The sequence below is a fragment of the Klebsiella africana genome, from assembly GCF_020526085.1.
In the GTDB taxonomy this organism is placed as follows: domain Bacteria; phylum Pseudomonadota; class Gammaproteobacteria; order Enterobacterales; family Enterobacteriaceae; genus Klebsiella; species Klebsiella africana.
In genome coordinates, this window is the sequence record NZ_CP084875.1 from 1 (window position 1) to 199821 (window position 199821).

Below are 199821 nucleotides of genomic sequence, written 5' to 3' on the forward strand. Positions count from 1 at the left end.
ATGACTGTGAACAAGAAAACGGAAAAAATTAACAATGAAATCAAAGAACAAGCCGCATTCTCATTCAATGTCGTAGGGGGTACGGGTAAAGTTACTAACTTTACCCCTGGTAACAATGGTACCGTTCAACCTGTTGCTTTGTTGAGGCTTGGGGTATTTGTCCCGGCCCCTCCGGGCGTAGCAAAGAAAAACCTCCCAGAGGGTTTGGTTACGATGGATGTGTCACGCGATTTACAGCATATGCAGATCGCATCCAGTGAAGGCTACAAAGAAATATCGCTATCCAGCCCTCGTCTTGATATGGGGACAGATTTCCGTGTATGGCTTGGTATAGTCCGTTCTTTACATGACCATGGCCATTACTCAGGAAGGATTAAGCTTCCTTTTAGCACCTTCCTTAAAAATTGTGGGTTTGACCCCTCGAGGTCGAATAAGCCCATGAAACAACGTATCGATGCTTCGATGATTAAACTGAAAATGGTCACTTTTCAGTTCCGCAATGAAGATTCAACCCTCACGACCGGCCTCATTAACTGGGCACGGTACAACATAAAAACCAATGAGATTGAGATAGAGGGAGATCCCCGGATTCAGGAGCTCTATCAGATTGACTATAAGGTTTATCTTCGCCTTAAGGCTCTTGATAACCTGCAAAGGAAAGAGTCCGCCCAGGCCTTGTATACCTACCTCGCCAGCCTACCTAAAGACCCCGCACCAATCTCAATGAAACGCTTTCGCGACCGTTTACGGCTAACGTCCCCAGTAGCCTCTCAGAACATGATCATTCGCCGTTCGTTGAAGGAACTTGAGCAAATCGGTTACTTGCAATACAGAGAAGAGAAGATTGGTCGGTCAATAAAGTTCCACATACTTAAACGAAGTCCCTCGCTGGATGCCAAAAAGACCATCCTGGTCCCGGCTGCACATAACCCAGCTGATGACGATGCACTGATACATAAACTTAAAATGCTGAAGGCTGCAGGTTACTCAGAAACTGAGATTGCTGGCGTTCTGGATGCCCTCGATAAGTTGCAGAGGGAAGGAAAACCGGAATCCGAAGTCGAAGATGCCGATTTTGAGGAGCTTTAAGGTAGCAGCATTCAGGAAATCAGGCGTACAAAAGAGGGGGATGACTCTCTGGAAGAATAGTCCCCTTATCGAAAAGTAACTTTTATCGCTGTTGCTGCACTTTTAACTACACGTCCATTGTTGCCTCTCTACACGAAAACACAGTAACTATCTGATACTACAGCAAATAAACTTCATTCAAGACAAGTTCAATCAGAAACATTAACGGTCGTATGTTGTCATTCGTATCCGACCTCTCAAGCTCAAAACATTAACCGTCGTACGTTCCTATGGACGTGCAAAGCCCGCAGATTGTCACTTTAATCTGAAAGAATTAACGGTTGTACGTTCACAGTATCAGGGTAACCCCAGAAAGATAGTGGCGTTTTACACTATAAAACAATTACTTAAGAGCTATTCAAGTAGGTTGGCATGGTTAGATAGCTGTTGTGCTCATCCTTTGAAAAGTGAAAAGATTAACCGTCGTACGTATCACCATGCATTTTTACAGGGATGCGAACTTACCGTTAGTTGCGATGTTTGTTACCTCGTAAGCCATCGAGTGAGCCCAGTTCAACGGGGCCTTATGTTGCATGCTAAGTGTCGATTATCGTAAAGCTACTCTCCGGTTTTACTTTCTGGTCACAACGCAACTTTGAGAAAGTTACTTTTATGCCGGAAGTGTTCTATGCGTTGTGCGGTTCTGGTTCCAGGACAACGCTTGTATGCTCGTTCGTTCTAAGAGATCGCTTTGCCCAGGTAAATAACCAGGACGGAAAGTTACTTTTGTCGATAAACCCTGTTCGGAATTGGTTTCGCCAGGTGTAAGCAAGAGCCTATAGATGAAGAGAGGGACAGAGTGGAACGAAGGCAATTTTCTTTGTGCATCCGTTCGTACATCTGGCCTACTCTGACCTCCAGCACTGACGCAAGGTTTATCGCAATCAAAAGTAACTTTGTTAAACAACCTCACCAGATTTGCTCCGGTAATCCGTTGCTAATCACAGGCAGGACAATTTTACAGAGTCAGCGAATCATTTTTCGTAACTAAGGAACGTTTTTTGGGGATGTAAACAAAAAAATGTCATTACATATCAATGCTGTATAAATAAACAGTGTGACAACATAACTGCGGCTGTTTTTTGACCGATGGGAGGGGTGGGGGGGACGAGGAAAAGAGGGCAGCGTCTAAGGCATAGTTATGGTTTTGACCGTATGTCTCTAATGAGTCGCATAAAGTTTAAAAAGAGATGAGAAGACTACATCATAAATATGAAGCATATTCCTCTTAGAGATATCTGTGTTGTGGGGGGATGAGCTGTTGTTTATGACCATGCTGTACTCCCGTAAAAGTCACTTTTCCGCTTTTCTCACTGTTGTCGGTACACTAGTCATTTTTATACTTGCACCGGCACCCTACACATTTGTGCTGGTGGGCCATATCGAGACCAGAACAACATGATCAATCACTCACGCCTCAGTCACCCTCTGTAGCTCTTTCCGTAATTATTGGATGTTTATGATATATATAATGTTTTTTGGACGGAATTCTTAAATAGGGGCTTTACACAACGTTTCAATCTGTATAATTGTTCCTGCCAGACACGAATACATTAGGGGTTTTAACTGCATATGGGTGAACGTGGAAGTTGCCGAAGAAATCGAAGCCTACGCTGCTTGCCCTGCTATGAAAAAAACTGGCACCGTTTAAGGGCGGGTCTGGATCATAACGGATGGGGAGATGTATCAGTACTCGCAACTAAAGGTACAGGTTATATGTGTAAATGCAGGCAGTGCGGGCACGAATACATATCCTATTCCCTGGCTGCACGCCGCCAGTTTCAGTACCAGATAAACAGAAAATTCGCCGTATCCAGCATGCAGGAAAATAAATTTTATTCAAAAGACAATTTATCGTCTTAAGCCAGAATCTCCACTGCATATCAGGATACACTTCAAGTATATGGTGGTTATGTATGGAAGAGTGAATTATGTTTCGGACAAGCAGAAGATATCTGGTTAGAAAGATAATCAAAAATTAAGGCAGGTCAGAGTAATGAAATCCTCTATTCCACCGATTCTGTATGGAAGAAATATATCCGATATTTCGGAGAAGCATTTTGCCCCCTGGTTCTGTCATGACGATCAATACCCTGCTTTGGTGCTGGCTTCAACGAAGATAGTTCCGGAGTCACCTTCCCAGGACTGGTTCCTTGGCGAAGAACAATGCGGAGGCCACAGTTGTAACCAGTTCCCGGCAGCGGTTTTACCATTGCAGATCATGCCTCAAAAACATGGGGTGCTGGAGAGCATTGCAGATGAGGCATTTGAGCCACGCTCGCTCGATTATTTTAACTGCGCGGGCGACGAGGAACAGAAGCGGGTACGGCTGAATTATCAGTCATACGTTATTTCTCTCGGGTTAACCTGCTCGGATGAAAATGCTCTCCTGTTGACACAGGCGCTATACCCCCTGGATGCGACTGACGCCAATCTCAGGGCCTTAACCACAGAACAGACCGATCTCAGAAGCCTTAATGTCACCACTGGGCTGGTCCTTTTTGTAGTGGGGGTGAACTGCGACTAGGAGAGAGAAGTAAAGGATAGTGTCATTACTATGCCACAGGCACAAATTAACCAATAAAAGTCACTTTTGAGGTAGAAATGAAAAACATTAAACGGGAAGCATTACTGGTACCCATCATCGGGCTGTTGATCCTCTCCTACCACATGGGCTATTTCCTTTCGGACTGGCCTTTCTGGCAGGTATACGCCATCCTGGCGCTGGCCTACTTTGCTGGTCGTTTTGGACTGAAAAAAAGGGCGTCTTCTAAAGACGAACCTCAGGAAGGCAAGACTACCGGTCAGTAAAGCATTACGTGTACTGGCCTGTTCCACTCTCTACATACAGGCCACTCAGTCAATTTACGGAAAACCATAAAAGGAAAACACCATGAGTAACATGACCGTGTCGTTTTACAGCAAAAAGCATCATGACACCGTAGCAAGCGCTATTAAGGCCCGTGCAACATCATCAATTGAGCTGCTCTGTTCTCCTACGCTGAATCAGCTTCTGGATCTGACAAATTCAATCTGCCAGTGCGCAGGTATTGAAAATCAGGTTGGCATTTTTGTTGCCGACTCAGACACTGACGAATCCGCTCCCGGTGAACAGGTATCTAATAACCATGCTGTCTGGCTATATAACCAGAAACGGCATAATGCTGCCCGTGATGCGATAGTGAAGAAAGACATTACGGAAGTGAAGATTGATGAGCCGCTGACGCTTAATGAGCTTATGGCGATCATCGATGTGGTCAGCCGTTGTGCAGGTATTGATGATGACGTAGTCGGTATTGCCGAGCCGATGATGACGGTTATTGATACTGGACATTCCGGGCAATCTACAGCTCAGGAATTGATGCTGCATTAATAAAACTCACTCGCAAAAGTAACTTTTGCAAGGAGGTGTTTATGCTGTTTCGGAAACTGGTGTTGTTGGGAGGGGCCTGTACCTTACTTTTGGCCTATCACGGTGGTTATTGGCTTAGCGACTGGCCGTGGTTGTTTTATTATGCGTTGATCTCATGGTGGTTTGCATTTAGCTGGTATATTTTCATTACCCCTAAAGCAGCTTCTGTTCCGGGAAAGAATAAGAAAAAGGAAAAATCATTGCCTATCGTTAGTCAATCTCCGACTCACCGGTATAAACAGACTGATAGTGATGATTCTTCACTGATTTTACACAGCATTTATTACTCATCAATAAGCAACGTTCAGTCGGATAGTATCGTTAATAATGGAGCAGATTGTAGTTATTCGGACTCGACAGATTCAGGTTGCAGTGGGGGTGATTAAAAGTCATGGATAAATAATTACTATTTTTACAAAAAAGTTGATGAGGAGGAGATATGGTACACACAGGAATAACCGATCACGCCAGACTCAGACTTATGCAGCGATCTAGACTTCCTCTGCATGTGCTCACTGATATGATCGACAAAAGGGAATATGTTGATTTGGGTTCGAAACCCGGGATATTAAAAGAACACATTCTGATTTACAGTCGACTGGATGAGAGGTGGTACGTTCTAATCAGGGACATAATATCAGGATGTATCGTTACGGTGTTACCAGAAAACTTCCATGATTCTTCATTTATAAAAATTAAAGAATCAGATAAGAAATCTGCTTATGATTTAGCAAATAAAGTCAGTGCTCCTGGTTCTGAATTTATTAGTATAAATCTATGTTATAATGATTTCGATGGTTATCGACATTCAAAGAAGATTTATTCGATACCACTTTCACAAATTGATGTATCGCAAGATACTTTTTTAAAGTCCAAATTTATCAAATTGCTTAAAAGACAGATTAGGGAAAACATTGCACGAGGGCTTTCATTTGATGAACAGATGATTGAACCTGGTTATACACCGCTCTTCCTGAACGTAAAGTTCAGCCCGGATACGTACAAAATACTCTATTTTTGAATGCAGGAGCATCTGAATGTCTGACAGAACGGTTTTTTTGAATTTCCTATCGCAAGATACGACCCCCTTTATTACTGAGGTTGAAATGCTTATTGGTGGAGTTCCACGAATCATGTATCCAGATGGCACGGAACAGTTTGCGGATGATGAAACCGATACACTCCTGATTTACTCCCCTCGACTGACCGAAATTGAACTTGAAGCTTTTTGCGAATTGAATATTGAGCATTACCGGACTTTTCACGATGCCAATGTAAAGCAACTGATCAGGGGAGACCGCGTACCATTAACACCATTCTGGGCAGAATAAACTTAGCTGCTGGGACTACAGCTTTTTTGGGGGGATCATGTATCTGCATCTTGTTCCAACGCTATACCACACCATTTCAAATAAATGCCGACTTGAATCAGTGACGATCCCGGAACTGGAGTTTGAGATTAAAGGTGATGCCCTTTCATGCGGAAGACCGTTTCCTAATAAACGGCTTACTGTGGGTATGCAAAAAAATCGTAAAGCCATGGTTGGCTTACTTCTTGAGTATGAAAAGAAAGTAAGTCATTTTACAACGCAATATAAATGGTACATAGGAGACATTGGTTTTGTTCAGCACAATATTAAAACTATAGTGATGGATTCTGAATTTGACCTTATTTCACAATATATAGGCTTGAATATTGGTCTTGATGAATTTAAACCAAGGCTCCATCCTTCTTATCACAAAGTCGCTCCGGTTAAAATACAACCGATGATGGAATCATATCGAACCGGCGAAGCGGTTAATACTTTGCAGCATGATGTATGGGAGAATAATGTTTTATTGTCCAGAACGGAAACATTGCTCTTGAATACTTTGGAGTCTGACAGGCTTTCCAGATACAGTATTTTAACCGACAGGCTTCCCCAGCCAGACTCTGCAATTTGCATTTGAAAATTCTAAATGCAGCTCCGGTTTAGTTCCGGGGCTTTTTTTCAACAAGACATTCTTAACTATTCTTGCAAGTTCTGTTATAGGAATCCTGAAATACAATCAGAAAATGTATGGTGCATGTAATTTACGTTTTTACGGTTTGTTTCAGTCTAATATCCTTCATAATTACTAAATGATTTTGGCTTAAGTTTCAGTCTTTTTTAATACCCTTTGTAAACACTGGAGCATTATGAATTATAGTCTTTCGATCCAGAATGTCAGGCCCTGAGAAAGTTACTTTTTTTGGGGGAATTTAAAAGATGGGGGTTGATGAAGAGGTAAAAAAAGGTATCCTGGTTTCAACGAAGAAAGATTTTTCGTCCTAACCTTTTCTTTCAGGGAGTTTCTATGTCCATCGAAAATACATTGATTGATGAATTAAACACATCAGAGAACACAGGAGATATTATTCCTTCTGTACCTATTGATTTAATCATTGCTCAACGTACTGCTGGCATTGCGGCGTTTATGGAAGGTTTAGAGAAACTCAGAGAAGCAGAATTGTTGTTCGCAGCTGCTGCTGAAAAGGATTGGTTCTCAGGGCTGGATGAGATTGTGGCGTCAGGTAGGCGTTGCCGCAAAGAAAATGAAATAGAGGCTTTACGCCGCAGGGTGGCTCGTTGTGTTGATAGCAGTATCTGGACGCGCCTGATGACCCAGACAGGGATGTTTACGTTTATGAGTAGTGAGCAACATGATAAATGGACTGACCAGGTATACAGTGAAGAATGCCCTGAAGTTACTCTGGACAATGTCATCAGTACGTTTCAGCATCTTCATGCCTCAAAGAACGAAACATTTGTAACTGGTATTATTGACGTTTTCCGTAAGCTGTCCTGGGACTACAAAACAAATAATCCTTGCCGTCTGGGCAAGAAAATTATACTCGAAGGTGTTTTATCCATAAATGTCTCGCGAAATCGATACGCTTCGGTCAGGACTAATGCGCAGAACTGGATTAATGATCTCGCCCGTGCTTTCTGCCTTATCGACAAGAAAAACGTTCCAGATTCACGGATAGCGGAAGGGAGCCAGTACAGGGATTTTATCAACTTAAACAGTTATACGTTAAACGGTGTGTTTACCTGTGAGTGGTTCACTATTAAATCTTTCTGGAAAGGGTCCGCTCATGTGACGTTCACACGTCCAGACCTCGTTGACAAAATTAATGAGATTGTGGCCAGTAGATACCCTGATGCTTTACCATCCAGAGTATGACAATTAATTCTAACTTTATACCCGTGCACTACTATTTATAGAGGTAACATGACATGGCTATTGAAATTAAAGAACGCTATACCACTGCTGTTATCAGCACAGCTCACATTTCTAAAGATGATGCAGTGTTATTAACTGAAGCCAGCTATAATCCTCGTTCTGAAAGTGGTCGTAACTGGATTCATGCAAATGAATATGGTTACATTATTCGGATAACTTGTGATAATCAGGAATGGAAACAACATTTACGTGATGATGGTATCTCCTGGCCTACAATCGAAAATATCGAAAAAGTACTTAACGCAGGGTTCGAATGTGTTCACTTTGATCGTGACGCGGATATTGTGGATGAACTTATTGCGTGGGACTGGTAACAATTCTTTACCAGGACCTAACAACCTGTCGTGGCGGGGCCTATATATAAGACGTAAAGCAGAAAATCAAGGAGTCGCAAATGGGCATAGAAAACGGAAATAGTTCGGTACAGCAAGATGTTCCTGCAACCGACAATGACGTTCGACATGAAGTGATTGTCACCGGCTGTGTGACAAAATATGGCAGAGGGATTCATTTCTGTAATGATGAGCTCCTAAGTGGTGCTAATCATAATCTCTGGTTCCCGTTGAGCTCTGAGGAAGACTGGTTTTCTGGCATTGAGCGCGTGCTGATGATGAATGGACTGGCGGAGAATGTCGTCAAACTTAGCCCTCTTAATGACGGGAAAGATTATCACGACTGGAAAGTGACGTATAACCGCCGGAACGTCTGACTACCTGGAAAGTAACTTTTTACCTTTTTATAACTGTGTGCGGGTTCAATAGCGCTATTAAGCTGGACGCATTTTTTTTGAAATAACATTGTTAATATCATGAATGCCGAGGGAGTTTTAATGTTTAACCAAACTGAAAAGTCTATTGCCCAGATTGCGGAATATATTCCCCGTGCCTGTCGTGATATGAAGTTAAAAGAAGCCAAGGCACGGCTTGCAACAAAAATCGCACTTTATATTACTGATGGCAGTGATGCCGAGGTGCTTAATGCAACCTTCGCTCGTGCACTTAACAGCCACACCCGGGAGGCGTTCTTTTCTAACGTATCTGCATCTATTTATTATAAGGATCCATCATTACAATCAAAGTAAACATAATCACATAATTAATGTCATGCTTTATTACATTGCTGCTAAGTGCTCCAGTGATTATGAATTAATGATAAATAGGGTGTTTAGAGGGGTTGACTGGAAGTTCTAAGTTGCTATCCTGGTGATTAATGAGAATAAAATTTACTGGTAACGGAGGCTAATAAATGGCCACTCACATTCGTAATTTTGGCTGGAACCGGGTAAAGCTTTCGACGCTCACATACGACCAGTTAGAACAACTAAAAAAGAAAGTTGAAGAAGAACACGCCTGTAATAATGGGATCTTCCTTTATGACAAGGCTGGGTTGAAAAAACTGGATGCTTTGAGCTGGGCTGTATATCACAAAATGAAAGCAGACAAAAAGTCCGGCCAGGTAAGTTAATTTGTCTGTCATAAAACTACATCCACTTCTTGCCGGACATAGCCTGAAAATTTCTGCAAATCTAGTGTGAAGTTCTTTTTGAGGAAGCGTTGTATGAAATTTTCCAGATTCTTTGAGCTGATAACTGCCATCTGGGCAAACAAAATCAACCAGCGCCGCGATCCTGAAGTCACGATCATCATCCACTCTCCGGGAAGTGTCGGAGTTACTCCATCAGTAGAAGTCGAGTCCATCGAGGCCGGGTTCGACTGGAGTGCCGGTCAGGTGTTGATTTACCCGGCACAGCCATTGACCACGCTTACGCCAGACCAGGTAGCAGACATAACCACCAGCGTGCGCAAAGGCCAGTCCTGGCATGCCTATGAGGCTTACAAGAAGCATAAAGCCGAAATAGCTACCGCCGCGACTGAGTATTCGAAAGTAGCAGGACAACGTGATGAATTATTGATAGCCCTTGAAGCCCTTTCTGCTGCTTGCGACACCGGCGAACGTGACCGGGATGGAAAGCAAAGCGGAGTAGTTATTCCTGACAAACATGCTGTATGGGCTGCGCGTGAAGCCATCGCCCGCGTCAAAGGTGGTATAGTATGAAAACTGATATCACCGCACTGCCACCCAAAATCAACAATGGCGTACTCCGGCGATTAAATGCTCAGCGCGGGCAAAGAAATGGCAGAGGCGGAAGATATAAGCGTTTCCCATCAGTTCAAAATATAAACGATTGGGTCGTGGAACGTTTGATTTCAGAAATTATCGCAGAGAGCAGAGATGACTGATTTCACCGAACTGACACAGTCAGAAATAAACGGTGCTTTGTCTCAGCTAAAGCAACTCAGCGAGTACCCCATACCCGTCACTCAATTCGCACGGATTTTTCCCAATATATTTTAAATATGGTGGGGGCAAAGAAGAAGGCTAATTCAGTAATGAGTGCGGTCGTAACCGCAACTCGCTTCCGGAGAGTCAGACCCTTCGATGGAGATGAGTAATGGCTAAGCGCGATTTTTACCCAACTGGTGCGACATGCTGGCAGGGCGGGAGTTGCACACGCAGGGGGATCACACGTCGTCATCGTTATGTCACTGGTGGGGATGGACGAAAATTCGAATCGTGCCCCTACACTGACGACTGGTACGCACTCGGCGACACGATTGACACCTTTGGAAATCCATACCGGTATAGAATTACTGGTGAGAAGGCCAGAGTTCTTACTCAGTTCTGCATAGACAATTTAAAACATGAGAAATCTGACAATGACAAAATATAACGAGCTTGACTCAAAAATACTGACTAAAATTAGCGGGCATCCAACGCCATTTTCCAGTCTGTACGTCAAAGATGTTGCAGAAGAATGTATCCGACTTGCAACGGAGGAGAATAAACCTGAACCCTTTCGCATTCTCGATCGCCGACTCCAGGCGCTACGTAAAGCTGGTGTAATCCGCAGCACAACTAAGGGATGGGTGAGGGCTAAATCATGACAACAGAAACCTTAAGCAGAGAGTGGTTACAGCATCAAATTTCAGCAATTGAAGGCGCTGGCATCACTGACAGCAACACATTGGCTGCTTTCAAGCTGGCGCTGGCCGCGATGAGTAGCAAGCCGGTAGTGGCGGATGAGGTCGAGCATGTTGCCGCTGTATTAGAGCTTATCGGTAGCTTTGAGGCTACTGATATTGATAGCGACACAGTAGATTTACGTTTTGAGATCGCTGATGTCGACACTGGCTCTGACGTATCCATTACTGAATATGCCGCACGCGGTTCCGCTATTATCCGCATGCTGACTGGCATCTCATCGGAATTACCAGATGGTTACGTTCTGGAGGCGCTGAAGAACACGCAAACCGAGAATGAACTGGCACGAGGCCAGTTAGTCATTCTCCAGCGAACGCTATTAAATCAGCAGAGAAAGATTGCAGAGCTGGAGTCCCGCACCGTGCAGCTGCCGAAACCTAAAGATTCTGACCCGGGTTGGAAAATTGATCCGGAATTTATCAGCAAAGTTCAGAACGCAATAGGGTACGACGACCTATGCGAATGCTGGGAGGGCACTCCTTCAATGGAGCAAGTAGAGGCCGTTCTGCTGGCCGCCGCTGGCATCAAGGATGAATGATGTCACAGACAATCAGATAGAAAGATAGAAAGATAGAAAGTTACTTTCCTTGCTCTCTGTTAGAGATAACCCCGCATAAGCGGGGAGATAGCTCTTTGATAAAGCCAAGCTTCATACTCAACTTTCTTCAGTCATCAGGCTGGTCGCGATAATATATTGTTCTTCGCTCATTATTTACCGTTGTTTATGAACGCTCCATTTTTGCTTTTACTGATGAGTAATTGTGAAACGTCATCAGTAAAAGTAACTTTTACGTGGAACCAGCAATTAGGGGCTTGCACCTGAGTTTCAAAATAGTATCCTGGATTGAAAGAAAAAGGATATTAACCGAGATTATCACTCATGAATGATCCCACAGTAGTCAAAGAATATCGAAAAGCAAAGTTACGTGCTGCTACTAGTGCAATCGAGATAGCCATCATTGCCATGGAAGATTTGATTAACGACTACGATCGCGAAAATACCCATTTTAGCGGGGGGCATCCCAGACAGGGCCATGCAAGTACGTTGCGGCAGATGCAGCAAATTAACAAGGCATTGAAGCGGGGGCGAGTATGACGGATATCACCGAACTTGCACACTCACCGTTTATCAGAGGTCAAAAATGAAAGACCACGAAATTCGAACACTGGTGAACAAACTGCATGAGATAGCTATCCAGTTTCACGGCTCCCAGCAGTTAAGAGAGCAGATAGCTCATACAGTTAGCTCCGCAATTTCCAGACAGGAGAACGATATAGGGACTAACGAACCAATGTTCTACGTAAAAGGTGATGCAGCAATCCGCTTGCTAAAAGGTGAAAGTCGCTATGCGACAATCACTACAGAACCAAAGCCAGGAGACGTATTACCCCTATATATCAGACAGCAATCAGCGCAGACCGCAAGAGCGCCAAAAGGCAAAAGACTTCGTATCGCTGAAGACCGGTACGCTGCATATTTCCCGCAGGAAAGACCGCTTGACGGGGCGCAGCTCATTGCCTGGGATGAAAACGGGAACCTGTTAGGAATCGGTTTCGGCCGCTATACGCGAGAATCTGGGATAGTGATAGTCGTAGGTGGCCAAAAATACGATTCGAATCACGTCATACACTGGGCTTGCCAGTAGACAGCCGTAAAAAGGAAGAAAAAAATGGCGATAAAAAACAGAATACGTGACGCTGAAATATTCCGTGCCCGTACGGGTGAATACCCAATCGATATGTACATTCAGTGGATTAAAAGCGGAGCGCTGAATTTTGGTGCTGAATATCAGCGAGACTATGTCTGGGGCCATCAAGAACAACAAAATTTTTTGCGGGTATTCATTTCAGGGTTTCCAGTTGGTAGTGTAGCGCTGGCAAAAGCGCCAGACTGGGGTGTTAGCGAGAGCCCTTACATAGAGGTGGTCGACGGAAAACAGCGGCTCACAACGTTAAAAATGTTCATAAAGAACGAAATCCCCATCATTATTGATGGAAAAGAAATATTCTGGTTTGAGTTGAGCAGGAGTGAGCAACTGTCTTTTGGTCGACCAACACTAAGCGCTGTAATTCTTGACGACGCGACTGAAAAAGACCGGCTTGCGTATTTCGTTGCGGTCAACTTTACCGGTGTACCTCAAAGCGAAGAACACCGCCAAAAAGTCCTGAAATTGCAGGAGCGTGCAGCATGACTGATATCACCGAACTGGCGAGAGAGCGCCTGAAAGAGAAATTTGATGCGTGGTGGGAGCGCGAGTATAAACATCTCGAATCCTCGAAATATACCGATGCAGTGCCGCATATCAAATACGGTTTCTGGATGGCATATCAGGCCGGTGGCGCTGAGCTGGTAGAGGCGCTGGAGAAGGCGAAGGGGATGGAAGCCTACTGGAAAGTTCAATGCCGTGGGATAACGGACCATTGCGAGGTGTTGCAGGCGCGTATCGCCGAGCTGGAGCCCCGCACCGTGAAGCTGCCAGCTGAAAGATTTTGCCCTGCGGAGTACGCGGGTAGTCAATTATGGTCAGAAACTGAAGTTTGGAATAAGGCGATCACTGCATGTGCTGACGCACTTCGCGCCGATGGCATCAAGGTGGAGGTTGAGTGATGGCTATCACTGAAGGATTCTGCGCGGACCTCTACTGCGACTGTGATGGTTGTCTGTCAGGGAAAATCTATCCGCAGGGGCAGGCTGATTTCATCGGCCGGAATATGACCGACATTTCTCAACAGGCGCGCAAAGCTGGCTGGCGCATAAGCAAAGACCGCCAGCGCTGCTATGCGCCGGGCCACAAAATTTCACGGGGAGCCAACCAATGACCAGCAAATTAACCAGAGATCGCCTGTAGGAAATCGCTGAAGACGGTTTCCTGAAGCATGGCGAAAGCAAAGAGCTGGCCCGCATGGCGCTGGCCGCAATGGAAAATTCGTTGCGGTCAACTTTACTGGTGTACCTCAAAGCGAAGAACATAAACTGCGGGTTACTGCCCTCAGCAAAGGGATGTTATGATTTTGCAGGGCGGCAAGTATGCATACAATCAAGAAAAGTAACTTTTTGCTTATCACTCTACCCCCAAACAACGGGTGTATATTCCACGGAGGGGAATATTCATACACAGCATGTTTACAGACCCTCCTTATATATGACTGTTTAAGGCTTATTATCATTCAGTGTTTTTGGCCTTAATGAGTGTTTTGTTTGTGCTGTTATTATAATAACCGCCATATGTAAAAGAAAATTTCGATTTAAATGAAATTAGGTACTTGCGAAAACGTTTTTAAATAGTATCCTGGCATTATGTTCGTTGTTTTTTTAAGCGGGAAGTATAATTTCGGAGATATGATCATGAGTAATGTATCTGTACCAAAAATTCCTCTATCAAATTTTGAGTGCGTTCATTGCGGTCGCATTTATCATGACGCTGACGTTTGTTCTTCAGACGATTGCCCAGGTAATGACATAGCTATGCCAGAACTTCTGAACCACTGGACAGTGGATGAAGTAGCTGAATGTCTCGATGGGGTGGGGCAAGAACTTTACAGAAAATTATGGTCATATATTGAAGCAACTACTGATGGCGAAGTGCCACTGGCTAAAGTTGCATGGGGTGATTTAACTCGTGAGCAAAAGGTTGAACTGGTCCATGCCATCCAGCAAGAGTTTCCTGACGACGATATTTAATTTTCCCACCAGCGATAATGAAGCTTTCATTTTATCTCATTCCGAAAAAGCAGGTCGAAGGCCTGCTTAATAAAAAATGCTTTTATCATCCGAGGTTTTTTTCGAGTGTTTGCCTTGATTTTTAAAATCATCCACTTAAGTTAATACTTCCACCACACTAGAAAACTTCGCATTTAGTCAACCAACTTTACAGAAGGTTGCCACCTTATAAATCCAGAAAGTTACTTTATAGATGATAAGATAATAGGGGTTGCAGGAACGTTTTAATATGATAACCTGGTTTACAGTGACATGTTTCTACTTTTCTAGAGCGCACGTTCTCATACGGAATATAACCATGAACAATTCATTTGAGTGCAGCAAGAGAACCGATATCACCGAACAACCGCAGAGCCATGATCTACTCATCGCAAACGGAAATGAAACGGCCAATTTGCTACGCCACCTGGCAAATAACGAGATCGACTCCGACTATTTTGCCGTTGTCTCGGAATGCGAAAGCTACGGGCAAGAAACTGACGCAGAGCTTTCAATCACGGAGTTTGCCCTTCGTGCCGCTGGTTACGTTGATGCGCTGGTAGAGTCACTGGAGAAGGCCCTGCAGCGTATTGTTGAGCTGGATAAAGACTGCAGAGTATACGAAAATAACGTAAAAAATCTTCTTGAACGTGCCGGTTCAGCAGAGTCCTCGTGCGCAGAGGCTGCTCGGATTCTTCAAAGTGGTGAGCGCATGGCATTAACTCGCGCCATCACCATTCTGCAGGGCCCTGGCATCTCACATTGTGACGGCGGCATTAAACCAGATGAAGTTAACCTATGACCAAATCAACCATAACCAGAGAGCTCGTCCACTGGCTTCACGATGCTGCAACCGAGTTCGCTTCCACCAAACTGAAAATGACTATGAAGCCTGATGAGGTACTGGCGCTGACTGGCGCTCTATTGGCCTCAATGGATACCGAGCCGGTGGGGTGGACTGACGAGGCCGAGCTGCGTGACGTTGAAAAAGATGGTTGTGGCTATCTGTTCAAGGCCAACCCTATCTCTCCGCACGCTGATCCTCGCCGCGTAATTAAGCTATATCGACACGCGCAGCCAGCGCCGGTAGGCCCGGATGATGTGTCGATATTCGAAGCGGCAATTGAAGAATGTAAAACGTGCGACTCAATTGATGAGCATGCCTGGAATCACGGTGTTTTGGCTGTGATAGCAAAATATGAATCCTGCCGCGCCGCCATGCTCGCAGCTGCCCCGCAGTCACCCGGCAGTGAACCGGCCACCGTGCCGGGTAAATGGATTCCGGTAAGCGAGCGGATGCCGCCAAGTCGTCATGAGGTTTTGGTCGGGCGTTGGTGGGGAGAGAAGCCGCGGTGGTGTTGCAAATGGGCTACGTATATCCCTGGCCACCCTGATTCGCAGAGTAGCGGCTGGTTGATCCCCGGCGCGTCATGGACGCCAACTCACTGGATGCCGCTGCCGGTTGCCCCGCAGGAGGTGTAGTGATGCGCACCATCGAAGAACTTGGCAAACGTGCAGCACTGTTAAAATGGAAGCGTCAGTTTGGCCCTTTCGAAAAATGTCCTGTATGTTACGGTATTCTGACTGGTTGTAAGTTATGTGGTGGTAACGGCAGGGTGATTCAGGAAGATATTGATGCCTGGAAGAACAACATTAAGAATAAATTTTGAGGGTATATAAATTGAGCAATTTACTTGAAAAAGCATTAATGGAACTTTCTGACGGTTCGCGAGAGGAAATGACAGATTTAGCAAGAATAACCCAGCACATGTCTCCTTGCCCCAACTGCCGTGTCTTACTTCCTCCTGATTCTACACAGCATGTTTGTGTTATGGAGGTTATTGCTTTTGAGTAGAGTCGGAAATATATAATTATTGAGAATAATAATTCTGGCTTCCTTTTTTGGTTCTAAAGAGGATCAGTATCTAAAGGATTTTAGATGAAGCTTACTAACGCACAGATCTACACACTACGGCGATTATCCGGCGGGAGTAAATATCAGCTCCGTGGTGACGGAAAAAAGGCACGGGAATGCAGGCCAGGATCTGGGATTTTCACAGATGATTTTTCTGCGCCTTCTATTCCTGTCCTGTTTCGTCTCGGGCTGGTGGACTATGTACATAAGGGGGTGAGAGAACACACCTTGTTTTATGCGGTCACGCTTACCGACACGGGGAAACTAGCCGCTGCCACCATGAATACCAAGGATTGATATTCCACAATAATTTGGTAAGCGGTAAGGAAAAACAGAAAGTCTTGAATGTTTAGGTGGAAGATGAAATTCTCTGTAAAATCAATGAAAACACTACTTGCCAGCCACGGAAAAAAAATGAAATTAACGGGTAGTTTTAAAAACGGCGACCGCTTCTATGCTGTGACAGGGTGGAGTGGCGAATACACCATTAAGGGCATTGCCTGGCAACTGGGATTAGTGTGATTGCTTCATTGACATCATGAATAAGCCCCAAACGGTAGAGTTGAAATGGAACATGATGACTTTTTTTATAAATGTCCAGTGAAAATGCGACGTTTCATGCACCGTTAAGCGAAGCTGTTAACCACCCTGCCAGTAAAATTTGGGCCAATTAACGGCTAACATCTCAATCAAAAGAAAACTATTTTCAGGATGGATTTATCTGGCCGGTCTACATAATGCTTCAGTAATTATGAATTATACCGGCCGCTCCTCAGCGTGATAAATGTTGATTAATTAATTTTGGCGCTTGTGCTATCTGTTTTATTTAATATAATCAACGCAACGCGAATATTTAAAAAGAGGGAAGTGTATGAAACCTTATGGCTTGTCTTATTCTGTAACTGGTTGCACCTGTGCATTATGTCGTTCCCGGGGATACCGTAAAAGTAATGCCTACAGTAGTGTACTACGTGCCGATAAGCATCGCGCACGCCAGGCAGCGAAACGTGACATTAAAAACCTTATTCTTGACTCTTCAAAATCATTCATGAATTAAGGTTAAGTCATGGTAACGGAAAAGGAGTTGATTGAATTTGACCTTCTCAGAAAGGTCGGCAGTCGCTGGAAATACCGTTATTCCATCGGCGCAAAATATCTCTTTGCCAGCAGTAAAGAAAGTGCTGTCGAACAAGCAACACAAGCATTCAGGAAAGCTCGGCCAAGTGAGCTTTTAACCCGTGACGAACGGTATGAGAAAGCAAATCAGGAGGAAATCAGGTTGTCAGACGTTCGCTGGAAACACCTCAGCCTCGACGATTTGTACGCGCTCCTGAACCGGATGAATGGCGATAAGACAACGCTACAGGACGCATCCTCCCGAGAGTTCACAGGAAATGGTGGACGGCGTACGTCAGCTGCCGTGGCTGCTCAGGGAGCCCGTGATACGGCCATCATGTGCGGCTGTCTTGAACGTTACATTGTGTGGCGGCGGCAAAAGACACATTTCAGCGACTGATATTCCTGCAAAAGTAGCCGGTTTGTGGTAATTTCCGATCAGTAACGCTCCGACACTACAGGACTGAAAATGGGAACTCTTTTTTACGATCTCCCTGTTACGGACGGTAAATCCGGATCGTGGACATTGGATACATTCACCATCTCACAGGAGAAAGCGCATGTGCTCTCTCTCAGGGCCGACGTAACAGGCAATCAGAATGAATACATTCCACCTGGTAAGTATCGTCGTCTCTCAAATAATGGCGAAGTCGTCATGTCCAATACACCGATGGAAGTTAACACGTGCATGGAATTTATTGAGCGGGCAACGGGGCGTGTGCTTATCAACGGGCTTGGCCTGGGGATGGTTCTCCATGTCATTTTGCAAAAAAAGGAAGTGACCCACGTAACCGTTATTGAAAAAGAGCAAGACGTTATCAACCTTGTCGCTCCGGCCTTTATAGATGATAAGCGTGTGGACATTATCTGTGCAGATGCCATGACGTACCAACCACCCGCAGGGGTTACTTATGATGTATGCTGGCATGATATATGGACGTATTTTTCAGCGGAAAATCTTCAAGCGATGGAGAACCTTGAGAGAAAGTACCTTTTTCTTTGCAAGTGGCAGGCATCCTGGGGAATGCAGGAATGCTTGAATGCATTTATTAATTCCAGGCATCAATCTGACGCCTGAATGTATAAATGTATATTATGAGTGCCGCATAAACAGTGGCTTAAAATGTAATGGCAAGCATGAGAGTTATTTTCCTGAAAAATAACCGGCTTGCTTTTCTTCCCAGTAACACTAAACCATTATTTATTTAAGTGGTGAGTTTTCAGGTTGAAATAAAATTAATTCCTTTCTGATTGCTTAGGGGTTGCTTTTTTGAGTGGGAAATGTATCCTGGTCCTGCCGTATTTATTATTCATGATGTAGGGTATCTACCTTTTTTCACTGCTATTAATATTTTTTGGCCGGAGCTAAATATGAACATTCAGGATTCTTTAGAAATTCTTCTTCGCTGGCTCGAAGATAATGTTGAAATGGAAAGCGATATTTTATTTTGCGATAACGTAGACTCCGCTGCCATGATACCCGCCGTTCAGGAAGCTATCGCGTTAGCGGAAAATGCAAAACACGGCACCGCTAATGCTGATGGGCCAGTATCTGCCCTCGATAACGACAGTCAGACAACCAGTGGGATAGACGACCAGGGCAACAGCATTGATGGAGGCAAAGCATTACAGATAGCCGATCACGAGCGCAAGTTAGTGGCGGTTACCCATGGTCAGGTCATTAAAGAAGCTCTGAACGCCGCCTCTGACTTTCTGGATACGGATTGCGTCATGGACCGCCTCGGGATATCGTACGAGGACGCTGAGCTTCGTTCTTCCGGCGCGATGGAGCTGCATAATGCGCTTATCGAGTGGTCGAAAGATTGAGTTTGCACTCAGCAAAAGTAACTTTTTAAAGATAGTAAAAAGGTTGAAATAGGCGGTCTAATGAAAATTAATGAACAATTACTAAGCGCACTGCTTGCGGCTCTTGAGTGGATTGATGCCGTTCCTTCCGATACGGTTTTGCCCGCAATGCCAGGATTTGACCGCGATGAAGTGAACGAGTTGATCGCAAACGCTCGCAAAGAGCTGCAAACAGAGACGAACTAAACAGAGGCGCTGGTCTTCTCATAGCAAGACAGGATACCTGTACCTGCTATGTATCCGGCAGCGTGAAACAGCACAGCACCTGTAAAGTAACTTTTTAAACCCCGAACATTTGTCTATCTGCGTACGGGGATCAACATGACGGGCTGAGCGTCTATGATTTGCACAATCAGATAAAAATAAATAGTTTCTTCCTTCCCCCCGCAAGCTTTGCCTCCTTCCCCGAACGCAGGTTTTATCAAAAAGTAACTTTTGAAAGAGTGGGCTCAGCACTGAAAAAAGTTACTTTTCTGTCCTGAGAAGCGTGTTCAAGTGTCGTTATCACCCTCAAAAAAGTAACTTTTGACGATTTATGTCCTAAAAATCAATGAGACATGCATCGTCTGTAATCACCTTCACTGTTCGTATCTCCTTCAAAATTATCCAAAAATTATGATCCCCGGCATACCACTGAAAAAATTTTCTTCACATAAACACCGAAATCCGGCTCCTGGAGCCCTTGTCACAGAAGAATCATGTGTAAAATTTTTGCCGTGAACAAAAAAAAGTAACTTTTTTCACGCCAAAGTGAAAATAGGGGCTTGATGGAGCGTTTTGAGAATGTATCCTGGGTCTAACAACGGCAATGACCGTTAAACCACATACAACAGGAAGAGGAAAATTCAATGACTACTGCAACTATGGCAACTCCAGCTAAAACCAAAAACGAAAATGTTTCTCTGCGTACCTTCTTAGAAAAAAATGGTATCGGTGGTCGTCTGGGCAATGGTCTTGTTATGGACCCGACGCATCTGAACATCATCCCTGGCTTTAACACACGTACCGCTGGCCTGGGTGAGGCTTACTGGGAACTCCCGGAAGTTAAGGACCACCTGGCGCGTCTGGCTCAGCAATATGCAGATAGCCCTCTGGAAATGGCTCCTATGGTTGTCCAGGTTCGTGATGGTCAGGTTGTCATTCGTCAGGGACACTGCCGTCACCGTGCAATCCCACTGGCTAATAAAATTCGCGCAGAGCGGGGTGAGGGCCCGGTTGATAAAATTCGTGTTGACGAATTCCGTGGCTCTGACAGTAAAGCAGAACTTTTTAATCTTAAAGGAAACGATCAACTTCCGGTCTCGATCGTTGCTCAAGCTGAGTCCATGTATCGCATGCACAACAGCGCTGAAGAGCCTATGAGCATCGAAGAGCTGGCCGCAGACCGTAAAGTCTCCGTAACCCATGTCCGTAAATTGCTCAAAGTTCACACCGCCCCGGAGGCGTTAAAAGGTCTGATCGTTAAAGGTGTTGTAGCATACTACGCAGCACTCGACGTGATGGAGAAATACCCGGATAACTGTGTCGCTATCATTCAGGAAGCGTTTGATAAGTTTGGCAAAGCTACCGACAAAACCATTGGTCAGGTCCTTCTTGCTAAGCGTACAGGTGAAAACGACACTAATGGTGAATCTGATGGCAATGTGACAACCATTACAACGACTGATGCAGGTAACGGATCTAATAGTACCTCTGACGCGGCTGCTGGTGTCATTGATAGCTCTGCAGGCAATGATGCAGGCGTTGCGGGTGGCGGTTCAGAAGAAGGGGAAGGCGGTGAAAAATCCGAACCGAAACGGACCCCTGCGGCGAAACGCGAACCTAAACAAAATATCAAATCTCAGCCGTCGGTGTTCGACGTGCTGCCGAAAAAAATCTCCAAAGAGATTGTAGATAACTCTCTTGATGTTATTAACCGTATCGTTACCGAAGCGAAAGAAATTCCCTTTATGGAAGACGGTGCAGAGGTTCTCGCTAAAGCCCAGTATCAACTGACGTTAACCTATGAAGAGTTTTTGCAGCTGACTGCAGCCAAAGACAGCTACGATAAGCATCTGGAAAAAATCCAGAAAAAAAACTCAGAACAGTAAATATATAAAGGCGTAACCGGGGATTCATCCCCGGCGTGCCTAAAAAGTAGATAACTTTCGGGTTCTCTTCATTTATCATTGTTTTAACCATCACAAATTCACAAAAGGTGAAAATTATGCAAGCAATGAAATTCTCTCTATTTTATCTTGTTATGGGTCTACTGGTCGCTGGTGTTTATTCTTCGGCCACGCATAACAGGGAAAGCGTTGATGTGCTTTCTACTGAGAATTTAAAAGATAAAATGTCAGGATTGCGTAATAAAGCATTAACAACCAGTGACGCCGAAGATATGAGAAAGTATTTTTCTGCCTTGAATGAATTAAATGGGCGAGCCAAGTAGTTAAGTATAGAGACACCGTGAGGGAGTATTCCCCGAACTGCAAACAGAGTAACAGATTAATCCAGTGAAACAGACAAAGCAGTCAGGTAGTAAGGCTTAGCCTTGGGGTATTCCCGGTTAGTACTCTGTTTTGTTTATTTTTATTTTTTGATGATATCTCTTGCTACAAAAAGTATGAATAAATTTAATGTGGAGGTTATTATGGCAATCCCGAGGCTCTGTCTTTTTTTCATTATTATTGTACTGTTGGCTTGGGGAGCTACGGGATTGAACGCCAAAGAGTCGATCGCGTTTACTATTTTTGGCTTAGAGGTTCCAGTCATAGTATGTTCATCCATAGGTATCGTGGTTGTTAGGGCAGTTTGTTGTTTTGTATTCGAAGAGCCAAGGGCTTTTTTTACAAAAATGCCAGGGGCTTATCGTAAGATTGCTGCCGGGTTAATTTCGGTTACTTTGTGGAACCTTATATTTACCGTAATGTTGCAGTATGGTAAACCACTCACCATACTCGGCTTTCAATTTTACTATTTTCCGGCGATTTGTATTTACATTCTCACATTAGTTTTGGGTTTAAGTGCGGTGGGGTGGATATTTTTCGCCGTGAGCAAAAAATCGTATAATTGAACAGAACGATATAATAATTAATAGAGTATTAGCAACTCAATGTTTCTTTATGGCATGGCCATCCACAGAACGCCTTATATAGCTGAAAAATGTCAGTGTATTGAAAGGCAACTGCATGTACTTAAAGAATAGTCTGATAATATTTTTGCTACAAAAAGCATGGATTCATTTAATGTGGGGGTTATTATGGCAATGCTAAAGTTCTTTCTTCTATTCATTATTGCTGTGCTGTTGGTCTACGGAGCCACGGGATTAACCGCCAAAGAATCAATTGTGTTTACTGCATTTGGCTTTGGGATTTCAGCGATATTATGTTCATTCGTAGGCATTATGGTTGTGTTGGTTGTGACTATGTGTTTGTTTGCATTCGAAGAACTTGGCGCTTTGCCTAGATTATTTGGTGCCCAGATAATTTTAATTGCTTTGTGGAACCTTATTTTTACCGTGGTTTTGCCGGATGAAAAAGCACGCACCATACTCGGTTTTGATCTTTACTATATTTCATCGTATTTGCTTTACGGTATGACCGTCCTTTTAGGTATAAGCTCGGTGGTAATGCTTTTTAACAAAAATAAATCCTGAGGCTAATTAATGAAAGGTATCAATCAATCAAATGGTAACCATTTAAAGTTTCTGTATGGAGTGACCTCTACAGATCGTCTTATTCAGCACGAGCATGCCGATGACTTCATTGATAGCTGCATTTCAAATATTGGCAGCATTCATAAAATGTCCCTGACTTGTTATCGGGCTGGTGGACCATTAACTGAGCTGGTGCTTTTTTACGGTTCGGAAAAGACATTCTCAATCACCATTGGCGTTGGCGATGTAGATGTTTCCATGGTTAATGAAGACGATATCCGAATTTCTCACAAACAAATAACTTTGCCTGATACGACCGATACATTAATACTCGTTACTCGCATTGCAAGACGTAGTGGGCTGAAGCCGATGTTACCTGAAGCAGAACAATACAGCACAGTTTTAGACTTTGTTTGAAGATTTCCATTAAACTGAAGGTGAGAAGTATGACGCAGAGTGAAATTACTGTTAATTCCTTTTGGGATTGGGGAACGTCATTATTAACAAGTAACGGAGCAGTAATTTTTTATGCCTTGCTTGTGGTATTGGTTCTTGGCGCTGTTTTGTTTAAGAACTTTTCTTTACTGACAACATTTGCTTCCGGACTGGCTGGCATTGCACTCCTGTGTGGAGTTATGTCCGTGCTGGTGGTTTTGGTGTTGGCAAGCGACCAGAAGGAAGAGGACTGGCGAGACTTTGCAGCTGAGCATTGCAAAGTTATAGAAAAAAGAGAAGGTGCTACCACGACGGGAGTGGGTGTTTCACTAAAAGGTCAGGCTGGTGTTTTTATTGGAGGTGAACCTGACCAGACAGGGTATCTCTGTGACGATGGTGTAACGTACTGGAAGAATGAATAATATATGGCATTGTGGCGATGTATTCAAACAATCAGAGAAGGACTTTTTGTTTGAATACCTTCGCTGTAGCGATCTGTTTGCAGCGATGCTTAACAGTTGAATATTGCTTGATTTTCACCAGAGACTCAAATGGAGTGGGTATGGTTCAGTTTACAAATTTTATTTATTCTATTGTTAATACTGTCGCACCTTTTATGACAAGTACTGTTTTAATATATATATTTGTGTTTGCTATGGTGATTTTAATATGCGACATGTTATTTGGGGGTGGTTCTTTTTTTGAATGGTTTTGCTACATTATGATAGGTCTGGCACTGGCAGGAGTATTTGTCTATATTCTGGCATTGTTTTTATCACCAATTTACGAAAAGGAACAGGACTGGCGAAACTGGGCTAAAGAACACTGTAAAGTTATCGAAAAAAGAGAAGGTGCTACCACGACGGGAGTGGGTGTTTCATTAAAAGGTCAGGCGGGTGTATTTCTTGGAGGGGAACCTGATCAGACAGGGTATCTCTGTGACGATGGTGTAACGTACTGGAAGAATGAATAAATACCATGTTGTCAATTTTTCTATAACAGTAAATTTAATAAGAGGTTTAACATGAATCTTGATAAAAACTTACCTGCTTTAGTAATGAAAAATCTTGAGGATAACATGGGGGTCATTACTAAATATTTCAAGCAAACAGAAGATAACGCTCTTGTATTTATTATTGGAGAAACAGGTTCTGGTAAATCCTGTTTGGCTGAACTTGAGGTTCCCGATGCTCTATACCCTACCGCTCAGCAATTTGAAGAATGTGATCACATTTCGGAGATGTTCACAGGTTTTGATGTAGTGATTGATGACATTTTCCGTTTTGATGCAGACAAAGTCCTGGAGTGTATTCTGGCTGTGCATGCTTCTGGCCATAAGGTTCTGGTCATCGGACAACCGTCAGACCATGAATTGTGCATTGATTTACTTTCACGCTTGCCAGTGGGTTACCGTGCTATGTTCGTGAATCTGATGGGCCATCAAGACCTGCAAGAGATGTCTGGTGATGGCAACGACAAGGGTAATTCGGAAACAAAAACCGTCCTGCATTAGGACATGGTTAACTGGTACACTTCATCCCTTGAATTAACGGAATAACCACAGGTGAGGGCATCTTCTTGGAAAGGAGTCATGATTTGAAATTCAATAACAATCAAAATGAAAAATGTCTCAATAAGGTGTTGAGTTTCTTTTCAGAAAAAGATACTAACCTTATTGTCTTTATAATAGGGCCTTCCGGGTCAGGAAAAACCCTTCTGGCGAAGCGTGCATTAATTGATGGTTTATTTATTTCACCAGATGAGTCGATTGCAAACGAGGAATTTATTCAGAGTTTATCAAATAGAGACATCATCATTGATGATGTTGTTCTTTTTGATGTGCGAAATGTGTTGAAATACGTTCTTCATTCACTTGTCTCGGGAAGGAAAGTGATTTTGACCGGGCGTCCGGAAGATGAGTCTTTGTATCAGAAGCTTCTGTTAAATTTGCCTAAGGAAATTTCACCATTATTTATTAAGCTGGCGGGTGAAAATTCCTTGTATCTGTGAGCAGGGACACTTAACTAATTTTCCATCAAAATGGCATAGCTTATTTTAGGGGAGGGGAAGCTTTGAATCATCCTGTAGAGTCAGTATATAGCGCTCTGACGAGTATTTTATTGCCCTATATGAGTGAGCCTGTGCCTGTGCAACGAAATTGCTCATGCTGCGGCAGAGCGCCCTCAGAGTTCGACGGGGTAGGCTTCGAGCTGGTCAACGCCTACAGGGAACGTGTTGTGCATTGCCGTCCTTGCCAGACATTTTTTGTTTCTGCTCCAGAACTGATGGGCGTGGAGAACCCCAAAAAACCAACAACCGGCCAGAAATTTGGCATGTGGTCTGGTGTTGGGGCTGTTATTAACGTTGAAGACAATTCTTCTGTTCTTTTAGCCCCTCAGGGAGTGGTCAATAAACTACCTGAGCATTTTTTCGATCACGTAGAAGTCATCACGGCCACCAGCGGTCAGCACCTGGAATACCTGTTTAACACCGAACTGAAATTCCCGCTGATTTATATTCAAAACTTCGGCGTGAAAACCTACGAGCTTGTTCGCTCACTGCGGGTCAGTCTGAGTGCCGACGCAATTTATACCTGTGCCGATCAACTACTGACCCGGCAGAACGAAGTCCTTTACATGCTGGATTTAAAAAAGGCTAAAGAACTCCATCAGGAAATAAAAAACTACTCCAAGAAAGAGATAGACATCTTTATCAGAACAGTAACCCTGCTGGCCTATTCGCGGATAACTCCTGAAGCTGCCTCGCATGAGTTTAAGAAAAACAACCTCATTCCGTTACTGCTGCTTCTGCCGACTGATCCCCATCAACGCCTGAGCATTTTGCACCTCTTGAAAAAGGTATAACCATGATTTACTACGATAATGCGTTTCGGTTGCGTATCCGTCACACAAGTGTTTACCAGATCCACCAGCACCTGGATTTTTTCATGCAGGAACGCAAGGGAGAGAAGCTGCCGTACTCTTTTAAAATTTTTCCCGGTACCGGGGATGATTCGTTACTCCTGGTCCGCACAGCCACAGCTCTGGAGTTGCCAGGGGAGAAAAAAAGAGAGCTTATTCTCTCTGAGGGCCATGAAATCAAGTTCATTACGTCAATGGCCATCTTTCATAAAGGAACAAAGTCAGAAGGCCGTGGCCGACGCCAGTTTGCTCCATCTGAAGAGGCTAGTTATCAGTTGGCCCTCACCAAATTAGCTAAGGCTGGTTTTAAACCCGGTCAAATCGACGTCAGTGGCCCGAAATTCGTCCATATCGACAAAGGAAATGCTGGACGCGGTTTTACGCTTCCCGTATTCACGGTACAGGGTACCGCCATAATCAGCAATCAACAGGAAGCTGAAGTGGGAATCGTTTATGGCGTAGGCCCTAAACGCGTATTTGGTTGCGGTTTCATGCATCTGGCGGGGCAGTAGTCATGAATACATCAGCGGTATTTGAGTCTGCCGGATTGTCGTTACGTAAGGTCCAACAGGATTATATCGAGGCTGCAGCTGGTGCACTGACTCAGGATCATAAAGTTGCACTGATTAGTGCTGAAACAGGTGTAGGAAAAACGCTGGGCTATCTGGTACCGGCGCTTCTGATTCTGCTGAAAAACCCTGAGGCAAAATTTGTGATAGCCACGAATTCTCATGCCCTGATGCACCAGATATTCAGAAGCGATCGTCCTCTCCTTGAACAGATAGCTGAACAATGCGGCATAAAAGTTACTTTTTCCCGGCTTATGGGGAAAGCAAATTACGTATCCCTGGAGAAAGTACGTGGACTGTTACTCATGGACGAATTTACCGATCTGGATACGGTTAAGGTCCTTGAAAAACTCGCTAACTGGTCAAAACCTCTGGTTGAGTTTGAAGAAGAGTATGGTGAACTGCCAGCGCAGATCACGCCAGAGATGGTCACCTACTCCATCTGGGATGATATACAGGATATTGATGATATTCGCCTGAATGCTCTCAGTGCTAACTTTATTGTTACGACCCATGCGATGGTAATGGTCGACTGTATGTGTAATCACCGCATCCTCGGTGACAAAGAAAATATGTACCTCATTATTGATGAGGCAGACATTTTTGTAGATATGCTTGAGGTCTGGAAACAGCGGCGCTTCAACCTCAGAGAGTTGACCAGTGCGTTCAATGAACATATTCCACGTAATGGCGTGCATGTCATCGACCAGTTAATGAACGACGTGACTTCGATAGCGGGCGATCTGCATTTTTGTAGTACGCCTGCAGCGGTTGCCTTGTTTGACAATAGCTTTAACGCCTTATCAAAGGTAGGGCGGAAAATAAAAAATGAAGCGGCCCGGAAAGCTTTCTTTGACTGTATCTACAGCTGGGAGATGCTCGGATTGTCCGGGGGGCAAAAGGGTGTAGGCGTTTCCAATAAACGTCGTGAACCAGCCCTGATCGCTGTAAACCCGTTTATCGGGATGAATGTGGGCAGATACTGCACTCAGTGGCGTAGTGCGTTACTGACGTCGGCTACCCTCTCTATTACCAGTACCCCAGAGACCGGAATGGAGTGGTTATGTAAAGCTCTGGGGTTAACCAGCGATACGATTTCAATCAGGAAAATATTCTCCCCAGACGTCTATGGCTCAATGAAGCTGACCATCGCCGGTGCTGATTTTCCAAAGGTGTTCGATGACCCGAAAGAACAGATATTTTCAGATCAATGGTTAAAGGCAGTAGTTGAACAATTGTCCTGTATTCACGGGCCAGCTCTGGTATTAACTGCCAGCCATTATGAAACCCGGATGATTGCCAATCAGCTGGGTGAGGTCTCGCAACCAGTTTATATTCAGAAAGCAGGTCAGGCCCTGTCCGAAATTATTAAACAATATCAGGAGAAACCAGGGATTCTTATTTCTGCCGGTGCTTCTGTTGGTGTGAGCCCACGAGGCGAGAATGGGGAACAGATTTTCCAGGATTTAATCATCACCCGGATACCTTTCTTACCTCCGGACAGAATGAAGGCTGAAAGCCTTTATGGGTATCTGAAGGAGCGAGGCTATAGTCGTACCTTTGAGGCAGTTAACCGTAACATCTACCTGGAAAATTTGCGGAAAGTTATTCGCAAAGCAAAGCAGTCTGTTGGGCGGGGGATTCGTAGTGAAAATGATACTGTCAGGATAATTATCCTCGATCCGCGTTTCCCGGAACCGACTGACCTTTCGTCTAAACATCGGTCGCTTGAACACATTATTCCCGTTCGATTTCGTCGTGAATATCGTTCGTGTGAAATTTTATCTCCGGCGTATTGTGAAGAGGATATCCAGTGTTAAATTTTAAACCGTATCGGGTCATCATGTCTTCTCTGACACCGGTGGTCATCAGTGGGATAGCCCCATCGCTGGACGGCATTCTGTATGAAGCACTGTCTCAGGCGATACCCAGTAACGAGCCAGGAGTCGTATTGGCTCGTCTTAAGCAAATACTTCTATTCAACGATGAACTGGGTGTTTTCCATGCTTCATCTCTACGTTTTGGCATCACGCCCGAACAGGGGATTGGGGCGACAACAAGCGTGCGTTGCGATTATCTCAGCCCCAAAAAACTGAGCACTGCAATGTTCTCTCCTCGTATCCACAGGGGGCTGTTTACGCGTGTCCTCCTGACCGGGGGCCCCACGAAGAGAAGGATGACAACCCGTCCAGCTTATTCTGCACCCTATTTAACGTTTGATTTTGTCGGCTCTTCTGAGGCTGTAGAAATACTGCTTAACCATGCTCATGTTGGCGTTGGTTATGACTATTTCTCTGCAGCTAATGGAGAGTTTAACAATGTGACAATTCTTCCTCTCGATATCGACACAAGTATATCCAACGAGGGTATGGCATTGCGTCCGGTACCTGTTAATTCGGGTCTGAAAGGTATCAAAGGAGTATCACCACTTATTCCTCCCTATTTCGTTGGTGAAAAGCTAAACATTGTCCACCCAGCACCAGTTCGTACTCAATTGATTTCTTCTTTATTGCGAGGCTAATTTCATGAGAACTTTAAACTTCAACGGTAAAATTTCGACTCTGGAACCACTGACTGTAACAGTAAAAAATGCGGTCTCAACTTCCGGCCATCGCTTGCCTCGTAACGGCGGATTCAATGCAGCCCCGTACTTTCCAGGCACCAGCATTCGGGGAACTCTTCGTCATGCTGCGCATAAGGTCATTGTAGATCGTGTGGGTCTAAAGGCAGATGGAAAATCACCTTTCGACCTGGCAGAACATTTCATGCTGGCCCAGGGGGTGGATATCAATGGTGAAGCTGAAACCTTCGCACCAGGTGAAATCAATGCTGGAACTGAGCTACGTAGCAAAAACCCGTTAATCAGCTTGTTTGGTCGTTGGGGATTAAGCGGCAAAGTTGGTATAGGGAATGCTATCCCGGATGGTGATAACCAGTGGGGAATGTTTGGTGGTGGTGCCCGCTCAATTATGTTTCAGCGTGACGAAAGCCTGATGGAGTTTCTTGAGACAGACCAGGTTGATCGTCTTGAACGCCTGCTCGAAGAACAGGCTGAGGCAAGTGTGGATATCTCTCAGATCAAAACAGAGCAGGATGCACTCAAAAAGGCGATGAAGTCGGCTGATAAAGACACCAAAGCTGAGCTTCAAATCAAAGTACGGGAGCTCGATGAAAAAATTCAGGCCCGCAAGGATCAGAAGCAGGAATCTCGCGAGTCAATTCGCCGCCCGATTGACCCGTATGAAGCGTTTATCACTGGCGCAGAACTCCGCCATCGCATGAGTATTAAAAATGCGACTGATGAAGAAGCAGGGCTTTTCATTTCTGCATTAATCCGCTTTGCAGCCGAACCACGTTTTGGGGGGCATGCGAATCATAACTGCGGTCTGGTTGAGGCTCACTGGACAGTAACGACCTGGAAGCCGGGTGAACTGGTACCAGTTACACTTGGAGAAATCGTCATCACACCGAATGGTGTTGAGATTACCGGGGACGAGTTGTTTGCTATGGTAAAGGCATTCAATGAAAATCAATCTTTTGATTTCACTGCTCGCTAACTCCAAAAGCTGGTGGATTTTAGTGGCGCTATTTAATATTTTATTATCAACCGGTTATTTTTAGAGTATTCCCCCCGTGTGCGGGGGTTATCGGTTCCTGTTCGGCTTCGCGATTATTTCCACCTTGTATTCCCCCCGTGTGCGGGGGTTATCGGAGACCGGTATGGAAGCGAAAACGGCAACCTTCGTATTCCCCCCGTGTGCGGGGGTTATCGGAATTGGGCTACCGCATTATTCCACCCTCTGATGTATTCCCCCCGCATGCGGGGGTTATCGGCTAATCAGCGGTATATTTTTTCTAATCTGAAAGTATTCCCCCCGCTTTCGGGGGTTATCGGGACAGTCACTATGTTCGGTATGTTTAAAAGAGTATTTCCCCCGCTTGCGGGGGTTATCAGGCTCTGAGGATGATATGCACCGGCACAGGTGCTTATTCCCCCCGTATGTGGGGTTATCGGTGACTTTTAGTAGTGCTTTTTTTGTTTTTTGTCTTCCCCCCGCCTGCGGGGGTTATCGGGCCATGCAACGTCTGAACGTCCGAAACATCCCGTATTCCCCCCGCATGCGGGGGTTATCGGCAGGTTATACTGGCAAAACGTCGATGGCTCTCGTATTCCCCCGCTTGCGGGGGTTATCGGTCGATGGCAACCACCAGGAACAATAAAACCCTGAATTCCCTCCGTTTGCGGGGGTTATCGGAGCAGTTCGAGGAATAGTGACAGGCAGTGCAGGTATTCCCCCCGCGTACGGGGGTTATCGGTTCCCTGCACTAAGACGCTGGTGGTCGACACGTATTCCCCCCGCATGCGGGGGTTATTGGCCGGTTCGGATTTTGCGAAACAGGTGCAGGGCGTATTCCCCCCGTCTGCGGGGGTTATCGGGCTGGATTTCCGTCAGTTGGTCAGCTGCTGCTGTATTCCCCCCGTGTGCGGGGGTTATCGGTGACTTTTGCGCAGCCTCAGGGCTCCGGTTTGGTATTCCCCCGCATGCGGGGGTTATCGGAACAATTTGAAGTTTCTGCGCCAGGTCGTTTCGTATTCCCCCCGCATGCGGGGGTTATCGGCACTACCAGATCCGAATGGACACCCGTAATGAGTATTCCCCCCGCACGCGGGGGTATCGACATAAAAACCGCAATGGTGGGGCTTTTGTTATGTGCCCCTACAAGCAGATGGGACTTTTTACAATCAAGGAAAGTTACTTTCTTCAGGATAACCCACATTCTGTCATATCTTGCAGGTTGCAATCAGAAAAGGCCTTACGTCGATAAATTCATGCCTTGAGCTGGTAAGGAAGTATGACGTTATAACTCTGCATTTCTGGTTGATTAAGGTAGGGCGGCATTCCTGCTTTAAAAACAATCACTAATTTTGAACGGTAGTCGTCTTGATCCCAACTGCTACCTGATGGACTAGGCACCTGCAAAGAACCAATTTATACTGTTTATATATACAGTATTTTTAGGTGGTCGGAGGTTGTGCCTATGTTCTTAATTCCAATGGAAAATCCTGAGAAAATCGCCATCCCTTTATTTCTCGAGCGGTGTGCAGCTGGCTTCCCCAGCCCTGCCCAGGATTATACTTCCAGTGAGCTAGACCTGAACGATTATTGCATCAGGCATCCATCCGCAACATATTTCGTGCGGGCTCAGGGAAACAGCATGCAGGATGTCGGTATGCGTGATGGAGATTTGCTGGTGGTGGACCGTTCTCTTCGTCCTCAACATCGCGATATCGTGATCGCCGAAGTGGACGGCGGCTTCACTGTTAAACAGCTCCAGACCACTCCCAGACTGGCCCTGTTGCCTATGAACAATGCTTATTCCCCAATTTACCCAGACCCCGATGAACTGACAATTTTTGGCGTGGTGACTCATTGGGTTCATCGTGCCCGGGGGAATCTGTAATGTATGCTCTGGCGGATGTGAACAGTTTCTATTGCAGTGTTGAGAAATGCTTCAGACCCGATTTACGCGATAAACCAGTGGTCGTCCTGTCTAACAACGACGGCTGCGTTATAGCTCGTTGTAAACTTGCCAAAAAATTCGGCATTCCAATGGGTTTACCCTGGTTTAAGTTGCGTGAGCAGCGTTTCCCGGAGCCCGTGATTGCCTTCTCCAGTAACTACGAGCTGTATGCCAGCATGAGCGCCAGAGTACATTTCTGCCTGGAGGAATTATCATCCCGTGTCGAAGAGTATTCCATCGATGAGTCGTTTATTTGGGCTGGTGGGATTGATAACTGCATGACGTTTGAGGAATACGGACATCAGCTAAGGGATCATGTTTTCCGCTGCACTGGACTGACGATAGGGGTAGGCCTGGCCCCTACAAAAACCCTTGCTAAAGCCTGCCAGTATTCCAGTAAGACCTGGCCCCAGTTCGGAGGGGTACTCGCACTGACTGCAGGCCAGCGTAATCGGATAGATAAGATGCTTTCTCTGATGCCGGTAGAGGAGGTGTGGGGGGTTGGTGGACGAACCACAAGTAAGCTTCATGCAATGGGCATAACCACTGCGCTGGAGCTGGCTCGTACTAACCCTGCATTCATAAGACGAAACTTCACCGTAGTTCTTGAACGAACAGTGAGGGAACTACGGGGGGAAAGTTGTATCGACCTGGAGGATGCCCCGCCACCAAAACAACAGATCATATGCAGCAGGAGCTTTGGGCAGCGTATAACAACGTATGAATCCATGCGGCAGGCAATTTGCCAGTATGCTGAACGTGCTGCGGAAAAATTGCGCCAGGAACGTCAATACTGCGGTCAGGTATCAGTTTTCATAAAAACCTCGCCTTTTTCAAAACATGAACCCTATTACAGCAAAGTCTCCAGCGAACAGCTCTGCATTCCATCACGTGATACGCGGGACATTATCGCGGCGGCTGGCCGGGCTCTGGATAAAATCTGGAAAGAAGGACATAACTATGCAAAGGCGGGAGTCATGCTCAACGATTTCCGTCCCTGCGGAGTTACCCAGCTATCGTTATTTGATGAAGGGAGGTCGTATGCAAACAGTGACGCGCTCATGAACGTACTGGATACGATAAACAACTCAGGCAAAGGCAAAGTATGGTTTGCCGGTCGTGGCATCGCACCGGCGTGGTCAATGAAGAGAGATATGCTCTCTCCAGCCTACACAACGAGGTGGGACTCGATACCGATCGCTACACTCTGAGGTATCGCAATCAGGAAAAATGCCTTCCGTCTGCTGGTGGTTGATATTTGCACTGGTGTTACCATTTGGGTATAATGTAATGACCAAATGGAGGTTTGCTATGAAAACTTTTAGTTTGTCCTCAACTCCAGCCAGACCACAGCGCCTCTGGCAGGTTGCCGGGTTAAATAATGCTGATGGTGTAGCGCTCCTGGGCCAAATCAATGAAGGCCTGGACGGGAAGGTGGCGAACCGGATCACTGACTGGGCCAGAATAACCCAGAATGACCTGAGAAAAATGTCCGGTATCCCGTCGACCACTTTTAGCCGCAGTGTGAAGGCACGTTTTAACCCGGAACAAAGTGAACGTCTGGTACGGATTATCCGCGTCATTGATCGGGCGGTAGATTTGTTTGAAGGCGACAAGGAAGCCGCACAGAAGTGGTTGAACGAACCTAACCGGGCATTGAGCTGGAAAGTGCCAGCAGACCTGATGGCATCCGAGACGGGAGCGTATGAGGTCATTAAGCTGATTACGCGTCTGGAGCATGGGGTGTACTCGTGATCCTCTACAGGCTGACGAAAACAAAGTATCTTTCTACGGCCTGGACCGGATATGGTGCGAAAGAGGCTGGTGGGCGCTGGAATAGCGTGGGGGTGTCAATGGTATATGTCTCCGAAACGGCATCACTAACGATGCTGGAGACGCTGGTACACCTGCATGCGGCACAGATAATGGACTCTTTCACTCTACTGAGTATCGATGTGCCTGATGAACTGATCCAAAGCGCAAACATGGATGAATTACCGGGCAACTGGGCTGATGAGGATGCGCCTCAGGAACTGGCTGATTACGGAGATGCCTGGTCATTTACCAGGAGCTCGGTTGCACTGCGTGTTCCCTCAGCCTTATCGCCGGTAGAGTTCAATTATCTGTTAAATCCTGAGCACCCTGAGTTTTACGGGATTGTGCAGAAGGCTCAACAGATACCGTTCCGGTTTGATAGTCGTCTTAAACCTGACAGGAAGTGAAGCAAAGGAGGAGAGGGCGCTGTCATGATGCCTGGCGCTCCTGTCCGGTGTCACATAAAAAAGCCCGCCAGCGGCGGGCAAAGACTACACACAGCTATTACAGGATGATTCAGGCAGTTTCTTCGTAAACGTTGTAATCCAGCTTTGCTCCACTGTAATTCTGCAGACTACGGGCTTTATTCATCGCGCAGCTGAACGCATTCGAACGATCGCCTGCACTCCCGTTATGCCCATAGCGGGCAATTTCATACGGTTTCTCATAACTGCATTCTTCCAGCACAATAAAGGCTCCCGGTTCACTGGTCAGCAATTCGAAACCAAGACCTGCGGACTTTGTATTCCTTAGCTGGTAATATGCAGTGAGTGTCATAATTTATTCCTTAAAATAATACCGATACAAAAATATTTCTACAGGCATTGTTGAGTCTGTGAAATTGATGATAGTTCAGAGTGCCTGTAAGTAATAATAACTTATTCAAGTGACGCGTCAATTGGCTAAATAACCTTACCTTCATTAAATTTTAAAGAAATACAATCAGGAAAAGTGGCTTTAAAAATCTCTTTCGAACATGACGCTACTGATATCTGATATTGCCTGGAGAATTTTGTCATAGGCGTAGACCTCTATTTGGGCGTAAATCTTCAAACTGGTAGCTGAGTCGTTTGGTTAACATCAGACATGGGCGCAGCTGGCGAACAAGGGGGTGTCCTGGCGCTGCATTGCGTCTGCACAGAACCGTTACACTGGACGGCGCAGAAGTGGTAACCGGAGTACACCGACAGAGGTGAAAATTCATGACTGAACTCCAGCAGATGCCGGGGTGCATGGCAGAAACACGGCGGAAACCATCTTAGAAATTACTGGCTTACCAGCTTATTAGCCCTGGGAGGATGGGAGTAAACAAGGTATAATGGTATCGGCGCTTGAGGCTTTTTGCCTCATGATGTTTGAGTGGTTTGGATGTTGTGCGGCAGAAAGCAGAAAGCCCCGTAGGTAATTTTCATTAACCCACGAGGCCCACTGAATGTCTAGTCAACACCAGTATGGCCTCTTACCGTGCAATTTGCAAGGAGAAGAAAGCCATGAAGCTACCGCGAAACGCCCTGGTCTGGTGCGTATTAATCGTGTGTTTAACGCTCTTGATATTCACATGCCTGACCCGGAACCGCTTATGCGAAGTCCGGCTAAAGGACGGGAACAGGGAGGTCGCGGCAAGCCTGGCTTACGAATCCAACGGTAAGTAGCAACCTGGAGGCGGGGGAGACCCCGCCTTTTCAGGGCTGTGTTGGTCCGACATGCCTGAAGCGCCTTTATGAAGGGGTTGCCGTTCGCCGGTAGCCCCTTTTTCCTGACTACATGAAATAAAAAAAGCCCGCACGACGACGGGCAAAAAAACACATTCATCTTTCTACACATGGATTCAATGAATCGCAAATCAATCTAGCACACTTCACTCCATGTGACACCCTGTCATCAGTCTGAAAAACAGGACGGAGACACAGCCTTTATCCTGACGTCTGCTCAACGGATGAGGGGGGCATCAATATATTAAATTACTGGCTAATTAAATCCATGAAACACAATCAGGAAAATCATTAATCCTTATTTTCCTGTCGGATTTTATACGCCGGTATGCTGCATGTTAACTCATAAAAACTCTGGATGATTCTGAATGCTATAAATGATTAAGGCGTTTATAACCGGTTTGGTATGCATTTTCCGTGAGCTGGAAATAGCTTCCGGTGATAATAAGGGGTTGATGGTCGTTATTTTATTGGTATCCTGGTGTGCATGGATGAAATATTCGCTTATACCTTGCCAATATTTTTTAAACAGGGGTTCACGAATGAAAACTCAAAACACACCAGCCACTCACAGCGACATTCTTTTTACCCATATAGTGAATACGCTGGTGGACCTTGCTAAACATGAAGGCACTCTAATGACGTTTGAAGGCCTTCTGCGGAACGGTATCGGGGTAGATGAAGAGATGATGGATAGCATGCTGGGGGTGAGTCAGGACTCAGCTGCTCAGTGCGTGGTTCAGCTAAGGGATTGTGGTGCCATAACGAGCCCTGCGGTATATGAAATGGTTAAACACGTTGAGCAACTGGCCATGCGTTTAGCCCCAGACTGGTGGAAGCAAATCGTGCCATGGTCGGTTCAGCCACTGCGGTACTACCAGGAAGAGGCTATGGCAAAACGCGAACGATTTATTGTCCGTCACAGGGAACGGCAGTACCCCTTCCTCGTATACGTAACTGGTCAGGTAGAGTATCCGGAAGATGACCCGCTGTATGGCACGTACGTTACAGAAGGTACGTTCCTGGTAGGTAAAGCGAAAACCATACATGATGCCCTTGAGTGCGCAAAAGAAGCTTTTACGCGGGGTGAATGGATTGTCCAGGATGAAGAATGGCGGGATGAGTTCATTGACCACCTGACAGGACGTGACCAGGGGCCGGTGAGTTTTTCCGAAAGGACTATAGAGATCCGCGATAGGGGGGACAGGCTGGTGTTAACAGGCAATGCCCGCACACTGGAGTGGCACCGCCATGTAACCAGCCCTGATGAGATCGAAAAGATAAAAGCACAGCAAAAAGACCTCTATCAGAAAGCAAGCTATGAGAGTGGCTGGGACAACTACGAGACTGCACGACAGCTGCGGCGGCAAGCTGAACAGTTATCTCTCGGTTTTGTTGAAGAATGCTGGCGTAACCATCCGGAAGTAATTCAGGCGGTAGAGAAGTTCGAGTATCCGGTGTTTATAGATGAGGAGATGTCTCTTTTTAATGCAGATCAGGATGCTGGTATTGACTGATGGCCAGCTGGTGGGGCAAGCACGTACAAACCAACCCGCTAAAGTACCAGATGGGCCAGCTGGCACATGCCGATCACCCCAGAACCCCAGAACCCCAGAACCCCAGAACCTTTCTTCTGCTTGCGATTTTTTCAGGCGACCAAAAGTGCTCGGGGGCACAGAGGTGGCCGCTTATCCCGGCTTTATTTGCAGTCATCAAACCGTAACGAAATCGTTTGTGTTAATGTTCAATTATGGTATTTATTGTTACCCATTACATTTGCTGATGGAAGACGGCGACATGCAGTTCATCCAATATGGAGTCGTAATTCTGGGCCTGGGCGTGGTAGCCGCCGTATTGTTCGCCTTTGAAAGGCAGATCTCAGGTAAGCACCGGCGGAGATTAAGAAATATTTCACGCGAGAAAAGTCAACGTTAAACAACGTATCAGGGTGGAGTGACAGACTGGACTTATCCGATCCTCTCCCTTCAACTGATGCAGGTTGCATAACCGTCATGTACTGCTTTCTGAAAGAGGTCATGAAGGCAATCAGAGGAAAAATTATTTCCTTCACACTGGCAGGCACTCTACATCACCTGACGCAATAGACAATCTGATCATGTACAATTTAAACATATCCCCAAAGTAGTCTCGTTAGACTGGCCGTAACAAAATACCCCTTAAACAAAAGGTATCTGCATGGACATCAAAATACATGTCAAATCGTCAAGGTCTCAAGCCATTGTCAGTAATTTGACGTGCGGCCTCCGTGGACTTAAGGCAATGACACTCTTCTTCTTCGCGACATTACCATTATCCTTTTTATTCACGTTGTGCGCATTTCCTCAGGCGATAGATGAGGGTAAGTATATTCATCTAGTATTATGGGCAATAGGATTGAACGTGATCTGGTTGCTGGTGCAAATGTTGAAGAACGAGGACGAATTTTTCACACCATTCAAGCAGCCTATAAGCTTTCCATTTCATCAGGAAAAAGTAACTCGTCAGGAAAAAGTAACTTTCGCCAATATATCGTTGACTTTTATCTTTCTGGATGACGGTTATAAAAATGGGAGGGGCAAGGACTATTAGCATCATAGATTCCGGGGTTCGCTCGCACTTACCCCGGTCAGGCAATCTAATGCATCAACGCTCAATAGCAGGTTATCCGCGCCCCGTGGGCCAGATGGTGGATAGTTAACTGCACTGTCTGTAAGCCTTGTTCAGGCCAGCCCGGTAAGCATCCGACCCCAGATAGGATGGATCAGCAGCATTCCAGGTATTTCGGATTCATGCGCTGATGGCGAAATCCCTGCAGAAGAGATTGAGGTAAGGGATGCGGTAAAACAATTCAAAGTCACAGGAGATCAGGCGTTGTCCATGAACCCGAGCCCTGCGGTATATGAAAAGGGAAAACACGTTGAGCAACTGGTTTGGTTGAAGAATGCTGGCGCAACCAACCGGTGACAGCGGTTGAGCCAAACGAAACGGGCAATCAGGAAAAATATGCTGCTCGTTACTTGTGCCCGATCAAGCTACTGCTGGGTCAAAAACTCTGTGGCATATTCAACGGAGTCGAGAGAAGCACATCCCGACATGCCAAAAAAACGGCGATCGCTGACACCGGTGATCCTGAAAGGGACAAGGGTTCCTGTATAGCCTATCTGGACGTTCCTTTCTTCTATCACTATGTCCCGACGCTCCAGCTGCGGCTTAGAGAAAACGCGCTCTCTGTTCACGAGTATGTCCTGAATGACGGCATCGGTTGCCTGACCAGCTGTAACCGTGGGACAGGCCTTGATATCAGCTCTGAGCGCTGCTTTCGACTCAAAATAATACAGCGCGATAAGTCCGCACAGCAGCAACACAATGCCCGCCATACCCAAACCAACACCCTTCAGGAACCTGGACATACTACATCACCAATAGCATATGGATGAGAACAAGAAAGAAGCCAGAAATTTGCCATAAACATTCTGTGTAATCCAGTCCAGAAAATGACAATAAACAGCAGCCGGTTCCCGGCAGGCTTCTGTCTTATCAGCAACCAGGAACGATGGGTTTATCATTTTGCCGCTATCTGTCGCGCTGAATTCAAAATGCCTGGAGAAGGTTGAATGGTGAATTAGAGTAAAGGAAAAAAATATCCCGGAATGGCAAAATCCAACAGTTAAGGGGATAGGGCACTACATGGCTACTGTAAAATGTTGTCTTAAACCCAAAAATAAGAGATTCGAGCATGAAGGTAAATATAAAGGATGCCCCACCCAGGTCAGAAACCATAATCCGCAACATTATTTACGCTGTAAGAGCAACGGCGATAATGACGGAATATTATCTGCGCTCATTCCCGGTCGTGTTTTTTTATGTGCTGGTGGGATTTGCATTAGCATTTGATTCCACGGGTGTCCCTTTGGCTACCCTGCTGCAACAAGGAATGTTAACTAACATTCTGACCTGTTCGGTTATGGGTAACCTCCTCTGGCTGGGTGTTAACCTGGCATTAAGAGGGGACTCCGTTTTCAAAAACCTGTGAGCGGCTGATCAAAGCTCTCTGTGCCAAAAGTTACTTTCAGAATGACTCGTCAAAAAAGGAATAAATTATGCGCAGCAAAATTAGCAAAACCTCGATCTCACTTATTTGTCTGATGCTGGTGGCCACCTCTGCGGAAGCAGGGTATAAATCCAATCGGTCTTCCTACAAATCATCCTTCCGCCCATCGACCATTACCAAGTCGTACAACTCTTCAACCAGAAGCCAGGCAAGCCGCACGGTTAACGATACGCCAGCACCAGCTGGCACCAAACCACTGACCACCAGCCAGAAAGCGATGATTGCAGGTTCTGGGGCCGCATTAACGGTCGGGGCAGTTTCCGCGTCCTCAGGGAATAAACCGTCAGAGAGCACCTCCGGGAAGGTGGAGAACCAGGCTGGAGGGTATGATGTTGTCAGTAGTCGATCTCAGGCCAAGGGAGATAACGAAGGCGCTGCTGCAGGCACTACGCCAAAGAAATCAGTGAGCGGGTCGGAGCTGGTGGCTAAGAAAGGGACTATACCTGCATCAAGTCCAACATCCGAAAAATCGTCGTCTCTCCCGTCGTCTCAGAGCATTCCAGGAAGTTCTGAGCGGGGCTCTTCATCTGTAAAATTCACCCCTCCTTCACAGAACCTTGTAAGTAACATCATAGAGAAAGATAAAAGTAATCATTTCGGTTTCTCGCATCTTGCGATGCTGTACTGGATAACGAGCAGCAACAACAGCCATGCATCCTCGCTTACATCCAGCGACAAAGAGTGGATTCAGCAACAGATAGAAGAGCAGGAAAGTAGCGGTGCAAGCCGCGAGGCAGCTATCAATGAGCTCAAAGCTGCCGGGGTAGATACCTCATCGATGACGGTTGCGGATAACAGCCAACACGCGTCGACTGTCTCCTTCTCCTACGATATGCCGACAGAATTAAAGGCGGGTAAGGTCTGGACGTTCGTTGTAAATGCCACATGGAATGATAAAAAACAGGCTCCGTCATGCGAGTTGCAAGGCGCAAAATTTATGGCAGACAAAGACAAGTTATACGGCATGTGGAAAGCACCTGAAACTGTCGGGCAGAAAACGCAAATGAAGTGCAAAGCGTTTGGTGTGGAAGAAATTAAAACGCTGGTGTCTGTCTGACTGGACAAACATTGCCAGCTGCTGATGGGGGAGCCATGCGGTTCCCTTTATCGCTCATCGTAAAGTAAGAAATTTAGTACCAACAAATTTCGCAACTAACTTTTGGAAGATTAGCTTAGCCTCAACCATTTTTTTAAGAAATTTGGTATTATAAGACCTGGTCTTCTCTTATTCAGGAATGCATTATCCCATTGCTGCAAATAGTCATCTCTGAAGACTACGCCCCAATGCTGTTTACCATCTAATTCGCGAGTTCTTAAAGCATAATCATAAATGTCTATTAGAATATCGATTGATGAGTCCCATATTTCATTAGTTAATTCAATCCCTTCTCGCGCTGCGAGTTGAGGGTAAAAGTGTTGAAGGCCGATGGCATACTCGGGCTTACAGTATTCAACAAGAAAACCGTTAAAGATGCCAGGTGAGTAATCTCTGTCGTATCCACCATGCCATAATGTTAAAGAATTCAACCAATTGATTGCTTCCAGGTCTTCCATGTCCTCTAGCAAGACACCAGATTGTATGCCCTGTTCTCGGCAATCTAACACTGAAGCTACGTTCTCCATAAGCATTGTATATGCTTCTGTTGGTTTCATTATTTTTAAATCCATCAATTAGACCATCCTTTAAAAATCTAACAGTGCCTTTAATGTAGACATCGTCTGTAATAATCCCAAAAGACAACGAGGCTCATAATCTGTTATAAGATAACGTAGGTCAAGGACCGGTAAGAGAAAGTAGTCAATACTCCACTGACCGGCTTAAACCTGTTCACCAGTGGGTAAACCAGTAAGCACGACATTCAACGGGAAAAGTAACTTTTGGGATGCCCCGGTAAGACGATTTCCTTAAACAGGAGCCGAAAATGTATAGCCGTTTCATGAACGATCCACTTGATGAGGAATACCTGCTTTCCCCTGGTATTGTGGGTTCCTATGCTGATGGTGAAATCCCGGCAGAAGAGATTGAGGTAAGGGATGCGGTAATACGATTCAAAGTCACAGGCGATCAGGTGTTGTCCATGAATCTGTTCCACAGGCTGTTTCATTACCAGCGTTACAGGGAGGTTAGGGCATCATTCAACAAAAGCAGGTTAGCGCTGGTGGACATGGTTAATCGTTCCCCATTCCACAAAGCAGCAATGCGGCGTATCTACAGTGATTTGCCAGAGCAAAGCATTGCCCGTAGGGTTCTGGTTGATTTCATTGGATAGCGTACGCTGACCGGGAGGAAGTCGTTGCACAATAACGATATGTTTATATGACAGGCATTCAGATATAACGATTACTTTAATTGTCACCCTGTATGGCTCATTCTCGCCGTAGTGATGCTGTTATGCAGGCTAAGAGGTAAAAAAAAACTGCAGCTGGTGGGCGAAGGTATCCACATCAGTAAATTGTGGTCGTAATGGACCGGGCTCGATCGTAAACGCGTTAATGTATATGACAGGACGTCGCCGTTCATATCGGCCCCTGCCCGGAGACGGCGACTCCCCCTGATATCCCGGTCGGCATTCACCACAAAAGGCACTTTTCATCAACGGACCTCACCGAGGTAATTCATCAATGCGCCACATAATTTCTGGTTGTTTATGAATGCCCGATCATCTGAATCCTGTTGCTAAATACTCACCAAAAGCACTGGTAACAAAAACTCGCACTAAACATAGTTTCAGACCCGGATACAATTCCGATATAAGTCACTTTTTTTGGGGCGCGGGAAAGTCGCTTTGTTGAATGTTTGAAAAGGGGGCTTTGAGGAGGCTTTCGAATATTTATAATGGGAGCACGTTCGAACTGCTGGTGGATATGACATGACATTTCTCAAATCTCTGGACTCGCCGCCGTTCATCGCAACATATCGTTGGGCTGGGTCATTCGATGGACGGTATATGCCACAGGCATATTCTCTTTTGCTGGAACTGAATCAACACACTTATCTGCCGGTGGTTAATGCCGAGTTTGATATCTGTGTCATCAGCTGCGGCAAAGAGTGGTGGCGCTTCAGGCTGGTGGATGTGAAATCTGATGAACGTCAGGAAGGAATGGTAGCCCGGACGGCATACCGGTTAAACCAGTCAATGGGGATCGCTGAGCAGATGGTTAACATGATCCGCGCCTGGCAGTCCGTTCCGTACCTTAATCCTCCTGCATCTGACTACTTTAGCTAAACAGGGCCAGCTGGTGGCCCTGTGCATATAGAACGGTGGAAAATGGATGTGAGCTATTCACGGTACTGCTTGTGGATGACCTCTGAGCGCTTACGCGAAAATAACTTTTTCAGCGCACGGAAGAACAGGGTGGTTGTCAGTAGCGTAAAATAGGTCACCCTGTGCGGTACAGATATTGGTTGTCGATGTTTCAGTTTCAGTGAATACACGTGTCCCAGGTCGGTCAGCAGCGTCTGCGGCAGCATTGCTTTACGCAGGTCATTTTCGATCCAGCCAGTCTCCTCAACACTAAACACGGGCTCAGCATCGTACGCAGTGAACTTGTTCCCGAGGTCATCACAATTACGGCACAACCACTCCGGTGCTGGATCTGCCATAAACTTACTGGAGCCCGTCAGTAACACAACATTAACAATACCCTCATCACCCCGCTTTATGGCCCGACACACTCCGGATATGTGGGTTTTGTTCTGAACAAACGGGTTTAACATCTTATGTTTCGCTTTACCGAAACCGTATACAACCGTCCACGTTTTATCATCGAGAGCACCATAAATGTCACCGGTATAGTTTTTCTCTTCGATAATGAAAATACCCTTCGTGCTGATAAAGATATGGTCTATCTGCGTTGTCTGGGAGGAGTTGAGCGGTAGGGTAATGTCAGATATAAGCGTCCCTTCAAGGTCTGCTAAAACCCCCTTTAATGCATTTCGTGTGCGCTGCTCGCTGAACATGTTACTGATAAGCGGCCAGATGCACAGGATGATGCATGACAGGATCAGCATGACGAACACAAGAAAAATGGTCGACAACATGGTCAGGTCCATCGCTACCTCACTGTGCTGGTGGTGTGAAGCGCACTGGATAAAGCCTCTTTAAGGTTCACGTCCAGTGACAATCCTAACATGCTGCTTAACGATGCTTTTGGCGCGTTGTAGTCGCGAAAACGCGTGGTGCCGTAGACAATACTCAGGCGTTCACGCACCTCTGTGCTGGTGGCTGTATCATCGATAAGGCCAAACTGCTTCGCACGGTCCCCCAGCCAGAAACGCCCCGTGTAGAGCTGTTCTTTGTCCGCCTGTTCACGCGAAAGTAACTTTCCTTTACGACCGGCTTCGACATCATTGATAAACTGGTCATGCATTTTGTTGAGTAACTCACTATGCAGAAAGGCCTTGGTTTCGTCATCAATCGGACGCCAGGGGTCAAGTGAGGCCTTCCAGGCTCCGGCCGTCAACGGTTCGTTAGCCACACCAAGACGGTCCATGATCCTGGACACATCCCAGTGGTCCATACGTACGCCAATACTGCCAATGATGGCGTTGGGATCCGCATAGATCGCATCAGCCGGTGAGGCTGCGTAATAACAGGCGGAGGCGCACATATTTTTAATACTGACGATGATGGGGCGGACGTCCCGGGCGGCGGCTGGCAGTTTGCCATGCCCAGTACCCACGGCTTTCAGCAACGCCTGTTTAACCGCTTCAGAGGGCGCTGGTGGCATGTCCTTTTTATTCGGGGATGTTGTGGGGTCGGAGTTTTCAATTGTGAGCCCCGGTACTCCATGGAGGGAGTCGCGAAGCTCGTTTATCTCACGATAAATATTAATAGCGTCAGACGGACCACCGCCGCCAGATTCGGCCTCAATCAGGATCGCTTTTGCGTGCGGGTTATCCCATGCTTCACGTAAAGCGCGGGCAATAATGACACCGTCGCCTGTAGGCGAGCCAGTACCCATTTCACCATGGATACGGATAACCGCGATATGGTCTGCCCCTTTACCGTTTTTCTGTTTATCCTGATACATGGACCAGCCGCTAAAACCTGCAAACCCAATACCAATAATCGTCAGGGTTATTTTTGATAACACATGCGATTTATACAAACGGTAAAACTTCTTACTTTCACGCGATACCACGTCCTGAACCGAGCCTGTTTCAGGTTGCGATGGTCTTTTTTTAAACATATTCTTCCTCACATGAGTTTTTGGTAGTGCGCGAGAAGCCGGTTAATGGCAATAGCGAGCAACGCCAGGGCAAGTGGCGGAAAATACTGTGTCAGTCCATAAAATAAATTCAGGTTAGGGATGACCAGATAAGCAATTATCAAAACACCGATTATCGACAGCGAACGGAACCAGAGGCGATAAAGCTGAATTGTAACATCGCCAAAAACAAATCTCTTCATTTTCCACTGGTAATAACCATCCAGTGCCAGAGCTATCATCAGGGGGAGGAATGTAAAAAACCAGCCAGCCAGCAAATACCAGCGGTAAATCGCCTGATACACCATTAACGGGATGTTTCGGGCAGCGGTATAGCTCGGGCTCATGAATTTGTTTGCCGCGAGATTCATTCCGCGTGCCGGTTTGGTTTTATCATCCTCAGGCAAAAGAGTCTTATTCAGGTAAGCCGTAATGTTTAGTTCGACAAAAAGGTAATTAAACGTCTTTTCCGTATTACGCGTTACCTCCTGCCATCTCTCCACATCCATAAGCAACTTACTGGCGTTCACCTCAGCGGTGATATCCTTATAAAGTTTGTTAGTGTCTTCCAGGTAAACGTTAAACAGAAAATAAATCAGCAGACCCAACCCTAATCCAAACCGGATCATCGTCATTCTCTGCGCCGACATATCCTTTCCAGCCATTTTACACCTCTGTCAGTCAGTTTTATTAGTGAACAGCTCTGCCCAAAGGGCTGCCAGGCGAATGTTGCTTTCTCTGTTGAGGTAATGATTTTTCCAGCCGTGAAGAATTCCCGAACACGCCAGGTCATCCGACGCGATTAACCGGGAGATGAGAGAAAAAGTTACTTTTCTGCGAACATCTTCATTTTTCCAGCGCACCTGTCCCGGGGTTGGCGTGTATACCATATCTTCTTCAACCGGCCGCAAGCGCGAGAACTGACTAAAGGGTTCTGCCCATGGCGTCCAGAGTGCGATAAGGGTACCGTTGTTAAAGCGAACGGGAAGAGTGAGCACCGAGCCGGAAAATTCATCAAGGAACGACTGAATAATGCTGCTTTTACGGTACATCGCGGGCTGGTGGCGGTTACCCAGAATGGAAAGATCTATAACACGGTTGAAAAGAGACGTGTATTCATCCTGTGGATCGCTCAGGTTGCCACTCCAGAAAAGTAACTTTTCTTTCAAACCGGATATCAAAGCATCCTCTTCGAAAATCCCCAGATCGTGCTGGTGGATGTCTGGTACCTTACCGTGTCGCTTGCGCCGCATTACCTGGTATTCAACCTGTTCAGGCATCTCAAGGAAAACGGGGAGGAAGCCAGCAATATCAATAAACTCAGGCAGCAGATACCAGCCAAGCCGCTCGGCATTGAGCTGGATGAAAGCCATGCGTTCCTGATTTTTATCAATCTGCACTTCAACCGTGTGGCTCTTCGCCATGCAGTTACTTAGCTGCTCCTTGAGCCACTCGGTAAAAGGGCCCTGGGATACAGACCAGTTGCAGGTGACCTCTGTATCATCGTGCGTAACGATAGTCACCGCATAACGGATAATAAAAAACTCCGCCAGCGTGCGGGCCAGCACGTCGAGACTATCAACCGTGTATTGGGCGTAGACCTTACAAATGTCACCAGTAAGCTTCTTCGCATAACGTGACAGTAGTTCCGGCAGGCCTTCGTCATCAACATCTATGCCATACAGTTTCAGTGTCTTGGTTGCACGTGAAATGTATTTGGGCTGGGAGGAATTCATACCGAATAACGATTCCCTTGATACCTGTTTGCATTCCATAGTTAGCCCACCTTCTGTGATTTGCTAAGTATTTCTTCTACATTGAGATTACGTCTCATTTTTAGTTTGTAGGGCGAAGTCGTTACCATATCAAAGACGGTTGTTGACCTACGCATTGATTTGCCCGGCACGGTTATAGGCATCTGGCCCACAATTTTACGCCCGTCCTGTAAGCAGGCGATGAAGTGAAGGGTTGGGATCATCGAAAGTAATTCCTGTGGTATAGCATTTACCATCGTTGTCGACTTTCGCTCGGAAATGGAACCATTGAAATCTGTATGTGACTGTTTTGTACCAGCACTGGTGGTGTAAGTGACCTGGTTCATTGAGACATTAGTCTGGCCGACTTTGGTCAGAACAAGCTCCTGAGTCTTCGCGTCAGTAACACGTGTGGAAATGTAGTTGTTGCAAAGGCCCGTTAAACGGTCAGCAGTATCGGCGCTGGTGGCCGATACAAAATCAGAAATGGTCTGCGTAGAGATGAACAATGCGATCTTGGCCGCGCGTCCCTGGGCAAGAAGGTTAATCAGTTGCATATTAACTGCCTGATGAGCCTCATCAATGAATATGGAAACCCTGGGCACAGTGGACAAATCAGATGCTGTGTTATAGCGACTACCCGCCTCAGCGGCAATATCCGAAGTAATCAGCTGGGAGAGGTCCCGTGCTGTTGCCGGATCAGACAGGCCGTCCAGCGAAATGTAAAGCACGCCACCGCTGTTAAAGAGTCCATGGCTGTTAACGATGTTACGGTCAGGGTTCTCGACATCGTTCGCAGAAAGCAATATATCCATAGGGGTCTGGGACAATCGCTTGAGCATAGGCATCAGGCTGGCAGTGATTTTGTAATAGTGCGACTCATCGCCGGAGATGTATTTAAAACATTCCAGAACCGTATCCATGCCATGCATGTTTTTGGGAGAATTGTCTTCAAAGTAGTTGCAGTGGAAATATTCTTTCAGCTTTTCGATTTCGTCTGCAAGAGTAAGATTTGGAGATACCTGAACAGTTAAATGCCAGTCAGCCCCGAGATGGTAAGTATAAAAACCCCGGAGAGCGTTACGAGTGGTAACAATGAGATCCTGTTTAGAGCGTATGGCGTAGTAAATATTCTGGATAGTCGGTTTTGTACCACCCAGTTTCAGGGCACCTATCGCCGTTGTGACAAGCCCCTCTGCAATACGCACGAACGGATCTTCACCTCCTTCAGTACCTGAAATAATGCTCATAATACGGGCGGAAAGGTCTGTATCCTTAACATAGTTAGCGCTGACATCATAAGATACAGACGTTGAAGGATTGCCTGCGTGAAAATGCATAAAAGGCTTACCAAGACTTTCACATTCTTCCTTTAACCCTTCCTGCCACTGATAGTCGTTTTTAGGGTCAACAACGAGAACGATGTGTCCAAGGTGTAGCATTGAACTGGAAAGAAGGCGCTGGAGAACCGTTTTCCCGGTACCTACGTTTCCTGTAATAAGAGTATGGCCAAAGAAATTTTCTTCATTGACGAATATCGGGATTTTTTTATCAACGCCGAAAATCGCATAATTCCCGCCCAGGTCGAAGGCAAGTTTTCGATAGTGACGGGTAATGGGATTCAATATAAACGGTAACTGCACCTCATGCATATCACTGGAAAGGTTGTGCACCTGGTAGGTACGTTCAGAGTGCTCCGGTCCCCATTTGAAACCATTGCACAGAAACGTTGTACGCTGGGGGATCACAATCTTTTCTTTCTTACGAAGGAGCTTGTAAACATTTTTCTTCGATGGTGCTCCACCAGACTCCTGCAAACTGACCAGTTTCTGATATTTACGGTCATCAGCAAAAAAATGTGCATTATTAATCATTCGAAAATCTTCGAGTGATAAAAAATCCATCGTGCGATGAAATAATCGCCAGTGAGCTATGAAGACCGGTACCCCGTGCCATACCCTCCATCCTGCCATCGCTATTAACCCCAGAGAGCAATAGAAGGGTATTTCACTGATACCGTACTTACTGGTCCATGAGTCTATAAGCACGTAAGCAGAAAAAAGTATGAGTATTAGCGCTGAACGAAATTCAAGGGCAGGGCGGTAGAGCATTTCCTGCGTATGGAGATTGTTACGGCTTCTACGTTTCATGGCTTACTTCCTGATGGTTAAAAAACGAAATAAATTCTTCGTAGAAAATGTTATTGCGCAGAGCACCTTGTTGAAGGTCACTAAGGCGGATCATGTAGTGTCGAATTGGTTGGCCTATCGTGACCTTTAACGAGGCTACAGGGAAATGAGAAAGTGATAGTTTGAGTTGACGGATTTCTTCCTGATTAAAACCCCAGGAGCCGACATCATCTAAAATGCGAAGACGGATGCAAAGATTTATATCAGTTACCAAAACCACCCGTAGCAATACTCTTACGTGAGCAGAATTGTTATTGTTCCTGACACGATTTAAGAGAGTAATAATCGTGTCGATATCGGATGAAAGCGTATCGCTATTACTGTTTTCAACTTGCTGCTGATCTGGTGGAGTACTGGATTTTAACTGCTCAAGGCTGTGTGCAATGACGACAGCCGGATCAGTGATAATTTGACTCTGACGAGCAAACAGCGCTTCAAAATCGCTGTTAATGTCAACGACCCCCTCAACAGAATCTTCCTCTTGCGCTTCCTCTTCCGTTAGCTCGGAATCATCCTCCACCTCTGCCGGGGGTTTTCCGTGAACAGAGGTACTATTATCCGGTGTACGCTCTGAAAGTGACTTTTTTTCCTGTGCTACATCAACATCAACATCAACATCAGCGTTCTCACAGGTTTGACTTATCGGGCCTGTTTCACTGTTAATACAGTCATCACCGTATGAATATGAAGCGTAATCCGCCCAGAATTGTTCAACATCATCTTCCTGCGCATCGGTATAGTCCGCTGATGGTATGTCAGTCGGATCATGTTCAGTTCGATTCAGTTCAGGCGTTTGCTCTTCATAACGTTCCGGAGGGAGTGGCTCAGGGTTCACCTTAGTCAGTGGCGGCGGAAAAGTGAAAGACACCCCTTCATCATCAGTCTTAACCCCACCAAATAAATCTGGAGAAAGCAATGGCAGCATCTCAACCTCTCTAATATCAGGTTGATGACGTAACTGGACAAGAGATACTTCGTCAGTTAACTGAACATACCGTTTCCCGTCATTGCACGGAATGCTGAATTCTTCATCGAGGCTTCCAGACCGTAAAGAAAGAACAAAAAGACCGGTCTCCATTAAGCGCGGCTCTTCAAGCGGTGCTATGGAGCGAATATGTGTTTCTGATACATACAGGACCCCATCGATTAAAGCCAGTTCATGAGCATTAATGGCATTATTTTTGAACTGATGCTGGAGTCTGGAAATGTACTCATCAGGACTCACTTCACCTTTTTTACGGCGGGTTTTAACAGGTTTTTTAGAATCAGGTTCTTGTGTCTCAGGTTCAGATGCATCTGTTCTAAGAGATGTTTTATTTGTGTTTTCCTGAACCTGCTGATTCTCACCGGAAGTCGCCTCATCATTTTCAGAATCAGCAGTATTATCAGTATCTGAAACTGTACTGTTACTTTCCGCTGCACGTTGTGTGTCAGCCGTTGAGACTGAAGCGTTATCACTGGTTTGAGTTATTCCAAGACGGATTGATTTTGTACCATGCGAAAGAGGGCGTACATAGAGCGTGTCATTCCCCTTGCGGTCGACAAAAACATAGTCATTAGTCTCATTAATACTGAAAATACCCGGCGTACTTTCGGGCAGAATATCGTATTTAAACAGAAAACCAACCCATTTTATTTTTAAGAGAGAGAACCAGCTTAGGCCTTTGATACCCTCATCAAACATTCGTTGTATGTCATTTTCCGTAAAGTCACCGCGATGGAAAAAGTGAGCAACCCGTTGTTCACCGTATGGCTCTATATAGCCCCCACTTAAAAGAAGGTCGGTTAATGCTTTGCGGCCAAGATCGCCATCCGGGAAGTTAATCCCAAGATGTTTAAACTGATTCAGGATGAAATCAAGGGCCGCATGTTCGTTGATGTAAACAGAGCCACCGATAATCATAATATGTACCGGAGGCGGTGAGTTTCTGTCATGTCTTACTGACGATGAGTCGAAACCATTGATATTAAGAGTACTGATGTTGTCTTTCAGAATCGCGATGGCACGTGCAGCAGTATCAGAGGCCCGAATACCGGATTGTTTATCATACCGGTAGCTGGTATCGGTGCCGGTGGAATGCCAGTCGGCCGTTCTCATGCAACGAGAAATAAAATCATCACTGGTTGTATAATTACCCAATGCCGACAGCATTTTATCGTACAACCGTTCTTTTACTACGTCGCTCAAATAATTAAGGCACGTATCGTTTAAGCAGCGTTCCAGGAATACAGGTGCCCGCACGGAATGCTCGTTAGCCTGCCTTTTGCGCCAGATAACTTCATAGGAAAAAATACGGTTGGACTTTGCCCAGTCCATCAGGCTGGACGAGAGCGGACGCCATGTGCTTTTAACACCAGGGGTGGACGAAATAACGTCGACATCAAATATCTTCCCTGCGTCATGTAAAAGCCCACAAATAAAGGCTGCATAAAGATAACGACGTTTTCGGATCTGTTCTTCATCCTGCAGACCAATAGGGAGTAATTCAGTGCTGTACGCAAATTTTAAAGCGAGGAAAGCAGTTTCTAAACTGTGCGTTAACAGGCCCCCTGTACCGGCATGGTGATGGTTTTCAGACGCAGGTAAAAGATGTATCCAGCGTGTATATTCCATCAATGGCTTAATGACCAGATTAGTGAAGGTATAGGCCTCCTCACTCAGGTCTGAATTTGGCAAACCGATATACATATTAATTTCCTGTAACCGGTTAGCATGTACAGATAGAATCTCACGCTCTGAAAAGAGTGTTATACCCGCAGGCTTGCTTGGATAATCAAGATAGCTTTGCACATCCTTGTTAGGCGTGTGCGGGATATCGTACTCATCATCTGTATCAAAAATAATATCGTGGTCAGGCCCTCCGAAGAGGGCGACCCTAATTTTTAAAAAAAGCCTGGATATAATACTCATATCAACCTGTGAGTTATTGTACCGAAACAGGAGTGGCAGAAGGCTGTGTTTTGTCAGATGGTTTACCGGAGCCAGCTGCTTCTTCTGATTTTAATGTCGGCTCACTGCCAGCATCAGCAGAACTGTCACTGTGACCGGACTGAACAGGGGCTTTAGTTTCGAGACTGGCAATATAAAGTTCCACCGATTTAAACCGCTTTATGCTCTGGATGAATGGCAATGCGTCGTATTTTCCATTCACGCGGTTTTCAGCGTTCAGTATTTTAGTGATGTTGTCCATCGCAACCCGCAGTGAGCTCAGGAGTTGCAGGATAATTCGGTCATGAACCTGTTGTGATATCTGACCGTATAACCACAACTGATGTGCCTGACGAGTCAGGACGTTGATGGTCTGGATAATATCCAGTAATTTATAGGTCATTGGGTGGTTCCAGCGAATTTCAAATTCACCATAGTCAAACCCTTCGAATGATGAATCATCCAGAGGCAGTCTGGCGACATTTTTGTCAATCTGCTCCTTGAAGGTATTTACATTACCCGACAGTTCATCGTAAACACCGGAGAGCCATTTCTGAACTTTAGTGCTTGTCGCCTGGTCACCTTCTACCAACCGGAAAATATTATAAATTGCATTGGAAATGGCGTTAAACTGGCGCAGGCAGGCTCGGTTTTTTTCATGAAAGTGCGTATAGAACTCACTTGAAAGTGGCTTTAATTTTGAAATGACCATCCCTAACGGGCGGTTATTGCCAGCGTTACGTTGATTGCGCGGTTCAGTTTTTGGGGATGCGTTGTCAGCCATTATATTAACCTCTTCAGTTTTTCCAGTCTTTTGATGTCGGCCAGTTTTCGTTGATGGTATTCCGCGAGTAGTTCACGGATCGGTTTAATTTTGTTTTCTGTTTCCAGGATCATCTCCAGTTCCCAGTCCAGGGCATTTTTAAAACAACTAACGCTGTATCCTCCGAGTTTAGGTTTAACAACCACGCCATGATGTTCAATTTTGTTTTTGAACCTGGGCGAAAAATCTTTCCATACAATTGTCAACTTTTGCGATGAGCCGACCTTTTTAAACACCGGTGCGAATCGACCGGGCATGAATTTCCCCCCGTTTGCATACGTGGTCTGGGATATCAGTTGGTTTCGTGCCTTCCAGGTCTCCCAGTATTCATCCAGAATTTTTGTCGCTTCTGATTTCAGTAACTCGATATAGCGAACCGAGTTTTCGATAACGATTTCCTGATGTGCCGTAATTATCGGGTTCATATCAACTCCTCCATTCTCACAGACTACAGGAATCCCAAAAGATTTTTCTGAACTAACAAGGGTGTTTGCATTTTTTTTTTAAATTTTTTTTGTGCACATGTCGTCGGCAAAAAAGTAACTTTCTTGTGAGCATGACCAGCAACCTCTGCCTGAGGCCCAACAAAGTGTGCGTTCCACCTCCCGTAAAACCACTCCTTGCAACCGTGGAGATGGAAAAGTAACTTTTTTGCGAACCAGTAATAGTTACCCTTATACATAAGTAACTTTTTGCGTAATAGTTACAAATGATGGAGCATGAAAATCTGTTGTCCATTGGTCACTATTCCGGGAAAAGTTACAAATGAAGATTTTTCCCCATTGGTACTTTTTTTCAAAAAAGATACTAATGAAAGATGTCGCTTATCGACGGTTTTTTCAAAAAAGTGCCTAATGATATTGGTGAAAATTCGGATGTTCTTGCACAAGGAACTAAAACGAAGAAAGTGCCTTATACTATTTGTGATTAACCCTTTTCTACACTCCCTCGGATTGCTATGATATAATAAAACCTCTTTCAGTAACCTAAGTAGCGCGATTTAAAAGTATCCTGGAGAGCGTATGGACGTACAACCCAACGTACAGACTGACACGGTCATTAAGGCGTTTCTCCGCTCGGAGTTGCAGTTGATACGTAGTCAGAAAAAACTACTCAGTGTGTTGCCTCGTGATCTCGCGTCGGACTACCGCTATATACCGGACAACCTGCTGGAGCGTTTTTTCCATCCCGCCACGGATGCGCGTCTAAATAGAATTGCCCTGTCAGAAGCCAGGCCAGGTAGCCTGCTAGTTCCCCGTGTCAACGGGAAGCCTGTTTTATGGGGTGAGTTAATAAAATTAATTCTGGATGACTCTCAGTTACTGAAGTTTGAAACGTACGGCAGACCTTTTGACAGTACCGAGATGAAACCAAATGAGCCATGCGAATTATTGAGCGGGAAACAGTATGTTTATAAACCCGTCGACCTTGAGTTATTCAGGAAAAACATCGTCTCTATACAGATGAATTTCCTTGTCAATCTATGGAATCTGGCCAGATTTAAACCGGCTTATGTCAGGGCTTATTTGGCCCTGTCTAATGACGCTTTTCAGATGCTCCTTGATACAGAGATGTCCGCCTTTGTGGAGGTGACAAATGTGGTTCTTTTCCCCCGGTTTATAACCTATGATACCGGACGACGTGATCACAAAGTATATGCATGGGGTTACGAGATTATGGCTGATGTTCTGGAAGGTTTCATTCCAAGGGAAAATATGGAAAACTTACGGGTCGAATTTGCTCTTAAAGATTCATATGAGAAGCTAAAGTTATTTTAGCGATGTCTGGATGCTATATGAGTTAGCTGGCTTCACTCATTGATATGGTAACCTGATTACGGTTCATTCATGTTAGTGAATAACAGTATCCGAGCGTGCTTCGCTGAAAAGTAACTTTTCTGAAAACATGAAGTGGTTTTTCCTGCCGGTCGACAGAACCGGACCAGGTACACGTTAAGGAGAATGCAGATAATGGGCTTTAAAAAGAGCGAGGTAAGCCAGCTAAATAGTCTGGCAAGTGCCATAAAGTTAATAGAATTTGATGCCAATAAATATACCATAACACATTTGTATGGTCGTAAAGTTGCCGACAGCCTGGAGTACCCCAAAGGGATAAATACAAGAAAAGGGGTAGGTAAATGGCTCGGTGAAAAATCCGCCATGTTGCTGTCAAATGTCGTTGTAAACAATGCTATTCATATTTTTGGATATGACCCTCAAAATCCTACAGAATCAACCAGAGAAATGGATTTTAATGCACTTGTTGATTTGTTAATTAACACGGGCTATACGCCGGAATACTACCCGCTCAAGGTCAACAGGATTGTCGAAGTTCTCAACGGGATGTCGGAAGCTGACTATAAAGACTATTGCCTGGTATGTAAAAAGCCCTTCATACATGCGCCGGACAGGTATGATTCCTGCCCGACATGTAGCGCAAAAAAATGCAAAGTTGCTATTATGCGTTATTCTCAGTCCGTAATTCCCTTTGAATAAAAGTAATTAAGATTACATGGAAAATCAGCTTTTACACACGGCAAGCACCATCTGCCATATCGCGTTTGCATCGACGGGAATAACGACACCGTCAGATGAGCAGGGTTTTTTTCATCTTTCCGACAGCATCCATAATCGCCTGCGTGCGATTTCTCCTGACCTTCATGTCCGTTGTGCCTCTTATTTATTCCTGCCTGTCATTCATACAGAGTTAAAAACTGGCGACCTTAAAAACCATTTTCCTGCTTATATCCTGCAACTTGTTCAGGAACTTGCACCGTTAAAAAGGACTACCTGTCCATCCGGAAAAATCAGGTTTGATAAAGAGCTGGACGCCATGTTTTCAGCCAGTCCAGATGCTGTCAGCATTCGTCTGGCCGAATATCTTTCGGGCCCATCCCGTTTTCTCCGGATGATAAAAAACCCTGACCGTAAGGCGAGAGTTGAGAAAATACTCACTGCCAGAAAATGTAATCTTTCGCATCAGCTGGCACTCCTGATGCAGGCAGAAGAAACCGTGTCCAGATTTAAATCGCCGGGTAATACCTGGCGTCCCTGAACGGGGTCATGTTATATCTTCCTCATTATCTTTTACTTTCTGGTGTTGACCTTTTTAACCAACTGAAGGTCAACGTGTTCGTGTGTCAGGAATCTATCCTCCCGTTTATTGTTTAACATTCCGTAAATTCACAGGCTTAATCATTCAGCGTATAACCGTGGTGGTTTTACTGAATAGTCATGTTACAGGTAAACCCGTTACCTGGAGTTACTCTTTTCTGGCTTTCCCGATGATTCATGATCCGGCGACATTGAATCCCAACCCCCCTCAAGAAAAAATCCAGATTTCGTACAGAACATCTTCCTTATAGAAGAAAACGGATTTTTTTTTATGGGATGATAATGCTAACCATCGAGGGGTAGCATATGCAGAACACCAAAACTTTTATCCTGAAAGCCGCCATTAGTTCGTTGCTGGTGCTTTCCACTATGAGCCTGGCGGATACGCAGAAAGTTGAGAACACACCTTTTGTTTCGGGACAATCCCTGAAAAAAGGTTTCTTCTGGTATAACGATAAAGAACCGGTAAAAGATGAAGAAGAACAACCACAACAGCCATTAACGGGGTCGCCGTCTCAGGACAAAAAAGAAGAGCTTAAGCTCGATTCACGCTGGCTAAAAGAAAATCTGCTGAATCTTCGTTATGCGGCAATGGATAACCCGACCAACGAAAACCTGTCCCGCTATTATACTGCGCAACGTTTAATGCTGGATATTGCCACCCGTTTCTCTGACCGGACCCGCGACTATTTCCTTAATAACCCGATGATGTCAGAAAAACGACGACAGCCAACCGAAACTGTCGCGTTAAATGCACACCGTGCAGGACTTGAGGAAAATCAGCAAAAAGCACTTACCTCCATCTTTCAGAAAGGTGGATTGTTTTTCTTTTTCCAGAGTACCTGTGCGTACTGTCACGAGCAAAGCCAGATACTGAATTTCATGCAGAACTATTATCACATTGACATTATGCCGGTGAGTATAGACGGGCGACCTCTTCACAATGGTTTATTTCCCCGTTATGGACGGGCAACGATGGAGATGATCAAGCAATACGCCATCACAGAAGTTCCCACTATTTATCTCATGTCCAATGATGGTTCTCAGGCTACAAGAGTCAGTACCGGTCTGGTGTCCGCTGACGAACTGAAAAATACGATTATTCTTGCGGCCAGAGGTATGAACCTTCTCGACGAAGCGACATTCCAGAACACGCTCGATATTAAGAAACAATATGCCATTGGCGACAGAGATGTTCTGACCGTGAACAAAGAGCGCTATGAACAGGATCCTTATCTGCTTCAGCACATAATGGATGAAAAACTTAGCGGGTACGACATGCCAACAACCGATCGGGTTAATACCGGTATTTCAGAAAATGAAGGGGGCTTAAGTGGCTACTGATTTTCCAAAAGTAACTTTCATGAAAAAGTTACTTTTATCGGCCATGTTCTTTGGTGTGTTCTCCATGCAGCAGGTCCATGCTGCCAACGTCATGGAGGGCATATTTAAAGGTATGGTGGCTTCAACAGATCCCGCTTCCGTAAGAACGGCATCACGTGTCGGAGCTGTTGGGGGGAGTTTCTCATACCGCCAGCCTCAGGTGAATACCAACCTCGTCAATGTCAGTTTCCCGAAAGCCAGCGTCGGGTGTAACGGCATCGATATTTTCCTCGGCAGTTTCAGCATGATCAATGGTGATCAGCTTGTGCAGATTGGACGCGGTATTGCGCAGGGGTCAGCGGTATATGCTTTTAACACGGCAGTATCGGCAATCTGTGCCGATTGCGCAGCGATCATTGCCAACATTCAGGACAAGCTCGCAGCACTGAACAAATTTGCCAAAGACAGCTGTAACGCAACCTATGAGTTTTTGCAAAACGGGCTGGGTACACCTCAGGAGTTTACTGAGAAAATAGGGCTCGGCGGCGGCGCTGTTGACTCCATGGTATCAGGTATATTCCCGGATTTTGGTAGCACCATGAGTCAGCCTGCCAGTGAAGTCAACAAAAAGAACTACGCAAAAGATCCTGATGCCTTTAAAGAGAAATATGCAGGGAATATTGTTTACCAAGGATTCATGAGCATTGATAACGGCAATATGAATGTGGGGGGCGTGACTGAATTAACAGGTTACAAACTGGCCGAACAAATTATGTCGCTTACAGGAACACTTATCGTCAGCTGGGATAGTAATGGAGAAAATTCAGCGATAACACCGATCCCACCTACGATGAAAGCCGCTGATTTCATAAAGGGGACAGGGTCCGGCAACGTTAAATTAAATGTTTGTAACCCAACACCTGATTTACGCAGTAACAGGAAAGCACAGTGTCTTGAAATGCGTCAGGACTCTATACAATTTAAAGGTCTTTCTGAAACCATTATTGAAACATTACTCGAAATTCAGCGGGCTGTCAGGAATGACACTGAGTTGACGCAAGACCAACGTAAACTTATCAGTATGTTAGGTGTTAATAACATCATTCCGACTCTTCAGACCTTGTCAGCTGCTGAGGGGGTTCAATACATCAATGATATCAGTACGATCGCGGCCAAAAACTTCACAATAGAGTTGCTGAGTAGTGTGCAGAATAAAATGACGAATATGACTTTGCCTTCAGAGGCAATGGCATCGTTTAAGGACCAACTAGAAAAAATAAACCAAACCTTCAGAAACCAGATCCGCAGCGCTTCAGAGGTTCAGTCCATACAGAACACTGAGGAAAAAACGGTCCTGGCTTACTGGGATATGGCATACGTTAAAAAACGGACCTATGGCGATAGCGGGAATGGTGGCTGATATGAGTAATTACACTATTTATACCATTGGTGATATTGATTTTGTTTATACGGCTTTTAACGGGATCGCGCTGATTTTTTCCACTCACGGATCCAATGAATGGCTCAGATTTGCTGCATATGCAGCAGCAATTGGACTTTTTTATAAATCCCTGCGGTGGGTTCTTGCCCCCACAAAAAACGATGTCCCGATCTTCTCCTGGATAATGGGGTTGCTGTTCTATTCCATTGCCGTAATTAAAGCCGATGTAACACTGGAATCGGTTAAAACGGGGGAAGTCAGGAACATAGACGATGTTCCGTTATTTATCGCGTCAACCGGTGAACTGACAACCGGATTACTGCACGGGCTCATTACGGACTGGCGAGCAGCGTTTGACCCGCTTACGCCGGTGGGCCAGGTCACTGACACGCTCGATGACAGCCTGACGCTGGGTCCAATGACCAAAATGGTCAAATATATGGAGTGGGGTGGGGAATCCAGTGGATTCTGTCAGGCTTTCCCGAATACGATGAGCGGGAGCGAAAAACCTGTCACCTTTGATGTATGCAGAATCATCCAGTCTATTGCACGCGATTGTATTAAAACGACCCAAGACTCAGAGGTCAATACACCACTCAGAGGGGTGGCGTTGAATGAAATCTATGCCACAGATCTTGCGTCAGTAATGAACGTGATGGATTCAATGACGGCCAACAGCCTGAAGACAGCCAGCGTTCCAATGGTGACATCGACAGGTTTGCAGTATGCGTCGTGTACAGATGCCTGGGCGGCGGTTAAAGCCGCATTCGACTCGCCTCAGGGCGCGTCAATTATGCGTAATTTGGGTCAGATGAATCAGTTTGTAGCACCGCAGCAGGAGGATAGCGGCCAACAAACCGATTTTATCGGAGGTGCAGCCACCACGCTTTTTGGAAGTGCCGGTCAGGCTCACAATATCACGACTGCTGCATTTGTCCTCAACCAAATAGATAAAGGTGTGTTGCAGTATCGCAAGTCGTTGGGTATAGCGGCTGACTACCAGCTTTTCGAAGCGAGCATGAAACGTACCAACGCCATGGTCAGTCAGGGGCAACTCTGGCTGAACATCTCAGGCGCTGCAATATCGTTTCTGGAAATGTTCAGCTACATGGTTGCCCCCTTTGCCCTGATTGCGATCCTCTTCCTGGGAGGTGAAGGCATAACTTCAGCTGCAAAATACCTTCAACTGATAGTCTTCGTTAACATGTGGCCGATAACGGCGGTCATGGTCAATGCATACGTAAAAATGGTGTTAAATCAGCAGTTTGACACATGGTCATCACTGGGTGTACAGACCACTATGAACTGGGCGAATATGGGGAGTATTCAGGAGACGTACGGCAGTTACCTGTCAGTAGCTTCAGCGCTGTATTGCATGGTACCGATGCTGACGCTGTTCCTGTTGACCACCAGCATCCACCCGATGATGGGGGCGTTGAAAAATGTGACGCCGGATGCTCCTGCCAATACTGGTCATGTCACACCAGAAGTGTGGTCGGCGGGTAATGCGGGTAAACAGTCCTTTGGTGACCAGACACACACAGCAGCCACTGCAACCGGTGGAGGTATGTCATCTGGCGGGCTTCTGGATTCTCCGACCAGGATGATGCCAACGCTTGGGTTGGGGTCATCGTTAAGTGATACCGTTAACGCAGCAGGGCAGCACTCGATAGGGACCGACCGATTATCGACACTCAGCTCCAGTGAGGCATTTAATGAAACCTGGACCAGAGGAATGCAAGGCAGTCGGACACAAACTGCGGGTACGACAAACCAGGGAAGTATGAGGGCTATGGAAGATTTCGTGACCGGGCTTACCGGTAACATTTCTAAAGATGTAGGAATATCAGCAGATGCTCTTAAATCAAACGTTTTCTCTGCTGTACTCGGTGCGAATGGTGATCTTGGAATGAAATTTGGTGGAGGTAAAGGTGGGGGCAAGCCTGCGCTTGGGGACGTTATGGGGGCGTTTGTTGCAAATTTAAGCGCTCGTTTACAGAACAACTCTCAACTTTCGGACGGGGCAAAAAAAGGTCTCCTGGATAGCCTCTCTAATATGTCCAAAACCGGAAGCGGTTTTTCAAAGGACATATCAAAGATAGCGTCAAATGGCATAGAGAATAACTTCTCCGATTCTGACAGCTACCAGAAAATGGCCCAGAGGATGCAGCAACATGCCCAGGCTGTCACTAATAAAGAGAGTAATGCATTCAGTAAGACAGGTGGGCAGGCTTCCCAGCTTTCAATGAGTAGCAACCTCAACATCGACGGGGCTAAACTATCAGACACCCTGAGTAAACCAGCAACCGCACAATCTGTAGGTGACTGGGCACAGGCCTCGGGATTATCCCGTGAAGCTACAGTTGGCAAATGGGAGGCGATGAAAGCGACATTAAACAGCAGTAATACGCTGGGAGACCAGAGAAACGGTAATGATGCCTTTGTTAAAATGATGTTTAACGAAGCAGAGAAACTGACTCATATGGATGCAGGGGAGACGGTTGCACATAATCTGGGCGATATCCAGAAAACATCCCAGATGCTCAAAAATGCAGTCAGTATCATGGGGGCCAATGCCGGTATGATTGCGCCCGCGACGGAAAAACTGGATCAGTTTGTCGCACTGGGCTCCGGTGGAAACTATGCCAGCGGACATGAACAGCAGCAAATCGCACCTGACACGTCCGCAGTGCCTACTGCCGGGCAGGTTTCTGGTAATGTTGCGAATCAGCAAGGGACGGTAACTGGTGGACTCGCTCAGCGGGAGCAGGCTTCGCAAGTACAACCAACAACACAAGTTGGCGGCATGACAGCTAACAAACTTAATGAAGAAGAAGCCAGAGGAAATGTAGCTAATACCTACGGGGCTAATATCAGAAATGTCCATACAGACAATGATACTAAAAACCTTAAAGCCGTCGATGATTCGCTGCCAATGGGAAATACAGCAGAGACCATTAACAAGGCGAAACAAACGGCAGATACAGATGCAGCTATTCCCAAGGCAGTTTCAAAAATTCAAAGCATAGCTCTTGGCGATCCTGAAACCAGCGATATCAATGCCCCGACTCAGCAAGCAATGAGGGACATGCAATCGCATGATATGCCGAGAAGTGCTGAGAGTTTCCGCCCGTCCGGGAATAAAGAAAAAGATGCGAAAGACGCCTTAAGCCAGTCGGCGTTACACGCGGAAGTTGCCCGCAATCAGACCGGAGAGGCCAGAGAAAACAGTCTTAAAGAAGCTGATGCATGGCGTTCTGCATTCAACCAGATTTCAGGTAATAATTATTCACCATCCGATGTAGACCGTGTTGCTCGGTTAGCCGTGGATGGTAAAAATAATGGTTATGAAAACGGACTTTCGGACGTCGTTAAAAACGCGGTCAGCAAGACGGGCACTACGGCCAGCAGAGTACCGACTGGCTCTGCTGATTATGAGCTGGGTGGAGGTATGCGCGACAGCAACAGCAGAAGTCCGAATCTGTTAGATAAAGGGCAGGCAGCCAGAGAACAGGTGTTTGATGGTAACCGTACAGTAGCAAAAACGTTAACCGGAGCCGGTTCAGACCGTTATGTCGGTGATTCTATGAAGTTAGAAAACGGTTCATCCGGTCAAACGCTCATCGGCAACATGAGCAATAATATGCAGTTACGACAGGCGCTCAATTTAGCTGACAACAACCCGGGTATGACGGACGATAAATTAACCCGTCTTCAGGACGCGCAGGACACCGCAATGAGGACTGTCCAGAATAAACTGGCTGACGACCCACGATATGGGCCGGAAGCGGCCGCCGCTTACCCTGCGTTTATCGCCAGCCTTCCGGAAAGGCTCGGAACCACAGAAGGCAAGGATTATGCGAAAGCCTTCCTGGACAAGCACCGAAAACACTAATAAAAAAGCCCGCTATAAAGCGGGCTTTTTAGTGGTGATGTCTTTCATTAATTTCTTGTTCAAAAAAATAATATTCAGTTGAACGGGGGTCATTGATATCTGATTGTCTGTAGCCAGGAAACTCATTATCATAATCCGTTTCACGGGATTCCCCGGTTTCAACCCTTTCAGCCGTATCAGGCTCTTTCTTACGGCAACTGAAAAGCGGGTATTTGTGCCCGACAGTGCAGTAGCGGTAGACAAGCACGCCCAGGCAAAAGACATAGAAGAGCTCTCTAAAGTCGGCAAGTTCAAAACCAAACAGTTCGTACATCATTGTGTAACCCTCTGCTCCCTCTCATTTGATTACATTATAAACTATTTAACCCAGCCTCCAACCCCCTGTTTTCATCACCCCCGGATGCAGCCTCAACTCTAAAAGGGGGCTTTACAGGCCATAGTCCATGGTGTATCCGTTGATACAAAGTTGTTATCGCTGACCGGCTATGAAAAACAGTCATTGTTTATGCGCTGCACAGGTCGGGAAAGTTACTTTTTTCTCAGCCATCAACACAGCACCCCGGCAGTTCTACCCGGTAAATTAAGGGGAATGACGCCTTCTTTTCCCGGCCGGGTAAGCAGACCGTCTTCGTAGTGTGTCAACGGGAGTCACGACGTCAGGAACAGACAGACCAGTGAGGTTTACGTGAATGAATCATCAATAAAAACCGAAAATGTGTTCCTCTTCTGGAGAGCCATTGAAGCCTTAACCCCTCAGGATATTGATAAGGAAAATGCCCGCGACAAACTCAACCCGGTTTACAAAGTAGGCGCAGGATCCATGCTTCCCTGGGATGATCCGGAACATACCCGTAAGGATATTGCGCCTGGCAAAGTGTGGCGCTACTCCGCTCAGGCGGGGGTTTATCATCTGAGTGTGATTACCAAAATGCTGGAGGATAAAATCGGTGCCCATGAAGCGGTACCTGAAGAACGTAAATCAGGGAAATGCAGGCTTTTTGATATTGGTTTCAGTGAAGAAGGCATCCCCCAGCCAGCCACGTTCATGTTATCCCTGTCAGCATGGTCGGCGGCTCAGATACTCAGGCATGATCGCGGCGTTTATGCTCTTCATGCTCCCCTTTGCTCCGATGTGTCCGACCTGCCCGCACCAAACGACAGCCTCCCGCTGGTGGATAGCGGTTTTTACGATTTTGATAATCTGACCCTTCATCTCATGCAGTGGGTGGACAATGAGGCTTATCGATTACAGGAGGAGGGACAGAAGGCCGATACAGGATGGTTGAAGACGCTTGAGAAACTGGTCATCGCAAAACTGTATTTCCCGGAAGAAGCCATGGATACGACGATCGTCAGTGTGGTCAAGTGTTCCCTGACCAGGAAGGCGAAAGTCATCCAGGAAGACAGTGCAAAGAAAGACAATAAAAAGAAAGAAGCGGTGCCCGATGACCTCATTAACAGTTTTTTCATTCAGGAACTGCGAAAGCTCGACGCGGAGTGGAGGCAAGGAGGGGGTGGGGCCGGTTTTAAAGACTTTATCATGGCGATAACCCGGGATAACCAACAGCGCCTCAATATACGCACTGAAGAAGGCCTGGATTTTGCTTTTGAGAAACTGTTGCCCACACAGCCACCAGCTGGCTCCTGGCCTTCAAAGTACCCGCTGGCATTCAGCCAGCAGCTGGCCGTCAATGAAATCTGGACCAGAAATCACACTGAACCGGGTATTTTTGCTGTAAATGGTCCTCCGGGAACGGGGAAGACAACACTCCTGCGTGATGTGGTGGCCGCAGTCGTCACCGATCGGGCGAGTAAACTGGTTAAACTCGGAGACTCTGCATTTAAAGCCAAAGACAGCCTCAAATACAATGACAGGCTGATACCCTATTATTCGCTTCACCCGTCCCTGGCGGGGAGTGCCATCGTGATTGCATCGTCCAATAACGGAGCCGTGGAGAATATCTCACTTGAGCTCCCCGGGATGGAAGCGGTACCGGAGGATGTGTCAGATCGCAGCGATTACTTTGGCGGGCTGGCTACCGTAATACTTAACAGGCCTGCCTGGGGACTTCTGGCGGCAAGACTGGGCAATAAAAGTAACAGAGAGCAGTTCGTTAACACACTGTGGTGGGGAAATCTGCAGAAAAGTGAAAAAGGCGATGAAGCACCTCCGGAGAAGTTTTCACCCGAACGTGGGGAGGGGCTGAAATACCATCTGAATTTACTGCGACCGCCCCGGAAAGTCAGAGAGCCTGCACTGACCTGGACTGAGGCTGTCACACGTTTTGAACAGGCACAGGCGGTGGAGGAAGCCGAGCGTCAGCAACTGGTCACCAGTTCAGGGCTAACGCATAAAATTGAGTGGCTCGAAGAACAACGAAGAGTGTGGGAAGAAAGGAAGCAAACCGCAACGCTTCAGATTGAGGAATGCCGGAACGCGCTACAGGCGCTCTCTGACAGACTCGCCGCTATGGAAATGACCCTGACCCTGTCCAGTGGAGATCGGGACGAACTCGATCAGCGCATCCACCAGCATGAAAAAAATAAACCCGGCCTTCTGGCTAATCTCTTTTCGCTGGGGAGGATATCGAAGGCATGGTGGGATCGTTATCAACGGCTGACAGACGAATCAGATTCTTTGCGGGCGACGTTGACTCAGCAACGGCAGGAACTGCAGCTGGCGCAATCAGAAAAACATAATGCAGACAATGAACTCAGGAGCCTTGAGCGTGAGCTCACTCAGGTGATCAGCAACGGTCAGGCGGTCTGTAAAGAGCAGGAACAGAATAATACCTTGCTGAAGCAGGCTATATCCGATCTGGGAGCCTCCTGGCCGGAGCGGACTGCAACAGATGAACGAAGGGAGTTGTCAGCACCATGGCTTCATGAGCGCTGGAGAAAGGCGAGGGAAGATGTGTTTATCGCAGCATTAGACGTTCACCGGGCGTTTATTGAAAATAATCCTGTAAAAATGGCCGCTAATATAGGGCTTGCAATGGACTGGTTAAAAGGGCGAAAAATGACCGAAAAACAGGCGGGTCTGGCTCTCGACTCCTTATCTCTGGTCGTCCCGGTTATATCAAGCACCTTTGCGTCCATGCCCCGGATGTTCAGGGATACAGGTCAGGAAGCGATAGGCTGGTTGCTGATTGATGAAGCCGGACAGGCACAACCTCAGCATGCGATTGGGGCTATCTGGAGAGCAAAACGCACGGTTCTGGTAGGTGACCCAAAACAACTGGAGCCGGTCAGCGGTATTCCGTCCACTGTAGAGGGGGCGCTGGGAAAACATTATAAGATCCCGTCCTGCTGGTGGCCCGGAAAAGTCTCAGCACAGATACTGGCAGACCAGACGATGAACGTTGGCACCTATCTGCCCGACCCGGAGTCAGAACAGATTTGGGTGGGCTGTCCGTTACGGGTTCACCGGCGCTGTGATGACCCAATGTTCAGTATCAGTAACCATATTGCCTATGACGGGCTCATGGTCCACGGGAAAAAGCCGGGCCTGGTGGATTTCCCTGAAAGCGGATGGCTGGATGTGAAAGGGAGGACATGCGAGGGAAACTGGGTAGTGGAGGAAGGGGCGGCAGTGGAAAAGTTACTTTTGGCGTTGCGTCACCAGTATTCACTCACACCTGACGACGTGTTTCTGATCTCGCCATTCAAGGACTGCGCTAAGCAGCTTAACCGGATCGCAAAGAGGCTGGGATTCAGGATGGACAGAACGGGGACCGTACATAAAACACAGGGCAAGGAAGCTACTGTGGTTATCCTCGTGCTGGGAGGCAACATAAAAAGTCAGGGGGCGAAAGCCTGGGCGGCGGAAAAACCCAATCTTCTGAACGTCGCGGTAAGCAGGGCGAAACAACGCATTTATGTCATCGGCGAGCGTGCATTATGGGAGAAGCAACCTTACTTTTCCACGCTGTCCCGGGCACTGGGAAGGCTGGATGTGCCGGTGAGCAACAGCAACCCGCGTGCGATGTCATATATGGAAGAGTACTTAACCACTGAATGGCGCTGATAAGCGCCAGGTCTGCCAGCTGTCTAATGCGGTATCGACCGCAATACCGGGTGACTATGACATGCCTGAGGGATGATAATCAGTCGGATATCTGCCTCTAATCTTTTCCTGATATTCCCTGCCGGACCATCAGCGTATGCAGGTGAGGCAGGGAGGTCTTCCCTCTGGTTTAGCAAGTTACTCATAAACGCTCGCCGACTTGTGAACTGGACACCAAAAGTTGGACCCTCACCAGGGCAACCAGCGAAGGTGCAGTAAAAGTTACTTTTATCTATAGGATTGCCAGGATTGCTGATGAGAGTTGTTAGCGAGCTTACCTGTTACCTCGGGAGGATTCTGCTTTACACGATCAAGACCGGTCCATGCATTGAGCTGCATCATTTTGCCGTTACGCTGCAGACGCCGGTTATAACGTTCCATAAATTTGAAAATATAGTTGGCTCTTACGCGAGGCGTTTTACTGTTGTAGTCAGCAATACCTTCAAACACGTTCCCTTTACGGTCAATAATTTTCCGGTGCAGCCACCATGTCCCAACCCAAAAAGAAGCACAGGCGTCATAAGCGAGCTCACGCCAGGTAATTGCGGGGAAGTGGGATTTCACCTCAGCCAGATTTGATGAGTTAATCTGCATTGGGCCAATATCCCATGTGCCATTGGTGTTAAGGACGAAAGAGCCAATCTTTCCACCTTCGTTATCAAAAAGAGTAAAGACAAGGTCACGGTCAATCCCGAAGAAACGCGCGGCGTCAGTTAAACATTCGTTTTTAACCGTTTCGGGTACATTTTGGGGCTTCGGTCGATCCGGTGGGGGATTGAATGCTGCATTTGCATTGACGGTTAAAGTGGCGAACAGCACCGCTCCAAAAAATAATCTAGTCATTAACCAGCTCCTCAAAAGTAACTTTTACAGGTTACACGACAACAAAAAATTTTTTTTCCTATACCGGGGGGAAATGCCTCCTGGTCGGAAAAATATTTTTTTTTGTTTGATACAGTATTTAAGGAGGTAGGACATGATTAAACCCATTGCAGTTGCTCTGATATTGTTAACTCCATCGGCCTATGCTGATGTTGATTTACCTGCAGAATTAAAGGACAAAATTGAAGCCGTTGGTATCAACCCCGTCTCTGCAGAGAAATCTCCGGTAAGTGGTATTTACTCAGTCTTTTCAAAAGAAGGGACGAGTTACGTCACGTCTGACGGTGAATACATCTTCACCGGAAATTTATTCAAAGTGAAAGGGACAGAAGTGGAAAACACCACGGACGAGTTTATCAGTAAAGGGATGCGATCCTATATTGAGAAGCTCGATACTATCACCTACAAAGCACCAGATGAGAAATATGTCATCGGTGTTTTTACTGATATCACCTGTGGCTTTTGCCAGAAACTACATAGCGACCTGCAATCCTATCTGGATAAAGGCATCACTATTAAATTCATCGCATACCCACGTGCCGGGATGAACTCCATGATAGCCCGAAACATGGCATCTGTCTGGTGTGCAGATGACAAACCTGCAGCTTTAACCAGAGCAATGAAAGGGGATGGTTTGCCTGAAAAGCAACCGACAAAGGCCTGCATGGACTCCATTCAGAGCCAATTTAATGCAGGGAACATGTTCAAACTCTCAGGCACGCCTAGCGGTTTAAGCCTGAAAGGTGAGCCGATGGTATTTGCGGGGTTACGTGACCCAGAACAGATGCTGAACAGCCTGAAAACGGCCAATCAGAAAAAATAACTCTCCGGGAGCAACAATGAAGAAATTAATAGCAGTGGCAGCGGTAGTGGTTGTTTCATTTGCCGCCCAATCCAGCGTTTGCGGGCCAGTTGCGTGCAAAGTTACTTTCGTCGATGTCGACGGCTCGCAAAAGCCGATCATGCTTCTCGATGACAAAGTTTCAACGCGGAAGAGCTCAATGAACCGTGTATTTGATGATGTGTACTCGCACGGCCGTAAGGTCCAGACTGACCTGAAATCAACCACTCCAGCTGCCGGGCATCCTGATAAATCATCACCCGTGCAAATGAGCAGGGAATTAAGTCCTGTGGTCATCTACAGCGCATAAAACGGAGTCTCTCATGGGATTAATCAGAACAGTGGTATACGTGGGTATCATTGGAGGCATCTTTGCCTATACACAAACAAAAGATAGCCTTGAAAATATTTCGGTTCCGGATGCGGAGTTTCCATCGTCAATCTCCAGGAATAACTTTATACAATCGACATGGGTGAACGAGCATTACACTTCACTGAAGAATGGCCCGATTGCTGACGGTATATCCAGTATTCTGGATGATGCTCAGGATATCAGGGGGTCTGTCAATAATGTTGTCATGACGGCCGGTAATGTCGATATCCAGAAGGCTATTCAGGATGCAGTGGATGAACTAGACAGCAATAGCCGTAAATCCAGTAAGTAAAATGGCTCTCAGAACCATCAGATACGCCTGTTTAAAATAAAATAACTCAGAGATAAATCATGGAAAATAAACAAAGCACTAAAAAACAAACTCTGATTCACATCGCCTTGGTACTGGGTGGCTTTGTAGCTGGCTCGGTAATTTGGGGGGCTGGTAGTAATAAAATGAATTCAAATGACGCCTCTAATGAGACTGCCAATAAACAGCATATCGAACGGGCAAATAGTATCAATGCATTAGCTCAAACAGCGAACCAGGTAAATAAGCCAGCCGGTCTAGTACTGTCTGAGCAGGACAAGGAACTTATTGGCAAAACTGCGGCACAATATTTGATCGATCATCCGGAGAACCTGGTGGAAGCTGGTAAGCGTCTTGAAGCCAACCGAGATGGAGAAAAAACCTCAGACGTTGTGAATACAAAAGACGTATTGCTTGAAACAAAATTCACGCCAAACTACGGCCCAGATAACGCAGATGTAGCTGTTATTGAATTTTTCGATTACATGTGTCATTTCTGTCAGCAGTCCAGTCCCGTGCTTGAAAAGGCGATTGCAGAAAATAAAAATGTTCGGACTTTCTTTAAAGACTTCACCATTTTTGCTGACCGCACACCTATCTCCGGGATGGGGGCAAAAATTGGTCTCTACATCTTTAATAAGTACGGGCAGGAAAAATACTACGAGTTCCATAATAAGCTCATGAGTGAAGCGGGTAGGGCAATGAAGGACAGGAAGGACTATACACCTTCTAATCTGGCAGCCCTGGTCAATGGTTTGGGATATAAAGAAATACTGGATCAGCAAGGTAACTTCTTGCTTACTGTCGAAATGCGCGATCAGCTTCAGAATGTTCTTGATGCAAATATGATGCTGGCGGATAAACTCAATTATAGCGGCACGCCAGTATTTATTGTTATGAACATGAAGAACCCGCAAAACAAAACCACAACCATTATGCCCGGTGCGCCTGATTTTTATCGCTTGCAACAGGCAATTAATAAAGCAAAAGGAAACTAAACAGATTCTTCCCTTACCAAAACAAGGGTTAATAGCAAATGCCTCGTAAAACGTGACCCAACGGGCATGGAGATTATGAGGTTAATATTAAATGATTGTACATTTGAACGGTGAAGATGAAAACTTGTATTCCATATATTATCAAATCATGCAAAGAGAAAAAGAAAGAAGGGGGGAATATGATAAATAAATTACACAATCTAGAAAACGTCATGGATAGTACCTTTGCAACTGGCCATTCGACCTGGTTAAGATATGTGTTAAGAAATAGTGTATCTACGCTGGGTGATTTAAAGATCGCGGCTAAGCAAGTATGTTCAAGCAATGCAGCGAAAGACGAAAGTACAGAATTGCAATGTAGCATTGCAGTCTCATATTGTAGTAATTTACAATCTATCTCAATTATTTTGCAGGTTGCCGTGGAACTTGAGACGTTACACCAGAACGATGCTTTTCTAAGGTCAACGTATGAATATCTTAAACGCAATGGGATTTATGATCACGATATAATTTTTGACATGCTTAAGAAAGTATCTCTAACTGATTGCGAAAAAATTCACGAGTCTATTGTTAAAGCGCAGTTTGGGGTGGAGTTATTGGAAGCACGTATTAGTTTCGGCTCGAGACATTTTACTCTTCGTAATGATATCAAACGATTTTATCCATATTTACTACGAAAAGAAGTTTTTTAAGGTTCAACGATATTGATTTCATTTAAATTCGGTGTGACCTCAGCTGGGTTAATTAAATGAAATTGGGTGTCCATATCAATAAATTTCTAATATTTAAGGGTGTTTCTATGTTAGAACATAACATTGTTTTCAACAGCATGATGATTATGATTGTTATCTTATCTTATATGCTATTTAAAATTCTTAAGTCAAAGAAAAGGCTTCAGCATAAGTATGATGAGGTATTTAAGGCTTTTCATATTGCGGATTCAGAGTACACCGGCGGCCTAAAAGATGTTTACAAAAACTTATCTTTAAGCAATGCTCAGTTGCAGTTCCTTGCTGTTTACTTCAATCAAGACACTGTCCAGTTTGATGGCAGAAATATTGTGTGCGAAAAAGAGGATGATGTTCAGTATATTCTTTCACTTATATCAGACAGCCATTTTTGGTTGGACAAATCCATGAAAGGAATAAATGAAGTGGTAAATAATACGGACGTAATAAAAGATATTAAATTATCTCTATCACCGTTCGCTTCGTTGGGTGAGCTGAAGGTTATAGATGATGAATTTAAACTGAAAAATAAAGAGTTTGATGGGTTTGCTAAACTTAAAGTTAAGTATGATGTAAAAAGGGGGTGAAAATGGCAGGGGCATTGTTTTCACTTTCTGCTGGTGGGGTGATGTTTGCAACAGCTGTTGTTATTATCATCTTTAGTGCTATGCTATATGACAGTATAGTTAAAAGACGTTCTAAAAATATTAACTCACCAGAGTTTACAGGATCACCTCAACTAGCATCTTGCAATTGTTCAGGAGGTACTGTCCTGCTTTATCTTGATTTTGATGGAGTCCTCCATCGAAGGATGAATGAGACATTTGAAAGAATGCCTCTACTGGAAAAAATTTTAAAACAATGTCCAGAATTACATATAGTCGTGTCCAGCAGTTGGAGGGAAACAATGACTTTAGAAGGGCTTAAATACCTTTTTCCGGTAGCATTCAGACACAGAATAATAGGTGTTACACCTTCACTTCAGGAAGTAAAGGATACCGAATATGTTCGGTACAGAGAGTGCCTTATACATGCCAGACATATGGGGATCAACAAGTTTATTATCATTGATGATGAATCACACCGTTTTCCACCTGGGTGCGAAAATCTGGTGTCAACGAATTACAGTGAGGGGATGACTGACCAAACAGTAGAATCTGTCATTATGAAATATTGTCAGTACTTAACATGAAGGAATGAATTACAATATTAAATATAAGTTTTTTTTGTGGGCGATGAACAGAGAATTAAAGCCGGTTATTCAGGCAGGGCAGGAACAACTACCCATGGATAATCGGCTCCCGGACATGTCCGGGCAAAGAAATCGTAGAACTAGCGCATGACAGTAAGACGGGGTAATCGAGGCAATGTCTCAACTGTACAAATGAAAGAATGCGTTGCTGGGTGGGCACCGGCAGTCAGAGCCAGCGTTCTGCAACTGCATCAAAGGCTAAGTGTACCTGCCATTACCTCAGCTCATGAATCAGCATGCCAGCATGTTTAATGTTTAGAGTCGTCATGTTTGCATTAAGGTCTTTCATCATTCTGGTTCCGCCGCATCGCACATATTCTCTTAATCTTCCATTGTAGGCAGCGCTGGAAGCGATTTTAAGCTGCTTTATCGGACAGGGAAGATAACCCACTCCTTTAACGAGATCGTCCTCAACAGCGTTCAGGTAAACGGGAGAGGCAGCAATGATAAAGTTATCATGCCGGTACATACTAAACAGTTCCGCAAGGGAAGGGACTTTTCCAGGTAGTATGGGGTCAGAAGTCAGCATACCCCATATGCTGGCGCTCTTTCTTCCTATCTTTGTAAACGTAGCATCATAAGGGATCGCGGGGTCAGAACTGTGTCGTAGGCCCAGACCTGCAGAAATAACCCATAAACAGATATGAGAATTAGAGTTTGCAATAGACTTAGCTGTACTCCAGTGAGCACTACAGTATATGTTTTCCGTTTCCTTAATATCATCATTACATGTAGTGAATCGGGACTGCACAAGACTTTTCCATTGCTGATAGGCAATCTCAGTATCTGTCGTATGGTAGGGAAACACAGTGTCATGTACAGGTCCTGCTTTCCTTTTCGCGCATGTTGTAATGAGATGAATTGTCGACATTATTCAGAGCCTATAAAGAGTATTTATTATCAATAAGGTAGTGTATTTAAAGATGGGTATACTGGATCATCTTCAGGCACCCAATAGCCAGACCCGCACTCCCATTCTTCTCCAATGAATACGAACATTTGCCTGACAAGATATCTCCTGAGTTCCTGAGAGATTACGCTCTCAATTTTTAACAGGTAACTCTTGTTCTTACAATGGGCTTTTAAGTGAGAAAGAAGTGTACTGAAGCAGCCTTGATTGGTGATAAATACAGAAACTGATGAAACAACCAGAACAGGTTTACCCAGCAAAGATGCATGTTTGCTACGTGCACGTATATACATGTTTTCGAACAAGGACAAGCCATCAACATGTCTGGATTTTACTGGTATAATACTTCTATTACTTTCATCCATTAGCCTTTCAAATGCATTGATAATATTTGTAATGTCAGTTTCTAAAATTTTTTGATTAATTATCATTGTACTTAGGCTATCCCGGCGATAGTAATGTTCTTAAAATCACTGATTAAACTGATATCCACAGAATGCGCCAGTGTTGTTAGCTCGGAAAAGTTTATTTTTTCGTAATAACCATCACTGATTAAGTTTAATAAATTAAAATCCAGGGCAGGTGGTGGGCAAATGCTTCCAGAGGTGTAAATATATTCAAGCCCACGTGCAACAAATATTCCGTGAGGTGCACTCTCTGCTAAGTTTTCCCCTGAATATAACTCAACCCACATCCTGAGTCGGTAATCCAGAGTGAATTCACCTATCTGAATCCAAAAATGTGGATATAACTCAAAGTCTGTTTTGTGGTTTTTAACTACCCCGCACATTCGTTGATGAGAAATGCCAGCATGATTTAGAGCACTGCTTATCATTAAGGTATGGCCATCGCACTCAACGGGTGCATTCTCAATAACCTGTAAGAGATTATTTAACATTACAAGGCATTCGGGCATAAGGAGATTGGCCATATAAAAACCTATTCCGTAATTTCTGAAAGGAAGTCACTAAAGGGCTTGTCGTTGTACTGGGGGTATAATCGTTTCATCATTCCAAAAGCGGACTTCACAGCACTGCGGAAGTCAGGATAAAAAGAAGGCTTAGTATGAAGATCGCTATCATTCTTCAACACACCTTCGAAGCAGCCATACTCTTCTCCAAACTCCTGAACTATCATCCACCGGCCATCCTTGCATTCAACTACCATCAGAGCCGAATTTGGGTAATCGCCAGCAGGGGTCAACCAATCTAAATGGTAGTGGTTGATAGTATCATATACCTTATGTACATTCACAGAATGGTCTCCTGAGCGTATTTAACATAACGTACATTATGCGTACTAAGTTATTGATTTTACACGTTTTGTGGTTTGGTGTGACTATGGCCATATATACTAAATGCCAATATGAACACAACAAACTCAGGCTGACACATACATCATTACAGTGAAAAATGTAATCAATACTAATGTAATGACGTTTATCCACAGAGAAACCATACTCTTACTTATGAGAAGGTTAGCTAAATCCGAGTCCTCATCTTCATACTTAACAGCCTTGGATGATGTCTGTCTACGCTTCATTACCGCATAAATCTCATAATGACTGACTATACGGCATATCAACACCAGATAAATTAGAACAATACCAGCAATGATTAGATGTCTGGATCCGTTAAACAAATCCATAACTGTCTCAATATGATCGTTTAACATAGTAATCTCTCTGCGGCCGGACCAACCACGATAATGCATGACGATGATAAAAAAAACCACCTTGGTAAGGTGGTTAATAAAATAAAGAAATTTTGTATTAGATGAGGAAATCTTCGAGAGTTTTTCCTGCATCCAGCTGAGCTTTAATTGGTGCCGGAGTACGTCCCTGACCTGTCCAGGTTTTTTGCTCACCGGCATCGTCTATGTAAGCATATTTCGCAGGACGAGGTTCACGTTTTTTGCGTACTTTAATGTTGACGGCCGCGTCCATCAGTTCGCTCGGATTTATACCATCAGCGATCATCATTTCCCGGTAATGAGAGAGTTTTTCTAAACGCTCACGGTTAGCCGCTTCGGCCGCCTTTTCTTCTTCACTGCGTTCAGCGACGACAATAGTGAACTTTTCTAATACTTCTTCAAGCACTTCTAATGGTAGCTCTCGTGCCTGAGCGCGAAGCGTACGGATGTTATTGAGAACCTGTAATGTCTCGCTCATAGTTACCTCTTTATGCACATTGTTATGCAGTTACATAACAACATTAAATTAATTAAAAAAATTCAGCAAGTGGTTTAGGAAGTTTAATTATTTCAATCGAAAAATGTCTTAAAATGAGTCTATCTCATGCTGAATGTATGTCCCTAGTCTGGAAACTGCACTGTTGGTAATTTCACCATCCGAAAAAAAATCATCTCGGGATATTTTATCCGGTTATGATTTTATCGTTGTGTGAAGTGAACAAGATGTTGTGATTGTAAAGGGCATTAAGCAAACAATCAATGCAATTTGAATACATTTTTTGACTGCAAAAGAATCCTGCTTAAAACATTTCTAGCTGCAAAAATGTTAAGGGGGTGATTAACAAACCACCCTGAATTTTAAAAGTTTACCCTCTTAGAGAGAAGTATCAGAAGGCCATAAAAAATAAAACTCACCTTTTTTATAACGATTGGGTTTACTCTAACCACCGATGGAAATACCAGTAGAATGCCGATATTGATAAAGTGGAAGTGTGATTCCTTATTTAATTATTCGCTTTTCGCCATTGACGTGGTTCAATAGAGTGCGGATCAGACCACAGACCTTTCCCTTCATTTCGAGCGTTTTGTTCAAGAGGTCCATATTCAGGAACAATCAACCTCCCCTGATAGCGATATGCCCAGGCCATACCGTTTGCGACCATGATGGCGTTAACATCGTTGTTGTTAAGATAGATTGTGCCAAGCATACGGCCATAGACGTCCTGCCCATGGTCCTGAATATTAACAACCTGATTTGCTACTAACTGAATCATTGTTTGCTTTGCCTTCTGCCCGAAGGCTTGCTTGCTTTCAGGGGCATCAATCCCATAGAGCCGTATTCTTGTATTTGTTGTACCGTCATAAGCCTGGACTGTATCACCATCAATAACACGCACCACTTTCGCCGAGAAAGTTTTGGCAATTGAAGTTAGTGGGGAATATAAAAGGATAACAGCCAGTGGAAAAATGGCTAATCTAGTTGTCCGGATGTTTATCATTGGTTGTCTCTGGATGATAATCATTAAATGTGATTTGAGGGGGAAATCACAACGATTTTGAAAAGTTACTTTCAAAGTATAGGTTACTTTATTAACAACATGCTATTGTGTCAATGTATATGAAAATTATTACCTGAGGTGAATGAAAACGCATCTCGGCTCAGATCAATTAAGGGGGGCTTATGTCTACTGTTAATGATGTGATTGTATCTTATGGAGGTGACAGTAAAAGGTATTCAAGAGACTTCCAGACAAAAGAAGAATTTAAAAAGAGCTGGTACGCCGTTTTGTCACGGGCGCATGCTTCGGTAGAAGCGAAGGTAAGCTGTGCCTGTAAAGGAAAAGGACAAAAATCACTTGCCGTAAAATATCACTCAGGCGGTGATACTTATTTCCTGGCACGGTACCCGAACACAGGTAGTCAACATTCACCTGACTGTATTTTCTTTACGCTTGATAAAGACAATTCAGGTCTAAAATGCTATACACAAGGTGTCGTCAAAGACCTTAAAGATGGAGGCTACGGAATTAGGTTAGACGTGGCATTAGCCTCATCTGACTCGGAGTCTACCTCGATCGTACCGGTTGATAACAGGAATAAATCAGGTGGTGTTTCTCAGAATAGCATGTCATTGCTGGGTCTTCTCCAGTTCCTGTGGGATGACAGCGGTCTGAATCGTTGGTATCCGAAAATGGCCGGGAAACGTAATCCTGGCAAGGTGTTCAACCTTATAACCCACTCTGCGGAAAAAATTAAAGTCGCATCACATCCACTGTCCATGCATTTACTTGCAGGTGCATATCCTTCGACACCACAGGAGACAAAAAACATAAAAATGACATCAGAGGCGCTGATGAATAAAGAGCGTCTGATTTGCCTCAATGTACTTTCTAAATATAACCCTGAAAGACACTCGAATGCATCAAAACGACTTCCGATAAAGTTTTTTTCAGGTGTTCCAGTTGTGCTGATGAATACTGATAATTGGGCATCACTGGAGAAGAGATTCAGCTCTGAAATAGCAAACTGGCGTTCTGGAGGTAACGTAATCTGTATGGCTATAGGGGATTTGGGTAAATTTAAGGGGAAAGATACATACTATCTTAAACCACTTCAGATAGCATTGATGAATGTTGATGAAAACTGGATCCCGGCAGACTCGAGTTATGAGCTGACTATGCTAAATTATCTTCATAAGCATGAGCGGTCATTTATCAAACCCCTGAGATATGATGCGTCTAATAATGATGTTTTCCCAGATTTTTGTCTGACGGATATTGGGGGGCATGAACTGTTTCCTATTGAGGTATTTGGTATGGATACAGCTTCATATTTGGCGCGTAAGGCGATCAAAGAAAGTTACTACAATGAACGATATGGAAAGGATGGTTGGGCATCATGGGTTGCCCCGGCTGGCCCCCTACCCCATTTGCCCGATAAGGGCTGCAGTTAACGCCAAAATGCTTCAGAAAGGGCTTCGGCCCTATTATAACTATCATCACTTTTCATCACATAGTAAGAGAATTTGATCAAAATTGTCTCTAACATGCGCATAGAAAGTAACTTTTTTAAGATAATCTTTGTTTTCGTGATTTCAGGCTATAACTTTTAAGTGTATATGCGTTTTCACCCGATTTTTCAGATACATAAAGCTTCATTTATTAATTCCCTATTTCGTATCTTTAGAAATAAAACATGTTATTCTAATCAAAGCGATTGTTATCTATCCATATCAAGGAGTGCTTCATGTTAAGCGTAAAAGTATTCGCACCTAAATTTTTCTACTTTTGTGTCTGGTCCGGCATCTTGATGTACATCTTTTTTTTATCATTAACAAATATTATGTTGAGAAGTATAGATCATGAAGTGGCTACGACTTTCAAGGATAGTGAAGGATTTGTTTCAAGTGAACCAATAGCGGTAAAGAAAATTGATTTTTCTGATACTAGGCAAACAATGACTCTTGATAGACTAACTGGCGTCAAGTGGAATTATTATAATATCGGTGAAAACGAAACGATCGGGATTTTTAGTTACAATCAAATTAAAGAAGGTGACATTTTAACGATAACCTTACCCACTGAAAAGGTACAAGAAGAATTAAGAAGCGGGCGTTTTAAAAAGTTCCAGGACTTTTCTTTTTTCAAAGGCTTAGTTAAGGATAGTAAAAATGTGCATTTTGCTAAAGTGTGCATTACCAATGGGAATTGTTTTTCAGCAATACGGCTATAGTAAAAAGGGCCTATTGGCCCTTTTTGTTTATTAAAAAACTCACGTTCTTATATATTTTCTTTAAAAGACGAAAGAAGTCATGTTGTATAGTCACCGCCCCCCAGAAAATAAACCAGGTCGCAAGAAAATGTAGGAATAACCCATATTTAATCTCAATCCCTACAGATAATAGAGAATTTATCGTGGCTTCAGCCAGGTACGGAGAAAAGTAATAGAGAGCAATAACAGGAATGATTGAGTAAATCACAAATAACAGGGTTCTCCTTAGTGTAAGATCTTCACTTATTTTAGAGTCAGAATTAAATCCCCTGTCATGAGTTATGGATAATTCTTTTATGCTCATTATCGTTCCTTAATTAATGTGGAAAGTTACTTTTCTAAAGCTTAACCTGCCTACTATCATAAAGCTTTTAAAGCGAATTAGTTGAATATCTTTGGCTACTGACTAAGTTCAAATAGCGTCAGTGTCTTCGTGTGGATCTCCTCGTTATGTCCTGGTATATTTTAAAGTGAATCTTACATCGGGGGCTGAGCCTTCTGTTGAATCCACTATTTTTCAAAGATTGATGCACTTTTATGATTATATATCATATTAAAAACAACATGGCCTAGTTTCAATGTGTTTGTTTGGAAAATAATTTTTAATACCACATCATTGTTGTTTAAAGTGTGGATGTTTTTATTTTACACATGTCTACTTTATCCCTGTATGTACAGGCCTGCATATATTGACCGCAAGACTATTCAATAAAAAGGTCATGATGCGCATTATGGTTCACAGTACCGATATCATGGTAGACATTGATCCCCTCGATCGTCTCGCCCAAAGATAAAAGTAACTTTCTGGCATAAAAGGCTTCAGCCCTGTTGTCCTTCATCCTGTGATTTCAATTTTGATCAATTAACCGGCCAGAAATCATACGAAATTTTATTTTCTCTCCGTGCGCTACGTGAAATCTGACGTACTCACCCCTCCGTTTTTCTTCAGATTTCGCGTAGCGCAACCTGAACAAAAGCCACTAGAAAAGTAACTTTTGGACTGATTTAGAAGCTGGTTACCCCCACTTCGGATGATAACGTTATATTAACACATGGAATAACAGTTATTATTCTAACTGTTAATGGAATGTTGCACACCTCTTGGCGCGATCGAAAAATGAGCACACTTCAGGTTATTCCTGAATTTATGCTTTTTGTTGGTTTTTATATCGACATATTGAAACCTTGTTTTATTTAAAAGGCATCAATTTTATAATCAATTTCTGTTATTTTAACGCTATTGACATTTACCATCGTGACTATATCCAATGATATTAAATCACTTGCATCTAAAAGTGACACCGTCACGTATTGTGCACCCAGAGAGACCCTTTTGTGAAAAAAGTAGTTCACTCCCATAACGAAATGTGGGCTTCTTTTTTGCAGATCGTATGTGGATGTCTTCAGGTAGCAGGAAGGAAAGTGATGCAGGCATGAAAGGATGAGAAACCGGCAAAGGGGCTGCTACTGCTCCATATTCAACAAACCACCCCTGGTTAGTTGAAACCTTTGCCGGTTTTCCTGACAATACCAGACAGGTAAACTTTTTCCATCAGATTTTCTCGTCAACATGTTGCATTCATAATTTTTTCATAATTGGATGCTTTTGCAGGACAACTACGGTTTTTATCCATTCGTGCCCGGTAAAAAAAATAGTTAAATAGCGATTTCACCCTTTTAAAGGGAAAATTGTCCTCAGGCTCACAGTACTATAAAAGTATCAATAATCAGGAGCCTTACTATGACTATCATGAAAGTTCATTATTCTTCAACTGACGGGATCCCTTTGAACTCCCTTTATCTGAAGGAAACTTCAACCACTGAACGATCAGGTTCAGTACTGGGGGGTGGCATTTCGGGAGACTCTGTTATTCTGGGAGGCGGAGGTTATGCCGGTTCGGAAATGCAGAAGACGACTCGTTCTTCTGTCTTTGCACCACCTGATGAAGTTACTGCTGAGCCTGACAACACAAAAATGGTCCTCCGGATTTCCTGTGTTATCGGTGTAATGTTTTTACTTATAATTATTACCTTATTCAGTAATGCTGCTGTTGATATTTTTGATGTAAACGTATCTAAAACAATGTCTTCTTTCCTGGAACATGCTCCCTTCTTTATCATTGGACTATCTGTCATTTGTGCTTTCTTTGTTATAGCAATGACCGATCATGATTACACCCCGGTACTTGAAGAGCATAAAAGGAATGAAGCGCGTTTGTCTGTATACCACAGGCTACGCTATGTCGAAGCTGATAATATTGTTTTTGACCCGCAATCAATGAAAGGATGTTATGCAGAAAGAAAATTCATTGCTTCACTAGTTGAAAGCTGTATCACTAAGTAATATCCCTGATTTCCTTTACTAAGCCTTTCATGTAAGGCTTAGTAACTGCTTTAACCCTCCCTTTGCTCACTGTTTTTATAAGCTTCCGGTTTATGGGTGTGCTAAAAGTTGCTTTCTTATGTTTGAAGTTGACTCCGAAAAATATTAAATGTTTTTGAATGTTATTCAGAAGCACTTTTATATAAATAGGTACTGGCAAGTGAAATAATTACTGATAATATGTCTTTATGTGCTTCCTATTCTCTAAGGATAGTAATTAATGATATCCACCACGCTTGTCCCGATTAACCCTTTCCAGCGATGTGCAATGGCTTCTATTGCTTCTGTGGAGAATCGCAGAGCTTTGGGACGGAAAACAGGAGAGCTGGCCTACGTCAAAGCCTTTTTTAAAGAGCTTACAGGTAAATCTCAAATTACCGCGAATGACTTGAGAAAAGTCGATGCGAGTTACGATCCATTTGTTCGTGGAGAAGCAACAAAATTTGAGTACCTTCGTGCTATCGATATTCTGATTGAATCCCGTGGAGAGCGTTTTATTCTCCCTCTTTCCTGGTCTCTGGCAGTTTCCATGTTTCCAGTGTTACAGAACCGGGATTTACAGCGCCGCGAACACCGTGACCGGATTCATGATCAAAGGGTGGAACGCCTGACAAAGAAAGAATCTAACCTATTGAATTATCAACTTGAAATCAACGTTGCAAAATCCAGACTTTACCTGTCTTTCTGTGTTCCAGGTCAACATAAACGCTGGTTAGAGGAGTGGCGAAACGATATCCATGGACAAGGACTTACAACGAATGATATTTACCTGCTGATTAACGACTGGTGGTCATCATTCTGGATCACTTCATACAGAAAGGACTATATCTGGTGTTACACACTGGCTGATTTGCTGGACGAGATTGATTATGTTCTTAGCACTATTACAATTATGGAGTTTAACGTCTGTTTTTCGGCACTACCATTATCCCTTATATATAAAGCTAGATAGAATACAAAGCTTCAATCAGAAAAGATTTAACCTTGTAAGCCCATTATTTCTTGCTTATTTTCATAGCCTTTTTTGTGCCACAATGGTGGGGGTATTGTCATCCAGAATTTATGAACCTGACTTTGATTATTATTGCTTACGGTGAAAATACCCCCTTGATGGGCTGACGTTGTTTAGTATGATGGTCTTACTCCCAATCGACCGTACTCATCAATAACAGATATGAGGTTTATCATGGCTGACTATTATTCAGAATGCGCTTGTCTTATTGAAGCAAATCATACTCAAACTGCTATATTACTTGAAGCAATGAATGAATTGTTTGAACCTGATGATAGTTTTATTCAAAAACTCATTTCATGTGATAACACAAACGACCTTTCAGAAATGGAGATTATTGTACGTCACTGTGTGCTAAACCACCCAGACAGAACTGTTGCTAATATTCCTGAAGACCTGGACTGGCATTTTGACGGGGATAAATGCCCTGAAGGTTTTCTTATTAACAGTGATCTCGGAGATTTCAATTCTGAACATGCTGCGCTGTTTGCTCAGGCGGAACTTATTGCATTTGACAGAAATGAATTGATAGAGTTCAAAATTGCTTTTACATGCAGTAGCTCAAAAAGACCTGACGGGTTTGGAGGCGCTGCCTGTGTCGTGAGCAAGGATTTTATCCGGTGGACAGGTCTACACAATTTTCTGGAGGCTGAACGAACCGCTTTCGCCGAGAAGATGAAATACTTCTTTTGTGAATTTACAGAGGTCGTCGGTGAATTTGAATATCCAGTATCGTTTATATTGCGTTGCCCGGACAGCGTTAATGCAGCCCATAGGTATGATGAAATTCAGCTTAACTATCGCGATGGTGGAGAAAAAGATGCCGAAGGAGGGATACAATTTAGTTCTGGCTCTGCCATTAAAAAATCCAGTATGAAACCAATCACTCCGGATGAGTTCCGGGTGATGAAATCGTACCTGAACGTCATGTGATTTTCCTTTGGCCAGGGCATGATCCCGCAGCTCTCCTGCCCTGATACTTCTATTTTTGTGAGGCATTATGACAAAGCAAATATTACCCAATGAACTGGCTGAAATCGTCACTGGTCTTCTTATTAAACCTGAACTGCTGGGTGAGCTTGACTCTCGTGAGGCGCACCAGGCCTTCATGCTGGATATAGGGCGGGTAATTGCTGATCACTGTGGTGGACGGGTCAATGGTATTACGGATGGCGATGTCGCAAAGCCCTATCTTTCAGACATAGAGTGTACCCCCACACTCCACATTGAACCCGATGACCGTCTGCCTTCGACTGAACGTAACGTATGGTCAAATTATCATGTTGAAGCCTGGGCAGACGAGGGACAGGAAACTATCCTCGACAGGGCGATCCGAAACTCTGACAGAGCTGCCCTGCAAACTCTGCTTATTGTGACCGCACAAAAATAATCTGTCGGTGCTCCTGTTATTAAACGAATGACGGACTGGCGTATCCCTGAAGGTGAACCGGTTTGCCATGAAGTGGATAGCAGAATCTATACGGCCACCTACCATCTGGATATCCAGACCTCAATCGAGGTGGCGGACGATACAGGTCAGCTTTGCTTAGGTGTATTACTGGAAATCAATCATGGCGTGCCTGCACTACATCTGAATGTGTCTGGTGGGGATACGCTTCTCCACGTACATGCTGCACAAGGTGGACTTGTCCTGACACCAGACAGTTCCGGGGTACGGTTTCAGCGTGCTGAATGTGACAGGTATGCTTACAGAGATCAGAACTCATTACTTGTGAAGGAACAGTAATATACTGCCCTCCGCCGTTCCAGAGTATGGGGTTACCGCATCAGATTTTACTGAGCACACAATCACGAAAAAGTTACTTTTTTCGCAGGAGGTGCCTGGACCCCTGCCCTTCATTTTGACGCGGGCAGGATGTCAGCACCTCACGTGCGGTTACTGTTATTCGCGTCCTGGTGGTATAGTGCAGCGGCTGGCAGAAGTAACCTACTATCCAACGGAATAAGATCACGATGAACGTCAATCAGCCCCGCATGCTCTCTGTATTTGATTTTGACGGTACGTTAACGCGGCATGATAGCTTTATCCCTTTTCTGCGGTTTGCCTTTGGCAATCGGGCGTTTTCGCGACGTATCGTCAGCATGGCTCTGCCCACGTTACGCTGTATGCGTAAGCAGATGACGCGTGATGAGCTTAAAGAAACGCTCATTACAACTTTTCTTACTGGTGTTGAGGAAAAGTGGGTGTCTTCTAAAGCAGAGGAATTCTGTCAGCTCTACTGGCATCGCCTCATGCGCCCGGCAGGTTTGATTGCTGTGGCGAATGAAGTCACTTCCGGCGCGATCGTCACCTTATGTTCTGCCTCGCCGGAAATTGTACTCAGACCCTTTGCCGAAAAACTTAGGATCAAACTGATTGGTACACAATTAGAGACAAAAGACGGCATTCTGACCGGCAGAATCAGTGGTCATAATTGCAGGTGCTCACAGAAAATTATCCGGCTTGAAAAAGAATATGGACCTCTGACTGACTATCATCTTCGGGCATGGGGTGATACGCGGGGTGATTATGAACTCCTTTCCGCAGCGACTGAGCCTCACTGGCGTCACTTCCATCAAGGTTTCCGTCGTAAGCTTCCGTCGAAGCTAATCATCAGATAAAAATTGCCCTTTATCGTTCTGCAATCTCTTCTTTACATAAAGGCAACATATATTCTACATTTAACCACTGTAACTGGCCAAAAAAAGAGTGCATCCTGGTAAATCGGTAGCTCGGACTATTAGGTATGCTTCAACCTGTTACCATTGGAATACCTACTTTCAGCCCGCTTTTCCGAGCGGGTTTTTTTCATCCCTGCCGATGTGTTCCTGGGTCTAAATTACTGGGTGAAGTTGGGTTTCAGCGATCACCTCTGCGTATAGCCCTGTTTAGCTCTGCGTACTTTAAAAGGTGTCGTCATGGCAGCAGGCCTATCGCCCCTTACCGGGGCGATGAGTCAGATAATGCCTTCCTTTTTTGCCAGTCCAAGCCAGTCTTTGAACTCTTCGAGAAGTTTTTCATACAACTCTTCGTCCTTTATGTGGGCAAAATTATCGATCGCAAAAAAGTTGCTGTTGTCTACGCGGCGGTCGCTAAAGGTGTCCAGCCTCTCCAGAATCCCATAATTTGATCCGCCCAGTCCCACGAACTTCCAGAAGACAGGATAGTTGGCTGAGCGGCGGATGGCCTCTTTAATTTCTCGTGTTTTGCTGATCCCGCCATCTGTAATGCACACGACAAAAACGGGTAAGGTGCTGTCCTTGAAATAATCGATAACCTCATTCATGACTGGCGGCTCATTGTTCGTCCCGCCAAGGCCGGGAAGGATTTCCCAGGCCGATCGTTTACCCGTGTTCTGAATGGCAGCAATGTATCCGTCAAGATTGTCCAGTGTGACGTCAGGATATTTCTTGTGACGCTCAGCAAAGCCCCATACATCCATTGTGCCGTCATCGTCGAACTGGACAGACAGGACAGCTATACGGTCAAGAACGGCCTGTACATGTCCTTTTTTAAACTGGCCGGTCATAGAGCCTGAGGCATCGAGAACAAAAGCGACTCGTGCTTCAACGGTATCCAGTTTGTGTTTTGCCAGTGAAATACTGGCTTTCTTAGCCAGGCTGATAAGCGCAGGCGCTTTACCTTCGAGTTTCTTTTCAAGGCTGATCCGGGCTGGTTGCGGTACAACTTCTGCTGCAGGTTCCACGTCCACACCATAGCTGACTGCCAGTGGCTCAAGCCCGCCATTAAATCCCTGCCCAAGCGCCCTGAGCTTCCAGTTGCCCTGGTATCGGTAAACTTCCCCCATAATTACAGCCTTTTCTGTGCGGCCATTGAGATCGACAAAAAAGGTGGCCTGACTTTCAGCAGAAAGTTTCAGTTGCGCGAGGCCGCTTATCGTATCACTGCCATCTATCACCATAGTGATTGCAATCTTCTGAATCGTATCCGGGATCTGGTCAAGCGCAAAATGAACGACTGCGTGCTGGTGACCGGGGTTGAGTTTCACACTGCCACCGGCAGCACTGAGATTGTTGTAAAAGATAAAATCGGCATCGCCTGTCACTTTTCCCTCAGCATTCAGCATAAACAGGCAAGTCTCAGGGGTACTGTGAAATCCAGGACTGGGGGGATAATCAAGCCGGAGAGTCAGTGTATCTGTGTGAAGCGGAATGTTCTGTCCTGATTGTAATTGCATTTAGGCTCCTTGTTGCCGGGTAAAGGGATCACTCAGCGGGTAGAAAAAACCCCGGACAGGCCGGGGTTTGGTTTTACTGGTTTATCAGATGTTGATGCCGTGCTGGGTTGCCAGCGCAGCCAGGCCACCAGCAAAGCCCTGTCCTACAGCCTTAAACTTCCATTCCGCGCCATGGCGATACAGTTCACCGAAAATCATTGCGGTTTCAGTTGAGGCATCTTCTGACAGGTCAAAGCGTGCAATCTCGGAGCCATTATCGTTGTTCACCACACGCATAAAGCTGTTACTGACCATGCCGAAATTTTGCTTACGGCTGTCTGCTTCATGAATGGTGACTGCGAATACGAGTTTCTTAACGTCAGCGGCCACTTTTGTCAGATCAATTTTGACCTGCTCATCGTCACCGTCGCCTTCACCGGTACGGTTATCACCCTGATGCTGTACTGCGCCATCCGGGCTGGTGGTGTTGTTATAAAATACGAAATGCGAATCGGACAGCACTTTGCCGTTTTCGCCAACAAGGAATACTGATGCATCCAGATCAAATGCCTGACCATCAGTAACGCGTGCATCCCAGCCCAGGCCAACCAGAGCAACATTCATGCTCGGGGCTTCTTTAGTCAGAGAAACATTACCGCCTTTAACGAGAGAAACAGCCATTTTTTGCTCCTGCTAATCGTAGATATCGGGTCGTAGATATCGGGGGCATCACCCCCGAATGATTTGGGTAAGAAAGTTACTTTTTATCAGGACGCGTTGATGCCGTACTGAGCGCACACGGAAGCCAGTCCACCAGCATAACCCTGGCCAACCGCACGGAATTTCCATTCTCCGTTGTGACGATACAGCTCCCCAAACAGCATGGCAGTTTCAGTAGAAGCGTCTTCTGTCAGATCGTAGCGAGCAACTTCAGTCTGATTGTCATCATTCACCAGACGGATAAATGCGCCGGAAACCTGACCGAAGCTCTGGCGACGAGCCTGAGCATCATGGATAGTGACAACGAAAATAATTTTGTCGACATCCCCAGGTACCGCGTCCAGTTTGATTTTGAGGGATTCATCGTCGCCATCACCTTCACCGGTACGGTTATCACCGGTATGAGTAACGGAACCATCAGGAGATTTCAGGTTGTTATAGAAAATGAAATCTGCATCGCCACGAACCTTGCCATTGGCTGCCAGCAGAAATGCGGAAGCATCGAGGTCAAAGTCCTGACCGTCCGTAGAGCGTGCATCCCAGCCAAGGCCAACCAGGACATTTTTCATGCTTGGCGCGGTTTTGCTCAGGGAAACGTTGCCGCCTTTAGATAGTGAAACGCTCATCTATTTATCCTCTTTCGTTAATCATTAATCAGCTGAGATCAGCTTTCTTTATTTTCAGCTTCCGGCTTTTCCGGAAAGATGACACTGGCCAGAATACCAAGTGCCAGTACACCCAGTACGACATACAGGCTGGTGGTCGCAGACAGGCTGTAACCATGGTGCCAGATGTGATCGGTAGCGTTCAGACCCAGCTTAAACGCAATGAAGAACAGCAGGACGATAACAGCTTTCTCCAGCTGGGACAGATACTGTTTCAGGGCTTCCAGTACAAAATACAGAGTACGCAGGCCCAGTATTGCGAACATCATTGCGCTATAGACAATCAGAGGTTCACGACTGACTGCAATAATTGCCGGGACAGAGTCGAAGGCAAACATTACGTCAGAGAGTTCCACTACAGCCACACATAACATCAATGGGGTGGCGTAAAGCGCTGCCTTTTTCAGTCGCCCTACAGATACGTCTTTGTTTTCTGGCTTAGCCAGTTCGGCGTCCACTTCTTTTTGTGTCAGCAGGAATGCATGTCCGGACAGTTTCGGCCAAATCGGGAAGAAGCGTTTAACCAGGCGATAAGCAAGGTGCTGAGAATAATCCTCAATTTCGTCATCATCCCCACCGCCTTTGAGCATCATGACCGCAGTCCAGGCAACAACAACGGCAAAGATCAGCTCGACATAAGGGCCAAGGCTAAGCAGACCGGTACCGATCGCAACGAAAATCCCCCGGAAGACGATAGCGCCAATGATCCCCCAGTACAGAACCCGGTGACGGTAACGGTCCGGAACTGAGAACCATGAGAAAATCGCCATCATGACAAACAGGTTATCAACTGACAGCACCTTCTCAAGGGCATAACCCGTGACAAACAGGCTGGCAACCTCGGCTCCGTGATGCACAAAAAGGAAACCGGCAAATGCCATCGCGACAACAACCCAGAAAACGGACCATAAGGCTGCGCTTTTGAGGGAAATTGGCTTGTCATGTCGGTGCATGAACAGGTCAATAAAGATGGCGCCGACCGACAGAGCAACAAAGACCGTCACTGTCTCAGCCGGAAAACCGATGTGAGTGGAAACCATATCGTACCTTTATCCGTTGTTTATCAGAGGCCAAATTCTGCCGGGTCGAAACCCAGCGAACGGGCAATTTCACGGACAGCACTCTTCTCATCATCATCGAAGTTGCCATCACTTTTAGCGACAGCAATACCGACACGAAGAGCCAGTTGAGCTGCCTCTGGCTGGTCTTTCAGGGCGAGGATATATTTCATCGTTTCGCCTTTTCCGATTTCCAGATCAAAGTCGAAACTGGTCACCAGCTTGTTAAAAAACTCGATAACTTCTGCTGTATCGAAGACTTTCAGCTCTTCTGAGGATCGCAGAAATCCAATCATCTTCTGTTTTTCTTCGGAGCTGACACCGTCACTGGCAACAGCGATACGGGCGCATACCGCGACGGTACCCTGCATAAATTTCTTGTTTTTGTAACGGCCTACCTGGCGGGTCAATTCCTCACGACCTGAGGTCAAAGCCCCTTTTACTTTGTCGAAAAAACTCATTCTCATACCCTCATCATTGCGTTTATTTGGAACCTCTGGACCAGCGAAACCCCCAGCCAAAAGCGCGGTCCATTTCCTCCTGGCCTCTGAAGTACTGGTTAATACGTTCCACACGAATGGAACCGTTCTCGTTGACCAGACGGGCAATCGCACACAGCGTGCGTTTGTTATCACCTTCAGTCAGACGCGATTCAATCGGTGGTTGCTCCGGAACATGTAATGTCACCACGCCATCGGTTTTGTCCCAGCTGGGCACGCCCTGATAGATAAAGGCATATATCAGTACCTGGCGAATTTCTTTCCATTCGCGGCCATTGATGTGTAGCCATTCCCCATCCAGAGCCTCGCCGGTACGATCATCACCCTGCAGTTGAACATATGGCTCAGAGTGATAGTTACCAAAAGCATTACCGAGTGCCTGAACAACTGACTTATAGCCATCTGCGAGCTCAACGAATGCACCGAGATCCAGGTCTATCGCTTTGTTCGAACCAAACATACCGCCCAGTAAGCCGCCTGAACCTGAGCCACGATGCCAGTTCAGATTGATGCGGATTTCACCAAAATTGTCTTTTTTGGCAAGGCTGATGGCAGGCTTCTCTTTGGTCAGAGAAACTTTACTCAGGCTAACTTTAGGCGGAGCCGGAGGCGCTGGTGGCGGAGTGACTTGAGCTGGCTCATCCGCGACGTTGACGCCATAGTACTCAGCGAGAGGTTTCAGGCCGCCATTGAAGCCCTGGGCGATAAAACGAAATTTCCAGTCACCATTCCTGCGATAGACTTCACCGAGGATCAGAGCGGCTTCCTGACGACCGCTCAGTTCTACCTGACCACTGATCAGCGAGGTATTGCCACTTTCAATTTGTATGGACAGATGATTCAGGGAGGAAACTGTATGGCTGCCGTCACAGGTAACGGTGAACGCGACTTTCTGCACGTCGGGCTTGAGGCGGGACAGATCAACGGTGAAAACGCTATTGGTCCCTTCAGTACTGAAGCTAATGGAACCATCTTCATTACGGGGTTGCCCGTAAAAGACCATATCGCTGTCACCCCGAACTTTCCCGTCAGCGAATAATCGAAACGCCGAAGCGTCAACAGGACCACCAGAAATGATCCTCACGCGGAGATCCTGAGCAATTAAAGGGGCATTGCCCCCCGGTGTCAGATTCATGCTTTTACCACCGTACTGATGATATCGCGCTGCATATCGTCGATTGTGCGGCCACCGCTTGCTTTACCGTGGGCGGTAAAATCCCAGTTTCCGTTGTTGCGGCGCAGGGAAGCGATGATGATACCCGTATGAGCACCTTGTTCCGTCAGCTGATAGCGGGCCAGTTCTTTATTGGTCTGATCCACGACGCGACAGAAGGCGTTATCGACATCGTTGAAGGACTGCCCACGAAAGCTGTTCACGGTAAAGGCGAGGTATTCAACATTTGCCGGCAATTTTGTGAGATCGACGCGAATGATTTCATCATCTCCATCCCCTTCACCCGTCAGGTTATCGCCGGAGTGGACGACAGACCCACAGCTGGATTTCAGTTTACGAAACCAGATGGTGTCAATTTTATTACCTGCGGCATCCAGAAGAACGCAACCTGCATCCAGGTCTATGGAATCATTGCCACCAAAAATGCTGCCAAATAATCCCTTTTTCTTAACAGGATCCCAACCCAGTCCGAACTGAAGCTGGCTGAGAGCAGTGGATTGTTTGCTGAGTGATACTGTCTGGTTTTTACTTAAAGAAACCATATTCATTCCTTAAAAGGTATTGACCGGGTTTTTATAAAATTCATTTTCAAACAGAATGCATCTAAATCATATCATGACAAAGTTCACCCGCAAGGTAAAAACTGGTGGGTTTCTGGAATTTACATTTAATTACGTTGGGCGGGTAGGTGGTGGTTTGATATATGTTATTGTTATTAAGTGGTTTTTGTGGTCTAAACGGAAAGTCAAAAACAGCAAGTGATTATCATATTATGATTGACATGGCGCAGGTCAGTTCTTAGACTCATGTATTACAAAAATCTCATCCCCTTTTCAGGCGACAATTATAAAAAATGAAAAAGAAAATTTGGTTTATGGAAGGGCTATCTTCCCAGCGAGACATTATCCTTGGAGTGAAATCATTTGCGGAAAAGGAAAATCAGGATATTGAAATCTTTTCTTCTCATCGCAACGAGAGGAAAGAGATCTTGTCTGTTTCCGATTTTTCAATGATCGAACCTAACAACGAAGAAGAACGTCTTTCTTTTATTCATTCCATTACTGACGCTCATGGTATTAATGCGATACATACTGGTCGCAACTGTAAATGGTTTGAAAGCCACCGGGAAAACATTCAACGTTCTGGTGTCCACCTGACTACCGGGTCAACGGGGACTCACTGGTTTGAATTAGCCGATGAAAAAGTTACTTTTTCCGAGTTTATGGAAAAAAATGGACTTCCGGTTGTCCCGTCGGTTCGGGTAAAAAATGTAGACGAGCTTCGTACTCTGCTGAGTCATCCCCCTTTCCCTTCTGATTGCCTCTGCATTAAACCTGTTACAGGCATTTATGGCATGGGATTCTGGCGTTTTGATGACAATGTTTCCCCGGTAGCTTTTCTCAACAATCCTGATAGCCGTGTTATCCACCCATCACAGTATCTGGCTGCTCATGCCCGGATGGACTGCTTTACTCCACAAGTACTGATGCCCTATTTACCCGGACCAGAATACTCTGTGGATATGGTGGTAAGTCAAGGCACGGTCCTGGCCGCTATCGGGCGGCGTAAAGAAGGTGTGCTTCAGTATCTGGAAAATGAAGGGGAAGCGATTGAACTTGCCATCAACTGCGCCCGCCTAATGAACGCAGACGGCATGGTCAATGTACAGACTCGCCATAATGCCGAAGGCAAACCACTATTGCTGGAAATTAACATGCGGCCATCAGGTGGTATCGGTTATACGCAGCACAGTGGCGTGAATCTGCCGGGTCTGTATGCCTTCCATACACTTGGGCTGATGGATGATGATCAGGTCAGGCAGTCAGCGAAAACTGATTTTTCACCTGCAGTCGTCCGCTCTGTTACCGATGTCATTCTCTATCCGGCATCATTGACCAACAGGATTGATTAATGGAGACAGATATGTCAGCAATTGATGGTAATTTCGTTTATCAAAAGACATTATCCTGTGGGCGAATTGAGGTAAGCAGCGAGGAAACCGATTATCCTCTTACTGATCTCTTTGATATCGCCGAACGGCGGAATCCAAAACGCGCATTTCTGTTTGTCAGTAAAGTGCTGGGTCGACATATTCCTGTCTCTCCTCTGGTCATGCGCAATGTTTATACACAGCTGGCGGAGAAGTTTCCCGGGACTCTGGACGGGCCGGTGGTATTTATCGGGATGGCTGAGACGGCTGTCGGCCTCGGGGCGGGAGTGTTTGATGAGGTGCGCAAGCATCACCCTGACTGTGTTTATCTGACATCAACCCGCCATCCGGTCGATGCCGAACTGTTGTGCGAGTTTAAAGAAGAGCACAGCCATGCAACAGACCACCTGATCTACTATCCAGTTTCTGCTGCCATGCGGCAAACCGTAGCGGAGGCACAAACATTAGTGCTCGTGGATGATGAAGCCACGACAGGGAAAACGTTCCTCAATCTTCTCGCCTCATTACGTGCATCGGGTGCACTCCGGAAGGTTCGACGGGTTATTGCTGTCACGCTGACTGACTGGAGCGGAGAAGCACTCAGTCAGAACAGCCCCCTGCCCCTACATACAGTATCGCTCATCTCCGGCAACTGGCGCTGGACACCCGAACCGGATGCCACGCTGCCTGTCATGCCCCAGGTAAATGTGACCTCCAGAGGGAACATCCCGATCACCGGCAAACAATCCTGGGGGCGACTCGGGATGCAGATACCGGCGAGTGACCTGGGTCTCCAGGTTCAGGTTTCGCACGGTGAAAACATTCTGGTACTGGGCACCGGTGAATTTGTCTGGGAGCCGTTCCTGCTGGCTGAGCGACTTGAAGCGGCAGGTGCTCAGGTCGTGTTCAGTTCGACGACCCGCTCACCGATTTCCACTGGTTATGCTATCCAGTCCGCCATTGCTTTCAGCGATAACTACGGACTGGGTATTCCAAATTATGTCTATAACGTTGCTCATCAGCAGTTTGACCGGATCCTGATTTGTTGCGAAACGCCAGCTTCCAGCGTGGACCCCCGGCTGCTTGAGGCGCTTTCCGCTGTTGCTCCCACCGTAGAGGTGATTACCTATGAATAAGCCCGTCGTCTTCAGCGACCTCGATGACACCCTGTTCCAGACCCGCCGAAAAATGGTTGATGAACTTGCCCTTGAACCGTTCCGGACCGGCGCACTGGATCGCAGCCTCACGCCTCGCAGTTTTATGACCGAAGAGCAGGCCATGCTGGTGGACTGGTTGCTGGAACATGCGGACCTCATTCCGGTGACGGCCAGAGGTACGGAAGAAATCAGTCGGGTACAGATCCCCTTCCGTTCCTGGGCCGTGACCACTCATGGCGCGGTGATCCTTCGTCCAGATGGTACGCCAGACAGCGACTGGAAAGCCCATATGCTGGAGTGCCTGTCCTCCTACGCCGACCGCTTAACATCAATGCAACATATCATCACCGAGCTCATGGATGCGCGAGGCATTAATGCCTGGGCACGCCTCAACTACGAATATGAGGGTACTCCGGTGTATCTGGTCATGAAGCACCGCGACAGCACGAAGCTTGATGAACTGAACGCTGTCGGGGATGAGATTGAGCGCGTTTTTTCGACAGAAGGGTTTTACATCCACCGTAACAGCAACAACATTGCCTGGTTACCCTGCCCGGTAGAAAAAGGGATGGCCGTTTCATGGTTGCTGGAGAAACTGCGTCAGGAGCGCGGGGTTTTCCCGGTGATGGGGCTGGGTGACAGCCTGAGCGACCATCGGTTCATGAAACTCTGCAGCTGGTTTGGTCTTCCACGCCAGAGTCAGTTTGCCGAGGCCATATCACAGCGTATTTTTGGAGAGCAATAAGATGTCGCATTTTGCCCCGTTTTCTGGTTCCTATAAACCTGACGATGTTCACTTTTTGCTGAAACCCATTGTCATGGAGATGACACCGGTTGACCTGAAGGAAGAACTGATTCAGTCAGGAAAAATGCATTATTCCGACATGTTAAGCCAGGAACCAGAGCCTACCCGCTGGCACCTGGATCTTTTCACCCGTGCGCTTGATTCGGGAGCTGCACGTCTGGCACGGGAGGTATCTTATCTTGCTCGTGAACTGGCCCGTCGTGCTGGCGATGAACCCATTGTCCTGGTCAGCCTGGTCAGAGCTGGTGTTCCACTGGGGGTAATGCTGCACCAGGCTCTGCGTGCGATGGGTAAACAGTCTTTCCACTACGGGATCAGCATTATCCGCGACAGGGGTATTGATGCTGCGGCGCTTGATTTTATCGAATCACGCCATGGTACTGGTGGCATAGTGTTTGTCGACGGCTGGACGGGAAAAGGAGCTATTACCGGCGAATTATCCCGCACACTGAAGGACCGTCTCGGTTATCCGGAGCAGCCTCGACTGGTTGTGCTGGCTGACCCCTGCGGATGTGCCTGGCTTGCTGCCAGTGACGATGACTGGCTTATCCCGTTCGGTATCATGGGCGCGCCTGTCTCGGGTCTGATTTCGCGCTCTGTCTGGGCCGAAGAAGGCCTGCATGGCTGTGTGGTTTGCGATCACCTTCAGTCTTTTGAATGCAGCCAGATGCTGGTGGATACGGTAGCACATTTCCGTGAACAGCTTGACGGTAAACCCCTTCCCGCTTCTGGCTGGGACGCAGGGAAAAATGCCGCACGCTGGCAGCTGAGCAGAAAAGTTATCCAGAGCCTTGCTGAGCGTTATGAGGTGGACAGCATTAACCGCATTAAGCCGGGTATCGCTGAAGCGACGCGGGCGGTTCTGCGTCGTGTACCTGATCATGTTTTTGTTCGCCAGATGGATGACCCGGATGTTTCTCTTCTGGTTGGGCTGGCAAAAGAGAAAGGTATCCATGTGACGGAAGCCGGGGATACGCTCGGTCAGTATCGTGCGGTTACCATTATCAAAAAGGTACGCTGATGAAAAAACAACCCACCCCATGGGAACTCGGTGCCACGCTGTATATGCCTGCCACACGCAAGGATATCGCTGAGGTCGTTCTGGAAGGGAAAATACCGGGGCTACGCTCTCTGGTTGTCTGCCTGGAAGATGCGGTCAGCGAGCATGACATCCCTCTTGCGATTCAGAATCTTTCACTGTTTTTGAAGCAATTGAGACACGCAAGAGCCGTCAACGATGATGAGAAGTACCCACTGGTATTTATCCGCCCACGTCACCCTGATATGGGGAGATGGTTAACGACTAATTTGGACCTGAGTGCAATTGATGGGTTTGTACTGCCCAAATTCACCCTTTCCACGCTCCCGGTTTGGTGGGACATCATGGCAGGAACATCATTGATGATGATGCCAACGCTTGAAACCGAAGAAGTCTATGATGTTATTAAAATGCAGGCGCTGGCAAATGAACTTTCGAGTCATGACTGCCGTGACCGCATAATCGCTTTGCGGATCGGCGGAAACGATCTCATGAATGTCGTGTCTCTGCGACGGCCACGGGATCTGACCCTTTATGACACTCCTATGGGTTATGTCATAAAAATGCTTGTGTCAGTATTCGCTCCTCGTGATTTTGCGCTTACCGCACCAGTATGCGAACACATCGACGATCACGGCGTTCTGGGACGAGAACTCTCTATGGATATCGCCCATGGGCTGGTGGGTAAAACGGCCATTCATCCTGATCAGATTAGTGTGATAGAGGAGGCGCTTAAAGTGTCTCCTGGTGAGCATTCAGATGCGTTACGAATTCTGAATTCCACCCAGGCAGTCTTCAAATCTCAGGGAGCGATGTGTGAACCGGCCACCCATCGCCGGTGGGCTCAGGGGATCCTGGGACGGGGACAGGTATACGGTCTGACTACGGGGCAAAATCCGGAAGGAATCAGGCTTATTCCAGTTTCTAAGCAGCACTAAGGAAGCATATATGGGATTCAGATTTCGTAAATCGATCAGCATTATCCCGGGGGTCAGGGTTAACCTGAGTAACGGGACCCCCAGTCTGAGTATTGGCCCCCGTGGAGCTTCGCTGTCAGTGGGAAAGAATGGTACGTTTGCCAACCTGGGCCTTCCCGGAACGGGACTGAGTTACCGCACCCGGATTGACAGAACAGCACGGGAAAGAGTGAATACCAGGCATCAGGCAGATCCCGGTCTGAGGTCTGAACTGGAGCTGGTGGTGGAAAAACTGATGTCCACCGTAACAGCGATAACCAATATCCATGAACTCTCCCCTTCCCCAAAGGGAGGGAATACCTGGGCCACGCTCGAGACACAGTACCTGGCGCTCCGTCAGGGCAGTTTCACTCTTCCTGCGCCGGTACGACCAAACAAACCTGAATATATACCACTTCCACCAGAACCTGATGAGCATGCCGGTCGCGGTTTCCTTGGGGGATGGTTTGAATCTGATGCAGCCCGACAGGAGCGACAGAACGAAAATCTTCGGCGGTGGCAGGCGTCCGTCGCTGATATTGAACGTGAAAATGCGTTGCTGAAACAGCGTTATGAGAAACAGCGTATAGCCTGGGCTGAGCAGTACGCAGAATGGCAGCATCAGTACCAGGAGCATGAAAAAAATTACACGCAGTCTGCAGCCTTAGCGAAAGAGCAATTCCGCTCTGACGCCCGCTTCTTTGAACATTGTCTTGAGGACGTTTTCTCGCAAACAGAATGGCCGCGAGAAACGCTGGTGACGTTTGAGGTACGGCCTGAAGAATCAACAGTCTGGCTTGATGTTGATTTACCTGAGATTGAGGATATGCCTGATAAAGTGTATAGCGTGAATGCCCGGGGAACTGATATCAATGAAAAAGCCATGACACAGAAAGCGGTCCGGGAAAGTTACGCTAAACACGTTCACGGATGCCTGCTGAGATTAGCAGCAATCGTTTTTCAGACGCTTCCGTTTGAACAGGCCGTCATTTCAGGCTTCACTCAGCGGGTGAGTAAACGCACTGGATATCTTGAAGATGAGTACATTATTTCCTGGCGGGTACGCCGCTCTGAAATCGAGCTAATCAACTTCGGGAATCTGCGTGGCGTTGACCCTATTGAAGCATTGGGTGATCGAGGTCTGATCAGGAAAATGAGTTCAACTTACATTTTTCAGCCTATAGAACCACTGACCCAGATGGCAGGTACCGACTGAATATGCAATTAAACACCAGACAGGAAAGAGTTTACACCCTGGCTAACATACTTGGCTCAGGGAAGCCTGTATCGGCGCAATCCATCACCGCGACGCTGGCCTGTTCTGAGCCGACACTAAGCCGGGCGCTCAAAGAGTTGAGGGAAACTTACGCTGCTGAAATTAAATACAGTAAGGCTGGCCACTCCTATCAGATGGTAAACTCCGGATTACTGGATAAGAAAACACTAAAGAGAATGAGTGAGGCGCTGGACCTTAATTCTGATTTAAAAACACATGACCAGGGGGCACGGGTAGTACTGGATAAGGATATAAAAACTTCCGTTTCCCTGTCGATAAGACGCCGTGTTCTTCGCAAAATTGACAAACTGGCTGCGCTAAGCGGTACATCAAGAAGCGAGGCAGTAGAAAAATTAGTAGAGTTAAAAATTGATGAAATTATCAATGAAATGAAGAAATAGCAGACTATTAGTGGGGTGGTTGTTCTCACTCCACTAATCGGCAATCCTTACCATTTTCCCAACAGGTGTTTATTGTATAACTACAGATAAAAAGCAAATTAATAAAATAAAGATTCTTAATTCATAAATAATCCCTGTGTCTTATTTTATTAGTTTTCTTTTAACTGACCATCGTCGCCGTATTATTAAATGCAAAAACGTTAAACCATATTTTATATAGATTATGACCTGTCCAGTTTCCCGGCGACGGGTTATCAATATGGCGAATGCCTACTAATAATGGCGGGGATCGTATTGTTGAAATATAGCAAATTTGTATTGTTGCTCAACCAACTCGTGCGTTTGAAACGTGAAAATCTCACTTTGTGATTGCTGAACTAACTATATGCCTTTGTTTTTAGTAATATGATATGAAGTGTTTATAAAACCATGTTCAGGAAATGAGCTCCCCCATCAACCATTAAGGAAAGTTTAAGATGAGAAGACTTCCCGTCTATCTGCTTCTCGATACATCAGGTTCAATGCACGGAGAGCCTATAGAGGCAGTTAAAAATGGTGTCCAGACACTACTGACCACCCTGAAGCAGGATCCTTATGCACTGGAAACTGCATATGTCTCTGTCATTACTTTCGACTCTACTGCTCGTCAGGCCGTACCTCTTACAGATCTCCTCAGTTTCAATCTCCCCTCTTTTTCGGCAAGCGGAACTACCGCTCTGGGCGAAGCCTTATCCCTGACTGCAAACCGAATTGATGCAGAAGTTCAGAAAACGACAGCGGAGACAAAAGGCGACTGGCGTCCACTCGTTTTCCTGATGACGGATGGTGGCCCTACTGATGACTGGCGTAAAGGACTTAATGAATTCAAAGCAGCCAAAAAAGGGGTAGTTGTCGCATGTGCTGCCGGGCATGATGCCGATACGGATGTGCTTAAGGAGATCACCGAAATTGTTCTCCAGCTGGACACTGCCGACAGCTCTTCCATCAAAGCTTTTTTCAAATGGGTGTCTGCCAGTGTTTCCGTAGGTAGCCAGAAAGTCGATGCCGGTAAAAAAGAAGTTATCGGTCTTGATGATTTGCCTCCACCGCCGCCAGAAGTAAACGTGGTTTTATAAGCAATCAACTTAAGAGAGGATCCTATGACTGTCAGCTTACGGAAAGGGCAAGGCGTCAGCCTGCGTAAAAATGAGTTCGATCTTTCCTCAGTCACGATAGGTCTTGGCTGGGACATCAATGAAGAGAAAAAAGGGTTCCTGGGCGGAATTTTTGGCAAAAAAGAGGAAGAGTATGACCTCGATGTTATTGCCTTTCTCTGCAACGCAGCCGGTAAAGTGACTGACCTTGGCAATGTTGAAAATGGTAAGCCGACACTGGTTAACGGCGATATCGTCTTCTTCAACAGTCTTCGCCATAAATCAGGGCAGATCTGGTTGACCGGCGATAACCGGACAGGTGCCGGTGACGGAGACGATGAGCAAATTATCGTAAAACTAAACAGCATCGATCCGAAGTACGAAAAAATTGTCTTTATTGTTCAGATCTACAACGGCGAAAAATTACAGCAGCACTTTGGAAAAGTGCAAAATGCATTTATCCGGGCGGTAGACGGAAAAAATGTGGAAATGGCACGCTTTGACCTCTCCGGCGGTGTAGCCTTTAATGGTCAGCGATCGATGGTCTTTGCTGAGCTTGTCCGGGAATCCAGTGGCTGGAAACTGAATGCGATAGGCGAGCCTTCCACCTCCGATTCGTTCGTAAGCCATCTGAGGAACTATATCTAAATGCGAAGACTACCCGTATATCTGCTCATCGATACTTCCGGCTCAATGAGAGGAGAATCGATACATTCAGTGAATGTGGGTGTGCAGGCTATGCTGAGTGCCCTGAGACAGGACCCTTATGCGCTTGAAAGCGTCCATATCTCAATAATTACATACGATAATGAAGCCCGGGAGTATGTTCCCCTCACTGCCCTGGCTGACTTTCAGTTTTCTGATATAGAAGTACCAAGTGCGGGCGGCACCTTTACCGGCGCGGCGCTTGAATGTCTGATCCAGTGTGTCGACCGGGATATTCGCCGCTCTGATGGTGAACAGAAAGGCGACTGGAGACCGCTGGTGTTTCTGATGACAGATGGTACTCCGTCAGATGCCTGGGCTTATGGGGAAGCTGTTAAAGAGGTTCAGCGGCGTTCGTTTGGCTCCATTATAGCCTGTGCTGTTGGCCCTAAAGCGGGACACGAACATCTGAAACTACTGACTGACAAAGTTGTGGCTCTTGAAACACTGGATTCGACCGCATTTTCAGGCTTTTTCAAATGGGTCAGTGCCAGCGTGGCTTCAGGAAGCTCCAGTGCCGGAGTCACTACTGATTCGGACACACTTCCACCACCACCACCCGAAATCCAGCTTGTTCTGTAACTTACGCCGGTATGGCAGGGATTAACCCTGCCGTATACCGATAAAGTCCATCTCTGCTATGGACGTCACATTTTGCTATGAGGGAGTTTCCTGTGAGACGACTTCCCGTTTTTTTTGTTCTGGACTGTTCTGAGTCCATGATTGGTGAAAACCTGAAAAGGATGAATGATGGCTTGCAGAAGATTGTGAGCGATCTGCGTAAGGACCCTCATGCTCTGGAGACTGTCTGGGTGTCAGTAATTGCCTTTGCCGGTATTGCCAGAACGATTGTCCCGTTACATGACATTGTGTCTTTTTATCCCCCTCGCCTTCCTGTTGGTGGAGGAACTAACCTCGCGACTGCCTTACGGGAACTGACAACACAAATAGATTCTCAGGTCCGAAAAACGACGCTGGAAGAAAAAGGTGACTGGAAGCCAGTTGTCTACTTACTTACTGACGGCCGACCGACAGATGACATTTCAGCTGAGGTTAAGCGCTGGAACGAATTTTACGCAAAAAAAGTGAATATGATTGCTGTGGGGATCGGACCATCAGTTGATCTCAGTGTACTCAGGCAACTGACTGAAAACGTCTTATCGTTTACCGAAAATCAGGAAGGCGATTTTTCGCGGTTTATCCAGTGGATCACAGCTTCAGTCACAGCTCACAGTCGTAGTGTTGGCGAGGATTCTCAGCCGCCCCTGAAACAAACTGACTATATCGTCAAGCTTGCCAAAGATGACACAGCCCGTGCATACGATGAAAACTGTGTGGTATTAACCGGGCGTTGCAGTAAAACCCGTCGACCCTATCTGATTAAGTATGAGCGTCCGCCAGCCAGGGTATCGGGCCTCGCTTTCGATCTAAACCTTAACAGCTTCAACATTGCTGGTTGTTATCCTGTGGATGAAGATTACTTCTCATGGACGGATATGTCCGTAGCCGGGGCGCAGATAAACACCAGTGAACTCCATGGCGTACCAGGGTGCCCACACTGCGGAAACAGTAGTGCTTTTGCGATGTGTACCTGCGGAAAACTTCTCTGTATTGATGGGCCTGATGATGTGAACTGCCCATGGTGTGGGAAAGGTTTGTCCTTTCAGAGCGAGGGTGGAAATTCAGATTTTAACGTTAGCAGAGGACGCGGCTAATGAGCGAGTTCATTACACCTGAACATAAAATTATTGCTCTCATTCTGGAGGCATCAGGGGAACCGACTGATGCTGATAAAGTATACTGTCTTGGTAACATACCTGATGTTGCCCTTGCTGTGCGGCAGCTGAGAGAAACGGTCATTCAACACTGTGCAAGCGAAGCCATACCGGCGGAGAACACTCAAACAGTTTCAGAACGTCTAACCCAGCCCTTTTCTGACAATATCCTCCCACCTCAAAACTCTGGTGAAAGCGAAGCTGATCGACCTGAGATTGAACCCGTCCATGCCGCTACTGCACTTCAGGGAAATGATAAGCAGGAAGCGCATAGTGAAATGGTGGATGATACAGTGTCAGAAGGCGTTCAGGGACACACTGAAGAAGTTCCTGATGCAACCGGTGTCTTACAGACTGAGGCTTCCGTCACGGCGCAACCAGAAGACGTGAATAAAACCAGCCCGGTTGTTTCTGACAACCTTTCAGCTGACACCGCAGTCAGTGCTTTACGGCCCGGGGAAGTACCTCAGAGAGTGGAGAATAAAACATCCCCTGCCCCCGGAAAAGTGCCGGAGGTGTTTATCATGCTGCCAAATGCACGGGCAGGTGAACCCTACGATGTTCGACTGGAAATAGCGACCGATACAGGTGTTGAGGCAGAGATCACGGAGGTTAACTTCTCTCAGGACATAGGGCTGATATTTGATATCAATGAGCGACGCCTCCAGGGGACACCAGGGCAGAGCGGAGACTTTGAACTGACTGTGAAATGGTCATGCAGCTCACATCGTGATAATGAAAAAAAGTTACTTTTTGTCGTGAACCCTGATCCGAAAAGTCTCTGGAAAGTGATTGACCCGCCTTCTGATGCACCATTCTACAAGAAGAGTATCGACCACCAGAGTGTCTGTCGGTCAGGTATTCATATTGCCGGAGCAAGCCGTCGTGGACGCTCCCATGAACATGTAGGCTCTTTTCGTGACGACGATTATTACCTCAACTTCAGTGATGTATCCGGATGGAGTGTATTACTGGTAGCTGATGGCGCGGGGAGCGCTAAATATTCCCGGGAAGGTTCCCGTATCGTTTCTGAAACCGTTGGTAACTATCTCTTCAACCAGTTCAAGACTGAAAAAGGGCTTGAGATCAAAAACAGGGTCCTTCGCTGGAACAGTGAAGATCAGCGAGCAGTATGGGAGTTTATGAACCACCACTTCAGACAGGCAGCGGTACTGGCCGTAAACAATATCAGCAGTGCCGCAATTTTGGCTGAAGATAAAGTAAAGTCATTCTCAACAACTTTACTCGCGACCGTCACTTTTCGCGACGGTGCCGATCTGTTTGCCGCGTCTTTCTGGTTAGGTGACGGTGCGATAGCTGCATATGGACCTGCTGGCAAAGTCAGAGTGCTTGGGACACCGGATAGCGGAGAGTATGCAGGTCAGACGCGGTTTCTGGATGCCGATGCCGTCAGTGATGCCGGATTCAGTAAACGTATCAGTATCGGTAAGTGGAACGACATATCGCATCTGGTTCTGATGACTGATGGTGTTTCCGATCCCTGGTTTGAGACGGATAACGGGCTTCAGAATCCACAAAAATGGGACAGGCTGATGGCCGAGCTCTCTCCCCTACTCACAGACCCTGAACATGCCTCGGCACAACTGGTGGAGTGGCTTAACTTTTTCTCTCCGGGAAATCACGATGATCGCACAATCATTGTGCTCTGGTGAAATTAATGTGATAGCAGGTGGCTATTCATGGCAAATATAATTACATGCAAAACTAAGGATGGGAAAACCATTCAGTATGTCGATGAAGTCATCGGCTCTGGCTCAATGAAAGACGTTTATTTTTCTCCGGATAAATCATATGTCGTAGCCTTCTACCATAAACCTCAGAATGAACAGGCCCGGGAACGTATCAACATGATCACCGGGAGGTACCGGCAGAATATTTTTGAGCAGACGGGTGGAGATTACTGGAAAGGTCTCTTCTGCTGGCCCACTGATGTGGTTGAGCACGCTGATAAGGTGGGTATTGTTGTACCTGCTTACCAGCAGCATTTCTTCTTCCGATATGGTTCCAAAAACAATGATTTCCTCGGGATCAAAGGACGAGAAAAGGAAGGGAAATGGTTTGCCAGCGCGAACAATCAGAATAAATTTCTGGATCCGCGTGAACGTGGCAATACGCTTAACTATCTGAAGGTCTGCATCCTTCTAACGCGTGCAGTCAGACGAATGCATGCTGCGGGCCTGTGTCATAGTGACCTGAGTTATAAAAATGTGCTGATAGATCCGGAACTAGGCCACGCATGCATTATTGATGTTGATGGGCTGGTGGTTCCGGGAAAATATCCTCCAGACGTGGTTGGTACACCTGATTTTATTGCCCCGGAAGTGGTGAAGACAAGCCATCTCCCCAAAGACGATCCCCGCCGCGTATTGCCGAGTATCGCTACCGACCGGCATGCACTTTCGGTACTCATTTACATGTATCTTCTTTTCCGGCACCCGTTACGGGGAGGAAAAATTCACGATATCGATGATGAGGTCAGGGATGAGGCGCTTTCCATGGGAGAGCGGGCACTTTTTATCGAACACCCGACTGACAGAAGCAATGCAGTTAAAGTTAATCAGGTCTCATCGTTTTCGCTCCCGTGGGCAGATCCTCAGAAAATCCCGTACACCATTATGGGGCCCTACCTGAAACCTCTCTTCGACCGGGCTTTTATTGACGGGTTGCATGATCCGTCGAAGCGCCCGACAGCCGATGAATGGGAGAGCGCCCTGGTAAAAACCGTTGATCTCATCCAGCCATGCCAGAACAATGATTGTGACCAGAAATGGTACGTTTTCAATGGCAAGACCAAACCCGTTTGTCCCTATTGCGGTACACCCTACAAAGGCAAACTCCCCATCCTGAATCTGTATTCGTCGAGAAAAGCTGGCACTTTCAGGCCAGATGATCACCGGCTTATGGTGTGGAGCGGTCAGTCATTATATGCATGGCACGTCAACCGACTGATTGCTCCTAACGAACGAACCACCGATGAGCAGAAGAAAAGGGTTGGTTATTTCGTCTTCCATAATGACCAGTGGTGGCTGGTTAACGAGGGGCTTAGCGGGCTCATATCACTTCCCGATCGGAAAACGGTCGGCATTGGTGAAAAGTTGCTGCTGGAGGACAACACCCAGTTCATCCTTTCTTCAGAGGATGGTGGACGGCTGGTAGTGGTACAACTCGTGGTGAATTAACTGATATTCATCACCAGCAAAAGGTGGAGTGAGGTAAAACGTTATCAGGCGTTTTGGTATGTAAATCAGATAAGCCCTGCTGTACGAGCGGGGCTTATTCCAGGAGTATTTGTGGGGTAATGGATGTCTTTGTTGGTATGAAATTTAGCTTTACATTAACCCTGACCTGACATTGTTGCAGCGCAGAGCTCAACTTCACCTGACAGGCCACTCTGGGCCAGAAACGGAATTTTGGTGGTTGTCTGGCGAAAGATACCTCTGCAGAATGAGACAATCACCTTTAAACATGACCTTAATTTTAGCCATCACAGGCTACTGAACCCGGATCCGGTGAGTGCTCTTGCTCACATAAGAAAGAAGCATATAGAAGACCAGGCTATGCGTACTCATAAACTGAACAAGTCACGTAAACTATATCGCAGTGACAATACAACTACGCGGCATTATTCAATTAATCCGGGGGGGGAGTATCGCTGGGGGCGAAATCGTAAAAAAGCCGAAGACGAGCTGCTGGCAAAGCGCGAGACAATGCATGGCAGGCAAAAGAGAGGCCGTGACTATACCCCATTGTTTTACTTTCTCGTCAAACAGATTGGCCAACCGTGGGATAAGGTATTCAGCGAAGTATGTGGTCGTCTTGATACAACAGAGCCTGTTTTCTGGTTGGTCGCGCTGCATGAGCATCAGAAAAGAGATTTGGTACGTATCGGTGACAGCAGCTTTTATCCGGGCCTGTTTGTTGATGGAAATGGAATCTTACAACAGGTAAACCCTTCGATTACGGGAAAGGACGTTAAGGTAACTTGCCGTTGCTGTACCCACACCTATATGGGGGAACCAGTCCCAGGGAAGTATGAGTAACATCACCTGCTATCCTGCCCCGGACGAGCCTTCCATCAGCGCCGAGCAGTTTTCATACTTTGACCGGGAACAATAATGTCAGTGCATTGACTGCAGAGGTCTCGAATCCAAACTTTGTGTAAAACGCCACGACTTCGTCATTTAAGGCATGAAAGAGAAGCGGGCATTTGGATACCTGGTTTATCATTTGAAAGTCCATGAAATCGTCCGGTCTCTTCAGGGCGACATTTTCACTTTGGATAAAGAAAAGCGGCAGGCGTTAAGCCCACCGTAACTCACCGGAAAAAGTCATCCACCGAATCGCTCCATTCATGTCCGGACACAGACCAAACCTTGTTAATCGGGGGTGGGTATCCACTTCTGCAGTACCCATTTTTCCCCACGAAATCGAACACTGCATGCGGATATCCGTTGATAAGGAGCACGCACTTCTGACTGTCTTCAGACCAGCCGATTTTAACGTCTGAAGGAATGTGGGCGTCTGATATATCCTCGACATTGTAGATATGCACTGCATCAAGAATCGGGTTTCCTTCAAGGGACTCATCGAGCGCATAGAAATACCCGGTCCGGCCGTCGTCTTCAAATACGGCCGCCAGCATCCCCTCCGGTGCCAGGCTTTTTATCACCTGCTCTTCTCCCACAATGAGCTGAGCCTGTAGCGTCACTAAAATTGTCATACCGATGACTCTCCTTTCCCTGAATGTTTGGTAAGGCTACTTTCAAACTGGCAAGCAATCTACCATAACATCCCTGCGATGAATTCTCCCCTGACCTGCAGGCATTTTGTTGAAAAACGACTCCCGCTTAATCTGTGCAATCACCGTAGTTTCTGTTCTTCATTCAGTACTGAAGGACGTCCAACCCGCTTTCCGGCATCCCTCTTCCCTATACATGTCACTGTTTTCATAAAAGCCCGATCTACCCGGGAGGATAAGCACAGGAGCAGGAGTGGTCGATGGCAAGCCGTCCCAGGACAATGATCGGAATGACATCAGGTGCGTTGCGTCGGTATGTCCCAGGCACTGTCTTATGGCGGAAGCTACCCGAAGATAAACAATAATAACCGATGATCCGGTTCGTGTTTTCTGCGCAAACGGCATAGACACGGGAAATGCCGGTACTGTGGTTTCTGAGAGCCTTTGTCTTTAACCACTTATTAAGGGCAGGCACCTGGCAACAGAACATCAGCGATGTTATGTTCAGCCGTCAGGGATTCAGGCGCTCTCATTCCCATTGTGATTTGCGGTTCATCAGGTTATCGATTCGCGTCTTGCGCTCCGGCGTTATTGGGGCGTCAAGCTCCTCTATAAACGCCTTAAACTGGTTGTGATTGAGGAGAAACAGGCGTTGATCAAGCAGAATGTCCTGTGCTTCCCTGCAGGCGACCTCAAGCATAAAATCAGTCAGTGATTTTGAGACCAGGCTTGCGGCCATGTCGATCAGGTCACGCTGTGATTTTTTGGCTCGGATACTAATCGGAGCTTCACGAACGTCAGGTTTCATAGATACCCCATGTGTAGCAGATTTATATACAATTCAACTCTGTCACGCTTCGTCGGTTAGAAACACGAGCTGCATTGTACACTCATGCATCATTCAGGACTTATAAAGTTGTATCCAGCTGATAATGTCATCGAGTTGTTGGTTATCCAGTTGGCCGCAGTTTTCAAAAACAGCTTCAGCGACGTAGCCCAGCATTTTCTCGGTTGAAGAGCCTACACCAGCAACTCCACCCATACCCTGTCTGCCCTCATTTGTCAGTACTCTTCTGCCGCTGCAGGTAAGAAACTGCTTCGCTTCGATGTTCATTTATTATCTCCATAACAAAGTTGGTGTTAATTCTGTTAAAGCGTTCGCCCGTAAGGCCCGTTCCCCACTTTCGGTGACAAGCGTAAGAACAAGCCGCGTATCCACGGTATCAGCTCAGAGCTGTAACGAACAGCAGCCCCAGGGGAAATAGTCCAGTCAGAACCGGTACCTTAAACCGGATTGATGTCTACTGTATGCCATAAATGAGGGAAAACTGGCGATGGCCATTCTCCTGATTCTGATCGCCGGCAAGTGCTGCAGGCAGCAAAAGAGCATGCGTAAGACAACATACCCTTGAGGGTCCTGACCTTCAACGTGCCAGGCCCACCGCCCCCGCGCGGACGAAAAAAAGAGAAAAAATAAAAAAAAAGAAAAAAAGAATATGCCGAAAATGTGCACAGTCGCGACCCACGCAGAGCGTGGCACTCAGGAGCGGAGGCTTTGCAGGACTATAAGGCATGTTGTCTTACGTTTTGAGTGTGATAGTCCGATCCCACCAGCTTTCATGAATTGTCCCGCCGGGTGGACTGCTATAAAGTGCATACCAGCACTGCAGCCCCTGCCGGTGATGATGAATAATTCCGTCCGGCGAGTATTGAGCAAGACCTTCACTACGTATTAAAACCTGGAACTCCGGGATGACGATGCCTGAGGTGCTTTACCACCGGGAGTAAAAATTCGTTTATGGCGCCAGCAGCTGGTACCTGGCAGAGTTAAGTTCTTATCGCAAAGGATGATAAAAATGAGCCATGGCAAATGTGAGCCGACAAACACGAATGCCGCCGATTACAAGCTGTACGCGCGATTCGATGCTGGTGAAACGCTTGAAAGCGTTTTAGCCTCTCCACCGACCACGAAGCACAATAAAGTAACTTCTGAAGGAAACATCAGGACAGAACACAGAATGTGGATGGCGTGGAGAAAGAAGCATCCCAGACCACTCTGATTATCAGTGACGATTAATAAGGATAAAACATGCGAACGACAAGTATCACCCTGTGTCTGGTTTTGGCGAGTTTTGGTGTATCCGCTAAAATCCTTGCAGACCCAGACCTTACTTACCAGGCAAATAAAACGTGTGCTAAACGAGATGTACTGGAACTGAAAGTCCCTTTAGAAGCCAATAATCCCTCCTCCCCCACATGGGGTTTGGACAAGGGCATGGTGCAGGCCACAATTGACGCACTGAAAGAAAATCCAGACATCGCCCCGGCTGACTCTGTAGCCTGCCAACAGGCTGCAATAAAACAGTATCGGGCTGGGCAAAAACACTACAGTAAGCTCAGGTAGCTGCCGTGATGCCCACCAGCTGAAACCTGTGTGTGGTATAAAAAACCCCGTAGCGCTGGTGCAAAACAGACCAGCGCATTCCAGTTCTCAATCCCGTTCTGTGCTGTAGGCCCCTGTCGCATTCAGACCTGAATTACCGTGCAGGGAAACATGTCAGTAAGCCATCTGGATACAAAAACTGGTGGTATAGCCATTTTATCTTAATGCTAATGTATGCGTACATTAGCATTAAATTTATGTTATTTACCCTTCTCCCTTCCTGGATGCCTTAACCTGGGTCTGATAGTTGCGCTTTACCCGCTCAATTTCCGCCAGAGTTGCCGCCCAGTGCAGCCCTGCGGCGTGACGATATCTGGTTGCCATTTTTTCAACGGCCTCCGGAGTGCTGTCATCGCTGCGGTGCTGCCGTCCCTTCACCCCGAAAATTTCCACTATAAGCCACTGGCTACCGGTTCTGCCGAACAAGGCCTGACACAGCCGCCTCACGGCAAGCGGGGTCAGATCCGGGTCGGGATCATACGCGATGGTGGCAAAAATAAAACGCAGCATCTCTGAGGTTTTGTAGCGTTTTACCGCTGCCGCCAGCCGGGCAGCTCTTTGCGGCGCTTCCCAGCGGTCGTCGCTGTAACCTGCCACTTCAGAGAGATAGTCCTTCTCGAGTTGTTTAGCCGTGTAGCAACGTCCCCCCAAAAACATCCGCATAGCTTCTTTCGTTTCAGCTCTCACGAATCTTGTCCTCAGCCAAAGCTAATGTACGCATACATTAGCATTAGGTATCAGGTTAAACAAAAATCAGGAAACCGATCTGATTCAGTGCAGGTGGCCGTCTCTTTTGAATTATAGCTTTTGCGTTCTGGTATACAGGTTACCCCTCCCCCTCTTTTCCCGCTGGTCTACTGTAGTCGACACAAAAGACAGGAACCTCGGTATGTCCTGATAATGTTGTTTGAGTTTTAATCACGGAGCAGAGGGTATCGCATACAGTAGACACAACGCAGCCAGAATAACGCTCGATGCAAAATTTAGAGCATTGTCGCCTACAGTAGACATTCCTGGTATCGACACTGGTGCATCCCGTTCACGGACCATGGCAGAGCATCCAGTAGACACGGTATGGAAGGATGTCAGTCCTCACCTTTCCGTCTGTTTTGACTGTGTCGGAGACGACGGATGCGGTTATTGTTGATGCCTTTGGCCGTCAGGTGAATACCTGTCAGTCAGGTAACTCTGTCGTTACATTTGATGCCCGAAAATCATAATTACCACATATTAATCCGGGCATTCCGGAAAATTGTGCCTGCCTGAAGAGTATCAAACGATACCTGTCTCCCCTCCTCTGAATTATCTGCTCAGTCGAGAACCTTGACGCTCGGGTGATTCAGTTTCGGCAAATGGCAGCATGATAATGTCAGCCAACAGTGTGCTGGTGAATTTATTGTCGAGCCAGACGAATTCAGTTTGTCACTGCATACTGCATGCCGGGCAGAGGAGTGAACAAAGATCGAACCGAAACAGTTGCAGCGTCGTATGGAGAAAGAATGGGTTGGTTACAGGTGGTGCTTCGGCCTGTTTCAAACAGTGTCTGACCGGCTTCTGGTAAGTTTTCTCCCTTGCTGTCTGGTGATTCTGTCTTGCCGGGATTGTTGACTATTGATGATGATGTTTATCCACAGCTTAGAATAATAACAGAAGCTTAACTAAAGCTAAGAAAAGGACAAAAAAGACTAATAAAAGAATAACGTTTTAGTGAGGCCTTGAACTACGGGGCTCTCAGGCCATCTCTGTCAACGCTGGCGGGTATTCTATCATTGCTGGCGGGTGAACCATCATCGCCAGAGGGTATACCATCAACGCTAACGGGGCAATTATCATCGCCAGAGGGTAGATTTTATCAACGCCAGCGGGTAATCTGGTAAAAATATCCACATCCGGGATTTTATAAAATGGCCAATGATAACAATCAGTTAGCGCTAATCATCACTGAGCAAGATAAAAGTTCTGGTGAAGTTATACATTTGGTTCCTAACTCAAAACAGAGTATTCAACCTAAATCGCTACTGCGATTGGGGGTCTTTGTTCCGACAGTCAAGGATGGCAGCGACCCTATGGCACGAGGTCATGTCATCGATGCAACGACTGAGTTGTGTCGTCTTTCTTCTATCGCTGGAGAGGGGTACGAAAAGATTAGTATTTTTGGGCCCAGGCTTGATATGGATACGGATTTCAAAGTCTGGCTAGGGATCGTGGACACACTCGCCAACACATTTCTTGAGCCTGATGGGACTGTTAGGGTCAATTTTATTGATTTTGCTTTCAGTTGTGGGCTTGCTACAAAACGAGTTGATTCAAGGTTAAGGAAACGTTTTAGCGACTCACTGACACGGATCCAGCACACCCATTTCCAGTTCATCAAAAACTCAACAGTAGAAGGGAAAAAAGTAAAGATCGACATGAGCCTGGTGTCTACTTCTTACTATGATGAGGGAACCGATGAGGTCATTATCAGGCCAAATCCGGATTTGAATACTCTGTATCGTGTCGACGGGAAGACCCGACTTTACTTAAAAATATTGAAGACCCTGTCTCGAAAAGAATCAGCCCAGGCACTGTATCTTTATCTAGTTGAATTACCTGACCATTTTTATCGCATTGGATTCGACCGCTTAAGAGAACGGTTGCAGCTGACTTCACACAAAGGTGCTCAGAATGCGACGATAAAAAAAGCGTTAGAGCAACTGGATGAAGCTGGTTTTTTAAAATACACGATAGAAAAAAATCGTGGGGATTATGTACTGGTCATTCTTAGTCGAAACAAAAAAGTTACCTGAGTTATTTAGGTAAAATCAGTCATTTACATTACACACTGACTCCAGAGTGTAATTTTAAGAGTTCGGATTTTTAGCTAACGCAGCAAACCGAACCAGGTAATTACCCTCCAGGAATGAGGCTTTACACCAGCAGCGCCCTGTTTACCCGCCAGCGTTGAAGATGACCACCAGCAGCGACCACGCTTACCCGCCAGCGTTGAGGATGGTCACTGGTATCGCCCCTGTTTACCCGCCAGCGTTGACGGTGACCACCGACAGCGGCCACGCTTACCCGCCAGCGTTGAGGATGACTACCGGCAGCGGTCCCGTTTACCCGCCAGCGTTGAGGATGAGCACCGGCAGCGGTCCCGTTTACCCGCCAGCGTTGAGGATGAGCACCGGCAGCGGATCTGTTTACCCGCCAGCGTTGAGGATGAGCACCGGCAGCGGCCCCGCTTACCCGCCAGCGTTGAGGATAGCCACCGTCAGCGGCCCCGTTTACCCGCCAGCGTTGAGGATGAGCACCGTCAGCGGCCCCTTTTACCCGCCAGCGTTGAGGATGAGCACCGGCAGCGGCCCCGCTTACCCGCCAGCGTTGAGGATGAGCACCGGCAGCGGCCCCGCTTACCCGCCAGCGTTGAGGATAGCCACCGTCAGCGGCCACGTTTACCCGCCAGCGTTGAGGATAAGCACCACAGCGGTCCCGTTTACCCACCAGCGTTGAGGATGAGCACCTGCAGCGGCCCCGTTTGCCCGCCAGCGTTGAGGATGAGCACCTGCAGCAGCCCCGTTTGCCCGCCAGCGTTGATGATTAGCACCTGCAGCGGCCCCGCTTACCCGCCAGCGTTGAGGATGAGCACCGGCAGCGGCCCTGTTTGCCCGCCAGCGTTGAGGATGAGCACCGGTAGCGGATCCGTTCACCCGCCAGCGTTGAGGATAAGCACCGTCAGCGGTCACGTTTACCCGCCAGCGTTGAGGATAAGCACCGTCAGCGGTCACGTTTACCCGCCAGCGTTGAGGATGAGCGCCGTCAGTGGATCCGTTTACCCGCCAGCGTTGAGGATAAGCACCGTCAGCGGTCACGTTTACCCGCCAGCGTTGAGGATGAGCACCGGCAGCGGCCCTGTTTGCCCGCCAGCGTTGAGGATGAGCACCGGTAGCGGATCCGTTTACCCGCCAGCGTTGAGAATGATTCCCCTCCACCGACCCCGGTTACACGCCAGCTTTGACACTACCAGCGACTACAGTCGACATTAAAATCGCCGTGACCTGCTGCAGCGCGATATACGCCCGGCTGGCATCAAAAGAATTTTAACCAAACAGCACACATCCAGCGGTACAGGAGGCCAGGTTTAACCCGGGGCAGAAACAGATTGATCTATAGCGACTTGTTAGGATCATTTAGCAAAAACCAATCCCGAAAGGCCTGCTTGCTATCGAAGGTGGGAAGGTTATGTATGGACAAGTTCCAGTTAATGATTTTCACTATAAAAGACAAAAATTCAATTTCAGCCTCATTCAGTACACCCTCTCCTTTTTTCCGTATATAGAAGTCATACCATCGTTCGTAGGCGGCAACATTGATAGATTCAGATGCTTCCAGAAGCCGGGGGATATAATAAACCAGTTCTTCAAAGGCAATACTGCCTTGAGGGATATCAGAACGGCTCAGGCGACAAAGAAGGTTAATCGTGGCTCGAAGGTGATGCCACTGCTGTGCCGGGGAGGATGGGAGGGCGTTCATGCTTATCGGAAGTTCATGAGGAATTAAAGCAAGGATCTGATTTCCACTGGTAGACAGCTCACGCCGGTACTGGTGTAGAGTATGGTGTTTAACCTTCTTCATCATAGGATGGTAGATCCATTTTTTCGCTTCCTCAGAAACGAAAAGTAACTTTTCTATCGCATCCATCATCTTTATGCCTTCCCCATTCTCACGATATGGAGCGATGATACTTTCAATCCGAACGGCATCGATCTCCACCAGCGCCAGCTGGTCTGTTTGCGCTAACAGGTCTGGATTGGGCTGGATATCCTCCGACGTATCATTAATAAATATCCCGATTGTCGTATCGTTACATATCCCTGTGAGGTCAGCATTAAGGCCACAAACAATCCCACCACCAGCGAGATTTTTGAGGTTAACTATCCCTTTCTCCTTACCCTGCAGAAGATGAGGGAGAGCAAGGTATTTTTTTTCCTGTATTTTCACCTTTATGTATTTTTTTATATGTTGTAGTGTGAGCTCACTACAAACCCCTTTTACTTCTGTGCTGTGGCTAAAATGCCATTTTTTATTTTGACCCTGTTTGGCAATCAGGGAGGTCCCACAGATGAGGCAGATACAGTTACACGAAAGCCCATTTTCAACGCTGGCGATATCAACAATTTTATTTGAATCCGTATCAAATCCAAACGGGATCCATTTTTGTGCATTACGTCGCATGTATATTCCTCGTTAAAAATGAGTAAAGGAATTCTACATCATCCGTTTTTATCAAACCTGGAATAACAGCGTCTAATTACATTATTCATATCTCATCGGGGATGAGATGCCACACGGAAGCAGGTATTTTGTCATAGTTTTTTTTCATGTAGATCTCAGCCCTGCGGTGATCATAAGCTCCGTTCAGGCTGGTTATCTTATTTATATCCCCACCTTCATCATTTAATTTATCCAGGATACGCTCGAACACTCGGTCAAGGGTTTCAGTCGTACTGCACTTTCTGAACTTCAGGAGATAGGTTTCTCTCAGGCTACTGTGCGCATTTGGGCTTTTCAACAACGACGCTCCGGGGCATGTTCAAGAACACTGGGTATTTTCGAAAACAGTAAACGAAGTTCCACGCACAGGCAAGAGAAGCAATTTGATTAATTCACGTTCTGCCTGGATTTGAAAAAAAACAATGTTACTATACTGGTTATAAAAACAGTATCAGTGAAAAGACATGAGATCTTCCCATGACAGATAAAACCAAACTGGTTGCTATCTCACGAACCGATGACATGAGTGCTCTGGATGCACTCAAGCTGTTGCGGTTTCGCCGGTACAATACGGCCAGAAGTCAGTTAAGGGTCACGAGTGTCTGGTCTGCATGGTGCGCCAGGCACGGTCTGACCCCCTTCCCCGTCACAGCGGTTGATGTCGAGCGCTATATTAATGGGCTGAATGGATCCGTTAAAATGGCGACCATCTCTCATTTTATTGCATGCCTTTCAAGCGTAAACAGCAGCCTGGGTTTTCCAGACTTCCGCAACGTTCTGATAAAAGCACTGGTTCAGGTATGGCGGGCGCGGGAGAATGAGAAAAAAATCGTCACCGGTCAGGCCCTTCCATTTCTTATATCCGATCTCAATATTCTTCGCCGGTCGCTGCATAAAAGCGACGACCTGAGAGACATACGGGACCTTGCAATGATATGGGTTGGGTTTGAAACTCTTCTGCGTAACGTGGAAATTCGAAGGATTAAAACCGGCGACCTGAAATGGCAAAATGACACGTCCTGTTACCTTCTGGACGTCATGCGGACCAAGACAAGCCTTTCAAGTAACCTGACATTTCAGCTCTCACCACAATGCAGTCAGCATGTCAGACGGTTGATTGAGACGGTGGAATACACCGATACCGAAACCTTCGGGCACCGTTTTCTTTTTCAGCCTGTAAACATCCATACAAACCGATATTTCCCGTCCACCAGCAGTAAGCTATCACGGGGAAAATCCATAGACAGGATGCTGGTCAAAGCAGGATTCAGTGAGGGGTTACTGACGCAGCTACAGAATGAATCAAAGGTATCACGGGAAGATGTTGGTATGCTGTCCTCTAATTCACTGAACCAGGCATTTGCACGCCTCTGGGGGATTGCCGGGAAAGTCGGCGACAGTAACCGACAGTCCGGGCGGTACCGGACATGGACAGGACACAGTGTGCGTGTGGGGGGAGCCATAGAGCTGTTTAAGGCCGGGTACTCCCTGGAAAAGATTACCGAGATGGGGAACTGGTCTGATCCAAAGATGGTCTTCCGTTATATCCGTGGATATCTTGCCAGTGAAAAAGCCATGGTAAGCTTTATGCGTAATCATCTGGACGACATATAGATTTTACTGAGAGAAACGCCAGCACTCAGCAACATGTTTCTGAGCGCTGGTCACTTATGAACTTTTCAGATATTCAGTTCTTTCAAATCTGTCACAACAAAATCCCCTTTTCCTGAAAGACTGTCAAAATCATCGAGTGTAAATTCATGGGTGTGATACCAAATGACCCTGCATGTGGGGCAGGTAACAGGTAACAAATCTTCCGCTAATTTTTCGCTGTTATGGATAACCTCACCCATCTCGTTATGTTCGACAATATAACCACTTATGCAAAGGGTTTCGTACCCATGAGCACCGGTAACAATATGGGTAGCTGTTCTCTCACGAATTTCCCCATTAATTTTAATCTGCTCTCGAGTGGTAATCGTTCTTTTATTATTCATGAAAACTCCGGATGATATTTAAAAACGGCTGACATTGCTCCCTGCTCGGAATAATTGCGAAGGCAGCCAGGAAACCGGAAAATGCGTTACCCTGTGCCTGAATCAGTTCTGGTGCGTCTCACGAAGGAAAATGAGAGGCGATATCATGGATTATCCTTTTTGAGCAACTTTTTCTTCTTTTCTTTGTTTTTTTAATCTCCGTTTTTCCCTGAAATTTGCAACGGTATAGAGAGTGACTGATGCAATGAAATTCACCAGTGCAGCAAACTCTACTGCCAGATTGATCACGGCAGGTTTGACAGGAAGCCAGAGTGAGACAAGGAGAAGAAGGAACGATGTGATACACCGTAAGGCGTGTACATTAGAGCCTCCACTCTGGTTAATCATACCCGTACCGGAACAGATTTTGTTTGTCAGATAATTTAATCCGAATGCACAAACAGCAGTTACTAACAAGAAAATCGCGTAAGTCATTTTTCCTCCAGAGGTTTTAATCTTAATTTGACCACGTTAACCAGTTTCATTATTCCCGCCTCATCCGGTACGAAAATGTAACGACATCTCGGCCATGTTGCGTGTGTAAATATCTTACCAGCGGTGTTGATATTCAGAGGCATAAGCCTTTCAGTCTTACTCAACGGCATTTTCTCTATCGGGATCAACCCTGACTTAAAACTTTTTATCATTAAGTCGAGAGGGGTTTTACAATCTTTATTGCTCATCGTTTCTGTGTAACGGATCATCCCGGCAATCGTTACCTGTATCGTTCCTATATCAGATTCGAATTTCGGCAGCACCGGCCAGTAAGGAATTTCAAAATCCACACTGGTAAGCGCCTGTTCGTAACCCTGCTCATTTGTTTCTGCAACCGTTTTAAGGCCTGGAAACCGGGCGTGCATAAATTTGATAATCTTTACCACATTGGGCGTGCTGGCCTGACGCTGATATATCTCTGGCAGCCATGTGGACGTGGTGGCCCATGTCGTGGTGCATGCATAAGTTTTTTGCTCCATATGCCATAAAATAGAGGTGTCAGCCAGGAAGTGATGAACAGTCAACAGCTCGGCCAGCAGCCGATCTTCATCTGGATGTGTTATGGCATTTTTGAAACAAACCTGTACACGGAAACGTTCTTTTGCAGACAGAAAAGTGTTTCCCCTACTGACGGCCACTTTGTATAACCTCCTGGCCGGATCAGCTTCACAAATCCCGGTTAAAATCCGGCTCATTTTGACTCCCTGATGACTTCCACCAGCCCTATACGGGGCAGGACAGAACGATATTTTTCATTAAAATCGCCGCGCTTATGCCTTTCACCTTTTACGTAATTTTTTAACGGATTAAACCGGCCCGGTTCGCTGAACAAAATTAATGGTAAAGGCGCGCGAAAGTTGAGTTTGTACGGCCCATGAACATCATCTGGATCAACAGGACTGGTGTACCGGATATTGACGTTAACAGCAGGAAAGTTACTTTCCCGGATAAGCCGAAATTTTCTCAAATTTTCATCGTCATGACTCACTTCATCATTGAGCAACGACAGCATCATGATTTCTTCGGTTCGTTCCTGTTTCAGCCGTTCAACATCCTGTTTTGTCAGACTGATATCCGGCTGGAGCTCAGTTATCTCCCTGCGTAAGCGGTCGATAACCGTTTCCAGCCGGGTAAATTTATGAATGACAGGGATTTGCCAGGTGAACCCCAGGGAGCGAATTTGCTCAGTAACGATCCGGATATTACGGGACACCTGTAAAGTCACCAGCCACGGGTAAACCTGGTGCAGAATTTCTGACCGGGAGTCCTGGTAATGAGTGATAGCTTTTACAGCATCAGCAAATTTGTCACGAAGCCGGTTGATTTCGCCCACCAGCGACATCACCTGATCATGATTGTTTCTGACCACAACGAACCCGGGATATTTTCGGGTGATTTTGGTTGAATAATGCTCATCCCTGACATGGACTTTATCAACCCGCTGCTGCCGGTAAATATCCACCAGGGTGTCGACGTCGGGTACCGAATGAGTCACATTGATTTCCTGTGGAGGATTCAACTCCTCAACACTACGGGGCTCCGGGAGCGTGGCAAGGTAAGATGAGCCGATATCGCTGTGACGGAGTAAACTGTGCAGCTCACCGAGTTTGCGTAGTTGCTCTTCGTTGTAATGGGCAAAATCAGTATTCATATCGTCTCCCGTATCGTATTCCTGAACGTGCGACGGTAATCGTTAAACAAACGCTGGTAAAGACTTAAACGTCAGCCATACAGGCTGGCGTCGCCCGTCCCTGCATACTCTGACGAGGCGGTAACGGTTTTTCTCCATCGTGACCAGCCAGTACCCATCGGAGACAGGGCGGTCGAGAGTGACCAGTTTTAACCCGTAAAAACCCATCGAGGTAAACAAACGCCCTTCCCGCTCCCGGAAAGAGACCGTGAAGGACGGGAACAGAAGCCAGAATGCAGTGAAGAAGACATACCAGGTATACGGAACAGTCAGTTGTAGAATTTCATAGTTCCTGACGGTAGCTGTGACCAGGCCAAGGCTTAATACAGCAGCAATGCTGGCATATACTTTGAAAGACGCGCTATCGGAGTTTTTCCAGGTAATACCACTAATACAATGCACTTTGCTCATCGCCTTGCCTCAATGTAGTTGTCTGCGCACTTTCATCCGGGGAAGAATTTCTTTCTCCCACAGAGACCTTGCATTCCCATGGCCCCCCAGGAGTTGCATTGCACAAACCCTGTTAAACACGGTCACTTCTTTCCTGATTGCCTGGGTTTGGCTGTCAGTGAGCTCAATGCATTCCGGTACCAGCTGCATAACACCGTTCATCATTTCGGCCTTTATGAGGCCTGGACCGTCTTTAGGGTCGGCCTCACAGGATTCCTTTACATTAAACCCGAATGAACAAAGAAGCTGGCCCTGTGCCTTAGGCCCCATCTGGACCCCCCGGCTATCGACGGTAAAGCGGACGATCGCGTAATCCCCTCCCTGATCGCTGGTTATGTTTCTTACCAGCATGCTGACCGGAGTCATATGAAGCCAGCTGTAGATACCCAAAACAATTTCTTCTTTTAAAATCATATTCAATTTACTGGTTCTCATTTTCTAATTTATGAATATGAAAACATAAAAAAAAGCTCTGTAAAGCCCTAATCTGTAGAAAGCAAAGGTTTGGTGGCTTTTAACTTGTACTCAATAAAAATTCCGGCTGCATCTGCAGCTGTTATTTCAGACAATATGGCATCAATGATTTCCGGCTCCGTGATGTTATTGAACCCCTGCTTACGAACCATCTCTTTAACGCACTCAAAACGTCGGGCTGTTGCCGGGTCGATGACAAATGTATTTAGATGCACATCATCGCATACGCCAGACGTCTCATTTAGTTTCATGTTCACTCTCCAGATCAGGGATGAAGTCAAAGTTGTACGCAATCGCTTTTTCAGGTGATTCACCCGCGATGAGTTTTAACCAGGAGTAAGAGTCTTGCTGGTTAAGAAAAATAACGAGATACCCTTCATCCGCACTGTTTCGCTGTTTAATGAATTCAATCTCATTATCCATTCCGAAACCAAATGGCCCATGTATAACACGCGACTTCTCTGGAAGCATTGAGCTGAACATTGATACCACGACTTCCCTCAGCTCCAAATTTTGGTGCGCAATAAAAGCCACTCTTTTACCTTCCTTAACGGAAGCTACAATTCGTTTAACACTCGACTTCACGTTATAGCGATACACAATCAACCGGAGCCGGGTCATGCAGAGGAAAATAATACATACGCAGCTGACAAGAGCCCCATAAGCTGAGCCTTCAATGAACCAGTTAAGGAATCCCAAAACAACCAGTCCCAAAAAAGTGACTATACTCAACAGGAAAATATAAAAGTTAATTTTACGGTCTTTTGGATACCAGGTTGATGCAACGGCTATGATAGCCATTACGCCGACTAATGCATACATTGAAAGATCAAACGGGTTACTCATCGATAGTCTCGCAATCGTGCCCAGGGCAGCCCTTGACAGGTGAAAATTCAGGGCATTCTTGAGTAGTTATAAGTCGCTCACCGGCGTTAAAACGTATTTGTAAGTCACTACGTAAAGCTTCTGCATTCTCCCCCCCCAAAAGGTAGAGCAGAAACTCATCATCAGCCAAAAGTAACTTTTCCAGGTCATAGCACTCGTGTTTGTAGTCCATCATTCCTCCTTGAGACTATTAAATCACAGAGGAAAGACAAATTTTCTGTACTAAAGGGCTAAATCTGGAAGATCAAGTAAATTTTTTGGCAAAAAAAAAGCGCATAAAATATGCGCTCTTTTTTTAATAGACAACAATGGGTAATTAGTTCATACGGAGCATATGGTTCTCAACTCTTGCTATGAAGTTACTCATTGAGGGAAGGTTTAACTCGTCTCCTATGCGTTTACAGTCAAAAAGTGACTTTGCAGGGGAAAAGTTAAAGCCTTTATTATTAACAAACTCTAAAATCTCTTTCAGATAGGAGTTTTTACTTCCGGCACTGAAGGAGTTGAGTAAAGGCCCACGATCTAAAAGTTCACCTGCTGCTTTTTTGGTCAACTTAATACCTTGTTTACTTATCATCTTACAATGATAGTACTCAAAGCTTTCACTACCTTCCCAGTCTAGAGACCTGGAGGAGTGAAACTCAGAAAGCAAAAGCAACATTGTGCCATGATCACGAACAACATATAAAAATTCAAAATTACCATTTATCAACGCTTGCTTAACTAAGCGCAAATCTATCTCTATGTCGTAGTCATACCAGGGGCTATTAACGAGAGAAGCGGAATGCTTCAGAATGAAGTGTTCCTTAACCCAGTTAAAAACCGATTCGATATCATAATCATAATAAACGTTCATAATTAGCTCTCCTAAAGTAAAAAAGGGAGAGCCCCACAGGGAGCACTCTCCCTGTATGGGTTATGAAATTATTTAATCAAGTCAAAAAATCTTTCTTCCAGTTTGCCTGGGAAAGCTTCATGACCCTTGAGCATTAATACATCATTCCAATCGACACCTTTCGCACCATCAGGTATATCCAGTTCAGGCAAATGAATCTCAACCCGGACTGTTGCTTCAGGATAGCGTTCAGCAAGTAAGGGCTCCATACGGCTCTTGAGAACACGTGCAGCGGACTCGCCAGCTGAATTACCGGTGTTTGGATTTACCCGATCTTTATCTGCCCAAATCGACAATTCAATAAATTGGCAATCAGAAGGTGGCATTAAATACTCAGGTATTTCCAGCATTTCCATAAATGTTGAACTTGAAGATGCCCAGCAAGGAATTGAAGTCGCCTCAGTTACTGATAGCGCATTCTCAATACCTTCACTAACCCCCAAAAACCATGATTTTGTTTCATCACAGTAAGTTGGTTTAAATAACTGCATCGAACCACCATTCATCTGGTAGACCGGTTTCATCATTAACTTTGGGTTTTCAACATCAGCTTTTTTAAGTCCATCATCAGTAAGATGAGTTTTATGGATAGTGCAATTGCGACCGAATTTATCGTTAAAAATAGCAACCATCGTTGGATGAAAACTGGCTGGCTTATTAGAACCGGGCCAGTATCTCATCCTAGCATTAAACCCCAGACTAGCTGGAATTTTTGTGAGCATCCGTTTTATACCGCGCCCTGATAGATATCGAGCAACCAATGAATCGGGTGTCACAAATTTTGTGTATTTATACACGGCTTCTAACTTATTTATACGACTAAGTCTCTCTTCCTCACCAATATCTGAAAAAGATTGAGCTTTTTTGTCATAAAGAACAATATTAACACGGTCGGCTTCAGTTAACTTTCTATCCTTGGAAACACCAAGCATTTCAAGAATGTTTTTTGCAGCCTGCGTTTTACTAATGCTTTTTAGTTCAGCAATTAAATCAATGCCATCAATAAAAGTATTATGGGGATAATCCTCATGAATGGCATGAACACTTTCTAGCGTCCTATCTTTAAATCTGAATTTCGTTTTGCCACTACCAGTAAACGGGCATTTGACAGAACGTGGAGCTTTTTCTAAAGCCTCCTGAAACTCAGGATAGTACGTTAATACATTACGCCATCCACCCAGCTGCTGCACATGAGATTTGACAAGGTCAAAAGTTTCTTGCGCGTACTGCATAGGGGTTTTAGCCGGTGAATTATAATTTGTAGAATGACTCATAATACTCTCCTAGCTGACATTGTGGGTTTCACAATGCCTACTGCAATGCAGATAACATTGAGAAACCCACAACGCAGAATGAAAGAAGTGCCACGAAGTGGCACAATCATTTATAAGACTTCGAAACCATTAGCAATATATTTCGCCACCAGTCTTTCAACTGCTGAATCCATTGCTTCGGAATTGTCTTCGGAAAATGTGGCATCACGAACTAATCGTTCAACCGGCATAATTCCATTAACAACTTCCCCTTCTGTGACGTATACCTTGGTTCCAATCATCCCACTGTCTAATTGACGAGAGTCAACGCGAACACGTTTAATATACTTATTACCTTTCATATGTTTGCTCCTTAAAGGCGAGCAAACATACCCATGCGGGTATATAAGCCCGCTTGGGAAGATAATAGAAGTTAAACTAGGCTTCTGATTAAATCTTTATACAAAGAATTTAATTCAGAGATATCGTTTATTTTTTTAAAATAAACACCATCAAAGCCTAGAGGTTTATCAATGCCATAACCGACACAAACAATATCTATGCCATGTTTTTTAGCATTTTTAACTGCTGAGCATACATCATCTATTGATTCAGATGGGTCACCATCAGTCGCAATAAAGATAACTTTACGTGAGAAATTCAAACGTGAGAAATATTCCACGCATGAATTAATCGCTGTCGCAGTTGGGGTATGTAATCCGCTAGAAACATTTTCATAATTTGAAAAGCAACTAGATACAGATTTATTAAAAAACTTAAGTATATCTATATAACCTTCTTTTTGAACTGGATAAACAAGATCAGCAACATCAATATTGTTCACCGATTCACAAGCAAGGGTAAATGCAAGATTTGCTTTTAAGGCTAAAACTGATACGTCATGCATTGATACAGAGATATCACGCAGGTTTATTACACCTACATCAGACCTTTTGTATCCCTCCCCGTTTTTCTTAAACACAGAAGTTGCACCCATAGGTACTTCAACAAGCTTTCTACTATGAATACGAGATCCACGATCAGTTAGCCTGTTGTTACGCCGTACAGTTTGCTTATTTAAAGAAGAAAGTAACTTTCTTAGCTCACGAGAGTGAGCTAGAGCATTATTATAGTCCTCCTCGGTCAGAGTGATAAAACCAAAACGAAAACCAAAGTTTTGAATTTCAGCATCACTGAAAGAAGATGCCATTTGAGATATGGATTTTTTTATAGCTTCATGAAAATCATGAGAATTATCCTGTTCAGCCTCTGTGTCTAGGTATTCATCAAGATCTTCAATCGCCTTTCTTAATTGCGCTGGTGAGAAACTTTGTGTTGTACGTGCAGAAGTTACAGAACCATCAGAGCCGTCAGAGCCGTCAGAGCCGTCAGAGTCATCAGAGCCGTCAGAGTCATCAGAGCTGTCAGAGTCATCAGAGCCGTCAGAGTCATCAGAGCCGTCAGAGTCATCAGAGCCGTCAGAGTCATCAGAGCCGTCAGAGTCATCAGAGCCGTCAGAGTCATCAGAGCCGTCAGAGTCATCAGAGCCGTCAGAGCCGTCAGAGCCGTCAGAGTCATCAGAGCCGTCAGAGTCATCAGAGTCATCAGAGCCGTCAGAGTCATCAGAGTCATCTAATCGGTTTTGTTCTTCTTTATCTTTTAGATCATCACGTAACTTTTCTAGTTCTTCATATAGTTTCAATCCTAACTCACATGCCATAAGAGTTGAATTAACCCCTGTGGCTTCGAGAATCAAAGAATCAAAACGGTCTTTCATGTCGAATAGAACAGTATCAGCAAGAGCAAAAAAATCATTCAATATTTCAGGAACGCCTTCTTGCCCAAGCTGATTTACACGAAGCTTGTTTAAAATATACATTTCAATGTAGGAAACGATATTAGAACCGTCACCAGTCATGTTTCCATCACTAACCATAAACGAATACATTTCAGCAAGCATTACTTTTGAAAGCGGAAACTGATTACCAGTTTTCTCTTCCATCTGAATGTCTTCGAAGAGGTTAATAGAACGATGAAGCCTCTTAAGTTTTATTTCCGCTTTTTTCTCCTCTTCTTTAGAGGAAAAACTAGCGGTTCCGTCAGGCATTATACATTCGAAGCCAGGTTGTTTTGATAAATATTCATTTTCAAAATCAACAGTAGTTTCGATTTCTGTATAACGATTATGACCACCTTCATGACATATCCAGCCGCTACATAGCTTCCAGTATTTGTCATTACTAAAGTCACCGTTTGGTAAAAAAATAGTTTTAGATCTCATGTTAATGCATGGTGTTGCATGTGGCCCCAAAAAAAGAACATTGAGTTCAGGATCAGCACCAATCACACGAGCAAGATTATCTACAGCCAACTTACTACGAATAGAATTGTTTAGCTTAATAGTCATATAGCACCCATAAAGTTAAATGGGCTCACCCATGTGGGTTTGCCCACAAGGGATTAGAAGATATCAAAAATTAAATGGAGTCGAGAAAGTTACTTTTTTCTGGACTACATCATTATTTGAGACCGGAGTTATCGAAGAATTAGATGTCTTAGCAGGAATACCATTTCCAGTAAAAGGATCAACGAAAATGGAACCAGTATTATTAGCCAAATTATCATCTAAATCGTTAAAACGATTTTTAATTTCGGCAATAAAACCTGTTACAAGATCGTCACCATCCATAATTCTGTTCAAACGATTCGTATCACTTAGCAGTAATAACCATTCGCGAAACAAACTCATGTGAAGGGGGGAATCCAAATTACCAGAAGGAAGATGGTTTAGTACGCTTTGGATAGAGTCAGCAATTTTAGTTGCACGATCATCCAAAAACATAAAACTTACAACCTTATCTTTTAAATTTGACAGTTTTTCTACGAAAGTCTGGTCAATTTTAGGTTTTGTGCAGGAAGCATAGATAGATTCAGCAGTCAGAGCAATATCCTGTATTAAACCAACTGAATAGCGGTCTCCTAAATCCTCTCCATCAATTGACATTGGTGTGAAAGGGATTGGATGGCTAATCTGGAAAAGAAACGATTTTTCGAAGTCATCTTTAGTCATTCTTAATTTTTCAATTAATTCTGCCAATTTAGGACTTCTGTCTTTTTCCATCTGAATGTATTCTTCATAACGCTCTAGAGCATTCTGAATGCCTTCCTTGAAATATTCTCGGACGGCCTCTACTTCAATCAAATACTCTTCCAACTTAGAGGTTGGCAGTATATTCATGGAGCTGAAAGGAATGCAGTATTTACGTTTGAGATTACTCAATCTTGTATGAACAGCGCTTTTAAAGTTCAAAGCCTTAGTAGAAATCCATTGGACTTCAACCTTACTCACACTCGATTGGTCCGATACTTCATCTTCATCAAGAAACTGTCGAATTTCATTCGTTCTACGGCGACCCTGACATCCTTCGACATCTACCTTAATAATAACGGCACCATCTTGTAATTCAGGATTGCGGTCGATGAAACTTTTTACAGTGTTACTGATTTGAGTGGTATCAGCAATAGCAGCGATTTTGATATTAGCCATGATATTTCTCCAGTATGCACCGGAAAAATATCTCCCAAAGGGAAAATATTTCCCGGTGGGGGGGTAGGTAAAATTTAAATAAACGTATCAATTACAATTGTGAAATTGAACGTGATACTTCTTCCGGGAAAAGTTGCTCAAGCAAAATTTCAGCTTTACTACATGCTTCAGAAGATAACTTAGACGTGAATGCAATTTTAAACCCAACAGAAATTTCTTCATCAAGGACTTTGGAGGTAGAAATCCATGAAATCAATTCACGAATATCCATCACCAGTTCGTCATCTTTCAGATTGTTAAGTTCAAAAGCAACTTTTGCAAACATTCTTAAACATGAAGGTTTCAAATCAGGAAAATGAGCCTCAGCTGCACAATACATAGCTTGTTCATCAGGTCGAATCATCGGCAATATTAAAAAACGCTTAATAAATGCAGAGTCTTGGGACTGTGATGAAGCGAAACGCATATCCTCTCCACTCATGTTAGTGTTAGCTGTACCAATAAAGCGGGTGTAGCGATTTGCATAAATCAACTCGCCACCTTCTTTACCGGTTGCCCACGGTTTACGCTCAAGCGGCATATGAAGCTTAGCTGCCGTATCTGGGTTTATTTTATCTATCTCATCAAGAAGAATGATATGCCCATCACGATAGCCTTGCACAAGGTCACTATAAACATACCGTGTATTTCCATTTTCTAGCGTTCTCATACCTTCAAGATCATCAATCGATAACTCATTGTTGATTTGTTTGATGGTGATAGGCCAGTTCAGCATATGGCTGATATATAATGCTAACTCCGTTTTACCAGATCCAGATTCTCCTTGCAGGCAGATGCCAGCAGTTACTTCATTATTTAAAAGTAACTTCACCATACGGCGTAGAGTGACCGGATTTGGACGATATTTACTGTTTAACGGAGCACGAAAAGGAGTAACTCTTTTGAAAATAGGTATAACGTCATTTTCTCCAAAACAGTCAACATTAAAGTGCTCGTTTGCACGGACAATAATGTATTCCTCTTCATCTTGATATTCTATAGCCTTGGTTAACTCATGAGGTTCGAAATATTTAATTTCTAAGTCAGAGTTAACATTCAAAGTTAGAATATTTGCATTGTTGTTAGCAGTAGTAGCGGGTGTCATATATAACTCCGTTGGATATTTATGAAATTAAAGGTTTTTGATAATGGCTTTCGAAGTGCTGAAAAGTAATCCGTAATCAAAACCGTATACATGAGATATTACCTTACATGCATCGGAATATAACCACTCAACATAATCCACAGCTTCGGTTTTAAGAACATAAGAATCGGTATTCTGATCCAAAGTCCAGGCACCATTTTCACTTAGATTTTCAAGGATAATCATTTGCTCATCGAAAATCTTTTTAAAGAGTTTCAATCTGTCAGCTATTGACCATTTAATGATCAATGATCTCCTTGTATAACAATATCTATCATCTAAGAAATCTGACCATTTAATCGGGCCTATAATAGGATGAGAAAATGTTAAGTTGTCAGTTTCTAAAGATTTAATAAGATCTTGCCTTGACTCTCTTGAACGTATTGCAAGAAGAAGTCTTGACTTAATAAAATCAATAATTTCATCTGGGTCATATCCGAAGCGATGACACACAATTTGAAATTGTTTAGTACAATACCAATCTAACTCCAATTTTAATTTCGGTGTTAGATATCGAAACCCATTGGCATCAATTTTATAGACCATCGATTGGTCTATATGGTACTGAACGGTTACAAAAGATGACTCCATTATTTTATAGAAGAACGTACATATATGTTCATCTGTCCAAATGAAATCATCTAGCTCTTGATAATCATGGTTCGGTACTTTGTTACCATGATCTTCAACGATTGAGTTTGATTCCACAGGTATATATACCTTTTCTTTAATTCCCTCATCCTCAAAGAAGAATCTGAAACTAAGTTGGTTTTCATTCTCAATCTTTCTTAATTTACTACTTAAATGCATGATAGGTTTCTCCATAGGAGAAACCCAAATGGGATTTCTCCCAATAGGGGTTAAAAAATTATTAACGTGTTAAGAACCTTGAACCGCCGAAACCTTCAATAGGCTTAGGAGCTCGGTGAATCAATTTCTGGGCCTGGACTCTAACAACCGTCAATTCACCAGAGTGAACTTTATCAGTCACCAGACAACCAGTTATCATCAGGTTATCGCCTCGAATAATCTCTTTAAACTCCTTATCATACAGGTCTTGAGGTATTTTCACTTGGATCGATGAAACTACCATTTCTATTTTACCATTTCTTTCCATTTCCTGTTTGTTATCCAGTATTAGCATAATAGTGTCATATTCATTACGAACAATCACCTTATTAACCTCGCCGGAAACGCAAACAGTATTTATGTGATTTGTAAACATGTTAGGCCTCTTTTAAAAAATAAAAAGAGACCCAAAAGGAGTCTCTTTTTCTCCTTGTGGATGTATGATTAAACTGCAAAAGTTCGAGATGTCTAGTCCTTATTATTAAGTTCAACTTATAAAGCCACACTTAAGGAATAAGATTGTCATCTGTAATAGCTAATGAAATTCATAACACTGGCAAATCCGATATAGAGAAAAGCAAGACAAGCAGCACCCTTGAGCACTCTTGATACCGTAACATCTAACCTCTTTCCAATGCTATTATTTTCAACAGTTTTAATTTCTTGCGCTTGATTTGTTTCCATAACTGCTTTGGCTTTCAATTCATCATCTTTCAATGATGCTTCAAGCTTAAGCAATCGTGGCATTAAATCAGCAACTACAAAATCAAAACCATTAACTTTGTGAATCATCATTTCTTTAAAAGTTAAGTCATAATGCTTATCTTTAAGGCCAAACTCCTTCATCAAAGGCTTCAATTTACCATACAGATCATTGAGGTCATGATGACGAGATTCAACTGTTTCAACAAAGTGCTCACGTTTATAAAACACATGCACCTCATCAATAACCAGATCAAGCCATTTGCTTACTTTAACAGCTCCGAGTTTCATCAACTTATCTTTACCGAAGTTAAGAGTTTCTGACGTAACAATGGAGCTAATATTCAACTCAATAAACTTTTCATCAAGAGATGATAAAAAGGCATCGAGCGTTTTTTCACGTGGAATATCGGGAAACTCTTCAAGAAGTTGTTCAGCCTCATCGAGGTTGATCTCCTTAATGAAAACATCACCGACATTAACGCTGTAGATTACAGAACGTTCACAACCAACTAAATGCTTCAGTTTAGAACTTTCTTCAAGCGCCTTTAACTCGATTACGCGGCTTACAGACTCAGTCATATACCAGACGTAGGTCTTATCGTTATCGGTGCCCTTTTCTATTTTAGAGATATCACTACCAGTATTTGATGGTGGAATTTCTTCACCATAAAATGCTTTGGCATGAGCCATCAAAATTGAATCTTTTTCAATTTTTCTAGCCGCCGGGCGTGATGGTTTTGCTGATGTTGATGTTTTAGCACGAGTAGCAGTTGTAGCGTTAGTTTTAGCAGTAGTCATTTTATATACCTTTAAATTGTTAATTAATTCAATAGAACCGTATGTCAGTTCTGGTTGAAATTGGCGAATGCCGTCGTTTATCACCCTGAAGCAACAAACCGCCTGAGTTTATACTTTTCTGGCATTAGAAAGTCCGTAGAAAGTTACTTTTAAAAAGCAAATTATCTACGATTTGTTGGAACACAGATGTGAGTCATCGCACCAGCGCCATTCTTTTGTAAAGAGGCTCTGGTGTCGAAACTCAAAAATTGAGCTATCCATTTATGGATATCTTAGAAGAGATAAAGGTATTAAACTAAAGCTATTAACAAATTTATACATCAACCATGATTCATTGTAAACACATATCTTCACTTCCATCAATACATGAGTTTTCTTCTGATAATTCAACTACTTTCGGGAACGACTCCGTGATGAACGCTGATGGTTTTCCATGCCAGGTTATGTAAAGTTCAAGCTCTGCTCTTGTCATACCAACAAAAAATAAACGTCGTTCCTCTTCTATACCTTCATCACCGATAACTTTTGGTGAGGGTATTTGATCATGGTTGCAGTTAATGATTAGTACTTTTTTCCATTCTAGCCCCTTGGAGCCATGGAGCGTGCAGAGACATATGCCGCTTTGCTCTGTTTCACTTGATTCCTTCTTGTTACCCATGGTCATGCCAGCTGCAATATTTAGCATCTTAAGCCATCCATCTTTCATTGCCCAACGGTAACATGACATTAATGAGATCCGGGTTACTGACGGTTCACCTTTCGTATTGGACATCTTATACCCGGCCATTTCTAACCATTCTCTGATTTTTTTAAATCGGTTTTCAATTTCTTCTTTGATACGTGTATCAGTCATCATCATTGCCATGTGCTTGTGAAGCGTTTTGGTAAGAACTGATACATCAGGGGGTAATTCAATTTGTTGAAAAGTTACTTTTCTGGAACTCATCTGCTTCCAAACAGTGTCCAGAATTTGCTCATCTTCATTGAGGAAAGATAGAACTCGTTTCATAAGTCCGATGTTACTTGGCTGTCGGAAAAAGGAGAAGAGGTGAAGGATGTTGCTTGGTTCTAATGCTTCCCAGAAGGATTTCCCCCCTATCCTCGAAACCGGCACTTCAAGATAACTTTCCATTTTGTCGAGCGTGGTGTTGTTTCGGCTTAAAATAGCCCAATCATGTGGGTTTTTCTCTACCAACCCCTTGATCACTTCAAATTGGTCTTCAGCGTTATCCGATCTTATAAAAGTTACTTTTCCTTTGTCCCCATGCCTGCCTGATACAAGACTCTTTTCATAGCGGGCTTTGTTCTTCCTGATCACAGTATCAGCAAATTTTAGTATCAATGGTGCGCACCTGAAACATTTGGTCAGGTGAAAAACGTTTGGGTTATACGTTTTATCGAATTGACGAAAGATTTTAACTCCCCCTGCATCTCTGAAGCTGTAGATTGTCTGGTCATCATCTCCAACGATAGTGGTGTTAATGCCTCTCTTCGCGTGCTCAGATATCCATGTGAACTGAATACCATCAGTGTCCTGTACTTCATCAACAATCAGATGGGTAATACTTAAAGGCCTCATTTTATCTGCACTCAACATGCCCACTACGTACTTTGAAAGCGAGTTAAAATCTGCAACATTATCCTTTTTGCAAAATCTCATGTACTCGTTGTAGAAAGCCACCTGGTCACGAGTATATTTAATCCTGATAATGTCCGGGTTCAGCTCACGGCCAATACCGTCAATGAATGGCATGATGTCGTTCACACTTTCATGATAGTTCAGATGCTTTTGTACACGTGATACCATAGCCATCTGCTTGTGACCTATCAAAAGCCCCCCATTCCAACCGGTCTGGGTTACCATTTTTTTTATAAACCCATGAAATGTATCGACTTCTATTCGGTTGATAAACTTTGGTTCTATCATTTTTTGGAGGCTATTTTTTAAAGAGTCAGTTGCTGCACGGGTAAAGGTCACCAGTGATACCCTGGCCAAAGGATGGCGTTGAAAAATTGCTTTTGTTCCCTCCTTCATCGTGAATGATTTGCCACTCCCAGGACAAGCAATCACCATCGTGTTTTTATCCATATTCCGTATTACACGTTCTTGTTCTTCAGTACTTGACGACATCTTAACTCCCTCATGTTTCTGCATAGATCATGTCACATTCAGGAATTTTTTTTTGGATATATAGCCTTTTTTGAGTTTTTTTCATGATTTTATATCACCACCAATACATATTCTTGTCTATGTCGAGTGTTTATCAATCAATCATGAAATTTATGGCTACTTACACGTCTTAGACACTCATGGCTTATGCCTGTTATTTTTAATGGTATCTAAAATACCCCCTTGCACCGGTGTTTTATTATGAAATAATCAGTTTAAACAAACCACTGGGACGCACTAATGAAAAGAACACTGACAGCTGTACTGGCCTGCTCTCTTCTTGCAGGATGCGCAACACAACCATCGAGTCCAGAAAATCGCATGTTCACTAAAGAACACGGTGTTTATTGGCATGCAGATCCAAAAAAATCCCTCGCCGCGAATGCGTATTCCCTGGCTGGGGTTCAGGTAAATGTCGAGGAAGCGGAGAATGCTTCGGGAGGCGTTGATGAAGGTCTTGCCTCCAAGATGCTTTTGAACACTGCTACTGGAGCAATCACCGGCGGACTTAAAGCAGGTATTGGTATGTTTACGGCCTCACTATACAGTGAGGCGGATGCTGAGTACCTGCAGGTGCCTCAATTTGTTGTTTTTGTAAAGAACCCACACAACCTTCCGATCGACGATTCGACACTAGTTAAGTCTGGCGCATCAATTATTATTGAAGCCCTCAAGGATATACCCAAATATAATAATTCGAATTATGACAGTCAGAAAGTAGCACTCAATCAATGTGTCGTCGTCAAATCTGTCATAAATAAATGGGATACTTGTGATACACCTTCTGCTGTAACTGGCGCAGGTGGCAGTGGCAAAGAATTTCTCACATTCCAGGTCATACGCCCTGCTACCGGTGATGAACTATCAATTTTAAACTTGCCGAAGGGAAATTATTCAATCATTCGCTATATGGGGTTTGTTCCTAAAGATTTGGTTTTCGATACATCTTCGTTTCCTGGTTTTCGGTTGATGCCTCAAGACTCACGAACGTCTCCTGGCTTCGCAAGCGTAACTATTAACGGAAAAGAGTACTATTTCATTAAAGGTAGTCTTGGACAAAGAGGTTTCCCTCTCAAAAAACACATTGGATAAAAATACATAAAAAAGCAAAGCAACTATTAAAAAAACCGGGTTTCCCCGGTTTTTCTTTAATTTATTACAGCTCCGGTAACAGGGTCAGTGTAGACTGTCCCTACTTCACAAATTGCAGGTCTCGGCAAGTACGAGCAGTCGACATTCTCTGCTTTAAGTGCCTGAACATTCTCCTCTCTTGCCTTCGTCATATTGACATTACCACCCATTGATTCTAAAGCTCGCTCTGAAGGTAACTGTGCATTATCATTCTTATAAGGTCCCATATTAGAGACAGAACTCTCTGTGAAGGCCGCGTACTCATCAGGGACTTCTCCAGCTACAACTGCTGATTCAATATATTCAGTCATATCGATTTTATCCCAGTTAAGTTGCTGTACCTGTGAGATAGTCAACCCTACACAACCACTTTCTACAGGATTTATTCCTAATTGCGGATACGCCTGCTGCATAATAACTCTAGATAATAACGAGTTATAGCAACACATATCTGTCGCTTTTTTTATGCATTTCTTTGTGAAACCGACGTTGAGATATTTAACACAACGATCTGTATCAATGACAAAACATGCCCCTTGGTTTTTGTGAATTGATGCTTCCATTTCTTTTTGGTCGCATGCCAATAGCATTTCTAATAACATTTTAGTTATTTGATATGCTGTATAAATCCACCCTATTACGTTTAATGCAAGCATGAAATTTGTTACTGCCGATGAGAATACAGCCTGCCCTCCTGTTTCTGCTGCATTTTTAAAAACAAAGTCTCTGATCGAATCCGGCAACATGTCGTAAGCTTTATTCATCAACTGCTGTTTTATTGCAGCGAGACCGCCGGCCTGTAATCCGTCTTTGGTGAGCTCAGTTGTAACAGCGGAACCTCCACCTTCAACTGTTGATGAGCCAATAAGTCTCGATACGTTTCCTGCTATCGATTCATATGCAGAAGTTAGTGGTTCTGTCACACGTTGCCACATTTGTCCTACACTAGAAGATACACCGGAGGTCCATTGTCCGACGGCGTTCGTCATCGATGCCCACGTACCTGACTCACCACCAGTCCAGGTTGTCAGCTTTGCTGATATTTTTTCCCAGTTTGTGTTTCTGATCATTGTCCCGGCTAAGATAATTGCCTCTAGTTTTCCGGCTGCACCTTTAGGAGCTTCGCAGCAATCTGTTTTTGCCAACCCGTTTACAAAGCCTACAGAACGGCCACACCATTGCTTCTCTCCGGAGAAGACAATGCAACTATTGGGGTCGTTAGGGTCACTACACATAGCATCGCCCTGCATGTTCTGAACCATGCTGCTATAGGCTGCGACCTTACCGAAATCATTGTTTTGTTCATTCGCACCGGTATTACAAGTACCTCCTGAACATGGGATCATGCCCACGCAGGTGTTTGCTTCGTTTGTTACTGTCACAGTCCTTGTTATTCCTTCATCACAGGTCCACTTTTGTTCGTACATGTAACATTGATTAGTAGCAGAATCGAACCATCCCTCAGCGCATGTTTGGCTGGACATGGTGCATGCAGAGTTTGTCGAGTATTTTGAACATGCATCAGGCATATTCTTTATCTGGTCATAGTTGTAACAAGCTTCATTCCCATTTTCATCTTTAAGGATATTTCCTGATGCATCATACTGACATAATTTTTCTTTCCCTAAAGGATCACAAAAATATCCTTCAAGATTAGTTTTCCAGGTTAAGTTACCTTTATCACCATCATATAAAGGTGAAGCATATTGCAATATAGACTGTGGCAAACGTTTTGTGCCAACATCTAAATCTGAAAACCGGTCGAACCTGCAAAATGAACCAGCTTGCTTTACAACGTCATAACAACCTGGAGGATCCTGTATATGTTTGTCTTCAAGCTTAATATTGTCAAAAATAAGCTCTACTTCAAAGTATCCTTCACCCCCACCTCCGACCCATACCGTAGAAGACATCTCAACTTCATGATCTGCTTCTTTATAAACGGAGTTTGCAACCTGGCTTGTTATATCAATAGGTTCCTTTAATTTATTCGATTTATTTCTCTCCATGCCATTACGTGGTGGGCCATAACCAGGTTCGCGATATTCACCATCGATATGAGCAAAAATCTGCTTGCCATCAAGATTAACTTGCATGTGGTCATCCCACTCAGCATTTACTATGCTTGCTGATTTTAAGATAGCGTCCTGGTGGAAATGAAGCGTCATGCTATTGTCATAAACACCACCAGACCAGTAGTCATTACCACGCTTTCCGAACCAGATACGTATACAATTATCGCCACATACGCTTAGGTCACCATTACCACCAGAGATGTAAACTGGTACACTGAAGTCACGTGTAATAGTGCAACTACCATAATTATCTTTTTTAGGTGCATTACAGTAATATTCCTTATAATCAGGAATATGTTTTTCTTTTGTTGTAGTTGTGGTCTGTGTTGAACAGTTTTGCAGCCATTGCCCCGTACCAGCCGCTGCGTTTGCTATTTCATTTCTGCCACTTGTAAACATTGGGTCATTTGGCGAAATATTAGGGGCTGGATTGGATTTTGTTGCAGCCACCAGCGAACGATATGCTTGCCCATCATAACTATTAGCAGTGAATAATTGACTCTTACGAGTTTTTATATCGTTAATGAATCCTTTCTCGTCACCATAACTATCACCAGCATTAAACTGAACATCAGCATTATTTTGCTCTGAACTATACATTTCAGCTGTATTAGTACTAGTGATCGCGCCTCCAGGATTGGGGTTGTTACTTATAGATATACTTCCATCTTGGTTACGTGAAAGTAACTTTCCACCGTTTTCTGAACCTTTTATGTTTATATTATTACCGTTCATGTTGGGTAGCATTACCGTACCAGCGATGTCCGAACCATCAGTTTTGGCATAATTCAAAACATCATCATTTGTGAATGTTTTTCCACCATATTTCTTCAGGTCCATTGACGAACTGTTAGTACTATCAAAACCATTTATTTTGTCGGTATAAGAAGGATTTTCACTATTCTTATATTTTTCTAAAATGTCCTCTGTAGTTACTGTTGAAGTTCTGTTCGCTGCAGGATTAGAAAGATCAAAATTGTTTTCCAGTTGTTCATAAATTTCGTTTGCCGCATAGACTTTCGGTGCCATCACTATATTGATAAGCGTGACATAATACGCCCAACTGAGCGTATTAGTTACGATTGACACAGCTACGGCTAAGGAAACTGCCCTTTTAAATTGCATCTCGACTCCTTAACCCAGCCACCTTACGCAGCAATCGTTATAACGCCAAAGCATGTATACATAGTTATTTACACCTATACGTTTTCGTCCGCCCTTCCGTGTCGACCAGTCATGAACAGAATCACCAAGCCTATGACAACATTCCGGTCCTTCCGCTTCCGGTACGGGATACAGCATCGAAAGCCTGTACTGTGATCTAGGCATGAAATAACTGAATCTGCGTTCGCACATAGCATCCTGGCCCATGGTTTTCATCAACATTCCTTGCCTGTGCAACTTGGTAATCATTCGTTGAGTTAATAATGATGAAACCCTGACTGAATCGTCGTTTGCAAAAACATGGCCGGTTAGCGGATAGAGGTTACCATCACAACCTGCACAAAAATGGGCACTCAGATTGTCAGCCCCAGCTGTAACCTTCACACAGTCAGCCGCGCACCACATTGAAGCAATAGGATTTGCGAAAACAACTGCCTCAGGATTTAATACGAGCGTAAGCAGGTCATTTTCCCAGAGCGGGTCTACTTCACTAATGTAGGTAAGAGATGGGTCAATATAAGGCTCAGCGGTACAATCCCCCATAATGAGGAGCTTAAGCATCACCAGGATCGGAAACTCCCATAAGTGAACATCATAAAACCCTGCCTCATTACCCCCTTTGGGCCTGTTAGTTGCTCCTTTCCCCATATCGAAGCTGGAAGACTGAAGACTCACCCCTTCAAGGAATGGCGAACACCATGGGGACTGTACAACCTCTACTATTTTTACTGGTTGGAAAAACGACAGTTGCCATCCTACCTCTGGGACCCCATTTTGATCTGTGCAATAACATACTGGCTGAGATGGTGCAGCCCCTTCTGGTGATGAGCCTACTCCCATAATGCGCATTGGAAAAATACAGCTCCAACAGATGTTTTTAATCAAACCTTTCCAAACACCAGCCGATTGACAGATTCCGCTACCCGTCTCAGCCCCAATCGCCATTCCTGGTAAAGCCAGGCTGAGCATGACAGCAGTGAATGCTGACAAAAGTAACTTTCGAATCATTGAGCGGCCTCTTTTTCTGATTGCTGATTTATACGCGTATACTCGCGTACATCTGCCTGAGCAAACTGCTGTACTTTGAAGTAGGTTCCTTCAACCGATATGATCGTAGGAGTGGACTTAATCAGGAACCGGCTAATTATTTCAGGATTGATTTTGTACATCTGCCCATAGAACTGGCCGCGCAACTCCTCTAAATGCTTCCAGCCATCATCACGTTTGATCCGCGTAAAAATGGGCATCACTTTTCCTTCGCCAAAACGGTGACGAAACTGTATTTTGGCCCATGTCAGCTGCTCGGAATTCATTGGGTCAAAAACGATCATTGTCAGTTTCTGTGGAAATTGAGCAAGAGGATTTCCCTTCTGCCCTGCGGCAGCAATGAGGTTACCTTGGTTATCTCTAATATCTTGGTTTACCTGAATTGTTGGGTCGATATACCAGATTTTATTCTCGTCAGATACGGGAAGGGACGCCATCCACTGATTTTGCCAAGTTGATTTTATTGCGTTCTTTTTGGCCGCCTCCCAGTCATATTTATTACTTCTCTCCTCAAGTTCCTGTACAATACTTTTCTCTTTTATAGGGAATGTTTGGGCTGAAACCGGGAAGGTTGTTTTTTCTGGGTTTTCCTCGATCTGTTTCATGAAATACTTAATGTTAATCGACCCACTAATCTTGTAGGTTTTATCATCTTTTCTGTACACCATCGTTGGAACTTCTTTTACGCTATACTGGGTAAAACTTTCCGGATCGAGGGTGACTAAAGGTTCTTTTTTTATTTTTGCTTTAGATATATAATCACGCAGCACTACCTGCATCTGAATAAGGTTTTCTACACCTTCCTTAAGCCCCCTGAACACCACGCGCGCATTGTTTTCCGATGCTGTTTTAATCAGGTCTATCAATACATAGTCTGGCATGCTGAATGATGCAAATATTGTCAAGCCATTATCAGTCGATAGTTCTTCATTTTTGTTGTTATCTAATTTACGTTCGAAGTCCTGTGCAGTAATCCCCGACCTCCCAAACATTTTTTCAACGTTGGAAGACTGGGTTCGCATTGACTCGTTTTTTGACTTGTTAATTGTGTCTGCCTCTTCAGAGAAGGCCTCTGTAGACTGATTCTTTTTTATGTCCTGCGCAATATCACTCATCGCTTCCGCTTCACGCAGCTTACCTGTGTGTTCTATCACCGCACGCACACTGTCGGAGACAGAGCTGGGATTGTACCGGGGTGTGCCGACAATCGACTCTATGCTTTGAGTCTTTGCATGATCAATAGAGTCATCGGCATATGACAGAGAAGTAGCTAACAGGCAGCTAAAAAGTAACTTTTTAATACATTCAGAAGATGGCATATGCTTTTCCTGTGATTGTCGTTTCTGGTATTGTTCCCCAAAAACGGGAATCCCATGAGTAATCGGTCTGGCCAACTACGAAAATGTGTCCAGCTGGAACCGTGATTTCACGGTTCAGAATTTGCGGTTCAATATGGTATTTTTTAGCAATACGCCTTCCGTCAACCCGGAAAATACGGTCGCCATTTTTAACGTATGTTTCTGTAATCTGGATTTTGTCCCCACCCTTACCAGCAACGATTTTTATAACCTTCTCACCAGGTTTAATGAATCGAACATCTCTGTCCATGGTGAAGTTAATCATATCCCCAATTTCATAGTCCTTATCATATTTATCCACCATGTAATAATCAGCTGGAATACAGCCGTGCAGGAGTCCATGCCCCAGAGTGAAGCGGGAAAAGAACAGATGCATTAATACCGAGATGATCACCAGGTGCAGAATCAGTGATTTATCAACTCGTAAAACACCTCTTCTGTGCGGAGAAAGATATCTAAGGGACATCAACATGAGATGGGTCCTGAATGATTATTTCAGGATATTATGCCCGAAAGGAAGAGACCATTTGCTGAATAACAAGATGATTTTAATCATTTACCAAAAAAAATAGCCCCTGACTCAGGGGCTACTCAAGAGAATGACTTATGTCAGTTATTCAATGTAATGAAACTTGTCGCTGAATCACCGCTGTCATCGTAAGCCGTTATAGACACCACCAGCTTACCCTTATTTTGAGCTTTGGACAGTGTTGCAGTACTTCCGAACACACCACGAACCTGATCATTCACCTTCCAAACATAACTGGAAATCTTGCCGTCAGGATCACTGCATTTTGCAGTAAATGCCCAGCTCAGTTGCGTTTCAGTGTATGTCAGGTTACATGTAGGAGGCGTGTTCGGTATCACGTCAAAATCAACCACAACAACCCCTCTCTGACCCTGCGTACTGACAACGTCCATTTCCAGTTTATAACTACCTTCCATGATGTTCTCAAACGTCTGTGACCAGTAATTTTTGCCACCATCGACAGGCTTACCATTCAGCTTAAACGTTACATTGTCAATTGAGTCTGCCGAGTGGGCAAGCTTAACACTGGACCTCAAGGACAGGTCCAGCGGGGCCCTCATGAACTTGTTAGAGTATTTGGGAGTAACGCTAATTTCCATCGGACTCTGTTCGTTCACGATAAAAGTGTAATCAACCCGGGCTTCATTGTTCCTGTTATCCTTCAGGACATACGTCAACGTATGTGTACCCGATTTTGTTACCTGGAACACTTTCGTCCCGTTATTGTCGCTGGACAGCGTCATCACATTTTTGTCGTATTGCCAGTCCTGGGTGAACACAACTCCAGGATAAGAAACATCCACACCAGAGACTGATACGGTGAGTTCCGAAGGTATCATGGTGTATTTCAGTTTTGTATTCAGGCGTGGCTCCGGGAATTTGTATACCCAGGATTTTACGCTGATTTTCCGTTTTGCTATGGTTCTGTCTTTTGCCTCCGGCATGTAGGCCTGATACGTAAACGTTGCATACCCACGTTCATCTAACATGTCTTCGGTCAGGACGGTATCAAGCAGCCCCCCCCCTTGTTTTACGCTTCCATCAGGGAGCACCCACTCCTGGACAACTTTAGCATCAGATGAGTACTCGATATTAGGGTTCGTGTAGGTACCCTGCAAAGTAACTTTTTTACCTACCTCTACCTGCGAGTTCCCCTCAACCTTAACCGACAATTTCTTATGCTTAATGACAGTGACACGAGCACGAGTTTCTTTCCATGCCGATTTCCCGGCCATCTCGTCGGTTTCGGTGTACCGTACTTTTGCAAAGATATACTTTGGCACCTCCGAGGACGTAATCATGTATTTAACCCCCCCCTCAGTCCATTCCTCTCCATCCTCTGACCACTGGACTTCAACTGCACTACCTTGTACATCTTCATTGTTATCAGTCAGTGTCACCGGGATGCTGTGCCCCTCAAGAACCTTTCCAACCGAGATAACAGGTTTAGGTTCCCGGTAAGCAACCACCGTGAGATTATCGGTATATGAGACCTTACCTGTGTATTTGTTGGTCAGTTTGGCGCGGTATAGCCACTTACCTACTTCTTTTTGTTTGATGCTTACGCTTCGAAGTCCGGTCATATCTTCAAGCGTATTCCAGGTTGATCCATTGTTACTGGACATCTGCCATTCAGTCGGACTCAGGGAATCATAATCATCGGTACTTTTCGTTCTGAATGAGACCATTGCTGACAGAGGAACTCGGCCTACAATAAGCGATTTAGACAGCCCACCTTCGAGGTTGGCCCCTTTATACACCCTGATACTTGTTGTTGATGTCTCACGTTTGAGTACAAAATCTTTAAACGGACTGCGTACCGTAGCCACCGCGATGATGCGGTGACTACCCAGAGTCAGATCGTCCATGTTGAGCTCACCGGTCGCAATCCCCTCAGAGTTAACGGGCAGATCACCGGTCAGAGGAGTTCGCTCAGTTACCGAAACATCTTTACCGGTTTCTTCATCCGTAACCCATTTAGAGGTAACTTTGTAAACCACCACATCCCACTGCCCCATTGTGGAGGCATCGTACAATGTACAGTTACAGCTGTTATTCCATTGGCCGATGTTTACCGATACCGGTACTTTCAAACTCGTTGCTGATTTACGCTCTGCAACTTTCATATAGGCACGAATACTGAAGTTTGGAACAGTATAAACTTTGAGCACACTGGATGACTTTATACTGGCTTCATTTTCGTAGGAAGCTTCGATGTTTACATTCGTTTGCGTCCACAATGGCGCTGCAGGTACTTTTATACGCTCAGAATAAGTTACCGGCGTATCACCACCTGATTTATTCTTGTAGGTTTTAGTTTCAGCGTCCTGGCCTTCAACCTTAGTTGTAAGGACAACGTTAGCCGGTACTGATTTTGCAAGCACCTTAGCTGCGTCCCCACCAGTGATATAAACCAGTGCTGTATCCTTACCAAGAGTCTCTACCGTTTTACTCATCTTGTATGAAATTTCAGGTGCAAACGGTTCAACGGCTTTAACGGTTTTACGGTTATGAGTGGCAATGGCTTTAGAGCCTTTTGTATTAATCACATAGACGTTGTAGTCAAGGACGTTATCGCCAACTTTAGAGAAGTAACCCGTCAGGCCAGGAACTTTAGACTTCGAGTAAAATTCGAGACCAGATGGAACGTTGTTCCACTGAACATAACAGGCCGTTCCATAAACCGCAGTTCCGAACTGGCTAAGAAACGCCTGAGCGTCTTCTTCAGTAGAGAAAATCTTACAGGTATTCCCTGATTGCTGAGTAACCAGCGAAGTGTAAGGACGGACGTAACCGTAAATCGTAGACGCTGATTCGATGGACTTCAGAGTGAAAGTCATCGGCATATAGGTAAAATCGATTGAATAGGTTTTGGATATACCGTTAACATTCTCAGCAACAACCGTCAATGTATGGACTTTGTTTGTTTCGAGTGACGGCATCGGCTTTAACCGGTAGATCCCTTTGACGTTTGTGGGAGTGTATGAAGCCATGACGTTATCAATGACAACGCTCTTGATGTCGGCAACACCCTCTTCGCCCTGGAATGCAGCAATAACGATCTCATTCAGGAAGTACACCTGGTCCCGCTTAACAAGCTCTGAGCCGTCCTTGAAAACGGAAACAGATGGTTCATCAGACAGTATGAGTTTAGATTCCGGTTCGGTATAACTGGAATCATTGCCCGCTGTATTAGACACAGAATATGTTGCAACGTAAGAAGCGCTGGCCAGATCGCTTATATCAAAAAAATAAACAAATTTACCCGCAACTTCCTGATATCCGGCGACAGGTTGAAGAGTTCGACGGGACGGAGTTGACCAAATTTTGTTAAAATTAAGCTCCGTACCATCATCTAAAGTAACTTTTGTCATTGGAGAGAAGCTACCATCAGGAGCAAGTGTGAGCGACATTGCAGCAGGTTTCCACCAGTCATTGGTATCTGACCGGGCAGGAACCGAGACAGCGACAGCGATCGTCTGCGGAGCAACGTAGATATCTTTATCTCCGATCTTGAATGACCGAGCTTCTTTAGAGACGTTCCAGAAGGTATTGTCTATCGCTGGAGCGCGGTAATCCCAGCTTAATCTCACCTTAGAGGTTACTGGTGGGGAGAAGTAATTATTGAACGAGTTTAAGGTTACGCCTACATCCCTGCTTCCGAAATCGGAACTCCCATCACTGATGCCTACGCTTCCGGTCGTTATAGAACATTTTGAGGCTCCTGCAGCAATGGCGCAGGATGTCCCAGAACCGACAGACGCGACCATATCGTAGTCTCGGGGTTCAACGGTTATATCAATATTTGAGAGTGTCTCGTTTTTAATGTATGACGTCAGTGTTGAACCGGAAGAACCGTTGCTCATTGAACCTTTTATAGAAGTAATCACAGGAGCTACAGGCGGAACAGTCTTGAAGTTGTACTCCCCTTCCTTGACTATGACTTTTTCACGTTCTGAGCCCGAGTAGTAAACGATTTGCCATGGAAGTTTGATATCCCCAGCGATGGCAGGGATGCCCTTCAGGGAGAATCCATTAGCAATCGGCATACCGGAATTATTAGGTAACCATTCAAACACACATTTCAGGCTACCAGCCGTACTTTTGACATTAGGATCAGAGGACACCTCGCATCCCTCAGATACCGGAATAGCTGTAACCGTACTTTCTTTCACGAAGGCCGTATTTACTTGTGAACTGGTAGAAAATTTGACATCTGGTAACGACGTCTCCAGGGTACCGGAAACCATTATCGATTCTGCGTTTGAAAAAGCACTGAACACAGAACAGAACATCAGGAAAGAGATTTTATTAATTCTAGTCATGGAACGCTCTGATCGTAGTTATGCCATAGTTACATCTAATGTATCCTATGAACCGAGCGTATTTTTCCCATTAAGGGAAGTATCTTCATTGAAATTCCCGTAAAACGGGAATGGCTGGACAGAAAAGTTACTTTTGTAGTTGAGCATTTGCATTAAGACGCATGCACGTTAGAACCGCGTCAGATGGAACCCCTGGATTTCGGGCCAGTATGACGGATAAGAGGAAAAGACCTAAGCGAAGGCAGGCGGCAGGATCAATACTAATTTTATGTATAAAGTTAATGTCTCGCTCGTCTTTGTTGATAGCTACAACGCCCCCCTCCAACATTGCTGTGGATTTACCATCAAAAGTAACTTTTACGTTTTTGTAGACTTGCTTATTATGGTGCTTTGTTTTTTTATCTTTCAGAACAGCCTCACGAGTAAGGCGAAGAAACGCCATACACAAAGCGATCACTTCATCATCACTCAGCTTTGTTGAAAAGGCCTTTTGCCCAGTCCAGTCAAACGCGCCCGGCTTAGATGCTAAAGGCCCAGCAAGGATAAGATTCACACTGCCATTTGTCTCAGAATAATTGAGCTCAAGTGCAGTCTTGCCGGAATTAAATACCTTTTCATTTCGGTAAGGTTGATGCTGTGGAACATCATTATTTATATTTTCCACCAAATATGTCCTTCACCTTCGTTGATTAAATCCTTCACCAGACCAATGTATGTATTCCCTCCAGACTGCTTCATCGCAAAAATATAAGCACTGGTCTCTAGCATTAGATAGTCTCCCGATGGAGCACCAGGTGGAACCTCTGTAGAGCTAAGACTTTTAATGTACTCCTTTTTAACAACAGAAGGAATGTTGTTTATCATTATTGTTTTTTCATCAACGATCTTAAAATTCATACTGGTTTCAGCGCCCGCCAGACTTACGGCATGAACCGAGTTTTGCTTAAAGCTCGACAGGCTTGGTTTATTCATAGTTAGAGAATAAATACCTAGCAGGGTAATAAGTGGAACTATGAAGAAACTAACTTTTTTAATACTCACTATCTTCATCGTCATCAAATCCCCCTTGGGTCTGGCATGCAGTAATGTAAAGAATTCTAAGTTGATGTAGGAAATTTTCTGCTGTAGCACCACCTACAAATGTTATCATTCTGTTAATTCTGATGCCTGCATCTTCAAGCTCAAACTCAGCTATTCCACAATCCGACATTATTGTCATTGTGTTTTCATCTGGGTCTTCATCAAGCGAAGGGGGTATAATAATGGATAAGATAACAGTATCTACTGGAGCTATTTCCCAATTGTGTTCCTCTCGGGCCATAGGAATTATCTGAATAAAATACCCATCCAGGATCAAAGAAAGTGGATTGCGGGTGTTGTCAGCAAACCCAAAATTACTGGTTGCTTCTTCGAAGTTTAAGCCAGAGCGCTCAATAATCTTGAGAAGTTCCTGCTTTCGTACCCCATGGTAAATCATGCCATCTGTCATCTGTAGTTACTCATGTGCTTTGATGGATAGTGTGTCGCTAAAAATCATACCAAAAACAAAGTATTCCTACCTCAGCCAGAGTGAGAAAAAGTTAACTTTCGCTCTGAACCTGTAGGTTTATCTAATCTTAGCTTAACATGTAAGCTACCGATATCTGCACCGCTCATAATTCTAAGGGCTCGTATTATTCACTTGTTGAACTAGATCATCAATCGAAAGGAGCTCATTACAACGCGCCAAAAGTTACTTTTATCAGAATGCACGCAATTTAGCTCGAATAAGAATCTGGATTGTGATTTGGTAACAGGATCTTTAACTTTAGCAATCAAAGTATGCCTTGCTTTTACATTGCAGTATCACCATTTAAATCAATATGTTATAACGAAACACCAAGTGTTTGATAACATGCCTTTTCACTGGATCTGCGCTTACAAATGTGGCACTGAGGCAATTCTTTAACCTTGGAAAGAATGAGTTAGCCCGCGCTGGAGGTCAGACCTTTGGTTGCATTTAAACCGAGTGTGTTACATGCCTACATGGGAATGATTCTCATCAACCATTAAAAAGTCACTTTTACATAAATCTAACAATGTACTGAAAAAAAATATTGTAAAAATAGCTTTTTTCCTCTCTGGCGACGTCATCACATCCCTCATAAATGTATGATCACACAGAGGTGATAAATGACTATTCTTTCAAATCTAAGTATTGACCTTACTGATTTTACAGGACGAATTCTTATCGTCAGTGACCTTTATGGACATTTTGAACTGTTACTCAAGGGCCTTTCAAAACTGACCCAGTCCGGAGATGAGGTGGTTGTTATAACTACTGGTAATTTATTTGACTGGGGCCCTTCCCCCTGTCAGTTGCTTGAGGCAGTGGTTTACAAAAAATTTGGTGACAGGAAAGTTCATTTTTTCACTGTGGTAGGTTTTCATGAATTACTTATGACTGATGCTATTACTCAAAAGTACCTTAAAACCTTCAGGTACTTTCCGGATACACATACTCGTAAACACTGGAGAAGTTTAGGTGGAAGCTGGCATGACTCTTACGACCAGATTTTGCTTGAACGTGATATTTATAAAATCGATTACCCACTGGTAATAAATCTCAAAACAAAACTAGGAACATACATAATTGGTTCGTCAGATATCCCCCACGATGGTGGTAACTGGAACACTCTCATGGCAACCTTGAACAAGTTGGATAACCAAAACTTACGCATTATGGCGAGTAATATAACCAGAACTAGGTATTTTCTAGAATCAGGAAAGACAATAGATGATATATCGCTTGTAGTATTAGGGGTGCATCAACCTGATCAATTAAAACGAATTCTCACAGGGCAAACTGAACTAGCTAAATCAACCTTGTGTCTGTTCCCTAACAACTGGGATGGACTCTCAAATGCACCACTGGATTTCAAAATTCGATTTCTTGACATCACTGAAAGTGAATATGGGAGTTGCTATGAGTTTTAAGAATTTAGCTTGTGTTATCTTATTGTTTCCAAAAGCAAGCTACGTAATGGCAGGCTCTCAGCTCCAGCTAAGTTCTGATGTTATGGTTGACCAGAAAATGAAAAACATTGTTGTCCAAACAAGTTATTTTAAAAACAAAATTGACAACACAAAATTTATTCGAATTAGCAATCACACAAGATCATTCCCATTAATCCTCTCCTTACCGGAAATTAAATACTCTGTAATCATAAAAAATGGCCACAGTACGCTTCTCTCAGAAGATGATGGCATGATTTGGGTAGAACCTGGGAGTAACGTCATACTAAAAATTAAAGAAGCTGAAAAACTCTACGATTTCATTCCAATAGTCTACATTACAGGGAAGAAGAAACCAAACGTACTTACTGTTTTACCCGGTAAAGCAATTAGTGCTGCAAAAGAGACAAAGCTAATTGAATATAAAGTTTCTCCAAATCAAAAAAGAATGTCTCATAATGATAAGGTTGTTAAGTTATCAGGCTTTGGTAATATAAATAAACTGAAGAAAGGTTTTTATGAAGTACAGGTCGACAAATTTACTTCTGTGAGCTTTGATAAGGAGGCTTTTATAATTACCCGAAATAATATGCTTGCGGGATCACAATATTACACTAAAAATATTGTTGCCTATCCACATGAAAAAATAATAATGAACATTAGCGGAGAAACTCATGTTGAAAAATAGTCTGATGTTCCTTGTAATAATTTTACTAACAGCTTGTCACCACACACCCGGATGGCATAAAACGCTACCTGCGATTAACTTTAGCCCTGTTAAAACAGTTGAAATGCCAGGGAAGGTTACAGGGAAATATTCTGTTCGCGTAGTCAATGCAGGTATCGACGTATATATTATAATTGACAATGGTTATAATGAGTTTATGACTGTAGATAAACTTTCCTTATACGGAAATCGTTGCGGATATGAGTCTCAGGGGGAGTTGCTCATTCCTCCCGCTACAGTCAGTACATATATGGTTCCTAATGTAGCATTATTAGGTCTGTGCTATACAGATGATATAAAGTTAATTTTCATTAACAATACATTCAATGGTTTGTCCAAGGATAAGAAGGATACAACTGTCCCTATTGAAGTGATGATGCAGTTTAAGCTTACTTCTGCTAAAGAAAAAGAGGAATTTAATGATGTTATTTATAGCTCGTGGAATTAAAAAAGTTTGCTTAGCTGGATTCGCTATTGTTCTGACAACAAGTGCATCATGGGCCTTTACCTATACGATTGACTCAAATCCCCAAGGAGCTGTAGTCATTAATGTGATCACAAAGGAAAGAATGGGTTTGACACCAATTAAAGTGGATATACCAGATACACAGGAAGGAAAAACATTTGGTATCCTTTACAAAGACTACCGAAATGTTGCCCTCATGATATACAAACCAGCGCCAACCGCAGAGAGAGCTTTTACTAATAGTCCACCCGTTGTGGTCACTAGCGCTCTTCCTGGTGAATATCCCTTAAGTGTAAATATTGATGAAGTACGGGATAAAGTTGTTGTGGATTTGCGTCCAGTCATGTCACAACCTGTTACTTTACAATAAAAAAGGGGCTTATGCCCCTTTTCTCTTTAAGCAACCTGCCTTGTTTTCATGCCTAACTGTACTAGCTCTTCTTCATAAACCCTGTCAATTGCTTCGGCATACGTATATCCGTCATTAACAAGGTTCCATATTTTACGTCGGTCAGCCGGGTCTGTAGTAAAACAAAGCTCCATTTTACGATCAACATAAAGACGGACGATTTGTTGCACGTTCTCAAAACGAATCATAATCTCTGAAAAAACATACTTTACAGTCCTGATCATCTTCATCCGTTCATATTCTGATGCTGAAGCTGAAATATATTTATTTTTCTCCATTGAATCAATCGCCTCTGGGCTCTGCTTCATAATAAATTTCCATGGTGAGTTGTTGGCTATCGCTACACCGATTGGCGACTTGTAGAAGTCTTCGAAGCTCTGTGTAATACAGATCCCTGCACAGTTTGTTTTACGGAAACGACGCCATGCTGCTTCAAGGAATTTGGTAAAAAAGTTAACAGCAGTATCATCACCATTACTTTCGCCGATATACTCCCAGGCCTCATCAAGTATAAACAAACGACGACGACCATCCTTTTTAATAAACATAGCATGCTGTGCCGCCTGGATTATCGACATTAACACAACCCACTGAAGATGTGGTGTAGGTTTGAGTTCTTCAAGTTCAAGTACAATGAAGCGGCTATTAAAATTAATGGGTGGCAATGATGTTGTAAACCTCCTACCGTAAATGCCGCCTTCACACCAAGGTCCAAGTTGAATGCCTATATCTTTAATTTCTTGTATCTCATGCTTCATGCATTTTTTAGCGAAGCCAGTAACTGAAGGAAGATATCCATCTTCAGGGCTATTTGATTCCTCAGCAATAAGACGAATCATTTCTGCTTCCTGTAAAGAACTAATGTTACCATTACTTGAAGCCATTAGTTTTAGTTGATTCAGAACCATGATTGTTTGAGCAATAATGTCTGATTCTTTACTTTCTTCACCTGAATTTCCCGTTAACCCCTCCAATGATTCATCTCCTGTATATTTTCTCACCAGGAAAGCGAAAGGGTTAAGAGAAAAGGTAGCGTCAACTCCAAAATCAATAAACTGAGAGTCCTCAAATTGCTCAGCAAGCCCTTGATATGAACGTCCGATATCAACAACAAACACCTGAGCACCATCTGGTGACGCATTAAATTTGCCATTCAGGTCCAGAGGCGGATCGTATTTATCTGCCGTAAGCAGACCTCTAATATCATCAAAATGATAAAGCGGATTTATATGCTCGCCAGAACAAAGATAGTTGAGAATAATGTTGTTTGCTGCAAATGATTTACCTGCCCCTGAGGTAGCCCCTACGCATACGTTATAACTGGCTGAAGTTTCGAAAATATCAATCATAACCAACTGCCCCTCGCGGGTTACAAATGGAATGACTGGATTTGTGGAGTTTCCTTTCCACGGGCCAAAGATAGGAGCTAGGTGAGCCGCACCCTTATTAGTCATTACATCACCACGATCCATATCTCTAAAAGTCGACGGATCATTACATAAAGGTAAAGCCGACATGACACCGGAAAAACAAATGTAACTATCATCAGCCACAACGATTTTTTTCTCGCTGTAATAGTTAATTAGACTTTTTGCAGCTATTTTCACTTTTTCCAGTGTATTATCCATGACGATAAATGTCATGTAAGTTTGTAGTAGTTTAGCTTTATCCTCCAACTCTCTAGTCAATGCCGAGTAATCCTTGTCCATATCGGCAAGGCGAGGAAGATATTTTATAACAATAGGTATTTTTGACTGATTATCTGTTATCGCTTTATAACGAAGATACTCTTTCTGTATTTTCTTTTGATGTGGGAATTGTATACAGAAGTTGATAATAAAAGGAGAGAAAATGGTTTTGCTTCCAGTCATCCAGTCAACAACCAGCTCGTAAACAGCACCAAAGTTGACATATTCAGGGAATTTTGTCATCGACAAATGCTTAAAATATCGTTGAGCTGTCTCATCATCATCAGCAGACAATGACGCGAAATAATCCTCCCCCACCTCATATTTCCTTCCTGGAATGTTGACCTGATTATTTAATGGCATTAATGTACTAGCTTCAAGTCCACCATATTTCCATCTGGAGTCTTTTCCGGGGTTTAATATTTTATCAACACTGTACAACCATGTATCAGCATTACCAACAATTGGTGACAAGGTTAAACCTTCTAGTTTAGATAGAAGGTCTTTAAAAAGGCCATCCAGTTGCATGGATTCGGATTCATTAGGAGAAAAACCTTTAATAGGTATCCTAACCGTTACCCACAACTCGAAATTCCTAAGCTTCAAATCATCAGCTTGCGTGATCTTAATGCCATCAGCTTCTTTCAAAGGCTCATATTGACTTTTTGTCAGGTAATCCAGTGAGTATACGGTAAGAAGATCAGCTTTTTCATTATCCCTACCTCCCATCCTGTTACCTCTGCGACGTAACCAACGGGACAATGATATGTTGACATCCGGTAAAGCGGCCAGTGTCATTTGCATAATGGACTCCGCAGGAAAATCCATTTTAAACAGATCCGTCAATAGGTTTTGTTGGTTATCATACAATCCAGGAGAAGGGTTGCAGACAAAAAAGAAACCTACCGCGTTATCTTCCAGCAAAAAATAAGGGGCATCCACCATTTTGTCGACCACGGGAATGAAATGCCCTAAGTTATATCTTTCAAGTTCTTTTGCGAGACGTGAATTGTTCATACTGTTACCTTACATTCCGTGGAACACTATATTTATGCGTGTGGCTAGAAAGAACTACCGGTAACCCCATTCGCCGTTACGCCTTTAGTACTACGTTGCTGCTGCTGCATGTTGTCACGAGCGCGTTCCTGAATTTCCAGTGGGACAATTCGCGCCGGATTTTTTAATGCTGAATCACCTGCCACCCACGTTTGAGGCTTAACATTGACATATACATAGCCAGGGAGGTTCAAAGCGTCGTTATCGTCTGTGTAAGGCGCGATAAGCACACGCATAACTTTGCCTTGTCTTAACACAGCCAGCGGCTCAGGAGCGATAACAGCTTGTCTCGTACCCTGTACCTGATACTGACGCTCTTGATATGAACTCAGCGTTGGGTTTACCGGCTTGCCATCAAATTCTGAATACAGTCCCTTTCCTGCTGGTACGCGCTGCTGCGACACATAACTCGCTGTTGTCAGCGGCTTCACCGGCTTAGGAGTTCCGGTGAACAAGGGTTTAGGGCCAGCACTTAGTACCGGTTTCTTTGGGTACTGCACGCCCGGTGGCGGAGTCAACGACGTTGGATATTTGCTATCTGCAATATCCTGCTTTCCCTCATCACCTTCCTTTTTTAAATATTTGAGATCGTCATGATTGTTAGTGGCTTCCATAATTGCCCGAGGCCCCATACACAGCACACCTTTTTCAATACCTGGGCAGCTGCTCTCAGATTGACCTATGCAACCTGATAAAGAAGACACCGCAGCAACAGACATGAGAAATTTCGTGATATTGTTCATTTATATACCTTATTTGTTAAAGGGATTTTTAAGCAAAGGTTGTAAGTTCAGTTTTAACCAGTTTTTATAATCAGTCGGTAATCCATTGCCCAACACTCCATCTTCACGAACTACAGATGGGATGCCTTGAACGTTATAAATGGATGCCAGGTATAGACCTGTAACGATAGGTTCTACTGAACAATCTTTCAGATTTTCATGAGGAATAAGCCGGTTGTTTATATCTTTTGATTTTCCTAATAACGACTGAAGAATATCGTAATTGGTAATTTTACCAGCTTTAACAGAGCACCACATTTGTTTTACCCGTTTAGCTGAGTCGCCAGGGCTGGGTAAAATAACAATATCAAAGCGAACAACTTCCCTTTCTTCATTCATCTTTTTCAGAAAGTCAATACAATCTTGACAATCAAGAGAAATGAATATAACTGCCTGTCGTTTGAGGGACGGATTCCCGAACTGGATAGTAAAGGCATCCTCAGGTTTGAACGGTGCTTCGTTCAATGGTAAAAAGTAACTTTCTCGGATATCTGATATCGAGTGCACTTGTTTTTTCCTGAGAACATCATAAACTTTACCTTCTGAAAAAGAGTAGCGACCCGTTGTGGTAACTAGGGTGAAGCCACTTCGCTGATCCTCAAATAAAAAAATCCCACCCGTCGGTAAGTAGACAGCATCCTTTGGCTGGTAAGGACTAAGCTGGCTAACTAATCCCCTTGACGACTGATTTAAAGCGAGACCATTTTCAGCAGCAGCGCGTGTTAACGCCGCAGCTTCTGCATCATACTTATCAGCTGCAGCAGAATGAGTTGAATGGAGTAGTGCTATACACGCGAGCAACTTGATAAGTAACTTTCTCATAATCACTGTTTACCCTCAAAATATTTAGGGTCTATACCATATTCAGTCAGTTCGCTTTCTACTTCTGATTCATCTATGTAAGCTATTTCATTTACTGTTGATGGTCGTGTAATGACATAATTCATATCGAGCACCAGGAAATCACGTGCTCGGTAAAGTGCCATCAACTTGCGAATATAAGGGAGATAACCTTCACTTTTTCCATTGTGTGCTTTTAAATACTGTTCATTTAAAGCAGAAGGGTTAAGAATGGCAATTTTTACGCTCTTATGAAACAGTCCGTCTCCTTCATTCATTCTCTTCCCAATATACACTGAAATACATACCAGGATAGCGACGACAATGATGATTTTAACAGCCTTTTCGACTAAAGAATAAGACAGTGAGAATGTCAGGCTTTTCTGTTCGCTTGACACTTTTTCAAAATCAGCGTCATGTTGGTCTTCATCTTTTACTGGTTGAGTCATGTTTATTTCGCCGATAAATTGGTTGGGATGGATGCACCACTAAGAACGACAAAAGTCGCATTAATACCCGGAGAAAGCTCTACAACTGGCCACTGCTGATCAATGATGTGGGTATACCAGTCTGTCAGCTTGTTTAATCCTCCTGAGACCATACCGCTTGCACCCACAGCGCCAAGAGCACCAATATTAGGTCCCTGGTATTGTGCTTGTGAGTTAGGGTCGATATTCAACTGGCTAACTTTGCTTGGGCTCAGTCCCTGCGCCAGCGCACTAAGTCCACCTGCAAAAGCACTACCCATAATGGCGTTACCGTTTCTGGAGATAAGCGTACCTTTGATACCGGCTTTACCATCGATTTCACTAACAGCGTATGCCTCCAATTTGATATCAAAGCTTTTGCCTTTAGAATTAACACAGCTCAGACTAGTTGTGCGGATATAGACTCGTTCAGAAGCCATATCTCCACGAGCAGTCCCTAAGAGGTTGCAGTCACGTAGATCCATTCTGTAGTTATTGGGTAAAAACACATCGCGTTTAACCCTGAACGTTACTCCCAAAGGTTCTTCTTGAGACGACAATGATGTCGGCGCTTCAACACCTGTCACCAGAACTGCATACAGTTGAGACGTAGCAGGCAAATACTGGTCTTCAGCACGCTTTGAGTGGCGAGCATTGCTATCAACCGGCTTAGTACCATCTCCTGCGATAGCAGCTCCAGGTCCAGCTTTAACGACCCGCTTTTGATTCGCGTTAGTAATGTTCTTTTCAACAATTGGTGTCACTTCAAGCACACCGTTATTGGCCGTGGTAATGCTGTTGCTGGTTATAGTGCGTACCAACTGAGTACGTTGAGGCGCAATCCCTCCTGCAACTGGTATTTCCTGATTGCGATTCCCTTCTGCATTACGGTTTAGCTGATAGGCTGGATTTTGCTGCTGATTTTCATAGACCGGCTGGCCTACGCGGTTATCAAGACTACGATTGCTCGCAGGTCCCTTTCCATTCTGCATATCAGAGATCTGTTGGTTCAGTTGCTTAATTTGGATTTTAAGTTCAGTCAGCTCACTGGAATTTTCGGCCTTATATTTTTCCATTTGCTTTACCTGATCCAACATGTTTTGTTGATCTTTACGGTTTTCCTGCTGAACTGTTTGCAAAAACCTTTTCTGACCTTCTTCATCCATATTGACGATGGAAGAAGTGTCAAGCAAGTTAGTCACAGGCTTAATTTTTTTAGCTTTCTTGCTCGAATCATCTCCGCCCATAAGCGTCATGGTTACCATCACAAGAGCCGCTAATGCTAGGACAAGCAAAAAAGCAATTCGAATTGCTTTATTTTCTTCCCACAATTCCTTCAGCTTCAAAGTTTTCATTATATTGACCTTTATTACTTGGTGGTAAATATCTCTTTACCCTCAATGACCTGACCTTTTCATCTATCTGCGGTACAGAGTAAGGAGGCTCAGCCCGTAAATTTTTGAAAACGTTATTTTCGAGTTGCTCATAGAACTGACTATCACTATCCAGTTCAATGTGAGGCAACTCTATTGCCTGTTCATTGGTTTTCTGATCAAGTGTGGTGATGCTTTTTTCATCAAAACTTTCATCCGGTTTTGAATCTAAGCTACCCTTTCGAGTGAAATCCTTATCAGATAGCAATTTGTCAGAGTCATATACCTTAAAATCATCAAAGCTAGGGGGCGCTGATTCTTGCACTGTATATTCCGATGGCACAATTTGAACCATCGCGGTGCGTTCCTTTGCTAAATTTCCTATAAAAAAGCCTGCCCCTAGACCAACACTGAACAAAATGCCCCAAGTGAAAATTGAAAAGTTACTTTTCTTTGTCATTCATTAATCAGACTTGGTCGTTTAGTTACTCGTGACTCCCGTTCCTGGTAAAGCTTGTCACGAAGGATATACAGCTCAGTCTTTTCACCCGGTTGTAAGAATGCTTTATCAAAGATTGCGGTAGCAATCACACCTGGTGTTATGCATTTTTGGTCATCAACAACCGATGGATATGTCAGTGTGTTTTGCACAAGAATGACATCAACCAGTTCACGAGCCCCAATAAGACGTTGCCCAAGTTTTGCGTAAAAATTAAACCGGCAAGGGGATTTTTCGTTATTAGGTATAACCGAAAGTTTATCTAGTTGGAGTGCAAAACCGGTAGGTACCTCACCGTTAGCAACGGGATAAAGAATATCTATTATCCTTTGTTTGCGGTCATCCTGAGCAATAGCTTTTTCGTCAAGCTCACCCGATTGCGCTTTTTCAAGAAGTTCTTTATTTGTGTTTTCAGCGATATGGCGATCACGTTCAATGGCCATGTTTCGCGTTAACTGTGTTTGAACACGAATCATAGCTCCCGGTACATCGATGGGGATCAATGTCAGGTTATATGTTGATTCAGGAACCCCTTCTTCGGACAACATGATACCTATAGGCGCATCTTTTACAGTTGTTATAAAGACACTGCCACCTTCTACATAGATGGTTGTATCTTCTGACGGTGCAGTTGTAGAAACGCTTACGTTCTTAAAAGTCGTCTGGATACGGTTTTGTAAACCTAATGAAACAGGGAGAACAATGTTTCCACCCGGCGGCACCGTGACGTTTTGCATTGGCTGATACCGTTTTTTTGCTTCGTTTACCGCTTTCTGTCCAGGCCCCTCAGAAGGGGTATTGTTCAACAGGGAATCGGTCATTGACCGAACCGCTGGTGAAGAAGCACTCGCTGGTGAAAGTCCGGGGGCAGCAGGTAGTGCAGTTGTCGGGCGGTTCGAATTAACAGGCGGCTGATTGCTGTCAATTGGTGGTTGATTAACAGCCACTGTCCCCGGAACTTGTTTAACTGCATTAGTTACAATATTCATAGCTTCGGCGGAATCAGGTGGTTCATCGAAAGCTTGTGTATTCACTGCCGACGCCGGAATACTGAACGGTTCATCTGCATGAACAAATGGAGCCAGCACGTTTAATGTGATTAGTATACCTAAGAGTTTTCTTTTCATATTATTGAGCTTCTGCTTCGTTCAGTTGCTTGTTCATATCGGTATTTTCAGTGAACTCTTTTTCCAATACCTTCCCGTTAACTGTAACTTTTTTGATATTAGGGGTCCCTGAATACTGGTTCAGATACAGTATTCGAGGTCGCCCACTTTTCACACTCAAAACCATCTCGTAAGTCCAACGCTCAGTTTGTTCCTTATCAGAGACGTTTAGGAATTTAGTTTTGCGAGTACCCCATACATAAAGAACATTATCACTGGGTAAAAAGTTGACGTCCTCTGCAACAAACGTTTGATCAACCTTTCTGGCAAGCATTAAATCCGAGGCTTTTTTGAGTTCTGCTTCTAACTCGCTCTGTTTAGATGCCGGAAACATCTTAAGAATATAACTGGTAACGAAAGTAACATTCTTAGGGTTAATGTTCCCCAATGTGGTTGCTATAAATAGCCCCCATTGCGTCTTATATGACTCACTTGCCTTACTTCCGGCAACGGAAACTTCCTCAGTCATATCCGGAGGGATGGCAATGACCTCAGTTGTGGAAAAAAAGACCACTTTAATTACCAAAAGGCCAGCAATCACCGTCAATAATCCATTGTTTAAGATTAATTTTTTGTCACGCTGAATTAACTGACTGTAGGTAAGTTCAGCACCCGTTTTCTTCCCTTTTTTGGGAGGCTCGAGTTCTTTTGACAAATTCAGGATGGACTTATGACGTTGAATTTTATCATTGCTGTAACTTTCAGTTTTTTCATGCTGGACGTCGTCAGCCTCATCATCCTTTGATTTATCAACTGTCTTCTTCTTCGGTACAAACCTGAAGAAGTTCATGACGTTCTCTAAAAGTGACTTTTTCTCGTTCATTACTTCTCCGGGGTTAATTTAGCTGTACAGCACTCTCATAAAGGGATCAGAGAAATATCGACTCTGGTAAACAGTTCTTCCAGGAAGAAAACCATTCCACCAAAGTTTATGTTTCAATCTCCCCCGTACAGAGCTTTCCTTAGCTTTGTTGTATGAGACCCAGTAAACAACTGCGGTTACTGTGGCTATCGTCATGCATTCAAAAATGTTCCCGAATGCCAAGAGTCCCATAACAACACCAATCTGCTTTGCATCAAAAAAGAGAATCAGCAAAGGTAAATTAATCCGGTATGGAAAGCGGTATGTGTAGTTATTTTCCATTCAGTTACCACCAGTAGTCATCATGCTCTCTATTGTACAGGTAATAAAAAGGGGACTTTCGTCCCCAAATTGTTGTTTTGCTCGTTTAGCAAAAAATTTTTTTAAAGCACAACACCCGCATCAAGGAATCCGGTGATGATTTTTTCGCCGTTAGCCAAAATCATCATCATCAGGAATGAAACGAGTGCCAAACCCGGGTTCGGACGGCCGATGGAGAAGTAGAATGCAGAGATCAGCATACATGCGGCCAGTGCCTTCCCGGGCGCGCCACTTAAAGCTTCTGAAAGTTGGGTCCAAATTTCACCCAAGGCTCCGTCATCCCCGCCCGCCAAAGCAATAGATGAGAACAACGCAGCGCACAACAGCGCAATAAATACCTGGAACATTTTATTGCTAAGCATATTACGCAGGCTTTCAGCCAGAGTGTAGTTAGCAGTAGTGCCGCTCATAGCCATTGATTTCTGGATCATTGTGAAACTCCTGAATGCGAAAATTGTATATGTATTCTGGTGACTAACCAGCAATTGGAGAATACCCTGGGTTAATTTTTGATTTTCAAACTAAGAAACAAATTTTTTAAACAAAAAAGAGAAAACGCTGAAGTTATAAAAGTTACTTTTCAATGAGTTTTTTTCTTATCGACATGTCATTATCAATTAGTTACAAATTGCGCCCTGTTTCATTCATTTCACTTTTCCAAAGAAAACATATTGATTTTAAAGTAGATTTTGACAACTTCTTTTCTCCCGATATCCTTTTTATCCTCCTGAACATTCTTGGTTTCTTCGAAAAAGTCACTTTTTTGTCCACGCAAACACTGTTTTTGCGATCATAAAAGTTACTTTTGGACCTGATAAATTCTGATGTCCTTTAAAAAAGTGACTATTGGTCACCATCTTAATGTTCACTTCTGCAGCAAGGAGAGCCAGGGAGTAGAGAAAAGTCACTTTTTGGCTGCGATACAGTTCAGGTGTTAATTTTCCCCTTCCAGCTTTACTACCATAATTAGTGGGTCATCAAAAGAGGCGCACAAATCCTCCAAAAATGGTCCTAAAATGTAGAGAAAATGGAGAAATTTTGAATAAATTGTAACCCACTTAACATATTGATTTATAATAATTTAATGTCATTTTTAGAATAATTATCTAAAAGACTACGGTTACACATAGCACGTTGGAACATAATCAGCTATAGAAGATAAAACTTACGCTTTTACCCTCTTCCCATGGGCCATTTCTAAATGTAAATTTAAGAGAATTCTTATGTTTGTCATGAAAGGAATATCATGAAAAGTCGGATGGTAGAGGTCGCTGGGTTAAATCTTAAAATTACCTTACATAACAATATGTTAGCCTTGAGTTATAATATTGATGGGCTCAGTATTTACAATACAAGTCGTATTATTCGCAACTCAAAACTAACCGAATCTGAGATTTTCTCAAGAATTGACGCTGATTTTGTTAGCAAAGTTTTTTCTGTAAATATCAAGCAGATAAACAACATCGTACATTCTAATGTCAGCGTAATACCTATACAGACTCAAGCTAAACAGGTTAACGTTGCAGCTGGAGTAATGGCGTCTTGTTTCAAGAATTACTGATTAATCGTATAGATACCATAGGGATAATCGGAAGTATTACCGCTCCCCTGCTTGTGATGTCAGCTGGTTCTGGTGACATAAAAATACCCCCTTACCTAGCGATCTTTTCCTGATAGGATTGGAATATTTGTGAGGGAGGTAAATATGTGGGTCACAAAAGATAATGAAATTATCTCAGATGCTGAACCGGATTCAGACGGTTTTATGGAAGTTCGCCGTCCATGCCCTGACTGTTTAGGTTCAGGTATAAACTGCCTCCAGTGTGCTGGTTCTGGCTCATTGCCGCCTGTTATGGAAAAAGTATATCCTGTGTACGAGTGGGCTTCTAAAAACTCTCTACAGATGCCATTTAAATCACCTGAACAAGCACTTATTAAAAGCTTTCTTAAAGTTATTTTAGAGGCTCCCAATCAGGGTAAAAGTAATTTTTACTCAGCACTCATCCAAAAATTGGATAAAAGTTACTTTCCTACAATGTTACAATTTCGATGTCTGAAACCTAATGGGTATAGAAAAAGTTCAGCAATCAGCCTTCAAGTTCGGCCCTTTACTGCCAAAATCGGTACCAAACTGTATCTGGCTCTCACCGTAATTAAAATTCAGGTGCTCACCAGAAAATACTCTTCTGAGAATTTTTCGTCTTTACTTTTGGAGACCTCTGACCACCGGCATTTTATTGCTTATGATACGCACCCATCAGGGTTCATTCTTGGCAATATAATTAATTGCAATATCCAAGTTGTTAAACGACTCTGGGTTAATAATATGAGTATATTGCTGGTGAAAATGATCTCATCTTCTCTGATTAAGTGACAGTGGTTACCAAACAGAAATTATAAGTCTTTTAAAGAGGCAATACTTACTCGTTATGAATAGTCATAAGAATTACAAAGAGTTAGGGTTATTGCAGGATTTTTTTAGAAAAAACCATAAAGCTACCTTTAATTGTGATCAAAATAAAGTTGAGATCACCTCTTGTGATATCACTCCACTTCTTGTTAAAGGTAAAAGTAACTTTCAACAGGCTAAGTTTTGTTTATCCGGACCGGTGATGCATTTGCGGTATCAACCTTTATGGTTTGCTATTTTGCTGGGGCTGAACGCGAGACAACCAATCCATCAAGAACTTCAGTTCAATATTTCACTTGTTGAACTTATAGAAAAATCGGGACGTGTTTGTCAGGCACTCGGAATCAGGCAAGTCAACTATACACTTGCTGAAGTTTCTTACTTTTTGTTGCTGCTCATAGAGTTCAGAATCGAGATACAAAAAAGTAATATCTGTCAAACCTGCTCGGTTTTTACAGAAATCAGTCACGATATAGATTTTCAGTCTATCAGCATGGCTAGTGTTACTATCAATCCTAGAGTTGTTGACAAACTTTGGGAACTGACTAATTCGGCGTCTGTTTTTTTGACAACTCTCTTTTTTGCCAAGCGCCCGGAACTATACAGCCTACTGCAAAAGTTACTTTCAAAAACTGAAGAGGTTTCCCTTAGTGACATTGCTCCTGCAACGTTTCAACACGTACAGTTGTTATGCCGTCATGGCCTCGTCACCTACACTAAAAAGCATAAAACACTTGATATTCATAGTGTTAGCGTTTTAATTGAAGGTCTCTACCCATTGTAAACAACCAGTAAAAGTAACTTTCACAAAAAATATTCCAAACTGGCTTTTTTGACCACATAGCGAGAAATTTTTACAAAATAATACTGTACAGTCTAATTTCAGGATTGAATCAGTCATAGGTAAGAAAATGAAACAAACAGCTGACTTTTTTATCTCTACAGAGCGGAACGGGAGGCTAGTCAAAAATTTGCGGGAATTTAGTGACGCAAATCCTGACATTTGCCACAAAGCGGTTAATGGCCAACCGTTTATGATCGACCCAAGGGCATTAGTGTTAGTTCCAAACTGGAACTGCCGTGAGATGGGCTTGGGTGAGGCATACTACAAATTACCTAAACCTGCCGAGCATATTCAGAATCTAAAAAAAGCATTTCTGAATGGGGCAGACATTGACCCTATAACTGTCGTTATTGTTGACGGTAAACCACTTGTTCGACAGGGGAACTGTCGTACAAGAGCTGCGCTTTTGGCTCAACAAGAATCAGGTCTGCCCATCCTAGTTAGATTGCGTGAGTTCCAGGGGGACGAGATAGAACAAGAATGGCATTCTCTGGATGGGGCGAAATCTCTCCCCCTTTGCCCCGTAGGTCGCGGCATTGCCTATAGCAGACTGGTAAATGATGCCGGGATGTCTGTTGAGCAGGTTGCACAACGGGAAAACATTTCTGAAATGGCAGTTCGCCAAATCATTTCTCTTGCAACCATCGATGACGAATTAAAGACGTTGATCAGTCAGGATGTGATTTCGTACACACTCTGTCTGGAATTAATTCGTGATCTTGGTGAAAAGGAAGCTCTTGATAAAATTCGGGCCGACCTAAACGCCAAGATAAAGGTTATTAATAATTCCACAGGGAGTGATACCCTTCCTCTGAATGTTGCCGAAATAATTAAGTCTCATGGTAGTCCTAAGGCTGTCAGGGTCACTAAATCTTCACTGGGAGTGCAACCAATTCCTCGTAAACTGGCACAAAATCTCGCAGCCAGTACTAAAGAGGTTTGCAACAGATTACGAGCCTCCCTGCCCTCTTCGTTTGATCTCAATCAGATTGGACCCAACGAAAAAATAAATATTGAAGTTGACAGACATCTAATTGAACTTATATTTAACTCTGATGACTCTATTCGTGGCCATGAAGCTAAGCTCGAGCGTAAAACAACAAAGGGAAAACTTTCTAGTTCTGACCCATCAGTAACATCAGAGGTAAACTCTAATGCGCTGCCAGCTAATGATCCTATGGAGGAGCCCGCTTCAGAAAGTCAGGAAAACGAATTTTCGCTATTGAATTTAGATTCCGCAGTTTGAATTTAAACAACGAGATAATTTAAATGATAGAGGATTGGGCTATGTCTGATAGTAAAATCAACGAGATGCAGGGAATCCCCCCTTTTCCAGAAAATGGAGAACCTGTTGCAGTATTGGTTCCCCCGGTAGCAATGAATAATTTTCCGGAGGCTAATCCAGAAGAGGATTAACTACTTCTTTGAACCTATTCGTCTTTAAAGTAAGGGGCTATTTTACAGCTCCTTATTTTATTGTAACTTAACCTAAAAATACCTTCCTTTCGTTATAGACACTGAATAAAATCCATTCCGATCTTATTAGTGAATGTTTTTGATGTATATAAATTAACTCCTTATTCGCCCTTTTTGTATTTTTAAAATAGGGTATGTACAAGCCTTTTTCATTTGATTTAATTGTGTCATACATAACGCGATGGTGGGGCCTATCCATGACACATTCGAATGAAAGTTGGTATTCAGTTGACGGTCAGTTAATTGATAATAAACTTGTTTTCAATATTAATGAATTCAACGGCACTGCTCGGTATGAAAAAAATTTTATCTGCTCATATTGTAAAGGGTCAGGTCGTCATCGTATCAGTTATGCAAATTCTTTAGGAAAATGTACCTCGTGTAAAGGTACGGGCAAACAAGGTACCTTAATAAAAGAGTGTTTCACGCTTCAAATGCTTTTTAAAAAGAATTATCTAGCTGCTAAAAAGATTGTTTCTTCACGACACTGGCGTGAGAGTCAAGGAAAAAATTTATCAGCCCTTGAGAGACAAATCATGTCTTCAAGCAACAAAAACCCCTTCCTTAAAAGCCTTACGCTTACGATTCAAAGTGGTCGTCATCTTTCAACTAAGCAGATTGCTGTTGCAGAAAGTATCCTTTCGCAACTCAGCTGAACCTCGGAGTGAAAATGTCACTATCAAAAGATGGTGACATTTCTTTCTTTTGCTCTCTTATGTCGGAAACCCAAAAATTTCACATGATACTATTCTCGTATAGACCTATGAGTGTCTTTGAAAAGTAACTTTCGTGGCTTCTCACATAAAAAGGTTTCCTATGCGCTTTTCACTATTCTTACATCATTCTGCTTTAGCTTTGAGTCTCTCAATAGCCACGAGCATGTTTTCCAACGCCCAGGCCCGGGTATACGAGTACACCTTTACAGATATCAATGGGGCGCAAAAAAGTGTCCCTGAAAGTGCGCCCTATCTTAATCCACATGGGAATTTTAACGCTCTCCTCATTGGTGGCTTGGATCAACAAATCCGCTTAACCGTAACTCGCGATGCTGATAACAGTGCTGTTTACAGCACAACAACAAGTATCATCTCTGTTGATGATAGGATTTCTTCCGCTAATGGAAATATCTTTTACGGAAAGACTGTCACTATTCCACCTATCAGTGATGGTCGTTACACCATAAAATCTGAGATTTTAGACTCAAAATCTACCGTTGTTTCAACAACATCTCATCCTTTTATAATAGATACGGTAGGCCCTACGTCTGATAACTTCTCTGTACCATGGATTCCTGGGTACAACATGGTTGTAACGGGACCTCGCTGGGAACTTGGCCAAGGTCAAGAGTCTGCTATAAATCTTGCAATTAAGAATATCAATGATCTATCTGGTTTTGATAAGGCTATTGTTCAAATAATAAAACCAGATGGATCAACACAATCCAGCTATACAATGACCTACGACGAAGGGTCAAGAGCTGCTACAGCCCCAATAACTAAAGGTGGAGGAACGATAGCCAAAGCTACCTGGATGCCAGTGTCGGATGCCGATGTAGAGTTTCGCTTTCGAGCATTCCTTTATGATAAAGCCGGAAATGTTACTCAAGTCCCCGACCAAAAATTTGTATTTGATTCTTCTGCAGGTGAATATGAGCTATTTGCAGTTGCAGACCCCAATTCTTCAACTAGTGTTGTTCCCGGCATTTCGTCTGGCTACATTAAATATACAGCAGGGATGACTGTTAATACTAACCCTGTCACTCTTGTGTACAAAATTCCCAAACATAATTATAGGGCTTATAACAAAGCTGGTTTATCCTTCGGTTCTTTGCTTACTGAGGATAATAGTTATGTATATATAAAACAATCCACCCCAGTAGGAACATCATTTACTATTCACAATGGATACCAGTACGGTGGTGGTAACGCTTCGTATAATGTTAAGTTAAGTTCAATCGCTCCGAAATCCCCATCAATAAAATCCTTCGCAGCAAACTTTTCTACAATTGGCGATTTTTCTGCTGGCACAATGAAATTCACAAACATGGATTTGCCAGGTGAATATCAAAGTATAACTGTGTTTGTAGATCCTAGAGATTATGTGCAGTCATTTTATAACATTACACAAGGCTACGAAGTTTGTACTATTGAGCCCGGAGAAAGTTCTTGCACAGGTCCTTTTTCATACGCAATAAACAAAGGGAATGGTTACTTAGCTCATTATTTTATAGTTCGCAATCAAGATAAGACACTTACATCAAATCAATTTGAGATTCGTAGCATTTGGAATACAGATTTAATACCTAAGATCACAGGGTATGATTACAAAGAAGAGAATAAGTCTGTCCTTGTTTATGTCACACAACCCGGCAATGGCAATTGGCGTGATGTCTTGATGCTTTCTAAGGTAGAGATACTGGATACAATTTCTAATACGGTTCTTCTGACGGGCACAAAAGTTGCGATGTCTGGAGAGGACTATACTTATGCATTTGATTTATCGGCTATACCTGAAGGGAAGTATGATTTAACATTCAGGGCCACTGATACTTTTAACAACAGTTCTCAGTTGCCGTTCAGATCTCTTGTTATTGATAACTCCCCTCCTTCAATTTCTTTTTCGTATGAAGGTAAACCACTGTTATCAGAAAGTACAGTCTATGGATTAGAAAACATCTCTGTAGATGTATCTGATGCTTTAAGTAAGTCCAAGATTTCTCAAATGGTTCTTCAAGGAGGCCCTGCATCAGATGATGTAGAATTAGGATTTACCCATAACACAGATGGTTCATACACACCACTTTATCCTCGTTTGTTTCCATCACTTGATGAAAAAACTGATAAATACACACTTGTAGTTAAAGCTATAGATGATGCAGGTAATGAGTCATCAAAATCTATCCGTTTTGCATATTATCCTAAGAATCTCATTGTTCTTGATAAACTTAATACCCTTGCGGTTAACAAACCGTTAAACCTTTCTTCAGGTGAACCTCTGGCTGTTCTTAAAGCAAGTCAGTTACGCCGTAATGATGGTTCCTTAGCAAAAGGCGTTCAGACAGCTTTAATTACTGTTAGGGGTGACTCAGCATTCCCAATTAGTGTTATTGGAAACATTGTTTCTCCAGGTGAAACGAAAGAAATTCAAATAGATTTAGGTTCTGTAGGAAATGACGTTGTTGTCCCTATATTCCCTGGAGTATCTGGCGTTGTCGGTGCCTCCGGTTTTATTGTTGAATTCCCTCAACTAAAATAATTATTAACCACTCCAAAAACCAGCTTCTGGCTGGTTTTTGTATTTTTTTAATAAAGATAGCTGATATGCCTAGCCCCCTCCCCTTTTCTTTTACATGACCTGAAAACCCATCTTCTTTTTTTTTCACATATCCTCCCCCTTCGATATTTACCAGTCATCCCCTGAGCTTCCGCAATTACCTGAAGTGATAATATGCTGAACACCTCCCCTCTTCCCGGTGATTTACTTGTGACTTAACTTACTCATGAAGACCTGTATGAATAAAATCATCCCGTTATTCGCAGCTACATCCCGGAAGCCTCTAAATTCTGATGCCCCACATATGCAGTACGATCCCTGTTCGCAGTCGTATATCTTAAGCCTCAGCGGATTCCTGATGCGCAGCAGCTGAAAACAACCCCCTTGTTCGCAGTCAGATACCTTAAGCCTCATCAGACTCCTGATGTGCAGCAGTTGAAAACAACCCCGTAGTTCGCAGTCGGATACCAGAGTCACAGCAGACTCATAATGTGCAGCTGGTGAAAACAACCCCGTTGTTCGCAGTCGGATACCTGAAGCCACGGCAGACTCATTATGTGCAGCTGGTGAAAACAACCCCGTTGTTCGCAGTCGGATACCAGAAGCCACAGCAGACTCATAATGTGCAGCCGGTGAAAACAACCCCGTTGTTCGCAGTCGGATACCTGAAACCACGGCAGACTCATGATGTGCAGCTGGTGAAAACAACCCCGTTGTTCGCAGTCGGATACCAGAAGCCACAGCAGACTCATGATGTGCAGCTGGTGAAAACAACCCCGTTGTTCGCAGTCGGATACCAGAAGCCACAGCAGACTCATAATGTGCAGCCGGTGAAAATAATCCCGTTGTTCGCAGTCAGATACCTCCAGCCTCATCAGCCCCTCGATGCGCAGCAAGTTAAACCCCATGTTCGCAGACGCATACCTGAAGCCACAGCAGACTCATGATGTGCAGCCGGTGAAACAACCCCGTTGTTCGCAGTCGAATACCTCCAGCCTCATCAGACTCCCGATGCGTAGCAAGTTAACCCCCCTCAGCTTATCCGCAGTCGGATACCCGAAGCCACCACAGACTCATGATGTGCAGCAGGTGAATACAACCCCGTTGTTCGCAGTCGGATACCAGAAGCCACAGCTGACTCATAATGTGCAGCCAGTGAAAACACCCCCGTTGTTCGCAGTCGGATACCTGAAGCCACAGCAGACTCATAATGAGCAGCCGGTGAAAACAACCCCGTTGTTCGCAGTCGGTTACCTGAAGCCACAGCAGACTTATAATGAGCAGCCGGTGAAAACACTCCCGTTGTTCGCAGTCAGATACCTCCAGCCTCATCAGCCCCCCGATGCGCAGCAAGTTAAACCCCATGTTCGCAGACGCATACATGAAGCCACAGCAGACTCATGATGTCCAGGAGGTGAAGACAACCCCGTTGTTCGCAGTCGGATACCAGAAGCCACAGCAGACTCATTATGTGCAGCTGGTGAATACAACCCCGTTGTTCGCAGTCGGATACCAGAAGCCACGGCAGACTCATGATGTACAGCAGGTGATAACAATTCCCTGTTCGCAGTCAGATACCTCCAGCCTCATCAGACCCTTGATGCGCAGCAAGTTAAACCCCCTCAGCTTGTCCTCAGTTAGTTACCTGAAGTCTCTTCAGGCTACCGATGTGTAGCCAGTTAAACCCCTTGTTCGCAGACGCATACCTGAAGCCACAGCAGACTCATAATGTGCAGCCGGTGAAAACAACCCCGTTGTTCGCAGGCAGATACCTGAAGCCGCAGCAGACTCATAATGTGCAGCCGGTGAAAACAACCCCGTTGTTCGCACTATGCTCATGTGATCCTCTCGTAACTCATGAAGCCCCATAGATGATTTCAACTCCTTTTTATAAAACGGCTATCTGAATCCTCAGACTTTTCCAGATATCTTGCAGATAAAACCATCCCGCTGTCTGTTCGCAATCGGCTATCTGAAGCCTTATCAGATTCCTGATGCTTGCAGGTGTAAAAAACCTTTTGTTCGTAATCGGATCCAAGGATTCTCTGGTCACCCATGAAGTCCACAGATGAAATGCAACTCCGCTGTTGGCAGTCTGGTCATGCGTGCCCATGGAGACTCATGAAGCCCCACAGATGCAATCAAACTACGTTTCACAAAGTCGGTATCAGAATCCACAGAAGAATCCTGATGCCTTGTAGATGAAAGCCCATTGTTCGTAGTCGGCAATTCTGGTCTGGAGCCCCAATAAGTTGAACAGCCATGTTTTCGACCTCGAAATTTGGGAAGGTATACATCGTTAAACCGGCCTCCAGTAGATAGGTGAAAGAGAAGGGCAGGGCAGGGCATGGTAAAGGGGTGGCGTAGTCATTTGCGCCCATGGGTTCTAGCTAAATTTTAAAAATTGAGTATGGATGGCTGGGAAAAAGTCTCAGAATTCACCAAATCTGTGAATTTTGCCTAGTTAAAATAGATTTCTTTTAATATCAATACCTTGAGGATTGTTTGTACATTTCTCGCCCAAAAAAGACTGTGCACGAAATCTCATTTTGAGCGCAAGATATGATAAAAGTGCATTGTAATGCACTTTTACCTTGTAATACGCTCAATCCTCATGAATAATGTGAAGACTAACCTAAGGAGAGATCATGAGCATATTAGATGATATTCGTACTATCGGCCTAAAGATGAAAAATGAACAAGCAAGCCTCAAGGAAATAATCTTGGAGTCGAGTCGGGTTGATGTTTCGGATGAACAAGTCGATGGCTTAGATCGTCTTATCTATAACCATTGTTTAAATAAAAAAACTCTTTCGGACTTCTTTGGTAAATCAAGAAACACTTTTAGTAGAATTCTTTCTGAACTACATGAGAAAAAAGTGATCGGTGAACCTATCTTCCAGAATAAGAGTCACCTGTATACACGTTGGGATGTTCAAAAAATAATGGAAGCGATGGGCACTATTCAATATCGTGAAATGTATTTGCCCCGAGTTATTGTGACGGAAAACCATAAAGGTGGGACAGGTAAAAGTACAACAACAGCAACACTTGCTACCGCGGCCGCTTTGGATCTTAATCTGAATGCAAAAATCTGCGTAATTGATCTTGACCCCCAAGGCTCGTTAGGCAATAACCTTATCCACTCAACTAGTGAAGATAGTGTTTACCTAACCATAACCGATGTTCTGCTTAGTGAAATTGAAGATAATGACTTTACACAATATATAAAACAGGGATATACGGAAGCACAAATTATTGGTGCTATGGCATTTTCAACCCATCTCCCTAACATGGATGTTATAACTGCATTCCCGACAGATGATAGATTTACTGATAAATATTGGAGCCTCGATAAGGAGGCAAGACTCAAACTTCTGACACGTTTTCGTGATGTGGTTATACCTGTATTAAAGGAAAAATATGACCTTATATTTATAGATACTCCGCCACAAGATTCTCCAATTATTTGGTCAACAAACGAAGCAGCTGATGCAATACTTGTTCCCATTACACCACGAGAATATGATTTTGCATCAACCACAAACTATATGATTACGATTTCAGACCGACTTGAGCAGCTTCCATCTAAGGGAACAAATATTAAATGGATAAATGTTCTTGCAGTAAACGTAGATGATAGAAGTCAACATGAGGTTCGTACTTTAAATAAACTAGTAAGAACTGTACGTGATCGGTTCATGACAACAAATATTAAACATTCAGAGGCTTTCGTTGCAGCGGCTGAAAAAGGTCGTACTGTACTCGATATTAAAAAATCAGAAGAACTTTGTTCTTCAAAACAATATGATATTGCTGAAATGTCGGTTCAGTCGGTGTATCAACAACTTATCAATGAAATTAAAAGCTTCTCAGTTAGGGAGGAGGGTAAATAATGAGTGATGTTGAACGCGGTACAAGCAAAGACAAATACTTAACCGGAAACAGCAAACGTACATTTGTCGATCAAAAAAGCGGACTTCCACCTTTACGTACTTCTCCTACACAGAAGCGACTATTTACTCTAGCAAATGGGCGTAAAGTTGAAGCTCGCTACGTTGTCGTCCCTGGCTCAGAAGTTGCTAATAAAACGCTCGTTCATGAACTAAACCCACGAAATCAAGAGGCAGTTGACGATCTCTCTACTAGAGAAATTCTTCCTTTAATTAAAGAGAATGGGGTTACAACTGAAGCTATTGCCGTCTACCGGGACGGCCAATTTTACCTAATTGAAGGAAGTAGGCGTCGTTACTGCTGCATAAAATGTTCGGTTGACTTACCTTTATGGGCCTTCGATGTAGAGGTTAGCCGTGAAGATGTCGATTGTATTGTTAATGCTGCACAAACGGCAAAACGATTCTCGTATCGTGAAGTTGGTATTAAATACCTTGAAATCATGAATAATAAGGGTTTTACAACCAATGAGGAACTTGCTTCTTATCTTAATATTGGTATTGAATCGATAAGAAAGAGAATTCAGGCTGCAAAAATCAGTAAAGAACTTATTAGAATATTCCCAGATAGTGAGGGGATACCTAATACTTATTATAGTAAATTGGCTAGAATTGAAAAAACCGCTAATGCTAATAACATTCCTCTGACAGAGCTAACATCTGAAGTAGGTGCGGATGACAATAAAATTACTAACATTAATGATATTGAGGAAGTTCAGAAGTCAATTTTAGATGGTTTACATTCAGTTCTTAGTATTCTTTGTAATGATGTAAATAAACCGCAAAAATGGACGGTGACTGATATTGCTGCTTTTGATAATAAGGATACTTACGCTAGGGTAAAAAGAAGCGCTGATGGCCAGAAAGTAAGCTTTGAATTTAAGCGTATTGGTCAATCAACAATAAATGAGATTGAACGCTTAATTAAGGTTAGTATTAGCAAAGCAAAATAATTATTTTATTTTTGGTCATGATTCTTTAACAGGGATCATGACTTTCTCATTTATACAACTCACATGTACAACTTTGACACTGGAAGTTCTAACAGCTTTCTGTTTCACTGTTGGCAGAGAAGAATCCCTTTCCTCAAGTCCGTCTCTTGGTGCTCCAGCAGCTTTCAGAAGCATCATAGACAAAAACAACCCCATTGTTCGCAGTCTGTTTCTTGTTGCTCTTGAAACCTTCAGGTGCACCGTCATGATTATACAACCAGCCTAACTAGTTAGGGCTGCGCCCAGCCTACTCACGAATAACCCTGACAATGTACCGTCCTAAAGAACTCTATAACCCTCATATTGGGGGAGGGGCAACACCAACTAACGGGTCTGATCATGTCGAAATTCGACTCTGATCATTTCTGGAAATTTCCAGCAAAGCTGGTATCTATTGCCCTGATGTGAAAATTAACTTATCTGGTAGTTAGGTAGAAAGTTACTGTTATTGTTACTTTCTATAGTTACTTTCTATAGTTAGACAATGAATCTATGCCTAACGGCCCTAATCAGTATGAACCTGATCAGGGCACATTTTTTGATTAATGCATGTTACTTGGTTACTTGATTTGCGGAAATTCGATAATGAAATTGCTTTCCCCTGTAGAACCGTTTTCTGCTGTGAAAATAGGAACAGTTGAGTTTTCACCGGTTCCAAGGTCTATCTGAATTTCTTTTGTCTCCCCGGGGTGAATAACGTTCCCAAGGATATTTATCGCATAATCTGCGTCCTTCCTGACCGTGATGTTTGCCGTTTGTATACCCTTAGCCAGTGAGCCATCGTTACGTCGTAGCTGTCCCGTCCGCATGACGGCCAACGGTGTGTTGTCACTGGTTTTTAGCGCCTTTACAACACCCAAAGTTTTCAGCTTCTCAAGGGTGACCAGGTTTTTTGGGTAATAGGCGAACTGAATGCTTTTTTGAGTAGTGTTTCCTTTCGCGTCGGTAGCATATGCGGTTAGTGTATATTTGTCCGTATTTGAATCCAGACTGGGGAAGAGACGAGGGTAATCAGGTGTATAACTACCGTCCGTATTCTGATTAAATCCCAAGATAACGCTATCCGACGCTGGTCCTCCTTTAAGTTCAAGTCTGACAAGGCTGGGTGCTGTTAACTCATCATTTAGCGTTATGCTGATGTTCTCAAGCCCGAAAACAGTAGCACCGGGGGATAGCGGCGCATTTTCATATTTAAAATTAACAACAGGAGGTGTCTTGTCGTTAATCAGATTTATGAATGGTGATGAAGTTTCATTGTTAAAGCTGTCCTTTGCCAGAAAGCCTAAATTGTATTTACCTTCGGCCAGTTTGCTGAGATCAAAACTATATGTGTAATCCTCGCCAGATAGAGCTGTTTGGATACCTGACAGTAGTTGGTCCCCGGTATCTGAATCAATCAGAGCAGCAGATTTGAGTTGCAACAAATCGCGGAATTTTCCGCGCCCTGGTTGCGTCACAAATAAGAGTACAGTTTTGTTTTCCTCTTGGTAACTGTATCCGGTTATTTTGGGTAAAAGATCAGTGTTCCAGTGATGTCTCTTTTCTACGGTGACTGATGAAAGGGTTTTATCCATATCAGTCAATTTGAAGGCATAAGTTGTAATACCATTACCTGATTTTGGAATAGACCATGATACCGCACCGGTACACTCAGTCTCACCAGCTGGTATCTGACATATCTCAGTGTTTCCACTCATCGCCCTCTGACCATAATTTCGTGGAGACGCAGTGATCCTTACAGAACTGAATTTCACGGGCAGATCTATGGTATCCCAAAGGTAGCTACTCGAATTCATTTCTCCTTTTTTATCTGAAGTTAACCATACTCCAGGTGCTGCCGGGCTGGCCGGAGCCTCACTTCCTAAATTGATATTATAGGATAGTGAGCCTCCACCCCATTGATATCCGTTATGGATGACGTAAGCTACCTTATAGGCCGTTTTCGCGGATACATAACTGTATCCATTCGCTTCGGAAATAATCGTGCCAAATTTCAAACCAGCTTTACTGTATTCCCTTCGATTATTCGATGGAACCCTGTACACGAGTGTTAAAGGGTTTTGGTTAACGGTCATTCCCGGCTTATATGCTATGTAACCTTCACTAAATCCCGGAACTACGCTTGTTTTAGAAGTCGGTTCATAAACAGCAAATAAAGTATATTCACCAAGATCTGAGTCAAATATGAACTTCTGATCCGGCAAAACTTTACGGTTTCCCGCTTTATCATAGAGCGTCACACGGAAACGATATTCCACATCAGCGTTTGATACAGGCATCCATGATGACCGACTCATATTCCCTTTTGTCCACGGTATTGAAAGGGATGCTGATCCACTGTCATAAACCATATCTGTAGTTGAAAAAACAGTATCATCAGGTTTTATCACCTGAATAGTCGCTTTATCAAAACCGGTGGCAGATTTGACGTTTTTCACATTCAGGTACAGCTTTGCTTCAGCCCCGAGGCCCAGTTCCCAACGCTCACCTGTTAAGACCATATCATATCCGGGGTTTTGGTCCACGCTCAGGTTATCTGACGAAGGCCCTACAGTATCAATAATAAAATTGTGAGACGTGCTGTCGATAACAGTGTTTTGAGTATTCAGGATATCTGACGTTATTACATAACTTCCATCACTCAGTGGTGGCAATGTCAGCGTTTTACCATAAAATTCTTCACCAGTTGATGCCTTTATACGGTCATTGACCGTCACGCTCTCAGTAGTAAAGCTATATACTCCAACATTGTCTTTCTTTACTGTTACCTGAATTTTTCTGTCGAGTCCCGATATTATTCTTACCTGAATTTTTTCATTGGTATTTAGGATACCTGCTTCCGAACTGACTGATTTATCCGTTCCATAGACATCCTTGAATACATATTCATACACACGAGCATATGAGGGGAGTGAAAAAGCGGAGAGGGCGATTAGTATTAAAGTAGTCTGTAAATTAATTTTCATATCAAATTATTAATCCAAAAAATTCGTGAAGTTTATGCCTTGGAGAAAGTTACTTTTTCTGATTGCATGCTTTTAACAACACCATATTGTACGAAACGCCACCAGCCCCACATAGCAGAGGCGGTGGCCGTCGAGAGTTAGTTAAGTTGTGGGAACTCGATGATGAAGTTGCTTTGACCCGTAGACCCGTTGATAGCCGGAAAAATCGGAACCGTGGAGTTTTCGCCAGTTCCGAGGTCAAGCTGTATTTCTTTAGTTTCCCCGGGATGGATCACCGTTCCCAGAATGTTGATGGCATACTCAGCGTCGCTTCTGACCGTGATATTTGCCGTCTGCATACCCTGGGCAAGAGAGCCATCGTTCCGTCTCAACTGGCCGGTACGCATGACTGCCAGAGGTGTGTTGTCACTGGTTTTGAGTGCTTTAACCACGCCCAGTGTTTTCAGTTTCTCCAGGGTAACGAGATTTTTAGGGAAGTAGGCGAACTGAATGCTTTTTTGGGACGTATTACCTTTAGCATCTGTGGCATATGCAGTGAGAGTGTATTTATCCGTCGACGTATCCAGAGTAGGAAACAGCCGTGGGTAATCAGGTGTGTAGCTACCATCAACATTCTGGTTGAAACCAAGGACTACGCTATCAGATGCAGGCCCCCCTCGTAGTTCCAGGCGGAGAAGAGTAGGTTTAGTCAGCTCATCGTTTAGTTTAATGGATATATTCTCCAGACCATAGACCGTGTTGCCGGAGGTGAGCGGGGCATTGTCGTAGTTAAAGCTGATCTCAGGGGGAGTCATATCATGCACTAACGTGATGAATGGAGAAGATGTTTCATTTTCGAAGGTATCTTTTGCCAGAAAGTTTAAGTCGTATCTTCCTTCAGCCAACTTACTTAAGTCAAACGCATAAGTATAATCTTCACCAGAAAGCGCTATTTTGGCTCCATTCAGCACCTGCATACCTGAATTAGCATCAATCAGTTCAGCGGACTTAAGCTGAAGTTGATCTCTGAAGGTACCATTACCGGGTTGGGTAACAAATAAAAGTACTTTTTTCTTATCTTCCTGATAGTCATATCCCTTTATCCTCGGTAGAAGGTTTGTGTTCCAGTAGTTCCTCCTTTCCTGATTAATTGATGAAAGTGTCTTGTCCTCATTATACATTTTAAAAGAATATGTCACGCCTCCATTGCCACTTTTAGCAATTGACCACGGTACCGGCCCGCTGCACTCAGTCTCACCTGGTTGGATTTGACAGATTTCCAGGTTACCTGTAAATGCTCTCTGGATATAATTTCTCGCAGAAGCACGGATCCTCGCTGAAATAAATTTCACCGGTAGATCACTTGTTTTCCATAAATAGTTAAAAGAATTAATTTCACCTTTTGTGTCCGTCGTGAGCCAAACGCTACTAGGCATTTCCGGTCCGACAGGCGTGTCGGGACCCAGTTTAAGGTTATAGTTTGCAGTAGCGCCGCCCCATTGGTACCCGTTATGTATATCGTACCTGTTGTTATATGCTGTTGTTGCCGCCACATAGGCGTAACCGTTAGCTTCTGAAATGATAGAGCCAAAACTTAAACCAGCTTTGTTGTATTTTCTTACATTGTTGATGGGGATACGATAGATTAAGGTAATCGGGTTTTGATTAACTGTCATACCCGCTTTATAAGCTATATAACCCGAAGTGAACCCTGGAACAACGCTTGTTTGCGCTTCGGGGTCCCGTATAGCAATAAGAGTGTATTCACCCAGTTGGTCATCAAATACAAATTTCTGTTCCGGTAATACTTTTCGGGAGCCTGCTTTGTCAAAGAGTGTAACCCGGAAACGATACTCTACATCAGCATTTGATGAAGGCATCCAGGAGGCCTTTTTCCGGTTCCCTAAAGTCCATGCAGCAGACAGGGAGGAAGACCCGCTATCATAGTCCATAGCAGTAATGGAATAGACGCTATTATCGGGATTAATAACCTGTAATGTAGCTTTATCGAAACCAGCGACTGCTTTAACGTTGTTAACGTTCACATATAGTTTTTGGTCGGCTCCAAGGCCCAGTTCCCACCTTTCTCCCTGGGTGACCATTTCATACCCCGGTTTCTGTAAAATGCTCAAATCGTCCGCTGTTGGGCCCACACTATCTATGGTGAAATCCTGTGTGGTGGAGTCGACCAGAGCACCCTGTGTGTTAAGTATTTCAGAGATAACCTGATACAGTCCATCACTCAGGGGAGGAAGCGTGATGATTTTCCCGTAGAACTCTTCACCTGTTGATGCCTTAATTCGATCACTTACCTTAATGCTATCGGTTGTCGTGCTGTAAACCTCCGTTCCTGACTTCCGGACAGATACGTGTACTTTGCGATCTAGGCCGGAAATCAGGCTCAACTGAATTTTTTCGTTAGTGTTAAGAATGCCGGTTTCCGCACTGACTGATTTCTCCGCGCCGTAGATATCTTTGATAGTGTACTCATAAACACGGGAATGCCCGGGCAATGAAAGAGTGCCGAGTATTAGCGTTGTCAGAAGCTTGAATTTTAATTTCATATCATTTCCAATCTAAAGCATGGTTAAAAGGTTGCATTGTGAGTCGCTCTTAACCACTGACGGAGCGATACATGCCAAAAAGTTACTTTCTATCTATATTGTAAAAACAATGGATGTTAATGATTTTGCACCAAGCACAATGGCTTATTTCACATTCTGGAAAAAAGCCTGCCTGTTCTTCCTGACTGGCGCGTGTAGTGAGCGATGCAATACCCAGCTTTATTCATTACACTCTCTCAGCTTCAGATTTATCCATACTCAGTCAAGCCGATAGTGGTTTGTGAACAGTCAATCATTTTCACCAAAACAATAGGTTGGAATACGAATCAACATAACCAACACCACCCACATGCAAAAGTAACTTTTCGGACGACATTCATTCCCGCATCCAGTAAAAGTGACTTTTTACATCGCAAATCCAGGTTAAAAGGTCAGAGTATGATTCACCATGGCTACTGCCATTGGTCTTGAACCGCTGGTATCATCTACCTCTACGGCTATATCTATCCAATGGTCGGGGTCGGAAACCCAGTCAATCAGCTCTTTAATGGACAGGCTGTATCTGACCTTAATTTTCTTAATGCTGTCATTGCCAAACCAGTTAATTCGGTTCACATGCTGTTTGATGTAGTACACATCCCATGAGCCATGGCCCAAAAAGTCCTTACCCCACTGCCGCTTATGCTCTCGCCAGTCACAGGGCAGAACGTCTGCACGAAAAAGACTGTCTGTTATCTGATAGATATCTGAAAACCCGACCTCGCTATCGGGGATCATTTCCAGGTACAGGTATCCGGCAACCGGATGCTTCGTGCTAATGACCACGTGTTTCGAGCTCATCATTGTTCCGTTTACCGTATGAACAGTCCTAACGCCAATAATCCAGTTATATCAAAATTTGTTTCAGAAATTCCTGAATAACAGGACAAAAAAAATCCAGAGAGGAAAGAAATGCGGGACAAAAAGGGTCTTTCAGGATCGCTTATTTTGATATCGTCTATTAACTATTCCATCCCGAGATGTTCAAATGACGCCAGTATGCAGCGCGGGAAATGTGAAAACAGAATGTGCAGCAAGAAGAAAACGACATAGAAGGAGAGGGAGGCTCATTCACATCACTGATGACAGCTATATTAACAGCAGAATGCTTGATCAGATATCCGACGACGTGATGTATCAGGAAGCATTCAGAAAAGGAACTTAACGACGAACGTAAAAAAACACACTCCCACGGCCTTAAAGTACCTTTAAGTCGGGAAAAACCAAAATTTTCTATGTTAGATTATTATCTGTTTTAGTAGGCCAGAACTAAACCAGTGCCCTGTCTGGTAAAAGGGAGTGGCGGTAGCTTCTCAAAATTCAGTTTAACTTCCAGATTATTCAAGCGGGATGTATATGCATGCAACTCATCTGACGAAAAAATTTAATGTTTTGGCGGTCGTCTATTTCACAATCATTGCTTGTGGTCAGATTGTTCTGTTCCCTCATTCTCAGCCCATTTTCCTGTTCCTCGTGACTATGGCTATGGCGGTTCGCTTATTTACCCTGCGGCCTCAATATAAAAATTTACGATTTCTGGTTTTGTCCATCATCTCACACCACCTTGTTTTTACCATTCTTTCACTCATCCAACTCTATATCGATGCCAGGTATAGCAGGGCAAGTTTCATTGAGTATCAGATGGTTTATGCGCCTTTGCTCATCGGGATGGGATATGTGTATTTCAACGTCTGGAGAGCGCGTACCTAACATCCTTCCGACTTCTTTGGATAAAAGAGCTTGCATGAATTGTTCTACCCACAAAGCCATACCGCTGACCTTTTCTTGTGAAGTGGCAACAGGTACAGGTGTCCCCGTTAAGGGGTCAGACTGTTGTACGTTACCGGGTTAATAACGAGTATCGGGAATTGACCAGCGATACCCATTAGACAGGATTAAACATGTTGATTAATAATAAAATTACAAAACAAATAAAAGCAAAAAAAAGGAAGGCCATTAAAATATTTTGGACGTGCAATGCCATCGAAAGGAAATATCCTCAACCTATTTTTATAGCCCTTCTTTGGTTACCTTGGCTTCCTTTAATAGCATATATAAAGCTATTCCCGCAATTTTCTCCTTTAATTGCATTGGCGATATACGGACTTGGGATTATAACAATACTTTCTGTATGGTTCTATTTGGGTCTTCCTAAAAGCTGGATTGATTCACTGGACCGTCAAATTTTGAAGTACCGGTCAGATATGTCATTTATTGATGAGCTCAAAGATGTACACACTGATGATTTTATTGAACATGGCAAGGAAATACTAACGATTAGCGACATTCAATATTGGGCTAATGACCAAGAATGGCAACTGGAGAAACTACATAGAAAATATAGTCGCGTCAAAATCAAAAAAGAGGTGGTTGTTAACCTTAAAAGTTTTGAAATTAAAAAGGACTGATGTCCATTCATTAATTTTCAATTATCAAATTGCAGAAAGTTACTTTCTGGGGGATCTATGTCAGAAAAGATAATCAAAAGGGGGGGCGAGCTCATAGAGTTGCCCTCTCACAACAACAATGCCATAAAAACCGAGATGCAGACCAGGACAGAAAAACCCAAAACGAAAATCACCAAAGCGCAAAGAGCAGAACTCAGATTAAAATTTGCGTGCAGGTGTGCCTACTGCGGCTGTGAGCTGAAGGAAAAGGGCTGGCATGCCGATCATGTAGAGCCAGTTCGTAGAGATTTCGATATAGTTCGCGCGCCCCAGGGGAGTAGGGTGAGTCACGTTGCACGAAGCAATGGACGAGTATTTCATCCTGATCGCCATGATTTAGATAATCTTTTCCCTGCGTGTTCAGCATGCAATCTTTTCAAAGCGACATATTCGATCGAAGGATTCAGGGAACAGATTGCCCACCAGCCTGAGCGTGCTCAGGCATACTCAGTCAATTTCCGCACAGCCCAACGATTTGGGCTGGTAACGGTTATTGAGAAACCTGTGGTTTTCTGGTTTGAGGCGTACGATGCCTCAAAAGAACTTGAACCCCAGCTTTCTTATTTTTTGGCACACCGGGAGGCTTATCAGGATTGAGGTTTGCTGTCTTTTCTTGGACTGATGTCGGCTTCTTTAATCCGTTCCTCAGCTTGCATTCCGGTATAGATACATATAGCACTATTGTAATTATTAAAAGCAATCTGACTTTTGAAATCACAAAAATATGCAGGGTTCTTTGTCGCTATAGTATCGCCTTTCTGGCACTTCCCCTTCAGGCCTTCTATCAGTGTGTCATTATCGGTGCCCATACATGCTTTGCCAGTTGGGGTTATACCTTCTTCCTTACAGCCAGAAAGAAAGACTGTGGCACAGATCAACACTGTAAGCATTTTTTTTTGCATTGTTCCCATTCCCTGTTATACATGGTTTTTCAATTATAGACATTACCTGGTCTGATGCATCTACCAGTAATTGTATCGCGTCTATCTGGCTTAATGCCTCAACATGGTAAAAACGGATAAACGCATACCATCTCAGCTCCCCCTTGACCCAAAACTTCCGGCCAATTTTGATGACACCCCTAATAGTGAACGAAGCAAAGAACAGCTAGATGAATGGTGGGATCATCCTTATGGGATCAGCTCATTTACTGACAGATGTCTTAACGGTGGAGCGAGGGACCGCTCATCGGTGCTTGGAAAGGTAAGAACTTACGAAGAGGCTTGTGTCCTGGCTCACGACGCCCAGGCAAAATGGGTCAATACCCGTCTGAAACCTATCTTCATGTACTCTAACGAACCGCCCTTCAGGCTAGTGGTTCAGTCCCAGCGACCAGATTACGAAGAAAGCATCATTGGGGAGTTCAATACTATTGATGAAATTAATTTGTTCTTGTTAAAGCAGCACCCCACCCGAACTACTTGAATTACCTTCGACCATCGACACAAAACTCATTGATCTTGAGGCCCTGGCCTGGTATGGGAAAGAGCTTGATCTCGCTGCCTCCAGACTAAAGGCTGAGCTTATGGCCATTTCTGTTTTGCGTGAGGAGGTCAGTATGGCCGTTCGCAGGAAAAAAGGAGACGCCAGTTAGCGGCGGACTGTGGGATTACCGGCGTTTATCAATAGTGTCAACTATCAAGCTTATGTAAGCAGACCTCGAATCTTCACTGTCGGACTGTCTTGCATAGGCTTTTTTTATTGCTCCATCGGAGAGTGGATGCTTCATATTGAGGAATAACATTACCACCAACACATCAATACAGCGGGCGGATGCAAAATACTCATAGATATAATCGTACGTCGTTTTTTTAAAATCGCCCCCCACTGAGCCGAGGTCAATCAGCGCTGCGATTATCTCTCCTGCCTCGCCATTCCTAACAGTTGGCTTCAACTGGCTTAGTTTTCGTTTCAGAGCCTCCTCGCGATCTCGTTGTTGCTGTAGATAATCAGAAAGGCTATTAAACATTCAAACTGGTCCTGTGCATTCTAATCTCACCTATCATACGGACATTCTTAAAATCTTGGAACCATGGAAAGATACGGTCGGATCTAGACCGGTAGTGGGGGAGTATCGACTTTTACCTTTCGAAAAAACAGTCGTTTTATAAAAGGGGTTGCAGCGTACCTAAAATAAGGTACAATTTGTTTGAAAGGGAAGGCTACGGAGCCGCCCATTAACTGCCTAAGGAGGCGTTCATGTCAACTATCCCTCAATTAGCTAAGCTGGGTTTTTCCTCAGATGTTGTTCCTGTGATCAATACCCCAGCGCCCAATATGACTCGCGGATTTGAGCGCTTTCATATCAGCTATAACAGTTCATCTGCCGGGTATGGCTGCGATACAACCGCTCTGGTTCTGGATGGCCGTGTGTTTTTCGTACTGAACGGGGACCATGCCTGTGATATGACCAAAGCTGCCGCAGCACGCGGTATCGATGGCTGCATTGACGTCTTCATAGACCGTATCGAGTCGGCTAGTCGACACAGCGAGCATAAAATGGCTATTGGTCTGACAAACGATGAGTTCGGATTGATGCCGACCGCGCTCGCTGTCATCGGAGAAGAGAACATCCTCCGTCTTCTATCTGCTGTGACAGGAAACGTTCAGGACTTTTCAGCGTACGGTATTAATCAGGATTAACCATTCTCAGCCCCTACTGACCCATAACTTTTGAGGCTTGTATGAAACTTGAAGATTTAACAGGTGACGACCGTACTCTGGTTGTAGTCGCTCTCCAGGCTCCTTTCCGGGAGCGAAGTAACTCATATCATGCAGCCTGCACCGCCTGCCAGCTTGCAGGCGAGAAACCACCAGCTGAGAATCTTTTTGGCGTGGAGGAAAGTATTTCGGCAATTCGCCGGATGGGAGCTCTCCCGCAGAGATGAAGCCAGATATGAAATCAACCAATGAGAACGAAAACAGACGCGGATTGCTCATCAGTGCAGGTCAGTTGCTGTTTGGTGAGCGCTGGCAAACAGAACTCGCCAGAGCCCTTGGACTGTCGGACGGCAGACGCATCCGTCAGTGGCTTTCTGGTGACAGACCAATACCTGTCGGTATATGGGATGACCTGCGTGAACTACTGGAGGACAGAAGCTCCAAAATGGAGCTGGTAGTTAAACAGATTCAAGCCAGTAAGAAAGATAAAATGTAGGTACCTGCAGCTGACCATTAACAGGAGGCATAATGACGCAACAATTTTCTCCTCCGTATGAGGTGGTGGAAATGTCCCGGCGTATTTTTGAAAATTTAATCTCCAGTACTCTTAAGACATCTGATACCACAGGAACCTGCATGTATGGTTCGATTCTGGTTTCCATGCTACTAGAGAAATTTTCTGGGGTCAGGACGCGTATCGCCGGTGGTGATGGTGTTGGTGATGGCGGAATTGTCACCCCTGAAGGCATGAAAGGGCATTACTGGGTTGTCGCTAACGTTCATGGCATGCACTTTATTGTAGATATAACTGCCGATCAGTTCGGTATGGACAGTATCATATACAAAGGTCTTAAGGATGCCCCGGAGTACGTGGAAGGGCACCAGGCTGTAGTAGATGAGCATGTTGCTGATAGTTTTCAGAAGCTTTTTCAAAGCTACTCTTCAGAGGATACCCGGCTATGAGCCCTGTCAAAAATGGCGACATCATGAAACGCCTCAGAAAAATGATGCCCAAGACCGTTGAGCCTGCATTCAATTCACCTGAGGAGTTGTTGCAATGGCAGCGGGAACAGGGACAGCTTCGCTCGGAGGCCCTTGAGCGCGAGAATAGAGCTATGAAAATGCAAAGGACTTTTAACCGGTCAGGGATACGTCCTCTGCATCAGAATTGTTCATTTGATAACTACTTAGTTGAATGTGAGGGGCAAATGAAAGCACTCATGCTCGCCCGCCAATATGTAGAAGAATTTGAGGGGAACATCGCCAGTTTTATTTTCTCTGGAAAACCAGGCACTGGCAAAAACCATTTGGCAGCAGCAATCTGTAATGACCTCTTGTTGCGGGGAAAGTCAGTTTTAATCATAACGGTTGCAGACATCATGTCGTCCATGAAAGATACCTTCGGCAACAGGAATACCAGTGAAGAACAACTACTGAACGATCTCAGTAAAGTTGACCTTCTGGTCATTGATGAAATTGGAGTGCAAACAGAATCACGCTATGAAAAAGTTATCATCAACCAGATTGTTGATCGCAGGTCATCATCAAAACGCCCTACGGGGATGCTCACTAACAGCAATATGGAAGAGATGAACAAACTTGTAGGTGAGCGCGTGATGGACCGCATGCGTCTCGGAAACAGCCTATGGGTAGTGTTTAACTGGGAAAGCTACCGACATCGTGTTTCTGGAAAAGAATACTGAATCGACTGGAAAAACAATGAGAGTACTGCCTGGCAGAGCACGTTATACTGGTTAAAATCACAGATATTATTTGCGCTGGGTTAAATGAGTGATAGAATATCACGCATATAACCTGTGGAGGCAATAATGTCTGAATTTGATTCCCTTGCGGAAGAGCTGGTGGAAGAGGCACGTAATGAAGAGGCCAGACAACAGCAAAGGGACCTGTCCCTGATAGGGAAAGTCCTTGAAATCTATGATCAGAAGTTTGTTGCCGAACTTTTGCGTAAGCTGGGAAATTCAGACTGGACCAGGGAGACCCTGAACCGCTGGATTAACGGGAAATGTGGGCCACGTTCACTTACCGTAACTGAGGCATCGCTTCTTGAAAGACTGCTCCCGCAGCCGCCAGCAAACCATCCCAATTATGCTTTTCGCTTCATCGATCTCTTCGCCGGTATCGGCGGTATCCGTCATGGGTTTGAAGCCATTGGCGGCCAGTGTGTTTTCACAAGTGAATGGAACAGCTATTCAGTCAAAACTTATAAAGCAAACTGGTACTGCGATCCCGAAGCGCATATCTTCAATTCGGACATCCGCGATGTGACACTCAGTCATAAGGAAGATGTCAGCGAAGAAGATGCCTACGCCCATATCGATAAATCGATACCCGATCATGATGTTCTGCTGGCTGGTTTCCCGTGTCAGCCCTTTAGCCTTGCAGGTGTGAGCAAAAAAAACTCACTTGGCCGTAAACACGGTTTTGAATGTGACACCCAGGGGACCCTATTCTTTGATGTGGCTCGTATCATCATGGCAAAAAAACCGGCCATCTTTGTACTCGAGAACGTCAAGAACCTCAAAAGCCATGATAAAGGGAAAACTTTCCGTGTCATTATGGATACCCTGAATGAGCTCGGTTACGACGTTGCTGATGCTGAAGCTACAGGTGCGGATGATCCAAAAGTTATAGATGGTAAGCATTTCATCCCTCAGCACCGGGAGCGTATTGTTCTGGTGGGCTTCAGACGTGACCTGAATTTAAGTCAGGGATTTAGCCTTGCTGACATTTCTTCGCTGTTTCCTGAAAGAAAAGTGCTGTTCAGAGAACTCCTTGACAGTGATGTTGATGATAAATACACACTAACGCCAAAGCTGTGGGATTATCTCTATAAATACGCCAAAAAACACCAAGAGAAAGGTAATGGCTTTGGCTTTGGCCTGGTTAAACCAGACGATGATAAAGCTATTTCCAGAACAATATCAGCAAGGTATCACAAAGATGGCAGTGAATCGCTTGTTGATCGTGGTTGGGATAGCGAACTCGGTGAAAAAAACTTTAATGACCCTGATAACATGGCCAGACGTCCTCGGCGTCTAACACCGCGTGAGTGTGCCCGGCTAATGGGATTTGAGCAGCCAGGGAAAGTAACTTTTCGAATCCCAGTATCCGATACCCAGGCTTACCGCCAGTTCGGAAATTCCGTCATCGTGCCGGTATTTGATGCGGTAGCGAAATTGCTGGAGTCACGGATCATCGAGGCTGTAAAGTCTCGGAAATAGTGCACTAAAAGAGCCCTGAGGGGCTCTTCATTTATCTGTGCAGGTATTGTTCTGTGCGAATAAAACATTCAATGATATTAGGGAAGACGTCAAGAATAGAGTTCCTTAATTTCATTGATAAACGCAGACAAAGACATTAACTCTCCTCTAATTTCCTCGGGAAAGGCCTTATGTAACCCTTCCGGTACAACGAGTCGTATGCCCTCAGCCTGCATTTCCCTGAACTGGGCGACAGATACGCCCTGCTGTAGGGTGAACAGGTGTACTGTATCTATTCTGTTAGCCTCATTCAGTACCTGCCGCCAGCGGTCCTTACAGGTTGTTTTTACCCCCAACATGCGTAACCGTTCTGCCGGGTAGTCAGGATCGCGATAGGCTGCACCGGAAGGGAAGATGAAATCGGGTTTTTTCTTACCTTCTGTGGTGGCCTGCGTTTCGAAGCTCGTTGCGCCGTGTTCGGTGAAAAGGGACTCAAGATGTAGCTCAAGGCTTTTCCCGGCACGAGACTTCCTTCGGTTACTCACCGAGTTAGCAAGCGTAATAAAATCATTCACAGTTGCAAAACCTTTGGCTATCTGCCCCAACACGTGCAGTTCCTCAACGGCAAGGAAAATTTCAAACTCAATTTTTCTTCTTCGCGTCAGTTGAGTATCCGGATCGCTTGTCTTTTTATCGTAATGGCATGCAGCAAAACCAATAATTTCCCTGCCTGAAGGGAAATAGTGATTCCATTCCGGTGGTAACTTATACTTTGTTCTTCCTGGAGGGGTCTCTGTAACGAACCCTCCAATTATTTTGTCTCCAGGGCCAAATATTGTTGCTCCCGGGATAACTTCACCAATTATTGGTTCAAGAATCTCTTCCTCGCTCAGGTCTTTGCACACCCAGACATCACAATAACTGGAAGATGTTCCTGGCATATGATCGAAGGCGAGAAGTGCCAGAGCGCCGGTATTCTCCGGATTCTGGAGAGGATTTTGTTTACCAAAACCCGTCAGACGCTTTTCATCACGGGTGCCGCCGAAAAATTTATTGTTGTAGTAAATGGCCCTTACATCATTTAGGTCAGGACAATCAGGATGAGATGACACATGAACGGAAAAAAGAGCTTCGGGATTTCTTAACTGAGTATCACGGAGGGAGGGGAACAGCTCATCAATGACGGCTCCCGGCATGTAAAGACCAGACTGGTGGGATTTTGTAGCGCCGGTATCGTTAGCGGATAAGCGCTTAACGAATACCCAAACATTCGCAGAACACTTTGTTTGCAACCACTCCGCCAGAAGACTCATTCAAACCACTCCACCATAAACACTCACTGTTTATGAGCGATGTTACGCATCCTGAGGTAAGAAGCAAGTCTAAAGAGACTGAGCAAGGCAGCAGGGAAGGAATTTTTAACTATGAATCCACTTTTATGATCAGAAGGTTATGCATAAAAACATTCAAACACCATTACTGAATGATTTATTTAATCACTAGTTATCTGAAGAAATGTTATCACTATCTTAACATTACATACATAAATTAATTTACATCTGAAAATGATAATGGAATTAATAACAAACAACATTGTGTAATTTCCTTCTTATAATTTTCCACTGTTTATGAGATGTGTCCCCCTCTTTAATTCAAAATTAGCCGCCTAAAGAAATTTAAGGGATTGACGAAGCGACTTTAAATGCAAGAATAGATATGCACGTTGTTCTTAGTAATGAAAGATACATAGGAAAGAGCTGTGATTTCGTTCTTAAAGGTCAACATAGTGCGTACAAAATATGTTTTATTACAATCAAAATGCGGGATTTCATTGACTAAACATTTATATGTGGAAAAATAGATTCATCCCGTATCACTCAAAAAGGTAACATATGATAATCCGTGACAAGATTACCGCAGAATTGAATTACCAGGCATCTGTAGAAGGAGAGACGGGTAATATAAAAATGTGTCGTATTATTCTGGGGGCTGTGAACAACATGGTTGTTTACAATACAATGGTAAAGGTAAAGAAAGCACCAGGTTCTGACTCAAAAACCGACGATGAACAGTATTTCCACTATGTAAAGCCCTGGGTGGTTCCGTTCATTGAAAAAATGCATGCAGTCAATGACAAATGAATGCAGCATAACTGAAAGGAACAACTCATGGCATTACTGATATCAGCAGACGATCGCATTACAAGGCTATGCCCTCTGGACATGGAAGGTAGCCGTGATAATGACGGTGCATTCTCGCTTGCAGATATGCAACAACTGGTCGGTGGTTACATTGAAGCTGTGAAGCTCAACCCTGTAATCGTTCATGAAAACATTCGATATTGCTGGTTGATTATTAATGAAGAAGGAAAGCTTCTATCCTTACCAGTAAATAAAAATGCAACTCTTCTGGTTAAAAGCGTTATCAGCCCTGGCGACTATATAGTAGGAAATGCGTTGATGCTCGAAGAAACCGAATTTCAATAGCGTAACACCATGGCTTTGAATGTTTTTTTATGAAGTTTTGGTCTTTATATTAGCCTGTCATTGACAGGCTTTTTTATAAAAATCATGGTTTTGGGATTTAATCCAAGTGCAAGCAGAAAGTTACTTTCTTTTTTACGTTCCTGAGGAAATATTTAGAGCTAATATATCAGGTTTAACATTAACCAGTTGCAATAAACATTCTCTATGGCCATATGTGCTACCTCCGGATTTATCGATATAGACTTCACCATTAGCTCTCTTTCTTTCCCTTCCGTAACGTGCTGCGTATGCTTCTGGCATATTTTTTGAGCAAATCTCGCAAGGCCCCAGGTAGTCACTACTCCGACCCGTTGCTCTGGTGACTTTAACCATACGACCTGTCGGTTCATTTTGAATCATTACAATCCCCCCCATCTTATCTAAATGAAATATAGGATTCGTGCCTACCCATTAAAATAGTTAAAAATTAGCAAGCCAAACACACCAAATACACTAAAATAGAACGTAGCAACAATGATTCTGGCAGACACAGTAGGTGTCATCCTTGCATTGAATGCACAGATGAAAAGCGCAATGGTTGCAACAGTTTTTATAATGTAGCCTGGAAATACATTGCTTTCGCCAATAATCTTGCCGACTTGTGAGCTTAACAGGCAAAAAATGAGAATAACCAGCGGGCTCAACCATTTTTGGTTTCGACTAAAGTAAGAATCACTTTTTTTGTTTTGCATACTCATATATTTTTTCCTTTTTTTGAATGGTATTCTGCTGAAATCATCTGATTTGTTGTTAAAAAGTTACTTTTTGCGAGTCGTGTTCTTGCATGCGATAAAAACAAGCAGACCAACCACACAAATTGTGAGGAAGAACGCTTTCAATTGGCTCCTGAGATCATCCATTGCTTGAGATTCGTTTAACGGCGTCGTTCTAGGAAGATCGTTGTTCTCAATGTCGACTTTTAGCTTTTGAGCGTCTGCACCCAAATCCTCCACCATTAACTCAATCATGTCATTTTTTGTTGATTTTAAAACATTTGCTTCGGCAGTTATATTTTTAGAGATGACCGCATCATGGCTTTGTTTTTGGCTTTCAAGTATAGAGATCAGACGCTGAATGCTAGAATTCAACTCTTCGCTGGATGAGTTGTTTTTATTCAATGATGAGATCAGTTGATCGATTTTTTCTTGTTCAAGTTTGTTCTTCAGCTGCATGAATATATTATTGGTCAGTTCCTCCTGACTTTGATTAAGCACGTTGTGCTCAGATATTTTTGCAGAAGTAGTGTTTCTTTCATTAATCAGATCAGTTAAGTGGTTCAACCCCGGTAAATCGCTAGACTCAAATTTATCATTGGCTGGTTCATCAATACTGCTGGCAAAGCTACCAGGGCTCATGAATGCAGTCAGAAGAATGACTGGCAGGGATGACCGAAAGAAGGGAGAAAATTTCGAGGATTTCATAAAAATAGCCTGAGTAGTAGAGAAAGTGGTCTATCTATCGTACAGGCCAGTTAAGTTACTTTTCTGATTTAAATGCTCATAAACAAGGTTTAAATATTTTTTTTTGCAAACGGATAACCAGAGGTATGCCCCAGGGACATAGAGGGGCACAAATCTGCTCAGCATCCCATCATCCGTTCCATTTTTTCCATTTGGCTCAGCTCATCCAGTTCACGCTGTTCACGCCGTCTTTCCACTAACGCTCTTTTTTCGCCGAAAGACATCTCGCGGATATTTGGAACTTTCACTTTCCCGCTGCCTTTACAGGTAGTGCAAAGGACATCATAGGCACCGTTAACGATCCTTTGCCGTTCCTCTGGCTCAATATCGTAAAGTTCAGAGTTGGTAAAACCATCTGAAAATGCAGGGTTGTCCATGCTACCGTGGCCATCACAGTGATGGCAAATTACCCAATAAAAGTTTCCCATAATGCCTTCCTCAATCTGCTGTTACACCACTCATCGTATGTTTTTAGCGGCTTATCGGTGGTTACGTCATTACACTTACAATTATATGCCGTAGGAGGAACATATTTTGCAATCACATCTATGTGGTGGCTCATGTTTTTCAAAGCACGTCAATGTATGCAGTCTGAGCGGAGGAATACGGCGAAATACGGTATGACCGCAGCTAAGTCGTAAGACCCAGATCCTGCCTCCTCTTTCTCCAGTTGTGATGTCAATGTGTACAACATCCCTCCAGACCTTTTTCATTTTGGTTTCTTATCCAGGCTTTTTGCTGTTTTTATCAAAGGGAGGATCAATTACCATATCCGCAGCTTTGTCCCACTCACTTGGGGTCACAGCTCCCGTCAGGTACGCAATCCTCATACCTATTGTAGGTCTGCCCGCTTTCATGAGATACGCCGCTGCACCTGCACACATAGCATCTTTCGTTGAAGGGGTGTACAAGCCATCTTCAAATTGCCCGCCAGCAATAGAATGTACAATTTTATGGCAGTAAAAGGTTGTGTGATCATCTTTTAGCAGGGTATCGATAATGGACGATAGACGACCAGGGCTCAGATGGATGGCCCCTTCTTTCCTGAAAGGGCAGTTAGCACAGGGCATCTTTAACCGAAACATATCTTTGATGCGGAAATGCCCCCCAGCACCCAAGGTTGTTGGTTCGATACTGCCTGTTTTATCTTTTTGCATACTTGCACCAACCTTGATAAACGAAAATTGCTTGTGATTGCAGTCAGCGATCTGAGCACCGTTCCTCTTTTCTCTCTTCTGAATCGTCCCAGCAGTGTTCTGATATCGCTCTAGTGACAGCAACTGAGTTGTCTTCAGCTAAAACATGATAATCAGCAAACCTAAAGTTATCACACAGTATTACTGTGTAACGCTTCATTTTTGCTCCTCAGATCTGAGATCTGCAACCTAAACAAGATGGGGGTGTGTTATGTCGTAAAACTGTCCATAAGTTAGTTTCTTGAAGTTTGGGGGGATGATAACTGGTTTATTATACCCATCATTCCTGTTAGGTATGGCGAAAGCTAATGCATCCTACCTTCCAGAGATTGTACCACCGTAAGTTGTCAGGATAGCTGTAGCGAAAGGGCGATTGGCCACTGGTCCACCGTGGGCGCTGTGCATGATGCCAAAATGATTAATTATGTATGAAGACCAGCATGGGAAAGGACCGAGTTTGTTATTAACATTTTTAATAATTACATCGAGTTTTTTGTTGAATTCACGCCCATCCGATGTATTTCCTTTCCCCCGGGCTACAATCACCGGTACCTTATCCATATAGCTTCGTCTTTTGATCGTGATTTCGCACGGGAATTTGTGATCTGCTTTCCAGACGAATGACTGTATTTTATCCCCCTTATCACCAAAACTCTGGGAGTCGACCCAGCCTACGGCTTCAACGAGTGTCATGGCTTCTTTAATTAATTCTGACCGCTTCTGTGAAATCGGCTCGAAGGACTCAATTAGAGCCTGAACCTCTGGCCCTTCCACAATATAGTAATCATAAAACTTCACATGGTCGGACATTGTGCTTTCCTTTTAATAATATTGGTTTGGATGCCATCAAAGAAAGTTACTTTCCGTGCGTCTAGTCTAGAGGCCTAGTACCTCTTTCATTTGCTTTTGCGTTCTGATGGCTTTTGCCAGCGTTAGATCAACATCTCCCCTGTATCCCGTACCATCAGGTAAAATAACCAGACGCACCATTTTTCTGTTAGGTTTACAAATCTCTATCCTGTCTCCTTTGCGAAATACAGAGTATCCTTTTTTACTTGCCTCAGAGACTAATTTTTCAATGCCTTTACTTGCCATAAGTTAGCCTTACTCGGATTGAATCAGTATTAAAATTAAATATACAGTACCAGGAGGCCACAAGGTCGACAACAGCAAGGCAAAATTTCATCCTGTCCAACATAAGCCAGCGGGTCATTATCATACTTCACTTCACCCGATTTTTTCTTGAGTCGACATGCACCGCAATAACCAGAACGGCATTGTGATTCCACCTGGATGCCTGCTGATTCCAGTTGTTCCAAGATAGTAGTAACGGCATCTTCGCCAGTTATAACTGCCTCACTCTGTTCGGTAGAAACAATCTGACAATTAAAGTTAGCTGACATAACGCCCCCTTGGTAGTTGGTTCATTATATCACTTCCAGATGCCACCATAACCCCCTTAATTATTTGGCAACAGAAAAAAAACCTTAGATAATACACCTCGTCATAAACAGCCAAAAATAACCACTTGGGGTTTTCCTCAAAAAAACAAATTGAAAACACCCCACCCAAAAACTGCGAATGTTTTTGAAATATCACTCACCTTTTCTCTTCTAAATTTAAAATGACCTCTTGTCGTAGCGTTTTAATATGCAATCATATTCATAACAAAGGAGGAAATATGATTCATTCATTTGAAGAAAAAAATCTTGAGAAGTTATTTACGAGCGGGAAATCGCAGTCAGGGCTTCCTACGGATATTACTAACAGTCTTAAAAGAGCCCTTAATGAGTTACACGCTGCGGGAAGCGAAGCCGACCTGATCCGTCTTAAAAGCCGTAACTATGAAAAAATCCACCATACGCGGTTACGCGAACGTGAAAGGGCGGGCGATATGTCCTCTATCCGCGTGTCTTCAAAATACCGCCTGCTGTTTACGTGGGCCAATGGTGGGGCTAATCGGGTCAAACTTACCGCTCATGCCCATGCTTAAGGAATTGTTGAATGCACCATGTAGCAGAGCATCCTGAGGAAGAAATCAGGGCTATCGAGTTATATACATTGTTGGGCCGGGAAGGCGTGCAGGTGCGTCTGAACAGTCTCTCTGTTAAGGCTACATCTCGTTGGGAGCAAGCTCTACCTTTGCCTCCTGATTTTACGGGGACACCATTTGATTTTCTGACGGATGCTGAACGCGAAGAAAGGCATCTTTTGTTAATCGGACAGATGCTCTGCATTGATGAACAGGCAGAGGCCCGCGAGCGTATCAAACAGCGTTTAGCTAGTCGTAGGAAAGGTAGCAGCCAGCAAAATGCTGACTGAACCACTCGAAGCAAATATATGGGACGACAATGTTAGAGAAAATTTATTACCTTGCCCTTTTTCTGATTGCGATTTGCATTATTCGCGGTTTCATTTTCGCATGGAGCAGACGCAGTCCATTGGCCCTGACGTTGACCATCAGTGCCCTGGTGATTTGTCTGGCTTTCCATACTCTGGATAACTCCGTAGCAACAGGTATGGATCAGATATTATCCGGTACACGGGACTTTACACAGTGTGACTTCATTGACCAGCAATCAGCTGAAATCAGCGGTCGTGGCTATCCGGTCGTTGTCCTAATGTGCGATGACGGTCAACAGGTTGTTAATGCTGACGTTTACTCACGACAGCTGATGCAGAATCAGGATTGCAACACGTTCAGGGGGGTGACAAGTTGTCACTTACTGCCAGAAAAGTAACTTTCGATAAAAATAATTATCCGCTGCGGCATTTGTAGCGGTTATGCGAGGAAGCTTACTTTCAAATCTGATAATCTTTCTGAAGTAAACATGCAGCGAACGAAAAACCTTATTAATCATAGAGAAAACAATGAATTTCAACGACGAGAAGAATAATGCCAGCGACAAACATGCAGATGATCCTGTGCAATCAGGACAGAGCGAACAAAACACAATTAGGATTCTTAAACCAGGATCAAATAACGACCTGATTGACCAACTTCGTGGTGGGCCTCTGGACAAAACATCCGTTAACTATGAATACCACTCACCGGATCCTACTGAAACTGCCCAACGTCTTGCTTTAATTAATTATTTGTGTGCCGGAGAAGAAAAAATGGTGCCTTTTAATCCTGTTAATTTGCTTCAAATTATGTCATCTCACAAGATGGAGACAGATGATGTTGCGCTAATCGCCGGTACCGATTCTGTTGCAGTGGAGTCCTGGTTCCAGGATGGGGTCGCCAGTGAGACAGCACTGCACAACATCGCATGTGCGGTCGGGGTATCGACGGAATGGATTCGGGGCTTTGTCTCCGGTAAGGATGAAACCCTTAAGGCAAACAGTGAAGGCCTGACGAAAGAATTGCAGAATCTTCCCCCTGAAGAAATCGCCGTTCTGGCAAAAAGCTTCAGTTTGCGTTTGAAAGAAATCAGCGAACTCGATAACAAGCAGCAGAGCCCAGCCGGGTCGATCGTCTCACTTAATGAGGTTTACAATAGTGATACCGAAGAGCTCCTTGCTATTTATCGGCTAATGCCTGAAACAGAAAGACAAAATCTATATCGCGTTGTTTGTTTAAGACACAAAGAACTATCACGACTTTACGAAAAATTTATTAAATCTTAACAACAGATTTAATAATGCAGTCTGGCTCCGGAAGTGGACATTTGGTTGCAGGTGTCCATTTTTTATTTACACCTGCTTGTTTTCAAGGGAGTTCACAATTAGAAATAAACACTGGAACATCACAAGTAATCTGCATTTAAAATACCCCCCCTTAGTCAGGGACTATGATATTGCAATCAAAGAAAAATGGTTTTCCGGGGGGGTAACCACACTCAAACATTGGATGTTTATTAACTAAATATGTCCTTTCCGTATTATTTTTGATTCTGATGAAATTCGCCCCTGGCATTCAAGATTAAATATGAGATAATGATTGCACGAATTTCACAGGGGTATGTTATGTCTCTTCTGAATCTGGATTTAATTGAAGCCATTTACTCTGATGCCGAGCGTGAACTCACCAATGATGAGTTATATAGGGAGGTACAGTCCCGCCTTTCAATTTCAGATAATGATTTCAATAAAAAAGAAAAATTCGGTTTGGCCGGTGTGCCGCATAACAAAATAAAACACCGTATCCGTTGGTTCCAACAGACGCTAAAAGCTATGAACGTCATTGAGCGTATAAGCTCAGGCCGTTCTCTATGGCGCCACTGTCGGAAAAACAAGTCAGGGCTTTCCGAAGTCAGGGAAGGGGCTTGTTTAGTGGCATTCAGTACAGATCTCGGCGTAGCGATTTTAGGAAATTCGACAATGGTGTTACCGGGCAATACCGAGCCGGTTCATCTCTGCCTGACTTCTCCACCTTATCCGCTCAGAAAGCAGCGGGATTATGCCGCAGCCTTCAAAAACGACAGTGACTATATTGATTTCATCGTGGAAGCCATTAGACCAATCGCCCGCCAGCTGGTTAACGGTGGTTCTGTTGTGCTGAATATCGGTCAGGATATTTTTAATCCGGGTCAGCCTTCTCGTTCCCTCTACCCTGAGCGCCTATTACTGGCCTTGTGCGAGAAACTAGACCTCTACCTGATGGACCGGGTGCCGTGGGTGAATATGAGCAAACCACCCTCACCGACATATTGGGCCTGCCGTAAGAAAGTTCAGCTGCTGGCCGGTCATGAAATGATTTTCTGGCTGACCAATAATCCTGATGCTGTCCGCTCCTGTAACCAGCGCGTTTTGCAGCCCCACACTGAGAGCCACAGCGCGTTGGTTGCCAGAGGCGGAGAGAACCGTACGACCATCTACGGTGACGGTGCCCATGTCGTGAAACCAGGGGCCTTTTCTCAATCCACTGACGGGGCTATTCCCAAAAATGTAATAATCCGAGGCCATGCATGTGCTGACACTCGCCGGTTTCATCAGGAGGCTAAACGCTTAGGGCTTCCTGCTCATGGGGCGATGTTCCCTACGGCCATCCCCGATTTTTTCATACGGTTCCTGACGGAGGAAAACGAGCTTGTTGTTGATCCTTTTGCCGGTTCTCTCAAGACAGGCCTGGCCGCCGAGCGGCTCAACCGCAGATGGATGTGTTTTGATAGTATTCTGGAATGGTTACGAATTTCAGCCACCGGCTTTTTTTCTGACTTCCCGGGATTTGAGATGAACCCGATTATTGATAACGGTGAGTTGTTCGCGTAAGCGGCCGTTACGAATAAACATTATTCACTCTGTCTTTTGCGGAGTGAACGATCACAGGAGATGGCGATATGCCTGACATTATCCCGCACCAACAACAGCCGGAACGTCTTCATAAATTTCACTCCCTCAAGGGAGGGCAATACTGGCGCGCAAAAAACGATATTCCTGAGCAATGTATTGAACAGGATGAAGTGTTGCTGATTGAGTCGCTCCGCTGGGTTGATAATGCACTCCATACTGTGATCCTCCGCACCCATCCGTCAAAATACGGCAAAGACTTTGTTTTCAAATTTACCGATGCTGCTGGCCGTAGCTGCCACACCACGAAATCGTTTAAAGAGCATCGATTTCTGTTTAATGACTTTCTGGATAAATTTGAATTTGCAGATGATGGGCAGGATATCCGGAGCCAGGAACTGCTTGCAGCTCAAAACCGGGTTAGCCAGCTGACTCAGCAAATGACCGAAACCATGTCTGATCCTGAAGCACTGCGTACGGAACTCCTCGGCAGGGTTGAAGCAAAGAAAGCCAGTTCATCGACGCCAGGCGATGACAAAAAGCAACTTCCTATGGTTATGGAGCTGTCTTCATCAACTGAGATAGCGTCTCTTGGCACAGCTCTGTCATCAGGTATCGATGAAGCCAAAATAGCACAGCTCCAGCAGGCTGTTGAGTTCAGACATGAAATCGCACAGGCGCAAATCGACTGGATTAAAGAAAAGAATAATGCGATTTCGAGAGCCGTCATGGCTATTACTCCCTATCTGGAAGAGTCGGCTGCCGCCCAGCTTGCCATTGCCGAAGAAAGTCGCGAAACGCTGAATAAACTGATGGACGGTATAAAGTCCCTTGACCTCTACATCGGGAAAGATGTGGTGGTGAACACTATCAGGGAGGGTGAATCAGCACCGCCACACATTCCCTTGACGTTCGTACAGCGTAAGCTGGCCGTCGATGAGGAAACGGCTGTTTTTCTCGATATAGGAGAATGGTTTGATTTTGAAAAGTTGCCACTTTTTTTCCATGCATTAAACAACCATCCAGGGCTGGTGGAGCAGATCTTCCCGTCACAGCGCTGCGTGGTATGTATGACCACTACCCGTCGCTATATTGATTATCAGGACCGTTGGGCTAACTGGGAGCTCAATGCAAAAAACCAGACGGTCTTTCTGATGGTTCGGGACGGCGAACGGCTGTTCCAGGTTTACTCTGGAGTAGAGTCTCACCTCGGCGCTCATACACTTTTTCCAACCACCGATGAACAGGGAAATATCTTTCGAGGCATTGACGGTTCGCAGGTTACGTTCAATGACGTGTCATACACTGACAAGCTTAAAGCGCATGAGATGGTTGCTCTGCATTATTACCGGTTTCTTATCCTGTGCTGCGGGCTCGACCACCGGCTTAAGCTGTTTGGCGAGTTCTACGACCCTCAGGACCGCTTAAGTTTCGTCTCTATGGCGTTCCAGGAGAAGTATTGTCGATTCATTTATGATCATGATGGTACTGGCCTTCTGGACGATCCTGATGCGAAAGTGCGCCCCTCTATTGAGGAGTATATAACCCAGGCCAATAGCCATTTGCGCTCAGGTTCAAGGGTGTTCTGCGAATGGAGAGCTGTTTGTACACCAAATACCGCGCCGGGCGTTGTGAAAGTCGATACTGGTACCAGTTACCGATCCTATTATTTTACCGCCGATTTCATCAATGATGAGGGAATGGCGGTGGCCTTTACCCGCAACAATGAGATTTGCGTGGAGGTTCCGGTCAAAAAAGATATCTACCGTCGCACCCGGGCTAATGATGTACGTGAATTTAATGCGAAAGTATCCCTCACTAATTTTCAGCGTGATCCGTGGGATGACGCCTGCAGCGTGGGATTCCTCTGTCTGGACGCGGTTAAAGCCGATGATCTGGATTATTACATCCACAGCCGTTCCAGCCGTAAAAATTTTATGTACTACATAAAGCTCTTCAAACGCCTTTCAGCTGTCCTGAGAGCGGAAGAAGAGCAGGAGAAGCCCTATCGGCAAAAGCTCATCAGAGCGCTGGTGGATGGCAACATAGGCACTAAAACTAATCGTGCTGAAATCGTCGACAAGACAGTCATCACCTGGCGGGCGGACAAAAAAGGTCAGCCGCTTAGTGAAGGAATTGACAACGAGAAAAGCTGGAAAGCATTACTTGGCATGATGGACCTGATCGCCTGGCGCGGTTTGAGCCATAGAGAGGCTGCAGTGGAGATGGCCATCTCCCGGGGTAGCAAACCGTTACGTCTTATAGTCACGACAAATGCCAGACTGGCTCTGTATGTTACCCCTACAGCCGAGGAACGTGACGATCGCGTGGAAAAACATAAGTGGGCCATGCTGCTGACCTTTAAAATGTCAGCAAAAGGGCTGACTCTTGATTCCAGCAAACCTGCGTTGCTAAGCAAAAATAGTGTTTGCGAAACAACCCTCTATGAATGGCCGGAGGCCAATGAGTGGAAAGGGTTGAAATCAGTGTTCTCCAGCTTTCACGAAAAGCAAAGAGCGTTTGAATATATTGAGACAGGCAAAGAGGACCTCCGAAAACTGTCTCCGGCTAACCCCTCAGAATTTGAGGCTGGGGTACGTGAATGGATGACGGCCTACTGCGAAATGAATGATTACCGCAAAACCGGGGGCCAGGTGCAGCAGCCGAGATTGATGATACCGGTAGGCATCTACATTAACCGGGGAGACTGGCAGTATATCTACGTCACAACAGAAAGTGAGGCCGCTGGGTATTTTTATCACAACAGCAGCGAACGCCTGAAAAAGGAACTTTATCAGGAATATGTTTCACGCTTTGCTCACCCGGAAGGAAAGCTCGAAAGGCTTGAAACTAGGGGGAACAGGCTGGCATTGGGCATGACGAACAGAACTCCCGACATCGGCATGTTCTGTGCAGATCGCAATGTTGAAATGGATAGCGTGAATTATGGACCTTTATCTTACAGCGCCTACAGCCAGCTTCAGCGAATTGAAAACCGATTGTTTTTTGTCCTCGCTGAAGCGGAACGCGGGTTACATCGCAGGATTTATATTGCCGATAACCTTAAAAGCGATAATGGTGAGTTTATCATAGATAAACTCCTTGGTTCTTCACATCTACAGGTGCAGTCTGCCGTTGATGTATTCGAAGTCATTCTACCTAAGTCGTTGTCAGAAGGGCCGCTGCCGGTAATCAAATCGAGTGGTGAAATCTACCGTATTCACCACTGGTTTGATATCTGTCCAAAAGGCGCTGAGGCTAATGTTTCATTGAGCAATATCGAGGCACCAGTAAATAAGGTTACCAGACACAGTTTCGATAGCAGGGAGGCGGCAATCATGCATATCCTGATGCAGAAGGAAACCGTTAAGAAAAGTGTCTCCGGAGACAGATCAAACACGCCAGAAGGCGTTGACGAAAGGTGGTATTAGGGGAGCTTTATGTTTAGCAAGTTCTTTGTTTTGACCAGTATTGTTGTTTGGATTATGCCGGTGATGACTATCGCTGGCGCAATTTTCCGTAAGGACCTGTTAACCCGAAAAGAATGGATTTTTCTCGTTTTCTTTAGCATTGTCGGTGCATCCTACGTTTCTTATTCCAGCTGGCAGGACAGGAACATAGGCCTGGTGCCAATAGGGAAAGAATATTTATCTTGCCAGTTAAAATCGCGTAATGAACCCGACCCCGAAACTTTCAGGACTGTGACCCTTGATTGTGGCGGAGAAGAAAAAATGGCTAAAGAGGAATTGTATGATGCAGCTGTAAAAGCCGCCATAAAATACGGTTACGAGTAAATCATCAAGAACCACTTTTCTCCATTTTACCCCTCTGCAATTTAGTATTTCGTTCTATCCACCAGCACAGGCCCACGGTCCCGGTAAACCCGGAACCGGGACCTGTGCCGTGAGACCACTTTAGACGGGTCACATCACTTCAAAGGGAAGCTGTCGCCGTCTCAGTCACCCGGTCTCAAAATTTTTACAGGCATTCAGCCTGCAAAAACTTTGAGCTGCGGCTTCCTTCTCCGCCCTTTTTCGTTCTGTTTTCCCCGTCTGCGTTTGTCTCACGGCACAGGTCAGGCCGCACACAATCCTAAATTGCAGGAGAATACGCTATGAATGCTTTTAATAATCTGTTTAACCGTCACTGTCAAAACACTCTGCTGGCTCGCGGATGGCCTGCCGATATGGAACTGAACTATTCATTAGCTTACTGCCAGGGAGATGGTGTGGCATTTTACGGCGTGCTGCATGACAAAGAAATATTGTCCTTATTGGCTGGTCTGGTGAAATATAATCATATCACTGCAAAACTGGCAGAAGAGGTTGCCGAAGTAATCAAAGACAGCGAAACAAAACTCATCCTTGAACGCAACGGTTTTGGGTACCGATATTCTCATGCAAATACCATCCGAGTCCTGTTAGAAAATTACCCGGAAGATATCGGATATGAAAATCGCTTTTATGACGTTCTGGATAGTATCCAGGGGAGCATTGAGGAGATATGTAGCACGCTTGAAAATGACGGTTATAAAATCCATGAAAATATGAGCCCTTCCTATGCAGGCGACCTTGTTATGTCACGTGCCACAGCTAATTTCGAAATCATTGTAACCGAAAGCGAAGAGGAATTTTGGGACACATCAGATGCCTGGGATGATGAATGTAAAGATTTATACATAGCTGATCTTCTTACCGGGAGATATGAACTGAAGAATCTTGAAATAATCGTGAGGGGAAGAACCACAGGAAAGGTATACGGACAACATTACGCCGAACTGGTTTCAATTAACAAAAATAGTCCGGTGCGACGTTGGTTTGACCGCGATTGGTTAAGGTTAGCATTTGAGGAAGCGCGGGTAAAAATTGAAGATAGCCGTAAGGAACTTACAAACATAAGGTTATAGTTTCTCCAATGAGGGGCTGCAGCAGTGCAGCCCCAACCTTTCAGGTGACCGTCCCAGGAGTAGTGCGATTCATGGTCCGGTGGGTTCAGAAAACATTGCCAGATAGCGTTTGCTGTCTTCTGCGCCCCTTGCTGTACGAGATCTAAGGCCCGAACCATAGCTTTCGTAGCTACGTTTATCCTTGAAAGAACCATTTTCTAACGACATCAAACCATCCACAAAAGCCCAATTTTTGGATTATCGTCCGGAAGCGATCGTGCTCAGGATCACGCGGATCCTTTTCTGGATCGTTAAGGGTAAAACCTTTCAGTTAGTTCAGCCTGCTAGTTAACTAGCCTCTCAGAGGCCCGTAATCGCTCTCAGAAGCCGTTTCTTAGAAAAATGGTACCTACCTACGTATAATATTTGCGACTAATCCTGGTGTGTTTGACGACCATTCTGCGCTGGATCCGATCATTACCACTGTTCGAGGTACCGAAACTCAACCACCAGCACTACCCTGCAGAGAGGCAACACCCACTGGTTTTGTTCTTATCATACTAATAAATAACGAATTATTAAACTGTATGACAGTGATCTACGTTATGTCTTCGGCATATTTGTTGTTGTTTATTCCGATCTGGGATCCAGCTTCGGTAAGAGTTAGGGGTCAAATCCCCTAAAAGGAGAGAAATGCTGTGTTTGTAAACGATTTTGTGGGTCCAGCCACTTATCCCCGTTATCCACACCCTATAACCAATAATTGATCCCAATATGATCCTAGATCTAACCCATAAAAACCAAAAGGATCCCCGGCGCTGTATCCAATTGAATTATATAAGAAAATCGACACTTTTGATTAACCGTCGTACGTGTTTTTGTTAATGTTCATATGGAGTTTCATTAATGTATGAATGATTTTAGTTAACAGTCGTATGCTGGATGATCTACAGTAATGGGATTCAACATTAACGGTCGTATGTTTAGGATAGGA

The 199821-nt window shown here is 44.5% G+C and carries 211 protein-coding genes and 2 pseudogenes; 128 read left to right on the forward strand and 85 right to left on the reverse strand.

Annotated features, from left to right (window positions below; genetic code table 11):
* The 49 genes and pseudogenes from LGL98_RS25155 (at position 1) to LGL98_RS25395 (ending at position 34753) form a co-directional block, all read left to right on the forward strand.
* Positions 1–1089 carry a RepB family plasmid replication initiator protein gene (locus LGL98_RS25155; RefSeq protein WP_004181841.1) on the forward strand — a complete coding sequence of 363 codons (1089 nt, stop codon included), beginning with the start codon at positions 1–3 and terminating at the stop codon, positions 1087–1089.
* Positions 1090–3124: 2035 nt separating this feature from the next.
* Entirely contained in the window at positions 3125–3655 is a 531-nt protein-coding gene (locus LGL98_RS25160) for a hypothetical protein (RefSeq protein ID WP_004026440.1), read from the forward strand.
* Positions 3656–3732: 77 nt separating this feature from the next.
* Positions 3733–3939 (forward strand): hypothetical protein, encoded by a 207-nt coding sequence (locus LGL98_RS25165; protein WP_004026437.1) that lies wholly within the window; start codon positions 3733–3735, stop codon positions 3937–3939.
* Between the two features lie 82 nt (positions 3940–4021).
* A complete protein-coding gene (locus tag LGL98_RS25170) occupies positions 4022–4501 on the forward strand; it encodes a hypothetical protein (protein ID WP_226651962.1) in 480 nt (159 codons plus the stop codon).
* Positions 4502–4542: 41 nt separating this feature from the next.
* On the forward strand, positions 4543–4926 hold the full coding sequence (locus LGL98_RS25175) for a hypothetical protein (RefSeq protein WP_123600091.1): 384 nt from the start codon (positions 4543–4545) through the stop codon (positions 4924–4926).
* A gap of 53 nt (positions 4927–4979) precedes the next feature.
* The gene (locus LGL98_RS25180; RefSeq protein ID WP_024198086.1) at positions 4980–5561 is read left to right on the forward strand and encodes a hypothetical protein; all 582 of its coding nucleotides are present in this window, start codon (positions 4980–4982) and stop codon (positions 5559–5561) included.
* Between the two features lie 16 nt (positions 5562–5577).
* Entirely contained in the window at positions 5578–5871 is a 294-nt protein-coding gene (locus LGL98_RS25185; protein ID WP_024198085.1) for a hypothetical protein, read from the forward strand.
* Positions 5872–5908: 37 nt separating this feature from the next.
* Positions 5909–6490: a DUF6012 family protein gene (locus tag LGL98_RS25190; RefSeq protein ID WP_004026428.1), complete on the forward strand. Its 582-nt coding sequence runs from the start codon at positions 5909–5911 to the stop codon at positions 6488–6490.
* A 387-nt stretch (positions 6491–6877) separates the two neighbouring features.
* Entirely contained in the window at positions 6878–7747 is an 870-nt protein-coding gene (locus tag LGL98_RS25195) for a DUF4942 domain-containing protein (RefSeq protein WP_004026418.1), read from the forward strand.
* Between the two features lie 53 nt (positions 7748–7800).
* Positions 7801–8121 (forward strand): DUF5983 family protein, encoded by a 321-nt coding sequence (locus tag LGL98_RS25200; protein ID WP_004026417.1) that lies wholly within the window; start codon positions 7801–7803, stop codon positions 8119–8121.
* 80 nt (positions 8122–8201) lie between these two features.
* Positions 8202–8516 (forward strand): hypothetical protein, encoded by a 315-nt coding sequence (locus tag LGL98_RS25205; RefSeq protein ID WP_004026416.1) that lies wholly within the window; start codon positions 8202–8204, stop codon positions 8514–8516.
* 120 nt (positions 8517–8636) lie between these two features.
* Positions 8637–8888: a hypothetical protein gene (locus LGL98_RS25210; RefSeq protein WP_065810716.1), complete on the forward strand. Its 252-nt coding sequence runs from the start codon at positions 8637–8639 to the stop codon at positions 8886–8888.
* Between the two features lie 164 nt (positions 8889–9052).
* The gene (locus LGL98_RS25215; RefSeq protein WP_004026415.1) at positions 9053–9271 is read left to right on the forward strand and encodes a hypothetical protein; all 219 of its coding nucleotides are present in this window, start codon (positions 9053–9055) and stop codon (positions 9269–9271) included.
* A 93-nt stretch (positions 9272–9364) separates the two neighbouring features.
* The gene (locus LGL98_RS25220; RefSeq protein ID WP_065810717.1) at positions 9365–9862 is read left to right on the forward strand and encodes a hypothetical protein; all 498 of its coding nucleotides are present in this window, start codon (positions 9365–9367) and stop codon (positions 9860–9862) included.
* The gene (locus tag LGL98_RS25225) at positions 9859–10047 is read left to right on the forward strand and encodes a hypothetical protein (protein WP_004026413.1); all 189 of its coding nucleotides are present in this window, start codon (positions 9859–9861) and stop codon (positions 10045–10047) included. Before LGL98_RS25220 ends, LGL98_RS25225 begins: the two co-directional genes overlap by 4 nt.
* Before the next feature lie 701 nt (positions 10048–10748).
* Positions 10749–11387: a hypothetical protein gene (locus LGL98_RS25230; protein WP_032719474.1), complete on the forward strand. Its 639-nt coding sequence runs from the start codon at positions 10749–10751 to the stop codon at positions 11385–11387.
* Positions 11388–11729: 342 nt separating this feature from the next.
* Complete coding sequence (locus LGL98_RS25235; protein WP_032719473.1) at positions 11730–11945, forward strand: hypothetical protein; 216 nt, start codon at positions 11730–11732, stop codon at positions 11943–11945.
* A 46-nt stretch (positions 11946–11991) separates the two neighbouring features.
* Positions 11992–12495, forward strand: coding sequence for a hypothetical protein (locus tag LGL98_RS25240; protein WP_073545551.1), 504 nt, complete (start codon positions 11992–11994; stop codon positions 12493–12495).
* Positions 12496–12519: 24 nt separating this feature from the next.
* The gene (locus LGL98_RS25245; RefSeq protein ID WP_226651964.1) at positions 12520–13041 is read left to right on the forward strand and encodes a DUF262 domain-containing protein; all 522 of its coding nucleotides are present in this window, start codon (positions 12520–12522) and stop codon (positions 13039–13041) included.
* The gene (locus LGL98_RS25250; RefSeq protein WP_073545552.1) at positions 13038–13457 is read left to right on the forward strand and encodes a phiTE_015 family protein; all 420 of its coding nucleotides are present in this window, start codon (positions 13038–13040) and stop codon (positions 13455–13457) included. The genes LGL98_RS25245 and LGL98_RS25250 overlap by 4 nt, the downstream gene beginning before the upstream one ends.
* The gene (locus LGL98_RS25255; RefSeq protein ID WP_032719471.1) at positions 13457–13669 is read left to right on the forward strand and encodes a hypothetical protein; all 213 of its coding nucleotides are present in this window, start codon (positions 13457–13459) and stop codon (positions 13667–13669) included. The genes LGL98_RS25250 and LGL98_RS25255 overlap by 1 nt, the downstream gene beginning before the upstream one ends.
* Before the next feature lie 526 nt (positions 13670–14195).
* Positions 14196–14531 (forward strand): hypothetical protein, encoded by a 336-nt coding sequence (locus LGL98_RS26290; protein WP_157847297.1) that lies wholly within the window; start codon positions 14196–14198, stop codon positions 14529–14531.
* Positions 14532–14868: 337 nt separating this feature from the next.
* A complete protein-coding gene (locus LGL98_RS25265) occupies positions 14869–15351 on the forward strand; it encodes a hypothetical protein (protein ID WP_073545566.1) in 483 nt (160 codons plus the stop codon).
* A gap of 419 nt (positions 15352–15770) precedes the next feature.
* Positions 15771–16031: pseudogene (locus LGL98_RS26385) on the forward strand (DUF551 domain-containing protein); the annotation flags it as partial.
* Positions 16032–16033: 2 nt separating this feature from the next.
* Positions 16034–16219, forward strand: a complete 186-nt coding sequence (locus tag LGL98_RS25275; RefSeq protein ID WP_016947069.1) for a hypothetical protein — start codon at positions 16034–16036, stop codon at positions 16217–16219.
* Positions 16220–16488: 269 nt separating this feature from the next.
* Positions 16489–16761, forward strand: coding sequence for a hypothetical protein (locus LGL98_RS25280; protein ID WP_004026399.1), 273 nt, complete (start codon positions 16489–16491; stop codon positions 16759–16761).
* Positions 16762–16824: 63 nt separating this feature from the next.
* Positions 16825–16986, forward strand: coding sequence for a hypothetical protein (locus tag LGL98_RS25285; RefSeq protein ID WP_004026397.1), 162 nt, complete (start codon positions 16825–16827; stop codon positions 16984–16986).
* Between the two features lie 544 nt (positions 16987–17530).
* Positions 17531–17980: a phage tail protein gene (locus LGL98_RS25290; protein ID WP_073545554.1), complete on the forward strand. Its 450-nt coding sequence runs from the start codon at positions 17531–17533 to the stop codon at positions 17978–17980.
* Positions 17981–18049: 69 nt separating this feature from the next.
* Complete coding sequence (locus LGL98_RS25295; protein ID WP_032719463.1) at positions 18050–18658, forward strand: polyamine aminopropyltransferase; 609 nt, start codon at positions 18050–18052, stop codon at positions 18656–18658.
* Positions 18659–18951: 293 nt separating this feature from the next.
* Positions 18952–19407: a hypothetical protein gene (locus LGL98_RS25300; protein WP_226651968.1), complete on the forward strand. Its 456-nt coding sequence runs from the start codon at positions 18952–18954 to the stop codon at positions 19405–19407.
* Between the two features lie 60 nt (positions 19408–19467).
* Positions 19468–19632: a hypothetical protein gene (locus LGL98_RS25305; protein WP_004026392.1), complete on the forward strand. Its 165-nt coding sequence runs from the start codon at positions 19468–19470 to the stop codon at positions 19630–19632.
* 662 nt (positions 19633–20294) lie between these two features.
* Complete coding sequence (locus LGL98_RS25310; RefSeq protein WP_222891914.1) at positions 20295–21536, forward strand: hypothetical protein; 1242 nt, start codon at positions 20295–20297, stop codon at positions 21534–21536.
* A gap of 116 nt (positions 21537–21652) precedes the next feature.
* The gene (locus LGL98_RS25315) at positions 21653–21877 is read left to right on the forward strand and encodes a hypothetical protein (protein WP_180249048.1); all 225 of its coding nucleotides are present in this window, start codon (positions 21653–21655) and stop codon (positions 21875–21877) included.
* A gap of 201 nt (positions 21878–22078) precedes the next feature.
* The gene (locus tag LGL98_RS25320) at positions 22079–22501 is read left to right on the forward strand and encodes a hypothetical protein (RefSeq protein ID WP_180249047.1); all 423 of its coding nucleotides are present in this window, start codon (positions 22079–22081) and stop codon (positions 22499–22501) included.
* Positions 22502–22687: 186 nt separating this feature from the next.
* Positions 22688–23083 (forward strand): hypothetical protein, encoded by a 396-nt coding sequence (locus LGL98_RS25325; RefSeq protein ID WP_180249046.1) that lies wholly within the window; start codon positions 22688–22690, stop codon positions 23081–23083.
* 9 nt (positions 23084–23092) lie between these two features.
* Complete coding sequence (locus LGL98_RS25330) at positions 23093–23500, forward strand: hypothetical protein (RefSeq protein ID WP_180249045.1); 408 nt, start codon at positions 23093–23095, stop codon at positions 23498–23500.
* A gap of 29 nt (positions 23501–23529) precedes the next feature.
* The gene (locus LGL98_RS25335) at positions 23530–23940 is read left to right on the forward strand and encodes a hypothetical protein (RefSeq protein WP_226651969.1); all 411 of its coding nucleotides are present in this window, start codon (positions 23530–23532) and stop codon (positions 23938–23940) included.
* A gap of 140 nt (positions 23941–24080) precedes the next feature.
* Positions 24081–24491 carry a hypothetical protein gene (locus tag LGL98_RS25340; RefSeq protein WP_080916850.1) on the forward strand — a complete coding sequence of 137 codons (411 nt, stop codon included), beginning with the start codon at positions 24081–24083 and terminating at the stop codon, positions 24489–24491.
* Between the two features lie 51 nt (positions 24492–24542).
* Positions 24543–25031 (forward strand): hypothetical protein, encoded by a 489-nt coding sequence (locus LGL98_RS25345; RefSeq protein WP_004902361.1) that lies wholly within the window; start codon positions 24543–24545, stop codon positions 25029–25031.
* Positions 25032–25114: 83 nt separating this feature from the next.
* Positions 25115–25528 carry an NB-ARC domain protein gene (locus tag LGL98_RS25350; RefSeq protein ID WP_074015688.1) on the forward strand — a complete coding sequence of 138 codons (414 nt, stop codon included), beginning with the start codon at positions 25115–25117 and terminating at the stop codon, positions 25526–25528.
* Between the two features lie 62 nt (positions 25529–25590).
* Complete coding sequence (locus tag LGL98_RS25355) at positions 25591–26382, forward strand: hypothetical protein (protein WP_226651971.1); 792 nt, start codon at positions 25591–25593, stop codon at positions 26380–26382.
* 2 nt (positions 26383–26384) lie between these two features.
* A complete protein-coding gene (locus LGL98_RS25360) occupies positions 26385–26951 on the forward strand; it encodes a type I-E CRISPR-associated protein Cas6/Cse3/CasE (protein WP_004026372.1) in 567 nt (188 codons plus the stop codon).
* Between the two features lie 2 nt (positions 26952–26953).
* Positions 26954–28828 carry an ATP-dependent DNA helicase gene (locus LGL98_RS25365; RefSeq protein ID WP_073545562.1) on the forward strand — a complete coding sequence of 625 codons (1875 nt, stop codon included), beginning with the start codon at positions 26954–26956 and terminating at the stop codon, positions 28826–28828.
* Positions 28822–29529, forward strand: a complete 708-nt coding sequence (locus LGL98_RS25370) for a hypothetical protein (protein ID WP_226651973.1) — start codon at positions 28822–28824, stop codon at positions 29527–29529. The genes LGL98_RS25365 and LGL98_RS25370 overlap by 7 nt, the downstream gene beginning before the upstream one ends.
* 4 nt (positions 29530–29533) lie before the next feature.
* Entirely contained in the window at positions 29534–30565 is a 1032-nt protein-coding gene (locus LGL98_RS25375) for a CRISPR-associated protein Csf2 (RefSeq protein ID WP_226651975.1), read from the forward strand.
* A 1483-nt stretch (positions 30566–32048) separates the two neighbouring features.
* Positions 32049–32471, forward strand: coding sequence for a translesion error-prone DNA polymerase V autoproteolytic subunit (gene umuD / locus LGL98_RS25380; protein WP_004181893.1), 423 nt, complete (start codon positions 32049–32051; stop codon positions 32469–32471).
* Positions 32471–33742 carry a translesion error-prone DNA polymerase V subunit UmuC gene (gene umuC, locus LGL98_RS25385; protein ID WP_004181894.1) on the forward strand — a complete coding sequence of 424 codons (1272 nt, stop codon included), beginning with the start codon at positions 32471–32473 and terminating at the stop codon, positions 33740–33742. Before umuD ends, umuC begins: the two co-directional genes overlap by 1 nt.
* 100 nt (positions 33743–33842) lie before the next feature.
* On the forward strand, positions 33843–34286 hold the full coding sequence (locus tag LGL98_RS25390) for an Xre family toxin-antitoxin system antitoxin (protein WP_004026357.1): 444 nt from the start codon (positions 33843–33845) through the stop codon (positions 34284–34286).
* The gene (locus LGL98_RS25395) at positions 34283–34753 is read left to right on the forward strand and encodes an RES family NAD+ phosphorylase (RefSeq protein WP_004026354.1); all 471 of its coding nucleotides are present in this window, start codon (positions 34283–34285) and stop codon (positions 34751–34753) included. Before LGL98_RS25390 ends, LGL98_RS25395 begins: the two co-directional genes overlap by 4 nt.
* A gap of 109 nt (positions 34754–34862) precedes the next feature.
* On the opposite strand, the gene LGL98_RS25400 is transcribed toward LGL98_RS25395, so the two are convergent.
* Complete coding sequence (locus LGL98_RS25400) at positions 34863–35123, reverse strand: hypothetical protein (RefSeq protein WP_135711527.1); 261 nt, start codon at positions 35121–35123, stop codon at positions 34863–34865.
* A 655-nt stretch (positions 35124–35778) separates the two neighbouring features.
* Between LGL98_RS25400 and LGL98_RS25405 the strand changes: the two are divergent.
* The 4 genes and pseudogenes from LGL98_RS25405 to LGL98_RS25420 all read left to right on the forward strand — a co-directional run.
* Positions 35779–35931: pseudogene (locus LGL98_RS25405) on the forward strand (DUF5431 family protein); the annotation flags it as partial.
* The gene (locus LGL98_RS25410; protein ID WP_085842394.1) at positions 35876–35998 is read left to right on the forward strand and encodes a Hok/Gef family protein; all 123 of its coding nucleotides are present in this window, start codon (positions 35876–35878) and stop codon (positions 35996–35998) included. The pseudogene LGL98_RS25405 and the gene LGL98_RS25410, both read left to right, overlap by 56 nt.
* Before the next feature lie 602 nt (positions 35999–36600).
* Positions 36601–37575, forward strand: coding sequence for a Hok/Gef family protein (locus tag LGL98_RS25415; RefSeq protein WP_226651976.1), 975 nt, complete (start codon positions 36601–36603; stop codon positions 37573–37575).
* A 679-nt stretch (positions 37576–38254) separates the two neighbouring features.
* Positions 38255–38647: a hypothetical protein gene (locus LGL98_RS25420; protein WP_069127090.1), complete on the forward strand. Its 393-nt coding sequence runs from the start codon at positions 38255–38257 to the stop codon at positions 38645–38647.
* 443 nt (positions 38648–39090) lie between these two features.
* Here the strand turns inward: LGL98_RS25420 and LGL98_RS25425 are convergent, their stop codons facing one another.
* Entirely contained in the window at positions 39091–39468 is a 378-nt protein-coding gene (locus tag LGL98_RS25425) for a phosphonate ABC transporter substrate-binding protein (protein ID WP_226651978.1), read from the reverse strand.
* Between the two features lie 326 nt (positions 39469–39794).
* Here LGL98_RS25425 and LGL98_RS25430 point away from each other — a divergent pair, with 326 nt between their 5' ends.
* A complete protein-coding gene (locus LGL98_RS25430; RefSeq protein WP_094313394.1) occupies positions 39795–40091 on the forward strand; it encodes a hydrogenase expression/formation protein HypD in 297 nt (98 codons plus the stop codon).
* Between the two features lie 67 nt (positions 40092–40158).
* On the forward strand, positions 40159–41226 hold the full coding sequence (locus tag LGL98_RS25435) for a hypothetical protein (protein WP_226651980.1): 1068 nt from the start codon (positions 40159–40161) through the stop codon (positions 41224–41226).
* Between the two features lie 110 nt (positions 41227–41336).
* On the opposite strand, the gene LGL98_RS25440 is transcribed toward LGL98_RS25435, so the two are convergent.
* Entirely contained in the window at positions 41337–41837 is a 501-nt protein-coding gene (locus LGL98_RS25440) for a hypothetical protein (RefSeq protein WP_226652014.1), read from the reverse strand.
* Between the two features lie 254 nt (positions 41838–42091).
* On the opposite strand from LGL98_RS25440, the gene LGL98_RS25445 reads away from it, so the two are divergent.
* Together LGL98_RS25445 and LGL98_RS25450 are read left to right on the forward strand one after the other, a co-directional pair.
* Positions 42092–42439, forward strand: coding sequence for a hypothetical protein (locus tag LGL98_RS25445; RefSeq protein ID WP_004026338.1), 348 nt, complete (start codon positions 42092–42094; stop codon positions 42437–42439).
* Positions 42440–43117: 678 nt separating this feature from the next.
* Positions 43118–43396, forward strand: coding sequence for a hypothetical protein (locus LGL98_RS25450; RefSeq protein ID WP_004026336.1), 279 nt, complete (start codon positions 43118–43120; stop codon positions 43394–43396).
* A 53-nt stretch (positions 43397–43449) separates the two neighbouring features.
* Here LGL98_RS25450 and LGL98_RS25455 read toward each other — a convergent pair whose 3' ends face one another.
* From LGL98_RS25455 to mobI, 8 genes are read right to left on the reverse strand one after another with little or no spacing between them, the layout of a single operon-like run.
* A complete protein-coding gene (locus LGL98_RS25455) occupies positions 43450–44223 on the reverse strand; it encodes a nuclease-related domain-containing protein (RefSeq protein ID WP_004902228.1) in 774 nt (257 codons plus the stop codon).
* A gap of 2 nt (positions 44224–44225) precedes the next feature.
* The gene (locus tag LGL98_RS25460) at positions 44226–45362 is read right to left on the reverse strand and encodes a S49 family peptidase (protein ID WP_004026332.1); all 1137 of its coding nucleotides are present in this window, start codon (positions 45360–45362) and stop codon (positions 44226–44228) included.
* 8 nt (positions 45363–45370) lie between these two features.
* Complete coding sequence (locus LGL98_RS25465) at positions 45371–46045, reverse strand: IncC plasmid conjugative DNA transfer DtrJ family protein (RefSeq protein ID WP_004026331.1); 675 nt, start codon at positions 46043–46045, stop codon at positions 45371–45373.
* A gap of 12 nt (positions 46046–46057) precedes the next feature.
* Entirely contained in the window at positions 46058–47155 is a 1098-nt protein-coding gene (locus LGL98_RS25470; RefSeq protein WP_226651982.1) for a hypothetical protein, read from the reverse strand.
* 2 nt (positions 47156–47157) lie between these two features.
* Entirely contained in the window at positions 47158–49284 is a 2127-nt protein-coding gene (gene traD, locus LGL98_RS25475) for a conjugative transfer system coupling protein TraD (RefSeq protein WP_004026325.1), read from the reverse strand.
* Positions 49274–52234, reverse strand: a complete 2961-nt coding sequence (gene mobH, locus LGL98_RS25480) for a MobH family relaxase (protein ID WP_226651989.1) — start codon at positions 52232–52234, stop codon at positions 49274–49276. The genes traD and mobH overlap by 11 nt, the downstream gene beginning before the upstream one ends.
* A gap of 13 nt (positions 52235–52247) precedes the next feature.
* Positions 52248–53036 (reverse strand): hypothetical protein, encoded by a 789-nt coding sequence (locus LGL98_RS25485; protein ID WP_004883411.1) that lies wholly within the window; start codon positions 53034–53036, stop codon positions 52248–52250.
* Positions 53036–53500 (reverse strand): conjugative transfer protein MobI(A/C), encoded by a 465-nt coding sequence (gene mobI, locus LGL98_RS25490; protein WP_004026319.1) that lies wholly within the window; start codon positions 53498–53500, stop codon positions 53036–53038. The genes LGL98_RS25485 and mobI overlap by 1 nt, the downstream gene beginning before the upstream one ends.
* A gap of 597 nt (positions 53501–54097) precedes the next feature.
* Between mobI and LGL98_RS25495 the strand changes: the two genes are divergently transcribed.
* From LGL98_RS25495 to LGL98_RS25520, 6 genes are all read left to right on the forward strand, one after another.
* Positions 54098–54853, forward strand: a complete 756-nt coding sequence (locus LGL98_RS25495; RefSeq protein ID WP_004026317.1) for a hypothetical protein — start codon at positions 54098–54100, stop codon at positions 54851–54853.
* Between the two features lie 192 nt (positions 54854–55045).
* Positions 55046–55570, forward strand: coding sequence for a hypothetical protein (locus LGL98_RS25500; RefSeq protein WP_004181918.1), 525 nt, complete (start codon positions 55046–55048; stop codon positions 55568–55570).
* 16 nt (positions 55571–55586) lie between these two features.
* Positions 55587–56129, forward strand: coding sequence for a hypothetical protein (locus tag LGL98_RS25505; RefSeq protein WP_004026315.1), 543 nt, complete (start codon positions 55587–55589; stop codon positions 56127–56129).
* A 365-nt stretch (positions 56130–56494) separates the two neighbouring features.
* The gene (gene traF / locus LGL98_RS25510) at positions 56495–57532 is read left to right on the forward strand and encodes a conjugal transfer protein TraF (RefSeq protein ID WP_004026314.1); all 1038 of its coding nucleotides are present in this window, start codon (positions 56495–56497) and stop codon (positions 57530–57532) included.
* The gene (locus LGL98_RS25515; protein WP_004026310.1) at positions 57522–58931 is read left to right on the forward strand and encodes a conjugal transfer protein TraH; all 1410 of its coding nucleotides are present in this window, start codon (positions 57522–57524) and stop codon (positions 58929–58931) included. Before traF ends, LGL98_RS25515 begins: the two co-directional genes overlap by 11 nt.
* Position 58932: 1 nt before the next feature.
* Entirely contained in the window at positions 58933–62847 is a 3915-nt protein-coding gene (locus tag LGL98_RS25520; RefSeq protein WP_226651991.1) for a conjugal transfer protein TraG N-terminal domain-containing protein, read from the forward strand.
* 28 nt (positions 62848–62875) lie between these two features.
* On the opposite strand, the gene LGL98_RS25525 is transcribed toward LGL98_RS25520, so the two are convergent.
* Entirely contained in the window at positions 62876–63163 is a 288-nt protein-coding gene (locus LGL98_RS25525) for a hypothetical protein (protein ID WP_223341309.1), read from the reverse strand.
* A gap of 369 nt (positions 63164–63532) precedes the next feature.
* Between LGL98_RS25525 and LGL98_RS25530 the strand changes: the two genes are divergently transcribed.
* The gene (locus LGL98_RS25530) at positions 63533–66874 is read left to right on the forward strand and encodes a DEAD/DEAH box helicase (protein WP_226651993.1); all 3342 of its coding nucleotides are present in this window, start codon (positions 63533–63535) and stop codon (positions 66872–66874) included.
* A gap of 267 nt (positions 66875–67141) precedes the next feature.
* Here the strand turns inward: LGL98_RS25530 and LGL98_RS25535 are convergent, their stop codons facing one another.
* Entirely contained in the window at positions 67142–67756 is a 615-nt protein-coding gene (locus LGL98_RS25535; RefSeq protein WP_004026303.1) for a lytic transglycosylase domain-containing protein, read from the reverse strand.
* Between the two features lie 133 nt (positions 67757–67889).
* On the opposite strand from LGL98_RS25535, the gene LGL98_RS25540 reads away from it, so the two are divergent.
* The 7 genes from LGL98_RS25540 to LGL98_RS25570 all read left to right on the forward strand — a co-directional run bounded on the left by LGL98_RS25540 (position 67890) and on the right by LGL98_RS25570 (position 72237).
* Positions 67890–68618 (forward strand): thioredoxin fold domain-containing protein, encoded by a 729-nt coding sequence (locus tag LGL98_RS25540; RefSeq protein WP_004026301.1) that lies wholly within the window; start codon positions 67890–67892, stop codon positions 68616–68618.
* Between the two features lie 16 nt (positions 68619–68634).
* Entirely contained in the window at positions 68635–68946 is a 312-nt protein-coding gene (locus LGL98_RS25545) for a hypothetical protein (RefSeq protein ID WP_004181928.1), read from the forward strand.
* A 13-nt stretch (positions 68947–68959) separates the two neighbouring features.
* Positions 68960–69301, forward strand: coding sequence for a hypothetical protein (locus LGL98_RS25550; protein ID WP_004181929.1), 342 nt, complete (start codon positions 68960–68962; stop codon positions 69299–69301).
* A gap of 59 nt (positions 69302–69360) precedes the next feature.
* The gene (locus LGL98_RS25555; protein ID WP_024198070.1) at positions 69361–70317 is read left to right on the forward strand and encodes a DsbA family protein; all 957 of its coding nucleotides are present in this window, start codon (positions 69361–69363) and stop codon (positions 70315–70317) included.
* A gap of 116 nt (positions 70318–70433) precedes the next feature.
* Entirely contained in the window at positions 70434–71009 is a 576-nt protein-coding gene (locus tag LGL98_RS25560; RefSeq protein WP_226651995.1) for a hypothetical protein, read from the forward strand.
* A gap of 107 nt (positions 71010–71116) precedes the next feature.
* Positions 71117–71632: a hypothetical protein gene (locus tag LGL98_RS25565; protein ID WP_041937820.1), complete on the forward strand. Its 516-nt coding sequence runs from the start codon at positions 71117–71119 to the stop codon at positions 71630–71632.
* A 2-nt stretch (positions 71633–71634) separates the two neighbouring features.
* Positions 71635–72237 (forward strand): HAD domain-containing protein, encoded by a 603-nt coding sequence (locus tag LGL98_RS25570; RefSeq protein ID WP_011251277.1) that lies wholly within the window; start codon positions 71635–71637, stop codon positions 72235–72237.
* A 274-nt stretch (positions 72238–72511) separates the two neighbouring features.
* Here the strand turns inward: LGL98_RS25570 and LGL98_RS25575 are convergent, their stop codons facing one another.
* The 6 genes from LGL98_RS25575 to LGL98_RS25600 all read right to left on the reverse strand — a co-directional run bounded on the left by LGL98_RS25575 (position 72512) and on the right by LGL98_RS25600 (position 76398).
* The gene (locus LGL98_RS25575) at positions 72512–72826 is read right to left on the reverse strand and encodes a hypothetical protein (protein WP_077260860.1); all 315 of its coding nucleotides are present in this window, start codon (positions 72824–72826) and stop codon (positions 72512–72514) included.
* Between the two features lie 371 nt (positions 72827–73197).
* Positions 73198–73638, reverse strand: coding sequence for a hypothetical protein (locus LGL98_RS25580; protein WP_011251275.1), 441 nt, complete (start codon positions 73636–73638; stop codon positions 73198–73200).
* Positions 73639–73643: 5 nt separating this feature from the next.
* A complete protein-coding gene (locus LGL98_RS25585; protein WP_226651997.1) occupies positions 73644–74105 on the reverse strand; it encodes a hypothetical protein in 462 nt (153 codons plus the stop codon).
* 41 nt (positions 74106–74146) lie between these two features.
* Positions 74147–74461 (reverse strand): hypothetical protein, encoded by a 315-nt coding sequence (locus LGL98_RS25590; RefSeq protein WP_226651999.1) that lies wholly within the window; start codon positions 74459–74461, stop codon positions 74147–74149.
* A 517-nt stretch (positions 74462–74978) separates the two neighbouring features.
* Positions 74979–75377, reverse strand: a complete 399-nt coding sequence (locus LGL98_RS25595) for an H-NS family histone-like protein (RefSeq protein ID WP_004026629.1) — start codon at positions 75375–75377, stop codon at positions 74979–74981.
* Positions 75378–75903: 526 nt separating this feature from the next.
* A complete protein-coding gene (locus tag LGL98_RS25600) occupies positions 75904–76398 on the reverse strand; it encodes a thermonuclease family protein (RefSeq protein ID WP_064188789.1) in 495 nt (164 codons plus the stop codon).
* Between the two features lie 182 nt (positions 76399–76580).
* Here LGL98_RS25600 and LGL98_RS25605 point away from each other — a divergent pair, with 182 nt between their 5' ends.
* From LGL98_RS25605 to LGL98_RS25635, 7 genes are all read left to right on the forward strand, one after another.
* The gene (locus tag LGL98_RS25605; protein ID WP_064188790.1) at positions 76581–77852 is read left to right on the forward strand and encodes a DUF1173 family protein; all 1272 of its coding nucleotides are present in this window, start codon (positions 76581–76583) and stop codon (positions 77850–77852) included.
* A 293-nt stretch (positions 77853–78145) separates the two neighbouring features.
* Positions 78146–78631: a hypothetical protein gene (locus tag LGL98_RS25610; RefSeq protein WP_226652001.1), complete on the forward strand. Its 486-nt coding sequence runs from the start codon at positions 78146–78148 to the stop codon at positions 78629–78631.
* Positions 78632–80411: 1780 nt separating this feature from the next.
* Positions 80412–81014 (forward strand): hypothetical protein, encoded by a 603-nt coding sequence (locus LGL98_RS25615; RefSeq protein ID WP_032720936.1) that lies wholly within the window; start codon positions 80412–80414, stop codon positions 81012–81014.
* A gap of 259 nt (positions 81015–81273) precedes the next feature.
* Positions 81274–82005, forward strand: a complete 732-nt coding sequence (locus tag LGL98_RS25620; protein ID WP_004026621.1) for a plasmid SOS inhibition protein A — start codon at positions 81274–81276, stop codon at positions 82003–82005.
* A 234-nt stretch (positions 82006–82239) separates the two neighbouring features.
* On the forward strand, positions 82240–82998 hold the full coding sequence (locus LGL98_RS25625) for a hypothetical protein (RefSeq protein ID WP_226652003.1): 759 nt from the start codon (positions 82240–82242) through the stop codon (positions 82996–82998).
* A gap of 67 nt (positions 82999–83065) precedes the next feature.
* The gene (locus tag LGL98_RS25630; RefSeq protein WP_226652006.1) at positions 83066–83455 is read left to right on the forward strand and encodes a hypothetical protein; all 390 of its coding nucleotides are present in this window, start codon (positions 83066–83068) and stop codon (positions 83453–83455) included.
* Positions 83456–84039: 584 nt separating this feature from the next.
* On the forward strand, positions 84040–84687 hold the full coding sequence (locus tag LGL98_RS25635) for an HAD family hydrolase (protein WP_073545530.1): 648 nt from the start codon (positions 84040–84042) through the stop codon (positions 84685–84687).
* Positions 84688–85022: 335 nt separating this feature from the next.
* Here LGL98_RS25635 and LGL98_RS25640 read toward each other — a convergent pair whose 3' ends face one another.
* The 7 genes from LGL98_RS25640 to LGL98_RS25670 all read right to left on the reverse strand — a co-directional run bounded on the left by LGL98_RS25640 (position 85023) and on the right by LGL98_RS25670 (position 90902).
* Positions 85023–86264, reverse strand: coding sequence for a VWA domain-containing protein (locus LGL98_RS25640; RefSeq protein ID WP_001176934.1), 1242 nt, complete (start codon positions 86262–86264; stop codon positions 85023–85025).
* Positions 86265–86348: 84 nt separating this feature from the next.
* Entirely contained in the window at positions 86349–86924 is a 576-nt protein-coding gene (gene terE / locus LGL98_RS25645; RefSeq protein ID WP_004026611.1) for a tellurium resistance cAMP binding protein TerE, read from the reverse strand.
* Positions 86925–87010: 86 nt separating this feature from the next.
* Positions 87011–87589, reverse strand: coding sequence for a tellurium resistance membrane protein TerD (gene terD / locus LGL98_RS25650; protein WP_032412822.1), 579 nt, complete (start codon positions 87587–87589; stop codon positions 87011–87013).
* A gap of 38 nt (positions 87590–87627) precedes the next feature.
* Positions 87628–88668, reverse strand: a complete 1041-nt coding sequence (gene terC / locus LGL98_RS25655) for a tellurium resistance membrane protein TerC (RefSeq protein ID WP_004026607.1) — start codon at positions 88666–88668, stop codon at positions 87628–87630.
* Between the two features lie 23 nt (positions 88669–88691).
* The gene (gene terB / locus LGL98_RS25660) at positions 88692–89147 is read right to left on the reverse strand and encodes a tellurium resistance membrane protein TerB (protein WP_004026604.1); all 456 of its coding nucleotides are present in this window, start codon (positions 89145–89147) and stop codon (positions 88692–88694) included.
* A 22-nt stretch (positions 89148–89169) separates the two neighbouring features.
* A complete protein-coding gene (gene terA / locus LGL98_RS25665; protein WP_074015702.1) occupies positions 89170–90321 on the reverse strand; it encodes a tellurium resistance system protein TerA in 1152 nt (383 codons plus the stop codon).
* Positions 90318–90902 (reverse strand): TerD family protein, encoded by a 585-nt coding sequence (locus tag LGL98_RS25670; protein WP_004026602.1) that lies wholly within the window; start codon positions 90900–90902, stop codon positions 90318–90320. The genes terA and LGL98_RS25670 overlap by 4 nt, the downstream gene beginning before the upstream one ends.
* 311 nt (positions 90903–91213) lie before the next feature.
* Here LGL98_RS25670 and LGL98_RS25675 point away from each other — a divergent pair, with 311 nt between their 5' ends.
* The 14 genes from LGL98_RS25675 (at position 91214) to LGL98_RS25740 (ending at position 105598) form a co-directional block, all read left to right on the forward strand.
* Complete coding sequence (locus LGL98_RS25675; protein WP_032720944.1) at positions 91214–92272, forward strand: ATP-grasp domain-containing protein; 1059 nt, start codon at positions 91214–91216, stop codon at positions 92270–92272.
* A gap of 11 nt (positions 92273–92283) precedes the next feature.
* Positions 92284–93426, forward strand: coding sequence for a phosphoribosyltransferase domain-containing protein (locus LGL98_RS25680; protein WP_032412830.1), 1143 nt, complete (start codon positions 92284–92286; stop codon positions 93424–93426).
* The gene (locus LGL98_RS25685; RefSeq protein WP_226652008.1) at positions 93419–94192 is read left to right on the forward strand and encodes an HAD family hydrolase; all 774 of its coding nucleotides are present in this window, start codon (positions 93419–93421) and stop codon (positions 94190–94192) included. The genes LGL98_RS25680 and LGL98_RS25685 overlap by 8 nt, the downstream gene beginning before the upstream one ends.
* Position 94193: 1 nt before the next feature.
* Positions 94194–95273, forward strand: coding sequence for a cysteine protease StiP family protein (locus tag LGL98_RS25690; protein WP_226652009.1), 1080 nt, complete (start codon positions 94194–94196; stop codon positions 95271–95273).
* Positions 95273–96229, forward strand: coding sequence for an HpcH/HpaI aldolase/citrate lyase family protein (locus LGL98_RS25695; protein WP_226652011.1), 957 nt, complete (start codon positions 95273–95275; stop codon positions 96227–96229). Before LGL98_RS25690 ends, LGL98_RS25695 begins: the two co-directional genes overlap by 1 nt.
* 10 nt (positions 96230–96239) lie before the next feature.
* Positions 96240–97463 (forward strand): DUF4236 domain-containing protein, encoded by a 1224-nt coding sequence (locus tag LGL98_RS25700; RefSeq protein ID WP_226652012.1) that lies wholly within the window; start codon positions 96240–96242, stop codon positions 97461–97463.
* A gap of 2 nt (positions 97464–97465) precedes the next feature.
* Positions 97466–97924, forward strand: a complete 459-nt coding sequence (locus tag LGL98_RS25705) for a type II toxin-antitoxin system HicB family antitoxin (protein ID WP_004196888.1) — start codon at positions 97466–97468, stop codon at positions 97922–97924.
* Between the two features lie 476 nt (positions 97925–98400).
* On the forward strand, positions 98401–99039 hold the full coding sequence (locus tag LGL98_RS25710) for a vWA domain-containing protein (RefSeq protein WP_004026588.1): 639 nt from the start codon (positions 98401–98403) through the stop codon (positions 99037–99039).
* Positions 99040–99063: 24 nt separating this feature from the next.
* Positions 99064–99705 (forward strand): TerD family protein, encoded by a 642-nt coding sequence (locus tag LGL98_RS25715; protein WP_004026586.1) that lies wholly within the window; start codon positions 99064–99066, stop codon positions 99703–99705.
* Positions 99706–100344 (forward strand): vWA domain-containing protein, encoded by a 639-nt coding sequence (locus LGL98_RS25720; RefSeq protein WP_004026585.1) that lies wholly within the window; start codon positions 99706–99708, stop codon positions 100342–100344. It begins immediately after the preceding gene.
* Positions 100345–100436: 92 nt separating this feature from the next.
* Complete coding sequence (locus LGL98_RS25725; RefSeq protein WP_004026583.1) at positions 100437–101477, forward strand: TerY-C metal binding domain-containing protein; 1041 nt, start codon at positions 100437–100439, stop codon at positions 101475–101477.
* Positions 101477–103210: a PP2C family serine/threonine-protein phosphatase gene (locus tag LGL98_RS25730; protein WP_226651935.1), complete on the forward strand. Its 1734-nt coding sequence runs from the start codon at positions 101477–101479 to the stop codon at positions 103208–103210. The genes LGL98_RS25725 and LGL98_RS25730 overlap by 1 nt, the downstream gene beginning before the upstream one ends.
* A gap of 27 nt (positions 103211–103237) precedes the next feature.
* A complete protein-coding gene (locus LGL98_RS25735; RefSeq protein ID WP_004196935.1) occupies positions 103238–104737 on the forward strand; it encodes a helix-hairpin-helix domain-containing protein in 1500 nt (499 codons plus the stop codon).
* A gap of 378 nt (positions 104738–105115) precedes the next feature.
* Positions 105116–105598 (forward strand): hypothetical protein, encoded by a 483-nt coding sequence (locus LGL98_RS25740; protein WP_004196929.1) that lies wholly within the window; start codon positions 105116–105118, stop codon positions 105596–105598.
* A 275-nt stretch (positions 105599–105873) separates the two neighbouring features.
* On the opposite strand, the gene LGL98_RS25745 is transcribed toward LGL98_RS25740, so the two are convergent.
* The 3 genes from LGL98_RS25745 to LGL98_RS25755 form a co-directional block, all read right to left on the reverse strand.
* Positions 105874–106278, reverse strand: coding sequence for a DUF2251 domain-containing protein (locus LGL98_RS25745; protein WP_038992151.1), 405 nt, complete (start codon positions 106276–106278; stop codon positions 105874–105876).
* A gap of 547 nt (positions 106279–106825) precedes the next feature.
* The gene (locus tag LGL98_RS25750; RefSeq protein ID WP_049007085.1) at positions 106826–107104 is read right to left on the reverse strand and encodes a type II toxin-antitoxin system TacA family antitoxin; all 279 of its coding nucleotides are present in this window, start codon (positions 107102–107104) and stop codon (positions 106826–106828) included.
* Positions 107105–107197: 93 nt separating this feature from the next.
* Positions 107198–107410 carry a hypothetical protein gene (locus tag LGL98_RS25755; RefSeq protein ID WP_226651936.1) on the reverse strand — a complete coding sequence of 71 codons (213 nt, stop codon included), beginning with the start codon at positions 107408–107410 and terminating at the stop codon, positions 107198–107200.
* 975 nt (positions 107411–108385) lie between these two features.
* Between LGL98_RS25755 and LGL98_RS25760 the strand changes: the two genes are divergently transcribed.
* Positions 108386–108700, forward strand: coding sequence for a hypothetical protein (locus LGL98_RS25760; protein WP_023288299.1), 315 nt, complete (start codon positions 108386–108388; stop codon positions 108698–108700).
* Between the two features lie 243 nt (positions 108701–108943).
* On the opposite strand, the gene LGL98_RS25765 is transcribed toward LGL98_RS25760, so the two are convergent.
* Positions 108944–109426: a hypothetical protein gene (locus tag LGL98_RS25765; protein WP_004210306.1), complete on the reverse strand. Its 483-nt coding sequence runs from the start codon at positions 109424–109426 to the stop codon at positions 108944–108946.
* Between the two features lie 1217 nt (positions 109427–110643).
* Here LGL98_RS25765 and LGL98_RS25770 point away from each other — a divergent pair.
* Complete coding sequence (locus LGL98_RS25770) at positions 110644–111528, forward strand: RepB family plasmid replication initiator protein (RefSeq protein WP_004186900.1); 885 nt, start codon at positions 110644–110646, stop codon at positions 111526–111528.
* Between the two features lie 160 nt (positions 111529–111688).
* Positions 111689–112231 (forward strand): hypothetical protein, encoded by a 543-nt coding sequence (locus LGL98_RS25775; protein ID WP_158649448.1) that lies wholly within the window; start codon positions 111689–111691, stop codon positions 112229–112231.
* Positions 112232–112885: 654 nt separating this feature from the next.
* Here the strand turns inward: LGL98_RS25775 and LGL98_RS25780 are convergent.
* Positions 112886–113953, reverse strand: coding sequence for a hypothetical protein (locus tag LGL98_RS25780; RefSeq protein WP_004197570.1), 1068 nt, complete (start codon positions 113951–113953; stop codon positions 112886–112888).
* A gap of 85 nt (positions 113954–114038) precedes the next feature.
* The gene (locus LGL98_RS25785; RefSeq protein ID WP_016946352.1) at positions 114039–114293 is read right to left on the reverse strand and encodes an Hha/YmoA family nucleoid-associated regulatory protein; all 255 of its coding nucleotides are present in this window, start codon (positions 114291–114293) and stop codon (positions 114039–114041) included.
* A gap of 176 nt (positions 114294–114469) precedes the next feature.
* On the opposite strand from LGL98_RS25785, the gene LGL98_RS25790 reads away from it, so the two are divergent.
* Positions 114470–115606, forward strand: a complete 1137-nt coding sequence (locus tag LGL98_RS25790) for a tyrosine-type recombinase/integrase (protein WP_014386529.1) — start codon at positions 114470–114472, stop codon at positions 115604–115606.
* Positions 115607–115671: 65 nt separating this feature from the next.
* On the opposite strand, the gene LGL98_RS25795 is transcribed toward LGL98_RS25790, so the two are convergent.
* The 19 genes from LGL98_RS25795 to LGL98_RS25885 all read right to left on the reverse strand — a co-directional run bounded on the left by LGL98_RS25795 (position 115672) and on the right by LGL98_RS25885 (position 131383).
* A complete protein-coding gene (locus tag LGL98_RS25795) occupies positions 115672–115989 on the reverse strand; it encodes a hypothetical protein (protein ID WP_004026552.1) in 318 nt (105 codons plus the stop codon).
* A 150-nt stretch (positions 115990–116139) separates the two neighbouring features.
* On the reverse strand, positions 116140–116463 hold the full coding sequence (locus LGL98_RS25800; RefSeq protein WP_226651937.1) for a hypothetical protein: 324 nt from the start codon (positions 116461–116463) through the stop codon (positions 116140–116142).
* On the reverse strand, positions 116460–117218 hold the full coding sequence (locus tag LGL98_RS25805; protein WP_042934801.1) for a hypothetical protein: 759 nt from the start codon (positions 117216–117218) through the stop codon (positions 116460–116462). The genes LGL98_RS25800 and LGL98_RS25805 overlap by 4 nt, the downstream gene beginning before the upstream one ends.
* Complete coding sequence (locus LGL98_RS25810) at positions 117215–118174, reverse strand: DNA replication terminus site-binding protein (protein WP_060612056.1); 960 nt, start codon at positions 118172–118174, stop codon at positions 117215–117217. Before LGL98_RS25810 ends, LGL98_RS25805 begins: the two co-directional genes overlap by 4 nt.
* Positions 118175–118216: 42 nt before the next feature.
* A complete protein-coding gene (locus LGL98_RS25815; RefSeq protein ID WP_060612059.1) occupies positions 118217–118624 on the reverse strand; it encodes a hypothetical protein in 408 nt (135 codons plus the stop codon).
* Between the two features lie 9 nt (positions 118625–118633).
* Entirely contained in the window at positions 118634–119098 is a 465-nt protein-coding gene (locus LGL98_RS25820) for a hypothetical protein (RefSeq protein ID WP_004181762.1), read from the reverse strand.
* A 47-nt stretch (positions 119099–119145) separates the two neighbouring features.
* Positions 119146–119388, reverse strand: a complete 243-nt coding sequence (locus LGL98_RS25825; protein WP_004026547.1) for a hypothetical protein — start codon at positions 119386–119388, stop codon at positions 119146–119148.
* A complete protein-coding gene (locus LGL98_RS25830; RefSeq protein WP_060612062.1) occupies positions 119375–119983 on the reverse strand; it encodes a hypothetical protein in 609 nt (202 codons plus the stop codon). Before LGL98_RS25830 ends, LGL98_RS25825 begins: the two co-directional genes overlap by 14 nt.
* Positions 119976–120197 carry a hypothetical protein gene (locus LGL98_RS25835; protein WP_223175070.1) on the reverse strand — a complete coding sequence of 74 codons (222 nt, stop codon included), beginning with the start codon at positions 120195–120197 and terminating at the stop codon, positions 119976–119978. Before LGL98_RS25835 ends, LGL98_RS25830 begins: the two co-directional genes overlap by 8 nt.
* 141 nt (positions 120198–120338) lie before the next feature.
* Positions 120339–120878, reverse strand: coding sequence for a hypothetical protein (locus LGL98_RS25840; RefSeq protein WP_004181766.1), 540 nt, complete (start codon positions 120876–120878; stop codon positions 120339–120341).
* Positions 120879–120946: 68 nt separating this feature from the next.
* Positions 120947–122191, reverse strand: a complete 1245-nt coding sequence (locus LGL98_RS25845; protein WP_060612065.1) for a DUF7146 domain-containing protein — start codon at positions 122189–122191, stop codon at positions 120947–120949.
* A 110-nt stretch (positions 122192–122301) separates the two neighbouring features.
* Positions 122302–122532, reverse strand: a complete 231-nt coding sequence (locus LGL98_RS25850; RefSeq protein ID WP_004181768.1) for a hypothetical protein — start codon at positions 122530–122532, stop codon at positions 122302–122304.
* Positions 122533–122603: 71 nt separating this feature from the next.
* Entirely contained in the window at positions 122604–124577 is a 1974-nt protein-coding gene (locus LGL98_RS25855; protein ID WP_226651938.1) for a VWA domain-containing protein, read from the reverse strand.
* A gap of 63 nt (positions 124578–124640) precedes the next feature.
* A complete protein-coding gene (locus LGL98_RS25860) occupies positions 124641–125717 on the reverse strand; it encodes a DUF3150 domain-containing protein (protein WP_004026538.1) in 1077 nt (358 codons plus the stop codon).
* Between the two features lie 91 nt (positions 125718–125808).
* The gene (locus LGL98_RS25865) at positions 125809–126861 is read right to left on the reverse strand and encodes an ATP-binding protein (RefSeq protein WP_032721068.1); all 1053 of its coding nucleotides are present in this window, start codon (positions 126859–126861) and stop codon (positions 125809–125811) included.
* A gap of 27 nt (positions 126862–126888) precedes the next feature.
* Positions 126889–127710 (reverse strand): hypothetical protein, encoded by an 822-nt coding sequence (locus LGL98_RS25870; protein WP_004026535.1) that lies wholly within the window; start codon positions 127708–127710, stop codon positions 126889–126891.
* Between the two features lie 61 nt (positions 127711–127771).
* Positions 127772–128125: a hypothetical protein gene (locus LGL98_RS25875; RefSeq protein WP_004181774.1), complete on the reverse strand. Its 354-nt coding sequence runs from the start codon at positions 128123–128125 to the stop codon at positions 127772–127774.
* A gap of 146 nt (positions 128126–128271) precedes the next feature.
* On the reverse strand, positions 128272–129252 hold the full coding sequence (locus tag LGL98_RS25880; RefSeq protein WP_032721067.1) for a hypothetical protein: 981 nt from the start codon (positions 129250–129252) through the stop codon (positions 128272–128274).
* Positions 129253–129583: 331 nt separating this feature from the next.
* On the reverse strand, positions 129584–131383 hold the full coding sequence (locus tag LGL98_RS25885; RefSeq protein WP_060612143.1) for an ATP-dependent helicase: 1800 nt from the start codon (positions 131381–131383) through the stop codon (positions 129584–129586).
* Positions 131384–131662: 279 nt separating this feature from the next.
* Between LGL98_RS25885 and LGL98_RS25890 the strand changes: the two genes are divergently transcribed.
* Positions 131663–132514, forward strand: coding sequence for a hypothetical protein (locus LGL98_RS25890; RefSeq protein ID WP_060612067.1), 852 nt, complete (start codon positions 131663–131665; stop codon positions 132512–132514).
* A 56-nt stretch (positions 132515–132570) separates the two neighbouring features.
* On the opposite strand, the gene traN is transcribed toward LGL98_RS25890, so the two are convergent.
* From traN to LGL98_RS25930, 8 genes are all read right to left on the reverse strand, one after another.
* A complete protein-coding gene (gene traN, locus LGL98_RS25895) occupies positions 132571–135753 on the reverse strand; it encodes a conjugal transfer protein TraN (RefSeq protein WP_226651939.1) in 3183 nt (1060 codons plus the stop codon).
* A 9-nt stretch (positions 135754–135762) separates the two neighbouring features.
* Positions 135763–136800, reverse strand: coding sequence for an IncHI-type conjugal transfer protein TrhU (gene trhU / locus LGL98_RS25900; RefSeq protein ID WP_004026524.1), 1038 nt, complete (start codon positions 136798–136800; stop codon positions 135763–135765).
* Positions 136797–138158 (reverse strand): TrbC family F-type conjugative pilus assembly protein, encoded by a 1362-nt coding sequence (locus LGL98_RS25905; protein WP_004026523.1) that lies wholly within the window; start codon positions 138156–138158, stop codon positions 136797–136799. The genes trhU and LGL98_RS25905 overlap by 4 nt, the downstream gene beginning before the upstream one ends.
* On the reverse strand, positions 138145–138669 hold the full coding sequence (gene lepB / locus LGL98_RS25910) for a signal peptidase I (protein WP_226651941.1): 525 nt from the start codon (positions 138667–138669) through the stop codon (positions 138145–138147). The genes LGL98_RS25905 and lepB overlap by 14 nt, the downstream gene beginning before the upstream one ends.
* A 137-nt stretch (positions 138670–138806) precedes the next feature.
* Entirely contained in the window at positions 138807–143051 is a 4245-nt protein-coding gene (locus LGL98_RS25915) for an Ig-like domain-containing protein (protein WP_060612072.1), read from the reverse strand.
* Positions 143052–143178: 127 nt separating this feature from the next.
* Positions 143179–143715 (reverse strand): hypothetical protein, encoded by a 537-nt coding sequence (locus tag LGL98_RS25920; RefSeq protein WP_004181791.1) that lies wholly within the window; start codon positions 143713–143715, stop codon positions 143179–143181.
* The gene (locus LGL98_RS25925; protein ID WP_060612074.1) at positions 143703–144107 is read right to left on the reverse strand and encodes a hypothetical protein; all 405 of its coding nucleotides are present in this window, start codon (positions 144105–144107) and stop codon (positions 143703–143705) included. Before LGL98_RS25925 ends, LGL98_RS25920 begins: the two co-directional genes overlap by 13 nt.
* Positions 144082–144540, reverse strand: a complete 459-nt coding sequence (locus LGL98_RS25930) for a hypothetical protein (RefSeq protein WP_004196672.1) — start codon at positions 144538–144540, stop codon at positions 144082–144084. Before LGL98_RS25930 ends, LGL98_RS25925 begins: the two co-directional genes overlap by 26 nt.
* A 683-nt stretch (positions 144541–145223) precedes the next feature.
* Between LGL98_RS25930 and LGL98_RS25935 the strand changes: the two genes are divergently transcribed.
* The 4 genes from LGL98_RS25935 to LGL98_RS25950 are packed head-to-tail and all read left to right on the forward strand — an operon-like array spanning position 145224 to position 147608.
* Positions 145224–146027 (forward strand): metallophosphoesterase, encoded by an 804-nt coding sequence (locus LGL98_RS25935; protein ID WP_004181793.1) that lies wholly within the window; start codon positions 145224–145226, stop codon positions 146025–146027.
* Positions 146017–146733: a hypothetical protein gene (locus LGL98_RS25940; protein ID WP_065810699.1), complete on the forward strand. Its 717-nt coding sequence runs from the start codon at positions 146017–146019 to the stop codon at positions 146731–146733. Before LGL98_RS25935 ends, LGL98_RS25940 begins: the two co-directional genes overlap by 11 nt.
* Positions 146720–147220 (forward strand): hypothetical protein, encoded by a 501-nt coding sequence (locus LGL98_RS25945; protein ID WP_060612078.1) that lies wholly within the window; start codon positions 146720–146722, stop codon positions 147218–147220. The genes LGL98_RS25940 and LGL98_RS25945 overlap by 14 nt, the downstream gene beginning before the upstream one ends.
* Positions 147192–147608, forward strand: coding sequence for a hypothetical protein (locus LGL98_RS25950; protein ID WP_014386510.1), 417 nt, complete (start codon positions 147192–147194; stop codon positions 147606–147608). Before LGL98_RS25945 ends, LGL98_RS25950 begins: the two co-directional genes overlap by 29 nt.
* Positions 147609–147634: 26 nt before the next feature.
* On the opposite strand, the gene LGL98_RS25955 is transcribed toward LGL98_RS25950, so the two are convergent.
* From LGL98_RS25955 to LGL98_RS26000, 10 genes are all read right to left on the reverse strand, one after another.
* Positions 147635–150352, reverse strand: a complete 2718-nt coding sequence (locus LGL98_RS25955) for a TraC family protein (RefSeq protein WP_060612080.1) — start codon at positions 150350–150352, stop codon at positions 147635–147637.
* A gap of 44 nt (positions 150353–150396) precedes the next feature.
* The gene (locus LGL98_RS25960; RefSeq protein WP_072011307.1) at positions 150397–151134 is read right to left on the reverse strand and encodes a TraV family lipoprotein; all 738 of its coding nucleotides are present in this window, start codon (positions 151132–151134) and stop codon (positions 150397–150399) included.
* Positions 151135–151143: 9 nt separating this feature from the next.
* Positions 151144–151995 carry a thioredoxin domain-containing protein gene (locus LGL98_RS25965; protein ID WP_060612082.1) on the reverse strand — a complete coding sequence of 284 codons (852 nt, stop codon included), beginning with the start codon at positions 151993–151995 and terminating at the stop codon, positions 151144–151146.
* Between the two features lie 2 nt (positions 151996–151997).
* The gene (locus LGL98_RS25970) at positions 151998–152462 is read right to left on the reverse strand and encodes a membrane protein (RefSeq protein WP_032721051.1); all 465 of its coding nucleotides are present in this window, start codon (positions 152460–152462) and stop codon (positions 151998–152000) included.
* Between the two features lie 2 nt (positions 152463–152464).
* Entirely contained in the window at positions 152465–153835 is a 1371-nt protein-coding gene (locus tag LGL98_RS25975; RefSeq protein ID WP_032721050.1) for a TraB/TrbI/VirB10 family type IV secretion system protein, read from the reverse strand.
* A complete protein-coding gene (locus LGL98_RS25980; protein ID WP_065810701.1) occupies positions 153795–154313 on the reverse strand; it encodes a hypothetical protein in 519 nt (172 codons plus the stop codon). The genes LGL98_RS25975 and LGL98_RS25980 overlap by 41 nt, the downstream gene beginning before the upstream one ends.
* Positions 154310–155479 (reverse strand): TraK domain-containing protein, encoded by a 1170-nt coding sequence (locus tag LGL98_RS25985; protein ID WP_004026506.1) that lies wholly within the window; start codon positions 155477–155479, stop codon positions 154310–154312. The genes LGL98_RS25980 and LGL98_RS25985 overlap by 4 nt, the downstream gene beginning before the upstream one ends.
* A 1-nt stretch (position 155480) precedes the next feature.
* Positions 155481–156341, reverse strand: coding sequence for a TraE/TraK family type IV conjugative transfer system protein (locus LGL98_RS25990; protein ID WP_004181802.1), 861 nt, complete (start codon positions 156339–156341; stop codon positions 155481–155483).
* An 18-nt stretch (positions 156342–156359) separates the two neighbouring features.
* A complete protein-coding gene (locus tag LGL98_RS25995; protein ID WP_024198097.1) occupies positions 156360–156662 on the reverse strand; it encodes a type IV conjugative transfer system protein TraL in 303 nt (100 codons plus the stop codon).
* A 101-nt stretch (positions 156663–156763) separates the two neighbouring features.
* Positions 156764–157132, reverse strand: coding sequence for a hypothetical protein (locus LGL98_RS26000; protein WP_004026504.1), 369 nt, complete (start codon positions 157130–157132; stop codon positions 156764–156766).
* Positions 157133–157947: 815 nt separating this feature from the next.
* On the opposite strand from LGL98_RS26000, the gene LGL98_RS26005 reads away from it, so the two are divergent.
* The 7 genes from LGL98_RS26005 (at position 157948) to LGL98_RS26030 (ending at position 164686) form a co-directional block, all read left to right on the forward strand.
* On the forward strand, positions 157948–158262 hold the full coding sequence (locus tag LGL98_RS26005) for a hypothetical protein (RefSeq protein WP_060612089.1): 315 nt from the start codon (positions 157948–157950) through the stop codon (positions 158260–158262).
* 144 nt (positions 158263–158406) lie between these two features.
* Entirely contained in the window at positions 158407–159075 is a 669-nt protein-coding gene (locus LGL98_RS26010; protein WP_130166044.1) for a DnaJ-like cysteine-rich domain-containing protein, read from the forward strand.
* Between the two features lie 55 nt (positions 159076–159130).
* Entirely contained in the window at positions 159131–159895 is a 765-nt protein-coding gene (locus LGL98_RS26015) for a hypothetical protein (protein ID WP_032721044.1), read from the forward strand.
* Between the two features lie 127 nt (positions 159896–160022).
* Positions 160023–161201: a hypothetical protein gene (locus LGL98_RS26020; RefSeq protein ID WP_004026500.1), complete on the forward strand. Its 1179-nt coding sequence runs from the start codon at positions 160023–160025 to the stop codon at positions 161199–161201.
* Between the two features lie 41 nt (positions 161202–161242).
* The gene (locus LGL98_RS26240; protein ID WP_004026499.1) at positions 161243–161371 is read left to right on the forward strand and encodes a hypothetical protein; all 129 of its coding nucleotides are present in this window, start codon (positions 161243–161245) and stop codon (positions 161369–161371) included.
* A gap of 257 nt (positions 161372–161628) precedes the next feature.
* Positions 161629–162087 (forward strand): hypothetical protein, encoded by a 459-nt coding sequence (locus LGL98_RS26025; protein ID WP_075886550.1) that lies wholly within the window; start codon positions 161629–161631, stop codon positions 162085–162087.
* A gap of 160 nt (positions 162088–162247) precedes the next feature.
* Positions 162248–164686 (forward strand): Ig-like domain-containing protein, encoded by a 2439-nt coding sequence (locus tag LGL98_RS26030; RefSeq protein ID WP_226651943.1) that lies wholly within the window; start codon positions 162248–162250, stop codon positions 164684–164686.
* Here LGL98_RS26030 and LGL98_RS26035 read toward each other — a convergent pair.
* Both LGL98_RS26035 and LGL98_RS26040 read right to left on the reverse strand, forming a co-directional pair.
* A complete protein-coding gene (locus LGL98_RS26035; RefSeq protein WP_159186161.1) occupies positions 164658–164813 on the reverse strand; it encodes a hypothetical protein in 156 nt (51 codons plus the stop codon). The two genes, LGL98_RS26030 and LGL98_RS26035, sit on opposite strands and share 29 nt — an antisense overlap.
* Before the next feature lie 364 nt (positions 164814–165177).
* A complete protein-coding gene (locus tag LGL98_RS26040) occupies positions 165178–165612 on the reverse strand; it encodes a hypothetical protein (RefSeq protein ID WP_226651945.1) in 435 nt (144 codons plus the stop codon).
* A 1740-nt stretch (positions 165613–167352) separates the two neighbouring features.
* Between LGL98_RS26040 and LGL98_RS26045 the strand changes: the two genes are divergently transcribed.
* Together LGL98_RS26045 and LGL98_RS26050 are read left to right on the forward strand one after the other, a co-directional pair.
* Positions 167353–168600 (forward strand): ParA family protein, encoded by a 1248-nt coding sequence (locus LGL98_RS26045; RefSeq protein ID WP_226651947.1) that lies wholly within the window; start codon positions 167353–167355, stop codon positions 168598–168600.
* On the forward strand, positions 168600–169610 hold the full coding sequence (locus LGL98_RS26050) for a ParB family protein (protein ID WP_226651949.1): 1011 nt from the start codon (positions 168600–168602) through the stop codon (positions 169608–169610). Before LGL98_RS26045 ends, LGL98_RS26050 begins: the two co-directional genes overlap by 1 nt.
* A gap of 599 nt (positions 169611–170209) precedes the next feature.
* Here the strand turns inward: LGL98_RS26050 and LGL98_RS26055 are convergent.
* The 3 genes from LGL98_RS26055 to LGL98_RS26065 form a co-directional block, all read right to left on the reverse strand.
* On the reverse strand, positions 170210–172615 hold the full coding sequence (locus tag LGL98_RS26055) for an Ig-like domain-containing protein (RefSeq protein ID WP_226651951.1): 2406 nt from the start codon (positions 172613–172615) through the stop codon (positions 170210–170212).
* A 137-nt stretch (positions 172616–172752) separates the two neighbouring features.
* Complete coding sequence (locus LGL98_RS26060) at positions 172753–175158, reverse strand: Ig-like domain-containing protein (protein ID WP_060612110.1); 2406 nt, start codon at positions 175156–175158, stop codon at positions 172753–172755.
* A gap of 423 nt (positions 175159–175581) precedes the next feature.
* Positions 175582–176001, reverse strand: coding sequence for a hypothetical protein (locus LGL98_RS26065; protein ID WP_222891905.1), 420 nt, complete (start codon positions 175999–176001; stop codon positions 175582–175584).
* 552 nt (positions 176002–176553) lie between these two features.
* Between LGL98_RS26065 and LGL98_RS26070 the strand changes: the two genes are divergently transcribed.
* The 3 genes from LGL98_RS26070 to LGL98_RS26080 all read left to right on the forward strand — a co-directional run bounded on the left by LGL98_RS26070 (position 176554) and on the right by LGL98_RS26080 (position 178241).
* A complete protein-coding gene (locus tag LGL98_RS26070) occupies positions 176554–176907 on the forward strand; it encodes a hypothetical protein (protein ID WP_004181821.1) in 354 nt (117 codons plus the stop codon).
* A 191-nt stretch (positions 176908–177098) separates the two neighbouring features.
* Positions 177099–177605, forward strand: a complete 507-nt coding sequence (locus tag LGL98_RS26075) for a hypothetical protein (protein ID WP_065810709.1) — start codon at positions 177099–177101, stop codon at positions 177603–177605.
* 57 nt (positions 177606–177662) lie between these two features.
* Positions 177663–178241, forward strand: coding sequence for an HNH endonuclease (locus LGL98_RS26080; RefSeq protein ID WP_065810710.1), 579 nt, complete (start codon positions 177663–177665; stop codon positions 178239–178241).
* On the opposite strand, the gene LGL98_RS26085 is transcribed toward LGL98_RS26080, so the two are convergent.
* Entirely contained in the window at positions 178232–178546 is a 315-nt protein-coding gene (locus LGL98_RS26085; protein ID WP_065810711.1) for a hypothetical protein, read from the reverse strand. The two genes, LGL98_RS26080 and LGL98_RS26085, sit on opposite strands and share 10 nt — an antisense overlap.
* Before the next feature lie 707 nt (positions 178547–179253).
* Entirely contained in the window at positions 179254–179613 is a 360-nt protein-coding gene (locus LGL98_RS26090) for a hypothetical protein (RefSeq protein WP_004196726.1), read from the reverse strand.
* A gap of 230 nt (positions 179614–179843) precedes the next feature.
* Between LGL98_RS26090 and LGL98_RS26095 the strand changes: the two genes are divergently transcribed.
* The 5 genes from LGL98_RS26095 (at position 179844) to LGL98_RS26115 (ending at position 183550) form a co-directional block, all read left to right on the forward strand.
* A complete protein-coding gene (locus LGL98_RS26095; protein WP_004026468.1) occupies positions 179844–180287 on the forward strand; it encodes a hypothetical protein in 444 nt (147 codons plus the stop codon).
* Between the two features lie 253 nt (positions 180288–180540).
* On the forward strand, positions 180541–180801 hold the full coding sequence (locus LGL98_RS26100; RefSeq protein ID WP_060612145.1) for a helix-turn-helix domain-containing protein: 261 nt from the start codon (positions 180541–180543) through the stop codon (positions 180799–180801).
* Positions 180802–180833: 32 nt separating this feature from the next.
* Positions 180834–181268: a hypothetical protein gene (locus LGL98_RS26105; protein ID WP_004026465.1), complete on the forward strand. Its 435-nt coding sequence runs from the start codon at positions 180834–180836 to the stop codon at positions 181266–181268.
* Entirely contained in the window at positions 181265–182008 is a 744-nt protein-coding gene (gene dnaC, locus LGL98_RS26110; RefSeq protein WP_004026464.1) for a replicative helicase loader DnaC, read from the forward strand. Before LGL98_RS26105 ends, dnaC begins: the two co-directional genes overlap by 4 nt.
* A gap of 126 nt (positions 182009–182134) precedes the next feature.
* Positions 182135–183550, forward strand: coding sequence for a DNA cytosine methyltransferase (locus LGL98_RS26115; RefSeq protein WP_004883137.1), 1416 nt, complete (start codon positions 182135–182137; stop codon positions 183548–183550).
* 89 nt (positions 183551–183639) lie between these two features.
* Here LGL98_RS26115 and LGL98_RS26120 read toward each other — a convergent pair whose 3' ends face one another.
* A complete protein-coding gene (locus tag LGL98_RS26120) occupies positions 183640–184842 on the reverse strand; it encodes a type II restriction endonuclease (protein WP_004883140.1) in 1203 nt (400 codons plus the stop codon).
* Positions 184843–185421: 579 nt separating this feature from the next.
* On the opposite strand from LGL98_RS26120, the gene LGL98_RS26125 reads away from it, so the two are divergent.
* Both LGL98_RS26125 and LGL98_RS26130 read left to right on the forward strand, forming a co-directional pair.
* Positions 185422–185670, forward strand: a complete 249-nt coding sequence (locus LGL98_RS26125) for a hypothetical protein (protein WP_004883142.1) — start codon at positions 185422–185424, stop codon at positions 185668–185670.
* A gap of 27 nt (positions 185671–185697) precedes the next feature.
* Complete coding sequence (locus LGL98_RS26130; RefSeq protein WP_004026459.1) at positions 185698–186015, forward strand: DUF3846 domain-containing protein; 318 nt, start codon at positions 185698–185700, stop codon at positions 186013–186015.
* A gap of 132 nt (positions 186016–186147) precedes the next feature.
* Here the strand turns inward: LGL98_RS26130 and LGL98_RS26135 are convergent, their stop codons facing one another.
* From LGL98_RS26135 to yfaE, 8 genes are all read right to left on the reverse strand, one after another.
* The gene (locus LGL98_RS26135; RefSeq protein WP_226651953.1) at positions 186148–186414 is read right to left on the reverse strand and encodes a hypothetical protein; all 267 of its coding nucleotides are present in this window, start codon (positions 186412–186414) and stop codon (positions 186148–186150) included.
* 44 nt (positions 186415–186458) lie between these two features.
* Positions 186459–186752: a hypothetical protein gene (locus LGL98_RS26140; protein WP_032719488.1), complete on the reverse strand. Its 294-nt coding sequence runs from the start codon at positions 186750–186752 to the stop codon at positions 186459–186461.
* A gap of 60 nt (positions 186753–186812) precedes the next feature.
* On the reverse strand, positions 186813–187475 hold the full coding sequence (locus LGL98_RS26145; protein ID WP_032719486.1) for a hypothetical protein: 663 nt from the start codon (positions 187473–187475) through the stop codon (positions 186813–186815).
* 158 nt (positions 187476–187633) lie between these two features.
* Positions 187634–187942, reverse strand: a complete 309-nt coding sequence (locus tag LGL98_RS26150) for a hypothetical protein (protein ID WP_032719484.1) — start codon at positions 187940–187942, stop codon at positions 187634–187636.
* Between the two features lie 294 nt (positions 187943–188236).
* A complete protein-coding gene (locus tag LGL98_RS26155) occupies positions 188237–188671 on the reverse strand; it encodes a hypothetical protein (RefSeq protein ID WP_077251652.1) in 435 nt (144 codons plus the stop codon).
* Positions 188672–189025: 354 nt separating this feature from the next.
* Complete coding sequence (locus tag LGL98_RS26160) at positions 189026–189520, reverse strand: Eac protein (protein ID WP_226651955.1); 495 nt, start codon at positions 189518–189520, stop codon at positions 189026–189028.
* Positions 189521–189586: 66 nt separating this feature from the next.
* The gene (locus tag LGL98_RS26165) at positions 189587–189805 is read right to left on the reverse strand and encodes a hypothetical protein (protein WP_004181834.1); all 219 of its coding nucleotides are present in this window, start codon (positions 189803–189805) and stop codon (positions 189587–189589) included.
* A gap of 35 nt (positions 189806–189840) precedes the next feature.
* Positions 189841–190113: a class I ribonucleotide reductase maintenance protein YfaE gene (gene yfaE / locus LGL98_RS26170; protein ID WP_016947059.1), complete on the reverse strand. Its 273-nt coding sequence runs from the start codon at positions 190111–190113 to the stop codon at positions 189841–189843.
* Between the two features lie 278 nt (positions 190114–190391).
* Here yfaE and LGL98_RS26175 point away from each other — a divergent pair, with 278 nt between their 5' ends.
* From LGL98_RS26175 to LGL98_RS26210, 8 genes are all read left to right on the forward strand, one after another.
* Positions 190392–190703, forward strand: a complete 312-nt coding sequence (locus tag LGL98_RS26175) for a type II toxin-antitoxin system RelE/ParE family toxin (RefSeq protein ID WP_004181835.1) — start codon at positions 190392–190394, stop codon at positions 190701–190703.
* Positions 190704–190714: 11 nt separating this feature from the next.
* A complete protein-coding gene (locus tag LGL98_RS26180) occupies positions 190715–191032 on the forward strand; it encodes a hypothetical protein (RefSeq protein ID WP_032719483.1) in 318 nt (105 codons plus the stop codon).
* A 29-nt stretch (positions 191033–191061) separates the two neighbouring features.
* Positions 191062–191451 (forward strand): hypothetical protein, encoded by a 390-nt coding sequence (locus tag LGL98_RS26185; protein ID WP_032719481.1) that lies wholly within the window; start codon positions 191062–191064, stop codon positions 191449–191451.
* A gap of 130 nt (positions 191452–191581) precedes the next feature.
* Positions 191582–192340, forward strand: coding sequence for a hypothetical protein (locus LGL98_RS26190; protein ID WP_226651957.1), 759 nt, complete (start codon positions 191582–191584; stop codon positions 192338–192340).
* 339 nt (positions 192341–192679) lie between these two features.
* On the forward strand, positions 192680–193924 hold the full coding sequence (locus LGL98_RS26195) for a site-specific DNA-methyltransferase (protein ID WP_032719480.1): 1245 nt from the start codon (positions 192680–192682) through the stop codon (positions 193922–193924).
* 68 nt (positions 193925–193992) lie between these two features.
* A complete protein-coding gene (locus tag LGL98_RS26200; protein ID WP_060612123.1) occupies positions 193993–197373 on the forward strand; it encodes a hypothetical protein in 3381 nt (1126 codons plus the stop codon).
* A 9-nt stretch (positions 197374–197382) separates the two neighbouring features.
* Positions 197383–197736: a hypothetical protein gene (locus LGL98_RS26205; RefSeq protein WP_004026444.1), complete on the forward strand. Its 354-nt coding sequence runs from the start codon at positions 197383–197385 to the stop codon at positions 197734–197736.
* A gap of 320 nt (positions 197737–198056) precedes the next feature.
* Positions 198057–198848 (forward strand): NgrC, encoded by a 792-nt coding sequence (locus tag LGL98_RS26210; protein ID WP_226651960.1) that lies wholly within the window; start codon positions 198057–198059, stop codon positions 198846–198848.
* Positions 198849–199821 lie beyond the last annotated feature (973 nt).

Excerpts from the sequence above, each read along its gene's own strand:
- LGL98_RS26145 (WP_032719486.1), bottom strand. The coding sequence starts at position 187,475 with ATGAAATCCTCGAAATTTTCTCCCTTCTTTCGGTCATCCCTGCCAGTC.
- LGL98_RS25760 (WP_023288299.1), top strand. The coding sequence starts at position 108,386 with ATGCGAACGACAAGTATCACCCTGTGTCTGGTTTTGGCGAGTTTTGGT.
- LGL98_RS25845 (WP_060612065.1), bottom strand. The coding sequence starts at position 122,191 with ATGAGTCATTCTACAAATTATAATTCACCGGCTAAAACCCCTATGCAG.
- LGL98_RS25890 (WP_060612067.1), top strand. The coding sequence starts at position 131,663 with ATGAAAAGAACACTGACAGCTGTACTGGCCTGCTCTCTTCTTGCAGGA.
- LGL98_RS25545 (WP_004181928.1), top strand. The coding sequence starts at position 68,635 with ATGAAGAAATTAATAGCAGTGGCAGCGGTAGTGGTTGTTTCATTTGCC.
- LGL98_RS25365 (WP_073545562.1), top strand. The coding sequence starts at position 26,954 with ATGAATACATCAGCGGTATTTGAGTCTGCCGGATTGTCGTTACGTAAG.
- LGL98_RS25485 (WP_004883411.1), bottom strand. The coding sequence starts at position 53,036 with ATGGCTGACAACGCATCCCCAAAAACTGAACCGCGCAATCAACGTAAC.
- LGL98_RS25600 (WP_064188789.1), bottom strand. The coding sequence starts at position 76,398 with ATGATAAACATCCGGACAACTAGATTAGCCATTTTTCCACTGGCTGTT.
- LGL98_RS25430 (WP_094313394.1), top strand. The coding sequence starts at position 39,795 with ATGAAGGTAAATATAAAGGATGCCCCACCCAGGTCAGAAACCATAATC.
- LGL98_RS25710 (WP_004026588.1), top strand. The coding sequence starts at position 98,401 with ATGAGAAGACTTCCCGTCTATCTGCTTCTCGATACATCAGGTTCAATG.
- LGL98_RS25945 (WP_060612078.1), top strand. The coding sequence starts at position 146,720 with ATGTTGAAAAATAGTCTGATGTTCCTTGTAATAATTTTACTAACAGCT.
- LGL98_RS25715 (WP_004026586.1), top strand. The coding sequence starts at position 99,064 with ATGACTGTCAGCTTACGGAAAGGGCAAGGCGTCAGCCTGCGTAAAAAT.
- LGL98_RS26065 (WP_222891905.1), bottom strand. The coding sequence starts at position 176,001 with ATGATGAGCTCGAAACACGTGGTCATTAGCACGAAGCATCCGGTTGCC.
- LGL98_RS26115 (WP_004883137.1), top strand. The coding sequence starts at position 182,135 with ATGTCTGAATTTGATTCCCTTGCGGAAGAGCTGGTGGAAGAGGCACGT.
- LGL98_RS25505 (WP_004026315.1), top strand. The coding sequence starts at position 55,587 with ATGGAAAATCAGCTTTTACACACGGCAAGCACCATCTGCCATATCGCG.
- LGL98_RS25940 (WP_065810699.1), top strand. The coding sequence starts at position 146,017 with ATGAGTTTTAAGAATTTAGCTTGTGTTATCTTATTGTTTCCAAAAGCA.
- LGL98_RS25400 (WP_135711527.1), bottom strand. The coding sequence starts at position 35,123 with ATGACACTCACTGCATATTACCAGCTAAGGAATACAAAGTCCGCAGGT.
- LGL98_RS25470 (WP_226651982.1), bottom strand. The coding sequence starts at position 47,155 with ATGGAATGCAAACAGGTATCAAGGGAATCGTTATTCGGTATGAATTCC.
- LGL98_RS25175 (WP_123600091.1), top strand. The coding sequence starts at position 4,543 with ATGCTGTTTCGGAAACTGGTGTTGTTGGGAGGGGCCTGTACCTTACTT.
- LGL98_RS26165 (WP_004181834.1), bottom strand. The coding sequence starts at position 189,805 with ATGGCAAGTAAAGGCATTGAAAAATTAGTCTCTGAGGCAAGTAAAAAA.
- LGL98_RS25750 (WP_049007085.1), bottom strand. The coding sequence starts at position 107,104 with ATGAAACCTGACGTTCGTGAAGCTCCGATTAGTATCCGAGCCAAAAAA.
- LGL98_RS25550 (WP_004181929.1), top strand. The coding sequence starts at position 68,960 with ATGGGATTAATCAGAACAGTGGTATACGTGGGTATCATTGGAGGCATC.
- LGL98_RS25525 (WP_223341309.1), bottom strand. The coding sequence starts at position 63,163 with ATGATGTACGAACTGTTTGGTTTTGAACTTGCCGACTTTAGAGAGCTC.
- LGL98_RS25420 (WP_069127090.1), top strand. The coding sequence starts at position 38,255 with ATGGACATCAAAATACATGTCAAATCGTCAAGGTCTCAAGCCATTGTC.
- LGL98_RS25170 (WP_226651962.1), top strand. The coding sequence starts at position 4,022 with ATGAGTAACATGACCGTGTCGTTTTACAGCAAAAAGCATCATGACACC.
- LGL98_RS26160 (WP_226651955.1), bottom strand. The coding sequence starts at position 189,520 with ATGTCCGACCATGTGAAGTTTTATGATTACTATATTGTGGAAGGGCCA.
- LGL98_RS25605 (WP_064188790.1), top strand. The coding sequence starts at position 76,581 with ATGTCTACTGTTAATGATGTGATTGTATCTTATGGAGGTGACAGTAAA.
- trhU (WP_004026524.1), bottom strand. The coding sequence starts at position 136,800 with ATGATTCGAAAGTTACTTTTGTCAGCATTCACTGCTGTCATGCTCAGC.
- LGL98_RS25540 (WP_004026301.1), top strand. The coding sequence starts at position 67,890 with ATGATTAAACCCATTGCAGTTGCTCTGATATTGTTAACTCCATCGGCC.
- LGL98_RS25790 (WP_014386529.1), top strand. The coding sequence starts at position 114,470 with ATGACAGATAAAACCAAACTGGTTGCTATCTCACGAACCGATGACATG.
- LGL98_RS26045 (WP_226651947.1), top strand. The coding sequence starts at position 167,353 with ATGAGCATATTAGATGATATTCGTACTATCGGCCTAAAGATGAAAAAT.
- LGL98_RS26130 (WP_004026459.1), top strand. The coding sequence starts at position 185,698 with ATGGCATTACTGATATCAGCAGACGATCGCATTACAAGGCTATGCCCT.
- LGL98_RS26025 (WP_075886550.1), top strand. The coding sequence starts at position 161,629 with ATGACACATTCGAATGAAAGTTGGTATTCAGTTGACGGTCAGTTAATT.
- LGL98_RS25735 (WP_004196935.1), top strand. The coding sequence starts at position 103,238 with ATGGCAAATATAATTACATGCAAAACTAAGGATGGGAAAACCATTCAG.
- terD (WP_032412822.1), bottom strand. The coding sequence starts at position 87,589 with ATGAGCGTTTCACTATCTAAAGGCGGCAACGTTTCCCTGAGCAAAACC.
- LGL98_RS25670 (WP_004026602.1), bottom strand. The coding sequence starts at position 90,902 with ATGGTTTCTTTAAGTAAAAACCAGACAGTATCACTCAGCAAACAATCC.
- LGL98_RS26150 (WP_032719484.1), bottom strand. The coding sequence starts at position 187,942 with ATGGGAAACTTTTATTGGGTAATTTGCCATCACTGTGATGGCCACGGT.
- LGL98_RS25215 (WP_004026415.1), top strand. The coding sequence starts at position 9,053 with ATGGCCACTCACATTCGTAATTTTGGCTGGAACCGGGTAAAGCTTTCG.
- LGL98_RS25680 (WP_032412830.1), top strand. The coding sequence starts at position 92,284 with ATGTCAGCAATTGATGGTAATTTCGTTTATCAAAAGACATTATCCTGT.
- mobH (WP_226651989.1), bottom strand. The coding sequence starts at position 52,234 with ATGAGTATTATATCCAGGCTTTTTTTAAAAATTAGGGTCGCCCTCTTC.
- LGL98_RS25440 (WP_226652014.1), bottom strand. The coding sequence starts at position 41,837 with ATGGATTTAAAAATAATGAAACCAACAGAAGCATATACAATGCTTATG.
- LGL98_RS26090 (WP_004196726.1), bottom strand. The coding sequence starts at position 179,613 with ATGTTTAATAGCCTTTCTGATTATCTACAGCAACAACGAGATCGCGAG.
- LGL98_RS26015 (WP_032721044.1), top strand. The coding sequence starts at position 159,131 with ATGAATAGTCATAAGAATTACAAAGAGTTAGGGTTATTGCAGGATTTT.
- LGL98_RS25265 (WP_073545566.1), top strand. The coding sequence starts at position 14,869 with ATGAACAATTCATTTGAGTGCAGCAAGAGAACCGATATCACCGAACAA.
- LGL98_RS25200 (WP_004026417.1), top strand. The coding sequence starts at position 7,801 with ATGGCTATTGAAATTAAAGAACGCTATACCACTGCTGTTATCAGCACA.
- umuD (WP_004181893.1), top strand. The coding sequence starts at position 32,049 with ATGTTCTTAATTCCAATGGAAAATCCTGAGAAAATCGCCATCCCTTTA.
- LGL98_RS25805 (WP_042934801.1), bottom strand. The coding sequence starts at position 117,218 with ATGAGCCGGATTTTAACCGGGATTTGTGAAGCTGATCCGGCCAGGAGG.
- terE (WP_004026611.1), bottom strand. The coding sequence starts at position 86,924 with ATGGCTGTTTCTCTCGTTAAAGGCGGTAATGTTTCTCTGACTAAAGAA.
- LGL98_RS25880 (WP_032721067.1), bottom strand. The coding sequence starts at position 129,252 with ATGACTACTGCTAAAACTAACGCTACAACTGCTACTCGTGCTAAAACA.
- LGL98_RS25310 (WP_222891914.1), top strand. The coding sequence starts at position 20,295 with ATGACTACTGCAACTATGGCAACTCCAGCTAAAACCAAAAACGAAAAT.
- LGL98_RS26205 (WP_004026444.1), top strand. The coding sequence starts at position 197,383 with ATGTTTAGCAAGTTCTTTGTTTTGACCAGTATTGTTGTTTGGATTATG.
- LGL98_RS25815 (WP_060612059.1), bottom strand. The coding sequence starts at position 118,624 with ATGAGCAAAGTGCATTGTATTAGTGGTATTACCTGGAAAAACTCCGAT.
- LGL98_RS25535 (WP_004026303.1), bottom strand. The coding sequence starts at position 67,756 with ATGACTAGATTATTTTTTGGAGCGGTGCTGTTCGCCACTTTAACCGTC.
- LGL98_RS25970 (WP_032721051.1), bottom strand. The coding sequence starts at position 152,462 with ATGACTCAACCAGTAAAAGATGAAGACCAACATGACGCTGATTTTGAA.
- LGL98_RS25740 (WP_004196929.1), top strand. The coding sequence starts at position 105,116 with ATGCGTACTCATAAACTGAACAAGTCACGTAAACTATATCGCAGTGAC.
- LGL98_RS25870 (WP_004026535.1), bottom strand. The coding sequence starts at position 127,710 with ATGCATTTAAGTAGTAAATTAAGAAAGATTGAGAATGAAAACCAACTT.
- LGL98_RS25340 (WP_080916850.1), top strand. The coding sequence starts at position 24,081 with ATGGTTCAGTTTACAAATTTTATTTATTCTATTGTTAATACTGTCGCA.
- yfaE (WP_016947059.1), bottom strand. The coding sequence starts at position 190,113 with ATGTCAGCTAACTTTAATTGTCAGATTGTTTCTACCGAACAGAGTGAG.
- LGL98_RS25915 (WP_060612072.1), bottom strand. The coding sequence starts at position 143,051 with ATGACTAGAATTAATAAAATCTCTTTCCTGATGTTCTGTTCTGTGTTC.
- LGL98_RS25180 (WP_024198086.1), top strand. The coding sequence starts at position 4,980 with ATGGTACACACAGGAATAACCGATCACGCCAGACTCAGACTTATGCAG.
- LGL98_RS25930 (WP_004196672.1), bottom strand. The coding sequence starts at position 144,540 with ATGACAGATGGCATGATTTACCATGGGGTACGAAAGCAGGAACTTCTC.
- LGL98_RS26080 (WP_065810710.1), top strand. The coding sequence starts at position 177,663 with ATGTCAGAAAAGATAATCAAAAGGGGGGGCGAGCTCATAGAGTTGCCC.
- LGL98_RS25980 (WP_065810701.1), bottom strand. The coding sequence starts at position 154,313 with ATGACAAAGAAAAGTAACTTTTCAATTTTCACTTGGGGCATTTTGTTC.
- LGL98_RS25450 (WP_004026336.1), top strand. The coding sequence starts at position 43,118 with ATGCCACAGGCATATTCTCTTTTGCTGGAACTGAATCAACACACTTAT.
- LGL98_RS25330 (WP_180249045.1), top strand. The coding sequence starts at position 23,093 with ATGAAAGGTATCAATCAATCAAATGGTAACCATTTAAAGTTTCTGTAT.
- traN (WP_226651939.1), bottom strand. The coding sequence starts at position 135,753 with ATGCAATTTAAAAGGGCAGTTTCCTTAGCCGTAGCTGTGTCAATCGTA.
- LGL98_RS25585 (WP_226651997.1), bottom strand. The coding sequence starts at position 74,105 with ATGTTAAATAATCTCTTACAGGTTATTGAGAATGCACCCGTTGAGTGC.
- LGL98_RS25825 (WP_004026547.1), bottom strand. The coding sequence starts at position 119,388 with ATGAAACTAAATGAGACGTCTGGCGTATGCGATGATGTGCATCTAAAT.
- LGL98_RS26050 (WP_226651949.1), top strand. The coding sequence starts at position 168,600 with ATGAGTGATGTTGAACGCGGTACAAGCAAAGACAAATACTTAACCGGA.
- LGL98_RS26200 (WP_060612123.1), top strand. The coding sequence starts at position 193,993 with ATGCCTGACATTATCCCGCACCAACAACAGCCGGAACGTCTTCATAAA.
- LGL98_RS25425 (WP_226651978.1), bottom strand. The coding sequence starts at position 39,468 with ATGTCCAGGTTCCTGAAGGGTGTTGGTTTGGGTATGGCGGGCATTGTG.
- LGL98_RS25630 (WP_226652006.1), top strand. The coding sequence starts at position 83,066 with ATGACAAAGCAAATATTACCCAATGAACTGGCTGAAATCGTCACTGGT.
- LGL98_RS25235 (WP_032719473.1), top strand. The coding sequence starts at position 11,730 with ATGAATGATCCCACAGTAGTCAAAGAATATCGAAAAGCAAAGTTACGT.
- LGL98_RS25520 (WP_226651991.1), top strand. The coding sequence starts at position 58,933 with ATGAGTAATTACACTATTTATACCATTGGTGATATTGATTTTGTTTAT.
- LGL98_RS25280 (WP_004026399.1), top strand. The coding sequence starts at position 16,489 with ATGAAGCTTACTAACGCACAGATCTACACACTACGGCGATTATCCGGC.
- LGL98_RS25995 (WP_024198097.1), bottom strand. The coding sequence starts at position 156,662 with ATGGAAAATAACTACACATACCGCTTTCCATACCGGATTAATTTACCT.
- LGL98_RS25290 (WP_073545554.1), top strand. The coding sequence starts at position 17,531 with ATGGTAACGGAAAAGGAGTTGATTGAATTTGACCTTCTCAGAAAGGTC.
- LGL98_RS25700 (WP_226652012.1), top strand. The coding sequence starts at position 96,240 with ATGGGATTCAGATTTCGTAAATCGATCAGCATTATCCCGGGGGTCAGG.
- LGL98_RS26185 (WP_032719481.1), top strand. The coding sequence starts at position 191,062 with ATGTTAGAGAAAATTTATTACCTTGCCCTTTTTCTGATTGCGATTTGC.
- LGL98_RS25415 (WP_226651976.1), top strand. The coding sequence starts at position 36,601 with ATGAAAACTCAAAACACACCAGCCACTCACAGCGACATTCTTTTTACC.
- LGL98_RS25195 (WP_004026418.1), top strand. The coding sequence starts at position 6,878 with ATGTCCATCGAAAATACATTGATTGATGAATTAAACACATCAGAGAAC.
- LGL98_RS25185 (WP_024198085.1), top strand. The coding sequence starts at position 5,578 with ATGTCTGACAGAACGGTTTTTTTGAATTTCCTATCGCAAGATACGACC.
- lepB (WP_226651941.1), bottom strand. The coding sequence starts at position 138,669 with ATGTTGATGTCCCTTAGATATCTTTCTCCGCACAGAAGAGGTGTTTTA.
- LGL98_RS25685 (WP_226652008.1), top strand. The coding sequence starts at position 93,419 with ATGAATAAGCCCGTCGTCTTCAGCGACCTCGATGACACCCTGTTCCAG.
- LGL98_RS25595 (WP_004026629.1), bottom strand. The coding sequence starts at position 75,377 with ATGAGCGAGACATTACAGGTTCTCAATAACATCCGTACGCTTCGCGCT.
- LGL98_RS25905 (WP_004026523.1), bottom strand. The coding sequence starts at position 138,158 with ATGCCATCTTCTGAATGTATTAAAAAGTTACTTTTTAGCTGCCTGTTA.
- umuC (WP_004181894.1), top strand. The coding sequence starts at position 32,471 with ATGTATGCTCTGGCGGATGTGAACAGTTTCTATTGCAGTGTTGAGAAA.
- LGL98_RS25865 (WP_032721068.1), bottom strand. The coding sequence starts at position 126,861 with ATGACACCCGCTACTACTGCTAACAACAATGCAAATATTCTAACTTTG.
- LGL98_RS25205 (WP_004026416.1), top strand. The coding sequence starts at position 8,202 with ATGGGCATAGAAAACGGAAATAGTTCGGTACAGCAAGATGTTCCTGCA.
- LGL98_RS25335 (WP_226651969.1), top strand. The coding sequence starts at position 23,530 with ATGACGCAGAGTGAAATTACTGTTAATTCCTTTTGGGATTGGGGAACG.
- traD (WP_004026325.1), bottom strand. The coding sequence starts at position 49,284 with ATGAAACGTAGAAGCCGTAACAATCTCCATACGCAGGAAATGCTCTAC.
- LGL98_RS25220 (WP_065810717.1), top strand. The coding sequence starts at position 9,365 with ATGAAATTTTCCAGATTCTTTGAGCTGATAACTGCCATCTGGGCAAAC.
- LGL98_RS26120 (WP_004883140.1), bottom strand. The coding sequence starts at position 184,842 with ATGAGTCTTCTGGCGGAGTGGTTGCAAACAAAGTGTTCTGCGAATGTT.
- LGL98_RS25935 (WP_004181793.1), top strand. The coding sequence starts at position 145,224 with ATGACTATTCTTTCAAATCTAAGTATTGACCTTACTGATTTTACAGGA.
- LGL98_RS25625 (WP_226652003.1), top strand. The coding sequence starts at position 82,240 with ATGGCTGACTATTATTCAGAATGCGCTTGTCTTATTGAAGCAAATCAT.
- LGL98_RS25850 (WP_004181768.1), bottom strand. The coding sequence starts at position 122,532 with ATGAAAGGTAATAAGTATATTAAACGTGTTCGCGTTGACTCTCGTCAA.
- LGL98_RS25755 (WP_226651936.1), bottom strand. The coding sequence starts at position 107,410 with ATGAACATCGAAGCGAAGCAGTTTCTTACCTGCAGCGGCAGAAGAGTA.
- LGL98_RS26290 (WP_157847297.1), top strand. The coding sequence starts at position 14,196 with ATGAGTAATGTATCTGTACCAAAAATTCCTCTATCAAATTTTGAGTGC.
- LGL98_RS26075 (WP_065810709.1), top strand. The coding sequence starts at position 177,099 with ATGTTGATTAATAATAAAATTACAAAACAAATAAAAGCAAAAAAAAGG.
- LGL98_RS25575 (WP_077260860.1), bottom strand. The coding sequence starts at position 72,826 with ATGCTGACTTCTGACCCCATACTACCTGGAAAAGTCCCTTCCCTTGCG.
- LGL98_RS25300 (WP_226651968.1), top strand. The coding sequence starts at position 18,952 with ATGAACATTCAGGATTCTTTAGAAATTCTTCTTCGCTGGCTCGAAGAT.
- LGL98_RS25745 (WP_038992151.1), bottom strand. The coding sequence starts at position 106,278 with ATGACAATTTTAGTGACGCTACAGGCTCAGCTCATTGTGGGAGAAGAG.
- LGL98_RS25275 (WP_016947069.1), top strand. The coding sequence starts at position 16,034 with ATGCGCACCATCGAAGAACTTGGCAAACGTGCAGCACTGTTAAAATGG.
- LGL98_RS25390 (WP_004026357.1), top strand. The coding sequence starts at position 33,843 with ATGAAAACTTTTAGTTTGTCCTCAACTCCAGCCAGACCACAGCGCCTC.
- LGL98_RS25780 (WP_004197570.1), bottom strand. The coding sequence starts at position 113,953 with ATGCGACGTAATGCACAAAAATGGATCCCGTTTGGATTTGATACGGAT.
- LGL98_RS25795 (WP_004026552.1), bottom strand. The coding sequence starts at position 115,989 with ATGAATAATAAAAGAACGATTACCACTCGAGAGCAGATTAAAATTAAT.
- LGL98_RS25240 (WP_073545551.1), top strand. The coding sequence starts at position 11,992 with ATGAAAGACCACGAAATTCGAACACTGGTGAACAAACTGCATGAGATA.
- LGL98_RS25835 (WP_223175070.1), bottom strand. The coding sequence starts at position 120,197 with ATGATGGACTACAAACACGAGTGCTATGACCTGGAAAAGTTACTTTTG.
- LGL98_RS25295 (WP_032719463.1), top strand. The coding sequence starts at position 18,050 with ATGGGAACTCTTTTTTACGATCTCCCTGTTACGGACGGTAAATCCGGA.
- LGL98_RS25225 (WP_004026413.1), top strand. The coding sequence starts at position 9,859 with ATGAAAACTGATATCACCGCACTGCCACCCAAAATCAACAATGGCGTA.
- LGL98_RS25720 (WP_004026585.1), top strand. The coding sequence starts at position 99,706 with ATGCGAAGACTACCCGTATATCTGCTCATCGATACTTCCGGCTCAATG.
- LGL98_RS25500 (WP_004181918.1), top strand. The coding sequence starts at position 55,046 with ATGGGCTTTAAAAAGAGCGAGGTAAGCCAGCTAAATAGTCTGGCAAGT.
- LGL98_RS25610 (WP_226652001.1), top strand. The coding sequence starts at position 78,146 with ATGTTAAGCGTAAAAGTATTCGCACCTAAATTTTTCTACTTTTGTGTC.
- LGL98_RS26210 (WP_226651960.1), top strand. The coding sequence starts at position 198,057 with ATGAATGCTTTTAATAATCTGTTTAACCGTCACTGTCAAAACACTCTG.
- LGL98_RS26010 (WP_130166044.1), top strand. The coding sequence starts at position 158,407 with ATGTGGGTCACAAAAGATAATGAAATTATCTCAGATGCTGAACCGGAT.
- LGL98_RS26190 (WP_226651957.1), top strand. The coding sequence starts at position 191,582 with ATGAATTTCAACGACGAGAAGAATAATGCCAGCGACAAACATGCAGAT.
- LGL98_RS26005 (WP_060612089.1), top strand. The coding sequence starts at position 157,948 with ATGAAAAGTCGGATGGTAGAGGTCGCTGGGTTAAATCTTAAAATTACC.
- LGL98_RS26155 (WP_077251652.1), bottom strand. The coding sequence starts at position 188,671 with ATGCAAAAAGATAAAACAGGCAGTATCGAACCAACAACCTTGGGTGCT.
- LGL98_RS25800 (WP_226651937.1), bottom strand. The coding sequence starts at position 116,463 with ATGACTTACGCGATTTTCTTGTTAGTAACTGCTGTTTGTGCATTCGGA.
- LGL98_RS25320 (WP_180249047.1), top strand. The coding sequence starts at position 22,079 with ATGGCAATCCCGAGGCTCTGTCTTTTTTTCATTATTATTGTACTGTTG.
- LGL98_RS25210 (WP_065810716.1), top strand. The coding sequence starts at position 8,637 with ATGTTTAACCAAACTGAAAAGTCTATTGCCCAGATTGCGGAATATATT.
- LGL98_RS26055 (WP_226651951.1), bottom strand. The coding sequence starts at position 172,615 with ATGAAAATTAATTTACAGACTACTTTAATACTAATCGCCCTCTCCGCT.
- LGL98_RS25950 (WP_014386510.1), top strand. The coding sequence starts at position 147,192 with ATGATGTTATTTATAGCTCGTGGAATTAAAAAAGTTTGCTTAGCTGGA.
- LGL98_RS25840 (WP_004181766.1), bottom strand. The coding sequence starts at position 120,878 with ATGAACGTTTATTATGATTATGATATCGAATCGGTTTTTAACTGGGTT.
- LGL98_RS25965 (WP_060612082.1), bottom strand. The coding sequence starts at position 151,995 with ATGAGAAAGTTACTTATCAAGTTGCTCGCGTGTATAGCACTACTCCAT.
- LGL98_RS25155 (WP_004181841.1), top strand. The coding sequence starts at position 1 with ATGACTGTGAACAAGAAAACGGAAAAAATTAACAATGAAATCAAAGAA.
- LGL98_RS25245 (WP_226651964.1), top strand. The coding sequence starts at position 12,520 with ATGGCGATAAAAAACAGAATACGTGACGCTGAAATATTCCGTGCCCGT.
- LGL98_RS25230 (WP_032719474.1), top strand. The coding sequence starts at position 10,749 with ATGACAACAGAAACCTTAAGCAGAGAGTGGTTACAGCATCAAATTTCA.
- LGL98_RS25555 (WP_024198070.1), top strand. The coding sequence starts at position 69,361 with ATGGAAAATAAACAAAGCACTAAAAAACAAACTCTGATTCACATCGCC.
- LGL98_RS26060 (WP_060612110.1), bottom strand. The coding sequence starts at position 175,158 with ATGAAATTAAAATTCAAGCTTCTGACAACGCTAATACTCGGCACTCTT.
- dnaC (WP_004026464.1), top strand. The coding sequence starts at position 181,265 with ATGAGCCCTGTCAAAAATGGCGACATCATGAAACGCCTCAGAAAAATG.
- LGL98_RS25640 (WP_001176934.1), bottom strand. The coding sequence starts at position 86,264 with ATGCAATTACAATCAGGACAGAACATTCCGCTTCACACAGATACACTG.
- LGL98_RS26085 (WP_065810711.1), bottom strand. The coding sequence starts at position 178,546 with ATGCAAAAAAAAATGCTTACAGTGTTGATCTGTGCCACAGTCTTTCTT.
- terA (WP_074015702.1), bottom strand. The coding sequence starts at position 90,321 with ATGAATCTGACACCGGGGGGCAATGCCCCTTTAATTGCTCAGGATCTC.
- LGL98_RS25445 (WP_004026338.1), top strand. The coding sequence starts at position 42,092 with ATGTATAGCCGTTTCATGAACGATCCACTTGATGAGGAATACCTGCTT.
- LGL98_RS25325 (WP_180249046.1), top strand. The coding sequence starts at position 22,688 with ATGGCAATGCTAAAGTTCTTTCTTCTATTCATTATTGCTGTGCTGTTG.
- LGL98_RS25830 (WP_060612062.1), bottom strand. The coding sequence starts at position 119,983 with ATGAGTAACCCGTTTGATCTTTCAATGTATGCATTAGTCGGCGTAATG.
- LGL98_RS26030 (WP_226651943.1), top strand. The coding sequence starts at position 162,248 with ATGCGCTTTTCACTATTCTTACATCATTCTGCTTTAGCTTTGAGTCTC.
- LGL98_RS25620 (WP_004026621.1), top strand. The coding sequence starts at position 81,274 with ATGATATCCACCACGCTTGTCCCGATTAACCCTTTCCAGCGATGTGCA.
- LGL98_RS26175 (WP_004181835.1), top strand. The coding sequence starts at position 190,392 with ATGATTCATTCATTTGAAGAAAAAAATCTTGAGAAGTTATTTACGAGC.
- LGL98_RS25345 (WP_004902361.1), top strand. The coding sequence starts at position 24,543 with ATGAATCTTGATAAAAACTTACCTGCTTTAGTAATGAAAAATCTTGAG.
- LGL98_RS25635 (WP_073545530.1), top strand. The coding sequence starts at position 84,040 with ATGAACGTCAATCAGCCCCGCATGCTCTCTGTATTTGATTTTGACGGT.
- LGL98_RS26240 (WP_004026499.1), top strand. The coding sequence starts at position 161,243 with ATGTCTGATAGTAAAATCAACGAGATGCAGGGAATCCCCCCTTTTCCA.
- LGL98_RS25190 (WP_004026428.1), top strand. The coding sequence starts at position 5,909 with ATGTATCTGCATCTTGTTCCAACGCTATACCACACCATTTCAAATAAA.
- LGL98_RS25860 (WP_004026538.1), bottom strand. The coding sequence starts at position 125,717 with ATGGCTAATATCAAAATCGCTGCTATTGCTGATACCACTCAAATCAGT.
- mobI (WP_004026319.1), bottom strand. The coding sequence starts at position 53,500 with ATGAACCCGATAATTACGGCACATCAGGAAATCGTTATCGAAAACTCG.
- LGL98_RS25460 (WP_004026332.1), bottom strand. The coding sequence starts at position 45,362 with ATGTTTAAAAAAAGACCATCGCAACCTGAAACAGGCTCGGTTCAGGAC.
- LGL98_RS25925 (WP_060612074.1), bottom strand. The coding sequence starts at position 144,107 with ATGACGATGAAGATAGTGAGTATTAAAAAAGTTAGTTTCTTCATAGTT.
- LGL98_RS26070 (WP_004181821.1), top strand. The coding sequence starts at position 176,554 with ATGCATGCAACTCATCTGACGAAAAAATTTAATGTTTTGGCGGTCGTC.
- LGL98_RS25570 (WP_011251277.1), top strand. The coding sequence starts at position 71,635 with ATGGCAGGGGCATTGTTTTCACTTTCTGCTGGTGGGGTGATGTTTGCA.
- LGL98_RS25985 (WP_004026506.1), bottom strand. The coding sequence starts at position 155,479 with ATGAAAAGAAAACTCTTAGGTATACTAATCACATTAAACGTGCTGGCT.
- LGL98_RS25250 (WP_073545552.1), top strand. The coding sequence starts at position 13,038 with ATGACTGATATCACCGAACTGGCGAGAGAGCGCCTGAAAGAGAAATTT.
- LGL98_RS26180 (WP_032719483.1), top strand. The coding sequence starts at position 190,715 with ATGCACCATGTAGCAGAGCATCCTGAGGAAGAAATCAGGGCTATCGAG.
- LGL98_RS25495 (WP_004026317.1), top strand. The coding sequence starts at position 54,098 with ATGGACGTACAACCCAACGTACAGACTGACACGGTCATTAAGGCGTTT.
- LGL98_RS25975 (WP_032721050.1), bottom strand. The coding sequence starts at position 153,835 with ATGAAAACTTTGAAGCTGAAGGAATTGTGGGAAGAAAATAAAGCAATT.
- LGL98_RS25705 (WP_004196888.1), top strand. The coding sequence starts at position 97,466 with ATGCAATTAAACACCAGACAGGAAAGAGTTTACACCCTGGCTAACATA.
- terB (WP_004026604.1), bottom strand. The coding sequence starts at position 89,147 with ATGAGTTTTTTCGACAAAGTAAAAGGGGCTTTGACCTCAGGTCGTGAG.
- LGL98_RS26125 (WP_004883142.1), top strand. The coding sequence starts at position 185,422 with ATGATAATCCGTGACAAGATTACCGCAGAATTGAATTACCAGGCATCT.
- LGL98_RS25690 (WP_226652009.1), top strand. The coding sequence starts at position 94,194 with ATGTCGCATTTTGCCCCGTTTTCTGGTTCCTATAAACCTGACGATGTT.
- terC (WP_004026607.1), bottom strand. The coding sequence starts at position 88,668 with ATGGTTTCCACTCACATCGGTTTTCCGGCTGAGACAGTGACGGTCTTT.
- LGL98_RS25435 (WP_226651980.1), top strand. The coding sequence starts at position 40,159 with ATGCGCAGCAAAATTAGCAAAACCTCGATCTCACTTATTTGTCTGATG.
- LGL98_RS25285 (WP_004026397.1), top strand. The coding sequence starts at position 16,825 with ATGAAATTCTCTGTAAAATCAATGAAAACACTACTTGCCAGCCACGGA.
- LGL98_RS26095 (WP_004026468.1), top strand. The coding sequence starts at position 179,844 with ATGTCAACTATCCCTCAATTAGCTAAGCTGGGTTTTTCCTCAGATGTT.
- LGL98_RS25695 (WP_226652011.1), top strand. The coding sequence starts at position 95,273 with ATGAAAAAACAACCCACCCCATGGGAACTCGGTGCCACGCTGTATATG.
- LGL98_RS25465 (WP_004026331.1), bottom strand. The coding sequence starts at position 46,045 with ATGGCTGGAAAGGATATGTCGGCGCAGAGAATGACGATGATCCGGTTT.
- LGL98_RS25455 (WP_004902228.1), bottom strand. The coding sequence starts at position 44,223 with ATGGACCTGACCATGTTGTCGACCATTTTTCTTGTGTTCGTCATGCTG.
- LGL98_RS26140 (WP_032719488.1), bottom strand. The coding sequence starts at position 186,752 with ATGAGTATGCAAAACAAAAAAAGTGATTCTTACTTTAGTCGAAACCAA.
- LGL98_RS25885 (WP_060612143.1), bottom strand. The coding sequence starts at position 131,383 with ATGTCGTCAAGTACTGAAGAACAAGAACGTGTAATACGGAATATGGAT.
- LGL98_RS25960 (WP_072011307.1), bottom strand. The coding sequence starts at position 151,134 with ATGAACAATATCACGAAATTTCTCATGTCTGTTGCTGCGGTGTCTTCT.
- LGL98_RS25955 (WP_060612080.1), bottom strand. The coding sequence starts at position 150,352 with ATGAACAATTCACGTCTCGCAAAAGAACTTGAAAGATATAACTTAGGG.
- LGL98_RS26040 (WP_226651945.1), bottom strand. The coding sequence starts at position 165,612 with ATGGGGTTTAACTTGCTGCGCATCGAGGGGCTGATGAGGCTGGAGGTA.
- LGL98_RS25160 (WP_004026440.1), top strand. The coding sequence starts at position 3,125 with ATGAAATCCTCTATTCCACCGATTCTGTATGGAAGAAATATATCCGAT.
- LGL98_RS25675 (WP_032720944.1), top strand. The coding sequence starts at position 91,214 with ATGAAAAAGAAAATTTGGTTTATGGAAGGGCTATCTTCCCAGCGAGAC.
- LGL98_RS25775 (WP_158649448.1), top strand. The coding sequence starts at position 111,689 with ATGACCACCAGCAGCGACCACGCTTACCCGCCAGCGTTGAGGATGGTC.
- LGL98_RS25580 (WP_011251275.1), bottom strand. The coding sequence starts at position 73,638 with ATGATAATTAATCAAAAAATTTTAGAAACTGACATTACAAATATTATC.
- LGL98_RS25255 (WP_032719471.1), top strand. The coding sequence starts at position 13,457 with ATGGCTATCACTGAAGGATTCTGCGCGGACCTCTACTGCGACTGTGAT.
- LGL98_RS25560 (WP_226651995.1), top strand. The coding sequence starts at position 70,434 with ATGAAAACTTGTATTCCATATATTATCAAATCATGCAAAGAGAAAAAG.
- LGL98_RS25770 (WP_004186900.1), top strand. The coding sequence starts at position 110,644 with ATGGCCAATGATAACAATCAGTTAGCGCTAATCATCACTGAGCAAGAT.
- LGL98_RS25565 (WP_041937820.1), top strand. The coding sequence starts at position 71,117 with ATGTTAGAACATAACATTGTTTTCAACAGCATGATGATTATGATTGTT.
- LGL98_RS26000 (WP_004026504.1), bottom strand. The coding sequence starts at position 157,132 with ATGATCCAGAAATCAATGGCTATGAGCGGCACTACTGCTAACTACACT.
- LGL98_RS26195 (WP_032719480.1), top strand. The coding sequence starts at position 192,680 with ATGTCTCTTCTGAATCTGGATTTAATTGAAGCCATTTACTCTGATGCC.
- LGL98_RS26105 (WP_004026465.1), top strand. The coding sequence starts at position 180,834 with ATGACGCAACAATTTTCTCCTCCGTATGAGGTGGTGGAAATGTCCCGG.
- LGL98_RS26135 (WP_226651953.1), bottom strand. The coding sequence starts at position 186,414 with ATGATTCAAAATGAACCGACAGGTCGTATGGTTAAAGTCACCAGAGCA.
- LGL98_RS25730 (WP_226651935.1), top strand. The coding sequence starts at position 101,477 with ATGAGCGAGTTCATTACACCTGAACATAAAATTATTGCTCTCATTCTG.
- LGL98_RS25820 (WP_004181762.1), bottom strand. The coding sequence starts at position 119,098 with ATGAGAACCAGTAAATTGAATATGATTTTAAAAGAAGAAATTGTTTTG.
- LGL98_RS25615 (WP_032720936.1), top strand. The coding sequence starts at position 80,412 with ATGACTATCATGAAAGTTCATTATTCTTCAACTGACGGGATCCCTTTG.
- LGL98_RS25305 (WP_004026392.1), top strand. The coding sequence starts at position 19,468 with ATGAAAATTAATGAACAATTACTAAGCGCACTGCTTGCGGCTCTTGAG.
- LGL98_RS25375 (WP_226651975.1), top strand. The coding sequence starts at position 29,534 with ATGAGAACTTTAAACTTCAACGGTAAAATTTCGACTCTGGAACCACTG.
- traF (WP_004026314.1), top strand. The coding sequence starts at position 56,495 with ATGCAGAACACCAAAACTTTTATCCTGAAAGCCGCCATTAGTTCGTTG.
- LGL98_RS25810 (WP_060612056.1), bottom strand. The coding sequence starts at position 118,174 with ATGAATACTGATTTTGCCCATTACAACGAAGAGCAACTACGCAAACTC.
- LGL98_RS25315 (WP_180249048.1), top strand. The coding sequence starts at position 21,653 with ATGCAAGCAATGAAATTCTCTCTATTTTATCTTGTTATGGGTCTACTG.
- LGL98_RS25165 (WP_004026437.1), top strand. The coding sequence starts at position 3,733 with ATGAAAAACATTAAACGGGAAGCATTACTGGTACCCATCATCGGGCTG.
- LGL98_RS26100 (WP_060612145.1), top strand. The coding sequence starts at position 180,541 with ATGAAATCAACCAATGAGAACGAAAACAGACGCGGATTGCTCATCAGT.
- LGL98_RS25360 (WP_004026372.1), top strand. The coding sequence starts at position 26,385 with ATGATTTACTACGATAATGCGTTTCGGTTGCGTATCCGTCACACAAGT.
- LGL98_RS25875 (WP_004181774.1), bottom strand. The coding sequence starts at position 128,125 with ATGTTTACAAATCACATAAATACTGTTTGCGTTTCCGGCGAGGTTAAT.
- LGL98_RS26020 (WP_004026500.1), top strand. The coding sequence starts at position 160,023 with ATGAAACAAACAGCTGACTTTTTTATCTCTACAGAGCGGAACGGGAGG.
- LGL98_RS25855 (WP_226651938.1), bottom strand. The coding sequence starts at position 124,577 with ATGACTATTAAGCTAAACAATTCTATTCGTAGTAAGTTGGCTGTAGAT.
- LGL98_RS25990 (WP_004181802.1), bottom strand. The coding sequence starts at position 156,341 with ATGAACGAGAAAAAGTCACTTTTAGAGAACGTCATGAACTTCTTCAGG.